Annotated in this window: 136 protein-coding genes and 1 pseudogene (1 of these 137 cut by a window edge); 72 read left to right on the forward strand and 65 right to left on the reverse strand. The window is 71.0% G+C overall.

All coding sequences use genetic code 11. The features are described 5' to 3' along the window. Nucleotides 1-53 carry the 5' end (the start) of a YbaB/EbfC family DNA-binding protein gene (locus ACLQ3F_RS27125; protein ID WP_425852205.1) on the reverse strand. It extends 388 nt beyond the left edge of the window, so 53 of the gene's 441 nt are visible here — the first part of the coding sequence; its start codon is at nt 51-53; its stop codon lies off the left edge, out of view. Nucleotides 54-227: 174 nt separating this feature from the next. Here ACLQ3F_RS27125 and nhaA point away from each other — a divergent pair, with 174 nt between their 5' ends. The 4 genes from nhaA (at nt 228) to ACLQ3F_RS27145 (ending at nt 10024) form a co-directional block, all read left to right on the forward strand. Continuing rightward, nucleotides 228-2162, forward strand: coding sequence for a Na+/H+ antiporter NhaA (nhaA, locus tag ACLQ3F_RS27130; RefSeq protein WP_425852207.1), 1935 nt, complete (start codon nt 228-230; stop codon nt 2160-2162). A gap of 574 nt (nt 2163-2736) precedes the next feature. After that, the gene (locus tag ACLQ3F_RS27135) at nt 2737-6774 is read left to right on the forward strand and encodes a discoidin domain-containing protein (protein ID WP_425852208.1); all 4038 of its coding nucleotides are present in this window, start codon (nt 2737-2739) and stop codon (nt 6772-6774) included. 127 nt (nt 6775-6901) lie between these two features. Further along, the gene (locus ACLQ3F_RS27140; RefSeq protein WP_425852210.1) at nt 6902-8089 is read left to right on the forward strand and encodes an MFS transporter; all 1188 of its coding nucleotides are present in this window, start codon (nt 6902-6904) and stop codon (nt 8087-8089) included. Nucleotides 8090-8233: 144 nt separating this feature from the next. After that, nucleotides 8234-10024, forward strand: coding sequence for a gamma-glutamyltransferase family protein (locus ACLQ3F_RS27145; protein WP_425852213.1), 1791 nt, complete (start codon nt 8234-8236; stop codon nt 10022-10024). Between the two features lie 23 nt (nt 10025-10047). Here the strand turns inward: ACLQ3F_RS27145 and ACLQ3F_RS27150 are convergent, their stop codons facing one another. After that, complete coding sequence (locus ACLQ3F_RS27150) at nt 10048-10728, reverse strand: GntR family transcriptional regulator (protein WP_425852215.1); 681 nt, start codon at nt 10726-10728, stop codon at nt 10048-10050. Between the two features lie 70 nt (nt 10729-10798). On the opposite strand from ACLQ3F_RS27150, the gene ACLQ3F_RS27155 reads away from it, so the two are divergent. Continuing rightward, nucleotides 10799-11515, forward strand: a complete 717-nt coding sequence (locus tag ACLQ3F_RS27155; protein ID WP_357234521.1) for a YoaK family protein — start codon at nt 10799-10801, stop codon at nt 11513-11515. Nucleotides 11516-11546: 31 nt separating this feature from the next. Here the strand turns inward: ACLQ3F_RS27155 and ACLQ3F_RS27160 are convergent, their stop codons facing one another. From ACLQ3F_RS27160 to ACLQ3F_RS27175, 4 genes are read right to left on the reverse strand one after another with little or no spacing between them, the layout of a single operon-like run. Beyond that, nucleotides 11547-12173, reverse strand: a complete 627-nt coding sequence (locus ACLQ3F_RS27160) for a response regulator transcription factor (RefSeq protein ID WP_425852217.1) — start codon at nt 12171-12173, stop codon at nt 11547-11549. Next, nucleotides 12170-13420 (reverse strand): sensor histidine kinase, encoded by a 1251-nt coding sequence (locus ACLQ3F_RS27165; protein ID WP_425852219.1) that lies wholly within the window; start codon nt 13418-13420, stop codon nt 12170-12172. Before ACLQ3F_RS27165 ends, ACLQ3F_RS27160 begins: the two co-directional genes overlap by 4 nt. A gap of 5 nt (nt 13421-13425) precedes the next feature. Then, complete coding sequence (locus tag ACLQ3F_RS27170) at nt 13426-13878, reverse strand: ABA4-like family protein (RefSeq protein ID WP_425852220.1); 453 nt, start codon at nt 13876-13878, stop codon at nt 13426-13428. After that, nucleotides 13875-14804, reverse strand: coding sequence for a hypothetical protein (locus ACLQ3F_RS27175; protein WP_425852221.1), 930 nt, complete (start codon nt 14802-14804; stop codon nt 13875-13877). Before ACLQ3F_RS27175 ends, ACLQ3F_RS27170 begins: the two co-directional genes overlap by 4 nt. 166 nt (nt 14805-14970) lie before the next feature. Between ACLQ3F_RS27175 and ACLQ3F_RS27180 the strand changes: the two genes are divergently transcribed. Beyond that, nucleotides 14971-15720: a glyoxalase gene (locus ACLQ3F_RS27180; RefSeq protein WP_425852222.1), complete on the forward strand. Its 750-nt coding sequence runs from the start codon at nt 14971-14973 to the stop codon at nt 15718-15720. Between the two features lie 52 nt (nt 15721-15772). Here the strand turns inward: ACLQ3F_RS27180 and ACLQ3F_RS27185 are convergent, their stop codons facing one another. After that, complete coding sequence (locus tag ACLQ3F_RS27185) at nt 15773-16168, reverse strand: hypothetical protein (RefSeq protein WP_425852224.1); 396 nt, start codon at nt 16166-16168, stop codon at nt 15773-15775. A 235-nt stretch (nt 16169-16403) separates the two neighbouring features. On the opposite strand from ACLQ3F_RS27185, the gene ACLQ3F_RS27190 reads away from it, so the two are divergent. After that, the gene (locus tag ACLQ3F_RS27190) at nt 16404-17567 is read left to right on the forward strand and encodes a lactonase family protein (RefSeq protein WP_425852225.1); all 1164 of its coding nucleotides are present in this window, start codon (nt 16404-16406) and stop codon (nt 17565-17567) included. An 89-nt stretch (nt 17568-17656) separates the two neighbouring features. Here ACLQ3F_RS27190 and ACLQ3F_RS27195 read toward each other — a convergent pair whose 3' ends face one another. Further along, nucleotides 17657-17959, reverse strand: a complete 303-nt coding sequence (locus ACLQ3F_RS27195) for a helix-turn-helix domain-containing protein (RefSeq protein ID WP_210785397.1) — start codon at nt 17957-17959, stop codon at nt 17657-17659. A gap of 65 nt (nt 17960-18024) precedes the next feature. Between ACLQ3F_RS27195 and map the strand changes: the two genes are divergently transcribed. The 5 genes and pseudogenes from map (at nt 18025) to ACLQ3F_RS27220 (ending at nt 23457) form a co-directional block, all read left to right on the forward strand. Continuing rightward, a complete protein-coding gene (gene map / locus ACLQ3F_RS27200) occupies nt 18025-18798 on the forward strand; it encodes a type I methionyl aminopeptidase (RefSeq protein ID WP_425852228.1) in 774 nt (257 codons plus the stop codon). Nucleotides 18799-18961: 163 nt separating this feature from the next. Further along, nucleotides 18962-19666, forward strand: a pseudogene (locus tag ACLQ3F_RS27205) (CDP-alcohol phosphatidyltransferase family protein); the annotation flags it as partial. 254 nt (nt 19667-19920) lie between these two features. Continuing rightward, a complete protein-coding gene (locus ACLQ3F_RS27210; protein WP_425852230.1) occupies nt 19921-21576 on the forward strand; it encodes a sulfatase-like hydrolase/transferase in 1656 nt (551 codons plus the stop codon). 35 nt (nt 21577-21611) lie between these two features. Continuing rightward, complete coding sequence (locus tag ACLQ3F_RS27215; RefSeq protein WP_425852232.1) at nt 21612-22409, forward strand: FkbM family methyltransferase; 798 nt, start codon at nt 21612-21614, stop codon at nt 22407-22409. Nucleotides 22410-22500: 91 nt separating this feature from the next. Next, nucleotides 22501-23457, forward strand: coding sequence for a LysR family transcriptional regulator (locus ACLQ3F_RS27220; protein ID WP_355006540.1), 957 nt, complete (start codon nt 22501-22503; stop codon nt 23455-23457). On the opposite strand, the gene ACLQ3F_RS27225 is transcribed toward ACLQ3F_RS27220, so the two are convergent. Genes ACLQ3F_RS27225 through ACLQ3F_RS27260 form a run of 8 tightly spaced genes read right to left on the reverse strand, consistent with a single transcriptional unit; the run spans nt 23382 to nt 31483 of the window. Next, nucleotides 23382-24620: a vWA domain-containing protein gene (locus tag ACLQ3F_RS27225; protein WP_425852234.1), complete on the reverse strand. Its 1239-nt coding sequence runs from the start codon at nt 24618-24620 to the stop codon at nt 23382-23384. The genes ACLQ3F_RS27220 and ACLQ3F_RS27225 overlap by 76 nt on opposite strands. Next, nucleotides 24617-25354: an SRPBCC family protein gene (locus ACLQ3F_RS27230; RefSeq protein ID WP_425852236.1), complete on the reverse strand. Its 738-nt coding sequence runs from the start codon at nt 25352-25354 to the stop codon at nt 24617-24619. Before ACLQ3F_RS27230 ends, ACLQ3F_RS27225 begins: the two co-directional genes overlap by 4 nt. Beyond that, nucleotides 25351-26220, reverse strand: a complete 870-nt coding sequence (locus tag ACLQ3F_RS27235) for an AAA family ATPase (protein ID WP_425852238.1) — start codon at nt 26218-26220, stop codon at nt 25351-25353. Before ACLQ3F_RS27235 ends, ACLQ3F_RS27230 begins: the two co-directional genes overlap by 4 nt. Then, a complete protein-coding gene (locus ACLQ3F_RS27240) occupies nt 26217-26792 on the reverse strand; it encodes a nucleotidyltransferase family protein (RefSeq protein WP_425852240.1) in 576 nt (191 codons plus the stop codon). Before ACLQ3F_RS27240 ends, ACLQ3F_RS27235 begins: the two co-directional genes overlap by 4 nt. A gap of 3 nt (nt 26793-26795) precedes the next feature. After that, entirely contained in the window at nt 26796-27662 is an 867-nt protein-coding gene (locus tag ACLQ3F_RS27245; protein WP_425852242.1) for an XdhC family protein, read from the reverse strand. Nucleotides 27663-27672: 10 nt separating this feature from the next. Beyond that, complete coding sequence (locus ACLQ3F_RS27250) at nt 27673-30063, reverse strand: aerobic carbon-monoxide dehydrogenase large subunit (RefSeq protein ID WP_355006546.1); 2391 nt, start codon at nt 30061-30063, stop codon at nt 27673-27675. Then, entirely contained in the window at nt 30060-30608 is a 549-nt protein-coding gene (locus ACLQ3F_RS27255) for a (2Fe-2S)-binding protein (protein WP_357195947.1), read from the reverse strand. The genes ACLQ3F_RS27250 and ACLQ3F_RS27255 overlap by 4 nt, the downstream gene beginning before the upstream one ends. A 2-nt stretch (nt 30609-30610) precedes the next feature. Then, nucleotides 30611-31483: an FAD binding domain-containing protein gene (locus tag ACLQ3F_RS27260; protein WP_425852245.1), complete on the reverse strand. Its 873-nt coding sequence runs from the start codon at nt 31481-31483 to the stop codon at nt 30611-30613. Nucleotides 31484-31601: 118 nt separating this feature from the next. Here ACLQ3F_RS27260 and ACLQ3F_RS27265 point away from each other — a divergent pair, with 118 nt between their 5' ends. Continuing rightward, on the forward strand, nt 31602-32672 hold the full coding sequence (locus ACLQ3F_RS27265; RefSeq protein WP_425852246.1) for an XdhC family protein: 1071 nt from the start codon (nt 31602-31604) through the stop codon (nt 32670-32672). On the opposite strand, the gene ACLQ3F_RS27270 is transcribed toward ACLQ3F_RS27265, so the two are convergent. Continuing rightward, nucleotides 32669-33067, reverse strand: a complete 399-nt coding sequence (locus tag ACLQ3F_RS27270; protein ID WP_425852247.1) for an NUDIX hydrolase — start codon at nt 33065-33067, stop codon at nt 32669-32671. The genes ACLQ3F_RS27265 and ACLQ3F_RS27270 overlap by 4 nt on opposite strands. Nucleotides 33068-33144: 77 nt before the next feature. Here ACLQ3F_RS27270 and ACLQ3F_RS27275 point away from each other — a divergent pair, with 77 nt between their 5' ends. The 6 genes from ACLQ3F_RS27275 (at nt 33145) to nrfD (ending at nt 41681) form a co-directional block, all read left to right on the forward strand. Next, nucleotides 33145-33564, forward strand: coding sequence for an ASCH domain-containing protein (locus ACLQ3F_RS27275; protein ID WP_425852248.1), 420 nt, complete (start codon nt 33145-33147; stop codon nt 33562-33564). Between the two features lie 70 nt (nt 33565-33634). Continuing rightward, nucleotides 33635-34399 carry an ABC transporter ATP-binding protein gene (locus ACLQ3F_RS27280; RefSeq protein ID WP_355006552.1) on the forward strand — a complete coding sequence of 255 codons (765 nt, stop codon included), beginning with the start codon at nt 33635-33637 and terminating at the stop codon, nt 34397-34399. Continuing rightward, nucleotides 34396-36237, forward strand: a complete 1842-nt coding sequence (locus tag ACLQ3F_RS27285) for a hypothetical protein (RefSeq protein WP_425852250.1) — start codon at nt 34396-34398, stop codon at nt 36235-36237. Before ACLQ3F_RS27280 ends, ACLQ3F_RS27285 begins: the two co-directional genes overlap by 4 nt. 159 nt (nt 36238-36396) lie before the next feature. After that, nucleotides 36397-39672 carry a formate dehydrogenase gene (fdh, locus tag ACLQ3F_RS27290; protein ID WP_425852252.1) on the forward strand — a complete coding sequence of 1092 codons (3276 nt, stop codon included), beginning with the start codon at nt 36397-36399 and terminating at the stop codon, nt 39670-39672. 3 nt (nt 39673-39675) lie between these two features. Then, entirely contained in the window at nt 39676-40719 is a 1044-nt protein-coding gene (locus tag ACLQ3F_RS27295) for a 4Fe-4S dicluster domain-containing protein (RefSeq protein ID WP_425852254.1), read from the forward strand. Next, entirely contained in the window at nt 40716-41681 is a 966-nt protein-coding gene (gene nrfD, locus ACLQ3F_RS27300) for an NrfD/PsrC family molybdoenzyme membrane anchor subunit (RefSeq protein ID WP_425852255.1), read from the forward strand. The genes ACLQ3F_RS27295 and nrfD overlap by 4 nt, the downstream gene beginning before the upstream one ends. Before the next feature lie 89 nt (nt 41682-41770). Here nrfD and ACLQ3F_RS27305 read toward each other — a convergent pair whose 3' ends face one another. The 6 genes from ACLQ3F_RS27305 to ACLQ3F_RS27330 all read right to left on the reverse strand — a co-directional run bounded on the left by ACLQ3F_RS27305 (nt 41771) and on the right by ACLQ3F_RS27330 (nt 47655). After that, entirely contained in the window at nt 41771-43330 is a 1560-nt protein-coding gene (locus tag ACLQ3F_RS27305) for an OFA family MFS transporter (protein ID WP_357195979.1), read from the reverse strand. A 126-nt stretch (nt 43331-43456) separates the two neighbouring features. Continuing rightward, nucleotides 43457-44284, reverse strand: a complete 828-nt coding sequence (locus ACLQ3F_RS27310) for an alpha/beta fold hydrolase (RefSeq protein WP_425852256.1) — start codon at nt 44282-44284, stop codon at nt 43457-43459. Further along, entirely contained in the window at nt 44281-45153 is an 873-nt protein-coding gene (locus tag ACLQ3F_RS27315) for an SDR family oxidoreductase (protein WP_425852258.1), read from the reverse strand. Before ACLQ3F_RS27315 ends, ACLQ3F_RS27310 begins: the two co-directional genes overlap by 4 nt. Further along, nucleotides 45143-46633 carry a flavin-containing monooxygenase gene (locus tag ACLQ3F_RS27320; protein ID WP_425852259.1) on the reverse strand — a complete coding sequence of 497 codons (1491 nt, stop codon included), beginning with the start codon at nt 46631-46633 and terminating at the stop codon, nt 45143-45145. The genes ACLQ3F_RS27315 and ACLQ3F_RS27320 overlap by 11 nt, the downstream gene beginning before the upstream one ends. After that, a complete protein-coding gene (locus ACLQ3F_RS27325) occupies nt 46634-46930 on the reverse strand; it encodes a DUF4873 domain-containing protein (protein ID WP_425852260.1) in 297 nt (98 codons plus the stop codon). It lies immediately after the preceding gene. Further along, the gene (locus ACLQ3F_RS27330) at nt 46927-47655 is read right to left on the reverse strand and encodes a TetR/AcrR family transcriptional regulator (protein ID WP_357258608.1); all 729 of its coding nucleotides are present in this window, start codon (nt 47653-47655) and stop codon (nt 46927-46929) included. Before ACLQ3F_RS27330 ends, ACLQ3F_RS27325 begins: the two co-directional genes overlap by 4 nt. 48 nt (nt 47656-47703) lie before the next feature. Here ACLQ3F_RS27330 and ACLQ3F_RS27335 point away from each other — a divergent pair, with 48 nt between their 5' ends. After that, nucleotides 47704-48594, forward strand: a complete 891-nt coding sequence (locus ACLQ3F_RS27335; protein WP_357195899.1) for an AurF N-oxygenase family protein — start codon at nt 47704-47706, stop codon at nt 48592-48594. 13 nt (nt 48595-48607) lie between these two features. Here the strand turns inward: ACLQ3F_RS27335 and ACLQ3F_RS27340 are convergent, their stop codons facing one another. Further along, on the reverse strand, nt 48608-49180 hold the full coding sequence (locus ACLQ3F_RS27340) for a winged helix-turn-helix domain-containing protein (RefSeq protein WP_425852264.1): 573 nt from the start codon (nt 49178-49180) through the stop codon (nt 48608-48610). Between the two features lie 195 nt (nt 49181-49375). Between ACLQ3F_RS27340 and ACLQ3F_RS27345 the strand changes: the two genes are divergently transcribed. Further along, on the forward strand, nt 49376-53800 hold the full coding sequence (locus ACLQ3F_RS27345) for a S8 family serine peptidase (RefSeq protein ID WP_425852265.1): 4425 nt from the start codon (nt 49376-49378) through the stop codon (nt 53798-53800). Between the two features lie 73 nt (nt 53801-53873). Here the strand turns inward: ACLQ3F_RS27345 and ACLQ3F_RS27350 are convergent, their stop codons facing one another. Then, nucleotides 53874-54380 carry a winged helix-turn-helix domain-containing protein gene (locus ACLQ3F_RS27350; RefSeq protein WP_425852266.1) on the reverse strand — a complete coding sequence of 169 codons (507 nt, stop codon included), beginning with the start codon at nt 54378-54380 and terminating at the stop codon, nt 53874-53876. Between the two features lie 270 nt (nt 54381-54650). Here ACLQ3F_RS27350 and ACLQ3F_RS27355 point away from each other — a divergent pair, with 270 nt between their 5' ends. The 4 genes from ACLQ3F_RS27355 to ACLQ3F_RS27370 are packed head-to-tail and all read left to right on the forward strand — an operon-like array spanning nt 54651 to nt 58294. Continuing rightward, a complete protein-coding gene (locus ACLQ3F_RS27355) occupies nt 54651-55628 on the forward strand; it encodes a phosphatase PAP2 family protein (protein WP_425852268.1) in 978 nt (325 codons plus the stop codon). A 16-nt stretch (nt 55629-55644) separates the two neighbouring features. Then, nucleotides 55645-56337, forward strand: a complete 693-nt coding sequence (locus ACLQ3F_RS27360; RefSeq protein WP_425852270.1) for a response regulator — start codon at nt 55645-55647, stop codon at nt 56335-56337. Beyond that, entirely contained in the window at nt 56334-57794 is a 1461-nt protein-coding gene (locus tag ACLQ3F_RS27365) for an ATP-binding protein (RefSeq protein ID WP_425852272.1), read from the forward strand. Before ACLQ3F_RS27360 ends, ACLQ3F_RS27365 begins: the two co-directional genes overlap by 4 nt. After that, entirely contained in the window at nt 57791-58294 is a 504-nt protein-coding gene (locus tag ACLQ3F_RS27370; RefSeq protein WP_425852274.1) for a hypothetical protein, read from the forward strand. The genes ACLQ3F_RS27365 and ACLQ3F_RS27370 overlap by 4 nt, the downstream gene beginning before the upstream one ends. Nucleotides 58295-58306: 12 nt before the next feature. Here ACLQ3F_RS27370 and ACLQ3F_RS27375 read toward each other — a convergent pair whose 3' ends face one another. From ACLQ3F_RS27375 to ACLQ3F_RS27385, 3 genes are read right to left on the reverse strand one after another with little or no spacing between them, the layout of a single operon-like run. Further along, nucleotides 58307-59332 carry a D-alanine--D-alanine ligase family protein gene (locus tag ACLQ3F_RS27375; protein ID WP_425852276.1) on the reverse strand — a complete coding sequence of 342 codons (1026 nt, stop codon included), beginning with the start codon at nt 59330-59332 and terminating at the stop codon, nt 58307-58309. Next, entirely contained in the window at nt 59329-60471 is a 1143-nt protein-coding gene (alr, locus tag ACLQ3F_RS27380) for an alanine racemase (protein ID WP_425852278.1), read from the reverse strand. Before alr ends, ACLQ3F_RS27375 begins: the two co-directional genes overlap by 4 nt. Beyond that, entirely contained in the window at nt 60468-61622 is a 1155-nt protein-coding gene (locus ACLQ3F_RS27385) for an acyltransferase family protein (protein ID WP_425852279.1), read from the reverse strand. Before ACLQ3F_RS27385 ends, alr begins: the two co-directional genes overlap by 4 nt. A 149-nt stretch (nt 61623-61771) precedes the next feature. On the opposite strand from ACLQ3F_RS27385, the gene ACLQ3F_RS27390 reads away from it, so the two are divergent. After that, nucleotides 61772-62644: an LLM class F420-dependent oxidoreductase gene (locus ACLQ3F_RS27390; RefSeq protein ID WP_425852281.1), complete on the forward strand. Its 873-nt coding sequence runs from the start codon at nt 61772-61774 to the stop codon at nt 62642-62644. Nucleotides 62645-62712: 68 nt separating this feature from the next. Here ACLQ3F_RS27390 and ACLQ3F_RS27395 read toward each other — a convergent pair whose 3' ends face one another. Next, nucleotides 62713-64974: a catalase gene (locus ACLQ3F_RS27395; RefSeq protein ID WP_425852283.1), complete on the reverse strand. Its 2262-nt coding sequence runs from the start codon at nt 64972-64974 to the stop codon at nt 62713-62715. Nucleotides 64975-65158: 184 nt separating this feature from the next. Between ACLQ3F_RS27395 and ACLQ3F_RS27400 the strand changes: the two genes are divergently transcribed. The 11 genes from ACLQ3F_RS27400 to ACLQ3F_RS27450 all read left to right on the forward strand — a co-directional run bounded on the left by ACLQ3F_RS27400 (nt 65159) and on the right by ACLQ3F_RS27450 (nt 77281). Then, a complete protein-coding gene (locus ACLQ3F_RS27400) occupies nt 65159-66058 on the forward strand; it encodes an alpha/beta hydrolase family protein (protein ID WP_357195861.1) in 900 nt (299 codons plus the stop codon). 137 nt (nt 66059-66195) lie between these two features. Next, nucleotides 66196-66984 carry an ABC transporter ATP-binding protein gene (locus tag ACLQ3F_RS27405; protein WP_355006583.1) on the forward strand — a complete coding sequence of 263 codons (789 nt, stop codon included), beginning with the start codon at nt 66196-66198 and terminating at the stop codon, nt 66982-66984. After that, the gene (locus ACLQ3F_RS27410) at nt 66981-67703 is read left to right on the forward strand and encodes an ABC transporter ATP-binding protein (RefSeq protein ID WP_355006584.1); all 723 of its coding nucleotides are present in this window, start codon (nt 66981-66983) and stop codon (nt 67701-67703) included. The genes ACLQ3F_RS27405 and ACLQ3F_RS27410 overlap by 4 nt, the downstream gene beginning before the upstream one ends. A 30-nt stretch (nt 67704-67733) precedes the next feature. Next, a complete protein-coding gene (locus ACLQ3F_RS27415) occupies nt 67734-68612 on the forward strand; it encodes a branched-chain amino acid ABC transporter permease (protein WP_355006585.1) in 879 nt (292 codons plus the stop codon). Next, complete coding sequence (locus ACLQ3F_RS27420) at nt 68609-69721, forward strand: branched-chain amino acid ABC transporter permease (protein WP_355006586.1); 1113 nt, start codon at nt 68609-68611, stop codon at nt 69719-69721. The genes ACLQ3F_RS27415 and ACLQ3F_RS27420 overlap by 4 nt, the downstream gene beginning before the upstream one ends. 84 nt (nt 69722-69805) lie before the next feature. Beyond that, the gene (locus ACLQ3F_RS27425; protein WP_425852286.1) at nt 69806-71092 is read left to right on the forward strand and encodes an ABC transporter substrate-binding protein; all 1287 of its coding nucleotides are present in this window, start codon (nt 69806-69808) and stop codon (nt 71090-71092) included. A 145-nt stretch (nt 71093-71237) separates the two neighbouring features. Continuing rightward, nucleotides 71238-72005 (forward strand): SDR family oxidoreductase, encoded by a 768-nt coding sequence (locus ACLQ3F_RS27430; RefSeq protein ID WP_425852287.1) that lies wholly within the window; start codon nt 71238-71240, stop codon nt 72003-72005. A gap of 94 nt (nt 72006-72099) precedes the next feature. Next, nucleotides 72100-72711 carry a TetR/AcrR family transcriptional regulator gene (locus tag ACLQ3F_RS27435; RefSeq protein WP_425852289.1) on the forward strand — a complete coding sequence of 204 codons (612 nt, stop codon included), beginning with the start codon at nt 72100-72102 and terminating at the stop codon, nt 72709-72711. Between the two features lie 64 nt (nt 72712-72775). Continuing rightward, nucleotides 72776-75601 (forward strand): AAA family ATPase, encoded by a 2826-nt coding sequence (locus tag ACLQ3F_RS27440; protein WP_425852290.1) that lies wholly within the window; start codon nt 72776-72778, stop codon nt 75599-75601. A 46-nt stretch (nt 75602-75647) separates the two neighbouring features. Beyond that, nucleotides 75648-76796: an acyl-CoA dehydrogenase family protein gene (locus tag ACLQ3F_RS27445; protein ID WP_355006591.1), complete on the forward strand. Its 1149-nt coding sequence runs from the start codon at nt 75648-75650 to the stop codon at nt 76794-76796. A 20-nt stretch (nt 76797-76816) separates the two neighbouring features. Next, a complete protein-coding gene (locus ACLQ3F_RS27450) occupies nt 76817-77281 on the forward strand; it encodes a MaoC family dehydratase (protein WP_355006592.1) in 465 nt (154 codons plus the stop codon). A gap of 72 nt (nt 77282-77353) precedes the next feature. Here the strand turns inward: ACLQ3F_RS27450 and ACLQ3F_RS27455 are convergent, their stop codons facing one another. The 3 genes from ACLQ3F_RS27455 to ACLQ3F_RS27465 form a co-directional block, all read right to left on the reverse strand. After that, nucleotides 77354-78493, reverse strand: a complete 1140-nt coding sequence (locus ACLQ3F_RS27455; protein ID WP_425852293.1) for a cellulose binding domain-containing protein — start codon at nt 78491-78493, stop codon at nt 77354-77356. Between the two features lie 277 nt (nt 78494-78770). Next, a complete protein-coding gene (locus tag ACLQ3F_RS27460; protein WP_425852295.1) occupies nt 78771-79769 on the reverse strand; it encodes an acetylxylan esterase in 999 nt (332 codons plus the stop codon). Between the two features lie 21 nt (nt 79770-79790). Further along, nucleotides 79791-80828: a LacI family DNA-binding transcriptional regulator gene (locus tag ACLQ3F_RS27465; protein WP_425852296.1), complete on the reverse strand. Its 1038-nt coding sequence runs from the start codon at nt 80826-80828 to the stop codon at nt 79791-79793. A gap of 319 nt (nt 80829-81147) precedes the next feature. Here ACLQ3F_RS27465 and ACLQ3F_RS27470 point away from each other — a divergent pair, with 319 nt between their 5' ends. From ACLQ3F_RS27470 to ACLQ3F_RS27510, 9 genes are all read left to right on the forward strand, one after another. Beyond that, complete coding sequence (locus ACLQ3F_RS27470; protein WP_425852299.1) at nt 81148-83511, forward strand: glycoside hydrolase family 3 N-terminal domain-containing protein; 2364 nt, start codon at nt 81148-81150, stop codon at nt 83509-83511. A 10-nt stretch (nt 83512-83521) separates the two neighbouring features. Further along, nucleotides 83522-84511, forward strand: coding sequence for an ABC transporter permease (locus ACLQ3F_RS27475; RefSeq protein ID WP_425852301.1), 990 nt, complete (start codon nt 83522-83524; stop codon nt 84509-84511). Next, nucleotides 84508-85419: a carbohydrate ABC transporter permease gene (locus tag ACLQ3F_RS27480; protein ID WP_355006598.1), complete on the forward strand. Its 912-nt coding sequence runs from the start codon at nt 84508-84510 to the stop codon at nt 85417-85419. The genes ACLQ3F_RS27475 and ACLQ3F_RS27480 overlap by 4 nt, the downstream gene beginning before the upstream one ends. Nucleotides 85420-85466: 47 nt before the next feature. Next, on the forward strand, nt 85467-87104 hold the full coding sequence (locus ACLQ3F_RS27485) for an extracellular solute-binding protein (RefSeq protein WP_357203513.1): 1638 nt from the start codon (nt 85467-85469) through the stop codon (nt 87102-87104). 90 nt (nt 87105-87194) lie between these two features. Further along, nucleotides 87195-87884 carry a DUF624 domain-containing protein gene (locus ACLQ3F_RS27490; RefSeq protein WP_425852304.1) on the forward strand — a complete coding sequence of 230 codons (690 nt, stop codon included), beginning with the start codon at nt 87195-87197 and terminating at the stop codon, nt 87882-87884. Then, nucleotides 87881-89914, forward strand: a complete 2034-nt coding sequence (locus ACLQ3F_RS27495; protein WP_425852306.1) for a beta-galactosidase — start codon at nt 87881-87883, stop codon at nt 89912-89914. Before ACLQ3F_RS27490 ends, ACLQ3F_RS27495 begins: the two co-directional genes overlap by 4 nt. Continuing rightward, nucleotides 89911-92049 (forward strand): alpha-glucuronidase, encoded by a 2139-nt coding sequence (locus ACLQ3F_RS27500; protein ID WP_425852307.1) that lies wholly within the window; start codon nt 89911-89913, stop codon nt 92047-92049. Before ACLQ3F_RS27495 ends, ACLQ3F_RS27500 begins: the two co-directional genes overlap by 4 nt. A 311-nt stretch (nt 92050-92360) precedes the next feature. Next, nucleotides 92361-93686 (forward strand): extracellular catalytic domain type 1 short-chain-length polyhydroxyalkanoate depolymerase, encoded by a 1326-nt coding sequence (locus ACLQ3F_RS27505; protein WP_425852308.1) that lies wholly within the window; start codon nt 92361-92363, stop codon nt 93684-93686. 40 nt (nt 93687-93726) lie between these two features. After that, nucleotides 93727-95109, forward strand: a complete 1383-nt coding sequence (locus tag ACLQ3F_RS27510) for an endo-1,4-beta-xylanase (RefSeq protein WP_425852310.1) — start codon at nt 93727-93729, stop codon at nt 95107-95109. A 129-nt stretch (nt 95110-95238) separates the two neighbouring features. On the opposite strand, the gene sthA is transcribed toward ACLQ3F_RS27510, so the two are convergent. The 3 genes from sthA to ACLQ3F_RS27525 form a co-directional block, all read right to left on the reverse strand. Further along, complete coding sequence (gene sthA / locus ACLQ3F_RS27515; RefSeq protein WP_425852312.1) at nt 95239-96642, reverse strand: Si-specific NAD(P)(+) transhydrogenase; 1404 nt, start codon at nt 96640-96642, stop codon at nt 95239-95241. Nucleotides 96643-96880: 238 nt separating this feature from the next. After that, nucleotides 96881-97519, reverse strand: a complete 639-nt coding sequence (locus ACLQ3F_RS27520) for a response regulator transcription factor (protein ID WP_355006608.1) — start codon at nt 97517-97519, stop codon at nt 96881-96883. Next, on the reverse strand, nt 97516-98712 hold the full coding sequence (locus tag ACLQ3F_RS27525; protein WP_425852314.1) for a sensor histidine kinase: 1197 nt from the start codon (nt 98710-98712) through the stop codon (nt 97516-97518). Before ACLQ3F_RS27525 ends, ACLQ3F_RS27520 begins: the two co-directional genes overlap by 4 nt. Nucleotides 98713-98858: 146 nt before the next feature. On the opposite strand from ACLQ3F_RS27525, the gene ACLQ3F_RS27530 reads away from it, so the two are divergent. Both ACLQ3F_RS27530 and ACLQ3F_RS27535 read left to right on the forward strand, forming a co-directional pair. Further along, nucleotides 98859-99617 carry an ABC transporter ATP-binding protein gene (locus ACLQ3F_RS27530; RefSeq protein WP_357207221.1) on the forward strand — a complete coding sequence of 253 codons (759 nt, stop codon included), beginning with the start codon at nt 98859-98861 and terminating at the stop codon, nt 99615-99617. Between the two features lie 8 nt (nt 99618-99625). After that, entirely contained in the window at nt 99626-102145 is a 2520-nt protein-coding gene (locus ACLQ3F_RS27535) for an FtsX-like permease family protein (protein WP_425852317.1), read from the forward strand. Between the two features lie 234 nt (nt 102146-102379). Here ACLQ3F_RS27535 and ACLQ3F_RS27540 read toward each other — a convergent pair whose 3' ends face one another. Together ACLQ3F_RS27540 and ACLQ3F_RS27545 are read right to left on the reverse strand one after the other, a co-directional pair. After that, nucleotides 102380-103993, reverse strand: a complete 1614-nt coding sequence (locus ACLQ3F_RS27540; protein ID WP_425852318.1) for a ricin-type beta-trefoil lectin domain protein — start codon at nt 103991-103993, stop codon at nt 102380-102382. 96 nt (nt 103994-104089) lie between these two features. Then, nucleotides 104090-104512 (reverse strand): DUF2000 domain-containing protein, encoded by a 423-nt coding sequence (locus tag ACLQ3F_RS27545; protein ID WP_357207495.1) that lies wholly within the window; start codon nt 104510-104512, stop codon nt 104090-104092. 50 nt (nt 104513-104562) lie between these two features. Here ACLQ3F_RS27545 and ACLQ3F_RS27550 point away from each other — a divergent pair, with 50 nt between their 5' ends. Then, a complete protein-coding gene (locus ACLQ3F_RS27550) occupies nt 104563-105465 on the forward strand; it encodes an AraC family transcriptional regulator (protein WP_425852321.1) in 903 nt (300 codons plus the stop codon). Here the strand turns inward: ACLQ3F_RS27550 and ACLQ3F_RS27555 are convergent. Together ACLQ3F_RS27555 and ACLQ3F_RS27560 are read right to left on the reverse strand one after the other, a co-directional pair. Continuing rightward, on the reverse strand, nt 105373-106206 hold the full coding sequence (locus ACLQ3F_RS27555; protein WP_425852323.1) for a helix-turn-helix transcriptional regulator: 834 nt from the start codon (nt 106204-106206) through the stop codon (nt 105373-105375). The two genes, ACLQ3F_RS27550 and ACLQ3F_RS27555, sit on opposite strands and share 93 nt — an antisense overlap. Before the next feature lie 288 nt (nt 106207-106494). Further along, nucleotides 106495-107919: an aldehyde dehydrogenase family protein gene (locus ACLQ3F_RS27560; RefSeq protein ID WP_425852325.1), complete on the reverse strand. Its 1425-nt coding sequence runs from the start codon at nt 107917-107919 to the stop codon at nt 106495-106497. Between the two features lie 197 nt (nt 107920-108116). Here ACLQ3F_RS27560 and ACLQ3F_RS27565 point away from each other — a divergent pair, with 197 nt between their 5' ends. Then, nucleotides 108117-108692 (forward strand): DinB family protein, encoded by a 576-nt coding sequence (locus ACLQ3F_RS27565; RefSeq protein WP_425852327.1) that lies wholly within the window; start codon nt 108117-108119, stop codon nt 108690-108692. Between the two features lie 221 nt (nt 108693-108913). Continuing rightward, nucleotides 108914-110494 (forward strand): DHA2 family efflux MFS transporter permease subunit, encoded by a 1581-nt coding sequence (locus ACLQ3F_RS27570; RefSeq protein WP_425852328.1) that lies wholly within the window; start codon nt 108914-108916, stop codon nt 110492-110494. A 54-nt stretch (nt 110495-110548) separates the two neighbouring features. On the opposite strand, the gene ACLQ3F_RS27575 is transcribed toward ACLQ3F_RS27570, so the two are convergent. The 3 genes from ACLQ3F_RS27575 to ACLQ3F_RS27585 all read right to left on the reverse strand — a co-directional run bounded on the left by ACLQ3F_RS27575 (nt 110549) and on the right by ACLQ3F_RS27585 (nt 113054). Then, on the reverse strand, nt 110549-111010 hold the full coding sequence (locus tag ACLQ3F_RS27575; protein ID WP_425852329.1) for a DUF5709 domain-containing protein: 462 nt from the start codon (nt 111008-111010) through the stop codon (nt 110549-110551). 121 nt (nt 111011-111131) lie between these two features. Then, entirely contained in the window at nt 111132-112016 is an 885-nt protein-coding gene (locus ACLQ3F_RS27580; RefSeq protein ID WP_425852331.1) for an alpha/beta fold hydrolase, read from the reverse strand. A 114-nt stretch (nt 112017-112130) separates the two neighbouring features. Continuing rightward, nucleotides 112131-113054 (reverse strand): RNA polymerase sigma factor, encoded by a 924-nt coding sequence (locus ACLQ3F_RS27585; RefSeq protein ID WP_425852332.1) that lies wholly within the window; start codon nt 113052-113054, stop codon nt 112131-112133. Between the two features lie 160 nt (nt 113055-113214). On the opposite strand from ACLQ3F_RS27585, the gene ACLQ3F_RS27590 reads away from it, so the two are divergent. Continuing rightward, nucleotides 113215-113976 carry a YqjF family protein gene (locus ACLQ3F_RS27590; RefSeq protein WP_425852334.1) on the forward strand — a complete coding sequence of 254 codons (762 nt, stop codon included), beginning with the start codon at nt 113215-113217 and terminating at the stop codon, nt 113974-113976. A 9-nt stretch (nt 113977-113985) separates the two neighbouring features. Here the strand turns inward: ACLQ3F_RS27590 and ACLQ3F_RS27595 are convergent, their stop codons facing one another. Continuing rightward, complete coding sequence (locus ACLQ3F_RS27595; RefSeq protein WP_357203960.1) at nt 113986-114963, reverse strand: aldo/keto reductase; 978 nt, start codon at nt 114961-114963, stop codon at nt 113986-113988. A 171-nt stretch (nt 114964-115134) separates the two neighbouring features. Here ACLQ3F_RS27595 and ACLQ3F_RS27600 point away from each other — a divergent pair, with 171 nt between their 5' ends. From ACLQ3F_RS27600 to ACLQ3F_RS27620, 5 genes are all read left to right on the forward strand, one after another. After that, complete coding sequence (locus ACLQ3F_RS27600; protein WP_425852336.1) at nt 115135-115494, forward strand: hypothetical protein; 360 nt, start codon at nt 115135-115137, stop codon at nt 115492-115494. A gap of 32 nt (nt 115495-115526) precedes the next feature. After that, nucleotides 115527-116087: a carboxymuconolactone decarboxylase family protein gene (locus tag ACLQ3F_RS27605; RefSeq protein WP_425852338.1), complete on the forward strand. Its 561-nt coding sequence runs from the start codon at nt 115527-115529 to the stop codon at nt 116085-116087. 4 nt (nt 116088-116091) lie between these two features. Then, complete coding sequence (locus ACLQ3F_RS27610) at nt 116092-116658, forward strand: TetR/AcrR family transcriptional regulator (protein WP_425852339.1); 567 nt, start codon at nt 116092-116094, stop codon at nt 116656-116658. A 70-nt stretch (nt 116659-116728) separates the two neighbouring features. Further along, nucleotides 116729-116929, forward strand: coding sequence for a hypothetical protein (locus tag ACLQ3F_RS27615; RefSeq protein ID WP_425852340.1), 201 nt, complete (start codon nt 116729-116731; stop codon nt 116927-116929). 162 nt (nt 116930-117091) lie between these two features. Further along, nucleotides 117092-118474 (forward strand): cellulase family glycosylhydrolase, encoded by a 1383-nt coding sequence (locus ACLQ3F_RS27620; RefSeq protein WP_425852342.1) that lies wholly within the window; start codon nt 117092-117094, stop codon nt 118472-118474. A 130-nt stretch (nt 118475-118604) separates the two neighbouring features. Here the strand turns inward: ACLQ3F_RS27620 and ACLQ3F_RS27625 are convergent, their stop codons facing one another. After that, nucleotides 118605-119549, reverse strand: a complete 945-nt coding sequence (locus ACLQ3F_RS27625; RefSeq protein ID WP_425852344.1) for a GlxA family transcriptional regulator — start codon at nt 119547-119549, stop codon at nt 118605-118607. A gap of 53 nt (nt 119550-119602) precedes the next feature. Here ACLQ3F_RS27625 and ACLQ3F_RS27630 point away from each other — a divergent pair, with 53 nt between their 5' ends. The 6 genes from ACLQ3F_RS27630 to ACLQ3F_RS27655 all read left to right on the forward strand — a co-directional run bounded on the left by ACLQ3F_RS27630 (nt 119603) and on the right by ACLQ3F_RS27655 (nt 127888). Next, on the forward strand, nt 119603-120169 hold the full coding sequence (locus tag ACLQ3F_RS27630) for a DJ-1/PfpI family protein (RefSeq protein ID WP_425852346.1): 567 nt from the start codon (nt 119603-119605) through the stop codon (nt 120167-120169). 112 nt (nt 120170-120281) lie between these two features. After that, the gene (locus ACLQ3F_RS27635; RefSeq protein ID WP_425852348.1) at nt 120282-122951 is read left to right on the forward strand and encodes a glutamate--cysteine ligase; all 2670 of its coding nucleotides are present in this window, start codon (nt 120282-120284) and stop codon (nt 122949-122951) included. A 98-nt stretch (nt 122952-123049) separates the two neighbouring features. Continuing rightward, on the forward strand, nt 123050-124828 hold the full coding sequence (locus tag ACLQ3F_RS27640; RefSeq protein WP_425852350.1) for an N-acetylglutaminylglutamine amidotransferase: 1779 nt from the start codon (nt 123050-123052) through the stop codon (nt 124826-124828). Next, entirely contained in the window at nt 124829-126676 is a 1848-nt protein-coding gene (locus ACLQ3F_RS27645; protein WP_425852352.1) for a S9 family peptidase, read from the forward strand. Nucleotides 126677-126693: 17 nt separating this feature from the next. After that, on the forward strand, nt 126694-127260 hold the full coding sequence (locus tag ACLQ3F_RS27650; RefSeq protein WP_425852354.1) for a hypothetical protein: 567 nt from the start codon (nt 126694-126696) through the stop codon (nt 127258-127260). A gap of 73 nt (nt 127261-127333) precedes the next feature. Further along, nucleotides 127334-127888 carry a dihydrofolate reductase family protein gene (locus tag ACLQ3F_RS27655; protein WP_425852355.1) on the forward strand — a complete coding sequence of 185 codons (555 nt, stop codon included), beginning with the start codon at nt 127334-127336 and terminating at the stop codon, nt 127886-127888. A gap of 7 nt (nt 127889-127895) precedes the next feature. On the opposite strand, the gene ACLQ3F_RS27660 is transcribed toward ACLQ3F_RS27655, so the two are convergent. Then, nucleotides 127896-130937, reverse strand: a complete 3042-nt coding sequence (locus tag ACLQ3F_RS27660) for a BTAD domain-containing putative transcriptional regulator (RefSeq protein ID WP_425852357.1) — start codon at nt 130935-130937, stop codon at nt 127896-127898. 445 nt (nt 130938-131382) lie between these two features. Between ACLQ3F_RS27660 and ACLQ3F_RS27665 the strand changes: the two genes are divergently transcribed. The 5 genes from ACLQ3F_RS27665 to ACLQ3F_RS27685 all read left to right on the forward strand — a co-directional run bounded on the left by ACLQ3F_RS27665 (nt 131383) and on the right by ACLQ3F_RS27685 (nt 135661). Then, nucleotides 131383-131655 carry a GlsB/YeaQ/YmgE family stress response membrane protein gene (locus ACLQ3F_RS27665; RefSeq protein ID WP_355006636.1) on the forward strand — a complete coding sequence of 91 codons (273 nt, stop codon included), beginning with the start codon at nt 131383-131385 and terminating at the stop codon, nt 131653-131655. A 429-nt stretch (nt 131656-132084) separates the two neighbouring features. Then, complete coding sequence (locus ACLQ3F_RS27670) at nt 132085-133878, forward strand: adenylyl cyclase (protein WP_425852395.1); 1794 nt, start codon at nt 132085-132087, stop codon at nt 133876-133878. Nucleotides 133879-134055: 177 nt separating this feature from the next. Further along, nucleotides 134056-134136: a putative leader peptide gene (locus tag ACLQ3F_RS27675; protein WP_355006783.1), complete on the forward strand. Its 81-nt coding sequence runs from the start codon at nt 134056-134058 to the stop codon at nt 134134-134136. Nucleotides 134137-134312: 176 nt separating this feature from the next. Then, nucleotides 134313-134459 carry a hypothetical protein gene (locus ACLQ3F_RS27680; protein WP_425852359.1) on the forward strand — a complete coding sequence of 49 codons (147 nt, stop codon included), beginning with the start codon at nt 134313-134315 and terminating at the stop codon, nt 134457-134459. After that, nucleotides 134459-135661 carry a YeiH family protein gene (locus ACLQ3F_RS27685; protein ID WP_425852361.1) on the forward strand — a complete coding sequence of 401 codons (1203 nt, stop codon included), beginning with the start codon at nt 134459-134461 and terminating at the stop codon, nt 135659-135661. The genes ACLQ3F_RS27680 and ACLQ3F_RS27685 overlap by 1 nt, the downstream gene beginning before the upstream one ends. Nucleotides 135662-135726: 65 nt before the next feature. Here ACLQ3F_RS27685 and ACLQ3F_RS27690 read toward each other — a convergent pair whose 3' ends face one another. The 6 genes from ACLQ3F_RS27690 to ACLQ3F_RS27715 form a co-directional block, all read right to left on the reverse strand. Further along, entirely contained in the window at nt 135727-137196 is a 1470-nt protein-coding gene (locus ACLQ3F_RS27690) for an acyltransferase family protein (RefSeq protein WP_425852363.1), read from the reverse strand. Between the two features lie 127 nt (nt 137197-137323). Continuing rightward, nucleotides 137324-138484 (reverse strand): non-hydrolyzing UDP-N-acetylglucosamine 2-epimerase, encoded by a 1161-nt coding sequence (gene wecB / locus ACLQ3F_RS27695; protein WP_425852364.1) that lies wholly within the window; start codon nt 138482-138484, stop codon nt 137324-137326. 7 nt (nt 138485-138491) lie between these two features. Further along, nucleotides 138492-139355: a choice-of-anchor P family protein gene (locus ACLQ3F_RS27700; RefSeq protein WP_357258485.1), complete on the reverse strand. Its 864-nt coding sequence runs from the start codon at nt 139353-139355 to the stop codon at nt 138492-138494. A gap of 6 nt (nt 139356-139361) precedes the next feature. Beyond that, on the reverse strand, nt 139362-140915 hold the full coding sequence (locus ACLQ3F_RS27705) for a glycosyltransferase family 2 protein (RefSeq protein ID WP_357207248.1): 1554 nt from the start codon (nt 140913-140915) through the stop codon (nt 139362-139364). Beyond that, nucleotides 140905-141447, reverse strand: coding sequence for a hypothetical protein (locus ACLQ3F_RS27710; protein WP_355006645.1), 543 nt, complete (start codon nt 141445-141447; stop codon nt 140905-140907). The genes ACLQ3F_RS27705 and ACLQ3F_RS27710 overlap by 11 nt, the downstream gene beginning before the upstream one ends. Further along, on the reverse strand, nt 141444-141593 hold the full coding sequence (locus ACLQ3F_RS27715; RefSeq protein WP_357207250.1) for a peptidase: 150 nt from the start codon (nt 141591-141593) through the stop codon (nt 141444-141446). Before ACLQ3F_RS27715 ends, ACLQ3F_RS27710 begins: the two co-directional genes overlap by 4 nt. 188 nt (nt 141594-141781) lie before the next feature. Between ACLQ3F_RS27715 and ACLQ3F_RS27720 the strand changes: the two genes are divergently transcribed. Further along, nucleotides 141782-142828, forward strand: coding sequence for an LCP family protein (locus ACLQ3F_RS27720; protein WP_425852367.1), 1047 nt, complete (start codon nt 141782-141784; stop codon nt 142826-142828). 68 nt (nt 142829-142896) lie between these two features. On the opposite strand, the gene ACLQ3F_RS27725 is transcribed toward ACLQ3F_RS27720, so the two are convergent. From ACLQ3F_RS27725 to ACLQ3F_RS27775, 11 genes are all read right to left on the reverse strand, one after another. Next, nucleotides 142897-143760, reverse strand: coding sequence for a TylF/MycF family methyltransferase (locus ACLQ3F_RS27725; RefSeq protein WP_357196362.1), 864 nt, complete (start codon nt 143758-143760; stop codon nt 142897-142899). 87 nt (nt 143761-143847) lie between these two features. Continuing rightward, complete coding sequence (locus tag ACLQ3F_RS27730; protein WP_425852369.1) at nt 143848-145857, reverse strand: hypothetical protein; 2010 nt, start codon at nt 145855-145857, stop codon at nt 143848-143850. Further along, entirely contained in the window at nt 145857-147056 is a 1200-nt protein-coding gene (locus ACLQ3F_RS27735; RefSeq protein WP_425852371.1) for a glycosyltransferase family 4 protein, read from the reverse strand. The genes ACLQ3F_RS27730 and ACLQ3F_RS27735 overlap by 1 nt, the downstream gene beginning before the upstream one ends. After that, nucleotides 147056-148003: a glycosyltransferase family 2 protein gene (locus ACLQ3F_RS27740; RefSeq protein WP_425852373.1), complete on the reverse strand. Its 948-nt coding sequence runs from the start codon at nt 148001-148003 to the stop codon at nt 147056-147058. Before ACLQ3F_RS27740 ends, ACLQ3F_RS27735 begins: the two co-directional genes overlap by 1 nt. After that, complete coding sequence (locus ACLQ3F_RS27745) at nt 148000-149316, reverse strand: hypothetical protein (protein WP_425852375.1); 1317 nt, start codon at nt 149314-149316, stop codon at nt 148000-148002. The genes ACLQ3F_RS27740 and ACLQ3F_RS27745 overlap by 4 nt, the downstream gene beginning before the upstream one ends. After that, on the reverse strand, nt 149313-150479 hold the full coding sequence (locus ACLQ3F_RS27750) for a glycosyltransferase (RefSeq protein ID WP_425852376.1): 1167 nt from the start codon (nt 150477-150479) through the stop codon (nt 149313-149315). Before ACLQ3F_RS27750 ends, ACLQ3F_RS27745 begins: the two co-directional genes overlap by 4 nt. Further along, nucleotides 150472-151779 (reverse strand): glycosyltransferase family 2 protein, encoded by a 1308-nt coding sequence (locus tag ACLQ3F_RS27755; protein WP_425852378.1) that lies wholly within the window; start codon nt 151777-151779, stop codon nt 150472-150474. Before ACLQ3F_RS27755 ends, ACLQ3F_RS27750 begins: the two co-directional genes overlap by 8 nt. Continuing rightward, on the reverse strand, nt 151779-152630 hold the full coding sequence (locus ACLQ3F_RS27760) for a class I SAM-dependent methyltransferase (RefSeq protein WP_387349639.1): 852 nt from the start codon (nt 152628-152630) through the stop codon (nt 151779-151781). Before ACLQ3F_RS27760 ends, ACLQ3F_RS27755 begins: the two co-directional genes overlap by 1 nt. Then, complete coding sequence (locus tag ACLQ3F_RS27765; RefSeq protein ID WP_425852380.1) at nt 152630-153478, reverse strand: class I SAM-dependent methyltransferase; 849 nt, start codon at nt 153476-153478, stop codon at nt 152630-152632. Before ACLQ3F_RS27765 ends, ACLQ3F_RS27760 begins: the two co-directional genes overlap by 1 nt. Then, nucleotides 153475-155040, reverse strand: coding sequence for a lipopolysaccharide biosynthesis protein (locus ACLQ3F_RS27770; RefSeq protein WP_425852382.1), 1566 nt, complete (start codon nt 155038-155040; stop codon nt 153475-153477). Before ACLQ3F_RS27770 ends, ACLQ3F_RS27765 begins: the two co-directional genes overlap by 4 nt. Then, complete coding sequence (locus ACLQ3F_RS27775; protein WP_425852383.1) at nt 155033-156094, reverse strand: sugar transferase; 1062 nt, start codon at nt 156092-156094, stop codon at nt 155033-155035. Before ACLQ3F_RS27775 ends, ACLQ3F_RS27770 begins: the two co-directional genes overlap by 8 nt. Before the next feature lie 270 nt (nt 156095-156364). Between ACLQ3F_RS27775 and ACLQ3F_RS27780 the strand changes: the two genes are divergently transcribed. Further along, complete coding sequence (locus ACLQ3F_RS27780) at nt 156365-157417, forward strand: GDP-mannose 4,6-dehydratase (RefSeq protein ID WP_357196332.1); 1053 nt, start codon at nt 156365-156367, stop codon at nt 157415-157417. Between the two features lie 124 nt (nt 157418-157541). After that, entirely contained in the window at nt 157542-159929 is a 2388-nt protein-coding gene (locus tag ACLQ3F_RS27785) for a discoidin domain-containing protein (protein WP_425852385.1), read from the forward strand. 1298 nt (nt 159930-161227) lie between these two features. Here ACLQ3F_RS27785 and ACLQ3F_RS27790 read toward each other — a convergent pair. Continuing rightward, nucleotides 161228-164641: a hypothetical protein gene (locus tag ACLQ3F_RS27790; protein ID WP_425852387.1), complete on the reverse strand. Its 3414-nt coding sequence runs from the start codon at nt 164639-164641 to the stop codon at nt 161228-161230. A gap of 310 nt (nt 164642-164951) precedes the next feature. Here ACLQ3F_RS27790 and ACLQ3F_RS27795 point away from each other — a divergent pair, with 310 nt between their 5' ends. Continuing rightward, nucleotides 164952-165506 carry an HD domain-containing protein gene (locus tag ACLQ3F_RS27795; protein ID WP_425852389.1) on the forward strand — a complete coding sequence of 185 codons (555 nt, stop codon included), beginning with the start codon at nt 164952-164954 and terminating at the stop codon, nt 165504-165506. Here ACLQ3F_RS27795 and ACLQ3F_RS27800 read toward each other — a convergent pair. After that, on the reverse strand, nt 165494-165901 hold the full coding sequence (locus tag ACLQ3F_RS27800) for an NUDIX domain-containing protein (protein WP_425852390.1): 408 nt from the start codon (nt 165899-165901) through the stop codon (nt 165494-165496). The two genes, ACLQ3F_RS27795 and ACLQ3F_RS27800, sit on opposite strands and share 13 nt — an antisense overlap. A gap of 89 nt (nt 165902-165990) precedes the next feature. Then, a complete protein-coding gene (locus ACLQ3F_RS27805; RefSeq protein ID WP_425852392.1) occupies nt 165991-166740 on the reverse strand; it encodes a helix-turn-helix domain-containing protein in 750 nt (249 codons plus the stop codon). Nucleotides 166741-166869: the final 129 nt, after the last annotated feature.

The following is a 166869-nucleotide window of genomic DNA, read 5'->3' on the forward strand; positions in this document are numbered from 1 at the left end:
GCCCACACGTCGACCCTCCCCAGGGGACCGCTGCCGGCGACAACCGGCAACATCACCGGCACGCTACCAATCAGTCGCACTGCGTGCATGCCCACAGGAATGAACTGCATCTCGGCGACTGAAACTGCAAGATCGACGCGGCGGGGGTGCCGCCAAGGAGACGTGTTCGCGGAGGAGGAGTGGCAATCCGGACCACGTGACGGTCCAGGGCGACGAAGATTGTTTCCGTGACGAGCGACAACACGCAGCGGGGGTGGTCCGCCCGAACCATCTGGGACCGGCGGTTCGACGCTCCGCTGCGCTCGTTCCTGCGTACCGAGACCGGCGGCGCGCGGGTGGTGCTGATCGCCGCGGTGGCAGCCCTCGTCTGGGCGAACCTCAGCGCATCGTCGTACGAGTCGGTCTGGAGCACTCCCTTCTCGGTCCGGCTCGGCGACTGGCAGGTGGCGCACGACATGCGCACCTGGATCAACAGCGGCCTGATGACGTTCTTCTTCCTGGTCGCGGGGCTGGAGTTGCGCCGCGAGTTCGACATCGGTGAGCTGCGGGAACGGCGTCGCCTGGCGTTGCCGATGCTGGCCGGGGTCGGCGGCATGCTCGTGCCGATCGCCATCTACCTCGCCATCAACGCCGGGCACACCACCGCGGCGGGCTGGGGTGCGGTGATGGCCACCGACACGGCGCTCGCGCTCGGCGCCCTCGCTGTCTTCGGGCCACGCTTCTCGGAACGGCTGCGGGGTTTCCTGCTGACCGTCGCCGTCGTCGACGACGTGGTGGCTATCGCGGTGCTGGCCATCGCGTACCCGCATCATCCCTCGCTGACGGCCCTGGTCGTCGCGGCGGCGATCTTCGGCGTGGTGCTGCTCGTCCGGGGCTGCGGGGTGCGGTTCGGGCCGGTCTACGCGCTGCTCGGGGTGGCGGCCTGGCTCGCCGTCTCGATGTCCGGTGTCGACCCGGTCGCTGTGGGCCTGGTGATGGGGTTGCTGACCTACGCCTACGATCCCGGCCGCGGCGACCTGCAGCGGGCCAGCGACCAGTTCCGCCTCTTTCGGGAACAGCCCACCCCGCAACTGGCCCGGATGGCCCGGGCCGGGCTCACCTCGGCGCTGTCGCCCAACGAGCGGTTGCAGACGCTGTACCACCCGTTGGCGAGCTACCTGGTGGTGCCACTGTTCGCGCTGGCCAACGCCGGCCTCGTGATCGACGGCGACCTGCTGGCCAGGGCGGTGACCTCCCCGGTCACGCTGGGGGTCGTGGTCGCGTACGTCGTCGGCAAGCCGGCCGGGATCGTGGCCACCGCGTGGTTGGTGACCCGGCTCAGTGGCAACCGGTTCCGGCCACCCGTCGGTTGGGTCGCGGTCGCGGGGGTCGGCACGATCTCCGGCATCGGGTTCACCGTCGCCCTCCTCATCGCCACCCACGCCCTGAGCGGCCCTGCCCTGGACGAGGCGAAGTTCGGCATCCTCGTGGCGACGCTCGGCGCGTCAGTCGTCACCTGGCTGGTGTTCCGGTCCGTCGGTCGACTCTCGCCGGCGCGGCGGACCCGCGCGCTGCTGGGCGTCACCGAGGGGATCATCGACCTGATGCTGCCGGTCGATGGGGACCGCGACCACATGCGGGGGGCGCTCGACGCGCCGGTGACGGTGGTGGAGTACGGCGATTTCGAGTGCCCCTACTGCGGGCAGGCCGAGCCGGTGGTCCGGGAGTTGTTGGCGGACTTCGCCAACGTCCGGTACGTCTGGCGGCACCTGCCGCTCACGGACGTCCACCCGCATGCCCAACTCGCCGCCGAGGCCGCCGAGGCGGCGGGGGAGCAGGGCGCGTTCTGGGAGATGCACGACCTGCTGCTCGATCACCAGGACGCTCTCGACCCCTCCGACGTGCTCGGCTACGCCGAACAGCTCGGCCTGGACCTGGACGGGTTCCGGGAGCACATGGTGAAGCGGATGGGCGTGGACCGGATCGCCGAGGACGTCGACTCGGCCGACCTCAGCGGTGTCACGGGCACCCCGACCTTCTTCATCAACGGCCGGCGGCACCACGGCGCGTACGACATGGCCGCGCTCTCGGCGGCGGTGAAGGCGGCGTTCGCGAGCGCGAAGCTCCGCCCCGAGTACCACCCTCGGGACCCCGGCCGCCGGGGGACCGGCCCGGCGAGCTGACCGTCCTGCGCGCGGTCGTCCCGGGCCAGGTGGTCGACGGGCGCCGTGGTCACCTGCCGGCCGTCGGCGGTGCCGCCACGATCCCGGGTACGGGTCGACGCCTCGCTGACCTTCCGGGAGTCGCGGCGTCGCCGCATCAATGGAACTGCCGCCGTGACCTCCGATCCGCCCCCGCCCTGCGGGGAGCGTCGCGGGGTGAGGAGGTGTTGTTCGGCGCCTTTGGAGCTGAATCGTTTGTGGCATCACCGTGGCACACAGGATCTGAATCGTTTGCGGCATCAGCTCCAAAGGCAGCGCCCATATAGCCCGCCCCCGTGCCGAGTTGGTGGGCGACGTTGACGAGACCGGACGCGACGCCGTCCGGGTCGTCGGGATGATGGAGACCGCCTGGCCGATTCCGATCACCAGGAAGGTCAGCAGCCGCCTGTCGATGTCCGAAGTGGAACAGCTGCGGAACGTGTTCGGGAATCACGATCGACTCGGACCCTTGACTCCGGAGAAACATCGGGCGACCATCTGACAACGTTGTCACAGACCCCCGCTACCTGACAACGTTGTCATGTCTGGAGGCAAGATGTCCGAGCCATCGCCGATTTCCCGGCGTACCTTCCTCTCTGCCGGCGCGACGCTGCTGGCGTCGGTCGGGGTGACCGCGGCCCTCCCGAACGCCCCCGCGTCCGCCGCCGCCGTGCCGCCGCCGACCGCCACCCCCACTGCCACCGACCTGGCCCGGTACCGCCCGGTGGCGGTCTCCTCGACCGACTACGCGCCGACGCCGGCCACCTTCGCGGTGGACGGCCTGCCGCAGGTCGGCGTCCGGGGGAGTGGATGGCGCGCCGCCAACGGCGATCCACAGTGGATCTCGGTGGACCTCCAGGCGCTGTGCCGGATCGAGGCAGTCTCCCTGGTCTTCGAGGCCACGCTCGACGACGGGCCGTTCGACGGCAACTACACCGACACCGACGGTGACGAGATCCTCTCCAGCGCCGCGACCGCGTACCGGATCGAGGTCTCCACCGACGGCCGTGCCTGGCGGTCGGTGTACGAGACCAGCGAGGGCCGGGGCGGCGCGCAGACCATCAAGCTGCCCGAGCCGGTCACCGCCAGGTGGATCCGGATGACCGCCACGAAGCGCTCGAACAGCAACCCGGTGGGCCTCAACGGCTTCCAGGTCTACGGCGTACCGCTGGCCGGCCGGCCGAAGGCCGAGGGCTGGACCAGTTGGGAGGGCGGCAACACCGGCCCGGCGCCCGAACTGACGGTCGCCGCCGACGGCACGGTGCCGTTGGAGTCGGGCTGGTCGTTGACGATGGACGACTTCGCCGGCACCGCCGACGGCGCCGAGCTCTCCCGCGCCGGCGTCGACGTCAGGTCCTGGCTGCCGGCGACGGTGCCCGGCACCGTGCTGGGCACCCTGGTCGAGCAGGGCCACCTGCCCGACCCGGTGGCCGGCTTCAACAACATGCGCATCCCGGAGGCGCTGTCCAGGCACACGTGGTGGTACCGGCGCGCGCTGCGGCTGCCGCGTGACCTGGACACCTCGGCCGGCCGACGGATCTGGCTGGAGTTCGACGGGATCAACCACGAGGCGACCGCCTGGGTCAACGGCGTGCAGGTCGGCAGCGTCAAGCACCCGTTCGCCAGAGCTGCCTTCGACATCACCGACGCGTTGGCCGGCCACAGTGGCGAGCACGTCCTCGCCGTCCGGGTCACCCCGATGCCGCACCCGGGCACCCCCGGCGACAAGGGCCCCGACGGTCGTACCTTCCTCCAGTCGGCCCACCACTACCTTGACGCGCCGACCTACCTGGCGGTGTCCGGGTGGGACTGGATGCCGGCCGTGCGCGACCGGGTCACCGGCCTCTGGGACCACGTCCGCCTGCGCAGCACCGGCGCGGTGGTCATCGGTGACCCGCACGTGCAGACCACGCTGCCGGACCTGCCGAAGACCGACACCGCCGAGGTCACCATCCGGGTGCCGGTCCGCAACGCGGCGACCAGCGCCACCACTGTCACCGTCCGCGCCGAGTTCGACAAGGTCCGCGTCGAGTCCACGGTGACGGTCCCCGCCGGTGGGAGCACCACAGTCACCTTCGCGCCGGAGCGCTTCCGTGCGCTGCGGCTGCGCAACCCCCGACTCTGGTGGCCCAACGGCTACGGCGACCCCCACCTGTACGACCTCACGCTCACCGCCACCGTAAAGCGCTCGGTCAGCGACCGGCGTGCGCTCCGCTTCGGTGTCCGCGAGTTCGCCTACGACTGGCACCAGCCGATCGTCATCTCGCCGCCCGGCAAGCCCGCCCTGGAGTTCGTCGACGGCGCGGCGACCCAGATGGTCACGTTCGACCGGCAGCAGGCTCGGCACGTGCGTATCCAGGCCGGCCAGCGCGCCACCGGCTGGGGCATCTCGATGTTCTCGCTGTCGGTGGCCGACGGCACCGGCCCGGATCTCGCCCTGCGCCGCGACGCCACCGCGTCGTCCTCGGAGAACGACGGCAACGGTCCCGGCAAGGCCGTCGACGGCGACGCGGCGACCCGCTGGGCCTCGCAGGCCGAGGACGACCAGTGGATCCAGGTTGACCTCGGCGCGGCGGTCGACTTCGACCGGGTCACCATCGTGTGGGAGCAGGCGTACGCGCTGGACTACCGCGTCCAGGTCTCCTCCGACGGGGACGCCTGGAGCGACGTGACGTCGGTCAGCAACGACACCCCGCTGGGCAGCCGCGCCACCCAGGTCGAGACGTTCGCCAGCCAGACCGCGCAGCACCTGCGCATCCAGACCGGCGCGCGGGTCACCTCGTGGGGCGTGTCCATGTGGGCGCTGTCGGTGCAGCGGCAGGCCGAGCCGGACGTCGACCTGGCGCTGCGCCGGACCGCCACCGCGTCGTCGTCCGACGGCGACTCCAACGGCCCGGACCGGGCCGTCGACGGCAACCCCCGGACCCGCTGGTCGTCACAGTTCGAGGACAACCAGTGGATCCAGGTCGACCTCGGCGCTCCGGTCAGCTTCGACCAGGTCACCATCGTCTGGGAGCAGGCGTACGCCCGCGACTTCGTCATCCAGGTCTCCGACGACGGGCAGCGCTGGACTGACGTCAAGGCGGTCAGCAACAAGATCACCGAGCTGAAGATCACGGTGAACGGCGTGCCGGTGTTCGCCCGGGGCGGCAACTGGGGCTGGGACGAGCTGCTGCGGCGGGTGCTGCCCGACCGGCTGGCCGACACGGTCGAGATGCACCGCGACATGAACTTCACGATGATCCGCAACTGGCTCGGCAGCAGCAACCGTGAGGAGCTGTACCAGGCCTGCGACGAGCAGGGCATCCTGGTGTGGAACGACTTCTGGCAGGCGGGCGGGTTCCTGCCCAACCCACCCGGCTACGTGGACATCGCCGCCGACACCATCCGGCGGTTCCGCCACCACCCGAGCATCGTCGTCTGGTGCGGCGCGAACGAGGGAGACCCGCCGCCGATCGTCGACGCCGGGCTCAAGCAGGCCGTCGCCACCGAGCACCCCGAGATCCTCTACATTCCCAACTCCGCCAGCGGCATCGTGAGCGGGCGTGGGCCGTACGGCTGGGTCGACCCGACGACATACACCGACAAGACGATCTACGAGGCGGACTCGTTCGGCTTCCACACCGAGATCGGCATGCCGGTGGTGTCGGTGGTCGAGAGCATGCGCAACCTCGTCGGGGACGCGCCGGAGTGGCCGATCGGCGAGGTGTGGAACTACCACGACTGGTCGACCATCGGTAACCAGCGTGTCGGTACGTACCAGGCGGCGATCGACGCGCGGCTCGGTGAGTCCGCCTCGCTCGACGAGTTCGCCACCCGGGCGCAGTTCGTCAACTACGAGAGCCACCGCGCCATGTTCGAGGCGTGGAACGCCAACCTGTGGCAGGACGCCACCGGTCTGCTGCTGTGGATGTCGCACCCGGCGTGGCACAGCACGGTCTGGCAGACCTACGACTACGACCTCGACGTGAACGGCGCCTACTACGGCGCCCGCAAGGGGTGCGAGCCGGTGCACGTCCAGGCCGACCCGGGCACCTGGCAGGTCCGGGTGGTCAACCACACCGCCGCCCCGCTGAGCGGGGTCACGGTGAGCGCCCGACGCTACGACCTGGGCGGCCGTTCGTTGGGTTCGCCCCAACGTCAGCGGGTGGACGTGGCCCGCTCGGATACCACGGCGGCCTTCGCGCTCGCCGCGCCGAACGGCGGCGGGCTGCACCTGGTGCGACTGGAGCTGCGGGACAGCCGGGACCGGCTGGTCGCGGAGAACACCTACTGGCGCTACGACAAGGCCGAGCAGTTGCGGGCGCTCAACGACCTGCCGAGCACCCGCCTGTCGACGTCGTCGAGCACCGTACGCGTCGTGGACGGGCGCAACACCGTCACGACGACGGTCCGCAACCAGGGTCGTACGGTCGCCGCCCTGGTGCGGCTCGCCGTGCGCGACAAGAGCGGTGAGCGGGTCCTGCCGGCCCGCTACGACGACAACTACTTCTGGCTCCTGCCGGGGGAGAGCCGTGAGGTGCGGATCTCCTGGCCGGCCCGGTCGGGCCTCGCCCGCCAGGTCACTGTGACCGCGCAGGCGTACAACTCCTAGGGGTACGCGGTGGGAAGCGGTGCCGTGCGGCTCCGCTTCCCACCGTCAGCCCGTGCGCGGCCACCTGATGCGGGTGTTTAGGTCCGTAACCGCACCTCGACTCGGGACCGAGATTCATGCTGGACGGGTGACACGGTCCGGTTCCACGTCCGGCGCGGTACGGGTCGCGTTCGCGTTCTGGATCACGCTCGTGGGCACCACGGTGCCGACGCCGCTCTACCCGCTCTACGAGTTGGAGTTCGGGTTCTCGTCGTTGACAGTGACAGTGGTCTACGCGCTGTACGCGCTCGGAGTCGTGGTCGGGCTGCTGGTCTTCGGTCGGCTCTCCGACCAGATCGGCCGACGCCCGGTCATCCTCATCGCGCTGCTGCTCTCGGTCGCCGCCGACGCCGTCTTCCTCGCCGCCGTGGACCTGGCGATGATCATCGTGGGCCGGATCCTCGCCGGGTTGTCCGCCGCGCTGATCATCGGTACGGCGACAGCGGCGCTGGCTGAGCTGATCGACCCTCGGCACCCGAAGCGTGCCGCCACCGTGTCGATCTTCGCGAACCTGGGTGGCCTGGCCACCGGCACCCTGCTGTCCGGGATCGTGTCGGACGTGGCACCCGATCCGCTCCGGCTGCCCTGGGTGATCGTGCTGGTCCTGGCGGTGGTCGCGATCATCGCGCTGCGCGGAGTGCCGGAGACGGTCCGAAAACGTTCGCCGGTGACCCTGCGGGTGCAGCGGTTGCACGTGCCGGCCACCATCCGCGGTGCCTTCATCCGCTCGGCGATCACCGCCGGTGCGGGCTTCGCCGCGCTCGGGGTGCTCACGTCGGTGAGCGGGCTGTTCCTCGGCATGGTCCTGCACGAGACCTCACACACCCTGGCCGCGCTGGTGGTCTTCGTGGCGTTCACCGGTGCGGCGTTCGGCCAACTGCTGACCCGCGTGCTCTCCTCGCGTGCTGCACTGGCCAGCGCCTGCGCCGGCCTGGTGGTGGGGGCGGGCCTGCTGGCGTTCAGCATGTGGATGGCGTTGCTGGCGACCCTGCTCATCAGCGCGGCGATCATCGGGGTCGCGTCCGGGGTGGCGGTCGGCGACGGCATCGCGACGATCACGATGAAGACCGAGCCGCAGCACCGGGCCGAGGCGGTGTCGACCTTCTTCGCCATCCTGTTCGCCATGCTCGGTGTGCCGGCAGTCGCGGTCGGTCTGCTGATCCAGACGATCGGTCTGCGCCCGGCCGGCGAGGTCTTCAGCGCGGTGGTGGCGGTGCTCGCGCTGGTCGTCCTGCTCAGCCTGGTCAGGGGCGGCCGGACCCGGCCCGCGAGCTGATCGCCGGCCGGTTCGTTCCGGGTGCCTCGTCAGCCATTCGCTGAGGTCTTGCGGCGGTCATCGTATACAACATACGCTCCACCTGGTCCGGCCGGACGGCACCGGTCCCGACGTTCGTACCGCAGATCCCAGTGAGGTGCTGTCATGACGTTCACCACCCGACCCACGTTGCAGGGCACCTTCGGCATGGTGTCCTCCACCCACTGGCTCGCCAGTCAGTCGGCGATGGGCATCCTGGAACGCGGGGGTAACGCCTTCGACGCGGCGGTCACCGCCGGGTTCGTCCTGCACGTGGTCGAGCCGCACCTGAACGGGCCCGGCGGCGAGGTGCCGGCCATCGTGGCCACCGCACGGGACCCCCGACCGAAGGTGCTGTGCGGGCAGGGGCCAGCCCCGGCCGGCGCGACCATCGCGCACTTCCGGTCCCTCGGCATGGACCTCATCCCGGGTGCCGGGCCGCTGGCGGCGGCAGTACCCGGTGCGGTGGACGCCTGGCTCCTGCTGCTGCGCGAACACGGCACGCTCACGCTCGCCGAGGTGCTGGAGCCGGCGATCGGCTACGCCGCCGCCGGGCACCCGCTGGTGGGCCGGGTCGGTGACACCGTGGCGGCCGTGCGGTCGTTGTTCGAGGAACACTGGCCCACCTCCGCCGCGCTCTGGCTGCGCGGCGGCCGACCGCCCACCGCGGGGGAGCTGGTCACCAACCCGGCGTACGCGGACACCCTGCGCCGACTCGTCGAGGCGGGACGGGCGGCCGGTGCCGACCGGGAGGCCCAGATCGAGGCCGCCCGCCGGGCCTGGAGCACGGGTTTCGTCGCCGAGGCGATCGACGCGTTCAGCCGGCGACCGTTCCAGGACTCCAGTGGACGCCCGCACGCCGGGCTGGTCACCGGCGACGACCTGGCCGCGTACTCGGCGAGCTGGGAGCCGCCCGCCACCCTCGACTGGCAGGGCTACTCGGTGGCGAAGACCGGTTTCTGGGGTCAGGGCCCGGTGCTGCTGGAGTCGCTGGCCACCCTTGACGCGCTCGACGACCCGGGCGCGTACGACTCGGCGACCGCCGCGGGTGTGCACGCCCAGGTCGAGGCGCTCAAGCTCGCCTTCGCCGACCGGGAGGCCTGGTACGGCGACGGGGCCGACGTGCCCGCCAAGGCGCTGCTCTCACCGCAGTACGCGCGGGAGCGGGCCGCCCTGATCGGCGATCGCGCGTCGGCGGAGTTGCGGCCGGGCCGCCCGGACGGGGCGCAGCCGCGCCTGCCCGCCCACGTCCGACCGGCTGCCGGGCGGCGAGGCGACCCGACGGACGCCACGACGGGCGAGCCGACAGTGCAGTCGGACGGGGTGACCCGGGGCGACACCTGTCACGTGGACGTGGTCGACAGGTGGGGCAACATGATCTCGGCTACCCCCAGTGGCGGCTGGTTGCAGAGTTCCCCGACGATTCCGGAGCTGGGCTTTCCGCTGGGCAGCAGGTTGCAGATGTTCTGGCTGGAGGAGGGGCTCGCCTCGTCGCTGGCGCCGGGCCGCCGCCCGCGTACGACGTTGAGCCCGACGATGGTGCACCGCGACGGTGAGCCGGTGCTGGCCTGCGGCACCCCCGGTGGCGACCAGCAGGACCAGTGGCAGTTGCCGTTCCTGGTGCGGCACCTCGTCGGTGGGCAGAGCCTTCAGGAAGCCATCGACGCGCCGGCGTGGCACACCGTCAGCCTGCCCGGCTCGTTCTATCCCCGCGACATGGAGCCCGGTGTCCTGGTGGTGGAGGACCGGCTCGACGAGGGTGTGCTGGCGGCGCTGCGGGCGTACGGGCACGAGGTGCGGGTCACCGACGGGTGGAGCCTCGGTCGGCTCTGCGCGGTGACCCGTGACCCGGCGACGGGAGTGCTGGCGGCCGGTGCGAACCCGCGGGGGATGCAGGGCTACGCGTGCGGCCGGTAGCGGGTGCCGCAGCCGCGTGCCCGTCAGCGGGCGCCGTAGCCGCCTTCGGCGTTCTCGTACGCGGCGGCGGATGCCGCTTCGAGGTGGTCGAGCGCGGCCCGCTCGGCGCGGTCACCGTCGCCCGACTCGATGGCGTCGACGAGTTGGATGTGCTCGGCCCACGAGTGTGGCGCTCGCTCGGCCGCTCCGAGCCGGAAGACCCACTGGACATGGAGGTAGAGCGACTTGGCGATCGACGACAGCCAGGGGTTTCCGCTGATCTTGAGGATGCGCAGGTGCAGCGTGCTGTTCAGCTCGGCGACCCGGGCCAGGTCGTGGCGCTGGGTCGCCTCGCGGCCCTGGTCGAGCAGGGCGCGCAGGGACGCCACGTCGGCCGCTGTGGCCCGCTCGGCGGCCAGCCGGGCGGCCAGCGCCTCCAGTCGCTCGCGCACGACGAACATGTCGGTGATGGTCCCGCTGCTCGGTGAGGCGACGACCGCTCCACGGCGGGGGAGGATCACGACGAACCCCTCCGCCTCGGCGACGCGCAGCGCCTCCCGGACGGGGTTGCGGGAGACGCCGAAGTCCTCGGCGAGCCGGTCCTCGGTCAGCCGTTCCCCGGGCAGGTAGTCGCCGTCGATGATGGCGGTCCGCAGCGCGGCGAGGACCTGATCGCGGAGCGGCAGGTGTTGCGCGCCGAGCTTGTCCCGTAGGTCTTCAGCCACCTTGTCGCCTCTCCGTGAACGTGTCCGCACAAAGTGTATACGAAGAACAATTACCGGAAGGCGGCCGACAGTGTCGAGCACAGCGCCCCGCGTCACCCGCCCCCACGTCACCCCGCCCCGGGACGAGCGCCTGCTGCGGCGACGGCACGCGCTCGTCGTCGTCCTCACCTTCCTCACCGGGAGCGCCGACGCTCTTGGCTTCCTCGCCCTCGGCGGCGCCTTCGCCAGCGTGATGACAGGCAACATGGTCCTGCTCGGGCTCTCGGCCGGCAGAGGTGAAGCCGACCTGGCTCTGACGTCGGGCTGCGCCATCGTCAGCTTCATCGTCGGTGTCCTCGCCGGCGCCCGCGTCGTCGGCTCGGCGCAGCCCGACGATCCGGTCTGGCCCCGGCGGGTCACCTGGGCGCTGGTCCTGGAGCTGTCGGTGTTCGTGGTGTTCGCCGTCGTCTGGGAGGTCACCCTGCACACCCCCGACGCGGGTGTCCACCTGGCGCTGCTGATGCTGTCCGCTGTCGCGCTGGGCGTGCAGAGCAGTGCGATCCAACGCTTCGGCGTGTCCGGCCTGTCCTCCACGTACCTGACCGGCACGCTCACCAGCCTGATCGCCGGGGTCGCCGCGCGCAGCCCGTGGACCAGCCTGCGTCCCAAGGCCCAGGTGCTGCTGGCCCTCATGGTCGGCGCGGCGGTCGGCGCCCTTGTCGCCCTGCACCTGCCGGTCGTCGCCCCGGCCCTGCTGATCGTGCCGCTGGTGCTCGTCATCGCCGTGTCCGCGCGGATGCGGGCCTGAGCCGCAGACGCCGTGAGTGCGGGCCTGAGCGTCAGACGCCGCGAGCGAACAGGGCCAGGCGTACCCGGTTGGGGCTGTCGGTCTTGGTCATCAGGCTGGTGATGTGGGTCTTGACCGTGGTGACACCGATGTGGAGCTGGTCGGCGATCTCGGTGTTGGACAGTCCCTCGGCGACCAGGTCGAGCACGTCCCGTTCCCGGGCGGTCAGGCCCGGCAGAGCCGGTGGCGACCCCGGGCGGGCGTGCACCGCGCGCTGCACGAGGCGGCGCAGCACCTCAGGGCTGAACGGGCTGTCACCGACGGCGGCCCGGCGGATGCCGTCCAGCAACTCGGTCGGGGGCGCGTCCTTGAGCAGGAACCCGCACGCTCCGGCGGTCAGCGCGGGGTAGAGGTGCTCGTCGTCGCCGAACGTGGTCAGCACGAGGATGCGGGTGGCGGGGCGTTCGGCGAGGATCCGGCTGGTCGCGGTGATCCCGTCGATGCCGGGCATCCGCAGGTCCATCACGACGACGTCGGGGAGGAGCCGCCCGGCCAGCGGGATCGCCTCGCGGCCGTTGTCGGCCTCCCCGACGACCTCGATGTCGGGTTGAGCATCGCAGAGCATGCGCAGCCCGGCCCGGATGAGGTGCTGGTCGTCGACCAGCAGCACCCGGATCACGCCGGCTCCGCCGCGGGCGATCCGGCCGGGGCCTCCCGCTCGCGGGGCACCGACCCGACCGGCGCGTCAGTGGACGCGGCGGCCACTGCCGGAAGGACGGTACGCACCCGCCACCCGGTGCCGGTCCGGCCCGCCTCCAGCCGGCCACCGAGGACCTCGACACGCTCGCGCATCCCGGTGATGCCGTGCCCGCCACCGGCCGGCACGGCCGCCGGCCCCCCGCCGCGCCCGTTGTCGGTGACCTCCCAGTGCACGGAGCCGTCCCGGACGGCGACCACGAGATGCGCGACCGCTGAGGCCCCCGCGTGTTTGGCCACGTTCGTCAGCGCCTCCTGCGTCAGTCGCAGCACCGCCATGCCGCGCACCGCGTCGAGTGAACCGATCGCCGGGTCGAGGTCGGCCTCCACAATGACACCCGCCTGCCGGGCCCGATCCATTGACGCGCCGATCGCCGCCGGCAGCGCGGACGGGTCGATAGCGGTCAGCGCCGCGTCGCCGCGTACCCCGTCGGGGTTGCGCAGCACCGCGACCAGCCGGCGCAGCTCCGCGAGGGCCGAGGTGCCGGTGCCGTGCACGTCGTCGAAGACCTCGCCCACCCGGGGGTCGAGGTCGGTGAGCACGTGCCGGGCCACGCCGACCCGCAGGACCATCGACGCCACATGGTGCGCCACGACGTCGTGCAGCTCGCGGGCGATGGCGCTGCGTTCGTCGGCGCGAGCCGCGCGGCTCTCCGACTCGTGCTGGCGTTGCTCGGCCAGGGCCCGCTCCACGGCCTGCCGGCCCAACTCCCGGTTGGTGCGGATGACCAGGCCGAGTAGGACCGGCACGCCGACCTCCACGGCGAGCCCGACGACCCCGGAGGCGAACCGGCGCGGCGGGTCGCCGATCGAGTCGGTCAGGTCGACCACGGCAAGCAGCACGGCGGCCAGCCAGATGGGCCGCGCGTGGCGCGCACGCATGGTGACCTCGAGCAGCGCCCAGCTGGCACCAACCTGGTTGATGGTGAGGTCGTCGACCAGGCTGATCGCGACCGCCAGCAGGGCGGCCTGTGCCACCAGGTTCAGCACCGGCAACCGGTGCGCCACCAGCGCCACGGCGAATGCGAGCAGTGCGAGGATCCACTGTGCCGTGGTGGGCGTGCTGTTGGAGTGCGGGACGAAGAACAGGTAACACACCCCGGCGAGGTCGAGCAGCACCATTCGCACGAGCGCGTCCCGCATGTCGAACAGTCGCCCCGGCCAGCTCACGGTCGTCAGCCTAGGTGCTGTGAGCCGGTGGCGGCGGCCGCCGACCGCCGCCACCGGGTCCGGACCGCTAGGTACGCGGCCAGGCCGAGCGGCCCGAGCAGGATGGTCAGCACCAGCACCGGAGCCATCACCAGCGCCGGCACCCCCCGTTCCCGGCTGTCCAACCACGCCCACCGCCCGACGAACAGATCGAACGCGATCATGTGCGCCCAGCCCGCCGCCGCACCGTCGGAGGTACCCAGCAGGTCCCGCACCCCGGCCAGGGTCGGCGACGCCACGGCCGGCAGCACCTCGCCGAACGCCGGGAGCACCAGCAGCGCGTAGATCACCACGACCGGCAGCACGATCAGCGGCGAGGCGATGATCCGGGCGGTCCACGACCAGCGCGGCAACAGGATCATCAGTGCCCAGAACGGCGCGGCCACCGCAAACGTCAGGGAGAACAGCGTCGCGGTCACGCCGCCAGCACCAGTTCCGGGCGACGTCGGCGGGCCAGCACCACGCCGGTCACGCTCGCCGCGGTCGCGACCACCAGTGCCGCGACCGCGGCGAGGGTGCCCGCGTCCGGCCGCAGCAGCGGCTGTCCGCGCAGCGCCTGCCACGTCAACAACACAGTGAGTACGCCGTACGCGCCACCCGCGACGACAAGCAGCCGGACGCGGGTGCGCTCGTCCAATCGCGTCGCGAACCGGCTCAGCAGGATCGCCAGGATCGGCAACGCCTGGAGGGCGTGCAGCCCCACGAAGTGCCCGATCCGCAGGTCGCCGCCGGTGGTGCTCCAGCCAACGATCGCCAACCCCGGCCCTCCGTCGGGCACGCCGACGCTGTGCGCCCCACCGATGCCCTCGATCCCCGGGTCCTGCATCGGCAGCGCCATCGGCACCGCCGCGAGCATGCCCAGCAGGGACAGGCCGAGCCCCCAGCCGACGGCGGTCGCGGCCACCCGATCGGGAATCCGCTGGATCAGGACCACGATCCCGATGACGAGGTGCGCGAAGAACAGCACCATGATGGCCGCGCCCATCACCGCGAACAGCGCGGTGTTCAGGGGGGTGCTGTCGTTGAAGTGGCTGGCCTGCCCGCGTATCACCTGACCGACTATCCACGCGTTTTCGACGACCGCCACCGCGACGATGATGACGACCGCCGTCTCGACGGCCCGGCTGCGTCGCGGCAGCAGGGAGAGCATCCAGGCGAGCGTCGCGCCGTACAGCACGAACGACACCGCGAACTTGAATGGCTTGAGCCAGATCGGCGCCCCGGTGAGGACGCGCGGGTCGACGAGGATGCCGACGACGGCGACGACGCCGAGCACCGCCATCACGGATACCAGGAACACCAGTGGGCGGTTCCAGCGCGTCGCCCGGCGCAGAACTGTTGTCATGTCTGTAGATGCTCGTGGCCGCGTATGCCGATCGCATCCGACCTCGAGCCCCGGTTGCGGCCGGTGGTCGGAGCGGTCCTCCTCCCCTGGTAGGAGACGAAACCCGTCGAAGCCGCTCGGTGGTGCTGGCACAATTGCCGGCCTGCCGACCGGACGGGGAGTGACGATGCCGACCAACATGGACCGTGTCCAACCGAACGAGACCACGGTGCCGCTGCTGCACTGCCCAGCCCCGGAGGAGACCCTGGCGTTCTGGCGGGCGCTCGGGTTCGAGGTGACCTACGAGCAGACCAGGCCGTACGTGTACCTGGCGTTTCGGTGGAGCGGGTTCGACCTGCACTACGGCCCGGCACCGAAGGATCTCGACCCGGCGAAGGAGCAGTCCGGCGGGTGCCTGGTGATGGTGGACGCGGTGGGGCCGTACCACGCGGCGTTCGCCGAGGCGATGCGCCGCAGCTACGGCAAGGTGCTGGTCAAGGGCCTGCCGCGGATGACCCGCTACCGCGCCGGGTCGTTGCGGTTCAGCATCGTCGACCCGTCGGGCAACTCCATCGTCTTCATTCAGCGCGACGAACCGGACGACGTGGAGTACGGCGGGTCGAAGGAGCTCGACGGACTGGCCCGGGTGCTCGACAACGCGCGGATCCTGCGCGAGTTCAAGATGGACGACCGGGCGGCCTACCGGGCCCTCGACTCGGGGATGCGCCGTCGCGCCGAGGACACCCCGGTGGTCGAGCAGGCGATGGCGCTGGCCGGCCTGATCGAGTTGGCCACCGCGTTGGACAAGGCCGACCGGGTGCCCGAGTGGGGCGCCCGACTCCAGGCGCTGTCGCTGACTCCGGAGCAGCGGACACAGGTAGGGCAGTACGTGGCCGACCCCACCCTCCTCGAACCGTGGTGGCCCGCCCCGCGCTGACCCCGGACCTCGCCGCGTCCAGCCTCAGCGATGGTGTTGTCGCCCGAATCAGTCAGGGCCGCACGTCGGTGTCGTCGTCGAGGACCTTTTCCGCCAGCCGCTCCGGGAACATGCGACGCACGCTCGCGGAGTATTCGCTCCCGTCGCCGGGCTGCGTGACGCGATCGCCGTCCACCCGGACAGGTACGGAGACTCCGGAGACCTCCCCGACCCCCGGTGCTGCTTCGCAGTGCGCCCAGGCGAACGACGAAGAACCGTCTCGCCCCAGCAGCCGAACCTGGCAGGTGCCTGGTCCGCCCAGCAACTCGGCGGGGAGGAGCGTTGCGAGACGCGCCTCCTCAGCCTGCACCTCGGCCGCGTCCCGGTCGGGGAGCGCGTACGGCGGCTCGGAACAGCCGGTGAGCAGCCCGATCGCCAGACCGACCCAGACGGCGTGGTGGCGAATCACCAGTGCAGCATCCCATCCGGTGGTTCTGACACGCCATCACCGTCGGTTTGCGGACCGAGCGCCCGGTGCGCTGTGGCGGAAGAGCGCCACAGTCGCCCGTTCGTCTCGTCATTTCGCAAATCGACATGGAATTACCGCTTTAGGGTAACTACGACCAACCCGCCTAGCTGCTCCGATAGCTTTCGAAGGAGAGGAAAACTCGTATTCCTCCCTTCGGGTGCACAAGGAGTCAGTGATGAAGCGCAGTGTCGCGCTCGCGGCAGCCCTCCTCGCAGGTCTGACCAGCATCGGATCGATCCCCGGGGCCGCCTTCGCCGATGGCGGTGGCCCCGGGTACCACGACGACCGCAAGGGGGGTGATCACCACGAGGGCGCTGTCTTCGTCCAGACCAACAAGGCCGAGGGCAACACCATCAAGGTGTACGACCGCGACGAGGACGGCCGTCTCACCAAGGCGGGCGAGTACGAGACCGGAGGGCTGGGCGGCTTCACCATCGGCGCGCCGCTCGACGCGCTGGCCTCGCAGGGCTCCCTGACGTACCACCGTGGGCTGCTGTTCGCCGTGAACGCCGGCAGCAACACCGTGACGGTCTTCCGCGTCGAGGGCACCAGGCTGCACAAGCTCCAGGTCATCTGGTCCGGCGGTCTGCTGCCGGTCAGCGTCGCGGCCCGTGGCGACCTCGTCTACGTCCTCAACGCCGGCGGCGAGGGCTCGGTGCAGGGCTTCGAGCTGCACAAGGGGCGCCTGTCACGGATCGAGGACGCCAACCGGTCGCTCGGGCTGCACAACGGCAACCCTCCCGCGTTCGGGACCGCCCCGGCCCAGGTCAAGATCGACCCGGACAGCGAGTTCGTCCTGGTGTCGACGAAGGCCGCCAACGTCATGTTCAGCTACGAGATCGGTCGCAACGGCAAGCTGTCCCGCAACCCCGTCGTCAGCGACGCGGGCAACGCCCCGTTCGGCTTCACCTTCGACACCGATGACTCGTTGCTGGTCACCGAGTCGGGCGCGAACGCGGTCAGCCGGTTCGAGCTGGAGGACGACGGCGCGCTCGACCAGGTCGGCCCGTCGGTGCCCAACGGGCAGCAGGCGACGTGCTGGATCCAGCGTGTCGGCGACTACTTCTTCGTCGCCAACGCCGGCAGCTCCACCATCAGTTCCTACCGGGTCGACGACGACGGCAAGCTCGAACTCGTCAAGAACGTCGCCGCCGACACCAACGGTGGGTCGATCGACATGACCACCAGCGACGGCTTCCTGTACGTGCAGAACGCCACCGCCGGCAACGTGCAGGGCTACAAGGTGCACGAGGACGGGTCCCTGAATCTCGTCACCACTGTGGAGGGTCTGCCCACGTTCGCCGACGGCATCGGCATGGAGGGCATCGCCGCCTCCTGAGCGCACCACCCGCTGGTCCCGGTCGTCCGTCGACCGGGACCAGCTTCGTCTGGTGGGTCGCGTCGTCGTGCTGCGCCAGCGGGTCGAGACTAGGAGGCCAACCGTTCGCGCGCGGTGCGCGTCGGCCGGGGGAGTTCGGCGCTGCCGTCCGACGTGTTGATCTCCGACCAGACGGCGTCGAGGGAGAGTCCGAGGACGTCGGCGATCGCCGCGATGGTCGGGAAGGCGGGGGTGGCTATCCGGCCGGACTCGATCTTTCGAAGGGTCTCTGGCGAGACGCCCGCGTCCAGCGCGGTGAGGAGCATCGAACGCTCTCCACGGGCCCGACGCAGGAGCGCGCCGAGGCGCTGTCCGCGTTCGAGCTCTTCGGGAGTGAGCGGCAACCTGACCATGCCCCGATTCTAGTACCGGGATAATATGGCCGGGATACTTATTGGTTGCCAGAGGAAGGCGCTGCATGATCGAGATCCTGAGCCCCACCGACGTGCTGCGAGCGAAGGACACCGGCGCGTTGGTCGCCAGCATCCTGCGGACGCTGAAGAGCCGCTGCGTGGTCGGCACCAACCTCCTGGACATCGACCGGTGGGCGCAGGCCATGATCACCGAGGCCGGGGCGCAGTCCTGCTACGTCGACTATGAGCCGTCCTTCGGGCGTGGGCCGTTCGGCCACTACATCTGCACGTCGGTGAATGACGCCGTACTGCACGGGTTGCCGCACGACTACCCACTCGCCGACGGGGACCTGCTCTCGCTCGACCTCGCCGTCTCCCACCGTGGAGTCGTCGCGGACTCGGCCATCAGCTTCATCGTGGGCGACGTGCGGCCCCCGGAGAGCGTCGCGCTGATCGACGCGACCGAGCGCGCGTTGCAGGCGGGGATCGCCGCCGCCGGCCCCGGCGTTCCCATCGGTGACATCTCCCACGCGATCGGCTCGGTTCTCACGGCGGCGGGATACTCGGTCAACACGGAGTTCGGCGGTCACGGCGTCGGATCGACGATGCACCAGGACCCGCACGTCTCCAACACCGGGCGTCCCGGTCGCGGCTACCGGCTACGCCCGGGACTGCTGCTGGCGCTGGAGCCCTGGGTGATGGCGGACACCGCCACGCTGGTCACCGATGCCGACGGCTGGACCCTCCGTAGTGCGACGGGCTGCCGGACGGCGCACAGCGAGCACACCATCGCGATCACCGACGACGGTGCCGAGGTGCTGACCCGGCCGGCGCCCTGACCGACGGCCCGGCGGTCGACCCGCACCCACGGTGGGCGATTAACCGGCCGGCCGAGGGGCAGGTCTCTGTGTGGCACCCCTGCGGGTCGCGTTCAGAATGAACCGATCGGTCATATTTTCCGTGATGACGGTCAGGGTCACCCACCAGAGTCGCGGAGGCACGATGTCAACGGTTCGAACTGGTCCGGTCATCGGACTGCTCGCGCAGATCGGCCTGCTGGCCCTGCTGGCGGAGACGGTCGGTCTGGGCGCGGCGGGCTGGTTGGCGGGGCTGGCGTACGGGGTGGTCCTGTGCGCCCTGCTGAGCCGCGGGATGTCCCGCTCGGGCGCGGGTGCGCTCAGCCCGGCCGACCGGGTGACACTGAGTCGGGCGATCCTCGTCGGCGGCGTGACGGCCCTGGCCGCCGACTCGTTCGGCCGGTCGGCGCCGGTCACCCTGATGGTCGTCCTCACCAGCGTGGCGTTGGCCCTCGACGCCGTCGACGGGTACACGGCCCGCCGTACCGGAACCACCAGCGAGCTCGGCGCGCGCTTCGACATGGAGATCGACTCAGTCCTGGTCCTTGTGCTCTGCCTGCACGTGGCCCCCGCGGTGGGTGGCTGGGTGCTCGTGATCGGCGCGATGCGCTACCTCTACGGCGCCGCGACCTGGGTGTTGGAGTGGATGCGGGGATCCGCGCCGCCGCGTTACTGGAGCAAGGTCGTCGCCGCGATCCAGGGCGTCGTGTTGACGGTGGCGATGGCCGACGTGCTGCCCGCGCCGCTGACGACAATGGTGCTGGTGCTGTCGGTGGCGCTGCTGGTCGAGTCGTTCGGACGGGACGTGACCTGGCTCTGGACGACCCGGCACCGCCGCCGCGCCGTCACCCACGCCACCCCGGCCGCGACGGTCCACGCGGGCAGCTCGGCGAGCCACAGTGCCCCGAGCGCCGCGACCGCGCTGGGCTCGGGCCGGCCGGACGGGCTGCCCTGGTCGGACCGCCCCACGGTCACCGTCGCCCGACGCGGGACCGCCCGCGTCTGAGCCTCCCGGATGCCGCGCTCAACAAAGATCATGGAAGGATGCCCGGGTTGTCGCTCTTGACGCGCGTACGTCAGCTGCCAAGCCAGGGACGGAGGGCGATGGACGTCGAGGTCTCGGACGGCACCGCCGACGGCACGGAGTTCGAGGAGCGGCCGAAACGCTCCATCGCCGCCCGGCTGACGACCGTGCTGGCCGCGCTGCTCGTGCTGCTCGTCCTCACCGTGCCGTACGACTACGGCCGGCTCAGCCCGGCGGCGTTCGCGCGGATCCCCCTGGAGGCGCTACTGGTCGTGGCCCTCCTGCTCGCCCTACCGTCTCGTGGCAGCCGGATGGTCGCGACGCTCGCCGGCGTGGCTCTCGGCCTGCTCGGCCTGTTGAAGCTGCTCGACCTGGGATTCACCGCGTCGCTGAGCCGGGCGTTCGACCCGGTGCTCGACTGGGCTCTCCTCGACGAGGGGTTCGCCTTCCTCAGCGAGTCGTACGGCCGGCCCGCCGCCATCGGTGCCGCGGTCGCCCTGGCGGTGGTGGTCGTGGTCCTGCCGATACTTGTCACGCTGTCGATGCGGCGACTGCGGGGGGTGGTGGTCCGGCACCGCACGGGGACCACCCGGGTCGTTGCCGCGCTGGTGGTCGTCTGGGTGGCCTGCGCCGCGTTCAACGTGCGGGTGGTCGAGGGCGTACCGGTCGCCGACACCTCCGCGACCACCCTGGCCAACGGTCACGGCTTCCAGGTGCGCCTGCGCCTCGACGACCGCGAGACGTTCGGCGCCCTGATCGAGGCCGACACGTTCGGCGACACCCCGGGCGACCAGCTTCTGACCGCGCTGCGCGGCAAGAACGTGGTCGTCGCCTTCGTGGAGAGCTACGGCCGGGACGCCGTCGAGGACCCGGAGTTCGCGCCGTGGGTAGGTGCGGTCCTCGACGGCGGCACCAGTCAGCTGAGCGCGGCGGGTTTCGCCGCGCAGAGCGGCTTCCTCACCTCGCCGACCTTCGGTGGCGGCAGTTGGCTCGCGCACGACACGCTGCTCTCCGGCCTCTGGATCGACAACGACCAGCGCCACCGCACCCTGCTGGCCAGTGACCGGATGACCCTCAACCGCGCCTTCCAACGCGCGAACTGGCAGACCGTGGGCGTGATGCCCGCCGTCACCAAGCCGTGGCCGGAGGGCTCCTTCTTCGGCTACGACCGGTTCTACGACGCCAGGACGCTCGCGTACCGAGGCCCGAAGTTCAGCTTCGGCACCCCGCCCGACCAGTACACCCTGGCCAGCTGGCAGCGCCTGGAGCAGGCGAAGCGCGACGGCAACGTGATGACCGAGCTGGCGCTGGTGTCGAGTCACGCGCCCTGGACGCCCGTCCCGCCGCTGCTCGACTGGGCCGACGTCGGCGACGGCGCGGTCTACCGTGGGGCCGGCGCGGGCAGGTCCGACGACAAGCGCCGCAACACCGCCCAGATCCGGGCGGACTACCGAAAGTCCATCGAGTACACCCTCGGCGCGCTCATCTCCTACGTGCGGACCTACGGAGACGACGACCTGGTGTTCATCGTCCTCGGTGACCACCAGCCCGCCGCGGTCGTCACCGGCGAGAACGCCAGCCACGACGTGCCGATCTCGATCATCACCCGGGACCGGGCAGTGCTGGACCGGATCTCCGGGTGGGGCTGGCAGGACGGCCTGAAGCCCGGGCCGCAGGCGCCGGTCTGGCGGATGGACACCTTCCGGGACCGGTTCCTGACCGCCTTCGGACCGTGACCCGGCCACCTCTCTCACGGACTGGACCCAGACAGATGACGGCTAGCACCGACACCAGGATCGCCGCGCTCCGGAGCGACCCGGCCCTGTCCCTGCTGCACCGGTCGCTGGACGTCTACTACGGCGACCCCGAGCGGGACGCGAGGATGGACGCCTTCTACTCCCGTTTCGTCAACGGCGGGGACCTCGTCTTCGACATCGGCTCCCACGTGGGCGATCACATCGCCAGCTTCCGTCGCCTCGGTGCCCGGGTCGTCGCTGTGGAACCGCAGCCGTTGTGTCTGCGCGCCCTGCGGGCGATCTACGCCGACGACGACCGGGTGACAGTGGTCGACGCGGCGTGTGGCGCGCTCCCCGGGCGTACCCGGTTGCACGTCAACTCCGCCAACCCCACAGTGTCCACCGCCTCACCGGATTTCGTCCTCGCGGCGGAGGGCGCGGGCGGGTGGGAGGGCCAGGTGTGGGACACCGACATCGAGGTGGCGGTGGTCACCGTCGACGCGCTGATCGAGACGTACGGCGTGCCGGCCTTCACCAAGATCGACGTTGAGGGCTTCGAGGACGAGGTGCTGGCCGGCCTGAGTCGCCCGCTGCCCGCGCTGTCGTTCGAGTTCACCACCATCGCGCGTGCGGTCGCCGACCGGTGTCTCGATCGCCTGACCGCGCTGGGTTTCGACGGCTTCGACATCGCGGTGGGCGACGACAAGTCGATGACCTTCCAACGGTGGATGTCCGCGACCGACCTGGCGACGCACCTGCACGACCTGCCGCACGCCGCGAACTCCGGCGACGTGTACTGCGTGTCCGGAAACCAGGCGGTCACCACCGACTGATCGGGCGCTGGCGGTGGCGCGGACCAGCGCGGGATGATCGACGTTCGTCTCGACGTCGAGCCGCGCCACGCGATCGCGGGGAAGAGGGCCGATGACCCCGACACAGCTGCGCGCGTACGTCGCCGTGGTCCGGCTGGGCTCGGTCAAACAGGCCGCCGCGGAGCTTCAGGTCTCCGAGTCGGCGGTGTCGCTGCACATCGCCCAACTGCGCAAGGAGTTCGGCGACAAGCTCTTCGCCCGGACGGCGGCGGGCCTCGCGTTCACAGCGGGTGGGCTGCGGCTGGCCAGTCGGGCGGCGGAACTGCTGGGCCTGCAGGACCGCACCATCCTGGAGGTCAGCGCCGCGACGCGCGGCCGACGGATGCTGCGGGTCGCGGCGTCGAGCCTGTTCGCGGAGTTCGCCGCGCCGGGCCTGATCGAACTCTTCGCGAAGCGCGCCGCCGACCTCGACGTCGAGTTGAGCGTGCGCAACCCGGGGGCGTTCGAGTCGCTGCTGTTGACCCGCGCCGCGGACATCGCGATCGGGCCGCAACCATCGGTCGTCGACAGCGCGATCGACTGCCGGCCGGTGATGAACTACCGGCTCGTGATCGCCGTCGGTCCGGAGCATCCACTGGCCGGCATGGCGGCGTCACCGGGGCAGCTGCGGGAGCAGACCTGGCTGCTCGGGCCGTCGGCCGCCACCGAGTGGGGCGCGGTCCCGGCGCTGCTGCGCCGGCTCGCCGTGCCGGACGAGCGGCAGCAGTTGTTCCAGAGCCACGCGGCCGCGCTGGGGGAGGCCAAGCGGGGCAGGGGGGTGGCACCGGCCCTCGCGTTCACCGTCGCGCCGGACATCCGTCAGGGCCAGCTCGGGCAGGTGCTGGGGCCGCACGCGACGATGGAGGCGGTGTGGCATGCCCAGGTGCTCGCCACCCCCGGTTCGATGTCGGCCGCCGAGGAGCTGTCGCGCTTCTCGTCGACGCCGAGGGCGATTCAGGCGATGATGCGCGGCGCGGGTGTCAGCGTCGGCCATTTCCGGCCGTCGGTGCACGTGACGCTCTGGAGCTGACGGGCGACGACAAGCAGGTCCTGGAAGGTGCCGGCCGGCAGCATCCGGTCGCAGTAGGGAAGTGCGGCGGCCATCCCGCCGACGCGAGGGGCGAAGCCGGGCGCGCCGGCTCGGGGATTCAACCAGAGGATCCGGTACGCGCGGCGGCTCAGACGGGCCATCACCGCTGCCAGGTCGGCGGGCGGATCGCTGTCCCACCCGTCCGACCCGATCACCACCACTGCCCCGCGTGCGGCCTCCGCGTGGTGGGAGGTGAGCAGGGCGCGCAGGTTCGTGGCGATCCGGGTGCCCCCGTACCGGTCGGTCACGGCGGCGCTGGCCTGTGCGACCGCCTCTGCCGCCGAGGTGTGCCGGAGCACCACTGTGAGCCGGGTCAGCGTCGTGGCGAACGCGAACACCTCCGCGTCGGCGACTACCGCGAACGCCCGCATCAGATGCAGGTACGCGGTGGCCTGCGCCCGCATCGACTCGCTGACGTCACAGAGCAGCACGACCCGGCGTGGCCGCCGTACCGGGCGCGCGCGGACGACCTCTATCGGCTCCCAGCCGGTGCGCCGGGACCGGGCGATGGTGGCCCGCAACGCGATCCGGGCACCGGCCGGGCCGACGGTGTGCCGCCGGGTGCGTCGGGTCGGCCAGCCGGCGACGGCCGCGCGCAGGGCGTCGCCGAGTTGCGTGACCTGAGCGGCGTCGAGTTCGTCGAACGGACGGTCGGCGAGCCCGGTGTGGGCGCTCGGGCGCCGCTCGGGCAGTCGCAGCGGGGTGTCGTGTTCGGGGGTCTCGGCGACCGCCGGCGGCAGTGTCGCCCAGGGCAGGCCGACGCCCGGCCCCGCGTCGTCGGTGTCGGCCGGCACCCGGACGTACACGTCGTCGGAACTGTCGGCCGGGGGCGCGGACCGCTGCGGTCGGGGCAACGGTGGTGGGTCCGCGAAGACCGCCGCGAAGATCCGGTCGAACGCGGGCACGTCGGTGTGCCGTCGCACCAGGCTGATCCGGGCGGTCCAGTAGAGCGACGACATCGAGTCGGGCGGGCTGGCGGCGAGCGCACGGACGAAGTCGTCGACGGCGGTTAGCCCGGCCGGAACCCCGCCCCGACGCAGCCGGCTGGCGAGAGCCACCGCGAACGCGGCCCGGTCGACGCCGCGCAGCACCCCCTGGCTCACCGGCGCGCGACCAGCCAGGCGATCACCGCGCCGACCGCGACCAGACCGACGACCACCGGTACGAGGCGCTTGGTGACCGACCCGCCGGCGATGCTGAGCAGGTCGAGCGCCTCCGGCTCGGCGGTCGGCGCGACACGGACGGCATCGCCCGACGGCCCGACATCCGACGGCCCGACATCCGACGGCCCGACATCCGACGGCCCGACATCCGACGGCGCGATGCCCGACGGCGCGGGCGGCGCGGCGGGCGTGGCCGCCACGGGTTGGGCGTGCGGATGCGGGGCCGGCGGTTCGGCGGCGAGCTTGGCCTCCAGGTTCGCGACGAACTGGGCCAGCAGCTTGCCCGACACCTCCTTGATCATGCCGCTGCCGAACTGGGCCAGTTTGCCGGAGATCTTCAGGTCGGTGTCCACACTGACCAGCGTCCGGTCGCCGTCCGGCCGCAAATGGGCGGTGACCAGCGCGGATGCGGTGCCGGTCGAGCGGGCGTCACGGCCCTTCGCATCTATCACCCCGCGGTAGGCGGCGTCGTCCTTCTCGACGAAGCGGGCGGTGCCCGCGAACTCCGAGACGACCGGTCCGACCTTGACCCGCACCCGGCCCTGGTAGACGTCGCCGTCGACGTCGGTCAGCTGGGCGCCCGGCAGGCACGGCGCGAGCCCTTCCAGGTCGGTGAGCACCGCCCAGGCCCGGTCGATCGGAACGGTGACCGCGAACTCGTTGGTGATCTTCATGGTGGACTCTCCTGGTAGGCGCCGAGCGCGGCGGCGACCACGGCGCGGTCGTCGGGGGTCTTGGCGATGGTGCCGATGGTCTGCGCGACACCGTCGGCGGCCAGGTCGGTGACACCCAGCACGGACAGCGCGCCCACCCAGTCGATGGTCTCCGCCATGCCGGGCGCCTTCTCCAACTCCCGGTGGCGTACGCCGCCGACGAACTGCACTGCCGTCTGGATCAGCGGCCCGGCCGCGTCCGGTACGGCCCGGCGGACGATCTCCACGGCGCGGGCCGGTTCGGGGTACTCGATCCAGTGGTAGAGGCAGCGGCGGCGCAGCGCGTCGTGCAACTCCCGGCTGCGGTTGGAGGTGAGCACCACGACCGGTGGCGTCCGCGCGGTGAAGGTGCCGAGTTCGGGGATTGTGATGCCGGCCTCGCCGAGGAACTCGAACAGCAGCGCCTCGAACTCGTCGTCGGCCCGGTCGATCTCGTCGATCAGCAGCACCGGCGGGACGGGCCCCCGGTGGCGTACGGCCCGCAGGATCGGCCGTTCCTGAAGGTACTCGGCGCTGAACAGGTCCGCGTCGGTGAGCCGAGTGTGGTGCGCCTCGGCGAGCCGGATCGCCAACAGTTGCCGCTGGTAGTTCCACTCGTAGAGCGCCTCGCCCGCGGTGAGCCCCTCGTAGCACTGCAACCGGATCAGCGGTGTCTCCAACGCGAGGGCCAACGCCTTCGCGGCGGTGGTCTTGCCGACCCCCGGCTCGCCCTCCAGCAGCAGCGGCCGACCGAGGCGCAAGGCCAGGAACAGGGCCATCGCCATGCCGTCGTCGACCAGGTAGTCGACGGCGTCGAGGCGGTGCCGGACGGCCTGGGCGTCCTTCATGCCTCGCCCGCCAGCAGGCGCTCGTAGTCGGCCCGGGTGTCCACGTCGATCGGCACCGGCCCGTCGACTGTCACCTCGGTCACCGGGTGACGCCCGGAGTGCAGGAGCTTCCAGACGGCCTTGTCGCCGTGCAGGTCGTACAGCTCGGGCAGGACTTCACGGCCGAAGCGGAAGGGATGGCCCAGGCCGTCCGCATACCGGCACACGGCCAGCGGGGTGTCCGCCGCGGCGACCCGGCGGACGTCCGCGACGCGGACGCCGGGCTGGTCACCGAGGAGCAGCACGAGGGCGTCGGCGCGCGGGTCCACCGCACGCGCGGCGGTGCGCACCGACGACCCGCAGCCGGTGCTGAACGCCGGGTTCCGCACGACCTGGCAGCCGGTCAGGTCCACCCGGTCGCGGATGTCGCCCGCCGCGCCGCCCAGTGTGACGAGCAACTGGTCGAAGCCGCACGCGCGGGCCAGGTCGAGGGTGGCGTCGAGCAACGTCCGCCCCCGGTACGGGAGCAGTTGCTTGGCCTCGCCGAGCCGCACCGACGCTCCAGCGGCGAGCACCACGCCGGTCAGGAACACCTGTCACGCCGCCGTGAAACTCGCGAGGCAACCGGCGCAGCAGAACCAGAAGTCCTGCCCGTCGACGCGCGTGTGCGGCGTCTCTGCCCCGACCAGCACCGTCATCCCACACACCGGGTCGACGGCCTGCTGCGGTCGGGCGGCCGGCGCGCCGGAGGCCGGGGCCAACCCGTCCACCCGGATGGCCCGGACCACCTCACCCATGATCGCCAGGGCGATCTCCGCCGGCGTACGCGCGCCGATCTCCAGCCCGGCCGGGGTGTGGACGCGGGCACGTTCCGCGTCGGTGAGGCCCAGCTCGTCGAGCAGGGCCACGCCGCGTCTGCCACTGGCGACGACCGCGATGAACCCGACGTCGGCGTCGAGCGCGGCCCGGATCGCCTCCGGCTCGCCCTTGCCCAACCCGGCCACCACCACGGCGGTGCAGCCGGTGCTGTCGTCGGCGGTGACGACGTCGAAGTCGAGGAACGCGGCCAGGGTCGTCACGGCGGCGCTGATCGGGGTGTCACCGACCACGCGCAGCGCCGGCGCCGGCAGCATCGGCCGGAGGAAGACCTCGATCGCCCCACCGGAGTGGCACGGGTTCACCACCACCCGCGCCCCCGGCGTCTCCGGGAACGGGGTCGCGCCTTCCGGCAGCACCCGCAGCAGCAGGGCGGTGCCGTCGCGCAGGGCGTCGAGGGCTGCCGCCCGCACCGAACTCTCCGCGCACACCCCGCCCACGAAGCCCTCGATCGAGCCGTCGGACCGGATCACCGCGTCGTCGCCCGGCCGCGCCGACGTCGGATCCTGCGCGCGGACCACTGTGGCGTGGACGAACGGCTCCCGGGTGTCGGTCAGCTCCCGGGCGCGTTCGGCGATGGTGGTCATCCTCGGCTCCTCAGATCGGCGGCCGGGCCTGGCCGCGCATCGCGTCCCAGACCCGCGACGGCGTCAGCGGCATGTCGGCGTGGCGGACGCCGAAGGGCTTCAGGGCGTCGATGACCGCGTTGACGATCGCGGGCGGCGACCCCACGGTGGCGGACTCGCCCACGCCCTTCGCGCCGATCGGGTGGTGCGGCGACGGCGTGACGGTGAACCCGGTCTCCCAGTCGGGCACTTCGAGGGACGTCGGGATCAGGTAGTCCATCAGGGACGCCCCGAGGCAGTTGCCGTCCTCGTCGAACGCGATCATCTCCATCAGCGCCATGCCGACCCCGTCGGTCAGGCCGCCGTGCACCTGCCCCTCGATGATCATCGGGTTGATCCGGGTGCCGCAGTCGTCGACCGCGATGAACCGTCGGACCTTCACCTGCGCGGTGCCGGGGTCGATGTCGACCACGCAGATGTACGCGCCGTGCGGATAGGTCAGGTTCGACGGGTTGTAGCAGATCTGCGCCTCCAGGCCACCCTCGATGCCCTCGGGCAGGTCACCCGCACCGTGCGCGCGCAGGGCGATGTCCTGGATCGTGACGGACCTGCCCGGGTCACCGGCGACGTGGAACGCGCCCTTCTCCCACTCCAGGTCGGCGACCGACACCTCGAGCATCCCCGAGGCGATGATCCGGGCCTTGTCGCGAACCTTCCGGGCCACCAGAGCCGCCGCCGCGCCTGAGACGGGCGTCGAACGGCTGCCGTACGTGCCGAGGCCGAACGGCGTGTTGTCGGTGTCGCCGTGCAGCACCTCGATGTCCGCCGGTGGGATCCCGATCTCCTCGGCGACGATCTGCGCGAAAGTCGTCTCGTGGCCCTGACCCTGCGACTGCACGCTGAGGCGTACCACTGCCTTCCCGGTCGGGTGGACGCGCAGCTCGCAACCGTCGGCCATGCCCAGCCCGAGGATGTCCATGTCCTTGCGCGGCCCGGCGCCGACGGCCTCGGTGAAGAACGCGATGCCGATGCCCATCAGCTCGCCCCGGGCCCGTTTCTCAGCCTGCTCGCGGCGCAGCTCGTCGTAGCCGGCCATCTCCATCGCCAGCCGCATCGTCGGCTCGTAGTTGCCCGAGTCGTACACCCAGCCGGTCTTCGTCGTGTACGGGAACTGCTCCGGCTGGATGAAGTTCTTCAACCGCAGCTCGGCCGGGTCCATGCCGAGTTCGTCGGCGAGGCAGTCGACGATCCGCTCGACCAGGTAGACCGCCTCGGTGATGCGGAACGAGCAGGCGTACGCGACGCCACCGGGTGCCTTGTTGGTGTAGACCGCCGTCATCTTGCAGTACGCGGCCTCGATGTCGTAGCTGCCGGTGAAGACCCCGAAGAAGCCGGCCGGGTACTTCACCGGGGCGGCGGTGCCGTTGAACGCGCCGTGGTCGGCCAGCACGTTGGTGCGGATGCCGAGGATCCGGCCGTCGCGGGTAGCGGCGATCTCCCCGCGCATGATGTAGTCGCGGGCGAACCCGGTGCTGATCAGGTTCTCCGAGCGGTCCTCCATCCACTTCACCGGCTTGCCGGTCACGATCGAGGCGACGATCGCGCAGACGTACCCGGGGTAGATCGGCACCTTGTTGCCGAACCCGCCGCCGATGTCCGGCGAGATCACCTGGATCTTGTGCTCGGGCAGGCCCGCCACGATGGCGTAGAGGGTGCGGTGCGCGTGCGGGGCCTGGGTGGTCGACCAGAGTCGCAGCTTGCCGTCGACCGCGTCGTAGTCGGCGACCGCCCCACACGTCTCCATCGGCGCCGGGTGCACCCGGGGGTAGACGAGATCCTGGCTGACCACGACGTCCGCGCGGGCGAAGACCGCCTCGGTGGCCGCCTCGTCGCCGGTCTCCCAGTCGAAGCAGTGGTTGTTCGTCTTGCCGTCCAGATCGTCGCGGATCAGCGGCGCGTCCGACTCCAACGCCCGGCGCGCGTCGATCACCGGGTCGAGGACGTCGTACTCGACGTCGATCAGCTCCAGCGCGTCACGTGCCGCGTAGCGGTCGTCGGCGACGACGAACGCCACCTCCTGGCCCTGGAACCGCACCTTGTCGGTGGCGAGCACGGCCTGCACGTCGTTGGAGAGCGTCGGCATCCAGGCCAGGTTCTGCTGCGCCAGCATCGCACCGGTCACCACCGCCCTCACCCCGGGCGACGCTTCGGCGGCACTGGTGTCGATGCTGACGATCCGGGCGTGCGCCACCGGCGACCGGAGGATCGCGAGGTGCAGCATGCCGGGCAGTTGGACGTCGTCGACGTACCGACCACGACCACGCAGGAAGCGCGGGTCCTCCTTGCGCAGCATCCGGCCGTACCCGACGGGCTTCTGGTCGTTGTCGTGGAACGTGTCCACGCGCTCGTGCACAGTGGTCATGCGACGGCCTCCGCGGGCTGGCCGGCGTTGTCGATCTCGCCAGCCTCGGTCGATTCGGTGGTCTCGGTGACCTGGGCCGCGGCCTGCGCCTCGGCCACGGCGGCCCAGCGGACCGAGCGCACGATGGTGGCGTAACCCGTGCACCGACAGATCTGACCCGAGATCGCCTCCCGGATCTCCGTCTCGCTCGGGTCGGGGTTGCGGTCGAGCAGCGCCCGCGCGGTCATCATCATCCCCGGGGTGCAGAAACCGCACTGCAGACCGTGGCACTGCATGAACCCCTGCTGGATCGGGTCCAGCTCGGCGCCCTTGGCGAGGCCCTCGACGGTACGCACCTGGTGGCCGCCCGCCATCGCGGCGAGCACAGTGCACGACTTCACCGGCTCGCCGTCGAGCCAGACCACGCAGGTGCCGCAGTTGCTGGTGTCGCAGCCCCAGTGCGTGCCGGTCAGACCCAGCACGTCGCGCAGGAAGTGCACCAGCAGCAGTCGGCCCTCGATCTCCCGGGTGACCTCGACGTCGTTGACGGTCATGGTGACCTGCATGCTCAGCTCCTCGCCCGTTCGACGGCCCGGCGCAGGGTCCGCCGGGTCAGCTCGGCGGCCAGATGCCGCTTGTAGTCCGCGCTGCCGCGCTGGTCGGTCACCGGGTCGCAACTGTCCGCCGCGATCGCCCCGGCCTGCTCGTAGAGGCTCTCCGAGGGTTCCTGCCCGCGCAGCGTCGCCGAGATCGCCGGGATGCCGGTGGTGTTGGGGCCGACCGCCGCGAGCCCGACCCGGGCGTCGACGATCGCGCCGCCGTCGAGCCACACCGCCGCGCCGGCCGACACCACGGCCCAGTCGCCGGCCCGGCGCTCGACCTTGGCGTACGCGCTGCCACAGCCGGGCCGTACCGGTAGCCGGATCTCGACCAGGATCTCGTCGTCGGCGACGGCCGTCTCGTACGGCCCGACGTGGAAATCCTCCATCGACACGACCCGCTCCGTGCCGCCCGGGCCACGGATCACGCACCGCGCGTCGAGCGTCGTGCAGACCGCCGACAGGTCCTCGGATGGGTCGGCCTGGCACAGCGAGCCGCCCAGCGTGCCCCGGTTGCGCACCACCGGGTCGGCGATCACCCGTTCGGCGTCGGCGAAGATCGGGAACGCCGTCGCCAGCACGGGGGATTCGAGGAGCTCCCGATGCCGGGTCAGCGCACCGATGCGGACCTCGTCGGGGCCCGCCTCGACGTAGCCCAACTCGCCGTGCAGGTCGTTGATGTCGATCAGATAGTCGAAGTTGGCCAGCCGGAGCTTCATCATCGGCAACAGGCTGTGCCCGCCGGCGATCAGGCGGGCTGTCCCGCCCAACCGCTCCAGCAGGCTGATCGCATGGTCCACACTGGTGGCTCGCTCGTACTCGAACGGTGCCGGCACCTGCATGTCGCACCTCCGTAGTCCGGCAGAATCTCTGCCCGGCGGGGGTCAAAGTCAACGGTGACCTAAGCAGTTGCTTAGGTCACCGTTGACGGTGCCGCCGGGGCTCGCGGATCGTGCGGCCATGCGGGACATCGTCGACGGGCTGGCCGGCTGGCGTGCGGAGGGCGTCGCGTTCGCCGTCGCGACCGTCGCGCGGACCTGGCAGTCCGCGCCCCGGCAACCTGGCGCGGCGATGGCCGTCTCGGCGAACGGCGACGTGGTGGGCAGCATCTCGGGCGGCTGCGTCGAGGGTGCCGTCTACGAACTCTGCCGGGCCGCGATCCAGACCGGCACGGCGCACACCCAGACCTTCGGCGTCAGCGACGACGACGCGTTGGACGTCGGGCTGACCTGCGGCGGCACCATCCAGGTCCTGGTGCAACCGAGCGTGGCGATGGCCGAGTTCGACGAGGTCCTCGCCGCGATCCGCGACGGCCGTCCGGTCGCCACCGCATCGGTCGAGAACGCCCAGCTGGTGATCTGGCCGGATCGGGTCGCGGGCAGCCTCGGCGCACCCGATCTGGACGACGCGGCGGCCCGGCAGGCGACCGGGATGCTCGCGCTCGGCGTGACCGGCACGATCCACCTGGGCCGGCAGGGGCAGCAGCGCGGCGACGAGGTGGCCGTGTTCGTCCAGTCGTACGTGCCGCCACCCCGGATGATCATCTTCGGCGCGATCGACTTCGCCGCCGCGATGGCCCGGATCGGCAAGTTCCTCGGCTACCACGTGACGGTCTGCGACGCCCGCCCGGTGTTCGCCACCCGTGCGCGCTTCCCGGACGTCGACGACCTCGTCGTCCGCTGGCCGCACGCGTACCTGGAGTCGACGACCGTCGACGACCGCACGGTGCTCTGCGTCCTGACCCACGACCCCAAGTTCGACGTGCCGCTGCTCCAGGTCGCCTTCGCCACGCCGGCCCGTTACATCGGCGCGATGGGCAGCCGACGTGCCCACGACGATCGGATACGCCGGTTGCGCGAAGCCGGTGTCCCGGAGAGCGCGCTGGCCCGCCTCCGCTCACCGATCGGGCTGGACCTGGGCGCGCGGACACCGGAGGAGACGGCCGTGGCGATCGCCGCCGAGATCACGGCCCAGACCTGGGGCGGCACGGGACGCCCGCTCAGCGACCTGGCGACCCCGATCCACCATTAGGGCAGGCGCAGGACCAGCGCCGCGGAGACCGCCAACTCGCGGTCGAGCACCTCGTCCCGGGGGACGAACACCATGGCCTGCCCCTCACCGAGGACGACGTCCTCCTGTCGAGCCGTGGTGGTGCCACGGAACACGTGGACGGTAACGGTGTGGGAAAAGCCGGCCTCGTACGGACGCGGACCGCTCCACAGCGGATGCAGCTCACCCGCGGTCAGGCCCGTCTCCTCCAGCAACTCGCGGCGGGCCGCCTCCTCCGGTGACTCGCCGGGCTCGACGTGGCCACCCGGCAGGCTCCACTGGCCCGGCGAGACGACCGCATCCTCGTCGCGGTGCTGCAGCAACACCGCACCCGATTGATCGACGAGCAGCACGAGGGCGACTTCGTAGGTGGCCATGATCAGACCGTGCCACGTCGCCGCGAGCATGTCGACGACGGTCCGGCCCGGCGCGTCTGGTCGCGTACGCTCCGCGGATGGACCTCGATGATCTTCCGCTAGCCGAGTTCGCGTTTCCGGGGCCACTGCGGGACAAGCTCGTGGGCGCGATCCTGTCCGGGGCCAAGACCTCGACGACGGGCCTGCTGATCGGGTACGAGTGCGCGAACGAGCCGCTGCCCGAGGTGGGTCAACTGTCGGCCGTGGTGGACTCCGCCGGCCGCCGGGTCGCGGCCATCGAGCTGACCGACGTACGGGTGGTCCGGCTCGCCGACGTCGACCTGCCACACGCCCTGGCCGAGGGGGAGGGCGACGAGTCGGTGGCGCAGTGGCGTGCGGGGCACGAGACGTTCTGGCACAGCGCCGAGGTACGCGCCGAGTTGGGCGAACCCGACTTCACTGTGGACGACGACACCCTGGTGGTGACCGAGCGCTTCCGGCCGGTGCACATCGCCTGACCTGCAACGCCCACTGTGCACTGTTGATCAGCGGACGGCGCGATCGTCGACGGTCACCTATGCTCGGCGCGTGATCCCCCCGGCACTCGAGATCCGTGGCCTGGTCAAGACCTTCGCGGCGCATCGCGCGGTGGACGGCATCGATCTGACCGTGCGTTCCGGCACCTTCCACGGCATCGTCGGGCCCAACGGCGCCGGCAAGTCCACCACCATCGGAATGGCCGTCGGCCTGGTCACCCCGGACTCCGGGGAGATCCGGATCCTGGGCCACGACGCGCTGCGCGAGCGCGGCCTGACCCGCGCGCTGACCGGCGTGCTGCCCGACGGCCTCGACTTCCCGGAGCGCCTCACCGGCGCCGAACTGCTGCGCTACAGCGCCGGGCTGCGAGGGCTGCCCCGGGCGGAGGCCGCCGAGCGGGCAGCCGAACTGATCGACGTGCTCGGCCTGGTCAAGGGCGCCGGCACCCCGTTGGCCGACTGCTCAACCGGCACCCGCAAGAAGCTCGGCCTCGCCCAGGCGCTGCTGCACGCGCCGCGACTGCTCGTGCTCGACGAACCGTTCGAGGCGGTCGACCCGGTCTCCGCGGCCACCATTCGCCGGGTGCTGCGCCGGTTCGTGGCCGGTGGCGGCACCTGCGTGCTGTCCACCCACTCGATGCTGCTCGTCGAGCAGATGTGTGACGAGGTCACCGTGATCCACCAGGGCCGGGTGGTCGCCGCCGGGTCGGTCGCCGAGGTCGCCGCCGGCAGCAGCCTGGAGGACCGGTTCGTCGAGTTGGTCGGCGCCGAAGCCTCCGGCAGCGCCGGTCTGGACTGGCTGACCGGGGCACGATGAGCGCGCAATCCACCGTCCCCGGAGGGCGGGGCGGCACCCTCGGCGCGATCACGGTACCGGCCCGGATGCGCGCGAGGATGTTCCGTCGCTCGCTGCGCGAACACCCTGGCCCCACGGTGGCCGGCCTGGTCGGTCTGCTCGCCGCCGCCTGGCTGATCCGGTACGCGCTCAACGGTGACCAGCACACTCTCGGCCTGCTCGCCGGGGCGTGGGTACTCGGCTGGATCGTCCTGCCGCTGCTGCTCGGCGGCGGGCGTGGCCGGGTCCGCCCGGCCCACCTGCGGTTGGAGCCGATCGGCGGTGTCCCGGCCGCGATCGGCCTGCTCGCCGCGTCGGCGATCGGGGTCGGCCCGGCCGTGTCGCTGGTGGCACTCGCCGCGCTGCCGGTGCAGGCCGCCCGGCACGGCACCGTCGCGGTCCTCGTCACCGCCTTCGGCGCAGTGCTGCTCTGGCTGCTCGGGCTGATCGGCTCGGCCATCGCGCTGGAGGTCGTCGGCCACGCCGGTGGTCCGGCCGGGGCGTTGCTCACCGGCGTCCTCACCGGTACGGCGATGGGTGTCGCCGGGTCGCTCTGGGCCGTCTTCCCGTGGGTGTCGGTACTGCTCGTGGCAGCGCCGCAGGACGTGGTCCGGGCCATGGGGTACGTGCCGAGCGGCTGGCCGGTCACCGCCGTGACCGGACCAACCGGGCAAGGGGTGCGCCTGATGACGGCCCTGATGGGCATCGTGGCGCTCTGCGCCGCCGCGTACATCATGCTCGTCCGAAGGGTGATCGCCACCGGCGTGCCGTTCCGGCCGCGCCGGACCACGGCGGCGTCACCGGCCACGGCGGAGCGCGAGTGGCCGGGGTGGGTGCCGGCCGCGACGCGGGCGGTCGTCGGCCGTGAGTTGCGGGCCTGGAGGCGGCACCCGCTGCGGTTGCAGTATCTGGCGTTCGCTGTGGTGTACGGGACGTTGCTCGCCGGGCTGCCGCTGCTGTCGGACGTGGACCTGCTGCTGCCATGGGCCGGAACGTTCGCCGTGCTCGGCGCGGCGGCGATGTCGGCCGGGCTGGTCGGGCTGGACGGCACCGCGTTGTGGCTGCCGTTCACCACGCCGGGCGGTGAACGGGCCGAGGTCCGGGGACGTGCCCTGGCCTGGCTGGTGCTGGTCACTCCGATCGGCGTGCTGCTCACCGTCGTCGGCGTCATCCTCGCCCCCGACGTCGACCCGCTGGCCGCGCTCTCCACCCTGCCGGCCCTACTTGGCGCGGGCGCGTCGGTGCCGGTGTGGGTGTCGCTGCTGCGCGTACGCCCGGTGGCCGACCCGCGGCACCCCACCGCGGCTGACAACCCGACCGACATCGTCAGCGTGCTGGTCGCCACCGCTGCCGGGCTGCTCGCCGCCGCGCCGGTGCTCGCCCTGATGATCTGGGGCCCGCCGGAGGCGGCACCGCTGCTACCGGTGGTCGGGCTGCTGTCCGGCGTGGCGACCTGGTGGGGTGGCCTGTGGCTGGCCGACGAGCGGCTCGCCCAGCGCGGCACGACGGTGCTCGCCGCGGCAGGTCAGCGGAGCCGGCCCCCGGAGACGGCGCTCCCGCTGACCTGGGACGTGCAGTGGTATCGGGAGAACACGTCGACAGCGTGGGCGCTGGGGTTGCTGACGGTCGGGTGGATCCCGGTGATCCCGCAGGGGCTGATGCCGCTGGCGTTCGAAATCGACAGCGGGTGGATCGTGGCCGGTCACCTGAGCGGCAGCGCGCACACGGCGGTGGGCTTGGCGATGGTCGGTCTGGGCGTCGCGATGCTGCTCACCGGCCTGGTGCTGTGGGATCGCCGACCGCAACCGGGCAGCCCCTGATCCACAGCCACTGACCAACGCCGTACCCCATGCCTCTCCAGGCCCGTACCGAAGGGCTGGGGGAGTTATCACTGTTGGTGATGTCGCTGCGGCCGGGCCGGCACCTCAACTAACGTCAGAGTGTTCATATTTGGCGGGATTGGTCGGGAAGGTGCGGCGATGGGGGTGCGCAGCTGGTTCGAAGGCTGGCCGGTCTATCGCCAGCTCGCCGGCACGGATCCGCTGGGCCGGGGTGCCGCGGCGAAGTCCGACGGGTCCCGCGCGCTGACCGCCCGCACCGATGACGCCGATTCGATGGCCCGGTCTGTCTGCCCGTACTGCGCTGTGGGGTGTGGTCAGCGGGTGTTCGTCAAGGACGGTCGGGTCAGCCAGATCGAGGGTGATCCGGACAGCCCGATCTCGCGGGGTCGGCTCTGTCCGAAGGGCGCGGCCAGCAAGAGCCTGGTGACCAGTCCGCTGCGGCAGACCAAGGTCCGCTACCGCCGGCCGTACGGCACCGAGTGGGAGGACCTCGACCTCGACACGGCGCTGAACATGATCGCCGATCGGGTCCTGGCCGCCCGGGACGAGACCTGGGAGGACGTCGACGCCGAGGGTCGACCGCTCAACCGGACGCTGGGTATCTCCAGTCTGGGTGGGGCGACGTTGGACAACGAGGAGAACTACCTCATCAAGAAGTTGTTCACCGCGATGGGGGCGCTCCAGATCGAGAACCAGGCCCGCATTTGACACTCCTCCACCGTCCCCGGTCTGGGGACCAGCTTCGGTCGTGGCGGCGCCACCCAGTACCAGCAGGACCTGTCGAACTCCGACGTCATCGTCATCCAGGGTTCGAACATGGCCGAAGCACACCCGGTGGGTTTCCAGTGGGTGATGGAGGCCAAGCGTCGGGGCGCGAAGGTCTTCCACGTCGACCCGCGGTTCACCCGTACCAGCGCCCTGGCTGACTCGTACCTGCCGATCCGGGCGGGCACGGACATCGCGCTGCTCGGCGGGGTGGTGCGCTACATCCTCGACAACGAGTTGGACTTCCGGGAGTACGTCGTCGCGTACACCAACGCCGCGACGATCGTGACCGAGGAGTACGCCGACACCGAGGACATGCACGGCCTCTTCTCCGGCTTCAACGACGACAACGCCACCTACGACCAGGCCAGCTGGCGCTACCAGGGCCACCCGCAGGACCAGACGACCCGCGACAGCGAGACGCAGCGGGAGACGGCGGCCGGGCTGGAGAACGAGTCGCACGGTGCGCCCGTCGGCGGCGAGACCGAACGTGACGAGACGCTGCAGCACCCGCGCTGCGTCTACCAGATCCTCAAGCGGCACTTCTCCCGATACACCCCGGAGATGGTGGAACGGGTCTGCGGCATCCCGCAGGAGAAGTTCCTCGAACTGGCCCAGGCGTGGACGGAGAACTCCGGCCGGGACCGGACCGGCATGCTCGTCTACTCGGTGGGCTGGACGCAGCACAGCGTCGGCGTGCAGTACATCCGCACCGGCGCGATCATCCAGCTCCTGCTGGGCAACATGGGCCGCCCGGGTGGCGGGGTGATGGCCCTGCGCGGGCACGCCAGCATCCAGGGGTCCACCGACATCCCGACGCTGTTCAACCTGCTGCCCGGTTACCTGCCGATGCCCCACCACGCCGAACACCCGACCCTGACCGAGTGGGTGGACAGCATCGCGCACCCCGGGCAGAAGGGTTTCTGGGGCAACGCCCGCACCTACGGCGTCAACCTGCTCAAGGCGTACTGGGGCGAGGCGGCCACCGCCGACAACGACTACTGCTACGGGTACCTGCCGCGGATGACCGGCGACCACGGCACCTACCAGCAGGTGCTCGACATGATCGACGGCAAGATCAAGGGCTATTTCCTGCTCGGGCAGAACCCGGCGGTCGGCTCGGCGCACGGACGCGCGCAGCGTCTCGGCATGGCCAACCTCGACTGGCTCGTGGTCCGCGACCTGTTCGAGATCGAGAGCGCCACGTTCTGGAAGAACGCGCCGGAGATCGAAACCGGCGAGATCGCCCCTGAGGGGTGCCGCACCGAGGTGTTCTTCCTACCGGCCGCCTCCCACGTGGAGAAAGAGGGCACCTTCACCCAGACCCAACGGCTGTTGCAGTGGCGGGAGAAAGCCGTCGAACCGCCGGGCGACGCCCGCTCGGAACTCTGGTTCTTCTACCACCTCGGTCGCGTCATCCGGGAACGGCTGGCGACGTCGACGAAGCCGCGCGACCGTGCGCTGCTCGACCTGGCCTGGGACTACCCCACGCACGGTCCGCACGCGGAGCCGAGCGCCGAGGCGGTGCTGCGCGAGATCAACGGGTACGACGTGGCCACCGGCCGGCCGCTGGCGTCGTTCACCGAGATGAAGGACGACGGCTCCACCGTCGGCGGTTGCTGGATCTACACCGGGGTGTACGCCGACGGCGTCAACCAGGCGGCCCGCCGCAAACCCGGCTCGGAGCAGTCCCTGGTGGCACCCGAGTGGGGTTGGGCGTGGCCGGCGAACCGGCGCATTCTCTACAACCGTGCCTCCGCCGACCCGGACGGCAACCCGTGGTCCGAGCGCAAACGCTACGTCTGGTGGGACCCCGACAAGAGCGAGTGGACCGGCTACGACGTGCCGGACTTCGAGAAGACCAAACCGCCGTCCTACCGACCGGCGCACGACGCCTCGGGCGTGGCGGGCATCGCCGGCGACGACCCGTTCATCCTCCAGGGCGACGGCAAAGGCTGGCTGTACGCGCCCACCGGTGTGCTCGACGGGCCGATGCCCACCCACTACGAGCCGGTCGAGTCGCCGGTGCGCAACCCGCTCTACCGACAGCAGGCCAACCCGACCCGCAAGGTCTACACCCACCCGATCAACACGCTCAACCCGAGCCCGCCGGAACCGCACAGCCAGGTGTTCCCGTACGTGTTCACTGTCAGCCGGCTCACCGAGCACCACACCGCCGGTGCGATGAGCCGGATGGTCTCACCCCTCGCGGAGCTGCAACCCGAGATGTTCGTCGAGGTGTCGCCGGAGTTGGCGGCCGAACGTGGTCTCACCCACCTGGGTTGGGCGCACCTGGTCACCGCCCGTGCGGCGATCGAGGCACGGGTGCTGGTGACCGACCGGCTCACCCCGTTGCGGGTGGACGGTCGGATCATCCACCAGGTGTGGTTGCCGTACCACTTCGGTTTCGAGGGCCTGGTCACCGGCGACTCGGCCAACGACCTGTTCGGTATCAGCCTGGACCCGAACGTGCTGATCCAGGAGAGCAAGGTCGGCACCTGCGACGTGCGGCCCGGCCGTCGACCCAGGGGCCTGGAGCTGCAGGAACTCGTCGTCGACTACCGGCGACGGTCCGGCGACCTGAGCCCGCACTATCCACCGCAGGTCACGACCGACTCCGCCGACAGCGGCCCGGACCAGGAGGTCTGACCCATGCCCCACGCCAACGCCCTGTACGGGCCGCTGGACCCCGCACCGGACGCCGGCTACGAGAACCCGCCACCGCGAATGGGGTTCTTCACCGACACCAGCGTCTGCATCGGCTGCAAAGCGTGCGAGGTGGCCTGCAAGGAGTGGAACGGCGTCCCCGAGAGTGGGCTCGACCTGCTGGGCATGTCGTACGACAACACCGGCGCGTTGACAGCGAACTCGTGGCGGCACGTCGCGTTCGTGGAGCAGCCCCGTTCGGCCGGCTGGGCGACTCCGGCGTTCGCGGGGGACCCGGACGGGCCGGCGATCAGCCCGGTGACGGCGGCGGCTGGCGCGCGTACCAGCACCGACACCGGAACGGACCCCGGCCTGCCCACCGGCTCGCCCGCCGCGGCGGCCGGCATGTCGGGCGGGCCGGAGTTCCTGGGGATGCCGGGTGCGCAGCCGCCGGGGAGGGGTTCCGGCGCGGAGGGGCGGACGGATTTTCGCTGGTTGATGATGTCGGACGTGTGCAAGCACTGCACCCACGCGGCCTGCCTGGATGTCTGCCCGACAGGTTCCCTGTTCCGGACGGAGTTCGGCACTGTGGTGGTGCAGGAGGACATCTGCAACGGCTGCGGTTACTGCATCTCCGCCTGCCCGTACGGCGTCATCGATCAACGCAAGGGCGATGGCCGGGCGTGGAAGTGCACGCTGTGCTACGACCGGTTGGGCGCGGGCATGACCCCCGCGTGTGCGCAGGCGTGTCCGACGGAGTCGATCCAGTACGGCGCTCTGGACGAGTTGCGGGAGCGGGCCGCCGCGCGGGTGGCGAAGCTGCATGAGCGGGGCGTGCCGGAGGCGAGGTTGTACGGGCACGACCCGAATGACGGGGTCGGTGGTGACGGGGCGTTCTTCCTGTTGTTGGACGAGCCTGAGGTGTACGGGTTGCCACCCGACCCGATCGTGACCACCCGCGACCTGCCGGCCATGTGGAAGCACGCCGGCCTGGCCGCCCTCGCGATGACCGCCGCCACTGTTGTCGCATTCCTGGGCAGGCGGTCATGACCCGCGGCGGTGAGCAGCTCACCGTGCCGCCGGCCGACTTCGCCTCCTACTACGGCCGGCCGGTGTTGAAGCCGCCGGTGTGGAAGTACGACATCGCCGGTTACCTGTTCGCCGGAGGTCTTGCCGCCGGAGGCGCACTGATCGGCGGGGCCGCCCAACTGACCGGACGACCGGGGCTGCGCACCGTGGGCCGTTGGACGGCCCTCGGCGGTGTCGCCGCCAGTACGTACCTGCTGGTCCACGACCTCGGCCAGCCGGCCCGCTTCCATCACATGCTCCGGGTGGTCAAGGTGACCTCGCCGATGTCGGTCGGCACCTGGATCCTCGCCGCGTTCGGCCCGGCCGCCGGTGTGGCCGCGGTCGCCGAGCTGGCGCCGCTGCTCCCCGAGCACGGTGTTCTCGGCCTCGCCCGCCGGCTGGCGCCACCCGTCGGCGACATCGCCGGGCTGGCCGCGGCTGCCACCGCCCCGGCGCTGGCCACGTACACCGGGGTGCTGCTCGCCGACACCGCCGTACCTGCCTGGCATGAGGCGTACCCCTATCTGCCGTTCGTCTTCGGTGGCAGCGCGCTCGCCGCCGCCACCGGGGTCGGCCTCATCGCGGCGCCCGCCGCCCAGACCGCTCCGCTGCGGCGACTCGCCGTCGTCGCGGCGACCATCAAGTACCTCGGCGGTCGCCGGATGGAGCGGTTGGGCCTGACCGGTGAGCCCTACCGGCAGGGTCGCAGCGGTCGTCTGGTCCGTGCGGGTGACGTGCTGCTCGGCGTGGGCACCGTCGCCGCGCTGTTCAGCCGACGCAGCCGGGTGCTGGCGGCGATCTCCGGCGCCGCCCTCGTGGCATCGTCGGTGGCCACCAGGTTCGGCGTGTTCGAGGCGGGCCGGGTGTCGGCCCGCGATCCGAAGTACACGGTCGTGCCACAACGGGAGCGGCTCGCCGAGGGGCGGTCGGCGACCCGTCCCTGAGCGGATCGGCGCAACGAAAAGGCGCCCCTCTCGAGGGGTGCCTTTTCGTTGCGATTGCAGCAGGTCCGGCCCGCGACGGGCCGCCCGCGTCAGCCGGTGAACAGCTTCGCGGCGGTGATCGCGGTCTGGATGATGCCGTACCCGAGGAGCACCGCGACCAGCAGCCACGACAACCAGAGCCGCCCGGTCTGGTTACCGACGTGCGGCGGCGCGGGCGGTTGGCTGTCCCGCCCGAGCGCGACCGGCTCGGTGACGGTGGCCTTCGCCACGGGCGAGGTCGGTCCTCGGTCCGGTTCGTGGAACCGTTCGGGCACGGAACGCACCAGCAGGTTCGCGATGAACCCGATGGCGAGGATGCCGACCATGGTGAACAGCGCGGGCCGGTACGCCGCCGCGGTGAGCGTGCCGGGCTTGCCCTGCGTGTCGAGGATCCCGTTGACGATCAGCGGGCCGGCGACGCCCGCTGCCGACCAGGCGGTGAGGATCCGGCCGTGGATGGCCCCGACCTGGAAGGTGCCGAACAGGTCACGCAGGTAGGCGGGCATGGTGGCGAAGCCACCGCCGTAGAAGGAGATGATCGCGGCGGCGATGAGGACGAAGACCGCGGTCGCGGAGTGGCCCGCGACGGCGAGCAGCAGGTACAACACCATGCCGACGCCGAGGTAGACCATGTAGATGGGCTTGCGGCCGATGAGGTCGGACGTTGTCGACCAGACGAACCGCCCTGCCATGTTGAACAGCGACAGCACCCCCACGAAACCGGCAGCCGCCGTCACCGAGACCGTGGTGGCGGTCCCGTTGTCCCGGAAGAAGTCCTGGATCATCGGGCTTGCCTGCTCCAGGATGCCGATGCCCGCTGTGACGTTGCAGAACAGCACGATCCACAGCAACCAGAACGACCGGGTACGCACGGCGTTCGACACGGACACGCTCGCCGTGGTCACCAGGGGTCGGGCGGCGACGCTCGCGGGGTCGAACCCGGCGGGTCGCCAGTCCGGTGCCGGAACCCGGACGTTGAACGGGCCGAACATCATGATCACGAAATAGCCGATGCCGAACGTGACGAAGAGTGCCACGAGGGCGTGGCCGGACGCCACGGCGGCCGGGTTGTTGGGGTTGTAGCCGGAGTCGTAGAGGGAGAGCAGTTGGCGCGCGAGCGGTCCGGCGACCAGGGCGCCGCCGCCGAACCCCATGATGGCCAGCCCGGTGGCGAGGCCGGGGCGGTCCGGGAACCACTTGATCAGCGTGGAGACCGGCGAGATGTAACCGATGCCGAGCCCGATACCGCCGATGACGCCGTACCCGAGATAGAGCAGCCACAGCTGCTGGGTCGCGATGCCGAGCGCGCCGACCAGGAACCCGACGGCCCAGAAGCACGCCGAGACGAACATCGCCCGGCGCGGTCCGTTCCGCTCCACCCAACGTCCACCGACCGCCGCCGACGAGCCCAGCATGACGATGGCGATGCTGAAGATCGCCCCGATCGCCGTCTGGCTGACGTCGAAGTGCGCGATGAGGGAGTTTTTGTAGACACTTGTCGCGTAGACCTGGCCGATGCACACGTGCACGGCCAGTGCTGCGGTCGGGATGAGCCAGCGGCTGTATCCCGGGGGAGCGACAGTGTGCCGAGGATCGAATACCGACAGCATGGGCATCGTCCACACCTCCTACGGCTGCATCCTCACGTTACGTGACGGTGAGTTCACAGCCTGTCATTACCGCAAAACGCGGGTACGGAGGTGGCGGCCCGACCCTGATCTTCCTGACGTGCGGCGCTAGACGGAGACCGACGGGTCCGGTCGCTCGGTGCGGGGAACGGCGCCGGTGGTCTCCAGGATGAGCGCGGCGACCAGATCCGGGTCGTCGCTCATCGGCACGTGCCCGCAACGGGGCAGCGTCACCACCCGTGCCGCCGGTAGGCCCGCACGGGCCCGCTCGGCCTGGTGGACGCCGAATATCCGGTCGCAGTCCCCCCAGCCGATGGTCACCGGCACCGTCGCGTCGGACAGACGAAGGCAGTCGAGGCGATAGTCGCGGGCGGCTCGGGCCACGGCGTTGAAGCCGACCCCGCGTCGCAGGGCGAGCGCGTCGCCCAGCGCGCGCTCGACATCCAGCAGCGTCGGGCGGGCCATCAGCGGCGCGAAGCACAACGCCCGAAGGTACGCCGAGCGCAGTGCGACCCGCATGATCGTGGTGGGCAGGTACGAGTTGGCCCGCAGCATCCGGAGGATGGCCAGCGCCCGGCGGCGCTCCGCCGGAGTGAAAAAGCCGGCGGGGGAGAAGGCGGTGGCCGAGGCGACGGCCCCGGTGGCGGCAAGCTCCAGGGCGATCGCCCCACCGAGGCTGTAGCCGGCGACGTGCGGACGATCCAGCCCCCACTCGGTCAGCGCCGGCAGGACCCCGGCCACGGTGGCGGCCATGTCGGCGGGCATGCCGGTGTCGGGCACCGGAGAGTTCCCGAAGCCGGGCAGGTCGAGCGCGATCACCTCGTGGTGGGCGGTGAGCCGGTCGAACACCGGCTCCCACGCCTGATGGCGGTGACCGATGCCGTGGATGAGCACGAGCGGCTCTCCGCTGCCCGCACGCCGGAAGTGGATGCTCACGACCGCTCTCCCACCGATGTCCGGCCGAACGAACGCCCGAGCTGGCGCACCTCGTCTTCCATCTGGTCGACCATCGTCCGGCCGCCGAAACGGGTGATCAACGCGTCCGAGAGGCCGCTCAGCACCACCGGCCGCAGCGCCTGCACCAGGGCGAGCGACCGTGGCACGTACACCTTGCGCCGGCGGCGCTCGATGCCGTGGAGCAGGGCCTCGACGCACTGCTCGACGGGTACGACGGTGTTCAACGGCCACGGCAGCCGGCGCAGCGTGGCGCGGAACGACGCCAGGTCGTCCTGGATGTCGCGGACCAGGTCGGTGTCGATCCAGATCGGATGCGCCGTGCCGACGGTGACGCCGCGCGGGCGGGTCTCCTGGCGCAGCACGTTCGCGAACTGCTCCACGCCCGCCTTGGACGCGCAGTAGGCGGCCATCCCGGGCATCGCGGTGAAGGCGGCGGCCGACGAGACGATCAGGACGTGGCCACGAGCGGCGGTGACGTGCGGCAGCGCCGCGCTGACCGTGCGGATCGCGCCGCAGAGGTTCACCTCGACGGTACGGACCAGCGCGTCGACCGGTCCGACGGCGACGGTGCCGAGGTTCGCGATGCCCGCGTTGGCCACGACGACGTCGATGCCACCGAAGCGGTCCACTGTGGATGCCACTGCGGCGTCCAACGCCGCCTGATCGGTGACGTCGCACTCGTACCAGTGCGCGTCGAGGTCGGCGCTGAGCTGTTCGAGCAGCTCGCCCTCCAGACCGACAAGGGCGACGCGGGCCCCGCGGCCGACGGCCTCGCGGGCCAGTCGCGCCCCGATGCCGCGCGCCGCGCCGGTGATGAACAGGACCTTGCCTTCCAGGTCATACCGCATCGGCGTGCTCCCGCTCCGGTTCGTTGGGGGTGCTGCCGGTCGAGGCGATGTAGTCGGCCGGGCGGAACCGGCGCAGCCTCATCCGGAAGCTGGTGGCGAAGCCCGGCCAGATGGTGGTGTTGCGGCCGGTCGCGTCGAGGTACCAGCTCGAACAGCCGGTCTGCCAGACGGTGCCGGCCATCTTCTGGTCGACCCGCTCGGTCCAGCGTCGTTGCGCCTGCGCGGTGGGCTCGATGGCCTGGATGCCCCTGGCCCGCATGTGACGCAGGGCCGCGAGCACCAGACGCAGCTGGGCCTCGATCATCAGCACCACCGAGGTGTGCCCGAGCCCGGTGTTCGGGCCGAGCAGGAAGAACAGGTTGGGGAAGCCGGCGATGGTCGTGCCCCGGTACGCGTGCATGCTGGGGGTCCACGCATCTGCCAGGCTGCGCCCACCCCGACCGTGGATGCGTCGGACGACGGGGGAGTCGGTGACGTGGAAGCCGGTCCCGAGAATGATCGTGTCCGCCCGGTGGTGGACGCCGTCGTCGGTGACGAGACCGTCCGGCACGATCCGGGCGATGCCGGCGGTGACCACGTCGACGTTCGGCCGGGTGAGCGACGGCCAGTAGTCGTTGGAGATCAACACTCGCTTGCAGCCCATCGCGTAGCGGGGGGTGAGCTTGTCCCGCAGGATCGGATCGGAAACCTGACGCCGCAGCGTACGCAGGGACCGGCGCGAGACGAGGCGGTTGACCGTCGGGTGCAGGAAGCCCAGGCCCATGCTCTCGCGTAGCAGATAAAGCCCTGCCCGGGCGGCCCGCTGCGCACCGGGCACGCTGCGGAACGCGGCCTGCTCGACCCCGCTGATCCGGCGCGACAACCTCGGCATGATCCAGGCGGGAGTGCGCTGGAACAGCGTCAGCTTCTCGACCGTCGGCTGGATCTGTGGCACGAACTGGATGGCCGAGGCGCCGGTGCCGATCACCGCGACGCGCCGGCCGGTCAGGTCGTGGTCGTGCCGCCAACGGGCGGAGTGGAACACGGTGCCGGCGAACTCCTCGATCCCGGGCAGGTCGGGGATGGCCGGGTCGCTGAGCGGGCCGGCGGCACAGATCAGGACCCGGGCGCTGTGGTCGCCGCCCGAGGTGCGCAGCAGCCAGCGTTGGCGTTGGTCGTCCCACCTCGCCTCCAGTACCTCGTGGCGCAACCGCAACCTCGGACGAATGCCGAAGCGGTCGACGCAGCCGCGCAGGTAGTCCCAGATCTCCGGCTGGCTGGAGAAGGTGTTCGACCAGCCGGGGTTGGGGGCGAAGGAGAACGAGTAGAGGTGCGACGGGACATCGCAGGCGCAGCCCGGGTAGCTGTTGTCACGCCAGGTGCCGCCGACGTCCTCGCCCCGGTCGAAGACGACAAAATCGGTGAACCCGGCCCGCTGTAGGCGGATGGCGGCGCCCAGGCCACCGAAGCCGGCGCCGATGATGGCAACATCTGTCTCCATTCACTCCTCCATGAGCTCGGGCGCTGTCGGGTCGGCCATCGGCGGCCAGGGCGGATCGCCCACGCCGGTGATTCGTACGCCGCCCCACGGATCGACCTCGGCCAGTCGGGCCGCCCGGACGCGGTCGGCGATGCGCACCTCGACGTCGCGCCGGCCGGAGCGCAGCAGATGGGCCACCCGTGGCTCGGGCTCGATCCGTCCGCCCCAGTGGAAGCGGCCGTCGACCGGCTCCCACCGCCCGCTGAGGTGCACCCGCACCGTGGTGCCCTCGACACCCGCCGGGCCGTGGTAGCTCACGGCACGATCCGCTCGTGGGCGCGGGTCAGCTCGTGCGGCAGGTCGGCGCTGGCCCGTACCCCCTCGATGCCGCTCCACAGCAGGGCGGTCAGGTAGTCGGTGAGGGCGGCCCGGCTGATCGGCTGGCCGTGCGTGGTCCACCAGTCGCCGACCGCCTGCACGAAACCCACCAGGCCGTACGCCCAGGGCTCGGCGGGACCGGCGTCCAGGCCCAGCGTGCGTAGCCGGTCGCCGATCACCCGGGCGAGCCCGGCGGCCACCTGCCGGCTGGTGCCGGCGATCACCTGGTGGATGCCGGGGTCGCCGGACTGGTGCATGAGGAACCGGTAGAGCCTCGGCTCCGACTCGATCACGCCCAGGTAGGCGTCGATCGTCGCTTCGACCAGGTCACGTTCCTCGCGGACCTGTTCGACGGCGGGCGCGATGGCGTCGACCACCCGGGCCGCCACCACCTCGCTGACAGCGACCCAGAGCTGAGACTTGTCGGCGAAGTAGCGGTACAGAACCGGTTTGCTGACGCCCGCGGCGGCGGCCACCTGTTCCATGTCGACCTCCGGCCCGTGCCGCAGCAGCGCCTGCACGGCGGCACCGACCAGTTGCTGCCGTCGTTGCTCACGATGGTCTGCCCAGCGGTCCCGGCGGCCGTTGCCCTTCGCTTTCGGGCTGCCGTCGGGGGGTGTGGCAGGCGGGTCGGACGCATTGACACCGGTGCGCGGCGGTTGCATGCTACTACTCGTAACAGTTACTGGTCGTCACGTCAATATGGAGGAGCCATGGAGGCGGCGGAAACCGGGCGTGCGGCAGTCGCCGAGCGCCTGCTCACGTCCTCATTGCGGACCAGCTACGACCCCACCGTCGAGATCGACTGGGACGCCCCGCACACCCCCGGTGCCTACTGGCTTCCGCCACAGCGCAGCAGCCTCTACGGCACGACGCTGTGGGACCAGCTCAGCGAGGAGCAGCGCGTCGAGCTGACCAGGCACGAGGTGGCCAGCGCGGCCAGCGCCGGGCTGTGGTTCGAGACGATCCTCATGCAGATGCTGATCCGGGAGTACTACCGCGCCGACCCGACCAGCCGGCAGGCCCAGTACGCGTTGACCGAGGTCGCCGACGAGTGCCGACACTCCATCATGTTCGGCCGGCTGATCGAGGCGATGGGTTGTCCGGTCTACCGCGCGAGCACTGTCGACCACCACCTCGGGCGGTTTCTCAAGGCGACCGCCAGCGGCCCTCGGATGTACGCCGCGATCCTCATCGCGGAGGAGATCCTCGACGCGTTCCAGCGCGAGATCATGGCGGATGAGTCACTCCAGCCGCTCATCCGGATGGTGTCCCGCATCCATGTGGTGGAGGAGGCGCGACACGTCCGGTTCGCCCGCGAGGAGCTGGCCGCCGCGGTCGCGGCCACCGGTCCGGTGGGTATGGCGTACGCCCGGCTGCTGGTCGGTCGCGCAGCCCACACGATCGCGAATCGCCTGGTCCATCCCGACGTGTACGCGGCGGTGGGCATTCCGCCGGCGGTCGGTCGGGCCGCTGCCCGCGCCAACCCGCACTGGCGTGCCACGCTGCGCTGGTCCGCGGCGCGGGTGCACGCCAACCTGGCGGACGTTGGCCTGGTCGCTGGGCCGGGGCGTCTGCTGTGGGCCCGGGCCGGGCTGATCTGACCCGACGTCCTGGTCAGGCCCGTTCGACCCGCGCCTGTTGGTGATCGGTCAGCCGCAGCCCCACACCGCGCACCACATCGATGGTGGCTTTGGTGCCCAGGTCGTGCAGCTTGCGCCGCAGCCGCTTGACCAGCGACTGTACGTCCGCCTTGCGTTCGCGTCCCTCGTCACCCCAGACCGACCGGTGCAGCTCGGCGTAGCTCCAGACCCGGGCCGGCTCGGTGATCAGGCAGGTCAGCAGGTCGTGTTCCAGGCGGGTGAGGTCGATTTCACGGTTACCGCAGCGGGCGCTGGAGCGGGCCGAGTCGATCACCAGGGCGGCGACCGGGGTCGGTTCGGACGGGGCGGCTGCCTGCTGCGGGGCGGCGATCAGCCGGCGCAGCTCGTCGAGGTCGGCGACCAGCAGCAGCGGTGCGATGCCGTCGAGAAGCTCCGCGAGCCGGATGCGCTCAGCCGGCGACGGGGTCACCGCGATGAGCAGTGGGAACGGCTCGTCGGCCGAATAACCCCTGTTCACCGTTGCCTCGTCGTCCTCGGCCACCGCACCGCCCGGGATCGATGGGCATCCCTGCCCAGCTCTCGTCATGGTTCTGACAATGATTGGCAAGCACGCCGCCAGCCAGGGCAACTCTTAGCGACAAGTTGCTCACGGCAAGTTCTTGATCGTCCGTTCTTCTCGATCATAGTGTCCACTCGGGCAACCGGCGTGACCCGCGCGGTGCATGGGGGAGGTCCACCATGGCCCATTACACCCTGGGTCGTTCTGAGGGAGGCAGCACCGATGTTCAGACGTCCACAATGGCGGCGCGCGGCCAGATCACTGGTCAGCGCCGGCGCGGCGACGATCCTCGCCGCGACATGCTTGGCGACGATCAGCTCGGGCGCGCAGGCCGCGCCGGGCGGTGCGATGGGGGCGGGCGCCCAGACCGGGGACAAGATCCGACCGGAGCTCGCGAAGCAGCTCCAGGCCAAGAGTGAAGGGGACTTCTGGATCCGGTTCAAGGACCGGGCCGACCTGAGCAAGGCCAGCGCCATCAAGGACTGGTCGAAGCGTGGCACGGCGGTGGCGGACGCGCTGCGCAAGACGGCCGCCGCGAGCCAGGGCAAGATCCGGGCCGACCTCGACAGCTCGGGCACCAAGTACCAGACCTTCTGGGCCACCAACGCCATCAAGGTGAACAGCGGCTCGCTCGCGATGGCCCAGAAGTTCGCCGGATACTCGGAGGTCGAGGGCCTCTACGCCCCGGTCTCGTACAAGGTGCCGGAGACGACCAAGGGCACCGACGAGAAGACCGTGAACGCCCTGGAGTGGGGCATCGCCAACATCAACGCCGACGACGTCTGGTCCCAGTACGGCGTCAAGGGCGAGGGCATCACCATCGCGAACATCGACACCGGTGTGCAGTTCAACCACCCGGCGCTGGTGAACTCCTACCGCGGCAACAACGGCGACGGGACGTTCGACCACAACTACAACTGGTTCAACGCCGCCAACGCGACCGGGGCCTGCGCCACCGCCCCCTGTGACGGCGACGGCCACGGTACGCACACCATGGGCACCATGGCCGGCTCCGACGGCGCGAACCAGATCGGTGTCGCCCCCGGGGTCAAGTGGATCGCGGCGAACGGTTGCTGCCCCAGTGACGCCGCGCTGATCAATTCTGGTCAGTGGATGCTCGAACCGCTGGACCTCAACGGTCAGAACGCGGACGCGAGCAAGCGCCCGAACATCATCAACAACTCGTGGGGCACCCGGGACCCGTCCAACGAGCCGTTCATGGAGGACGTGACGGACGCCTGGACCGCTTCCGGGATCTTCGGCACCTGGTCCAACGGCAACAGCGGGCCGGCCTGCGAGACCAGTGGCTCGCCGGGCAGCCTCGCCAGCAACTACTCGACCGGCGCGTACGACGTCAACAACAACGTCGCCGGCTTCTCCGCCCGCGGCGTCGGTCAGAACGGCGAGATCAAGCCCAACATCTCCGCGCCGGGCGTGAACGTCCGGTCGAGCATCCCGGGCAGCGCCTACGGCACCATCAGCGGCACCTCGATGGCCGCACCGCACCTCGCGGGCGCGATCGCGCTGCTGTACTCGGCGGCGCCGTCGCTGGTCGGCGACGTCAACGCGACCCGCGCGCTGCTCAACGGCGCCGCGATCGACAAGGCCGACGACCAGTGTGGCGGCACCGCCGCCGACAACAACGTCTACGGCGAAGGCCGACTGGACGCCCTCGCCCTGCTCAACGCCGCCCCGACCGGCGACATCGGCACGCTGGCCGGCACGGTCACCGACGCGACCTCCGGCGCCCCGATCGCCGGGGCGACGCTGACGCTCACCGGCGCGTCCGAGCGTGAGCTGACCACCGGTGCCGACGGCAAGTTCTCCACCCAGCTTCCCGCCGGCGACTACCAGGTCGCCGTCGCGGCGTTCGGGTACGGCAGCACCACCAAGACGGCGACGGTCGCCAAGGGCGCGACCACGACGCTCAACGTCGCCCTCACGGCGGTGCCGAGCGTCAACGTCACCGGAGCGGTCACCGACGGATCCGGCCACGGCTGGCCGTTGTACGCCAAGGTGACAGTGACGGGGGTGTCCGGCGTCTACGACCACACCACCCCGTCGAACGGCCGCTACAGCATCAAGCTGCCGGCCGGGCAGACGTACACCCTGAAGTACGAGCCGCAGTACCCGGGCTACCAGACCGTCACCAAGCAGGTCGTGGTCGGCTCGGGCAACGTCACCGCCAACGTCGCCGTGCCGGTGGACAGCAATGCCTGCACCACCGCCCCCGGGTACACGAACGGCTCCGACGGTGAGTACGAGACCTTCGACGCCACGACCACGCCGGCCGGCTGGACCGTCGTCGACAACGCGGGCAGCGGTCAGGTCTGGAAGTTCACCGACGACGGCGACCGGGGCAACCTGACCGGCGGCAGCGGCAACTTCGCGATGATCGACAGCGACGCGTACGGGGCGGGCACCACCCAGGACACCTCGCTGGTCAGCCCGGTGGTCGACCTGACCAGCGTCACGGCCCCGGTCATCCGGTTCAACCAGGACTTCAACCAGCTCAACGACGACACCGCCGACGTGGACCTCAGCATCGATGGCGGTGCCACCTGGACCAACGTGCTCCGGCAGGAGACGGACGTCCGGGGGCCGAAGCTGACCGAGATCCCGATCCCGCAGGCGGCCGGTAAGGCGCAGGTGCAGGTGCGGTTCCACTACTACGACGCCTCGTACGAGTGGTGGTGGGAGGTCGACAACGTCCTGATCGGCAGCCAGGTCCTCTGCGTGCCGGTCGACGGCGGTCTGGTCGTCGGCAACGTCCGCGACAAGAACGACGACAGCTACGTCAACGGCGCGACCGTCACCAGCAAGGACCGGCCCGCCGAGAAGGCCGTCACCGTGGCGACCCCGGACGACCCGGGGCTGGCCGACGGCTTCTACTGGATCTACTCGTCGCTGACCGGCGAGCACCCGTTCACGGCGACCGCCGGCAACTACGTCAGCCAGACCAAGCAGGTCGACGTCGAGGCCGACTGGGCGACCACCGCGAACTTCCAGCTCGCGGCCGGTCGACTGGCGGTGACGCCGACGCAGTTGAGCGCGACGCTCCAGATGCCCAACGGCAAGACCAGCAAGTCGTTCACTGTGACGAACACCGGCGGCGCGCCCGTCGAGGTCAAGTTCGGTGAGCGGGACAACGGGTTCGAACTCCTGCGGGCGGACGGCTCCACTGTCACCCGGCAGCAGGTGCTCGGGTCCAGCGGCGCGCCGGAGCAGCGGCTCACCGTACCGACGTCGTTCGCCGCCAAGGCGTCCGGCAAGGAGGCCAAGGCGGCTGCCGCGGCGGCCGGCCCGCAGGCGGCGCCGTGGACCGACATCGCCAACTACCCGGCCACGATCATGGACAACCGGGTGGTGAACCTGGACGGCAAGGTGTATTCGATCGGTGGTGGCGACGGTGAGGCCTCCACCACCAAGAACTACGCCTACGACCCGGCCGCGCAGACCTGGACGGCGATCGCCGACCTTCCCGGCGCGCGTAACGCGGTGACCGCGGGCGTGGTGAACGGCAAGATCATCGTCAGCGGTGGCTGGGGCGACTCCGGCCCGGACTCCGCCACCTGGTCGTACGACCCGGGGGCCAACACCTGGACGGAACTGGCCGACAACCCGGCACCGCGGGCCGCAGCCGGTCAGGCCGTCGTCGACGGCAAGCTGTACGCGGTCGGTGGCTGCACGACGGCGGCCTGTCTGCCGATGTCGAACAGCGTCGTCCGGTACGACCCGACCGGTGACACGTGGGAGACGATGGCCAACTACCCGAAGTCGGTGGCCTTCGCCTCCTGCGGCGGGATCGACGGCGTCCTCTACTGCACCGGCGGCAACGACGGATCCGCCGCGCAGAAGTCCAGCTACGCCTTCGACCCGGGTGCCAACACCTGGACCGCCGTCGCCGACGCGCCGGCCGACAACTGGGCCAGCTCGTACGCCGTCGCCAGCGGCAAGCTCCTCGTCGTCGGCGGCTCGCAGGGCGGGGCCATCAGCAACGCCGGCTTCGCCTTCGACCCGGCCGCCGGTTCGTGGTCCAACCTGCCCAACGCCAACACCGCGCGGTACCGCGGCGGCGCGGCGTGCGGCTTCTACAAGATCGGCGGCTCGTCCGGCAGCTTCAACGCGGCCCCGGACAGCGAGGTGCTCCCGGGCTTCGAGGGATGCTCCGAGTCGGCGGCCGACGTCAGCTGGATGACCATCGACAAGTCGGCGGTCACCCTCGCACCGGGTGCGAAGGTCACCGTCACCGTCGGTCTGACGGCGAACGTGGACCAGCCGGGCACCTACTCCGGCGCGGTCGCGATCTCCGAGAACACCCCGTACTCGGTGGCACCGGTCGCGGTGACCATGACCGCGAACCCCCCGAAGACCTGGGGCAAGCTCATGGGTACGGTCACCGGCACCAGCTGCCAGGGTGCGACCTCGCCGCTCACCGGTGCGGTCGTGCAGGTCGACTCGTGGGCGGCGTCGTACACCTTCGCCACCGATGCCGAGGGCAAGTACGCCTACTGGGTGGACCGCCGCAACAACCCGCTCACGATGATCGTGGCCAAGGACGGCTGGAAGCCGCAGACCCGTCAGACCAGGATCGACACCGCCACCCCGACGGTGGAGAACTTCGGGTTGGCGCCCATCAGGTGCTGACGCCTGAGCACTAACCGAAGAAGTCCGGCCCGCCTGGTCCCCGACCAGGCGGGCCGGACCGCGCCCGGGGTGATCAGACGGGCGCGAGCCGGAAGCCGACGCCGCGTACCGAGTGGATCGTCGCCGCGGCGTTGAGACTGGCGAGCTTGCCGCGCACCCGGCGGACCACCGAGTGGATGTCGGAGCCCCGGCCGAGGTGCCGGTTGCCCCAGACCTCGAGGTGCAGGCGCTCGTAGGTCCAGACCTGACCGGGCGCGTGCACCAGGCAGAGCAGGACGTCGTGCTCCAACCGGGTCAGGTCGATCTCCTGGTCGCGCCAGCGCAGCACCCGGCGGTCCGAGTCGACGGCCAGATCCGGTGGCGGTGGCTGTGGGCTCGGTGTCACCTCGGCGAGCACCGCGGTGGTCGGGGGAGCCGGGGCGGCAGGCGCCTCGACCACCCCGAGGAAGTCTCGTGCCTGGTCGACTGTCGAGACGATAAGGAAGGCGTCACTGCCGCCGAGCAGCCGGGCCAGATGTCGCCGCTCGGCCGGCGAGGATGCGATGCCGATGACCAGGCTGGCCACTGGAGTTCCCTGCATTTGCCAACACCTTCCGGTTCCCCAACTCGCTCCGGATGGATTTTTCGCACTGCCGACCGAAACATCGATCGGCGTCCTGACCCTAGTGGTGGCTGATCTCGGCTGGGTAAAACATAGTTGCATGTAAGCATGTGAATCCCATCGAGCCGTCCGGGCCCGCCCGGCCACACCGCCGACGATCCGCTTCTCCGGAAGCGGTGGGGGTGGTTGTGACAGAACCAAGACAATCCGAGGACGGGGTACGGACCTGCCGAAGCGAGCATGGTCGCCATGTCCATCGGATCGTTGTACTCCGTCGGGCGGTCGACGCCCGGTCCGGCGCGACCGCTGCCCCACGCCCGCGCCGTGGTGCCCCTGGGGCTTCGGCTGCTCGCGGCGGCGCTGTCCGGTCTGGTTGCCCTGACCCTCACCGCCGCCGTCTTCGTGCGGACGTACCCCGGGCAGTGGCTGGACGGGGTTCTCCTGCCACGCGCCGAGCGGGGCGGAGGCTACGAGCAGCAGACCGTGCTGGTGGGCCCCGCCAAGACCGTGCTGGCCACCTTCGGCAGTCCGACCCTCATCGCGGCAGTGCTCGGTGTGGTGCTGCTGGTGGGTGTGCTTCGCCGGCGGCTGGTGGCGGGTGTCGTCGGTGTGGGCATCGTCGTCTGCGCGGTGCTGCTGGCCGGCGCGGTGAAATCGGAGCTGCCCCGTCCGGATCTGGAGGTCCTGAGCTCCACCACCCACAACAGCTTCCCCAGCGGCCATGTCGCGGCGGCGACCGCCCTGCTGCTGGCGTTCATGCTGGTTCTGCCCGGGTGGGCCCGGCGCTGGCTGGCGGCGCCGGGCGCGGCCGGGGTCTCGGTGATCGCCGCCGCCACGATGATCGCGGGCTGGCACCGGTTCAGCGACGTGCTCGGTGGCGTACTGCTGGGGGTGACCCTGTTCTGCCTGGCCTCGGCAGCGTTGGCGACCTGGTCCGGCGACCGCGACACGACAGGCGGTTCGGACGGCGGCAGCCTCTGGCGCAGGCTGGCCGAGGCGGCAGTCGGGCTGGTCGTGCTGGTCTGGGCGCTCCTGGTGGTCGTGCCCGGTCTGGCCGCCTCGGTGCAGCGCGGCTTGTTGATCGCCATCGTGGCCGCGGCCGCCTCGACGATGGCGCTGGTGGGGGCGGTGGTGTTCCTGGTGCGGTCGACGGGTTTCGCGGTGCCGCTCTCCCCGCGGAGCCCTCCGCAGCCACCGTCGACGACCGAAACCCGAAAGATCTCATGATGGGATACTTGCCGACATGTCCCAGGTGCTGTTGATCGAAGACCACCAGACGGTGCGCGACGGACTGCAGTTGGCGCTCACCCGACAGGGCCACACCGTGCACGCGGTGGGCACCGGTGAGCAGGGGTTGGAGCGGCTGCGCACGACCCCGTCCGATGTCGTGGTCCTCGATCTCATGCTGCCCGGGATGGACGGGTTCGAGGTCTGCCGCCGCATCCGGCAGCTCGGCGACCTGCCGATCATCATGCTCACCGCCCGCAACGACGACATGGACGTGGTCGCGGGCCTGGAGGCCGGCGCCGACGACTACGTGGTCAAGCCCGTGCAGGCCCGGGTGCTGGAGGCGCGCATCCGCGCGGTGCTGCGACGGACCGGTGGCGACTCGCGGCGTGGCGGCGACCGGACCGGCCCGGAACAGCACGGTGAGTTGACCATCGACCGGGCCGCGCTGGTGGTCAGCAAGGACGGAACGCCGGTCAGCCTCGCGCCGACGGAGCTGCGGCTGCTGCTCGAACTCTCGCATACGCCGGGCCAGGTGCTCAGCCGCCAGCAGCTGCTGGCGGCCGTCTGGGAGCACGGGTATCTCGGCGACTCGCGACTCGTCGACGCGTGCGTCCAGCGGGTACGCGCCAAGATCGAGGCCGACTCGTCGGCGCCGGTCTTCATCCAGACGGTGCGTGGTTTCGGATACCGGTTCGGGCCGCTGTGACGCTGTGGCGCCGGGCCGGCGCATGGGTCTCGGGTCTACGGGTCCGGCTCCTCCTGGCGTTCGCGCTGCTGGGCGTGACCACGACGGTGGCGGTGGCCGGTGGCAGCTACTTCCAGGCTCGGACCGTCATCCTGCAGCAGGCGCAGGACGCCGCAGTGATGTCGCTGAGCGACCAGCTCACCAAGGTCTACCCGATCGTCCAGCTGCCGCCGACCCAGGACGACCTCGAACAGTTGGCCCAGCGCCTCAGCGACCGGGAGAGCTTCGCGGTGGTCGTCTATCGGGACATGCGGGCGCAGGGCGGCCCCGACCTCGCCGACCCGCTCACCCCCGAGCTGCGGCAGAAGGTCCGTGACGGTCGCATCGCCTGGCAGCGGGTCTCACTCGACGGAGAACCCGCACTGCTCATCGGTACCCAGTTGACACTCGACCGCTCGGACGGCACGTCCCGCCCGTCCGGGCTGGAGGTCTACTCGGTGCGCAATCTCGTGCCCGAGCAGCAGAGCATCGACCGGCTCGCCAACAGGGCATGGCTGACCGGCGGGTTGTCCCTGGTCCTCGCCGTCCTGCTGGCCCTGCTGTCCGCCCGTGGAGTCCTGCGACCCGTCCGCGACCTCAGCCGGGCGGCGCGCCGCCTCGGTGAGGGCGACCTGAGCACCCGGTTGACGGTCCGGGGCGCCGACGAACTGGCGGATGTGGCACGGACCTTCAACGACACCGCCGGCACGCTGGAGCGGCAGGTCGGCGAGCTGCGGCGGTTGGAATCCGACGCCCGCCGCTTCGTGGCCGACGTCTCGCACGAACTCCGGACGCCGTTGGCCGCGATGACGGCGGTCACCGACGTGCTCGACGAGGAGGCGGAACACCTTCCCGGGGACGCGGGCCGGGCCGCCCGGCTGGTCAGCCAGGAGACGCAGAACCTCACCCAACTGGTCAACGACCTCATCGAGATCAGCAGGTTCGACTCCGGCACCGCGCGGCTCGCCCTGGACGACGTGGACGTGGCCGCGGCGGTCACCGCGACCCTGCGGATCCGCGGCTGGCTGGACCGGGTACGAACGGAGTTGCCACCCGGCATCGTGGCCCGACTGGACCCCCGCCGACTGGACGTCATCGTCGCCAATTTGGTCGGCAACGCCTTCCGGCACGGTGCCGAGCCGGTGTCGGTGCGACTCGGCGCCGACCCGGACTGGGTCACCATCGAGGTGGCCGACCGGGGGCCCGGACTGGACCCGGAGGTGCTGCCACACGTCTTCGACCGCCTCTACAAGGCCGACACCGCGCGAACCCGCTCCGAAGGCAGCGGCCTCGGTCTCGCCATCTCCTGGGAGAACGCGCGCCTGCACCGCCACGGGGAGCGACGGGGGAGTCTCGTCGCGGGCAACGGCACCCACGGCGGCGCGGTGTTCACCCTCCGCCTGCCCCGCGAAACGGCCGACACCGGAGGTGCCCGGTGACCGGCCGACGGACGGGCCGCGCGCTGCTCGCCGGCGGACTGCTTCTGACGCTGGTCGCGGCGGGCTGCGGCGTACGACCGAGCACTGTCATCACCGGTCGCCCGCCGGTCAGCGGCTCCGCCCAGGGTGCATGGCTCTACCTGCTCGCGCGGGGCGAACTGGTGCTGGTCCTCCGCCCGGTCAACACGGCCCCGTCGCCCGCCGCCGCGCTCTCGCTGCTCGCGGCCGGTCCCCAGGCGAACGAAGGTGCCCAGGGTTTCACCAGCGACGTTCCGGCGGGCCTGGACCCGGTCACGGTGACGGCGGGAACCGGTCGGACCGGTGGCCTCACGGTGCGGGCGGACATCGCCGCGCGGGCGTTGTCAGAGCAGGCGGTCGACCAGATCATCTGCACGACGGTCGCCGCCGCGGCGCAGGTCAGCGCGGCGACCACCAACACCACCGTCACCATCGTCGGGTCGGACGGCGCCCGAGGGCCTCGGGCGTGCCCGATCAGGTGACCGGGCGCCGACTCACACCAGGTGGTCGACCGCGCGTTGCGGCCGGGGCAACCCGCTGTGGTGGCCGTGGTCCTGGTCGGCCAGCGCGCCGGCGATCAGGATGTCGATCAAGGCGGCGAAGCCGATGCCGGCCTGCTGCCAGATCTGCGGGAACTGGGACGCGGCGGTGAAACCGGGGAACGTGTTGACCTCGTTCACGATGGGCTCGGGTGACCCCTCGGTGGGCAGGAAGAAGTCGACCCGCAGCAGCCCACGGCAGTCGAGGGCCTGGAAGGCGCGAATCGCCCGGTCCTGAAGCACCTCGGTGGTCGCCGCGTCGAGCGGGGCGGGAATCTGGAAGGTCGCCCCGCCGTCGTACTTCGCGTCGTAGTCGAAGAAGCCGGCGCCGGTCACCCGGATCTCCAGCGGCGGACCGGCCTGCACCCGGCCGTCCGGGTGCTGGAGGACGGCCACGTCGATCTCGCGTCCCCGCGCCCCCTGCTCGACGAGCACCTTCGGGTCGACCTGGCGGGCCTGCTCCAGCGCGGCGGGAACTCCCGCCCAGTCGTCCACCCTGACGACGCCCAGGCTCGACCCGGCACGGGCCGGCTTGACAAAGACCGGCAGCTCCAGCCGACGCTGGTCCTCGGCCGACAGGGCCTCACCGGCACGCAGGGTCACCCCCGGGCTGACCCGCAGACCCTCCGCCGCGAGGAGCCGCTTGGTGACCCCCTTGTCCATGCCGGCGGCGCTGGCGAAGACACCGTTGCCGACGTACGGCACGCCGAGCCACTCCAGCAGCGACGACACGGTGCCGTCCTCGCCGTACGGGCCGTGCAGGGCCGGGAACACCACGTCCTGGGCGCGCAGGACACGCAACGCAGCGGGCAGGGGCGTCGGTCGACCGCCGACGTGCCACCCGCCGTCGCGGTCGATGAGCACCTCGGTGACCTGGTACCGCTCACGGTCCAGGTGGGCGAGGATGCTCGCCGCCGAACGGCAGGACACGTCGTGCTCGCCGCTCTGCCCGCCGTACAGCACTGCCAGTCGGGTTGTCATGAGTTCCGTGCCCTTCCATGGAGGTGCTCGCGGGCCACCCGGGCCCCGATGCCGGTCAAGATCTCGTGTGGGTTGGTGTCGGCCCAGCGGGCCCACTCGACGACCGTCGGAGGGTGCTGGTCGCCCTCGGCCGGGCCGAACACCACGACCGGGTCGCCGATCGTCACGGGGAGATCCCCGGCGTCGACAACGCACTGGTCCATGGCGATGCGCCCGACGATCGGGCATCGCCGGCCGGCGAGCCACACCGAGGCGCTGCCACCCGCGGCCCGGGGCAGCCCGTCGGCGTAGCCGAGCGGCAGCAGCGCCAGCGTGGTCGGTGTGCCGGTCACGTGGTCGGGCCCGTAGGAGACGCCCGTGCCGGCCGGCACCCGCTTGACGTTGACCACGCTCGTCCGCAGAGTCATCGCGGGGTGCAGCCCGAACTCACCCGGACCGCTCACGCCGAACGGGTCCACGCCGTAGAGGGCGATCCCGATCCGGCAGAGGTCGAATCGGGTCCGCGGTGCGGAGAGCGCGGCCGCCGAGTTGGCCAGGTGGACGAGATCAGGGTCCAGGCCGGCCGACCGTGCGGTCCGCAGCGCCTCCTCGAAGATCGCCACCTGACGGGTGAGCGCCGGGGCGCCCGGCAGGTCGGCGTCGGCGAGATGGGACCACACCCCGCGCACCCGGACCCCGCCCTCTCGTTCGTACTTGCGGGCCCAACCGACCAACTCGGGCCAGTCGTCCCCGGCGGCCCCGTTGCGGGACAACCCGGTGTCCGCCTTGAGCTGCACCATCGCCGGTGCGCCGAGCAGGCGGGCCGCGTCGGCGACGGCGTGCAGGTGCGTCGTCGTGGACACGCCGACGTCGACGCCGTTCTTGATCAAGATACCGAAGTCGTCATCCGGACCGTGCAGCCAGCTCAACGTGGGCGCTGTCACACCCGCCTCGCGCAGGGTCAGCGCCTCGGCCGTCGAGGTCACTCCCAGCCAGGAGGCGCCGGCGCGCAGCGCGGCCCGGGCCACCTGCACCGCCCCGTGGCCGAACCCGTCGGCCTTCACCACTGCCATCAGTCCGGTGCCGGCGACCGACGCGATCGTCCGCACGTTGCTGGCGATCGCGTCCAGGTCGACCAGGGCTTCGGCGAGGGCGCTCATCCGGCCGCCTCCACCGTGCGCCTGCCGGGCAGCGCGAACAGCCAGCCCGCGCGAATCGCCAGCAGCCCGCGGTGAACCGCCAGGCTCAGACCGATCACCAGCCCGCTCAGCAGAATCGGATAGCCGAGCACGATCAGGCCCTGAGCGGACCCACCCAGCCCGGAAACCGGTACGAGCAACAGCCGGTGCAGCAGGGCCAGGACCGGCATGTGAATGACGTAGATCGGCAGGGTGATGCGGCCGAGCCTAGCCAGCGGTTCGCTGAGCACCGACCACCGCGACAGCCGCGCAGCGGCGGTTATGCCGAAGATCACTGCCACCACCGAGACCGCCGGCCATACTCCGAACCACTGCTGGGCGCCGGTCACCGCCATCGCGGCGAGCGCCAGGACGTAGCCACCCGAGGTCAGCAACAGCCGGCGGCGGCTGGCGGTGGCGGCCCACCGCTGGATCTGCGGCCGCAGGTACAGACCGGCGAGGAAGAAGACCAGGTTCTGGTAGAGGCCGGCGCGGTTGCCCGGGGTGTCGAGCACGCCGGCGGCGGCGACAGCGGACAACGCGGCGGCGGGGGCCAGGACCAGCGCCCAGGGCACCCGGCGGGTCACCTTGGAGATCGTGAAGTACAGCGCCAGGGCGTACAGGTACCAGAGGTTGGACGGCGTGACGGTGAGCTGCTCCAACAGGCCGAGCGCCGAGGTGGCCCGGTCCGTAGGCAGTTCCGGCGCGGCGGCGAGGACCACGGTGTGGATCAGCAGCCAGACGGCGTACAGGTAGAGGAAGCCGGCGATCCGGCTGCGGGCGACGACCCGCCACGGCCGCTGGGCGGCGTTCGCCGCGAAGACGCCCGAGATGGTGAAGAACAGCGGCATCCGCAGTGGCAGGAACTGCTCACCCAGCGTTCCCCAGAGGCCCGGCACCGGTACGCCGACGTGCCAGTCGATCTGGAGGTAGTCCTTCACGACGACGTGCCACAGGACGACGAGGACGATGCAGACGCCCTTCGCGGCGTCCGCCCACCGCGCCCGGTGTGATCCGGCGGCGGCGGGCGCGGAGGCGCTGGCGGGTCCGGTCCGTTGGCGGTGCCGAGACCGGGCGCGCGTCGCGTCGGGCTCCAGTTCGGCGGGCCGGGACCTGGTGGGCTGTGGGATCACGCACCGAAAGCTGCCAGCCGGATATCCGCACGTGATCCACGAATTGTCATGATCCGGTAATGGACGGCGCAGGACCCGATCCGTGGGCGGTTCCGAGCCGCCCCCGGCGCACGTCGGACGGCACTAGGCTCGTTGCGGAGGTGCCGAACATGAAGCTCGGACTGCACTACTGGAACTACTCGATCCCGGCCGACCCGGCGGCGATCGCGCCGACCCTGGCGCAGGCGGCGACAGTCGCGGAGCAGGCCGGAGTCGCGTCGTTCACGGTGATGGACCACTTCTTCCAGATGGACGCGGTGTTCGCGGCCGAGGAGCCGATGCTGGAGGCGTACACCACCCTCGGCTACGTCGCGGCCATGACCCAGCGGATGACACTGGGCGTACTGGTCACCGGCGTGATGTACCGCTACCCGGGGTTGCTCGCCAAGACCGTGACGACCCTCGACGTGCTCTCCGGCGGCCGGGCCCGCCTCGGCATCGGCGCCTCCTGGTACGAGCGGGAGCAGCTCGGGCTGGGTGTGCCGGTCGTCCCGGTGGCCGAGCGGTTCGAGCGGTTGGAGGAGACGCTGCGCGTCTGCCTTCAGATGTGGAGTGCCGACGACGGCCCGTTCAACGGGCAGCACTACCAGCTCGCCGAGACCATCAACTCGCCGCAGCCGTTGAGCCGTCCGCGTCCGCCCATCATGATCGGTGGTGGCGGCGAGAAGAAGACACTGCTGCTGGTGGCCCGGTACGCGGACGCCTGCAACCTGTTCGGCCGTGGCGGCATCGACGACATCTCGCGCAAGCTGGATGTGTTGCGCGGGCACTGCGCCGCCGAGGGCCGCGACTACGACACCATCGAGAAGACGGTGGTCGCCTCCCAGGCGCCGCTGGACGACACCGACGCGTTCCTCGCCGAGGTGACCGAGTACGCGGCGCTCGGGGTGAGCGAGGTGCAGGTGACGCCGGATCGGGACCCGGTCGAGTTCGCCCGGCGGCTCGGCGACGAGGTGCTGCCCCGGTTGGCCGACATCGGCTGATTCCGCTCGACGAGCCACGAGGGCCGTCCTCCCGGTGGTGTGGAGGACGGCCCTCGTCGGTGGTGGGGTCAGGCGACCGCTGCGGGGAACCGCTCCCAGACCCGGTGCGCGGCCATCAACTGCTGCACCGCCGTCAGTGCCTCGGCGCCCGAGCCCGCCGCCACGACGCCCGGGGTGCCGGCGACGCCGGCCTGCTCCAGCACCGTGACGCCGGCGCCCCAGGCGCCGATCGCCTTGGCGTGCCGCCAGCACTCCTCGACGAGCAGCAGCACGCGGGGGTCCACGGTGGCCGGGGCGGGCGTGCCCGCCTTGGCATCGCGTGCGGGCAGGGCATCCGGTGCGGGTGTCGGCGCTCCGGCCAGCAGGATCACGTCGAACTCGACCGACCGGCCGGTGGCGAAGGTGCGCTGCACCGGCAGGTCGCCCACCATGCCGCCGTGCGGGGCGATCAGCAGCGGCACCATGCCGGCGTCGAACACGGCCCGGCGGACCTCGTCGACGCCGTCCAGGTCACCGGCGGGGTCGACGACGATTCCGACGGTCCGGCCGTCACTCGGCCACTCCCGACCGACCTGCGACAGCGCCGGGCTGGGCGTGACGTCGGGGAGGGCGACGGTCGGCTGGGGTGCGGGCAGGCCCAGGCCGGTGGCGACCTGCTCGCACAGCACCGGGTCGATGTTGGCGAGGCTCTGCAGCTGGCGCTCCTTGATCGCCTGGTGGTAGCACTTGCCCAGCTCGAAGGTGTACGCCCGGATGATGTGTTCCTTCTCGACCGGCGACATGCTCAGCCAGAACAGGCGGACCTGGCTGTAGTGGTCGTCGAACGAGGCCGGGTTCGCGCGTACCTTCGGTGCCTGCGCGACGGTGACCGGCACGTCGACGAAGGCCTGCTCGGCGTCCCCGGCGGGGAACGGGTTGCCGCCGTCGAGCGAGTTCGGCCGGTACGGTGCGACGCCGGCGTGCACGGCGTGCTGGTGGAAGCCGTCGCGCAGCATGTCGTTCACGGCGGCGTGCGGGCGGTTGATCGGGATCTGCGTGAAGTTCGGCCCGCCCAGCCGGGTGAGCTGCGTGTCGAGGTACGAGAAGAGCCGGCCCTGCAACAGCGGGTCGTTGGTGACGTCGATGCCCGGGGGCAGGTGACCGAGGTGGAAGGCGACCTGTTCGGTCTCGGCGAAGAAGTTCGTCGGCGTCCGGTTGAGCACCAGCCGCCCGATGGGCTGCACCTCGGCCAGTTCCTCCGGCACGATCTTCGTCGGGTCGAGCAGGTCGATGTCGGCGAAGGTCTCCTCGGGAGTGTCCGGGAAGACCTGGATGCCCAGCTCCCACTCGGGATACGCGCCGGCCTCGATGGCGTCGTAGAGGTCGCGTCGGTGGAAGTCCGGGTCGATGCCGCCGAGCAGCTGGGCCTCCTCCCAGGTCAGCGAGTGCACGCCCAGCTTCGGCTTCCAGTGGAACTTGGCCAGCACCGTCTCCCCGGCCTCGTTGACGAGGCGGAAGGTGTGCACGCCGAAGCCCTCCATCGTCCGGTACGAACGCGGAATGCCCCGGTCGGACATGTTCCAGATGGTGTGGTGCTGCGCCTCGGTGTGCAGCGACACGAAGTCCCAGAAGGTGTCGTGGGCGCTCTGCGCCTGCGGAATCTCCCGGTCGGGGTGCGGCTTGCCGGCGTGGATGATGTCCGGGAACTTGATCGCGTCCTGGATGAAGAAGACCGGCATGTTGTTGCCGACCAGGTCGAAGGTGCCCTCGTCGGTGTAGAACTTCGTGGCGAAGCCACGGGTGTCGCGGACCGTGTCGGCCGAACCCCGCGAGCCGAGCACAGTGGAGAACCTGACGAAGACGTCGGTCTCCCGGCCCTTCTTGAGGAAGCCGGCACGGGTGACCGCCTCGGCGGTGCCGTACGCGGTGAACACCCCGTGCGCGCCGGCGCCGCGGGCGTGCACCACACGCTCCGGAATGCGCTCGTGGTCGAAGTGCGTGATCTTCTCGCGTAGGTGGTGGTCCTGGAGGAGCACCGGGCCGCGCGGGCCGGCCTTGAGCGAGTGGTCGGTGTCGCGCAGCCGCGCCCCGTTCGCGGTCGTGAGGTAGGCCCCCTGCTGACCGTTCGCGGTCGTCGGCGCGCCGGTTTCCGCGCCGGTCGGCGTGCGCGTCTGCGGTGCCCCCTGTTCTGGCTTCGGCGGCAGCGGGTCGTGCGGCGTCGTCGGCTCCTCGACGGTCGGTGGTGCGCTCCCCGGCGCACCGGGGACAGCTGGGCTGAGGGCGTCGGCGATCTTTCCTGAGGCGGTCTTCACGGCGTTCTTGACCGCCTCGGCGGGCTTGCTGGAATCCACTGAATGAACCTCTCCATGGCACGTGGGCGGGCCGGCGCCTGCCCTGCTACCCCTGGTCAGAGGGTCGAAACACGACTGATCTCGGCATTTCACGTCGGGACTGGTGATTTCGCCGATGCCGGGATCGGCGGAGCAGCCAAAACTGACACACGTCGATATCCCTCGACTCTAGGGAGTGCCCGACGTGTCCTCACCAACCACCACCCGTCCCCGTTCCGTCACAGCCCGTGCCACCCGGCTCGCGTTGGCCGCCGTCCTGGCCGCCGGCGGTGCCCTGGCCGGGTCGTCCAGCGCCGCCCAGGCCGCCGGCCCGTACGAGCGCGGCCCCGCCCCGACCACCTCGATCCTGGAGGCCAGTCGCGGACCGTTCGCCACGGCGTCGCAGAGCGTGTCCTCGCTGAGCGTCACCGGCTTCGGCGGCGGCGTCATCTACTACCCGACCAGCACCAGCGAGGGCACCTTCGGCGCCATCGCCATCTCGCCCGGCTACACAGCGGCCTGGTCCAGCATCAGCTGGCTCGGACCGCGTATCGCCTCGCACGGTTTCGTGGTGATCGGCATCGAGACCAACACTCGGCTGGACCAGCCGGACAGCCGGGGCCGGCAGTTGCTCGCCGCGCTGGACTACCTCACCGAGCGCAGCTCGGTGCGCACCCGGATCGACAGCAGTCGACTCGCTGTGGCCGGCCACTCCATGGGTGGCGGGGGCAGCCTGGAGGCGGCCTCGTCGCGGCCGTCGTTGCAGGCCGCGGTGCCGCTGGCACCGTGGAACCTGGACAAGAGCTGGTCCGAGCTGCGGGTGCCCACGCTGATCGTCGGTGGCGAGAGCGACAGCGTCGCGCCGGTCTCGTCGCACTCGGTGCCCTTCTACAACAGCATCCCGGCCTCCGCCGAGAAGGCGTACCTGGAGCTGAACGGGGCGAGCCACTTCTTCCCGCAGACCACGAACACGCCGACCGCGCGGCAGATGGTGGCCTGGTTGAAGAGGTTCGTCGACGACGACACCCGCTACGAGCAGTTCCTCTGCCCCGGCCCGAGCGGCTCGCAGATCCAGGAGTACCGCAACACCTGTCCCAGCGCCTGACGGCGGTCACGGGGCGGTCGCCGATGGCGGCCGCCCCGTCCACGTGCGTGAAGGGGGCATTGAAGGTCTTGACGCCTAACCCGAGAAACGTACACTGCGAGTGTAAATAAACACCCGCCACGACAGAGGGATGGGTGATGGAGCGCGGCCTCGAACTGCACCACATCGGCGTCCGTTTCGGCGGCCTCACCGCCCTCGACGACGTGTCCCTGCGGGTGCCACCCAACCGGGTGGTGGGCGTCATCGGGCCCAACGGCGCCGGCAAGACGACGCTGTTCAACGTGATCTGCGGCTTCGTCGCGCCGGAGACGGGCTCACTCACCCTCGACGGCCGGCCGCTGCGGCCACGGCCGCACCGGCTGACCCGGCTCGGCATCGCCCGGACCCTCCAGGGCACCGGGCTGTTCGCCGGGCTGAGCGTGCTGGAGAACGTGATGACCGGCGCTTCGCACACCGCCCGTGCCGGCTTCGTCCCGGCACTGCTCGGGCTGCCGGCCAGCGACCGCGACGAACGCCGGCTGCGCGCGGACGCCCTGGCCATCCTCGACGAGCTGGGCATCGCCGAGCACGCCGGGGCCGCGCCGACCACCCTGCCCTTCGCCGTACGCCAGCGGGTCGCCCTGGCCCGCGCGCTCGCCGCCCGCCCCCGGCTGCTCCTGCTCGACGAGCCGGCCGGTGGCCTCGGGGCGGACGACATCGCCGAGCTGGGGGAGCTGGTCCGCCAACTGCCCCGGCGGGACACCGATCCCTGCGCCGTGCTCCTGGTCGAGCACCACATGGACCTGGTGATGGCCGTCTGCGACGAGCTCGTGGTGCTCGACTTCGGCCGGGTCATCGCCGCCGGCACCCCGGACGAGATCCGCGACGACCCCGCGGTCACCGACGCGTACCTCGGTGCCACCGTCGAGGAAGAGGTCTCCCCATGAGCGGCACCGATCTGCTCGTCGTGCGAGGGCTGGTCGCCGGTTACGGCGCCGCGCCCGTGTTGCGGGCCATCGACCTCACCGTCCCGGCCGGCACCATCGCCGCTGTCGTCGGTGCCAACGGCGCCGGCAAGACCACTCTCCTGCGGGCGCTCTCCGGCATGATCCGTCCGGCCGCCGGCCAGGTCCTGCTGGCCGGCGAGGACCTTCGCGGTACGCCGGTGGAGCAGCTCGTCCGACGCGGCATGGCGCACGTCCCGGAGGGTCGGGGCGTGATCAGCGAGCTGACCGTCGACGAGAACCTGCGGCTGGGCGGGCTGTGGCGGCGCGACCGGGCCGACGCCGGGCGTGCCCTCGACGAGGTCTACCAGCTCTTCGAGCCGCTGGCCCGACGCCGCCGGCACCTCGGTCACCAGCTCTCCGGCGGCGAGCGGCAGATGCTGGCGCTCGGTCGGGCCCTGGTCGGCCGACCCCGCCTGCTGCTGCTGGACGAGCCGTCGCTCGGCCTGGCGCCACGGGTCGTCGCCCGGACCATGGCCCTGCTCCGCCAACTGCGCGACCGCACCGGCCTGACCGTCCTGCTGGTCGAGCAGAACGTGCGCAGCGCGCTCGCCGTCGCCGACCAGGGCGTCGTGATGTCCCTCGGTCGGGTGGTGATCGCCGCCCCGGCGGCGCGGCTACGCGACGACGTCGACCTGCGCCACGCCTACCTCGGTTTCTGACCACCACCTCGTCCCCCGGAGGGAGGACTGTTGGACCGCTTCGTCTTCCTCACCGTCGACGGCCTGTCCCGCGGCGCGGTGTACGCCGCGTTCGCGCTGGCCCTGGTGCTCATCTGGCGGGCGGCGCGGGTCGTCAACTTCGCCCAGGGGGCGATGGCCGTCGCCGCCGCGTACGTCGCCTACACCGTCAGCACCGCCACCGGTTCCTACTGGCTGGGCTTCGTGGTCGCGATCGTCGCCGGCCTGCTGCTCGGCGCGCTGGTGGACCGGGTGGTGATGCGGCACGTCGATCACGCCTCACCGCTCAACCCGGTGATCGTCGCGCTCGGGCTGGTGCTGCTGATCCAGGCCGTGCTGGGAATGGTGTACGGCAGCGAGTTCCGCCCCGCCGAGGCCCCGTTCAGCCGGTCCGCCCTGACCGTGGGCGGCGTCGCCGTGCTGTCCCCGTACGACCTGTTCGTCTTCGCCACGATCGGCGTGGTGGTCAGTGGTCTGGCCTGGATGTTCGCGCGTACCCCGGTGGGGTTGCGGATGCGCGCGGCGGCCTTCGCTCCGGAGGTCTCCCGGCTGCTCGGGGTCAACGTCGGTGGGATGCTGACCCTCGGTTGGGCGCTCGCCTCCGGGGTGGGCGCGCTGGCCGCCATGCTGGTCCTGCCGACCGAGCTGGGCCTGCACCCGCACGCGATGGACCTGGTGTTCGTCTCGGCGTTCACAGCGGCGGTGGTCGGCGGGCTGGACAGTCCACCGGGGGCGGTGGTCGGTGGGCTGGTGGTGGGGTTGCTGCTCTCCTACGTGAGCGGCTACGCCGGCAGTGACCTCACCCCGCTCGCGGTGCTGGTCCTGCTGCTGGCGGTGCTGCTGGTCCGGCCCGGTGGGCTGTTCGCCCCGGTCGTGGCGAGGCGGGTGTGAGCGCCACGAAGGCGGCTGTGCCGCCGAGAGAGCAGCTCGACGACCCGGCCGGTCGGCCGGTCGACCGGCGACGCGGCTCCACCCTGCTGCGCCACCTCGCGGTGGTGCTGGCCGCCGGGTTGCTACTGGTGGCGGTCAGCTACTCCGTCGAGCCGTTCCGCAACTTCCAGCTCGCCACAGTGGCCGCCTACCTGTGCGCGACCGCCGGGCTGACCGTCCTCACCGGGCTCAACGGTCAACTGTCGCTCGGGCACGGCGCGCTGATGGCCACCGGGGCGTACACGGTGGCGCTGTGCCAGACCGCGTTCGCCGACCGGGGGATGACCGGCGGCTGGCTGTTGCCGCTGTCGTTGGCCGCGGCGATCGTCAGCACGGTCGCGGTCGGCGCGGTGGTCGGTGTGGCAGCGGCCCGGCTGCGCGGCCCCTATCTGGCCGGGCTCACCCTCGCGGTGGCAGTGGTGGTGCCGGCGCTGGCGGTCACCTTCGACGGCGTGTTCAACGGCGAGCAGGGGCTGTCGGTGCCGGTCGAGCCGCCGCCGCTGTCGCTCGGCCCGTACTTCCCGTACGAGCGGTGGCAGCTCTGGGTCACCGGCGCGGCCACCCTGCTCGCGTTGCTGCTGCTGGCGAACCTGATCCGCAGCCGGTACGGGCGGACCTTCCGGGCGGTCCGCGACGACGAGGTGGCGGCCCGCCTCGCCGGCATCCACGTGGCCCGCACCCAGGTTCTCGCCTTCGTGGTCAGCGCCGCCACCGCCGGGCTCGGCGGCGCGTTGCTGGCGGTGCTCGCGCAGAGCGTCTCACCCGGCGCGTTCTCGCTGACCCTGTCGCTGTTCCTGCTGATGGCCGTGGTGATCGGTGGCCTGGGTCGACTGACCGGCGCGCTCTGGGGGGCGGTCCTGCTGGTCGCCCTGCCCGATCTCACCCACTCGCTGACCGGGATGCTCACGCTCTCGCCCGCGGTGGCGCAGCGGATGGAGGGCAATCTCCCCCTGGCGATCTTCGGACTCACCCTGATCGTCGTCATGATCGCCGCCCCCGGCGGTGTGCAGGGTCTGCTGTCGCGTCTCGGCCGGGCGTTGCTGGCCAGGCGGCCGACCCGGCGTTCCTGAGCTGTCCTCGGTCCGGCCTCGGCCGGGCGCCCCACCACCACACCGTTCCCCAGAAAACCGGACCGAGAAAGGTCGGTGTCTCCCATGCACCGTAAAGCGCATCGCGGCCTCGCGATCGCCAGCACCCTTGCCCTGCTCATCACCGCTGCCGGCTGTAGCGGCGACGACGGCCCCGGCTCCGGCGGGGCGTCGGTGCCGGGCGTCACCGGCACCGAGATCGTCGTCGGCACCCACATGCCGCTGACCGGGCCGGCCTCGGCCGGCTACTCGAAGATCGCCCCGGCGACGAAGGCGTACTTCGACTACGTCAACGCCAACGGCGGCGTGCACGGCCGCAAGATCACGTACAAGATCATGGACGACGGCTACAACCCGGCGAACACCCAGCAGGTGGTCCGCCAGCTCGTCCTCCAGGACAAGGTCTTCGCCATCCTCAATGGTCTGGGCACGCCGACGCACACCGGTGTGCTCGACTTCCTCAAGAGCAACCGGGTGCCCGATCTCTTCGTCGCCTCCGGCAGCCGCAGCTGGGACCAGCCGGACAAGTATCCGGGCACGTTCGGGTTCAACCCGGACTACACGGTCGAGGGCAAGATCCTGGCCAACTACGCGAAGGCGAACCTGGCCGGGCAGAAGGTCTGCTTCCTCGGGCAGGACGACGACTTCGGCCGGGACAGCCTGGCCGGCGTGGAGAAGGTGCTCGGCGCCGGTGCCGTGGCGGCCAAGCAGACGTACGTCACCAGCAATACCAACGTGGCACCGCAGATCGGCGCGTTCAAGGCGGCCGGCTGCCAGGTCGTCGTGCTCGCCACGGTGCCCGGCTTCACCGCGCTCTCCGTCGGCACGGCGGCGCGGCTGGGCTTCAAGCCGCAGTGGCTGGTCTCCAACGTCGGCGCCGACCACCCGACCCTGGCCAAGCAGCTCGGCGCGGCGGCGCCACTGCTGGAGGGCATGGTCGGCACCAACTACCTGCCGATGCAGAACGACACCGCCAACCCGTGGATCCAGCTCTTCACGAAGGTCAACAAGGAGCACAACGGGGACGCGCCGTTCGACGGCAACACCGTCTACGGGATGTCGGTCGGCTATCTCTTCGTGCAGACGCTGCTCGCCGCCGGCAAGGACCTCACCCGGGAGAAGGTCCTCGACGCCGTGCAGAAGGGCGGCTTCCAGGGCCCCGGGCTGGTGCCGCTGCGCTTCTCCGCCACTGACCACTCCGGGTACGGCGGCCAGCGGTTGAGCCGGGTGAGCGGGGGAGTGCAGAGCTACTTCGGGCCGGCGTACGAGACGGACGAGGCGGACGGGGCGGTCAACGAGTACACCGTCACTCCGGCTGCGCCCCCGGCGAACGGGGTGCCGACCGTCTCCTGAGGCTCCGCAGCCCCGACGTCCGACCGGGCGTGGTCCCGCCTGACCACGCCCGGTCGGACGGCTGCGCGCGTGCTGCCGGCGCGGCCTGCCGGCCGACCGTCGAGGGCGTTGACCGATACCGATCGATGCTCCTACTATCTGCACCGTGAATGCATATTCGGGCCGGCTCGCGGGCCGGGTCGCCATCGTCACCGGGGCCAGTCGCGGGATCGGTCTGGCCATCGCCCAACGCCTCGTCGCCGAAGGCGCCCGGGTGGGCCTGACCGCCCGCCGCCCCGAAGGGCTGGCCGAGGCGGTCGCCACACTTGGCGGTCCGGCACACGCCCTCGCGGTGCCGGGCCGGGCCGACGATCCCGAGCATCGGGCCGCCGCGGTGCGTGCGGTGACCTCGGCGTTCGGGCCGGTGGATCTGCTGGTCAACAACACCGGCATCAACCCGGTGCACGGCCCGCTGGTCGAGCTGGACCTGGCCGCGGCCCGCAAGATCCTCGACGTGAACGTGGTCGCCGCGCTCGGCTGGGTGCAGGAGGTCTGCGCCGCCGGCATGAGCGAGCGCGGCGGCTGCGTCGTCAACGTCTCGTCGATCGCCGGGCTCGGTCCGTCACCCGGCATCGCCTGCTACGGGGTCAGCAAGGCCGCGCTCAACCACCTCACCGCCAGCCTCGCCGTGGAGCTGGGCCCGACGGTCAGGGTCAACGCGGTCGCTCCCGGCGTGGTGAAGACCCGCTTCGCCGCCGCCCTCTACGACGGACGGGAGGCCGAGGTCGCCGCGCGGTACCCGCTCGGGCGCCTCGGGCTGCCGTCTGACGTGGCCGGCGCGGTCGCCTTCCTGGCCTCCGACGACGCCAGTTGGATCACCGGGCAGACCATCGTCTGCGACGGCGGCGTCTCGCTGACCGGCCGGGCCGGATGACGGCGTCGGCGGAGCGTCCGGAGCCGCTGATCAACGGCTGTCTAGACTCGGCGGTGTGTCGGGGGACGCCGTGGCGGTGAGGGGGCGAGGGCGGATGGACGCAGTCGATGTGGCGGGTCGGGTCGACGGGCGTACCGCCCGCGCCGAGCGCACCCGCGCCGCCATCGTCGAGGCGCATCTCGCGCTCATCTCCGAGGGCGACCTCCGCCCGACCGGGGAGCGCATCTCCGAGCGGGCCGGCATCTCGCTGCGCACCCTCTGGACCAACTTCAAGGACATGGAGACGCTCTTCGAGGCCAGCGGCGCGGAGGTGCTCCGCCAGCAGGACGCCGCCCACCGGCCGATCTCACCCGGGCTGCCGTTGGCGAAGCGGGTCGACGCGTACTGCCGGCAGCGGGCTCGCCTGCTCCAGCTCATCGCGCCGTCGGCGCGGGCCGCCCAGATGCGTGAGCCGGTCTCCGAACAGCTGCACCGCAACCGTCTCAAGCACATCGAACGGGTCCGCGACGAGGTCGAGGAACTCTTCGCCGTCGAGTTGGCCGAAGCCGGGGCGGGACGGGAGCAGTTGCTCAACGCCCTGGTCGTGGCGAGCACCTGGCAGTCCTGGTCGATGCTGCGCTACGGGCTCGGTCTCGGCGTGGACCAGGCCCGCGCGGTGATGGCCCGGACCGTGGGCGCTCTGCTGGCCGAGGTCGCGCCCGACTGATTCCGGCCCGGCCCGATATCGCCCCCTCTTTCCATTCGGTTTCCGATGGGTAACACTGACAGGCATGGTTACTGCATCAAGAGTGCAACTAACCGTGCTGCGTGGCCGGGACGACGAGTGCCGGGCTGTCCGGAGCCTGCTCGACGGCATGACCAACGCCGGCGGTGCCCTGCTGTTGCGCGGGGAGCCCGGATCGGGCCGGACGGCGCTTCTCGGCTACGCCCAACGACACGCCGAGGGTGGCTGCACAGTGCTCGCCGGCAGCGGGCTCGCCGAGGAGGCCGCCCTGCCGTACGCCGGCCTGCAACGTCTGGTCGACCCGCTGCTCGACCGGGCCGCCGCGCTCCCTTATGAGCAGCGCCATCTGCTGCGGCGCGCGCTGGCCGGGGAGAGCTGCCCGGCCGACCGGCAGTTGACCCTGTCGATGGCGGTGCTCGGGCTGCTCACCGCCGCCGCCCGGGACCGGCCGTTGCTCGCCACGATGGACGACGTCGACCGAGGTGACCCGCAGACCGCGCAGGTGCTGGCGTTCGTGGCCCGCCGACTGCGGCACCTGCCGCTCGCCGTCCTGCTCACCGCCGACGTCACCGCCAACCTCGACGGGATACCGGCACACCGACTGCGCGCGCTTACCGAGCACGAGAGCCGCGGCGTCCTCACCGATCGACTCGATCGGCTGGCCGGGCGCGAGAGCGTCGACCGGCTTCCCGACCGGCCGGCCGCGTCGGTGCTGACCGCGTTGGCCGCGGTCGGCGGGGGCAACCCGCAGGCGCTGGTGGACCTCGCCGAGGTCCTCACCGCCGGGCAGTGGCGGGGCGAGGAGTCGCTGCCCGCCGCGCCACCGGCGGACGGGGCGCTGGGTCGCGCGTACCGTGCCCGGCTGGACCGGCTGCCCCCGGAGACCCGACGGGTGCTGTTGCTCGCCGCGCTCGATGAGGACGGCGAGCCGGGCACCCTGATCCGGGCCGCGGCGGCCGCGGGCGCCGAGGTCGAGGCGCTCGCCCCGGCGGAGGTCGCCGGCCTGGTCCGTGTCGAGCAACGCGGCGTCACCTTCCCGCAGCCGCTGGTGCGCACGATGATCGCGGCCAGCGCGCCGCTCGCGGAGCGCCGCGCGGCGCACCGACTGCTCGCCGAGGTGCTGGTCGCGGACGGGCAACGGCTGCGCCGTGCGATGCACCTCGCCGCCGCGACCGCGGGTGCCGATCCGGCCCTCGCCGCCGAGTTGGAGCAGGCGGCGGTCGGCGGATCCGACGGCTGGGCCGCCGCCTCGGTGGCCCTGCGGTGGGCCGCCGAACTGAGCGACCAGCCGAGGCTGACCGCCACCCGTCTGTTGGCCGCAGCCCGGTACGCCTGGGCCGGGGGACAACCCGACGAGGCCCGGCTGCTGCTCGACCGCCTCCGCGCGGTGGGCGTCGACCCGGTCGTTCGGGGCCACGCCGACCTGCTCCGCGGCGAGCTGGAACTGCGCTGCGGCACCGCCTCGAGTGCGTCGGCCACGCTGCTGGCCGCCACCGCGGCGGTGGACGGCACCGACCGTGCACTGGCGATGGCCGGGCTGGTACGCGCCGGCGAGGCGGTCTGCTTCACCGGCGACCAGTACCGCTACGCCGAGGTCGGACGGCGGGCGCTGGCGTTGCGGCGCCCGGGTGACCCGCCGGCCCTGGAGGTCATGGGCTGTCTGATCGCCGGGGTGGCGGCGACCCTGCGGGGCGACCACGAGCGGGCCGGGCCCGCGCTGCGCCGCGCCGTGGTGCTGGGTGACCGGCTGACCGGTTGGGCGTTGACCCCCACCGCGCTCAGCTGCGCCGCGGCGGCCGGGCTGCTGGTGGCCGTGGACGGCGCTGCCCACCGGCTCGCCGAACGCGCGGTCGAGCTGGCCCGGGAACGGGGTGAGCTGTCCATGCTGTCGCGGGCGTTGGAGCTGCGGGCGGTCGCCGAGTACTGGCTGGGTCGACACGAGGCGGCGGCGGAGACCTCCCGCGACGGGCTGCGCGTCGCCCGGGCCACCGGGCAGGTCAACTGCGCCAACGTACACCTGGGCATGCTCGCCGTCCTCGCCGCGATCCGGGCCGATCGGGAGACCAGCCTGCGGCGGATCCGTGAGATCGGCGAGTCGCCGACGCCGGGCAGCCGCCCGCACGCGCTCGCCGCGTGGGCCCTGGCGGTGCTCGACCTGGTGGACGGCCGGCACGCCGAGGCGGCGGACCGGTTGGCGTCGCTGTCCCGGCTCGGCACGCGCCGAGGTCAGGTCCTCGTGCAGGTGATGGCCACCCCGTACCTGGTGGAGGCGGCGGCGCACCTGGCGCACCGGCCGGCGGCGACGGCCGCGCTCGCCGCGTTCGACAGGTGGGCCAGCAGCACCGCGAGCCCGTTGCGCCGGGCCCTGTCCGCGCGGTGCCACGCACTGCTCGCCCCTCGGGGCGGCACCGACGCGGAACGGGACTTCGAGGCGGCGCTGCGCCTGCACCCCACCGAGGCTGGCACGTTCGAGCGGGCCCGCACCGAGCTGCTCTTCGGTCAGGAGTTGCGCCGCAGTCGACGCCCTCGCGACGCGCGGACGCACCTGCACCAGGCCCGCGAGATGTTCAGCCTGCTCGGGGTGGAGTGTTGGGCCGAGCAGGCCACCACGGAGCTGCGGGCGGCTGGGGAGTCGATCGGTCCGCCGGACCTGCCCGCGGCGCGGTTGTTGACCGGCCAGCAACTGCGGATCGCCGAGTTGGTCGCCGAGGGCGCCACCAACCGGGAGATCGCCGCCCGGATGTTCCTCTCCACCCGTACGGTCGACCACCACCTGCGCAACGTGTTCCACCGGCTGGGTATCCGTTCGCGGACCGAGCTGGCCCGCGCGTTCACTGCCGAACGGCACGTCGGTCTGAGCTCCGACCGGTGAACGCCCGGTCTGGACGCGTTTAACTATCACCGCTAGTTTGTGCGTCATGGACCTCACCCTCTCCGCCGAGCAGGCGGCGGTCCGCCAGTTGGCCGCCGAGTTCGCCGACCGCGAGCTGCTACCGCACGCAGCCGCCTGGGACCGCCGCGAATCGGTCGACCCCGCCATCGTCGGCATGCTCGGTGACCTGGGCTTCCTGGGGCTGACCATCGCCGAGGCCGACGGCGGTTCCGGCGGCGACCACCTCGCGTACTGCCTGGTCCTGGAGGAACTGGGCCGGGGAGACTCGGCGGTGCGCGGCATCGTCTCGGTCTCCCTCGGCCTGGTCGCGAAGTCGATCGCTGCGCACGGGAGCGCGGAGCAGCGGGCCGAGTGGTTACCAGGGCTCTGCGCCGGCACCGCACTCGGCTGCTTCGCGCTGACCGAGCCGGACAGCGGCTCGGACGCGGCCGCACTGCGCACCCGCGCGGTCCGCGACGGCACCGACTGGTTGCTCACCGGCACGAAGATGTTCATCACCAACGGCACCACCGCCGACGTCGCGCTGGTCTTCGCCCGCACCGGCGGCCCCGGGCACCGAGGAATCACCGCGTTCCTGGTGCCCACCGACAGCCCGGGGCTGACGCGGCGGGAGATCCACGGCAAGCTCGGTCTGCGCGGTCAGGCCACCGGCGAGCTGGGCTTCGACGAGGTGCGTGTGCCCGACACGGCCCGCCTCGGCGCCGAAGGCGCCGGATTCCGACTGGCCCTGGCGACCCTCGCCAAGGGCCGGATGTCGGTGGCCGCCGGGTGCGTCGGCATCGCGCAGGGCTGCCTCGACGCGGCGGTCGGTTACGCCGGGCAGCGCACCCAGTTCGGCAAGCCGATCGCCGGGCACCAGCTCGTCCAACAACTGCTCGCCGCCATCGCTGTGGACACCGCCGCCGCCCGGCTGCTGGTGTGGCAGGTGGCCGACCTGATCGACAGTGACCAGCCGTTCGCCACCGAGGCGTCGATGGCCAAGCTCTTCGCCAGTGAGGCCGCCGTCCGCGCGGCCAACAACGCGGTCCAGGTCTTCGGTGGGTACGGCTACATCGACGAGTATCCGGTCGGCAAGTATCTGCGCGACGCCCGGGTGGCCACGCTCTACGAGGGCACCAGTCAGATTCAGCAACTCCTCATCGGACGCGCGCTCACCGGCGTCAACGCCTTCTAGTACCTGTAGGGAGATCCGGCATGAGAGTGTTCACCTCGTTCGAGGAGCTGGCCGCCGCGACCGGCGAGAGCCTCGGGCCCGGTCCGTGGCAGCGCGTCGAGCAGAGCCGCGTCGACCTCTTCGCCGACGCCACCGACGACCACCAGTGGATCCATCTCGACCCGGTCCGAGCCGCGGCGGGGCCGTTCGGCGGGACGATCGCCCACGGGTACCTCACCCTGTCGCTGTTGCCGGCGTTGGCGGGCGGGCTCTACCGGGTTGAGGGGGTGGCGATGGGCGTCAACTACGGGCTGAACCGGGTGCGTTTCCCCGCGCCGCTGCGGGTCGGCGCCGCCGTACGGGCCACCGCCACCATCGCCGACGTGTCGCCGGTCAGCGGCGGTGTGCAGCTGGTCGTGACGGTCACCGTGGAGAGCGACAGCGGCGGCAAGCCCGTCTGCGTGGCCGAGACCGTGAGCCGGCTCTACGGCGCTGCGCAGCAGTGACCGCTCGACCCCGCGTCGGTAAATGTCGGCGCGGTGCCGAGCCGGTGTGACCCGGCACCGCGACGGTTGGTGTCAGGCGAGCGTGCAGGCGGTGCCGTTGAGGGTGAATGCGGCCGGCCGACCGGTGCCACCCGTGTGGGTGGCCTGGAAGCCGATGTCGACCGAGGTGTTCGGCGCGATCGTCGCGTTGTAGGAGACGTTTCGGGCGGTCACCGCTCCGCTGGACGGGGAGTAGGTGGCGTTCCACCCGCTGGTGATGCTCTGCCCACTGGGCAGCGTGAACGCCAGGCTCCAACCGTTCACCGGCGTGCTGCTGGTGTTGGTCACCGAGACCGACGCGGTGAGACCGCTGTTCCAGGCGTTGATCGTGTACGAGACGCGGCAGTCACCGGACGGCGGCGGCGTGGTCGGCGGGGGAGTGGTCGGCGGGGGCGTGGTCGGAGGCGTGTCGCCCCCGATGCTGCCGGGCACCATACGGAGAGCGTCGTACCAGGCGGCGGCCATCTTGCGGTAGCCGGTGGCGTTCGGGTGCACCCCGTCGGCCAGGTCGCTGAGCGTCAGTGCGCGGTACATGTCGACAAGGTGTACGCGTTTGCCGGCGGCGGCCCGGCTCTGCACGATCCCGGGGATCGCGGCGTTGTAGCCCCGGACCTGGTTGTCCGCGCCGGACTTCGGGATGATCGTCGCGACGAACACGTCGGCGTTCGGGGCGGTGTTGGTGATCCGGTCGACGAGAGTGGCCAGCCGGGACGGGGCCCCGGACGTGTCGCCGTACATGTCGTTGGTGCCGATGTGCAGCAGCACGGTCCGCGGATTCGTGGCCCGCAACCAGTTCACCACGTTGGCGTCGATCTGGGCGATGGTCCAGCCGGAGTGGCCCTGGTGGTCGTGGTCGCCGAGGCTGGCTGGCCCGTTGAACTGGGAGCCGACGAAGTCGATCCGGTAACCACCGGACGTGAACCGCTGCCACAACTCGATCCGGTAACCGCCGGGGACGTTGAATCCGTCGGTGATCGAGTCGCCGAGCGGCATCACGCGGACGCCGCCGTTGGACTCCGCGCTGGCGGGAGTGGTCGCGATCGGCACGGCGGCGACAATGGCGGCGACGGCAGCCAGGGCCGTCCACCATCGACGAGCCCGCCGGGGCCTCGACGTCGGTGCGTTGCCGGTCGGTGCGAGAGGGACGGGTTGCACGAGCGTTGGACTGCGCATGGGACTTCCTCTGGTGGGGGTGCGCGACATCAGCGGCCACCGGCGAGACGGCTGCCGTCATGACGCGGTACGCGGAGGTGGGGTGCGCGGCACGACCAACAACCCGGACGTCTGCACTGGTGGTCGTGGCGGTGTACGGCGGGCACCGGCCGTCGAGGATCTGGCGGGACGGACCGGGAAGCCGTGGCGGAGGTGTGCCCTGCACCTCGCCTGACGCACCATAGCGTGTTATCGCTAACACCGGCAACGCATCAGCACCCGACGATGCCTCAGGCGTTCAGGCCCGCGCTGGGTGGAGGACCGAGCCCAGCCAGCGCAGCTGACGTCGCACATGCACGGCCTCGCCGCCCTCATGGCCGTTGAACGGGTAGACGTGCATCTCGCGCTCGGGCGGGACCGGCCTCCCGTTCGCGGCGCCGTAGTGGTTGTAGGCGGCGAAGGCGGTTCGCGGTGGGCAGACGGTGTCGCGTCCGCCGACGCCGAAGTGCGCCGGCGCAGTCGCCCGACGCGCGAAGTTCACCCCGTCCATATAGGACAGCGTGCGCCACACCGCCTCCTGGGCCTCCCGGTTCACCGCCAGGTACCGGGCGATCTCGCCGTACGGCGCGAGGTCGGTGAGCGCGACGGCCCGGCGCATGTCGCACAGGAACGGGGCGGTGGTCAGCACCGCGCTGAGGTCCTCGACGAGACCCGCCACCGCCAGGGCGATGCCGCCACCCTGGCTGTTGCCGACCACGGTGACCCGGTCACCCTCGACCCCCGGCAGCGCGCGGACCGCCTCGACCGCCCGCACCGCGTCGGTTATCAGGCGGCGATAGTGGTAGGTGCGCGGATCGAGGATCCCCCAGGTGGCCGGCCAGGGCCCGCCGGGCGCGCCGTGCGGGTCGGGGGTGTCCCCGGCGCCGTGCTGCCCCGCCTGTCCCCGGTTGTCCATCAGCAGGTGCGCGTACCCGGCCACCGCCCAGGTCGGGCGTTCGTGGGGCAGACCGCGCCCGCGCCCGTAGCCGGCGTACTCGACCACGGCCGGCAGTGGTTCGCTGACCCCGGCCGGGCGGGTGTACCAGGCGCGGACCGGGTCACCACCGAAGCCGGCGAACGTGACGTCCCAGGAGTCGAGCAGCCGCAGGTCGGTGGGTTCGGGGCGGACGTCGACGAGCACCGGTACGGCTGCCGCCCCGGTGAGCGTGTCCCGCCAGAACTCGTCGAAGTCGTCGGGTTCGGCGACCTCGGGCGCGTAGCGCTGGAGGTCGTCGAAGGTGGAGGCGGTGTGGGGCACGGGTCCTCGCAGGGGCCGGGGTCAGTGCGGATGGGTGGGGGGCGCGGTGCTCTCCCGGAGGACCAACTCGGTCACCAGGTCGATCCGGCTGGTCGCCGGCTCGTTCCCCCTGGTCAGGTCGAGCAACATCTGGGTGGCGATGCCGGCCATGTCGCGCAACGGCTGGTTGATCGTGGTGAGCGCCGGGTCGGTCCAGGCGGAGACCGGCAGGTTGTCGTACCCGATCACCGAGAGGTCCTCGGGCACTCGCAGGCCGCACTGACGGGCGGCCCGGAGCACCCCCATGGCCTGGATGTCCGACCCGGCGAAGATCGCCGTGGGTCGGTCCGGCCGCTGGAGCAGTTGCAGCCCGTGGGCGTGCCCCGCTCCGGCGGAGAAACTGCCGTAGCGGATCAGCTCGCGATCGACCACGATTCCGGCTTCGTCGTGGGCCGACTGGAAGCCGGCCGCGCGGGCTCGACTGCACAGCACGTCGGGTGGCCCGGAGATGATGGCGATCCGTCGGTGCCCCAGCTCCAGCAGGTGCCGGGCGGCGAGCAGGCCGCCGTTCCAGTTGTTCGACCCGACGGTCGGCACTGAGGCCGAGGTGGCGCTGTCGGTGTCGACGACGACGAACGGAATGCCCTGCCGGCGCAGGTGCTGCTGTTGGGCCTCGGCCAGGTGGGAGAGGACGAACACCACGCCCAGGGGGCGGTCGGCGAGTAACGCCTCCAACCATCGTGCCGGCGGGCGGTGCGCGCCGTCGAGCTGGGCGATCGACAGCCCGATGCCGGCCGCGGAGGTCACCGCCTCGACGCCCCGCAGGATCTCCATCGCCCAACCCGTGTCGAACTCGTGGAACACGAGGTCCACCCGGCCGCCGCTGGTCGCCTGTCGCCGGGCGCGGCGCTGGTACTGGTGGCGGTCGAGGCTCGCCTCCACCCGGGCTCTGGTGCCGGGGGCGACATCACCGCGTCCGTTGAGGACCTTGGACACGGTCGCGACCGAGACGCCGACATCGTTGGCGATGGTGGCGATGGTGGTGGAGGCAGGTGGGTCGAGCGGGCGGTGCTCTGTCATCGCGGCCTCATACAACATCCGAAAGTTTCGGGCGACCTTAACATGATGGGACATTCACGCCAGTAGTTGCCGCACTCGGACTGCGCATTGGCCGGACATCGCGCGGCTCGTCGGCAACGGAACGCCAATCGTGGGCTCACCGTGTGCAGGAAACATCCCCTGGTAGTCCGATTGGGACACTTGACAGGCATCGATGGGGCACTTAGGTTGCCGAAAAGGTTACGCAGGTTTCCGGAAAGTTTCGGATCGTGAGAAACGTCCGCCACGGAGCTGGTTCCACCAGGGCACGGGGATGTGGCCGGAGCTAAGGGGTCAGGGCATGAGAAGTCAGTCGCTCGGAGACGGCGGCGCCGCGCCGTGGCGTGATCAGCGGCTGTCGCCGACCGAGCGGGCCGACGCGCTCCTGCCGAAGATGTCCCTCGAAGAGAAGATCGCCCAGCTCGTCGGGGTCTGGGTCGGCGCCGACGCCAGCGGCGAGGGCGTCGCACCGCACCAGTCGGACATGATCAGCGAGTTGCCGCCGTGGAGCACTGTCATCCAGTACGGGTTGGGCCAGCTGACCCGTCCGTTCGGCACCGCCCCGGTCGACCCGGTGCTCGGCGCCCGGTCACTGGCGGCCTCGCAGGCGCAGATCGTGGCCGCCAGTCGGTTCGGCATCCCGGCGCAGGTGCACGAGGAGTGCCTCACCGGGTTCGCGGCGTGGCGGGCCACCGTCTACCCGACTCCGCTGAGCTGGGGCGCGTCCTTCGACCCCGAACTGGTCGAGGCGATGGCCGGCCGGATCGGGCGGTCGATGCGGGCCGCCGGTGTGCACCAGGGCCTCGCCCCGGTGCTGGACGTCACCCGGGACTACCGCTGGGGTCGTACCGAGGAGACGATCGGCGAGGACCCCTACCTGGTCGGGACGACAGGTGCCGCCTACGTGCGGGGCCTGGAGCGGGCCGGTGTGGTGGCCACGCTGAAACACTTCGCCGGCTATTCCGCCTCCCGAGGCGGACGCAACCTCGCGCCGGTGCCGATGGGCCGCCGCGAGCTGGCCGACGTCATCCTGCCGCCGTTCGAGATGGCGCTGCGTCTCGGCGGCGCCCGCTCGGTGATGAACTCCTACGCCGAGATCGACGGCCTGCCCGTCGCGGCCGACCGTGGGCTGCTGACCGGGCTGTTGCGTGACGAGTGGGGCTTCACCGGCACAGTGGTGGCCGACTACTTCGCCGTACGGTTCCTGCAGACCCTGCACGGAGTCGCCGGGGATGCCGCCGAGGCCGCCCGGCTCGCTCTGCGGGCCGGGATCGACGTCGAGCTGCCCACAGTGGACGCCTTCGGCGAACCCTTGGTCGAGGCGGCTCGCCGCGGCGAGGTCGACGAGGCGCTGATCGACTGCGCGCTGCGGCGGGTGCTGATCCAGAAGATCGAGCTCGGTCTGCTCGACGAGGGCTGGCAGGAGCTGCCCGACGACGTGGCGTCCCTGCGCTTCGACGACGAGGCCAGCCAGGACATCGCTCTTCGCCTGGCCCGGGAGTCAGTCGTCCTGGTGCGCAACACCGGCGTCCTCCCGCTGGCCGTGGCAAGCCGGGTCGCCCTGGTCGGCCCGGTCGCCGACGACCCGATGGGAATGCTCGGCTGCTACTCGTTCCCCAATCACGTGGGCGTCAACCACAGCGACTTCGGGCTCGGCCTGGCCATCCCCACACTGCGCGACGAGCTGGCCCGGCGCGTCCCGATGCTCACCCACGAGCCGGGGTGCACCGTCACCGGTGACGACACCTCGGGCATCCCGGCCGCGGTCGCCGCTGCCGCCGCCGCCGACGTGTGCGTGCTGGCCGTCGGCGACCGGGCGGGAATGTTCGGTCGGGGCACCTCCGGTGAGGGCTGCGACGCCGTCGACCTGCGACTACCCGGCGTGCAGAGCGACCTCGTCCGCGCCGTCCTCGCCACCGGCACCCCTGTCGTCCTGGTCCTGATGACCGGCCGCCCGTACGCGCTCGGCCCGGAGTTCGACGACGCGGCGGCCGTGGTGCAGGCGTTCTTCCTCGGCCAGCTCGGTGGGCAGGCGCTCGCCGAGGTGCTCACCGGCGCGGTCAACCCCTCCGGACGGTTGCCGGTCAGCGTGCCCCGCGACGCCGGCGGACTGCCGAGCACCTACCTCGCGCCACCGCTCGGCCGGCGCAACAAGGTCTCCTCGATCGACCCGACCCCGGCGTACCCGTTCGGCCACGGGCTGAGCTACACCACCTTCGAGTGGTCCGACGCCACAGTGGTCGAACCGCGTGAAGATCCGACTGCCTGGCCGGTCGACGGCGAGGTACGGGTGCGGATCACCGTCGCCAACACCGGTGAGCGGGCCGGCACCGAGGTCGTGCAGCTCTACCTGCACGACCCGGTCGCGCAGACCACCCGTCCGGTGGTCCGGCTGATCGGCTACAAGCGGCTGCCGCTGGCGCCCGGCGAGGTGGCGCACGTGACGTTCGGCGTACCTGCCGACGTGGCGTCGTTCACCGGGCTGACCGGCAGACGGATCGTCGAGCCCGGCGACGTCGAGCTGCGGTTCGGCCGCTCCAGCGGCGAGGTGGCGGCGGCCCTGCCGCTGCGACTGGTCGGCACCGAACGCCAGGTCGGCTTCGAGCGGGAACTGCTCACCTCGGTGCGGGTCGAGCCCCTCGTGGCCGTTGCGCAGTCGGCATAGGAGGCCACGGATGACATCCACCCTGCGGCCACCGCCGCCGGCGCCGCCGAGTCCTCCGCAGCGGGTGCAGAGCCCTGCCCCGCGCTCGCCACGACGCCGTCGCAGTTGGCGGCAGGCACTGCGCCGGGACTGGCAGCTCTACTCCCTCGCCATCCTGCCGCTGCTGTTCTTCCTGGTGTTCCGGTATCTGCCGATGATCGGCAACATCATCGCGTTCCGTCGGTTCAAGCCGGGCGGCAGCATCTTCGGTGAGTACTGGGTCGGGCTGCGCTACTTCCGGATGTTCCTCAGCGACCCGACGTTCTGGGAGGTGTTCACCAACACTCTGGTGCTCGGGGCGCTGACCCTGCTGTTCTGCTTCCCGCTGCCCATCGTGCTGGCGCTGCTGCTCAACGAGGTCCGGGCCCGCCGCTTCAAGCGGTTCGTCCAGTCCGTGTCCTACCTGCCGCACTTCCTGTCGATCGTGATCGTGGCGGCGATGGTCATGCAGTTGACCTCGATCGAGGGCGCCGCCAACCAGATCGTCAACCTGTTCGGCGGCGACCCGGTGGCGTTCCTGCAGAGACCTGAGTGGTTCCGCACCATCTACGTCTCGTCCGAGGTCTGGCAGACGGTCGGCTGGGGCACGATCCTCTACCTCGCCGCCCTCACCACCATCGACGAGGACCTGTACGAGGCCGCCCGGATCGACGGAGCCGGCCGGCTGCGCCAGACCTGGCACATCACGTTGCCCGGCATCCGCCCGACGATGATGACCTTGCTGATCCTCAACATCGGCAGCTTCCTGGCCGTCGGGTTCGAGAAGATCCTGCTGCTCTACAACCCGTTGACGTACCCGACCGCCGACGTGGTCTCCACCTACCTGTTCCGGATGGGCTTCCAGTCGAGCAACTTCAGCTACGCGGCGGCCATCGGCCTCTTCGAGGCGGTGATCGGGCTGATCCTCGTCCTGTCGGCGAACGTCATCTCCCGTCGCACTGTGGGGACGAGCCTGTGGTGACCTTCGGTACGAAGATCGACGCCCCGAAGACGCGCGGGCCGGACGACAGCCGGGGTTACCGGATCTTCCGCGTCGTCAACACTGTCGTCCTGCTCGGCGTCGTGGTCGTGACGTTGTACCCGTTCCTCAACATCGTGGCCCGCTCGCTCAGCGAAGAGGCGTACATCATCGCCGGCAAGGTCACCTTCTTCCCGCGCGGGTTCGACCTGACCGCGTACAAGCTGGTGATGTCCGACTCGATGTTCTGGACGAACTACCGCAACACTGTGGTGTACACGGTGGTCGCGACGCTCATCTCGATCGTGCTGACCACCTGTTACGCGTACGTGCTGTCGAAGCCGCAGCTCAAGGGGCGCGGAGTGCTCGTCGGTGTCGCGCTGTTCACCATGTTCTTCTCGGGTGGCCTGATTCCCAACTACGTGCTGGTCACCAGCCTGGGGATGAAGAACACCATCTGGGCCGTGGTGATCCCCAATGCCATCAGCGTATTCAACCTGCTGGTCATGAAGGCGTTCTTCGAGAGTCTGCCGAGCGAGTTGGAGGAGGCCGCAGCCGTCGACGGGCTGAACACCTACGGCATCCTGCTGCGGATCGTGCTGCCGCTGTCGAAGGCGATCATCGCGACGATGGTGCTCTTCTACGCGGTGTCCTTCTGGAACTCGTGGTTCACCGCGTTCCTCTACATCGACCGGCAGGACCTGCTGCCGGTCACCGTCTACCTGCGCAACCTGATCGCGGGTGCCACCGACGCACAGCAGTCAGGCGCGGCCGAGGCCGATGTCGTGCAGGCCGCGGCCACACTCCAGGCCGTGACGATCGTGCTCACCACCCTGCCGATCCTGGCGGTCTACCCCTTCGTCCAGCGGTACTTCGTCCGCGGCGTGATGCTCGGCGCGGTCAAGGGATGACGGCGAGCGCGCGGCACCTCCGAACCCCACCATTGAAAGGACGAGCCATGCTCCACAAGACGTGGCGCCGCGTGGCGGTAGCCACCGCGGGTCTGCTCGCGCTCTCCCTTACCACCGCCTGTTCCGAGGACCCCGGTGAGTCGACCGACCTCTCCGAGAACCGGGTCGGCGCGATGGCCAACTACGGCATCGGCGACCAGTTCAAGGCCACCGAGGCTCTCTCGTTCTCCACCCTCTACAACAACCACACGTTCTACCCGCTCAAGGAAGACTGGCTGTTCTGGTCGGAGCTCACCAAGCGGACCAATGTCAAGATCGAACCGGTGGCCGTGCCGCTGAGCGACTACGAGCAGAAGCGCAGCCTGCTGATCGGCGCCGGCGACGCCCCGATGATCATCCCGAAGACGTACCACCCGCAGGAGAACGCCTTCGTGTCCTCCGGGGCGATCCTCCCGGTGAGCGACTACCTGGACCTGATGCCCAACCTCAAGGACAAGATCACCAAGTGGAACCTCCAGCCGGAGATCGACAACCTACGGCAGTCCGACGGTAAGTTCTACCTGCTGCCCGGCCTTCACGAGAAGCCCACGCAGGACTACACGGTGCTGGTGCGCACCGACATCATGCAGGAGCTCAACCTGGCGGTCCCGAAGACCTGGGACGAGCTGTACACGGTGCTCAAGGCGATGAAGGCCAAGTACCCGAACGTCTACCCGTACTCCGACCTCTTCAGCAAGCCCAACCCGACCGGCGCGTTGCTGAACATCCTCGGCTCGGCCCACGGCACCCAGGCGGGCTGGGACTACCAGCACGCGACCTGGGACCCGGCGGCGAAGAAGTTCAGCTACACCGGCGCGTCCGAGCAGTACAAGCAGATGGTCACCTACCTGCACAAGCTCGTCGCCGAGGGGCTGCTCGACCCGGAAAGCTTCACCCAGACCGACGACCAGGCACGCCAGAAGCTCGCCAACGGCAAGTCCTTCGTGGTCACCGGCAACGCGCAGACCCTGGTCAACAACCACCGCCCCGACCTGGCCAAGACCCTGCCGAACGCCAAGATGGCCAAGATCCCGCTGCCGATCGGCCCGGCTGGCGAGATCAACCCGTTCCCCCGGTTGGAGAACGGCATCATGATCTCCACGAAGGCTCGGGAGAGCAAGAACTTCGTGGCCATGATGCAGTTCATCGACTGGTTGTGGTATTCGGACGCAGGCCTGGAGTTTGCCCGCTGGGGCGTCGAGGGCACGACCTTCACCAAGGACGCGTCCGGCAAGCGCACGCTCAACCCCGGGGTCGACTTCCTCGGGCTCAACCCGAAGGCGCCCAAGCACCTGCAGAAGGACTTCGGCTTCCACAACGGCGTCTTCGCCTACGGCGGCACTCCCGACCTGGTTCGCGGGTTCTTCTCGCCGGAGGAGCTGGAGTTCCAGAAGGTGATGGACGCCCGCAAGCCGAGGGTGGTGCCCCCGCCGGCCCCGTTGAGCGACGAGGAGCGCGAGCAGGTGTCGCTCTGGGAGACGCCGCTGAAGGACTTCGTCACCCAGAACACGCTGAAGTTCGCCCTCGGTCAGCGTCCGCTCAGTGAGTGGGACGCGTACGTGGCCGAGCTGAAGGCCAAGAACTCCGACCAGTACATCGACCTGGTCAACAAGGCGTACGAGCGGTTCCAGAAGAACAACGGCTGATCGGCGGGAGTCCGGTCGGGTCGCCCCTGGCGCGGCCCGGCCGGACCCCCGGCCACCACGGATCAGCTGAGTCGACGGGAGGGAGCGAGCGTGAGTGGCGCGACTCAGACCCGGCGACAGTTCGGCGACGGACCACTGTCGCGGATCACCTCGCGCGTCTACATCCTGCTCGTGGTCGAGTTGCTCCTGCTGCTCACCACGTTGCCCGCCCTGCTTCCGCTGCTGGTGCTGGGCCGCGATCCGAGCAACCTGCCGCTGGCCGCACTCCTGCTGGTACCGGTCGGCCCGGCGATCTCCGCCGCCCTGTACGCCCTGCGCCACCAGCGAACCGACCTGACCGACCTGCGGCCGGCCACCCTGTTCTGGCGCGGCTACCGGGCCAACGTGCTCGGCGTGCTGCGCGTCTGGGTGCCGACGCTGCTGTGGCTGACAGTGCTCGCCGTGAACCTCGCCTACCGCGGCGCGGTCGGCCTGTCGAGCTGGTGGGCGGTGCCGCTGGTGCTGATCGGAGTGGGCGTGACGCTCTGCGCGGCCAACGCCCTGGTGATCACCTCGCTGTTCGACTTCCGCACCCGCGACGTGCTCCGGCTGGCCGTGCACTTCCTCGTGCGTACCCCCGGTGTTGCCGTCGGCAACGCTCTGCTGCTGGCCGCTGCGGCCGGGATCACCGCGGTCTTCTCCGAAGCGGTGCTGATGCTGCTGGCGTCGATCGCGGTGCTGGCGTACCTGCGCGTCGGCGACCCGATGATCCACCTGATCCGGGAGGAGTTCATCAGATGAGCCTGCCCCTCAGCGCCAAGGTGCCCTTCGGGGGCGACTACAACCCGGAACAGTGGCCCGAGGACGTGTGGAAGCAGGACTACCGTCTCTTCGACACGGCACGGATCGACCTGGTCACCCTCGGGGTGTTCGACTGGGCGCTCACCCAACCCGCCGAGGGCACCTACGACTTCGCGCTGCTGGACAGGATCGTCGAGCGGGCCAGTGCCGAGGGACGCGGGATCTGCCTGGCCACCGGCACCGGAGCCCACCCACCGTGGTTGGCGAAGGCGTACCCCGAGGTGACCCGGACCGACTTCGAGGGCCGCAAGCATCGCTTCGGTCAGCGACACAACTCCTGCCCCAGCTCGCCGATCTTTCGCCGGCTCTCGACGGAGCTGGCCCGCCGGGTCGCCCGTCGCTACGCCGACACCCCGGCGGTGCTCGCCTGGCACGTCGGCAACGAGTACGGCGGCGCCTGCTACTGCGCCCTGTGCGCGGCCGGCTTCCGGAACTGGCTGCGCCACCGCTACGGCACCCTCGACGAGCTGAACGAGGCCTGGTACACCACCTTCTGGTCGCACACCTTCACCGACTGGGACGAGATCGAGCCGCCCTCGGCGCTGACCGAGCACTGGCGCGGTCCGGACCACACAGCGTTCCCGGGCATCACACTGGACTACCTGCGGTTCACCTCCGACGCGATGCTGACGAACTTCCGCGACGAGAAGGCGGCCATCCGGGAGTCCAGCCCGGCACTGCCGGTGACCACGAACTTCATGGGCATGTACCGCCCGATCGACTACCACCGCTGGGCACCTCATCTGGACTTCGTCTCCTGGGACAACTACCCGCCCGACGACACGTCGGCGGCCCGGATGGCGCTGACCCACGACCTCATGCGCGGGCTCAAGGACGGCCAGCCGTTCTGGCTGATGGAACAGACCCCGAGCTTCACCGCGTGCCGCGACGTCAACCCGTTGAAGCGCCCCGGTCTGATGCGGCTGTGGAGCTGGCAGGCCGTGGCGCACGGCGCCGACGCGGTCCTCTTCTTCCAGCTGCGGGCCTCCCGTGGGGCCAGCGAGAAGTACCACGGTGCCGTCATCGGCCACGCCGGTCGCTCCGACACCCGGGTGTTCCGGGAGGTCGCCGAGCTGGGCGCCGAACTGGAACGGCTCGGCCCGGCGTCACTGGGCGCGCGGACCCCGGCCCGGGTGGCGCTGCTGTTCGACTGGGACAGCTGGTGGGCGTTGGAGGTGTCCGACGGCCCGTCCCGGCTGGTCCGCTACCAGCAGGTCGTGCTCGCGTACCACCGGGCCCTCTGGGACGCCGGTGTGGACCTGGACGTCGTCGCGGTGACCGCCGACCTGTCCGGCTACGACGTGGTCGTGGCCCCGGCCCTGCACCTGCTCAAGGGTGACCTGCCGCAGCGGCTGGAGGCGGTGGCGACGCGCGGCGGGTCGGTGCTGACCACCTACCTGTCCGGCCGGGTGGACGAGAACGACCAGGCGTTCCTGATGGACGTGCCGGGCCCGCTCGGTCAGCTCATGGGCGTCCGGGTCGACGAGTGGGACGCCCGCGGCCCGGAGGTGGTCAACACGGTCCGCCTCGGCGACGGCGCGGATCAGGTCGACGTCGACGCGAGCCTGCTGTTCGAGCTGGTCATTCCGCAGGGCGCGCAGGTCATCGGCACGTACCAGGCCGACTTCTACGCGGGCACCCCCGCGGTGACCCGTAACTCCTTCGGCGCCGGCGACGGGTGGTACGTGGCCGCCGGGCTGGACCAGGCCGGGGTGTCCTGGGTGGTTCGGCAGGTGCTCGCCCGGCACGACCTGCTCGGGCCCTACCCGGACGTGCCGGACCTGGAATCCGCCGTGCGGGTCGCGGCGGACGGGTCGCGGCTGCTGTTTCTGCTGAACCACCGCGCCGAGCCGGTCGAGGTGACCGCCCGGACCGGCGGCGTCGACCTGCTCACCGGCGACCGTACGGCGGCCGGCGGCGCCCTGCGACTGCCGGCGTACGGGGTTGTCGTGTTGGAGGAGGACCGGTGAACGCCGAAGAGTCGGTGGAGTTGGAGCAGCTGATGTTCGTCGAGGAGCCGATGGACGGTGACGAACCGCGCGTCCACCCGGCCTGGCTGCCGCCGGAGGCGTTCCGGTCGCTCGGCGCGCGTCGCATCCTCCTGCACGGCGAGGGGCTGCTCGTCGACACCGTCCTCAACGAGGTCTCGCGCGCCTGCGCCCGATACGGCGGACGGGTGTGGCACTCCCCGTCCTGGGACGTCGACGTCGACCTGGTGCTCGCCCTGCGCGACGCCGCCGAGCTGCCCAATCCGGCGGTGGAGGCGGCCCGCGCCGCCGGCGAGGCGGCGCTGGTCGAGCTGGGCGACGGCGGGACGCTCGGCGACGAGGGTTTCGTGTTGGCGCGGGCCGGCGACGTGACGGCGGTGCTGGCCGACGCGCCCGCCGGCCTGCTGTACGGGCTCTTCCACGTGGTCCGGCTCTGCGCGGCGGCCTTCGACCCGGCCCGCCCCCCGGAGCGGCACCGGCCGGCGCTGCGCCGACGAATGTTGAACCACTGGGACAACGTGGCAGTGCACCCGGTGATGGGCCAGGTCGAACGGGGGTACGCGGGCGGCTCGATCTTCTGGCAGGACGGCCGTCCGCGCGGCGACCTGGCCCGGGTGCGGGAGTACGGGCGGCTGCTGGCCTCCTGTGGGATCAACGCGATATCGGTGAACAACGTCAATGTGGCCCGTACCGAGGCGCTGCTGCTCACCGAACGGATCGGGGACGTGGCCGAGATCGCGGACGCGCTGCGCCCGTACGGCATCCGGGTGCACCTGTCGGTCAGCTTCGCCGCGCCGGTGCTCCTCGGTGGCCTGCCGACCGCCGACCCTTTGGACGAGAACGTACGCGTCTGGTGGGCCGGCACCACCAGACGGGTGTACGACCGGATCCCGGACTTCGGCGGCTACCTGGTGAAGGCCGACTCGGAGGGGCAACCCGGCCCGTTCACGTATGGCCGTGACCACGCCGACGGGGCGAACCTGCTGGCCGAGGCCCTCGCCCCGCACGGGGGAGTGGTGCACTGGCGGGCGTTCGTCTACAACCACCACCAGGACTGGCGGGACCGGTCCACCGACCGGGCTCGGGCCGCATACGACCACTTCGCCCCGCTCGACGGGCGGTTCCGCACCAACGTGGTCGTCCAGGTGAAGTTCGGCCCGGTGGACTTCCAGCCGCGCGAGCCGGTGTCACCGGTGCTCGCCGCGATGCCGGCGACCCGGCTGGCGGTGGAGTTGCAGGTCACTCAGGAGTACACGGGCCAACAGCGGCACGTCTGCCACCTCGGCCCGTGGTGGAGTGAGGTGCTCGGCTTCGCTCCCTGGGGGCCGGATGGGCGGACCATCGCCGACGTGGTCACGGGGGAGTCGGCGGCGGGCGGCGGGATGGTCGCCGTCGCCAACGTCGGCGACGACCTCTTCTGGACCGGGCATCCGTTGGCGCAGGCCAACCTGTACGCGTTCGGCCGGCTGGCCTGGGACCCTCGGCGGGACCCGACGGCGATCCTCGACGAGTGGATCACGTTGACCTTTCCGCCGTCGGCGACCGCCGACGCGGAGCTGGTGCGGCGGATCCTGCACGAGATCATGGACGACTCGTGGCGCACGTACGAGCGCTACACCGCCCCGCTGGGTGTCGGTTTCATGGTCAACCCCGGCGACCACTACGGCCCCGGCGTCGACGGGTACGAGTACACCCGGTGGGGCACCTACCACTTCGCCGACCGCGACGGCGTCGGCGTGGACCGCAGCCGAGCGTCGGGCACCGGCTTCGCCGGCCAGTACCCGCCGTACTGGGCGCAGGTGTACGAGTCACCCGAGACCTGCCCCGACGAGCTGCTGCTCTTCTTCCACCACGTGCCGTACGGGCACGTGCTGCACAGCGGCTCGACGGTCATCCAGCACATCTACGACACCCACTTCGCCGGGGTCGAGGAGGTGACGGCGATGCGACGCAGGTGGCAGACGCTGACCGGGATGATCGACCCGAGCGTGTACGAGCGGGTCGCCGAACGCCTCGACGAGCAGGTGCGCTGCGCCACCGAGTGGCGCGACCAGATCAACACGTACTTCTACCGCAAGTGCGGGGTGCCCGACGAGCGAGGGCGGGACATCTACTGAGCGGCGGTGCGGGCGGCCGGGCCATCCGGTCGGGTCGCCGTTGTGCCGTGTGCCCAGCGGCGGCCTGGCAGGTTCCGAAAACGTGCCGATAATTCATCGCCACCCACCGGCGCTGAAGACGCCCGTCGATGCCCATTGCCGCGCAGGTGGCCGCCAGAACCGTTGCGGCGAAAGGTTTCCGGAAGTCTTGACAATCGAGTGTGCTCGATTGAAGCTGACATGGTCACGCGAGCCGCGGTCAAGGTCGGGCGAAGGGCAGTCCTCGACTTAAGTCCCCTTCCACGCGCCTTTTTCCGCAAAGGATCGCGACGATGACACTGAAGACGAGAATGCTTGGCGTCGTCATGGCGGCCGTGACACTGGCCGCCGCCGCGTTGACGTTCGCCGCTCCCGCGTCGGCGGCGACGCTCACGCAGGTGACCAACTTCGGCACCAACCCCACCAACCTACAAATGCACCTGTACGTCCCGGACCGGGTGGCGACCCGACCGGCGATCCTCCTGGCCATGCACTACTGCACCGGGACGGGCCCCGCGTTCCACTCGGGCACCCAGTACGCCTCCCTCGCGGACCGGTACGGGTTCATCGTGATCTACCCGTCGGCAACCCGCAGCAGCAAGTGCTGGGACGTCTACTCACCGCAGGCGTTGCGCCGTGGCGGCGGCAGCGACCCGGTCGGGCTCATGTCGATGGTCGACTACGTGAAGCAGCGCTACTCCGCCGACCCCGCGCGGATCTTCGCCACCGGGACCTCGTCCGGCGCGATGATGACCAACGTCATGCTGGGCGTCTACCCGGACGTGTTCGCGGCGGGCGCCTCGTTCGCCGGGGTGCCGTTCGCCTGCTTCGCCACCGGCGGCACCTCGGAGTGGAACAGCCAGTGCGCCAACGGGCAACTCATCCGGACCGCGCAGCAGTGGGGTGACCTGGTCCGGGAGGCGTACCCCGGCTACACCGGCCAGCGACCCCGGATGCAGATCTGGCACGGCACCAACGACGAGACGCTGCGCTATCCGAACTTCGGCGAGCAGGTCAAGCAGTGGACCAACGTGCACGGGCTGAGCCAGACCCCGACGTACACCGACTCCCCGCAGTCCGGCCACACCCGCACCCGCTACGGCAGCAGCGGCCCGATGGCGCCGGTCGAGGCGATCAGCATGCAGGGTGTCACGCACAACCTGCCGGTCGACGCCGCGCAGGTGATCCGCTTCTTCGGGCTGGACGGCACCGCGCCGCCGACCACCCCGCCCCCGACCACCCCGCCGCCGACGACTCCGCCGCCGACGACTCCGCCCCCGACCACGCCGCCGCCGACCGACGGCGCCTGCCGGGTCGGCTACACGGTCAACGCCTGGAACAGCGGCTTCACCGCGAGCGTGGTCATCACCAACACCGGTGCCACCGCCGTGAACGGCTGGGCGCTGACCTTCACGCTGCCCAGCGGACAGCGCATCACCAGCGGCTGGAACGCCCAGTACGCCCCGGTGAGCGGCGCGGTGACCGCCCGCAACGTCTCCTACAACAACACCATCGCCCCGAACGCGTCGGTCGAGATCGGCTTCCAGGCCACGCACGAGGGCGGCACCGGCAAGCCCACCTCGTTCGCGCTCAACGGTGCCGCCTGTTCGGTGTCCTGATCTCCCCTTCCCACCCCACCACCCTCAAAGGAGTCACACGATGAGAAGTCCGAGATGGAAGGCGGCATCCAGAGCCGCCGTCGCGCTGGCCGGCGCGGGTGCCCTCGCCGCCGGCATGGCGCTGTTCGCGACGGCGCCCGCCTCCGCCGGGACGACGCTCGGCGCGTCCGCCGCCGAAAAGGGTCGCTACTTCGGTACGGCGGTGGCCGGCTTCAAGCTCTCCGACAGCGCGTACACCACGATTTTGAACCGTGAGTTCAACATGGTGACCGCCGAGAACGAAATGAAGATGAACGCCACCGAGCCGCAGCAGAACCAGTTCAGCTACGGGGCGGCGGACCAGATCGTCAACCACGCCCGCAGCCGCGGGATGAGCGTGCGGGGTCACACCCTGGCATGGCATTCGCAGCAGCCTGGCTGGATGGAGAGCATGAGCGGCACCGCGCTGCGGCAGGCGATGCTCAACCACGTCACGCAGGTGGCCACCTACTTCCGTGGCAAGGTCGTGGCGTGGGACGTGGTGAACGAGGCGTTCGCCGACGGCAGCTCCGGAGGCCGTCGCGACTCCAACCTCCAGCGCACCGGCAACGACTGGATCGAGGCGGCGTTCCGGGCGGCGCGTGCCGCGGACCCGGGCGCGAAGCTCTGCTACAACGACTACAACACCGACAACTGGACGCACGCCAAGACCCAGGGCGTCTACAACATGGTGCGCGACTTCAAGGCCCGTGGCGTGCCGATCGACTGCGTCGGGTTCCAGTCGCACTTCAACAACGACTCACCGTACGTGAGCAACTACCGCACCACCCTGTCGAGCTTCGCTGCGCTCGGTGTGGACGTGCAGATCACCGAGCTGGACATCCAGGGCGCTTCGGCGAACACGTACCGCAGCGTCGTCGAGGACTGCCTGGCCGTTGCCCGCTGCAACGGCATCACGGTGTGGGGCATCCGCGACAGTGACTCGTGGCGGGCTTCGCAGACCCCGCTGCTGTTCAACAGCAACGGCTCGAAGAAGCCCGCGTACGACGCTGTTCTCGCCGCGCTGAACAACGGCACCACGCCCACGGACCCGCCGACCGACCCGCCCACCGACCCGCCGACCGACCCGCCCACCACGCCGCCGCCGGGCACGGGTGGCTGCACCGCCACGGTGTCGGTGAACCAGTGGAACGGTGGCTTCGTGGCGAACGTACGGGTGACCGCTGGCTCGTCGGCGCTCAACGGGTGGACGGTGTCGATCGGACTGCCGTCCGGTGCCACAGTCACCAACGCCTGGAGCGCCAACCGCAGTGGTAACACCGGCACGACGAACTGGACCAACGTCGCCTACAACGGTCAGGTCGGTGCCGGGCAGTCCACCGAGTTCGGGTTCCAGGCCAACGGCACCGCCGGCAGCCTGAGCCCCACCTGCTCCGCAGGCTGACGCACCCACCGGCCGGTGCGGGGGGGCAGGGCCCCGCACCGGCCCCACCCTCTCCTGCCCTCGTTGATCAAGAGGTTTGCGTCACCCACGCCAGATCGGATGACGGAAACCTCTTGATCAACCAGGAGGCTAGCCGTCGATGCGGGTGATGTTGCGGATCTTGTTGGACGCGTCCAGGGCGGCGACCTTGTACGCCTCGGCCAGCGTCGGGTAGTTGAACACCGCGTCGACGAGATAGTTGATCGTGCCCCCGCAGCCCATCACCGCCTGACCGATGTGGACGATCTCCGTGGCGGCGGTGCCGAACACGTGCACCCCGAGCAGTCGACCGTCGTCGGGGGAGACGAGCAGCTTCAGCATGCCGTACGAGTCGCCCACGATCTGACCCCGTGCCAACTCCCGGTACCGGGCGATGCCCACCTCGAACGGTGTCGAGCTTTCGGTGAGCTGCGCCTCGGTCTGCCCGACGAAGCTGATCTCCGGAATCGTGTAGATGCCGATCGGTTGCAGGCCGTGCATCTCCCGGATCGGCTCGCCGCAGGCGTGCTGCGCGGCCAGCCGACCCTGTTCCATCGAGGTGGACGCGAGCGCGGGAAAGCCGATCACGTCGCCGACGGCGTAGATGTTCTCCACCGCGGTGCGGTAGTTGGCGTCGACGGTGATCCGGCCGCGTCGGTCCGCCTCCAACCCGGCCGCCTCCAGCGCCAGGTCGTCAGTCTGGCCCTGCCGGCCGGCCGAGTACATCACCGTGTCGGCGACGATCTTCTTGCCGCTCTTGAGGATGCACAGCGCCGCCGTCTGGTGCTTCTCCACGGCGGCGACCTCCTCGCCGAAGCGGAACGCCACGGACAGGTCGCGCAGGTGGTACTTGAGTGACTCGACGATCTCGTCGTCGCAGAAATCCAGCATCCGGTCGCGGCGTTCCACCACAGTCACCTTGGTGCCGAGCGCGGCGAACATCGAGGCGTACTCCATGCCGATAACGCCGGCGCCGACCACGACCATGCTGCGGGGTACGGCCTGGAGGTTGATGACGCCGTCGGAGTCCACGATCGTCCGGTCGTCGAAGTCGACGCTGTCCGGGCGGGCCGGGCGGGTGCCGGCGGCGATGACGCTCTTGTCGAAGGTCACCTTGGACTCGCGGCCGGAGCCGCCGTCGACCCAGATCGAGTGCGCGTCGGCGAAACGCCCGGTGCCGGTGATCATCGTGACGCGGTTGCGGGACAGTTGGTTGCGGATGACGTCGGTCTGCCGGGTGATGACGTGCTGGGTCCGGGCCGCCAGGTCGCTGACGGTGATGTCCTCCTTGACCCGGTAGCTGCTGCCGTACAGGTCGCGCTGGCTCAGGCCGGTCAGGTAGAGCACGGCCTCGCGCAGGGTCTTGGAGGGCACGGTGCCGGTGTTGATGCACACCCCACCGATCATGTCGCGGCGGTCCACGATGGCGACCCGCCTGCCGAGTTTGGCGGCGGCGATCGCGGCCTTCTGACCGCTGGGCCCGGAGCCCAGCACCAACAGGTCGTAGTCATACACAGGCGTTAGCGTCGCAAGATGTCGCGGCGCACGCCAGACCCCGGAGTCGAGCGTTATTCGTCTGCCACCGTGCAGAGGCCGCCGTTCAGCGTGTTGTGGCGGACGCCCCGACGGGTTCGGACGCCGACATCGGCGCGAGGATTCGACTGCGGCAGGTGGAGGGTGTGCCGGTCGCGGCCTTTGGAGCTGAATCGTTTGCGACATCGCTGGCCCGGCCACCGGCCACGACAACCCGGCCCTAGCCGACGAGGCGACGTTCCCAGGCCCAGGCGGCGATCTCGACCCGGTTGCGGGCAGTGAGTTTCATCTGCACGCTCGCCAGGTGGGTCTTGACCGTGCCCACGGCGATGAAGAGCTGGGTGGCGATCTCGGCGTTGGTCAGGCCCCGGGCGACGAGCTTCACGACGTCGAGTTCCCGTGGCGACAGGCCGCCGTCGTCGCGCGCCGGGGCCGGCGAGCTGAGGTGCTCCAACAGCCGTACCGTGATCGAAGGGCTGATCAGCGCGTCTCCGGACACGGCCGCGCGGACGGCCTCCACCAGCAGGGCCGGGCCGGAGTCCTTGAGCAGGAAGCCGCACGCGCCGTTGGAGAGCGCCGTGTGCACGTACTCGTCGAGGTCGAAGGTCGTCACGACGACCACCCGGATCGGGTCGGCGACGCCCGGCCCCGCGAGCAGCCGCAGTGCCTCCAGACCGTCGAGGCGGGGCATCCGGATGTCCAGCAGCACCACGTCCGGGCGCAGTCGTCGGGCCAGCTCGACGGCCTGGACGCCGTCTGCGGCCTCGCCGACCACCTCCATGTCCGACTGGGCGCCAATGATCATGCCGAAGCCGGTCCGGACCATGGCCTGGTCATCGGCGATCAGCACCCGGATCACCGGGCCACCGCCACGTGGAGCGGGAACGCCGCGTCGAGCACCCAGCCACCGGCGACGCCGGGCCCGGCGGTGATCGTGCCGCCGAGGGCGCGTACCCGCTCGGTGAGGCCGATCAGGCCGAAGCCGTGCCCCCGGGCCGGAGCGGTTCGCGGCGACGCGCCGTCGTCGGCGACCCGGACCAGCAACCAGTCAGGGGTACGCCGCACGGCCACGGCCACGGACCGCGCGTCCGGCGCGTGCTGGCGGGTGTTGGTCAGCCCCTCCATCACCACCCGGTACGCGGACGTCGAGACCTCCACCGGCAGTCCGTTCAGGTCGCCGTCGACGTGCAGTCGTGCCGGCGCGTTCGCCGCGCCGTTGAACCCGGTCAGCAGCGGTTCCAGCTCGGTCACCCCGGCCAGTGGCGCCAGCGGCGCGTCCGGCGGGGCGTCGGGGTTGCGCAGGATGCCGACCATCCGCCGCATCGAGGCCATCGTCTCCGCGCCGGCCCGCTCGATCTGCTCCAGGGCGACGATCACCCGCTGCGGGTCCTGCTCGGCGACGAACCGGGCGCCCTGTGCCTGCACCACGATGCCGGTGACGTGGTGGGCGATGAAGTCGTGCAGGTCCCGGGCGAACTCCGCACGCTGCTCGGCCCGTACCAGGGCGATGGCCCGCTCCCGGCCGGCGGCCACGACGCGGAGGTAGAGCCCCACCCCGGCGGCGCCGGCAGCGGCGATCACCTGAAGCAGACCGAAGATCACCAGGAGGCTGTCGGCGCCGGAACGCAGCGGCAGCGCGGCGACGGCGAGCCCGGCGACCACCGCCGCCGCCGGGGCGAGTCGGGGCGCGCCCCAGCGCGTCACCACGAAGACCACTCCGATCAGCCCGGCAGACTCGGCGAGCCCCCAGCTGCCGCCACCGAGCCCGTAGCGGCCGTCGGGAATGATCACGATCGCCGCGGTCACGACCAGTGACGCCGAGGCGAGTATCAGCGCGGCCAACGGCAGCCGGCGGGAGCCCGGTCGGTGCACCGGCAGCCAGAGCGGGACCGTCGCCACCGCCAGCCCCACCCGTACCAGCAGAAGCAGCAGGGCGGCCAGGCTCGTGGGCGAGCTGTACCGCAGGTCGAAGAGGGCGAGCAGCCCCATGGCCACCAGCCCGGCGGTCTGGGCCAGGCGTACCCACCATCGTCGAAGATCCGGCGTGCTCATGGTGACCCAGCGTAGCCAGCCGGACGGAGGTGTCGGATCGGCCAAAAGGCAGACCCCGCACCGGCGATACCCGGCCCCGGGCCGATGCGCCCGCCCGCCGGTCGCGGCGAGGCTTTCCCGGTCACCACGCAGCCACTGGAGGAACGATGACAACCCACGCCCCGCCGGAGACCAGCCACGCCGCGGTAGCCGCGGTCGACCTGGTGAAGGTGTACGGCAGCGGCGACACGGCCGTCCGTGCCCTGGACGGGGTCTCGGTCGGCTTCGGCCGGGCCGAGTTCACCGCCATCATGGGCGCGTCCGGATCCGGCAAGTCGACCCTGATGCACTGCCTCGCCGGCCTCGACACGGCCACCTCCGGTCGCGTCCTGCTCGGCGGCACGGAGCTGACCGGCCAGTCGGACCGGACGCTGACCCGGGTACGCCGGGAACGGATCGGGTTCGTCTTCCAGTCCTTCAACCTGCTGCCACAGCTCACCGCCGCACAGAACATCACCCTGCCGCTGGACCTCGCCGGTCGGCAGCCCGACGCCGAACTCCTCGCGCACCTGGTGCGGATGCTGGGCCTCGGCGACCGCCTGAACCACCGGCCCAGCGAGCTGTCCGGCGGTCAGCAGCAGCGGGTCGCGCTCGCCCGGGCGCTCGTGGCGCGCCCCGAGGTGGTATTCGCCGACGAACCGACCGGCAACCTCGACTCCCGCTCCGGCGCGGAGGTGCTCACCATCCTGCGCGACTCGGTACGCGACCTCGGCCAGACTGTCGTCATGGTCACCCACGACCCGATCGCCGCCGCGTACGCCGACCGGGTGGTGCTGCTCGCCGACGGGCGGCTGGCCGGTGAGATCGACAAGCCGAACCAGGTGTCGGTCACCGACGCCCTGCGTGACCTGGCGGCCCGCCGATGAGGGCGGCAGTGCTGCGTACCCAGACGACCGCCGCGGCCCGACGGCCCGGCCGGCTGATCCTGACCGGCCTGGCGATCCTGGTCGCGTCGTTCGTCGTCTTCGGCACCGTGCTGGTGCAACAGATCACCGAACGGACAGTGCGGGACAACCTCAGCGGCACCCCGGCCGTCACCGACCTGGTGATCGGCAGCGTCGACGTGCCGCCACCCACAGTGCGGGACGTGCAGCAGATCCGGGCCGTGCCCGGGGTTGCCGAGGCGGTCGCCCGGGTCGCCACCGGCGTCTCGATCGGCGAGGGATACCTCAACCTGCAGTCCGATCCGGGCGCCGGCCCGCTGAGCACGGTCCGGGTCGTCGAGGGCAGGTATCCCGACGCCCCGGGCCAGATCGCGATCACCCCGCGCACCGCCGAGCGGCTCGGGCTGTCGGTCGGCACCACCACCAGCGCTACCGGCGGCGAACTCAGCGCGCCCGCTCCGCTCACCGTGACCGCCATGGTGGAGACCACCGCCGACGCCGGCTACGACGCGTACGCCCCGGAGAGCGCCGTGATCGGCTGGGCGCGACTGACGGCAGTGGATCGCGTGGACGTGCGGGTGACGCCCGGCACCGAAGCCGACGCGGTCCGCCTACGGGTGACCGCCGTGGTCGCCGCCCAGCCGATCCGCTCCGGTGCCGAGGTACGCGACGCCGAGGCCAACGCGGTGGCCGAGCAGGTCGGGAAACTCTTCATCCTGGTCGGCATGTTCGTCTCCATCGCGGTCGCCGCCGCCGCGCTGGTGGTCACCTCGACCTTCCGCATCGTCTTCGCCCAGCGGATGCGGCAGCTCGCGCTGCTGCGGGCGGTCGGCGCGAGTCGGGCCACCCTGGTGGGGGCCCTCACCGCCGAGGGCGCCCTGACCGGGCTGGTCGCCGGCGTCGTCGGGGTCGCTGCCGCACTCACCCTCGGGTACGCGCTGCCGCCGGTCCTGCGCGCCGCCGGCCACCAGGTCTCCACGCCGGGACTGCCGCTGGTGGCGGCGGTCACGGTGGTGATCGGCGCTGTCGTGATCACCGTGCTGGCCGTGCTGGCACCGGCGCTCTCCGCCGCCCGGGTCTCCCCGCTGGAGGCCCTACGGTCGGCGAGCACCACCGCCGGCCGCCGCGGCATCGGCGTGCTGCGTCTGGCCTTCGGGCTGCTCCTGGCCGTCGGCGCGATCCTGGCGGCGGTCGGGACGATCAGCCGGTTGCCGAAGCCGGAGCAGTCGAACTACGACGCGTCGATGCCACTGCTCCTGCTGATCGGGTCCGGCACGTTGGCGTTCTTCGCGCTGGTGGCCCTCGGCCCGCTGCTGGTGCGCCCGGTGCTGGCCGTGGTGGGTTGGCCGCTGCGCCAGCTCGGGCCGATCGGGCGGATGTCGGTCGGCGGGATCGGCGGTGCCCCACGCCGCGCCGCTGCGGTCTCCGTCGTGGTCGCCCTCGGCGTGACCCTGATCTCCGGGGTGGTCATCGGCGGCGCGTCGTTGCAGATCCTCGCCGACCGCGAGATGGCGCTGTCGGCTCCGACCGACTTCGAGATCACGACCAACGGTGGGACCCTGCCGCCGGCCGTGGTGACCCGGGCCGAGGCGGCGCGCGGCGCGCTGGCCCGGGTGGTGCCGTACCGGAGGGTCGACGACGCCCGGCTGCTGCGCGGCGCGGACAAGCTCGGCGACGTCGAGGCCGGCTATCCGACCAGCGACCTGGACCTGGCCGCGTTGCCGAGCACCAAGGCCCTGGACGTGGCCCAGGGCGCCCTGACCGATCGTGGCCCCGGCCGGATCGTGGTCAACAGCTGGGTCGCGCGGGACGCGGGTCTGCGGGCCGGCGACACGGTCACGCTCGCCGTCGCCACCGGCCGGGTCGACGTGCGGGTGGCAGCGGTCCTGCCCGGTGACGGTCCGCTGCACGCGGGCATCCTCGCCGACCCGGCGGACCTGGACCGGCTCGGTGTGCCAGCCGCGTACACCGGTCTGCTGGCCGACGCGGCCGGGGCCGGCGAGGACGGTCGCACCGCCGGGGTGCGGGCGCTGCGGCAGGCGATCGGCGGCAGCGACGGGGTGGGCCTCGCGGTGCTCGCCGACGAACGGGACCGCAACGACGCGTTGGTGCGCACCCTGGTCTGGATCGCGGTGGGTCTGGTCAGCCTGACCGTGCTGATCGCTGTCGTCGGCGTGGGCTCCACGACAGCGCTGTCGGTGGTGGAGCGGGTCCGCGAGTCCGGTCTGCTCAGGGCGATCGGGCTGTCCCGGACCGGTCTGCGCACCATGCTGACCGTCGAGTCGGGCCTGTACGGGGTGATCGGCGCGACCATCGGCCTGGTGCTCGGCATCCCGTACGCCTGGTTGGCCGTCCAGACCCTCGGGATCGAGGCGCCGCTGATCGCGCCACTGCTGCCGCTGGCCGGGCTCTTCGTGGTGCTGGTCGGGCTGACCGCGCTGGCCGGGGTGCTGCCGGCCCGTCGGGCGTCGCGGGTCAGCCCGGTGGAGGCGCTGGGGGCCGAGAACTGAGCACCGTCGTGGGGGGGGGGGGGGGCGGGGGCGGGCCCCCCCCCCCCCCCCGGGGGGGGGGGGGGGGTGGGGGGGGGGGGGGGGCGGGGGGGGGGGGCGGGGGGGGGGGGGGGGGGGGGGGGGGGCGGGGGGGCGGGGGGGGGGGGGGGGGGGGGGGGGGGGGGGGGGTTCGGGGGGGGGGGGGGGGGGGGGGGCGCCCCCCCCCCCCCCCCCCCCCCCCCCCCGACGACCTGGTCAGTTGGGGTTGTTGGCGTGGGTCAGCGTCTCCCAGGCGACGAAGAGGTTGTTCGTCCCGGCCGGACGTTGTTGCAACGTGAGGGTCTGGGTGTTGGTCATGACGTTGCCCAACCGGGTGCTCATCGCGTTGAAGCCGACCTCGGTGATCGGCCCGAGGCCCCGGGTGAGGCTGCCACCGCAGAGCCAGGAGGGTGGCGCCTCGCCGAGCTGGTAGCGCGAGTGGAAGCCCAGCGCCTGGCGCAGCCGCTCACCGACCTGCGGGTACAGGTCCCGTCCCTGGATTCGGGAGGTCTCCGCGACGTGCGAGATGGCGGAGATCCCGTAGCCGGTGTGAACGAAGTCGCGGCAGGTCTCCTGGGCGAGGCCGGCGACGAAGGTGGACTGGCCCTGCCAGTAGCCGATGATCTCCGCGCTGGTGTCCAGGCCGCTGCCGGGCATCGTGTACGGCAACGCGCCGTCGCTGGGCAGGTAGATGAAGGCCCGGGTGCGGTTGAGGAAGCGGGTGACCGCCGCGTCGTAGGCGCTCCGGTCGTCCAGGAAGACGGCGATGCCGACTGCGGCCTCCATCATGGTCAGTTCCCAGTTGCCGTTGCTGTTCGAGCCGTTGCGCACCACCGGCAGGTAGACGTTGCGCAGCATGGTGGCGAAGCGGTTGGCGTTGGGCCAACTCGTGTACGTGTACTTGATGATCTCGGCCGCCCGGGGCCAGACCGAGGCGGCCCAGCCGGTCTGCAACGGGCCGTTGCTGCCGGTGTGTGCGGTGATCGTCGCCGACCAGGCATCCATGATCTGGATCGACTTCTGCGCGTACCGGGCGTCCCCGGTGACGTACCAGGCGAGCGCGTCGGTGTACGCCGCGATCGCGTCCTCCCGCTCGTCGGTGCAGCCGTTGTTCGGGTTGGAGTAGGAACCACACTCGACCACCGAGCGGGGCGCCGGGGTGCGCGACAGGGAGGCGTACCGGCTGCCCATCATCTGGCTGTAGGCCGACGCCCACGGCTGCGCGCCGGCCTGCACCCGGCCGCGGACGAAGTCGAGTTGACCCCGGCTGACCAGCACACCGGGATGCGTGAAACCGCCGGACGGGGGTGGTGTGGTGCCGCCGCCGGTGGGCAGCGTCCAGGTCTGGTTGGCGGTGCCGGTGCAGCTCCAGATCTGCAGCGGGGTGCCGTCGGCGGAACTCTGGCCGGTCGCGTCGAGGCACTTGCCCGAGGTCGGGTTGACCAGTTGCCCGGCGTTGGCCGACCACTGCTGCGCCCCGGTGCCGTTGCAGTCGTAGATCTGCACCCGGGCGCCGTTGGCGGTGCTGGCGGCGGCGATGTCCAGGCACTTGCCCAGCGCCCGGATCGTGCCGTCGTCGCCAACCGTCCACTGTTGCGCGGTGGAGCCGTTGCAGGTGAAGAGCTGGACTGCGGTGTTGTTGGCCGAACTCGCGGCGGCCACGTCGACGCACTTGCCGCCGTACCCGGTGATGGTGCCCGTCGCGGCCGCCACGGCGGACGATGCGCCGACGACCAGACCGGTCGGTACGGCGAGCAGGGCCGCGGCGAGCGCGGAGATCAGTCTGATGCGGGGGTGGCGGGGCGTGAGCCCGGCCGATCGTCGCGCCATGTGGGGGTCCTTCCGGGGCGGCGAAACAACTGTAAAGTGTGTTAATCATTACAGTCATACAGGCCGATATCAATGTCTTCGTCGCCACGGATGCCGTTACGGGTGCATGGACGCACCCTTGAGTACCTTGTCCACCACGTTGCGCGGCGCGTGCAACGCCAGTCCCACCAGGTCGAGCTTCTCCCGTCCGACCGCCTGGACGGCGGCCCGGTTGTCCCGGTCGTTGCCGGTGGCGAACAGCTCGGAGGTGAAGATCGCCAGCCGCAGGCCACGAGCGAGCCCGCGCGAGTGCGCGCCGACCAACGTCGCCCGGTCCCCGGCGAAGACCAGCACCGGCTGACCGAACATCGGCAGGTAACCGGTGCCGTCCGCGTCGCGGTACTCCTCGCCGACCAGCTCCGGCAGCGTGCTCGCGATGCCGCTGACCAGGAAGGCGGTGACGTTCAGCCGTTGCCAGCCCGCCAGGTCGTTGCGGAGCAGCACGGCGATCTTGGTGGGAAAGCGGATCGGTTCGGTCATGGCGTCGAGCCTGCCCGCCCGAACACCTACCGGTCTTGTACGTTCTTAGCGTGGCCACCCGCCCGGCGGGCTCGCACGTCAGCGCGTGGCGACCCGCGGTAGCCGGGGTCGCCGAGGTCTTCCACGCCCATTTCGTCGACCACGCCTACCCCCGGCACATCCACGAGGTGTGGACGCTGTTGATCGTCGACGACGGCGCGGTCCGCTTCGACCTGGACCGGCACCGGCACGGCGCGCTGCGCACGTCGGTCACCCTCCTGCCGCCGTACGTGCCGCACGACGGCAGATCCGCCACACCCGACGGCTTCCGCAAGCGGGTCCTGTACCTCGACACCTCGACGCTCGACGCCGAGCTGGTCGGGCGGGCCGTCGACGAGCCGGACCTGGCCGATCCGCGGCTGCGCGACCGGGTCCACCACCTGCATCAGGCGCTCGCCACACCCGGCGACGAGTTCGAGGCCGAGAGCCGGCTCGCGTTCATCCTGGACCGGCTCCGCCGCCAGCTCCGCCAGCGCTGCCCGGTCGGTGTCCAGCCGGCCGGACACGGCCTCGCGGTGCGCCTACGGGAGCTGCTGGACGCCCGGACCGTCGAGGGCGTCACCCTTCGGGAGGCCGCGGAGCTGCTGCACGCCCACCCGACCCACCTGGTCCGGGCGTTCACCCAGGCGCACGGCGTGCCACCGCACACGTACCTGACCGGCCGCCGGGTCGAGCTGGCCCGTCGCCTGCTCCTCGCCGGGCAGCGGCCCGCCGAGACCGCCGTCGCGGCCGGGTTCTTCGATCAGGCGCACCTGACCCGCCACTTTCGGCGCTACCTGGGGGTCAGCCCGGCCCGCTACCCCCGCCCGAGCCGATCGCGGTCAGACGAGCTGGCCGCCGATGACGGCGAGCAGGCGCAGCTTCTCGTCGCTCGGCGACCCGGGTACGGCAGTGAAGACCAACAGTGTCTGTGACTGGTCGGGATCCACGAGCGTCTGGCAGTGCAGCTCCAACGCCCCGACCTCCGGGTGCACGAAGTGCTTGGGCGGGCAGTAGCCGGCGGGCACCGGGTGCTCCCGCCAGAGCTGCGCGAACTCCGGACTCCTGGCCAGCAGGTCGTCGACGAGCGCGGCGGCCCGTGAGCCGCGCCCGTCACGGGTGTACGCCGCGTGCAGGTGCGCCACGAGCAGGCGACTCTGTGTCTGGTGATCCTGCGCCGGGTGCAGCTGCCGTGCCGTCGGGTCGGTGAACCAGCGGTAGTGCGCGCTGCGCGCCAACCCGGTGTACCGGGTCTCGTCACCGAGCAGGGCGACGGCCGGCGCGGTCTGCGCCAGGGTCTCGCCGAGGTGGTTCACCACCTGGGCCGGGGTGTCGTGCATCCGGTCGAGGATGCGCATCATTCCCGGGTTCACGTGGTCGGCCCGCACCGCGCGGCGCGGAACGGCGTGACCGGCGAGCTGGAACAGGTGGTCCCGTTCGGCGAGGGAGAGCCGCAGGCCCCGGGCCAGGGCGGCGAGCATCTGCTCCGATGGGTGCGGCCCGCGCTGCTGCTCCAACCGGCTGTAGTAGTCGGTGGACATCCCGCTCAACGTGGCGACTTCCTCACGCCGCAGCCCTCCGGTGCGCCGACGAGGGCCCCGGGGCAACCCCACGTCCTCGGGCTTCAGGGCCTCCCGGCGGGTACGCAGGAAGCTCGCGAGTTGGGCGCGGTCCACGGGTGTCTCCGATCGGTGGGTGCCGGCGAATCGACAGGCACATCGAGTGCAACAGACCAGCCCCGCCCCGGTGTTCCACCCCACCCCGAGATCGCACTCCCGCCCCGCGCCCTGCGCCCGCGCCCGCGTTCAAGATCGCACTACATTCTGGTTGTAGTGGTGTGCGGGGCGATCGAGGCCACTACATCCACGATCCAGCGCGATCTTGGGGCGGGGCGGGGCGGGGCGGGGCGGGGCGGGTGTCCGGGTCCCGATTTCGACCGACAGGTGTGGGTCCGTCTGGGGCGGTCAGCGTTGGATGGACTTGGTCTCCAGGAACTCCTCCAGCCCCAAGCGGCCGAACTCGCGGCCGTTGCCGGAGTGCTTGTAGCCGCCGAAGGGGGCGAGCGGATTCCAGTGGCCGGCGTTCACGTCGACCTGGCCCACGCGCAGCCGCCGGGCGATCGCCAGCGCGTGCTCCGGCTCACCGAAGACGCCGCTGGTCAGGCCGTACAGCGTGCCGTTGGCGATGGCAACGGCCTCCTCCTCGTCGGCGTAGGGGATGATCGTCAGCACCGGGCCGAAGATCTCCTCCTGGGCGATCGCGGAGGCCGGATCGACGTCAGCGAAGATCGTCGGCTGGACGTAGGCCCCGACGGTCAGCCCCTCGGGCCGCTGTGGGCCGCCGAACACGAGCCGAGCGCCGTCGGTGGTACCCCGCTCGATGTAGCCGACGACCTTCTGCCGGTGGGCCTCGGACGCCATCGGGCCGATCCGGGTGGCCTCGTCGCCAGGGTCGCCGACGGTGTACTGCTTCGCGGCCTCGACGGCCAACGTCACGACCTCGTCCTGACGCGAGGCGGGCACCAGCATCCGTGGCCATGCGCCGCAGACCTGACCGCCGTTGCTGAACGCCATCATCACGCCCCGCTCGACAGCGGTGGGCAGGTCGGCGTCGTCGAGGATGATGTTCGCGCCCTTGCCGCCCAGCTCCAGCGCGACCCGCTTGACGGTCGCCGCGGCCACTGCGGAGATCCGCTGTCCTGCCCGGGTGGAGCCGGTGAAGGAGATCATGTCGATGTCCGGGTGGGCGGAGATCGCCTCGCCGACGGTCGCGCCGGTGCCGTAGACCACGTTGAAGACACCCGCCGGTACGCCGGCCTCGGCGGCGACCTCGGCGAGGATGCGCGCGGTCAGCGGGGCGTTCTCGGACGGCTTGAAGACCATCGTGTTGCCGGCGAGCAGAGCCGGTGCCAGCTTGGAGACGATCTGCTGAAGCGGAAAGTTCCACGGCGTGATCGCGCCGACCACGCCGATCGGCTCGCGGACGATGAGCGAGTTGCCGACCTCCTCGGTCCAGGTGAAGTCGTCGGCCAGGCCGGCGATGGACTCGACCACGGCGGCCGGGAACGCGACCTGGGCGGTCCGGGACATGCCGATCGGAGAGCCCATCTCGGCGGTGATCGCCTGGGCGATCTCCTCCGTGCGGGCGGCGAGGCCGGCACCGAGGCGGCGCAGCACGTCTGCCCGGTGCCGCGGGGTGGTCGCCGACCAGGCCGGGAAGGCGGCTCGGGCGACAGCGACGGCGCGGTCGACGTCGGCGGCGGTGCCGGCCGGGGTCTCGGCGACGACCTCGCCGGTGGCCGGGTTCACGACGGGAAGGGTGCCGGCGGAGCCGGTGACGGTCTCGCCACCGATCCAGTGGCCGGCAACGGTGTAGGTGGAAGGTGTCATGGACCGACCGTCGCACCGCTGCCGAACCCCAACCAGGTGCGGTTCATCCACGGTTCGGCGATCCCTGGCTGGGGCCCCGCAGGTCGGGTTGGGCGAGCCCCAGCACCGGCGTGGCTGGGTGGCGTGTCCTGCCGATCGGGAGCTTCGCGGACTGCTCGGGGCAACGCCGACACCCGACCGGATGTCATAGTGCCGCGATGAAGGCGGACCTGCTCAGTTACTTGAAGGGCGGCCGTGAGTCGCTGCTGTGGAAGCTCGACGGGCTCGGCGAATACGATATTCGGCGTCCGTTGACCCCGACCGCTACCAACCTGCTCGGTCTGGTGAAGCACTCGGCGACCATGGAGATCCTCTACTTCGGCGTCGTGTTCGGCCGCCCGTTCGAGCAGGAACTGCCGTATGTCGGTGACGGGGCGGAGACCAATGCCGACATGTGGGCGAGTGCGGATGAGACCCGCGAGGAGATCGTGGCGCTGTACGAGCGCGCGATCGCCCACGCCGACACCACCATCGAAGCCCTCGCACTGCACGACGTAGGCCACGTGCCGTGGTGGGGCGATGCGGCGGTCACGTTGCACCACGTCCTGGTCCACGTCATCGCGGAAACCCAGCGGCACGCCGGCCACGCTGACATCGTGCGCGAACTCATCGACGGCGCGGCCGGGCTGCTGCCCAGGCACGACAACCTGCCCCCCGTGGACGAGTCATGGTGGCGGGACCACCGTCGGCGAGTGGAGCAGGCTGCCCTCGACGCCAGCCGGGGCAGCAGCTAGTTCTTTGCCGGCTGATTGCCACCCCGACGTCCGGCCACAGTTCGCACGGCCGATCGGATACGCGGCCGGTCCGTCACGAAATCCGGCGGCGAATCGTCACAGAGGGCGGTTAGTCTTCCTCCGCGCGTCGTCGTCCTGGCACGTCGCGCCCCGCGCCCGGTTGGCGCGGCATCGCCGCCACCGCCCACCGTCGGCCGGCTCAATCGACTTCAGGAGAGTTAGTGACACAGCAATCTCTCGCGACATCGGACAAACTCGACGGCGCGGTGCTCAAGGTGGCGGGCGTCGTCGTCCTTGGCGCGATCATGTCGATCCTCGACGTGACGGTGGTCAGCGTGGCGCTGCCCAAATTCCAGAGTGAGTTCGACGCGTCCTACGCCCGCGTCGCCTGGACCATGACCGCCTACACCCTTGCGCTCGCCACCGTGATCCCGCTCAGCGGGTGGGCGGCGGACCGGTTCGGCACCAAGCGGCTCTACATGGTGGCGCTGACCCTGTTCACGATCGGGTCGGGGCTCTGCGCCATGGCCGACACGATCGGCGAGCTGATCGGTTACCGGGTCCTCCAGGGCCTGGGTGGCGGCATGCTCATGCCGCTGGGCATGACCATCATGACCCGGGCGGCCGGTCCGCACCGGATCGGTCGGTTGATGGCCGTCCTCGGCATCCCGATGCTTCTGGGGCCGATCGGCGGCCCGATCCTCGGTGGTTGGCTGATCGACACCGCGAGCTGGCACTGGATCTTCTTGATCAACCTGCCGATCGGCCTGATCGCCCTTATCTACGCGCAGTTCGCGCTGCCGAAGGACGCGCCCGAGCCGTCCGAGTCGTTCGATTTCGTCGGCATGCTCATGCTCTCGCCGGGTCTCGCGCTGTTCCTCTACGGCGTCTCGTCCCTGCCGGAGGCGGGCACCTTCGCCGAGGCCAAGGTCTGGGCCCCGATGCTGGTCGGCGGCGCGCTGGTGGTGGCGTTCGTGCTCTACTCGTTCAAGCCCCGGCACCCGCTGCTCGACCTGCGGCTGTTCCGCAACCGCAGTCTGACCATCGCGTCAGTGACGATGTTCGTGTTCATCATCGCGTTCATGGGCGCCGGCCTGCTGTTCCCGAGCTACTTCCTGCAGGTGCGCGGTGAGTCGACGCTGGCCGCCGGCCTGCTGATGGCCCCGCAGGGCATCGGCGCGATGATCACGATGCCGATCGCCGGCACGTTGGCCGACCGGGTGCCGATCGGGCGTACCGTCCCGTTCGCGCTGGGGCTCATCGTCGTCGGGTTCTTCGGCTTCACCCAGGTCGACCCGCAGACCTCGTACTGGCTGCTCGGCGGTTCGCTGTTCGTGATGGGTCTGGGCATGGGCGGCACGATGATGCCGATCATGACGTCGGCGCTGCGGACGTTGCAGGCACAGGAGGTGGCCCGCGGTTCGACGCTGGTCAACATCCTCCAGCAGATCGGCGGTTCGGTCGGCGCAGCCGTGATGTCGGTGATCCTCACCAACGAGCTCAACGGCTCCCGGCCGATCCCCGGGCTGGTGGACGAGAGCGGCAAGCCGATCACCGAAGCCGGGCTGGCCATCGCCTCCCAGCAGCGGCCGGAGCTGCTCCAGCAGATGCCGGTGGACCCGTCGATCATCGAGCGCGGGTTGGACTTCGCCGCCAAGTCGTTCGCGAGCACGTTCTGGGTCGCGTTCGCGCTGGTCGTGCTCACGATCATCCCGGCGGCGTTCCTGCCGCGCCGACGTCAGCCGGCGCAGCTCGACGACCCGCAGGGCGAGCAGGTCAGGACGCCCGTCGTCATCCACTGACCGACCCCGCCGCGCTCGTCACCCCACCGGGTGCCGAGCGCGGCGGGTACGGCGTCAGCGCAACGGACCGTCGCCGGGCCCGTCCGGGTCCTCGACCAGGTGGATCGCCGCTTCCTCCGCGCTGGCGGCACCCGCGTCGATGCCGGCGTCCCACGCCACCGACTCGGCCTCGTCGTCCTCGCGGACGCCCTCGTCGTAGGCGACGAGACGGCCGGCGCGTGCCTCCGCCTCGTACCCCCGACGGGTCAACTCGTCCTCGTCGTCGCCACCCTCGGCGTACGGGTCCACATCCGGCACCTCCTGGGCGAGGTGCTGCTCCAGGGACTCACCCGTCCGCTCCTCGGCCGGCGTGGTGCCGAACCGGTTTGCCGCCGTCCAGTGGTCCTCGGCGATGATGCCGGTGTCGAGGGGGTCGCCGACCCGGTCGTCGTCGAGGGTGTCGGAGGCGTCCAGCACCCCGTCGTCCTCGGCCACGTTCCACTCGTCGACGGAATCCATCCGTTCGGTCTGGCTCACGGCGGTCTCCTCTTCGTCACGGTGCAGCAAAGCGATCAGCTTATGACCGTGCAACGCGCCCGCACCCCGAGGTCTGCCCGCTGTGACGAACGGACCTCGGGACGGGCGGCACCGCTGTGGGTCAACGCTTCAGCAGCTCCGCTACGGCGTCGGTGAACTCCACCGGCTGCTCGATGTGCGCGAAGTGTCCGCTTCGCTCCAGCGTCACCAGTCGCGAGTCCGGAAGCCCCGCGTGCAACTGCTCGGCCCAGCGAGGACCACAGATGAAGTCGTACGTCCCGACAATCACCACGACGGGCACTGTGATCTCACCGAGGTTCTCCCGCACGTCGAAGGGCGTGGGGTCCTGCGCGCCGGCCGGCGTCGCCCAGATCCGGACAGTCGCCTGAAAAGGGGCGAACTCGTCCTGCCGGCCCCAGAAGTCCGCGAAGTACACCGGCAGGGCGGCGCGCAGTGCGGCCCCCAACGACTCGTCGTCCGTCGCGCCGCCGATCTGCGCAAAGGCAGCCGGGACCGCCGCTGCCTCCGGCCGGTCCGGGTGCCGCTGCGGGTAGGCGGCGAGGCCGGCCATGGCCTCGCCCCAGAACTCGGCGCCGGTGACGGGTGAGGTGTCGTACAGGGCGAGGCCGGAGATCCGGTCCGGGTGGGCGAGCGCGTACCGCTGGACGACGAAGCCGCCGTGCGAGTGCCCGAGGAGGTACACCCGGTCTTCGCCGAGGTGCTCGACGACGGCGTGCAGGAACCGGACATACGTGTCGAGACGGTAATCGGCGGGGTTGTCGAGCTGCCCCGACGCGCCAGTGCCCACCGGCTCGACGTAGACCATCGTGAAGTGCGTCTCAAGGCTGGGCGTGCGCAGATACGCCCACTCGATGCCTGGGCCACCCGAGTGCGCCACGCAGACAGGGCCGGTGCCGGCGACGTGGTAGACCTGCCGAACGCCATCCACTGTGAACGTGTGGGCACCGGGTGCGAGGGCGCTGACGTCGTGGCTGGTGAAACCCATGAACTATCTCCCGATCCGAGACCCGCGCGGCGTCCGCCGACACGGCAACTGGTGCATGACGCAGACCAGATGCGCGGGTCGCGGAGAAAGTTCGCTCGGTCGGAGAAGGTTTTTTCAGACCAGCGCGGGCACGGGGTGGAAGAGGGTGAGTTGGCGTACGCGGCCCTCGCGCAGCACCTGCAACCACAGTGCCGCGGGTGGGCAGTGTTCCGGGTCGTCGGGTGGGCTGATCAGGTCGGTTTCCCAGATCAGCACGTCGCCGCTGCCCACCACGTTGCGCAGCCGCTGACGTACCCCGGCGGCCAGGTCGCGGTCCATGCCGTTGACCGCCAGGTCACGGCCACCGCGTGGGCCGCCAGGCACGATCATCTCGGCGTCCGGCCACCAGCTCTCGCGGACCACCCGCTCGAAGTCACCGCCCATCGCCGTGGCGATCATGTCGCGGCCCGCCCGCCACCGCGAGTCGTTCGAGGCGGCGGCGTCCGTGTGCGCGGCGTCCGCCGCCGTCCGCAGGCCGCCGGCGAGCGCCCGGCGGGCGTGGCTGAGGCGGCTGCGGACGGTGCCGACCGGCACGCCACACACGGCCGCGATCTGCTCGTACGAGGACGCGTCGCTGAAGTACCGCAGCAGGGTGACGAGCCGGTCAGGTTCGGACAGTTGCCCGATGGAGTGCCACAACCAGTCGCTCATCGCGGCCCGGTCCAGCGCCTCCTCCGGGGTGGGTGTGTCGGCGGGGCGGGTGAACCACTCGGGTTCGGCGACCGGGAGGGCTCTGGGCCCGCGCAACGCCATCCTGCTGTTGTTGCGGACGATGGCTCGCAACCAGGAGCCGACAGCGCTCGGGTCGCGGACCTCGCCGATGCGACGCAGGGCGACGACCATGGTGTCCTGCACCGCGTCCTCGGCGTCCGGCCCGTAACCGAGGACGCTCAGCGCGACGGCCCGCATCCCGGCCTCGTGCCGGGCCAGCAGCGCCCCCAGCGCGGCCGGGTCTCCGGCCTGCGCGAGCACCACCAGCTCCGCGTCGCTCTGCGTCACGCCCAGTTCCTCCCCGAAACACCTGTTCTGAACGCTTGTGCTCCATCAAGCGTACGGCGGACCGGCGTGCCCGGGGCCGCCGACCGTCCTACGAGGCGTGCTGACCATCGGCGCCCGCCTGGGGTCACGCCGGCCCACCGTCTGAGCCACGATGGGGAGCGTGCATCCCGAACCGGTCGACCACGCGCCGCGGCAGGCGTTCCCCTGGGCGGTCCTGCGGCAGCGCTGGGAGGACCTCACCTTCCTGCACTGGGCCGTCGCTCCGGAGGCGGTCGCGCCGTTGCTGCCCGCCGGCACCCGTCCGGACACCGTGGACGGGGTCAGCTACGTGGGCCTGATCGGTTTCCGGATGGTCGGGCTGGGCTTCGGCCGTGGCCCGGGGGTGCCGTACTTCGGCACCTTCGCAGAGACCAACGTCCGGCTCTACTCCGTCGACGACGCCGGCCGACGAGCTGTGGTGTTCCGGTCGCTCGACGCGTCCCGCCTGGTGCCGGTGCTTGTGGCGCGGGCGACGCTGCGCCTGCCGTACCTCTGGTCGTCGATGCGGTTGGATCGCGACGGCGACCGTCGCACCTACCGCTGCCGGCGACGGTGGCCGGGGCCGGCGGGCGCGTCGAGCCGAATGGTGGTGCGGGTAGGGGAGCGAATCGTCGAGCCGACCCCGCTCGAACACTTCGTCACCGCCCGCTGGGGGCTGCACACCCGGGCCTACGGGCGCACGCTGCACCTGCCGAACTGGCATCCGAGTTGGCCACTGCACCGGGCCGAGGTGCTGCACCTCGATGACGAGTTGGTCGCCGCCGCCGGGCTGCCGGCACCGGTCGGGCCACCGGTGAGCGTGCTCTACTCGCCAGGTGTCGGGGTTCGGTTCGGCCCGCCGGTGGCGGCCCGGCCGCGTGGTGCCGGGCCGCCGGAGCGGTAGGGCATCGCCCTAGTAGCGGCCACCCTCGGGAGCGGGCAGCGCGTCCAGGTCCGCCAGGTCCTCGGCGCTGAGCCGCACGTCAGCGGCAGCGCAGTTGTCCACCAGGTACTTCGGGGTCTTGGTGCCGGGGATCGGAACGACCCGGTCCCCCTGGGCGACCACCCACGCGAGGGCGACCTGCGCGGGGCTGACGCCGGCCCGGTCGGCGATCTCCCGGACCCGGGCGACGATGGCGAGGTTGGCGCGCAGCGCGTCCTGCTGGAAGCGCGGCAGGCCACGCCGGAAGTCGTCGGCGGGCAGGTCGTCGAACGAGGTGAACCGGCCGGCGAGGAAACCGCGACCGAGCGGGGAGAACGGCAGGAAGGCGATGCCCTGCTCGCCGCAGTACGGCAACACCTCGGCCAACGGGTCGCGCGTCCACAGCGACAGCTCGGACTGCACCGACGCGACCGGGTGCACCGCCTGGGCCCGCGCGATCTGCGCGACAGTCACCTCGGACAACCCGAGCTGCCGGGCCTTGCCCGCCGCCACGACCTCGGCCATCGCGCCCCAGGACTCCTCGATGGGCACCTCCGGGTCGACCCGGTGCAGCTGGTAGAGATCGACGTGGTCGGTGCCGAGCCGGCGCAGGCTCTCGTCGATCGCCGCCCGGATGTGCTCCGGGCGGCCGTTGTTGCCGATTTTCGGTGAGTTGCCGGGGCCGCCGGTGGGGGAGGTGGCCACCAGGCCGACCTTCGTGGCCAGCACGGCCCGCTCCCGGTGCCCGCCGGCCAGCGCCCGCCCGACCAGCTCCTCGTTGGTGTACGGCCCGTACACGTCGGACGTGTCGATCAGCGTCGCGCCCAGGTCCAGTGCCTGGCGGATGACGGCGATCGACGTGTCGTCGTCGCGAGGGCCGGTGATGTCGTAGCCGTGGCTCATGCCCATGCAGCCGAGGCCGATGACGCCGACCTCGGGTCCGGTGCTGCCCAGCGTGGTGGTTCGCATGCGCCCCACGCTACGACCGGAGCGGCGGACCCGCATCCGCCGTGGCGGGCACAGCCGCTCCCCGGCGTACGTGACGACACTCACCAGAAGTGGACTCGTGAGTCCGGTACGGTAGACGTTAAGCGGACCCACGAGTCCGGATGTGTCCCACTGTGACCCACGAGGAGCCCCATGAAACCGGTACTGATCAGCGACGCCCTGCGTGCGGTGGTTTTCGAGCCGACGCGCCACCTGACCGAGGCGCTCGACGAGTTCTACGCCCCCGACTACACCCACCGCAGCGACGGCGAGACCCTCGACCGGGCCGGATTCGTCGAGATGGTGACCCAGGTACGGGGTCAGATCGTCAGCGGCACCGTGCGGGTCCTCGACGAGCTGCGCGACGGTCTCCGCTACGCCGAACGACACGTCTTCGAGATCACCATGGCCGACGGGTCGACCGCCAAGCGGGAGATCGCCATCTTCGGGTCGTACGCCGAGGACGGTCGGTTCCGCCACCTCAGCGAAACGGGCTTCGACCTGCCCGCCTGACCCACCTCGACGACCAGAAACAGGAGAGAGCCATGCCCCGCCTCACCGACCCCGACCCGAACGCGATTCCCACCGACGTCCGCGACTTCCTGTCCGCCCTGCCGCCCGATCCGATGGTCAAGATGATGACCCACTCGATCGGCACCGTGAAGCTCTTCATCCAGCTCGCGAGGGCGCAGTTCACCTCGTTGGAGCTGCCCGCCCGCTCGCGGGAGTTGGTCATCCTGACGGTGGCCGAGTACGCCGGGTGCGAGTTCGTGGCAGCCCAGCACGGCCCTTTGTCCGAGGCGGCCGGCGTCGACCAGCGCACTCGCGAGATCATCAGCAGCCGGGACATCGACAACCCGGGCCTTCCGGCGTACGACCGGACGCTCATCCGGTTCGCCGCCGAGGTGGTGCGGTCACCCCGCGTTTCCGACGACCTCTTCGACCAGGTGCGGCACATCCTCAGCGAGCGCGAGATCGTCGAGGTGCTCCAGGTGATCGGCTACTACTGGTCGTTCGGCCGGGTGGCCACCGTGCTCAACGTCGAACTCACCACCGTGTACGGCGACGAGCCGCTGCTGACCGACGAGACCGAGCGGGCAGACTGAGGCCATGACCCCACCGACGCCGAGCGACCCGGAGACTCCCCGTCGGCGTCTGGACGCCCGTCGCAACCAGGAGCGGGTCATCGCCGCCGCCCGGGAGCTCTTCACCGAGCAGGGTCTCCAGGTGACGGTGCCGCAGGTGGCGGAGCGGGCCGGAGTGGGACGCGCGACGGTCTACCGCAGCTACCCCAGCAAGGATGACCTGATCGTCGCGGTCGTCCAGCGCCAGTTCCAGGATTTGGAGCAGCGCATCCGGGCGGCGCTCGACGGCGCCGACGCGTACCGGGAGTGGTGTTCCTTCGTGCCCGACCTGTTCGGACGCCTCGCCCGCGACCGGGTCCTCGCCGACGCGTTCTTCGAGGGCAGGCTGGTGCCCGCCGCGCGCATCCTGGCCCTGATCGGGCAGCTGGTGGCGGCAGCCCGAGCGTCCGGCAGGATCCGCCCGGACGCCGGTGAGCAGGACATCCGGGTGATCCTCTGCGGAACTGTCCGGCAGCTCATCGTGCTCGACGAGCGCGACCCGGCGGTGTGGCGCCGGTACGCCGACCTCGTGCTCAACGCCCTACGGCCCTGACGGCCTCGGTCGACACTGGGGGAAGGCTCGGCCGACGTGTCGAGGACGGTGCGCCGGCTTCGACCTTGGGTTGAGGGCCGGAGCAGCCGGCCTCGTCGAGGCCGGCCTGCTCGACGAGGTGCACGTCGACCTCGTCCTGGTCCTGCTCGGTGCCGGCGTCCCGCTCTTCGCCGACCTGAAGATCGCCCCACTTCAGCTGGACGGCCCGTTCAGCGTCGTCGAGGGCGACGGCGTCACCCACCTGGCCTACCGGGTACGCCGAGCCTCCTGAGCGCCGGGGGGGCCTGAGAGGGGCCGGGCCTGGTGTGGGGACGCCGGTGCTGATCCCTCCCGGCCATTGCCCCCACCTTGCTTCCATAGTCGTTGATCGATATTGTGCGCCCAGGCGCCGCCCCGCCTCAGACCACCACCGTCGATCCGAAGCGGGTTCCGCATGCGCACATTGAGACTTGTCACGACTCTGGCCGTCGCCGGCCTGCTCGCCGGTGGGGCGGCCCTGGCCGCCGCCTCACCGGCCAGCGCGGCCACCGCCGTGTTCTCCGTGACCAACAACTGGGGCAACGGCTACCAGGGGCAGGTCACCGTCACCAACAACACCTCCGCCCAGATCACCAGTTGGCGGGTCGAGTTCGACCTGCCGGCCGGCACGAGCATCAACCAGTCGTGGAACGCCGAGCAGACGACCTCAGGCAGCCACTACACCTTCACGAACGTGGTGTGGAACGGCACTCTGGGTGCCGGCGCGTCGACGTCGTTCGGCTTCCTTGCCAACGGCACCGGCACCCCGCTCAACTGCACTGTGAACGGCGCGTCCTGCGGCGGTGGTACGCCCCCGACCACGCCGCCCCCGACCACGCCGCCCCCGACCACGCCGCCACCCACCACGCCGCCGCCGACCACGCCGCCGCCGACCACCGGCACTCCGGTCGAGCGGCACGGGCAACTGCGGGTCTGCGGCACGACGATGTGCGACAAGAACGGCGCGCGGGTGCAGCTACGGGGCATCAGCAGCATGTGGCTCAACTGGGAGACCGCCCCGTACGCCGAGAACCTCTCCGCGCTGCGCTGGATGCGGGACAACTGGAACCTCCAGGTGATCCGCGCGGCCATGGGGGTGGAGCCGGCGGGGGCGTACCTCAGTGACCCGGCCAAGGCGCGCGCGCAGGTGGAGACCATCATCAACAACGCGGTCACCGCCGGGGTCTACGTGATCGTCGACTGGCACGCGCACGAGGCGCAGAACAACCAGTCCCAGGCGGTGGCGTTCTTCGGTGACCTGGCCCGCCGGTACGGCCACCTGCCCAACGTCATCTGGGAGCCCTACAACGAGCCACTACAGGTCAGCTGGACCAATGTGATCAAGCCGTACCACCAGGCCGTGGTGTCCGCGATCCGCGCCGCCGACCCGGACAACATCGTCGTGCTCGGCACTCCGACCTGGTCACAGGACGTGGACGTCGCGGCGGCCAGCCCGGTCACCGGCACCAACCTGATGTACACCCTGCACTTCTACTCCTGCACGCACGGGGCGTCGCTGCGGGCCAAGGGCGACGCGGCGATCCGCGCGGGCCTGGCGCTGTTCGTCACGGAGTGGGGGGCCAGTAACGCCGATGGCGGTCTCGACGGCCGGGCCTGCCTGCCGGAGGCGCAGTCCTGGATCGACTGGATGAAGGCGAACGGCGTCTCCTGGACGGCCTGGAAGCTCGACGTCGGCACCGACACCACCAACCTGCTCAGCCCGGGAGCGCCGGTGACCGGTGGGTGGACCAACTACCTGCACGGCCACGCGCCGTTCGTGGTGGCCAACATGAGGTGAACCCGGCGGCTCCTTGACCGGGATTGATCGAATCGAGACTGCTGATGTCGGGGTGTCCAGGCCGGTGGGACACTCCGACATCACCGGCTGCCACCACCACCACCACCGCGCCACGGCCACCGTCGGAGGGTCACTGTGTGAAGGCCCGCCGGTACGCGGTAGGGGTGGTGGCGAAAGCCCGCTGGAAATGCGCGCGGAGGTTTGTCGCCGTGCCCAGGCCGGTACGCCGTGCGACCTCGTCGATGGTGATCCCGCCGTTCTCCAGCAGGGCGCAGGCGGCCCGCAGCCGTTGCTGGATCAGCCACGCTCGTGGGCTCATCCGGAACCGGCTCCGGAAACTGCGGTGCAGCGTACGGCTGGACATCACACCCTGCCGGGCAAGGTCCGCGACGGTGATCGAGCGGTGCAGGTTGCTGCTCGCCCACGTGATGACCTCGGCCAACTCGTGGTCCTCACCCGGAACGCCGACCGGGATGAACTGGGCCTGACCACCGGCTCGGTGCAGCGGTGTGACCATGTGGCGAGCCCGTTGGATGGCAGCAGCCTGCCCGTGGTCGCGGCCGACGAGATAGAGGCACATGTCCAGACCGGCGGCGAGTCCGGCGCTGGTGATCACCTCACCCTCGTCGATGTACAGCGCACTCGCGTCCACGACGATCCCTGGATGCTCCTGGGCGAGCGCGTCGGCGTGCGCCCAGTGGGTCGTCGCGCGGCGGCCGTCGAGCAGACCGGCCTGGGCCAGCGCGAAGGTGCCGGTGCAGATCGACGCGATGCGGACGCCACGGCGGTGTACGTGCCGCAACGCATCGAGGGCACGCGGCGGTGCCGGGCCACGGCGGAATCCGGGCACGATCACCGTGTCGGCGTCGTCGAGCGCGTCGAGCGTCGCGGCGACGGTCAGCTCCAGACCCGCGGTGGTGGTGGACACCGAACCACCGTCCACTGCGCACACCGTCATCGCGTACCGGCCGTGGCCCTCATGGCCGAACACCTGCGTCGCGATGGTCAGATCGAAGGCGACAACCCGGGGTAGGGCGAGGACGACGACCCGATGCTTGGCAGGATGCTTACGCATGGTGGCAAGGATGCCACTCGCCGCCGCCCGGTCGGCAGGAGATCCTGGGCCGTATGCGGATCGAGATCGTGGTGTTCGACGGCTTCGACGAACTGGACGTCTTCGGACCGTTCGAGGTGTTGTCCATGGCTGGCTTCGACGTGGCGCTGGTCGCGGTCGAACGGTCGGGGCTGGTCACCAGCATGCGTGGTGTCCAACTCCAGGTGCCCGAGGTGCTGGGTCAGGCAGACGGCGTGATCGTCCCGGGTGGCGGATGGCTGAACCGGGCACCCGAGGGTGCCTGGGCGCAGGCGCAGCGCGATGTGCTGCCGGCGAAGCTGGCCACAGTGGCGGCATCGGCGCAGTGGATGGCGTCGGTGTGCACCGGTGCGCTGCTACTCGCCGCCGCCGGCCTGCTGACCGGCCGGCGGGCGACCACCAACCGCAACGCGTACGACGAGTTGCGCGCCCATGACGTCAGCGTCGTCGACGAGCGGGTGGTCGACGACGGTGACCGGGTCACCGCTGGCGCGCTGTCGGCCGGCCTCGATCTGGGGCTGTGGCTCACCGAACGGGAACTGGGCGCCGCCACCGCCAACCGGGTCGCCGCGACCATCGAGTACCGGGCCCCGCAGCGCTGAGCAGCGCGGACAGAACGGGCGCGTCACCTTAACGCGCCGGAAACACCCCCGGTACCAACCCTGGGAACGCTCGTCGGACAGCCAGACCACCGACACGCGAACCGGGGTGACCATGGCCGACAACACCACGAACGCGCCGACGTACGACGAGCCGGTCAGCCGGTCCGGCAACGGCCGGACGCTGCCCGCCCCCCGTCCGAATCCGGTCCTGTCGCTGGACGACGGTGACCCGGCGGACCTGGCCACGATCGGGGTGGAGGAGGAATTCCACGTCGTCGACCTGCACACCCGGGAGTTGGTGCCCCGCGCCGGGGAGTTGCTCGACCGGTTGCCGGCGGCCTCGTTCACCGCCGAGTTGCACCGCAGCGTGGTGGAGACCAACACCGCGGTCTGCCGCACCCTGGACGAGATCCGCGCCGAGCTGACCGGGCTGCGTCAGGCGGCCGTCCAGGTCGCCGACCGGGCCGGTCTGGGCATCGTGGCGGCCGGTACGGTGCCGCTGCGCGCCGACGGCGATCCCAGCGTCACCCCCACCTCCCGCTACCGGCGGATGCTCGACGAGTACCAGATGCTCGCCCGGGAGCAGTTGATCTGCGGAGCGCAGGTGCACGTCGGCGTCTCCGACCGGGACCTGGCGGTGGCGGTCACCCGCCGGGTCCAGCCGTGGCTGCCGGTGCTGCTCGCCCTCTCCACCAGCTCGCCCTACTGGATGGGCCAGGACAGCGGTTACGCCAGCGTGCGGTCCCTGGTCTGGCAGCGGTGGCCCACCGCCGGTGACCCGGGCGAGGTGACCAGCGCCGCGGACCACGAGGCGCTGGTCGCCGAGCTGATCTCCTCCGAGACCATCACCGACCCCGCCATGATCTATTTCGACGTTCGGCCGTCGGCGCACGTGCCCACAGTGGAGCTGCGGATCACCGACGCCAACGCCGACGTGGAGACCATCGTCCTGCTCACCGGTCTGTTCCGGGCGCTCGTCCGACGGGAGGTCGCCGCCCTGCGTGCCGGGGTGGAGCGTACGGCCGTGCGACCACCGGTGCTGCGCGCCGCCGTGTGGCGGGCGGCCCGCTCGGGGTTGGAAGGTGACCTGCTCGATCTGCCCCGCTCGGCCCGACCGGTTCCGGCCGCCCAGGCGGTCCGCCGCCTGGTGAGCGACCTGCGCCCACAGTTGGAGGCGACCGGGGACTGGGAGCAGGTCAGCGAGCTGACCCGGTACGCGCTGGAACGCGGCAGCTCCGCCGCCCGGCAGCGGCGGGCGTACGAACGACGGGGCCGGTTGGCCGACGTGGTCGACCTGCTGCTCGACGAGACTCGGGGTCGGGTCCGCGGGCCGCTGCCGGGTACGCCGACGCCGCCGGCGCTGCCCACGTACGCCGACGCCGGCGACGAGGTCTTCGGACCGGCCGGACCGCAACCGGCGTACGCCCCGATGCTCGCTGCCCTACGCCAACTCGGCGCCGGGGCCCTGCGTCGACGCGAACACGACCGGGACGAGGAGCAGCGGGCCCGGGGCGTGACGTTCAGCGTGGCCGGCGAGGCGAGCACCCGGCTCTTCCCGGTCGACCTGGTGCCCCGGGTGGTGCCCGCCGCCGACTGGCGGACCCTGCGTACCGGCCTGGTGCAACGCGCCCGCGCCCTCGACGCGTTCCTGCGTGACGTCTACGCCGATAGGGCGGTGGTGGCCGACGGTGTGGTGCCGGCGTGGGTGGTGGAGTCCTCACCCGGCCTGCGCCCGACCGGGGCGCTGATGGGCCGGCGGGGCACCCGCGCCCAGGTGTCCGGCACCGACCTCGTCCGGGACCCGGACGGCGGGTGGTACGTGCTGGAGGACAACCTGCGGGTGCCCTCCGGGATCGGCTACGCGGTGCAGAACCGTCGGCTGACCCAGGCGGTGTTGCCGGAGTTGCCGGTACCGGCGGATCTGCTGCCCGCCGACGAGACGCCGGCGATGCTGTACCGGGCGCTGGTCGCCGCCGCGCCCGCCGCGGCCGACGACCCCGCCGTGGTGGTGCTCAGCAGCGGCCCCGGTGATCCGGCGTGGTTCGAGCACCGGCTGCTTGCCGACGAGATGGGTGTGCCGCTGACCGAGACCAGCGACCTGCTGGTGGAGGAGGGGCGGGTCCGGCTGGTCCGCGAGGGCTGCCGCCGCGAGGTCGACGTGATCTACCTGCGGATGGACGAGGAGGCGCTGCTGCACGCGCCCGGCGCGGACGGGGTGCCGCTGGGCTGGCCGCTGCTCGCCGCCGTGCACGCCGGGCGGCTCACACTGGCCAACGCGCTGGGCAACGGCGTCGGTGACGACAAGGCGCTGTACGTGTACGTGCCCCGGCTGATCGAGTACTACCTGGGCGAGAAGCCGCTGCTCGGGGACGTGCCGACGTACCTGTGTGGGCTGCCCGAGCAGCGGGCCGAGGTGCTGGGCCGGCTCGACGAACTGGTCCTCAAGCCGGTCGACGGGTACGGCGGTGACCGGGTGGTGATCGGCCCCCGCGCCGAGGCGGAGGAGTTGGACGCCGTCCGGGACCAGATCCTCGCTGCCCCGCACCGGTGGATCGCCCAGGAGATGATCGCGCTGACCACCCACCCGGTCTTCGACGGCACCGCGCTGGCTCCCCGCCACGTCGACCTGCGGGCGTTCGTGTTCCTCGGTGACACCGCCGAGGTCGCGCCGGTGGCGCTGACCCGGGTGGCGCCGGCCGGCAGCATGATCGTCAACTCGTCGCGCGGCGGCGGTTCCAAGGACACCTGGCTGCTCGGTGGAGCCGACGAACCGTCGGCGTAACCGACGCTTGACCCACCCGTCATCGGGACGCAACCCGGTCCGCCAAGCCTGGACCGGTCAGCGCCCCCAGCGGATCCAGCCGATGAGAGGTGTGAGCCATGTGCGGTATCGGAGGCGAGTTCCGCCTCGACGGGGCGCCACCGGACCTGGCCGCCGTCGAGCGGATACTCCCCGCCCTGGCCTCCCGTGGCCCGGACGGCGAGGGTCGGTGGCAGCAGGGGTCGGTGGCCCTGGTCCACCGCCGGCTGCGCATCATCGACCTGTCCGACGCGGGCGCCCAGCCGATGGTCGACCACGAGCTGGGTCTGGCAGTGGTCTTCAACGGCTGCGTCTACAACTACCGGGAGCTGCGCGACGAGCTGACCGCCGCCGGCTACTCCTTCCGGTCCACCTCGGACACCGAGGTGATCCTCAAGGCGTACCACCGGTGGGGGACGGCCTGCGTCGAACGGTTCTACGGGATGTTCGCGTTCGCCCTGGTCGAGCTGGCCACGCACACCCTGGTGCTGGCCCGGGACCGGCTCGGCATCAAACCGCTCTACCTGGCCGAGGGGCCGGGCCGGCTGCGCTTCGCCTCGACCCTGCCGGCGTTGCTCGCCGCCGGTGACGTGGACACCGACCTCGACCCGGTGGCGCTGCACCACTACATGAGCTTCCACTCGGTGGTGCCGGCACCGCGCACGATCCTCGCCGGGGTCCGCAAGCTGCCGCCGGCCACCGTCCGGGTGATCACCGCGGACGGCCGGAGCACCGACACCACCTACTGGCGGCCGCAGTTCAACCGGGCCGCCGCCCCCACCATGTCCGCCGAGGAGTGGCAGGAACGGCTCATGGCGGCGTTGCGCACCGCCGTACGACGGCGGATGGTCGCCGACGTGCCGGTCGGCGTGCTGCTCTCCGGCGGTCTCGACTCCAGTCTGATCGTCGCCCTGCTGGCCGAGCAGGGCCAGACCGGCCTGGCCACCTTCAGCATCGGCTTCGAGGCGGCGGCGGGGGAGAGCGGCGACGAGTTCCACTACTCCGACCTGATGGCCCGCCACTTCGACACCGACCACCAGCAGATCCGCATCGGCGCGAAGCGGTTCGTGCCCGCCGTGCACCAGGCCATCGCGGCGATGAGCGAGCCGATGGTCAGCCACGACTGCGTCGCGTTCCACCTGCTCTCCGAGGAGGTCTCGCAGCGCATCACAGTGGTGCAGTCCGGACAGGGCGCCGACGAGATCCTCGCCGGCTACGACTGGTACCCGCCGATGGCCAACGTGGCCCGCGCGGACGCCGTCGAGGCGTACGCCCGGGTGTTCTTCGATCGTCGCCACGAGGCGCTCGGCGGGCACCTGGCGCCCGAGTGGATGCTCGACCAGGACGCCAGCCTGGAGTTCGTCGCCGCGCACTTCGGCGCGCCCGGTGCGGACACCGCGCTGGACGCGGCGCTGCGCCTGGACAGCCTGGTGATGCTTGTCGACGACCCGGTCAAGCGGGTCGACAACATGACGATGGCCTGGGGGCTGGAGGCCCGCGTGCCGTTCCTCGACCACGAGGTGGTCGAGCTGGCCGCCGCCTGCCCACCGAGCATGAAGCTCGCGCAGGGCGGCAAGGGGGTGCTGAAGGCCGCGAGTCGGGGCATCGTCCCGGACGAGGTGATCGACCGGCCGAAGGGCTACTTCCCGGTGCCCGCCATCCGGCACCTCTCCGGTCCACTGCTCGACGACGTGCGGGACGCGCTGACCGCGCGGCCGGCGCGCGAGCGGGGCCTGTTCCGCAAGGACTACCTGGAGGAGTTACTGGACGCGCCGAACGCCCGGCGGACCACGCTGGGCTCCAACGCGCTCTGGCAGCTGGGGCTGCTGGAGCTCTGGTTGCAGCGGATCGGGGTTTAGATGAGCGTACGGATTGAGCCGCCGCGCACCACCCGGCGGCCCCGACCCGCGAGCCACCGGCCGGTGTCACCACCGGTGCCGATCAGCGAGGACTTCGCCCCCGCGTCGTCCCCCGACGGCCGCCGGGTGGCATTCCTCTCCGACCGGGCCGGCACGCCCGGCGTCTGGGTCTGCGAGGTCGACGCGGGTGCGCCCGTCGCGCTGCCCGTCAGCGACGAACCGGTTCTCGCGCTGAGCTGGTCCCCGGACGGCCAGTGGCTGGCCTGTGTCGTCGCCCCCGGCGGCGCGCCCCGCACCGAGCTGTGGGTGCTGCGCCCAGACGGCACGCGACGCCACCAGGTTGCCGGGTTCGGCCGCCGCAGCGCCGCGCTAGCCGGCTGGCTGCCGAACGGCGCGGTGCTGGCGGTCACCGAGACCGACGAGCACGGGCAGGCCCTGCTTGTCGACGCGGCCACCGGGCACCGGCGGGTGCTCGCCCAGGGCGACCTGCTCACCCTCCTGGACGTGACCCCGGACGCGGGCACCGCGCTGCTGCGCCGCGGTCCCCGTAACGCCCGCTGGCTGGAGGTGCTCGACGTGGCCACCGGCGTCCGCCGGCGGCTCTGCCCGGACACCGGGCGGGGCAGCACCGACCAGGGTTGGTTCGGCCCGGACGGAACGAGCGTGCTGGCCCGCACCGACGCGTACTCCGAACTCGCCGCGCTGGTACGGGTCGACCTGACCCGACCGGAGCAGCCGCCGACCCGGCTCGCCGGACGACCGGACGCCGAGCTGGAACACGTGACGCCCAGCGCGGACGGGCAGCGCGGCGCGCTGCTGTGGAACACCTACGGCGGGCGCAGCGAGCTGAGCCTGCTCGACTTCGCCAGCGGTGTGCAGCGGGCCGTCGCCGCCCCCGGCGAGGTGCTCGGCGACGCCGTCTTCGCCGCCGACGGCGGCCTGCTCTGCCTCACCGCACAGGGGCCGGTGCAGCCCCGGGAGGTGTGGCTGGTCGACCCGTCGACCGGGGCGCCGCGCCCGCTGCGGCCGGACACGGGCGTCCCGCGTACGGACAACGCGGGTGTCGCGCCGCAACTGGTCGACCTGCGGGCCCGCGACGGGTTGCCGCTCTCCGGCTGGCTCTACCGCCCGGCCGGGCCAGGCCCCTGGCCGACGGCGATCAGCCTGCACGGTGGCCCGGAGGCGCAGGAGCGTCCCGGTTACAACCCGCTGTTCCAGGCCCTGGTGGCGCAGGGCATCGCGGTCTTCGCGCCCAACGTCCGTGGGTCGTCCGGGTTCGGCCGGTCGTTCGTCGCCGCCGACAACCTCGCCGGCCGCTACGGCGCGATCGCCGACGTGGCGGCCTGCGCCGACTTCCTCGTCGACGCCGGCGTCGCCCGGCCCGGCCAGCTCGGCGTCCTGGGCCGCTCCTACGGCGGTTACCTGGTCCTCGCGGTGCTGGTGAACTTCCCCGGTCTGTTCGCCGCCGGGGTCGCCGAGTGCGGCATCTCCGACTTCCGGACCTTCTTCGCCGGCACCGAGCCGTGGATCGCCGCCGCCGCGGTCAGCAAGTACGGCGACCCGCACCGGGACGCCGACCTGCTGCGCGACCTCTCCCCGCTGACCCACATCGACCGGCTGGACGTGCCGGTGCTGCTGATCCACGGCGCCAACGACACCAACGTGCCGGCGGGCGAGTCGGCCCAGGTCGCCCAGGCCCTCGCCGACCGGGGTGTGCCGCACGGGCACCTGGTGCTCGACGGGGAGGGGCACGACTTCCTGTCGCGGGCCAACGCCGAGGTGGCCCGTACGGCCACCACCGGCTGGCTGACCCGGCACCTCGCCGCGACCGCGACCGTCGTCGGCTGAGGCGTTATCCTGCGCCGGTGGAGGTCGCGGCGCAGGACGAGCGGTTGGCCGCGGACCTGGGTCGCTGGCTGGCCGAGGTCACCTTCGTCGACCTGGACACCGATGAGGTCACCGCGCGGGTGATCGACTCGGTGGTGCGGTGGGCCGAGGCCCAGGGCTGGCGGGTCTACCGGCGCGCGCCCAGCGTGCTGCCGCTGCCACCGCCGCTGGAGCAGCGGCACTCGGTGCTCGACGTGGCGTGTGCCCGTCCGGACGGTCCGCCCGTCGTGGTGGAGGTCGACCACACCGACCGGGCCCGTACGGTGCAGAAGCTGCGCGCGGAGGCGGACGCCGGCCGGATCCCGATCTGGGTGCGGTGGGGCGTCGGGCGTTTCACCGCGCCGCCACCGCCGGTGCGGATGGTGACCGTCGAGGTGAGCCGGCGGGCCGGTCCGGCCGGGCGCGGACGGCTGCACAGCCGCGGCGGTGACCGCCCCGCCCCGGCCCACTCGACCGGCGGCGGCACGGTGACCCCGCAGGCGCTGCCGATCCCGTCGACCGACCCGGCGCAGGGCCCCGTCGACGACGCCGGTAAGCGCACCTGAAGCGAATCGTAAGCGGGCTCCGGCAGAGTTCTGGGTGTCACCGGAGAGCACGACAGACACCCAGGAGATCCCGATGCGCAAGCTCGTCAACTCGACCTACATCACCCTCGACGGCGTCATCGAGAACCCGATGTGGACCATGCCGTACTTCGACGAGGAGGCGGCCGGCCTCGCCGGGGCGCAGACCGAGGAGGCCGACGCGATGCTGATGGGCCGGGCCACCTACGACGGCATGTCCGCCGCCTGGCCGACCAGGGACGAGAGCGACCCGAGCACGGGCGCCGCGTACTTCAACAACGTCAAGAAGTACGTCGCCTCGACCACCCTGACCAACCCCACCTGGAACAACACGGAGGTGCTCCAGGGCTATCTGGTCGAGGCGGTCACCGCGCTCAAGGCCCAGCCGGGCAAGAACATCATCCAGTACGGCTTCGGCTCGGTCACCGCCCAGCTGATCCGGGCGGGCCTGGTGGACGAGGTCCGGTTCTGGATCCACCCGGTGCTGGAGGGCGGCCCCAGCCTCACCACGCCGCTGGCCGACGTCAAGGCATCGTTCGACCTGGTCGACACCCGGGTGCACAAGAGCGGCGTGATCGTCGCCTCGTACCAGCCGAAGGTGACCTCCTGAACACCGGTCAGAGCTGGGCCCGGGCCTCGCCCGGGCTCAGCCGCGCGCCCTCGGCGAGCAGCGCGTCGAAACGTTCCAGCCCGAGTTCGGCCCTCAGGCGTGCGGTCACCCGGTCGGTGTCGTCGCGTTCGGCCGGCGCGGCGGGGGACCGCGTGGCGATCCGGGCGGCGGCCGCGGCGCCCAGCAGCCGGGCGGCGACCTCGGGGGAGCGCACCGCCGCCGCCATCCCCTCCAGCGGGCCGACCGCGTCCCGCATCGTCGCCATCGCCTCGGCGACCTCGAACGCCTCGATGTGCAGGGCCAACGCGGCGTCCGGGTCGCCGCCCTGCTCGACCGCGTAGCCCAGCTCCACCAGCACCATCGGCAGGTAGAGCGCGGATTGGCTCTCTCCCCGGCCCAGGTCGGCGAGGCGGCTGAGGTGGGTGACGGCCAGGTCGAGCTTGCCGTCGCGGCGGGCGGCCAGCCCAAGGCTCATCTGCGCGAAGATCAGCGCGCCGGGCGAGCCCTGCTCCACCGCCAGGTCGTAGGCGCGTTCGGCCAGTTCCCGGCCCTGGGCGTAGTCGCGGGTCTGCACGGCGAGCCAGGCCAGCCAGGACAGCTCGGCGCAGACCTGCGGCCACAGCGCCAACTCCTCGGCCCAGCGCAGCCCCTCCCGGTGCAGCGCGGCGGCGCGCTCGTGCTCGCCACGCATGTCCGCCAGCCCACCCACCCACTCCGTCGCCCGGAGCCGACCCCACCGGTCGCCGAGGTCGGCGAAGAGCGCGGCGCTGCGGGTCGCGGTGCGCTCCAGGGTGGCCTGGTCACCGTTGGCGTGGGCGATGTGCGCCAGGGAGGTGAGCACCGCCGCCTCGGTCCACGGGTCGGTGGCGGCGGTGGGTAGCAGCTCCGAGACCAGGGCCAGGTCGCCGTGTTCGATCACCGCGTTGGCAGCGAACCACGCGGCGTGGCTGTCCGGGTCGGCGGCCACTGCGTCGCGCACGTCGTCCGGTGCGATCACCTCGCCCTGCGACAGGGCGAAGCCGACCCGCCAGGGTGCGGCGCGGGCCTCCTGCTCCGCGTCGCCGGGCACGGCCAGCGCCCGCCGTGCCTCGGTGAGCCGGCCGCGCAGGAACCAGTACCAGCTCAGTGCGACCGCCAGGCGCAGCCCGCCACCGTGCGCCAGCGCCGACCGCAGGTTCGCCAGCTCGGTGTCGAGCAGCGCCAGCCACCGCTGCTGGTCGGCCCCGCGCAGCCCGGGGTCGGCGCGTTCGGCCAGCTCGGTGTAGTAGGAGGCGTGCCGCCTACGTACCTCGTCGGCGTCGCTGAGACGGTCCAGGCAGAACGCGGCCACCGATTCGAGCAGCCGGTAGCGGGGGGCCGCGCCGGAGTCGTCGAGCACCACCAGCGATCGGTCCACCAGCCGGGCGAGGGCGTCCAGGTCGGTTCGGCAGACCTCTTCGGCGGCCTCCGGGGTGCAGCCGTCCGGGAACACCGCCAGTTGGGCGAGCACCACCCGGTCGGACTCGTCCAGGAGGTCCCAGCTCCAACCGATCACCGCGGTGAGCGTCCGCTGCCGGGGTGGCACGTCCCGCTGCGCGGAGGTGAGCAGCCGGAACCGGTCGTCGAGCCGGTCCACCACCCCGCGTACGCCCAGCGCGCGGACCCGGGTCGCGGCCAGCTCCAACGCCAGCGGCAGCCCGTCGAGGCGGCGGCACAGCTGGGCCACCGCCGTCGCGGTCGGCCCGTCGAGGCGGAAACCGCGCTGCTGCGCGGCGGCGCGGGCGACGAACAACCGGGCCGCCGCCGAGCGCCGGACCGCGTCCAGGTCACCGTCGTCGGGCACCGGCAGTGGGGGTACCTCCCAGAGCCGCTCACCGGTCAGCCCGAGTGGCTCCCGGCTGGTGGCCAGAACGCTCACCCCGGGCACGTCGCGCAGCAGTCGGGCGACCAGCTCGGCGACCGGTTCGATGACGTGTTCGCAGTTGTCCAGCACGAGCAGCAACTGCCGGTGCCGCAGGGCCGTGACCAATCGGTCGGCGGGGGACTGGGTTGTTCCGGCGGCCTCGTGTGCGCCCAGAGCGGCGAGGACCTGTTCGGCGACGCGGGCGTCACCGGCCGGGAGCGGCGCCAGCTCGACCAGTCGGACGCCGTCCGGATAGGACGCCGCTCGGGCCGTCTCGGTGGCCAGCCGGGTCTTGCCGACGCCGCCCGGGCCGACCAGCGTGACCAGCCGCTGCCGGGGCAGCAGCGCCCGAAGCTCGGCCAGCGCCTCGTCCCGCCCGATCAACTCGTCGAGCGGGGCTGGCAGGTTGCCCCGGACGATCGAGGCCTTCGGCGGGGCGTTCAGGCCGGCATCCTGTTCGAGGATCCTGCGGTGCAGGGCGACCAGCTCCGGGCCGGGGTCGAGGCCCAGCTCCTCGGCGAGGCGGGCCCGCAGCTCGGCGTAGCTCTCCAACGCCTCGGACTGGCGGCCTGCCGCGTACAACGCGCGTAGCTGCACCGCCCGCAGGCCCTCGCGCAGCGGATGCCTCGCGACCAGCTCAGCCAGGTCAGCGGCCACCAGGTCATGCTCACCCCGGGCCAGCCGGGCCTGCGCCAACCGCTCCTGAACGACGAGGCGCTGCTCGGCGAGGCGGGCCGCCTCGGCCCGCACGAACTCGGCGTCGGCCACGTCGGCGTACGCCTCGCCGCGCCACAAGGCGAGGGCCTCGGTCAGCCGGTCGACGTCGGCGCAGCGGGCCAGCTCGTCGAAGCGGTCGACGTCGACCGCGTCGACCCGCAGCAGGTAGCCGGGTGGCCGGGACTCGACCAGCTCGCGGGCGCCGGGCTCGGCATCGTTGAGCGCCTTGCGCAGCTGCGATATCCGCACCTGGAGGGCCCCGGTCGGATTGGCGGGGGCGTCGTCACCCCACAGGTCGTCGATGAGGCGGTCCGCCGAGACCACCTGGTTGCGGTTGGCCAACAGATCGGCCAGCAACGCCCGCACCTTGGTGCCGGGCACCACCACCGGCTCGCCGACGTCCGTGGTCACGGCGAGCGGCCCGAGCACCCCGAACTGCACGGCGGTCATCCTAGCGCCGGTCAGGCGACCCAAAGGCACACCGCGACGGACGGAAACCACCGACCCGTCCCCGCACAACAGAGGGACCCACCAGCGCCGATCCCCGCCCCGCACCCCGCCCCGCGCCCCCGCACCCCCACTCCGTCGATCATGGACTTGTGGTGGCCGCTTTAGCCGCGAACAACCGTTCTGTGCACCACCACAACTCCATGATCGACGGCGTAGGGGGTTGCCGCCGTCCGGGAGACCCACCCTCCCGCGATCTTGCACTTTCTGCGGTGACATACCTGGCGTAAGCCGCATTGCGGCAGCACAAAGTGCAAGATCGCGTGGGCTGGGGTGCGTGGGCTGGGGTGGGGTGGGGTGGGGTGGGGTGGGGTGGGGATGTTTTGGGGTTGGTTGCTTGGGGCAATCAAGCCGTCGACTATATCTCTCTCTTGAAGGACGGCTTTCCGTGGAAATCTCCGGCTTTTTCGCCGCCATCATCATCGGCCTGGTCATCGGCGCGCTGGGCCGGCTGGTCGTGCCAGGCAAGCAGAACATCCCCATCTGGCTGACACTGCTCATCGGTGTGGTCGCGGCTATCCTCGGCACACTCGTCGCCGGTGCCCTCGGCGTTGACGAGACCAGCGGAATCGACTGGATCGAGCTGATGTTGCAGGTCGCTTTCGCCGCTGTCGGCGTGGCGATCGTCGCCGGTACCCACGGCCGCCGCCGGGTGCGCTGACCTCTCGCACCATCGCACCTCTCGCACCTCTCGCACCATCGCGCCGGCCCGCCCTCCGCAGGAGGGTGGGCCGGCGCTGCATCACCGTTCGAATGGGCCGGCCGGTCGGCGACCCGTCTGCCGTGCGCTGATGAATGCGCCATCGGTGCTGCCTGGGCTGACAAGGAGCCGGCCCGCATCGCATGCCCGAAGTTCGCCTGTCCGTGGTCATGGCGCGCGGCCGGCTCAGGGGGTAGAAACATGTCAACCCTTCGGTGCGACCCCACCGTCGGCCGTAAGACTCAGAGAGCGCTCTCACCGCCCCCAGCTGCGCCGGAAGTACGCCGGCCAGCGGAGAGGACGAACCACGTGACAACCCTGTCCCGACGCGTACGCCGGAGATCCGGTCGTACCCTCCTGCTCGCCCTGGTGTTGACCACCGCCACCACGATGACCAGCACAGTGGCCAGCGCCGGCCGCCCGACGCACGGCGCACCCGACTTCGGTCCGAACGTGACGATCTTCGACCCGTCCATGCCGGTCGGCGAGATCCAGCAGACCCTCGACGCGGCGCACGCCCGGCAGGTCGACAACGAGATGGGCACCGAGCGGCACGCCTACCTGTTCAAGCCCGGCACGTACGGCACGCCCGCGCAGCCGTTGCAGGCCAAGGTCGGCTACTACACCGAGGTGTCCGGCCTGGGCGCCTCGCCCACCGACGTCACCGTCAACGGCAAGCTGGAGGTCTACAACCGCTGCCTCGCCGACGGCGGCACCGGCAACTGCCTCGCGCTGGTCAACTTCTGGCGCACCCTGTCCAACCTCTCGCTCACCATCAACGCGGCCGGCCAGGACGACTGCCGGTCGTCGGCGAACTTCTGGGCGGTCTCCCAGGCGGTGTCGATGCGCCGCCTGAACATCGGTGGCGGCGGTCTGTCGCTGATGGACTACTGCACGGCCGGCCCGCAGTACGCCAGCGGCGGGTTCATCGCCGACTCCCGGCTGCCGGCCACGACGAACGGTTCACAGCAACAGTGGCTGACCCGCAACAGTGAGGTCGGCAGCTGGTCCAACGCGGTGTGGAACCAGGTGTTTGCGGGGGTCGAGGGCGCGCCGGACGACGCCACGTTCCCCGACCCGCCGTACACCACCCTGGAGACCACCCCGCTGAGCCGGGAGAAGCCCTACCTCTTCGTCGACGGCAAGGGTCGCTACCAGGTGCGGGTGCCCGCCGCGCAGCGCGACAGCCGGGGCGTCTCCTGGGCTGACGGCATCACGCCGGGGCGCACCATCGGGATCGGCGACTTCTTCATCGCCAAGCCGTCGGACTCGGTACGCGTCATCAACAGCCAGCTGGCGCGCGGCAAGCACCTGCTGCTCACGCCCGGCACGTACGACATCGCGCGCAGCATCGAGGTTCGGCGTCCGAACACCGTGGTGCTGGGGATCGGGCACGCCACGCTGACCGCCGTGAACGGCGCGATCCCGCTGGACGTGGCCGGTGTTCCCGGGGTGATCGTCGCCGGTGTCACGATCGACGCCGGCCTCGTCGAGTCGCCGGTCCTGCTGCGGGTCGGACGTGAGCACGGCCGCAACGCGAGCAGCCCGCACAACCCGACCACGCTCTCCGACGTGTACTTCCGGGTCGGCGGCCCGCACATCGGGCGGACGAACACCGCGCTGGAGGTCAACAGCGACAACGTTCTCATCGACCACACCTGGGTGTGGCGTGGTGATCACGGCGTCGAGGGCTTCACCGAGGGCGTCAACGGTGACACCGACCGCTGGCGTACCAACACCGGCCGCTACGGGGCCGTCATCAACGGCGACCACGTGACGGCGACGGGCCTCTTCGTCGAGCACTTCCAGCGCTACAACACGGTCTGGAACGGCGAGCACGGCACCACGATCCTCTACCAGAACGAGCTGCCGTACGACCCGCCGACGCAGGCCGACTGGATGAACGGCGCGGTCGAGGGCTGGGCCGGGTACAAGGTCGGTGACCGGGTGCGTCACCACACCCTGTATGGCGGCGGGGTGTACGTGTTCAACCAGAACAACCCGTCGATCCACACCGAGAACGGCTTCGAGGTCCCGAACCGGCCCGGGGTGCGGCTGCACCACATCATGACCGTCAACCTCAGCGCCGGCACGATCGACCATGTGGTCAACGGCGTCGGGGACGCCGCCGACATGACGAAGGTCGGCGCTCCGATCTATCTGACCCAGTACCCGACCTCGTAGCGGGGATCGGGCGTACCGACGGGGCCGGAGCCGGCGATGGCTCCGGCCCCTCTGGGCTGGTTCGTCGGGCCCCCGGCCTGCTGCGGGTGGTTGCCCAGCTCGACTTGCCGTCGACGGCTGGTAGGGAATCTCGCTCACGGTCTTGAATTCCTATCGAGTCGATAGGAAAATGAGCCAATGCCGGATGGTCCGTTCCTCACCTCGCGTCGGGCCGTTGACCTGATGCGGGTCGCCTCCGAGCTCTGTCCGGGTCGCTGACCACCGACCGGCTGGCACCACCCGCACCCTTCCTCTGGCCCCGCTGCCGAATCACGCGCCGCCCCGTGGTCCAACCGGCCCTGGGGCCTTCGCGCGGTCACCGAGGCCCCGTCATGCCTGCTCGCCCCTCAACCGATCCCGCCACGGCCGGATCGGGCCATTCCTGGAGGTACGTCATGACCACTGATCCGTCACCGTCCAGTCCGGAGACCGCCGGAGATTCCCGGCTCGCTTTCAACGAGGACTGGGCGGCTACCATCCTCGGCCTGGCCCTGCTTGCCCTGGTCCTGCTCGGTGCCATCCCCGCCGGGCTGGTGCCCTGATGACCGCCGACGCGACCCGCACCGGGAACGAGCCCGGCACCTCCGCCGACGACGCACCCACCGAGAGCGAGCGCGACACGTCGTCTACCACTGTCGATTCCGTCGAGCCGACAAATGTGGCGCGTGACGAGGCGTTCTGGGCGTGGACAGTGCTCGGCGTGCTGATCGTGGTCGGTCTCGCCGCGCTCACCCGCTATCTGGAGCAGAACGTCCCGGCCTGGGCCGAGGGCACCGCCGTCGAGGACATCGGAGCGGCGATCGAGTACCCGGTGTACGCGATCCTGCTCGGCCTGCTCGGCAACGTCGCTGTCACGCTGCTCGGGTGGCGGGACCGGATCGCCGCCGCGTTCCGGACCGAGTTCTTCATCAAGACCGGTCTGGTGCTGCTCGGGGCGTCGATCAACCTGGCCGTCATCGCCAGCGCCGCCGGCCCGGCGATCGCCCAGGCGATTCTGCTGATCAGTGGGGTGTTCCTGTTCACCTGGTGGTTGGCCGGCAGGTTCGGCCTCGACGACAAGCTGCGGGCGCTGCTCGCGTCGGCGGTGTCGATCTGCGGAGTCAGCGCGGCGATCGCCGCCGCCGGCGCCGTGCGGGCGCGCCGCGAGCAGTTGGCCTACACGGCGAGTCTGGTCATCGTCTTCGCGTTGCCGTCCATCTTCGTCCTGCCCTGGTTGGCCGACGTGTTCGGGCTCTCCGACGCGGTGGCCGGCGCCTGGATCGGTGGCAACATCGACACCACGGCGGCGGTCACCGCTGCGGGAGCGCTCGCCGGTGAGGAGGCGCTCCAGATCGCCAGCATCGTCAAGGTCACCCAGAATGCCCTGATGGGTGTGGTGGCAGTCGCGCTCACCGCGTACTTCACGCTGCGGGTGGAACGGCGGCCCGGCGCGGCCCGACCGGGCCTCGGTGAGCTGTGGACGCGGTTTCCGAAGTTCGTCCTCGGCTTCATCGCGGCCTCGGTCATCGCGACCTGGTACCTCGACGCCGCTGGCGCGGACGGCAAGGCCACCATCGCCATCGTCAACGACCTGCGCGTGTGGTTCCTGATCCTGGCCTTCGTCAGCATCGGCCTGGAGGTCCGGGTCGCGTCGCTGCGGGAGGCGGGTTGGCGACCGGTGGCGGTGTTCGCCAGTGCCACAGTGTTCAACCTGGCGTTGGCGCTCGCCCTGGCGTCCCTGCTGTTCCGGAACTTCTCGGCCTGAGTCAGCCGGTCGCCCCTGCGGACGGTGCTGGGGCCGGAGCCAGCCTGGCTCCGGCCCCAGCGTGGTCAGCGGGGCGGTGTCGTCGAGGTGGTCGGCGCGCGGTGTGACCGACCCGACCGAGCGTGCGAGGTGGGCGTCTTCACCGGGTCGAACGGAAGGTCCTTCCTGGTCCGTACGGGCACCGCCAGGAACGACGACGCCGTTCCGGTGAGCCGCTTGGCGCGGCGCGGGGTGGCTGCCGTGGCGGGGGCGTTCTTCGACGACCGGCTGTGCCGGGCACCCGCCTTGTGCCGGCCGGCGCGCGCCTCGGCTCCCTTGACGCTCACCGGGTTGGGGATCGGCACGGCGTGCGGGCTGGCGGTGCGGCCCGCGCGCCGGTGCCGTGCGCGTCCGCTGCCGGTCTTGAACCCGAGGGCGGGCCGTTCCACCAGATGCCAGGAGAGGACGGCGAACAGGAGGGCACCGAGCAGGCTCAGCACGATGTAGCCGAGCATCCCGAACCGGGCCCCGCCGAGCAGGGCGATCATCTGCTGCACAGGGAAGCTGTAGATGTAGATGCCGTACGTGTAGTCGTGCCGGCGGCTGATCGCGGACAGCCGCTTCGGCAGCGCGACGGCGGCGAAGAGCACCAGGTAGGCGAACGCCGGCAGGCCCACCGCGAAGAACCCGCCCAGCCACAGTGAGCCGGCCAACGCGACGCCGGCCAGCACGGCCAGCTCCCTGGTCATCGGGATCCGGTGCGCGTACAGGCGGGCGGCGGCACCGAGCAGGAACAGGAAGCCGAGCATCAGCGTCCAGTCGGCGGCGAACGCGCCGAGCAGCGGGAACGGCCCGATCGCGCCGTGTTGCGGCGGACGCGAGCTCCAGGTCGGCGCCGTGAAGAAGTCGCGCAGGACCAGGGCGTAACAGACGGCGGTGAGGACGAGCACCGCGCGAGGTGCCCGGTGCAGCACCGAGGTCACCACCAGGATGCCGACGATCCCGTAGAAGGCCAGGTCGTACCGCAGCGTCCACAGTGAACCATCGAACGCGCTCGGCCCGCCGACGATCAGGCCGTACGGGGTGTCGGCCAGCAACCCGGAGATGGGGAACTGCTCCATCGAGGCGAGGAAGTTCGTCGTGACGTAGTCGAAGGGCCCCTCCGGGTGCCCCCAGAACCCGTCGAGGTTGCCGTTCTCGTACAGCGCGGCCAGCGGCGCGAAGACGAACGCGGTGACCAGCAGGCAGGCCCACAACCCGGGGAAGACCCGCAGCAGGCGGGCGCGGACGTACTGGCGCAGCGTGGAGCGCAGCGCGCTGTCGGTGATGAGGAAGCCCGAGATCAGGAAGAATCCGTACAGGCACAGGGTGCCGAGGTCGCTCTGCCGGCCGAAGGTGGCCGCGCCGAGGTTGTGCTGGCCGAAGCCGAGCGGGCCGGCGTGCGCGATGATCACGCCACACGCCATCGCCAGGCGAAGGACGCCGAAGGCGTTGTGCTGGGCGGAGTATCTGCCCTGCAGCGTCGCGGAACGCTGCCCGTTCAACTTCGCCTGCACCTGACGACTCCTCTGATCACTGAATTGTTGGACCGACGGATCGGAGCGCCGCCGATCGATGTGCCAATTATCAGTGGATAGAGAAGGTTTGTCCGGAATTTTGGTTGATTGTCCGAATCAGCCGACGTCAGCTGACGGCGGCGGCGGTGCGGCGACGCTGCACGACCCGACGGGCCGGTACGTTCAGCAGCCCCGCCAGGGCAACGACAGAGCGGTCACTCGCCCGCCCGTCACCGAACGGCGACCCCACGACTGCGGTCCGCCCGCTGGCGAGGTGGCGAAGCCCGGCCGAGAGGAGCCGTTCGGGATCGGTGCCCACCAACTCGCCGCGGCCCGGAGTCAGGGCCTCCGGACGTTCCGTGGTCTCCCTGGTGACCAACAACGGCACCCCCAGGGTGGCGGCCTCCTCCTGGAGCCCACCCGAGTCGGTGACGACCAGGTCGGCCGCCCGCAGCAGCCCGACCATCTGTGGATACGGCAGTGGTGGCGTGACCCGTGCGTTGGTCACGCCCGCGAGGCCCGCGGTGACCTCCGCGCTGAGCTGCGGGTTCGGATGGGCGACCATCACGATCTGGGTGTCGGGGCACGCCTGCGCCAGGCGACGGAGTCCGTCCACTGTGGCCGTCACTCCGTGGCCCCAGTTCTCCCGTCGGTGCACGGTGGCCACGACGAGCTTGCGGGCCGGGTCGACCCAGTCCGGTGCCTGGGCCATGCCGCGCTCGACCAGGTCGTGCAGAGCGTCCACGACGGTGTTGCCGGTCACCACGATCGCGCTGGAGCGAATGCCCTCGCCGATGAGGTTCGCCCGAGCCGCCTGTGTTGGTGCCAGGTGCAGCGCGGCGATACGGGCGAGCATGGCCCGGTTGGCCTCCTCCGGGAACGGCCGGTCCAGGTCGTTGGTCCGCAGTCCGGCCTCCAGGTGGACGACCGGGACGTGCCGCCAGAACGCGGCAGTTCCGCCGGCCAGGGCGGTCGTGGTGTCCCCTTGCACCACGACCGCCGCTGGACGGTGGTGTGTGAGCAGCTCGTCGATGCCCGTGATCAGTGCCGCCGCCAGTTCGGCGAGCGAGCCGGTACGCCGTTGCGGGCGCAGACTCACCTCCGGGCGGAGACCGAACGGGGCGAGTGCCTCGGCGACGCGTCCCGGCTGTTGACCGGTATCCGCCACCCGTACCGTGAACCTCGGATCATCGAGGAGTCGGTGGATCAGAGGCGCGGTCTTCACTCCTTCCGGCCTGGTGCCGGCGAGGATCAGGACCTCTCGCGGTGTCGAGCTGCTCGCACACATGTCGGTGTCAGCTCCTGGCAGCCGCGCGGCGACGCCGGTAGAGCGAGAACCCGCCGGTGGTGCCGGCCACGAGTGCGCCGAGACCGAGCGCGAGCGGTGCCCCGGCGAGCGGGATCACCGGAATGGGCGGAGCGACCGCGTTGGCGCCACAGCTCGACGTGCCGATGCTGACCCCGGCCAGCGCTCCACCGAGCGCCGTCAGGTTCAGCGCATTGACGGTGAGCTGACCGACGCCCGAGGTGGACTGGCCGTTGAGGGTCAGGTCGATCAGACCCGGGATGCTCAGCCCGGTGTTCGGCGCCGGGTTGACCGGAAGGTTGAGCAGCGTCGTCTCGACACCCAGCAGCGTCGAGACGATCCGGGCGTTGACCAGGGACGCGGTGCCGGTCGCCGACGGGCTGCTGGTGGCGGTGCACGACGAGTAGATGGCGTCGGCGACGAGCGAGATCGTGGCGAGGCCACTGGTACCGAGGGTCAGCGTCACCGCCGCGCCGGGCGTGACGAGGCACGACCCGCCGGGACCGATGGTGATCGAGCCGCCGGTGCCGAGCACACCGGCGCAGGCCGCCGAGGTGCCGTCGTTGAAGGCCCGGACGTTCTGGGCGAGCACCCCGGCGGTGATGACTGTCTGCGCGCCGAGAACGGCCAGTGGGGGATTCTGGTTACCGGAGATCGACTCGGTGGTGCCGTCGTTGGTGGCCGACGCCGTGCCGGAGCTGGCGAGGCCACCACCGAGCAGGCTGATCTGAAGCGCCGAGGCGGAGGATTGGGAGGTGTCGGCCATCGCCGGAGAGGCCGCCAGGACGACCATGGCGAGACCACCGGCCAGCACCGCGGCGGTGCGGGCGAGACCGGATCTAACTCGTGGCATAGATGTCTACTTTCTGATGTGGGCGATTGCGGGGCGGTCTGTGGTGGGGGTGGTGGTGAGGTGTTCGAGGTGGCTCAGGTGCCGGGGCGGTCGGATCGACCGTGGCCCGTCGTTGCGGCCCGACCGGCGTGCCGGTTGGGCCCGGCGCGGCTGGGCCGGCACGGCGGCCCGGCCCACGGCCGTCTGGCCGACGGCCACTCGACCCACGGCCCGAGCCGGGGCCGGCTGCGGATCGGAGGCGCGGGCGGTCTTCTGCCAGTCCGTGCGGGCCGTCACCATGCGGGCGAAGGCCAGCCAGACCGCCACTGACTGGGCGTAGCTGTACAGCCAGTGGCAGGCGCCGAGCAGCAGGGCCTTGGGAATCGACAGCTGCGGCTCACAACGGATCCGGTAGACGATGCCCCACAGGGCGAAGGGTCCGATGCCGAAGACGAGCACCAACGGGGGTACGCCCCAGCCGCCACTGCTCCACCAGCCGCGCAGTCCACCCATCGTGTTGTCGATGTAGTAGGACATCACCACCAGGCAGGCGATGTAGATCGGCGTGCCGAGCAGTTGGGTCCACGGCGCGGCCAGGAAGTGGGCGATCTCCAGGGTGGCCGAGTTGCGGATTCGTGGCGAGCGCAGCACCCTGCCGAGGTAGCGGCCACACTGCATCGACCCCTGGGCCCAGCGGGTGCGTTGCCGCACCAGCGGGCGGATCCGGGTCAGCGCCTCCTGGGCCACCCAGCTCTCCGGGCAGTACTCGGTACGACCCCCGGCCAGCAGGATGTGCAGGCCCAGCTCGAAGTCCTCCAGGAGGGCGCCGTGCCACGGTGTGCCGTGCTGGTCGGCGATCTCGTTGAGCAGGGACAGTCGGGTGAACTGCCCGTTGCCGCCCATCGCCACGCTGCCGGTGCGTCGCCGTAGCGACTGCATGGCGGCGATCGGGGCGCGGAACTCCATGTCCTGGAGCCGGATCAGCAGCCGTCCCCAGCGACTGACCTCGGTCGGCTCTGCGTACCGGCGCGGCGCGCACTGGAGCATCCGCACCTCCACCTGGACCGCCCCGACCTGCGCCGAGCCGAAGTACTGACGGCCGGAGAGGGCCACCGGACCCTGGGGGTCGAGTCGGCTGTCCGCGTCCAGGACCCCGACGATCACCCGACTGCGGTCCGCGTTGGCGGGCAACGACTGATCGATGCGTCGCCAGGCGGCGTTGAGCGCGGCGCCCTTGCCCTGTCGCGCGTCCGGTAGCTGACGCTGGATCACGTGCACCCGCGGTTGGTCGGTGAAGGCCGCCAGTTCGGCCAGCGTGCCGTCGTCGGACGCGTCGTCGACGCACCAGACGGTCGCCTGCGGGAAGTCGCAGAGCAGACGCCGCACGGTGTCGCCGATGACCGACGCCTCGTTGCGGCACGGCACGATGATGTGCCAGTCGAAGCCGTCCGGGCTGCCGCCCCGACTACGTCCGCTCTTCAGGTGGAACACCAGGATGCTCAGCACGTACGCGCAGAAGCTGACGCACAGCAGGAACGCCGCGGTGTTGAGCAGGGCGAGCGACTGCGTCTCAGTGGACACCGGCGACCGTCCCGGAGATCCGCTTGGTCCGGCTGACCAGGACCACGAAGAGGATCGTGACGGCGATCAGACCGGCGGTCGTGATCACCGAGCCGATCAGCACGTGGCTGCGTTCGTAGCCCAGTTTGAAGCCCCAGGTCTGCATCGAGACCACCACCGCGCCGAGTCGGATCTGGTTCACCGTGACCAGCAGCGCGACGGCCATCGCCAGGGCGTTGAGTCCACGCGTCAGGGAGATGCGGCGGAACCCGATCAACGTCGACGCGAGCACGATCGGCGGGATCAGCAACATCGCGACCGAGCAGCCGCTGGAGACCATGAAGCCGACCCAGCGCTCGTCCAGTGGGAAGATCACGGCCGCGCCGATGGATTTGGTGTCCGCCAACCCGACGGCGTTGACGAGATGGGCGTTCAGCCACGCCTCCGCGCTGGCGATGTCGTGCCACCGCCAGAGCATGGCGACGGCGGCGGCGACTCCGATCAGGCCACCTGCGCTGGCGCGCAGCCACGACCCGCGTCGGGAACCTGTCATCGCTCGCGGCCCAACATGGCGACGAGCCACAGTGCCATACCCAGCACTACCAGCCCGACGCCGACCAGCAACCAGGACTGAACGGCAACCCCGGTGGCGGCAAGGCCACCTCCGATGTGTGGCCCCTTGGTAGGTACTCCGTACATGCCAACTCCCTCGCTAACTCGAAGGCCAGAATGGCATTGCAAAACCGGGCAAACGGGATAAAGCGGCATAGAGACCCTAAAGAGTGATTAAATGCTTCACGAGTGCGGCAGGCACGTGTCCCGAGCGGCTGCATCCCTTGCCACACAACAGGTTCAGCGTCCCGATAGTTCGTGCAGAGGTGGTCAACATGGTGACCGGTATCCCCGGACGCACGGCCACGCCGGCGCCGTCGAGGTGGCGGGCGATGGCCGGGTGGAAGAAGGCGGGCCTCGCCCTGCTCCTGATGTTCGGCGTGCTCTGCGCGGGCCTCGTCACCGTCGGCTTCGGTTTGAAGCACCGGTACGAGGGCCGGGTCCAGCGCGAGGACATCCTCGGCCAGGGCACCCACGACGACCGCCGGTGGGAGTCGGGGCCGCTCAATCTGCTGCTGCTCGGGTCGGACTCCCGCGACGGCGAGCCGGACCAGGCCCTCTACCCCGGGCAGCGGTCGGACACCATCATGCTGGTGCACGTCAACGCCGCGCGAGAGGCGGCCACCGTCGTCTCCATCCCCCGGGACAGTTACGTCGACGTGCCCGCGGCGGGGCAGGCCTGGGCCGGCGGCCCCAACAAGATCAATGCCGCGTTCGCGTTCGGCGGGGCCGCCCTGGCCGCCGAGACGGTCGCCAAGCTCACCGGGCTACCACTCGACGGCGTGCTGGTGGCCAACTTCGCCGCCGTCCGCAAGCTGGTGGACGCGGTGGAGGGGATCAACGTGTGCCTGCCGTACACCGTCAAGTCCTCGGACACCGGCACCACCTGGCCCGCGGGCTGCCACGACCTGGACGGCAAGGCGGCCGACGACCTGATGCGGCAGCGGCACGGCGTGCCCGGCGGAGACTTCGGCCGCATCCACGACCAACAGCTCGTGGTACGCGCCCTGGCCGAACGGGTCACCGCGACAGATCTGCTCACCAGCCCGACCCGCCTCGACCGGGTGCTCACCACCGCTGCCGAATCGCTTGTCGTCGACCGCGACCTGAACCTCACCGACCTCGCCCTCGTGCTGCGCAAGGTGAAGCCGGAGACCGTCCAGTTCGTCACCGTCCCGTTCAGTGACGCGAACCTGCAGACCCCGGCCGGGTCCGCGGTGCGGCTGGACGAGGCCCGGGCCCCGGCGCTCTTCGCCGCACTGCGCGAGGACCGGGTGGCGCAGTGGGTCGCGGCCAACCCGCAGGCGCCGCCGGTCAACTGAGCACGAGGAAAAGTCGGCGGGTGAGAGGTCCCCAGGACCCCCACCCGCCGACTTCTGTGGGGCCAGGTCTAGCGCGACCGCCGCCAGTAGCGGCAGGTCCAGTCCACCTGGTGCAGCTCGTCCTCGATGCCGTGTTCGGCGCGGAAGTCGTCGACGGCCTGCTTGCAGCCACGTACCGCGTGGTAGTCGTCGATGATCACGTAGCCTCCGACGGAGAGCTTCGGGTAGAGCGAGCGCAGCGCGACCATCGTCGAGTCGTAGAGGTCCCCGTCGAGACGCATCACCGAGATCTGCTCCACCGGCGCTGTCGGCAGGGTGTCCGAGAACCAGCCCTTGAGGAACCGGACCTGGCCGTCGAGTAGCCCGTACCGCTCGAAGTTCGCCTTCACCTGCTCCAACGACACCGCCAGGAAGGGCACCTGCCAGAGCGCGTCCTCGACGTCCTCGACCCGGTGGGGAGCCGGCTTCGGCAGGCCGCGGAACGAGTCCGCGACCCACACCGTCCGGTCCCGGTCGCCGTAGGCGCGCAGCATCCCGCGCATGAAGATGACCGCCCCGCCCCGCCACACACCGGTCTCGATCAGGTCACCGGGCACGCCCCGCTCCAACACGTCCTTGACGCATCGCTCCAGGTTGTCCAGCCGCCGCAGCCCGATCATGGTCTCGGCCTCCGGCGGCCAGTCCCGGCCGGTGGCCCGCGCCTCCGCGTCGAACGGGAACTGGAGCACCAGCTCCAGGCCCTTGCGTCGCAGCAGGTGCCGGCCGTGCTGAAGGATCCGGCCGTGCAGGGAGCCCTGACGTGGCTGGTACGGCATCCACGTCTCGCGGAAGACGTAGCGGGTCAACGCCTTCTTGAGCAGATCGCAGTAGAGGGCGCGGGGGTCGTCCAGCGACGGCTCGGACGCCTGTGTGGGTATCAACATCTCACTCATCGGCCTGTCTCCTTCTCAGTGTCGTTTGTAGCCAGCTGGGCGGGCCGCCTGTCGTGGGCGGGCCGCCGACCGTTGCTCCGGCCGTCGTCAGCCGCGGCGATCGGCGTCGCCGACGGCTACCGCCCGTCGCAGCACGATGGGCCCGGTGGAGGGTCGTTCCGCGCTCGGCCGCCCGGCGGCCAGCAACTCCTGCCCGAAGGCCGGCCAGCTGTCCGTGTGGTTCGCCATCGGGGCGTCCGGGGAAGGCTCCGGCAGCGCTGCCTCCACCACCGGTGACCGCCAGGCCGTCTCGGGCCGGGCCAACGGTCGGCCGAGAACACCCGCCACGGCGGGGGAGCCACCCCAGGCCGGAGCTGCGGGCTCGGGCTGGGCGGTGGGCGTCGGCACGTGCTCGGGCCGGTCCGGGGCATCCGTCACCACCGGGTTCGGCTGGGTGATGGCATCCTCGATCCGGGTCGGCTCGGCCGGTGCCTCCGGGGGCGCCACGACGCCGCCCCCGGTGCTCTCGACCGGGTGACGCTCGACCGGCACGCCGCCAGCCGTCGCGCTTGCGACCGGCTTGCGGTGGACGGGCGTGCGCTCGACCGTCGTGCCCTCGACCGTCCTACCCTCGACGGTCCTGCCGGCCGTGGCCGACTCACCCGAGCTCTGTCGGCGGTGCCGTCCGGGCGGCCCAGACTTGTCCTCGACCAGGGCGCTGACCAGCTCACGGATGACCGCGCCCTGAGCGCCCGCCTTCGTCGCCGGCAGCGCCAGGGCATCCTGGGCCGCGCCCGGCACCAGGGCCGGTTGCTCGCTGCTCGACCGGTGGTCCGGTCGGGGCACCGCTCCGATGACCACGACCCCCGCCAGCGGCAGCCCGAGCTGTTGCACGAGTCGGGCCGCCCGGGTGCTGTCGTCCAGGTTCGTCCGGCCGGCGCGGACGACCAGCAGCACGCCGTCCGCGTGCTGGGCGAACGCCGAGATCTCCCGTCCGGCCAGGATCGGCGGCGCGTGGACGATCACGCAGTCCTCGTCCTCGCCCAGCGCGTTGAGCAGGCCGCCCAGCTCGTGCAGGGCCTCCGTGTCGGCGCCCTCGCGGGGCTCGGCCGGCAGCACGGTCAGGGTGGGGAAGTCGACCAGGCGCACCGGCGGGCACTTCTGGGCCAGCACCTGCTGCCAGGTGTGCGGTGCCTCCGGGAAGTGTCCCGACAGCACCGGGTCGCGTACCGCCCCGTCCACCAGCGTGGCCCGACAGTGCTCATCGGCCATGCCGAGACCGAGCAGGGCGGTCACCAACGCCTTGCCGTCGTCGTCGTGCGCGCTGGTCACCAGCAGCCGACGACGGGGCAGGGGAGCGGTGAGCACACTGAGCGTCGAGATCGTGGCTCGCACCGCGTCGGCGACGTTGGTGCGGGCGTACAGCGCGGCGGCGTGATGGCGGGCGAAGCGGCGCGGCAGCTTCGGCAGCACCCCGACCACCGGCAGGCCCAGGCGCGCCTCGATCTGGCCGATGTCGCGCAGCCGGCTGTCGAACCGGTCGCGCAGCATGGTCGCCCCCCAACCGGCCAGCAGCCCGGCCAGGGCTCCGAGCACGCCGTTCAGCAGCGGCCTCGGGAAGGCCGGCCGGGCCGGCGGGCTGGCGGTGTCGAGAACCCGTGCGTTGATGCTGGTGGAACCGCCCATGTCCAGGCGGCCCAGCTGTTGACTGACAGCGCGGGAGGCGGCGTTCGCGATCGCGGCGGCCTGCGTGCCGGTGCCGGCGCTCGCGTGCACGGTGATGATCTGGAGGCCCAGTTCGTACTCGCCGCTGACGTGACCGAGCACGGCCCGCTCGGGAAGTTGCAGTGAACGCGCCGCTTCCAGCGCTACCTCCCGGGACCCGACCAGTCGGGCGATGGTGGGCGTGAGGTTCTGCGCGAGGGCCAGATCCGCCGGTCTGTCCTCGCTGGTCTGCTCGGCACTGACCAGCACCGAGGCCTCCGCCTCGTAGCGCGCCGGGAGGAGCTGGGTCACTCCCTGGGCGGCGGCCAGGCCCGCGCACAGGCCGAGCAGCGGTACGCCCACCCGGCGCCAGGAGGCACCGAGCAGGCCTTTGACATCTATCGACGCGCTCATCAGGCGATCGCCTCTCTGGTTGGGTGCCCGGCCTCGGCGGGCGATGTGCGCAGCGACCGTGCCGGGGACCGCAGTCCGCGCCAGGTCGTGCAGAGTGTCTCGGCTATCCGGTCCCAGCCGAACTCGGCGCCGGCGCGGGCCAACCCACGGTTGGCCAACTGGCCGGAGAGCGCCGGGTCGTCGCGCAGCCGCGCGAGGCGCGCGGCGAGCGCGGAGACGTCGCCGGCGGGAAAGACGAGACCGGCGTCGCCCACCACGTGGGGGATCTCACCGACGTCGCTGCCCACGACGGGTACGCCACAGGCCATCGCCTCGACCAGCACCCGGCCGAACTGCTCGCGCAGCGGGATACCGATCCACGGCAGGGTGTTGCGCTGCACCACCTCGATCGATGGCATCGCCAACACGTCCATGTCGTTCAGCAGCGTGGGCAACTCGGCGTGCCCGGCCCAGCCGTGCCGGTGCACCCGGCCCGGTCGGCGCGCGGCGGCCCGTTCGATCTCGGCGCCGAGCCTGCCCTCCCCGACCAGCGACACGTCGCAGTCGATCAGCTCGGCGGCTCGTAGCAGGTCGACCACTCCCTTGTGCGGCTCGAACCGCCCGACGAACCCGACAGTGAACGGGCGCGCGACCGGATCGGTCGGCAGCGGCCGGAACATCCGGGTGTCCACGCCGAGCGGCACGATCGTGGCCGGGCCCCGGTAACCCTTGATCCGCAGCACATTCAGCGCCGCGGGTGTGATCGGGAAGGCGTGGTCGACGGAGAGGTAGGACTGTCGCTCGATCCGGGGAAACGGCACCGGAAAGCGGGTGACCACGTTCTGCGCGGCGTACAACGTGGTGGGCACCCCGGCCCAGCAGCGTTGACGCAGCCGCAGCGCCTGCCAGGTGGTGAGGTAGGCGGCCTCGCCGATGACGTGCAGGATGTCCGGGCGGACGGTGGTCACGTCGTGCTGGCCGGGCAGCCGGAACAGCACCGAGGCCATGTGCCCCGTCAGCGACTCGCCGAGCAGATGCGGGACGACGTGGTACCGCAGCCGGTGGTGTCGACGGGCCAGCCGGGCCAGTTCGCGTCGGGTCGCCGGGGACACGTCCGCGGCGAGCACCGTGAGGGTGACGTCCGGCTGTTCGCACAGGACGTCGAACAGGTCCGTCCAGTGTTCGGTGCGCTTGCCGACGACCGTTGTCAGGACGTGCATCACGCTCCTCCTCTCGTTTCAGGTCGGGTGACGGCGATTCGGCTGACGCGGGTCCAGGCGCGCAGCCGGGCCGTCCCGGCCCGGGGTTGCAATGGCATCCGCGCCCCGGCCAGTCCGATGCCGATCAGCGCGCGCAGCAGCACCACGCCGCGTACCGCGCGCAGGGTGCCGGCGCGGTGGCGGGCGAAGAACCGCAGCATGCTGCGGTACAGGTGGGGCCAGATCCAGGCCGGGTCGGAGCTGCTCGCCCCGCCGGTGTGCACGGCGGTCACCGAGGGCACGTACAGCACCTGGGCGCCGTGCCGGGCAGCCTGGAGGCACAACTCCTCGTCCTCGTAGTACAGGAAGTAGCCCTCGTCGAGGCCGCCGATCGCCTCGAACAGGTGGCGACGTACCGCCAGGCAGGCACCGGAGAGCCAGTCCACGGCCACCGGCTGCGCCCCGCGTACACAGGCGTCGTATGCGGCCCGGCGCTGCCGACCGCTGAGCAACCGGCGCAGCGAGACCGGCACCAGCGACCCACCGAACCGGCTGGCCAGCACCGTGCCGAGGGATTCGAACCGGTGGGCGCTGATCGCGACCCGGCCGTGCGCGTCGGTGAGCCGTGGCCCCGCGATGCCCACCGACGGTCGGTCGCGCAGCACCCGGACCAGTTCCGCCACCGCGCCGGGGGTGACCACGCAGTCCGGGTTGACCAGGAGCACGACGTCGGTGTGGACCCCGGCGGCGGCCCGGTTCACGGCGGTGGCGAACCCGGTGTTGGTGGGGCTGGCGAGGACCGTCACCTCGGGGAAGCGGCGTCGGACGAGGTCGACAGTGCCGTCGGTGGAGGCGTTGTCCACCAACCGCACCGGCACCTGCGCCTGCCGCAGCGCGGTCAGGGCGGCGACGATCTGTCCCGCCGAGTTGTGGGTGACCACCACCGCGGTGGCGTCGGCCGCGCTCATGCCGCCACACCCGTTCGGGTCAGGACGCCGCGCAGCAGCGGCGGTCGGGCGGTTCGCGGCAGCCGCGCCCCCTCGTGGTGTGCCGTGAGGAGGGTCAGCGCCGGCAACAGGCCCAGCTCCCAGTGCCCGTCGGTCGGCGCGGCGAAGAGGGCGGCGGCCAGGAAACCGCAGCACAGCGCCGCGAACGGCAGCGCGATCCCGTCCCGACTTTGCAGGCCGACGCGGATGCTGCGCAGGATCGGCCAGAGGACCAGCAGGAGGCCGACCAGCCCGAGGTTGGCCAGCACCGTGACGTAGAAGGCGTGGTACACCGGACCGACGTCGGTGAAGGTGAAGCCGGACAGGTAGATGTCCGGCGTGGTCTGTCCGAGGCCCGCCCCGACCAACGGCTGGTCGGCGAAGACGCCCAGGCCCACCTCGGACTCCACTCCCCGGTAACCGGCGGACTGCTCGAACCCCTTGGTGATCTCCGTGGCGCGCTCCCGTACCCCTGGTTGCAGGGCCAGGATCGCGGCCACCGCGACCGCCGCCGCGGCAGTGGCGGCCAGGCCGGTGCGGACCGTGCGACCGCCACGAACCAGCATGATCAGCCCGGTCAGTGCCGCGGCGAGCCAGATGCCCCGGTACGACGCGAGGAGCACGTCGACGGCGAAGAACCCGCCGAGCAGGAGGGCACCGGCTCGACGCCAACCCCGCACCCGACCGGCGATCCAGATCAGCGCGGGGATGGCGATGAGGGTGATGAGCCCGCCGTGGCGCCCCGGTGCCGTCACCGAGATGGCGGTGAAGGCCCCCGCCAGCACCACGTACAGGATGCCGGCGGCGAGGATCCGACGGGGCGTGGTGAGGGTGTGGGTGGCGACGAAGAAGTACACCGGGATCGTGGCCACCTGGTACGCGGCGACCAGCACCTCCGCCGGGAGGTTGCCGACGGCCAGGCCGTAGGTGGCCGCCACGACTGTCAACCCGACCAGGACCAGCATCCCCACGTCGGCGGCGGTACGCCGGATGCCCCGCTCCGCCCCGAGCCAGTGGCGGGTGGCCAGCGCGGCGCCGCCGGCGGCCAGCAGCAGCACCTTCACCGCGATGTAGCCGCGCACGTCGCCGCCGCTGAGCACAGCACCCACCACGGCGCCGCCGATGATGCCGACCGGCAGCACGGCCCAGGGCCAGAGCAGGAACGCGCCGAAACACAGCACTCCGACGGCGGCGGCCAGGCCGACCGGGCCGGGCAGCAGGGTCACCACTGTCACCACACCGCCCAGCGCGGCGCCGGCGAGCACCACACCGGGCGCGACGATGGGTACTCTCATCGCGGCAACCCCGCCAACAGGGAACGCAGCTGGACGCCCCGCGCGGACCAGCTGTTGCGGGTGGCGACCTCTCGGCGTCGGGCGGCGTCGTCGGGCGCGCCGGCGCGGTCCAGCGCGTCGGCCAGCGCTGCGGCGAAGCTCGCCGGGTCGCCGGCGAGGGCGATGGTGTCGCCCAGGGACCGCAGCGCCGGCAGCGGCGTCGCGACGACGGGCTTGCCGAGGGCCAGGTATTCGTAGCACTTCTTCGGGTGCACGTAGTCGATCAGCCCACCCACCCGGTAGGGGATCATGGTGACGTCGCAGGCCCGCAGAATGCCCGGCACGTCCGCGAAGCGGACGGCGTCGACAAGCACCACGTTGGACAGTCCGGCGAGCGGGGCACGGCCGGCCCGGGTGGACGGGCCGACCAACACGAACGTCCACTCCGGGTGGGCGCGCGCTACCGAGGCGACCAGGTCCGCGTCGAAGGCCCGGGTGTCGACCGCCCCGCTGTAGCCGATCAGGGGTCGGCGCAGGCTGAGCAACCAGGGTGCGACCGGGCCGTCCGGCGAGAAGCGGTCCGGGTCGCATCCGTTCGCCAGGACCACCGGTGCCGGGTCGGAGCTGGGCATCCGGTCGGGTAGCGCGGTGGACGAGGCGAGGACGAGGTCGGCGGCGCCGACGGCGGAGCGCAGCGCGCGGCGCAGATGCCAACGGTTCCAGGGGCGGGTGAACGTCCAGTCCAGGTCGGTGGCGTCGTAGACGACGGCGGACGCGTCCAGCCGGGCGGCGACCGGCGCGGCCAGGTCCTCGTCCAGCCAGAGCAGTCGGACGGATGCCTCCCGCCGCCGGAACCAGCGGCGCAGCACCCGCGCGGCGAGCCAGCGGTTGACCCGGTTGACCGGAGGCAGGTGCCTACCGAACGGCAGCAGCGCCGGCCCGGCGCACTGCCACAGGCCGTCGGCCACCTCCCGGACCTGGACCCGCCAGCGCGGGAGATGCCCGGCCGGGTCGACGAAGAGCACCCGGTGGTCGACGGCCAGCTCGCGGGCCAGCGCGTGCTGCCGGTGGGCGCCATTCGCCCACGGCGTGCCGCTGAAGATGACCACCCAGTCGCGGTCGCCGTCGGCGGGCGGCACGACAGCCGCGGTCGCCGGTTGCACGGTGCTGGTGTGCTCAGCCACGGCCGGACCGTTCCATCGACCGTGGCGCTCCGGCGGGCAGCAACTCGTCCTCGCCGAGGCGGCCGAGCACCGGGCGGGCGCGCTCGTCGTCGAGTCGCAGCAGTCGGGCGCCCGCGTGCCGGTCCAGCCAGCCACGCAGCGCGCCGGCCGCGATCCGCCGGTTGATCCAGTTGAGAAGCGGCACCGAATCACCCAGCGGCAGCGCTGTCGGTGCGACGGCGTGCCAGGCCGCCGCACCGATCGGGGTCACCTCGCACCGCCAGCGCGGCCGGCGTCCCGGTGGGTCGACGAAGAGCAACCGTTGCCCGGGCGCCAACTGCCCCAGCACCGCCGAATGCCTGTCGACGGACCATCGGGTACGGCTGAACAGCACCACCCAGTCGCGGGTGTCACCGTCGGGCAGCGGACCGACGTCGCCGCGCAGCGCGGCGAGCAGGTCGCTCAGGCCCAGCTGTACGGATCGACCGAAGAGCCGCTTGACCAGGTGGTCGGCGAGCAGCGCGGCCCGGAACACCGGCAACCGGTACCGGGGCTGGGTCAGCCGCAGATACCCGACCAGGCTGCCCAGCAGGTGTCGGAAGCGGATGGTCGGCCCGAGCAGCCGGCAGGACGCGCCCCGGCTGTGCGTCACCACGGCGTCCGGGAGCATCCACAGCTGGTGTCCGGCCTGGTCGAGCTGCCGCGCGAGGACCGCGTCGTTCCAGTAGACGGGGAACGCCTCGTCGAAGATGGTCTGTTGTCCGAGCACCGAGCGGCGCAGCAGCATGCAGCTGCCTGAGGCGAGCTGCCGGGGACGGCTGAAGTCCTCGCCGCGCATCTGGAACCGGTGCAGCGCCTGGCGGAACCCGGGCAGCCGGCGCAGCGCGGTCACCAGCGCGATGGTGGCGGTGAAGCTGGGCTGTTGGACGTAGTGCTGCTGGAAGGTGCCGTCCGGGTTGAGGTACAGCGGGCTGACCCCCGCCACGTCCGGCCGCTTCCGGAGGTGGTCGATCATCCGCGACAGCGCGCCGGGGTGGAACCGGATGTCGCTGTTGAGCAGCAGGATCAACTGCCCGTTCGCCCGGCGGTACGCCTGGTTGACGGCGGCGGCGAACCCGGTGTTGTGGTTGTTGCGGATCAGCCGGACCCGGGGTTGGTCGGTGAGCATCTCGGCCGAGCCGTCGGATGAGCCGTTGTCGACGGCCACCACCTCGTAGTCCAGGTCGGGGTCGACGGTCGAGGCCAGCGACTCCAGGCACTGCCGGGTCTGCTCGCGGGTGTTCCAGCTGATCAGGAGCACCGACAGCAGCGGGGCGGCCATCAGGACACCGCCCGGTCGTCGCGGCGGGCGAAGATCCGCAGCAGGTCGCCGAGTTGTGGGTGCGTCACCCGGGGCGACCTGCTGGCGGCGACGTCGGCGACCAGCAGATCGCGGGCGTTGCGCAGCCGTGCCGCCGGTTGCCAGTAGAACCGGGAGAAGACCGTGTCGTGGGAGATCACCCGGAACCCGGACTCCACGAGCATCCGGCTCAGCGTGTCCGGGGTGAAGTGCCAGCGGTGGTACGCGGGAGCGATGGCGGGCCAGTCGGTGCCGAGTCGGTTGGCGGCGGCGGAGGCGATGTTGGGTACTTCGAGGGCGAGCCAGCCGCCGGGGGTGAGGGCGGTGTGTGCGGCGTGCAGGAAGGCGCGGGGGTCTTCGACGTGTTCGAGGACGTGGAAGGCGCAGACGACGTCGGCGGTGAGGGTGGGTGCGATGGTTTCGAAGTAGCCCTGGCGTACGGGCATGTGGAGGTGGTCGCGGGCGAAGCTGGCGGCGGCGTGGCTGACTTCGATGCCGCTGGCGGTGATCCCGGCCTGGTGGGCGGCTTCGAGGAAGTAACCCCCCGCGCAGCCGGCTTCGAGAAGGACTGTGGGGCGGACGGTGGAGAGCAGCCAGCGCAACCGTCGGCTCGCCTCGAACCGGCGCTGACCGGCGGAGGCGAAGTAGTCCTGGTACCCGTCCGTCGTGTAGTAGGCCTCGTCGTACAGCTCCTCGGGAGCCGGGGCGCTGCCCGCGGTCCACACGAAGCCGCAGTCCGGGCAGCTCCACAGCAGCTCGCCGAGGGTCGGCGAGTGCCCACCGGCGCGGCCGCAGAGCTGGCAGCGGACCAGCTCGATCCCATCGAGTTTCATCAGGTGCTCCGTCCGGTTCGTGGCGCCCGGGCGATCACCCGGAGCAGGTCGCCGAGGCGTGGGTGGGTCAACCGCGGTGAGCGGAGCCCGAGCACGTCGGCGGGGAGTAGATGTCGGGCGTGCCGCAGCCGGTAGGCGAGCGGCATGTAGTAGCGGAAGACGGTGGTGTCCTGCCGGACCACCTCGAAGCCGAGGTCGGTCACCAGGCGGACCAGGGTGTCGGGGGTGAAGTGCCAGCGGTGCCAGCGCGGTTGCAGGCCCGGCCAGTCGGTGCCGAGTCGGTTGGCGGCGGCGGAGGCGATGTTGGGTACTTCGAGGGCGAGCCAGCCGCCGGGGGTGAGGGCGGTGTGTGCGGCGTGCAGGAAGGCGCGGGGGTCTTCGACGTGTTCGAGGACGTGGAAGGCGCAGACGACGTCGGCGGTGAGGGTGGGTGCGATGGTTTCGAAGTAGCCCTGGCGTACGGGCATGTGGAGGTGGTCGCGGGCGAAGCTGGCGGCGGCGTGGCTGACTTCGATGCCGCTGGCGGTGATCCCGGCCTGGTGGGCGGCTTCGAGGAAGTAGCCGCCGGCGGGACCGGCTTCGAGAAGGACTGTGGGGCGGACTGTGGAGAGCAGCCAGCGCAGCCGCCGCCGTGCCTCGAACCGGCGTGGCGCGGCCCGGAAGTAGTCGTCGTAACCACCTTCGGCGAAGTAGTCCTCGTCGTATCGCCCGTCCTCGGTGGCCTGTTCCCGCGCGGTCCAGCTGAAGCCGCAGCCTTCGCAGCGGCGTAGCAGCCCGCCGAGTCGGGGCAGGTGGGCCTGCCGTGGCCCACACAGCACGCACCGCGCGGTGCGGTGGTCGACGCTCATCGCGGACCGCCCGTGCTCGGCGACAGCACTGCCGTCGGCGCGCGCAGCAGCCGGTGCAGTCGCATCCGGTCGCTTGCGCCCAGGTGCCCGCCGGCGATCAGCAGCGCGCCGGCGACGAGCACTGTCAGACCCGCCCGGGATGACACGGCGAGGGCGGCGTCGAGGCGTCCCGGACCGTCCGGCAGGAACTGGCTGGCCGCCGCCGTGACCAACCCGGCCGCGACAGCCGCGGCGAGCGGCGGCCAGATCGCCCGCGCCAGCGGGGCCAGCGGCCGGGACGTGGCGCTGTGGAAGTGGACCAGGAAGTACCCGGTGCTGAGCACCACCGCCACCGCTGTCGACAGCGGTACGCCGAGCGGCCCGCACAACAGCAGCAGCGGCACGGTCAGGACCAGGTTGAGGACGACGGAGAGCAGTACGTACCGCGTCTCCAACCCGGGACGGCCCTCGGCGCGGGCCGCGATCGTCGCCGCCCCGGTGATCAGGTTGAGGGCGTACGCGGGCGCGAGGATCATGATGTTCGCCGCGGCCCACGGGACCTGGTGGCCCAGCCAGAGCCGGACCAGCGGATCGGCGCTGACCATCAGCGCGGCGGTGGCCGGGGCCAGGAACAGCGCGAGGTACCGGGTGGTGGCCAGGTAGAACCGGTCCAGCCAGCCGGTGCCCCGGGACACCGTGCGGGCGACCGCCGCGGGGAACAGCACGATGAGGGCGAAACCCGGGGGCAGACGGAGCAGGTTGAGCAGGCGACTGCCCAGGTCGAAACCGCCGGCCACGGCGGGGCCGAAGGCGCCACCGAGGACGAGGCGGTCCAGCTCCACGTTGACCATGCCGGCGCCACTGGAGACCTGTACCCGCAGGCCGTAGCCGCCGACGCGACGGATGTCGGCCAGGTCCGTTCGCCCCCACAGTGGGGACAGGTCCGGGCACTGGCGGTGGGTCGTCGCGGCGAGCAGGAGGGTACGGATCGCCCCGGTAGCGGCGGCCGAGGCGGCCAGCGCCACCAGGCCGCCGCCGAGGCGTACCACCAGGATGGCGAGGGCTGCCCCGACGATGGCGGTGCCGGCGCTGATCGCGGCGAGTGACCCGTACCGTTGGCCGCCTTCGAGTACGGCCCGCCACGGCAGCTCCACGGCGCCGGCCACCAGGCCGACGACCAGCCAGAGGGTCGCCTGCCACGCCTCGTCGGTTAGGTCACCGAGGCGCAGCAGCCCGGCGAGCCACGGCCAGCCGGCACCGAGCGCCCCGAGGGTGAGCAGGCCCAGCAGCAGGGCCCAGCCCAGCCCCAGCCCGAGCAGCCGACGTACTAGGTCCCGGTCGGCCGCGCTCTCGGCTCGGGCGACCTCGCGGACCAGTGCGGAGCCGAGGCCGAGATCGACCATCGCGGCCATCGCCAGCAGCCCGGCGAGCACGACCCAGATCCCGAACTCCCGCGGCCCGAGGCGCTGGTAGATGACGGGCACCGAGACCAGCCCGGACACCGCCATGATCACCCGCGCGGCCAGCATGCTGGCCGTGTTGCGGGTGACCCGGGTTTCGACGGCGTGGGTCGTGTCAGCCACGAGGGAACCCCCGGAACAGCTCGACCACTGTCAGCAGGAGCAGGGTGAGGTCGACCCGCATCGAGCGGCAGTTGAGGTACAGCAGGTCACACCGGAGCTTCTCCTCCACGGTGGCCGCGTATCCGCCGGTGAGCTGCGCGATGCCGGTCAGCCCCGGCCGGATCAGGTGCCGCAGGTCGTAGTCGGGCAACCGGGCGAAGCCGGCGATGAACTCCGGTCGTTCCGGGCGAGGCCCGACGAGGCTCATCTCGCCGCGCAGCACGTTCCAGAGCTGGGGCAACTCGTCCAGCCGGGACCGTCGTAGCCAGCGACCCAGCCGGGTGATCCGGACGTCGTCCGGCAGGGCCAGGACCGGGCCGGTGGTCTGCTCGGCGCCGACCCGCATGGTCCGGAACTTGACCACCCGGAACGGCCGGCCACCCGTGCCGACGCGTTGCTGAAGGTAGAACGGTGGGCCGGTGAACGACACCACGGCGGCGATCACCGCGATCAGTGGGATCACCACGACGGCGCTGAGCAGGATCACGCCGAGGTCGAAGAACCGCTTGAGCCGCTCGCCTCGGGGTCGGCCGGCACCGCCCGAACCCAGCCGGATCCAGGGCAGCCCACCGAAGCGCGCCATCGCGGGTGCCCGCAGCAGACCGTAGACGGGACGGGCCAGCACCATGATCTCGACGCCGGCGCTCAGGCAACTGGTGATGATGCGGTCGTCGATGCTCTCCAGGGAGTGCTTGAGCAACAGGAGTCGAGGGCGGACGCCGGCCAGCACCCTGGCGAAGTCCTCGGCGCAGACCGGCACCGGGAGTCGGACGGCCACGTCGAACTCCTCGTCGAGGCGGTCGGGTGTGGTGGCCGCGTCGTTCGCCTCGAGGACCACCACGCGGGCCCGCCGTCTGTGCTGGTCGGAGCGGGTGGCCTGCTCGTAGCGGGTGAACAACTCCTGAAGCTGCAGCGGGATCTCCGGGCGTTGTCGCGTCTCGGACCCTGGTGCCCCGGCGAGGTCGTGGGAGGTTGCGCTGTCGTTGCCCGGCAACGGAGCTGAGTCCGCGGTCACGGGTCCCGGGGTCTTTCTCAACGCGCCGACCTCCATCTCCGTCAGGTGGTTCGAGGGCATGCGGACGAGCACCCCGGAAGTAAGCTACTAGTCACAAAAGCCCCATTAGTCCCGGATAGGTAAAAACGGGACTTCTCGTCCTCAACCTCGCATAGCTACCCAAACTGTTGGGCGAAACATCCCTTTAGTAGGTATTCAGTGAGTTACGGTCGTGCCGGCCGTCCGGTTGCCGCTGAGGGCCGACAACCCCGTCGTTCCAAGGAGTTCCACATGGACCAGCCAGCTGTTGCCGTCGGTGTCGACCCGCCGAAGGACCTGATCCCTGGACGCGTGCTGGTGACCGGAGGCGCCGGCTTCATCGGCAGCCACGTGGTCGCCCGGCTGATGTTGATGGGCAGTCAGGTCCGGGTGCTCGACAACTTCTCCACCGGTCGGATCGAGAACCTGGCCGATGCCGCGTACGGCGGGCTGACCGAGGCCGACGTCGTCTCGGGAGACATCCGTACGCCGGAGGGTGTCGAGGTCATCCACCAGTGGCAGCCGGACGTGGTGGTGCACCTCGCCGCGCAGCCCAGCGTTCCCGCGGCCCGTCGGTCACCCCTGTACGACGCCGACGTGAACGTCTTCGGCACCGTCAACGTGCTGGACGCCTGCGCCCGTGGGGGCGTACGGCTGGTGATCAACGCGGCCAGCAGCGCCATCTTCGGCAGCGTCGCCGCCCACGACCTTCCGGTCCGGGAGGACCATCCGATCGCCCCGGTGAGCCCGTACGGCGTCAGCAAGGCCGCCGGCGTGCACTACCTCGACTGGTACGGGCGTCAGCACGGCCTGCCGTACACCTCGATGGTGTTCGGCAACGTCTACGGACCCCGGCAGGAGGGCAGCGACTGCGGCGTGGTGTCCCTGATGGCCGACGCGCTGCTCGGCGGCCGGCAGGTGGTGATCTACGACGACGGTACGCAGACCCGGGACTTCATCCATGTCAGCGACGTCGCCGAGGCGATCGCCGTCGCCTGTCACCACCCCGGGGTGGGTCTGGTCAACATCGCCTCGGGTCGGCAGACGAGCGTCAACGAGGTCTACGACACGGTCCGGGAGGCGTCCGGCGTCGGCAACGCGGCCCGGTACGAGCCGCTGCCCTGGCCGGGCGAGGTGCGCAACATGGCGCTGGACACCAGGAAGGCGCGCGAGCTGCTCGGGTGGTACCCGAAGATCGGCTTCACCGAGGGCGTACGGATGACAGTGCGTGACGCCCGTCGCCGCCAGGCCGGCAGCCAGATCCTGTCCCCGGTGCGGGCGCTGGAGCGCGCCGTCAGCCACTGAGGACTCGGCGTGTAATTCCCGTCATCTGATCGGTATTTTCATTGATCAGTCTGACTCTTGCGGGTCGGCATCCACTGCTGCCACGATGGCCGTCAATGCCTTCCGTCCCGAAGGAGTGGTCGTCATGGCGGTCTCCCGCCGCAGGTTCGTCACATCGGTGCTGGCCGGGTCCGCCCTCGCCACCGCCTCCACCACCGAGCTGCTCACCAGCCTGTCCAGCCCCGCCCACGCCGCCAGTCCCCCCGGGGACGTGGTCGGCAAGGTGACCGTCGGCTACCAGGGCTGGTTCAGCGCACCCGGCGACGGGGCACCGATCGGCGGCTGGTGGCACTGGGGCCGCGACCGGTTCCAGCCGCCCTCACCCGCCAACACCACGATCGTGTCCTGGCCGGACATGCGCGAGTACACCCGCACCTACCCCACCGCGTACCCCAACCTGGGCAACGGCCAGCCGGCCACCCTCTTCTCCTCCTACGACCAGCAGACGGTGGACACCCACTTCCGCTGGATGCAGGAGAACGGCTGCGACACCGCAGCGCTGCAACGGTTCAACCCGATGGGCGACGAGGGCCCGACCCGCGACGCGATGACCCAGAAGGTGCGCTCCGCCGCCGAGCGCTACAACCGCAAGTTCTACATCATGTACGACGTCACCGACTGGCTGACCTTCCAATCGGAGATCAAGACCGACTGGACGACGAAGATGGCCGCGTACACCGCGTCCTCGGCGTACGCCCGACAGAACGGCAAACCGGTCGTCTGCATCTGGGGCTTCGGCTTCAGCGAGCCCAGCCGACCCTTCACCCCCGGGCCCTGCCTGGAGGTCATCAACTGGTTCAAGGCCCAGGGCTGCTACGTCATCGGTGGCGTGCCCACCTGGTGGCGGCAGGGCATCGAGGACTCCCGCCCCGGCTTCCTCGACGTCTACCACGCGTTCCACGCGATTTCGCCGTGGATGGTCTACCGGGCCAGGACGGTGGAGGAGCTGGACTCCTACTACAACAACGTCAACGTCGGCGACATGGCCGACTGCGCGGCGCGCGGCATCGACTACCTGCCCTGCGTGATGCCCGGCGACCTCGCCGGAGGCCACCGCAAACACGGCGACTTCTACTGGCGGCACATCTACAACATGGTCCGGCTCGGCTCCCAGGGCCTCTACGTGTCCATGTTCGACGAATACAACGAGGGCAACCAGATCGCGAAGACGTCCGAGACCCAGGCCACCACCCCGGCCGGCGCGAACATCCGCGCCCTGGACGAGGACGGCGTGGCCTGCTCCTCCGACTACTACCTCCGGATCACCGCCGACGGCGGCCGGATGCTCAAGGGGCAGCTCGCCCTCACCCCGGTCCGCCCCACCCCACCGATGGTCGGCACCCCGCCCCCGACCAGCGGCGACCTCGCGGCCGGCCGGTCCACCTCGGCCAGTAGCCAGAACGGCCCGTTCCCGGCCTCGAACGCGGTGGACTCCGACGCCGGCAGCTACTGGGAGAGCGGCGGCGGCGCCTTCCCACACTGGTGGCAGGTCGACCTCGGCGCCAGCCACCAGGTCAACAAGCTCGTCGTACGGCTGCCCGCCGGCTGGGGCGCGCGTACCCAGACCATCACCGTGCAGGGCAGCGTCGACGGCAGCACCTTCTCGACCATCGCCGCGGCCTCGGCGTTCGCCTTCGACCCGGCGACCGGCAACACCGTCACCCGCACGCTGACGACCACCACGGCCCGCTACGTCCGGCTGAGCATCGCCGGCAACACCGGCTGGCCGGCGGGCCAGCTCGCCAAGGTCGAGGTGTACGCCGGCAGCACCACCCCGGACAACCCGCCGACCGCCCCGAGCGGCCTCGCGGTCACCGGCAAGACGTCGACAAGTGTGTCGCTGTCCTGGACGGCCTCCATCGACGACACCGGTGTCACCGGTTACCAGGTGCGCCAGGGTGGCACCGTCGTCGCCACCGTCACGGGCACCACGGCGACGGTGAGCGGGCTCAGCACGTCCACCGCGTACACCTTCACGGTCGTCGCCCGGGACGCCGCCGGCAACACCTCCAGCGCGTCCAACGCGGTCACCGTCACCACGGACGCCGCGGCCAACTCGGACCTCGCCCGAGGTCGATCCACCAGCGAGAGCAGCCACGTCCAGAGTTACGGGTCGGGCAACGTGGTCGACGGTGACGCGAACAGTTACTGGGAGAGCAACAACAACGCGTTCCCGCAGTGGGTGCAGGTCGATCTAGGTTCCTCGCGGACTGTCGGGCGGGTGGTGCTGAAGCTGCCTCCGTCGTCGGCGTGGGGTGCTCGGACGCAGACACTGTCCGTGCAGGGCAGCACCGATGGGGGGAGCTTTGGCACGCTCGTTGGATCCGCTGGGCGACCCTTCGACCCGGCCACCGGTAACCAGGTGACGCTGACGTTCACCGCCGCGCAGGCACGTTATGTGCGGATCACCGTCACCGGCAACACGGGCTGGCCGGCGGGGCAGCTGTCGGCACTGGAGGTCTACGCCAGCTGACCGAGGCGTGGGCGGCCGTCGGGGAGCGGCGGCCGCCCATCCGGAGGGCAGCAGTCTTTCAAATAGGACTGAACATTCAGCCAGTACCAGACTTCCTGTCGTCGACGTACTTCGCCCCCAGGGCCACCGCCAGTCGGAAACTCCCGAATACTGTCTTGGACTCGTCGAGACGGGCGGATTCGAACCGATGACCCCTTTACCCCCAGAGATTGGCAACGTGGTCCCGTCCGGTGGGCAGCGCTGGTCGGTGGCCCGTTCACGCTCGTCGCGGCTCGTCTCGGTGTGGTCGGTTGCTGTACTTCTCTGCTGTACGGCCTCCTTACCCCTGCGGCTTGGCATGGCCGGCTACTTGAAGAGCCCGTCCCGCTTGAGCAACCCACACCGACCTGGCCCGCCTCCGCGATGCCCGCCCCGCCGGGCCACCACCCGCCGCCCCGGCCAGCGACGCTCAACGGGGTCGACCGGCGGGTCAGCAGCCGCGGCAGTCTCGTCGTCGCTGGTCAACGCGTCCACCCCGGCATCGCCCACGCCGGTCGCACCGTCACCGTCGAAGCCGCGGACACCACCTTCCGCATCTACGACGGCGACCAACTCCTCACCGAAGTCGCCCGCACCAGCACCAAGCCCATCGCCCGTTCAAGGCCCGCAAACCTCAACACCCGCAGACCAGGACCGGGCAGGCACAATGACCGGATGCCTGCCGACGACGCCCAGCTCTGGCAGTTGCTGCACTCCCTCGACGACCCCGACCACCTCGAATTCCCCGCGAACTACGACCACCGCCGAGCCAGGGCACGATTCAACCAACTGGCCCAGCGACTCGACCGCGACTTCGACCGCCAATGCGACGTCGACCGGCACGCACAAGACGCCAGCTTCCACGGCCGCATCAACATCCCCGCCGCAGCCACCACCACCGGCCACTCACTCGTCATCGTCATCAGCAACTTCGGCGACCTGGCCGTCCTCGCCGTTGACAACCCCGGCGTCTGGGACGACGAGGAAGCCGCCCAACTGCTGCACCCAGACGACGCCACCCGAATCCGCCGGGGCCTCGACGACCTGGGCTACACCCTCATCCCCGAAGAACCCCTCAGGAAATTGAGCAGGGGAATCAAGAAAGATGCGCGACTTCGGGTGATTACGACGCCGCACGTCGCGTCCATGCCTGACACGATCGCGACCGGGCGAGGCGGCATAGCAGGCAATCTAGAGCGGCGTCCAAGCCAAGAGGTTGGCCCACCGGCCCGGAATAATTGCTCTTCAACCCGGCACGTTGCAACCGTCCTGAGCTCGCGTCAAGACAGCGTTGATCGCAAAGTGGCCGCGGCTGCTGGTTGCCCGACGGCGACTCCTGCCCACAGTGCACTGATTGCCCTTTCCCTTTCGCCGGCCGTCGCCAATGCTTGCGCAAGGATTAGGTAGCTTTTGAACTCGTCGAGAACCACCCCCTGCTGGGCCATTGTCAACGCCTCATTGAAACGCATTTCTTCCAGCAGGTATGTCACCAGCAAACCCAGCGCCTCCCATGTCCCGTCCCTGACCGCACCGTGCAACTCCTCCTCAGACTCCGCACCATGCACGCGTAGGTAGTCAATGCGCTGCTCTCTGTCGATCTCGTACTGCAGCGAATGTGCCTCCTGAACGGAGCCGAGCTGCAGCATCTCGGCGACTCGGCGCTGTGAGAGGGAGTCGTTAGGCAACGGCCGACCGGGCCGACCGTACGCGCGCAAGAAATTCTCCAGGTCCTCTTCGGCCGAAAATTCACGTCTTTCCACAGCCGTATAAAGCAGGTCCTCTGCCTTGTCGAGGTTGCCACGGCTCTGCTCCAGCCAGGCCAAATGCCTGTTGCGCTCGAACAGTGAGCCAGGGTGCTCCCTTGCAAACTCCTCTGCTCGCTCGAACTCGCCGTCCTCGACCAAAATCCGAAAGATGAGGCTTCCCACAGTAGTCTCGCCCTTGTCCAGAGCGCTGGTCAGGACCGCCATCGCCTCATCCCGCCTGTCGCGGGCGGCCAGGAACCGGCCGAGGGCCTGCCCAGAATTCAGCTCTCCGGCCAAGACGCTTTCTCGCAGAACCTTCTCAGCCTCAGCAACTCGGCCAAGCTTGGCAAGATGATCTGCCAGTTCCTGCCGCGCCCCATAGTTGCCCGCCGCGATGGACTGCCGCCAGACGGACTCGACGCTTCCAGGCTCTCCTCGACACACCAGAAACGAGACGAGAGCTTCTTCCGAGTGCTGCACCCCTCGGGTGACGGCAGCACGCAGTTCCGCCTCAGCACCCGTGAGATCCCCCGTCCATGCACACAAGGCTGCCAGCCCTAGTTGGTCGTCGTGATTCGCATAGGGCAGTAGGTCGCGCCAGCTCGCGGCGGCGTCGTCCGTCCGGCCCTGAAGCATCCGCAGGCGCATCAAGCACCCAGCAGCGCCGCGTGAGCCCCGTGCCGCCTCCTGCAGAAGGATCGTTCCGACGTCCTCCGACAAGCCCCGCACCTCGAAGATCAGCCGGACAAGCACGACCCAGGCGTCAGGCTCGCGGCGATCTACGGCCTCTTGCAGCAGCGACTCGGCAAAGTCCCAGTCGGCACGGCGCGCGGCCAGCTTCGCCAATGGGACCCGGACTCCGGGCAGGTCCGCAGTGCGCGCTTCCATCAGCACGGTGAACGCGTCCTCCGGCCTGTGCTGCCGTTGCAGGAAATCCGACAGGTCTCTAGGCGCCCCGGGGATACCCCTCGCGACTGCGCTTCTGAGGACTGCTTCAGCCTCGACATACCGCGAGCGGCCTTCAAGGATCGAGGCATAGATGCGCGCTGCCTCCGGCTCGTCGTTTGCGGCCCCTTCGCGCCAAACCTGAAGGACCTCGCCCGTACGGCCCAATAGGCGAAGGAAGTTGGCCAGCTCGTAGCGGGCCGAGGGTGTCCCATCCTCGGTCTCACGGCGCAGGATCGCCTCGGCATCGTCGAACTTTTGGTCATTGGCGAGCAGGCTGGCCAGGTGAAGATTGGCGAAGGGCACGGCTTGGTCCACCGCGTCCCGCCAAACGTCGATCACTTCGTCCGCCCTCGACTGCGACCTAAGAAGCTCCTCAAGCTCCGACTGGGGCCCGAAGAGGTCGACGCTGATCGTCCAGCCGAGGGCGGGGCCAAGGTACTCATCGCGGCCTGTAGCCGCATCGCGTCGACCAGAAGAGGATCCGCCCTCGAATGCAGGGACGCCGGCTTTCATCGCACGGCGCAAGACCACCTCGCACTCGTCCGCGCGGTCTTGCGATCGCAGGAACCGCGAGTACTCAAGCCAGACCTCGACGGGGTCAGATGCGAACGCGTCGGCAAAGACTTGCTCCGCTTCCTCGGTCCGCAACTGCGCAGCAAGGAGCTTTGCGAGTGCCACAGAGGCTCTCACGCTGCCTCGGTCGATGCTGATCCGGTAGAAGATCTCAGCTGGTTCCGTAGCGCCTCGGCGAACGGCCGACTCCGCCAGTCGGTACGACTCTTCGGAATCGGCAACGATTTGCCTCAACGCTTCCCATAGGCCGTATTCGACGGTCAAGAGCGCACGTTCGCGATGAAGTTGCTCGTAGACGTAGTCAGCCAAAATGTAGCCCAATTCGTCTTTGGCGGCCATCGTCGGATTCAAAAGTGCCGCAGTGCCTCGCAAGGTCTCCGTCGCGAACCTCATCGCGGAGTCGAACCACATCTCGTCAAGCAGCGCCCGCGCCCGCTCGCGTGGATCAAGGAGTGCGACGGTGATCATCTTCAGATCGGAGATGGTCAGAGGCGCTGCCTTCCCGAGCAGGCGAGCGTCGACCGCTCCGGCGATGAGCTTGCGGGAGAACACATCCGGCGCCATCCGCATGTGCCGAAGGAGGTCGGGCCCGGCCGCCAACGTCTGCGTAACGGCCCCAGCGCGCCCTTCCGACGTCATTAGCGCCGTCTTGATGGCGGCATCGTGCTCCGCCATGGCAACCGCAGCGGTCATCTCCCGATCGCTGAGCCGGGAGGCGACATGGATGATCACTGCTCGGCGAAATAGCGCTTGGAGGCCGCCTGAAGTGGGACGTGCCGGTGCCTGCTCTGCCGTCCCAGAATGGTGCATGTATTCCTTGGCGTAGCTGGGCCACAATGTCCCGATGACTACACAGCGCCGCGCCCCGTCGAGTAGGTCGATTAGCGTCGCCGCGACTTCGTCTGCATCTTCCTCAATCAGGAAGTTCTGCAGTTCGTTGAGCCACAGCACGGTCTCGTCCCAGTCGGTCACCTCCTCGAACACCTGCCGGAGGCGGGTAAGCGTCAGGGGCACGATGATCTGCCAATCCGGCAGCTCGTCGAGCACCCGCTCCGCCGCGCTGCGGGTCTTGCCCGTCGACGACTCACCGACTAGCAGGATGAAGCGTGGCACCGTGCGTGACTCGGCGATGCTCCGCTCCAGCAACTGGTCGTGGTCACGTGGGATGTACGCACTGGCATCGTCTGGTGCGCCAGCTCGACCCGACTCAATAGACGGATGCACTCCGAGCGTCAAAAGATCCAGGTCCCGCACCAGGCGCTGGACTGGCCTGCGCCCGGCAAGAGAGCGCGCAAGCTGCCGTTTCATCCGCCGTTGCCCAACTCGGCGGACCCCCCACCCTCCGGCGGCGCCGAGCAGGGTGACCACGGCGATCGCCCCGGCCACAAGAGACGCCACTTTGTCACCGACGTCTAGATCGAAGTCCATGGTCGAGGATTACTGGTGAGCCACCTGCGTGTCCAGCCGGCGAACGGATGCATCTGCCCGGCGGCCGTGCCAGCGTAGGACGACGGGCGGCCGCTTGGATTATTTGGGCAACAGCCAACTCCTCACCAAGGACTGGGCCCGCGGCCGCAACACCGCCAATGCGGTTAATGCTGCGATGAACGAATGGTGCAGCAGAAATTGCGGTTAGCTAATTTCGCCATTGCCTGCGCGGTATTCGGCCTGGTTATCGGTTGTGAGGGCCAGCGTTGGGGCCTACCAGCATCTTACGGGACCGTCGTAGGATTGGATCGTGACGGACTTGGCAAGCCTCGCGGCACGGACCTCCGCGCGCCAGCTCGCGACAGCGCTGCCCAGAAGGTGGCGACATGTCCAAGCGGTTGGTTCGAAAGCAGAGTCGCTCCGGCCGGTGGTGGGTGACGATGGAGACGTGCTCGTCGCCGCCGCATGGCTGCACGATATCGGTTACACGCCCCGCATCGTGGATACCGGATTCCACTCCCTTGACGGTGCGCGATGGCTCCTCCGTGAGGGCTTCAGCTTGCGAATTGCAAGCTTGGTGGCCCACCACTCCTGCGCATCCTATGAGGCGGAGGAGCGCGGCCTTGGGGCTATGCTGGCCGCTGAGTTTCCGCCTGAGGAATCACCGACCGCAGATGCTCTGTGGTTCGCGGATATGACGACGGGTCCAGACGGCCAAGACTTTACAGTCGACGAACGACTCGCCGAAATCCGCGAGCGCTATGGGCCAGAAGACCTCGTCACTCGCTTCTGGCGGAAGGCCGAGCCGGCACTAATAGAGGCCGCGCGCAGGACACTGATGCGCATGGCTTCTCACCCGATGTAGGGATTCTCTCTTTGCTCCAATCCGTGCTCTATACGTAGCCTCATTGATGGATGGATTGTCAACTGATCTAGCTCATTACATGGCACCCACCGGGCTGCGGACGACTCGTCGCTAGTATTTGGCTCGCCATTGACGAATCGCGCTCGGAGACAGATCGAGAACTGCTGCCGCACCTCGCCGTCGCTGTATTCCACCACGTGGTTCGAGTTGGTGTAGATCCCGACAACGCCCGTCACCTGGACCTCGATGCCGGTCTCCTCGCGCGTCTCTCGGACAGCCGTCCCGGCGATGTACTCGCCGAAGTCTTGCGCGCCGCCGGGCAGGGCCCACAGGCCGTTGTCGGTGCGCTGGATGAGCAGCACCCGCCCCTGTTCGTCCTGGACGAAAACGGTCACGGCTACGACTATGCTGTTCGGCTTCGGGGCCTTCGGGTTGTCGAAGTGATCGATCGAGCCATGACTTCAGCCGCTCACCGGTGGGCGGCTCAGTGCTCAGGCCAGACGGCCCGCTTCTTCCCGAGGACTCGGTTGAAGCTGGCGACATAGCTGTCGAACAGGTCCCCGCCGCCGAGGCGCCGCAGGTGCAGCACTGGCGCGTACGCGGCCGGCGTGCCGTAGAGGTGAGTGTTGACCAGCATCTCGTCGTCGAAGCGGTAGATGGAGTTGTAGAGAATGGTGTCGTGGTAGTAGATCCCGACGTTGTCCAAGTCCCGTAGGTCTTTGTAGAACGCAAGCGCGTTGAGAATCTTGTTGGACATGGCTGGGCCGATGCCCTCGGCGTCGCCACGCTCGGTGATGTGTTCGCCCTCCGGGTCGCCGAACAGCAACTCCACCTGCGCCCCGGCCAACGCCTTCTCGCGGAGCGTTGCGATCCAGCGGTGGTTGAACTCGGGTAGGAACAGTCCTCCGTAGACCAAGACGCCAATCTGTCGAGTCGCCCGCTCCAGGAGCCGCTGCCAGAGGTCGGTGGGAACGGCTCCGCGGCGCGGGTAGATGTGGACGAGTTCCGACTGGCTGATCTGCACGGCTCGCTGCGTCGGAAGCGCGTCCGGCCAGAGGTACGACTCACTTTCGCTCAGCAGTTCGGCCATGGTGTGGCGGTAACGCGGGTACGGGTTGCGGGTCTGTGTCACCCACCGCTCGACAGTCTTCGGGTCGACACCGAGCTTTTCCGCCAGCGCCGATGCCGTCAGACCGTTCTTGAGCATGCCGTTGCGAAGACGGTCGTTCGGCATCGCATCTCCTGCGCACTGGGCTGGGGGACGGCATGGGGACAACTCAGCCTAATACTCCAGCAGGAGATCCGTTCTGACCTGCTGTGGCGGTGTGGTTTTGTCCGTGGGCATGGAGCAGCCACCGCTGAG

Origin of the sequence: Micromonospora sp. DT15, assembly GCF_049841475.1 — a bacterium.
Taxonomy (GTDB): Bacteria; Actinomycetota; Actinomycetes; order Mycobacteriales; family Micromonosporaceae; genus Micromonospora.

Excerpts from the sequence above, each read along its gene's own strand:
- ACLQ3F_RS27135 (WP_425852208.1), top strand. The coding sequence starts at position 2,737 with ATGTCCGAGCCATCGCCGATTTCCCGGCGTACCTTCCTCTCTGCCGGC.
- ACLQ3F_RS27145 (WP_425852213.1), top strand. The coding sequence starts at position 8,234 with ATGACGTTCACCACCCGACCCACGTTGCAGGGCACCTTCGGCATGGTG.
- ACLQ3F_RS27175 (WP_425852221.1), bottom strand. The coding sequence starts at position 14,804 with ATGACAACAGTTCTGCGCCGGGCGACGCGCTGGAACCGCCCACTGGTG.
- ACLQ3F_RS27180 (WP_425852222.1), top strand. The coding sequence starts at position 14,971 with ATGCCGACCAACATGGACCGTGTCCAACCGAACGAGACCACGGTGCCG.
- ACLQ3F_RS27190 (WP_425852225.1), top strand. The coding sequence starts at position 16,404 with ATGAAGCGCAGTGTCGCGCTCGCGGCAGCCCTCCTCGCAGGTCTGACC.
- ACLQ3F_RS27195 (WP_210785397.1), bottom strand. The coding sequence starts at position 17,959 with ATGGTCAGGTTGCCGCTCACTCCCGAAGAGCTCGAACGCGGACAGCGC.
- map (WP_425852228.1), top strand. The coding sequence starts at position 18,025 with ATGATCGAGATCCTGAGCCCCACCGACGTGCTGCGAGCGAAGGACACC.
- ACLQ3F_RS27210 (WP_425852230.1), top strand. The coding sequence starts at position 19,921 with ATGGACGTCGAGGTCTCGGACGGCACCGCCGACGGCACGGAGTTCGAG.
- ACLQ3F_RS27215 (WP_425852232.1), top strand. The coding sequence starts at position 21,612 with ATGACGGCTAGCACCGACACCAGGATCGCCGCGCTCCGGAGCGACCCG.
- ACLQ3F_RS27220 (WP_355006540.1), top strand. The coding sequence starts at position 22,501 with ATGACCCCGACACAGCTGCGCGCGTACGTCGCCGTGGTCCGGCTGGGC.
- ACLQ3F_RS27230 (WP_425852236.1), bottom strand. The coding sequence starts at position 25,354 with ATGAAGATCACCAACGAGTTCGCGGTCACCGTTCCGATCGACCGGGCC.
- ACLQ3F_RS27235 (WP_425852238.1), bottom strand. The coding sequence starts at position 26,220 with ATGAAGGACGCCCAGGCCGTCCGGCACCGCCTCGACGCCGTCGACTAC.
- ACLQ3F_RS27245 (WP_425852242.1), bottom strand. The coding sequence starts at position 27,662 with ATGACCACCATCGCCGAACGCGCCCGGGAGCTGACCGACACCCGGGAG.
- ACLQ3F_RS27250 (WP_355006546.1), bottom strand. The coding sequence starts at position 30,063 with ATGACCACTGTGCACGAGCGCGTGGACACGTTCCACGACAACGACCAG.
- ACLQ3F_RS27255 (WP_357195947.1), bottom strand. The coding sequence starts at position 30,608 with ATGCAGGTCACCATGACCGTCAACGACGTCGAGGTCACCCGGGAGATC.
- ACLQ3F_RS27260 (WP_425852245.1), bottom strand. The coding sequence starts at position 31,483 with ATGCAGGTGCCGGCACCGTTCGAGTACGAGCGAGCCACCAGTGTGGAC.
- ACLQ3F_RS27265 (WP_425852246.1), top strand. The coding sequence starts at position 31,602 with ATGCGGGACATCGTCGACGGGCTGGCCGGCTGGCGTGCGGAGGGCGTC.
- ACLQ3F_RS27270 (WP_425852247.1), bottom strand. The coding sequence starts at position 33,067 with ATGGCCACCTACGAAGTCGCCCTCGTGCTGCTCGTCGATCAATCGGGT.
- ACLQ3F_RS27275 (WP_425852248.1), top strand. The coding sequence starts at position 33,145 with ATGGACCTCGATGATCTTCCGCTAGCCGAGTTCGCGTTTCCGGGGCCA.
- ACLQ3F_RS27285 (WP_425852250.1), top strand. The coding sequence starts at position 34,396 with ATGAGCGCGCAATCCACCGTCCCCGGAGGGCGGGGCGGCACCCTCGGC.
- ACLQ3F_RS27295 (WP_425852254.1), top strand. The coding sequence starts at position 39,676 with ATGCCCCACGCCAACGCCCTGTACGGGCCGCTGGACCCCGCACCGGAC.
- nrfD (WP_425852255.1), top strand. The coding sequence starts at position 40,716 with ATGACCCGCGGCGGTGAGCAGCTCACCGTGCCGCCGGCCGACTTCGCC.
- ACLQ3F_RS27305 (WP_357195979.1), bottom strand. The coding sequence starts at position 43,330 with ATGCTGTCGGTATTCGATCCTCGGCACACTGTCGCTCCCCCGGGATAC.
- ACLQ3F_RS27315 (WP_425852258.1), bottom strand. The coding sequence starts at position 45,153 with ATGCGGTATGACCTGGAAGGCAAGGTCCTGTTCATCACCGGCGCGGCG.
- ACLQ3F_RS27320 (WP_425852259.1), bottom strand. The coding sequence starts at position 46,633 with ATGGAGACAGATGTTGCCATCATCGGCGCCGGCTTCGGTGGCCTGGGC.
- ACLQ3F_RS27330 (WP_357258608.1), bottom strand. The coding sequence starts at position 47,655 with ATGCAACCGCCGCGCACCGGTGTCAATGCGTCCGACCCGCCTGCCACA.
- ACLQ3F_RS27335 (WP_357195899.1), top strand. The coding sequence starts at position 47,704 with ATGGAGGCGGCGGAAACCGGGCGTGCGGCAGTCGCCGAGCGCCTGCTC.
- ACLQ3F_RS27340 (WP_425852264.1), bottom strand. The coding sequence starts at position 49,180 with ATGACGAGAGCTGGGCAGGGATGCCCATCGATCCCGGGCGGTGCGGTG.
- ACLQ3F_RS27345 (WP_425852265.1), top strand. The coding sequence starts at position 49,376 with ATGTTCAGACGTCCACAATGGCGGCGCGCGGCCAGATCACTGGTCAGC.
- ACLQ3F_RS27350 (WP_425852266.1), bottom strand. The coding sequence starts at position 54,380 with ATGCAGGGAACTCCAGTGGCCAGCCTGGTCATCGGCATCGCATCCTCG.
- ACLQ3F_RS27355 (WP_425852268.1), top strand. The coding sequence starts at position 54,651 with ATGTCCATCGGATCGTTGTACTCCGTCGGGCGGTCGACGCCCGGTCCG.
- ACLQ3F_RS27360 (WP_425852270.1), top strand. The coding sequence starts at position 55,645 with ATGTCCCAGGTGCTGTTGATCGAAGACCACCAGACGGTGCGCGACGGA.
- ACLQ3F_RS27375 (WP_425852276.1), bottom strand. The coding sequence starts at position 59,332 with ATGACAACCCGACTGGCAGTGCTGTACGGCGGGCAGAGCGGCGAGCAC.
- alr (WP_425852278.1), bottom strand. The coding sequence starts at position 60,471 with ATGAGCGCCCTCGCCGAAGCCCTGGTCGACCTGGACGCGATCGCCAGC.
- ACLQ3F_RS27390 (WP_425852281.1), top strand. The coding sequence starts at position 61,772 with ATGAAGCTCGGACTGCACTACTGGAACTACTCGATCCCGGCCGACCCG.
- ACLQ3F_RS27405 (WP_355006583.1), top strand. The coding sequence starts at position 66,196 with ATGGAGCGCGGCCTCGAACTGCACCACATCGGCGTCCGTTTCGGCGGC.
- ACLQ3F_RS27410 (WP_355006584.1), top strand. The coding sequence starts at position 66,981 with ATGAGCGGCACCGATCTGCTCGTCGTGCGAGGGCTGGTCGCCGGTTAC.
- ACLQ3F_RS27425 (WP_425852286.1), top strand. The coding sequence starts at position 69,806 with ATGCACCGTAAAGCGCATCGCGGCCTCGCGATCGCCAGCACCCTTGCC.
- ACLQ3F_RS27435 (WP_425852289.1), top strand. The coding sequence starts at position 72,100 with ATGGACGCAGTCGATGTGGCGGGTCGGGTCGACGGGCGTACCGCCCGC.
- ACLQ3F_RS27440 (WP_425852290.1), top strand. The coding sequence starts at position 72,776 with ATGGTTACTGCATCAAGAGTGCAACTAACCGTGCTGCGTGGCCGGGAC.
- ACLQ3F_RS27445 (WP_355006591.1), top strand. The coding sequence starts at position 75,648 with ATGGACCTCACCCTCTCCGCCGAGCAGGCGGCGGTCCGCCAGTTGGCC.
- ACLQ3F_RS27450 (WP_355006592.1), top strand. The coding sequence starts at position 76,817 with ATGAGAGTGTTCACCTCGTTCGAGGAGCTGGCCGCCGCGACCGGCGAG.
- ACLQ3F_RS27455 (WP_425852293.1), bottom strand. The coding sequence starts at position 78,493 with ATGCGCAGTCCAACGCTCGTGCAACCCGTCCCTCTCGCACCGACCGGC.
- ACLQ3F_RS27465 (WP_425852296.1), bottom strand. The coding sequence starts at position 80,828 with ATGACAGAGCACCGCCCGCTCGACCCACCTGCCTCCACCACCATCGCC.
- ACLQ3F_RS27470 (WP_425852299.1), top strand. The coding sequence starts at position 81,148 with ATGAGAAGTCAGTCGCTCGGAGACGGCGGCGCCGCGCCGTGGCGTGAT.
- ACLQ3F_RS27475 (WP_425852301.1), top strand. The coding sequence starts at position 83,522 with ATGACATCCACCCTGCGGCCACCGCCGCCGGCGCCGCCGAGTCCTCCG.
- ACLQ3F_RS27485 (WP_357203513.1), top strand. The coding sequence starts at position 85,467 with ATGCTCCACAAGACGTGGCGCCGCGTGGCGGTAGCCACCGCGGGTCTG.
- ACLQ3F_RS27495 (WP_425852306.1), top strand. The coding sequence starts at position 87,881 with ATGAGCCTGCCCCTCAGCGCCAAGGTGCCCTTCGGGGGCGACTACAAC.
- ACLQ3F_RS27505 (WP_425852308.1), top strand. The coding sequence starts at position 92,361 with ATGACACTGAAGACGAGAATGCTTGGCGTCGTCATGGCGGCCGTGACA.
- ACLQ3F_RS27510 (WP_425852310.1), top strand. The coding sequence starts at position 93,727 with ATGAGAAGTCCGAGATGGAAGGCGGCATCCAGAGCCGCCGTCGCGCTG.
- ACLQ3F_RS27525 (WP_425852314.1), bottom strand. The coding sequence starts at position 98,712 with ATGAGCACGCCGGATCTTCGACGATGGTGGGTACGCCTGGCCCAGACC.
- ACLQ3F_RS27530 (WP_357207221.1), top strand. The coding sequence starts at position 98,859 with ATGACAACCCACGCCCCGCCGGAGACCAGCCACGCCGCGGTAGCCGCG.
- ACLQ3F_RS27540 (WP_425852318.1), bottom strand. The coding sequence starts at position 103,993 with ATGGCGCGACGATCGGCCGGGCTCACGCCCCGCCACCCCCGCATCAGA.
- ACLQ3F_RS27545 (WP_357207495.1), bottom strand. The coding sequence starts at position 104,512 with ATGACCGAACCGATCCGCTTTCCCACCAAGATCGCCGTGCTGCTCCGC.
- ACLQ3F_RS27560 (WP_425852325.1), bottom strand. The coding sequence starts at position 107,919 with ATGACACCTTCCACCTACACCGTTGCCGGCCACTGGATCGGTGGCGAG.
- ACLQ3F_RS27565 (WP_425852327.1), top strand. The coding sequence starts at position 108,117 with ATGAAGGCGGACCTGCTCAGTTACTTGAAGGGCGGCCGTGAGTCGCTG.
- ACLQ3F_RS27580 (WP_425852331.1), bottom strand. The coding sequence starts at position 112,016 with ATGGGTTTCACCAGCCACGACGTCAGCGCCCTCGCACCCGGTGCCCAC.
- ACLQ3F_RS27595 (WP_357203960.1), bottom strand. The coding sequence starts at position 114,963 with ATGCGAACCACCACGCTGGGCAGCACCGGACCCGAGGTCGGCGTCATC.
- ACLQ3F_RS27600 (WP_425852336.1), top strand. The coding sequence starts at position 115,135 with ATGAAACCGGTACTGATCAGCGACGCCCTGCGTGCGGTGGTTTTCGAG.
- ACLQ3F_RS27605 (WP_425852338.1), top strand. The coding sequence starts at position 115,527 with ATGCCCCGCCTCACCGACCCCGACCCGAACGCGATTCCCACCGACGTC.
- ACLQ3F_RS27610 (WP_425852339.1), top strand. The coding sequence starts at position 116,092 with ATGACCCCACCGACGCCGAGCGACCCGGAGACTCCCCGTCGGCGTCTG.
- ACLQ3F_RS27620 (WP_425852342.1), top strand. The coding sequence starts at position 117,092 with ATGCGCACATTGAGACTTGTCACGACTCTGGCCGTCGCCGGCCTGCTC.
- ACLQ3F_RS27625 (WP_425852344.1), bottom strand. The coding sequence starts at position 119,549 with ATGCGTAAGCATCCTGCCAAGCATCGGGTCGTCGTCCTCGCCCTACCC.
- ACLQ3F_RS27630 (WP_425852346.1), top strand. The coding sequence starts at position 119,603 with ATGCGGATCGAGATCGTGGTGTTCGACGGCTTCGACGAACTGGACGTC.
- ACLQ3F_RS27635 (WP_425852348.1), top strand. The coding sequence starts at position 120,282 with ATGGCCGACAACACCACGAACGCGCCGACGTACGACGAGCCGGTCAGC.
- ACLQ3F_RS27640 (WP_425852350.1), top strand. The coding sequence starts at position 123,050 with ATGTGCGGTATCGGAGGCGAGTTCCGCCTCGACGGGGCGCCACCGGAC.
- ACLQ3F_RS27645 (WP_425852352.1), top strand. The coding sequence starts at position 124,829 with ATGAGCGTACGGATTGAGCCGCCGCGCACCACCCGGCGGCCCCGACCC.
- ACLQ3F_RS27655 (WP_425852355.1), top strand. The coding sequence starts at position 127,334 with ATGCGCAAGCTCGTCAACTCGACCTACATCACCCTCGACGGCGTCATC.
- ACLQ3F_RS27660 (WP_425852357.1), bottom strand. The coding sequence starts at position 130,937 with ATGACCGCCGTGCAGTTCGGGGTGCTCGGGCCGCTCGCCGTGACCACG.
- ACLQ3F_RS27670 (WP_425852395.1), top strand. The coding sequence starts at position 132,085 with ATGACCAGCACAGTGGCCAGCGCCGGCCGCCCGACGCACGGCGCACCC.
- ACLQ3F_RS27675 (WP_355006783.1), top strand. The coding sequence starts at position 134,056 with ATGCCGGATGGTCCGTTCCTCACCTCGCGTCGGGCCGTTGACCTGATG.
- ACLQ3F_RS27680 (WP_425852359.1), top strand. The coding sequence starts at position 134,313 with ATGACCACTGATCCGTCACCGTCCAGTCCGGAGACCGCCGGAGATTCC.
- ACLQ3F_RS27685 (WP_425852361.1), top strand. The coding sequence starts at position 134,459 with ATGACCGCCGACGCGACCCGCACCGGGAACGAGCCCGGCACCTCCGCC.
- wecB (WP_425852364.1), bottom strand. The coding sequence starts at position 138,484 with ATGTGTGCGAGCAGCTCGACACCGCGAGAGGTCCTGATCCTCGCCGGC.
- ACLQ3F_RS27700 (WP_357258485.1), bottom strand. The coding sequence starts at position 139,355 with ATGCCACGAGTTAGATCCGGTCTCGCCCGCACCGCCGCGGTGCTGGCC.
- ACLQ3F_RS27710 (WP_355006645.1), bottom strand. The coding sequence starts at position 141,447 with ATGACAGGTTCCCGACGCGGGTCGTGGCTGCGCGCCAGCGCAGGTGGC.
- ACLQ3F_RS27715 (WP_357207250.1), bottom strand. The coding sequence starts at position 141,593 with ATGTACGGAGTACCTACCAAGGGGCCACACATCGGAGGTGGCCTTGCC.
- ACLQ3F_RS27720 (WP_425852367.1), top strand. The coding sequence starts at position 141,782 with ATGGTGACCGGTATCCCCGGACGCACGGCCACGCCGGCGCCGTCGAGG.
- ACLQ3F_RS27725 (WP_357196362.1), bottom strand. The coding sequence starts at position 143,760 with ATGAGTGAGATGTTGATACCCACACAGGCGTCCGAGCCGTCGCTGGAC.
- ACLQ3F_RS27730 (WP_425852369.1), bottom strand. The coding sequence starts at position 145,857 with ATGAGCGCGTCGATAGATGTCAAAGGCCTGCTCGGTGCCTCCTGGCGC.
- ACLQ3F_RS27735 (WP_425852371.1), bottom strand. The coding sequence starts at position 147,056 with ATGCACGTCCTGACAACGGTCGTCGGCAAGCGCACCGAACACTGGACG.
- ACLQ3F_RS27740 (WP_425852373.1), bottom strand. The coding sequence starts at position 148,003 with ATGAGCGCGGCCGACGCCACCGCGGTGGTGGTCACCCACAACTCGGCG.
- ACLQ3F_RS27745 (WP_425852375.1), bottom strand. The coding sequence starts at position 149,316 with ATGAGAGTACCCATCGTCGCGCCCGGTGTGGTGCTCGCCGGCGCCGCG.
- ACLQ3F_RS27755 (WP_425852378.1), bottom strand. The coding sequence starts at position 151,779 with ATGGCCGCCCCGCTGCTGTCGGTGCTCCTGATCAGCTGGAACACCCGC.
- ACLQ3F_RS27760 (WP_387349639.1), bottom strand. The coding sequence starts at position 152,630 with ATGAAACTCGATGGGATCGAGCTGGTCCGCTGCCAGCTCTGCGGCCGC.
- ACLQ3F_RS27765 (WP_425852380.1), bottom strand. The coding sequence starts at position 153,478 with ATGAGCGTCGACCACCGCACCGCGCGGTGCGTGCTGTGTGGGCCACGG.
- ACLQ3F_RS27780 (WP_357196332.1), top strand. The coding sequence starts at position 156,365 with ATGGACCAGCCAGCTGTTGCCGTCGGTGTCGACCCGCCGAAGGACCTG.
- ACLQ3F_RS27785 (WP_425852385.1), top strand. The coding sequence starts at position 157,542 with ATGGCGGTCTCCCGCCGCAGGTTCGTCACATCGGTGCTGGCCGGGTCC.
- ACLQ3F_RS27790 (WP_425852387.1), bottom strand. The coding sequence starts at position 164,641 with ATGGACTTCGATCTAGACGTCGGTGACAAAGTGGCGTCTCTTGTGGCC.
- ACLQ3F_RS27805 (WP_425852392.1), bottom strand. The coding sequence starts at position 166,740 with ATGCCGAACGACCGTCTTCGCAACGGCATGCTCAAGAACGGTCTGACG.